Origin of the sequence: Paenibacillus sp. FSL K6-2524 (assembly GCF_038005525.1) — a bacterium.
GTDB lineage: Bacteria > Bacillota > Bacilli > Paenibacillales > Paenibacillaceae > Fontibacillus > Fontibacillus anaericanus.
Genome location: NZ_JBBOSP010000001.1, coordinates 5,793,357 through 6,024,042, shown reverse-complemented (window position 1 = coordinate 6,024,042; position 230,686 = coordinate 5,793,357). Strand labels below are relative to the sequence as shown.

Below are 230,686 nucleotides of genomic sequence, written 5' to 3'. Positions count from 1 at the left end.
GTTGGTCGTAAAAGATGGCATCTCATGGGGAATACGTGAATGGTATACCTGTGCTGTATTTGCTTCCTTTGCCATCCCGATGTTATTTGCAACTGTACTCGCCTACTTGGTAGGCATCCTTATCCGCAAGCGATACAGTTATTTGATCAGCTTCGTCCTGTTGTTGGTCTTGGCAAATTCGCCAAAAATTTTACCGATAAGCCATGCATTATCGCCTCATAAGCGGGTTTGGCTCGATTATTCACTAGTCAGTCATATTGGCAATGCCTACTCACGTATGTGGGGGTTCATCTATGATCCGGCGTTTTGGCTACATCGCGGCATGGTTGCTGCTATAGCAGTAGGAATGGCCTTAGCTGTACTGCTTGTGGTATGTTGGCGCAGGCGGGAACGGGTCAGGGCATGGGTGGCCTACTCCTCGATGCTGGTTCTGGGTGTGACATTGATATGGGCAGGCAGTGCAATGTACGGACACTTGCAGGAACGGGTCGATATTGCGGATGCCAATGAACGTTTCTATAGCGAACGTCTTACTTCAGCCAACGGACCCACGCAACAGCGAGAACTGGAGCAACTGCTCGTCGCTGGAATTGCAGCGGGGAAATATACGGAAGCGGATATTGAGGAAATGTCTCGTATCACCCTTAACACAAAAGCGATTGGGTTTAGCTATAATCCAAACGGACTTACCAGCAAACCGCTCTCGGTATCGCATATTAAAGATCTGCTTGTCGGAATGAAGTTCCAGGATCTGCACATTACCAGCTACAAGCTGGAGTTGGAATTACTGTCGCGGCATGGGCTAGAAATACAGGCGACGATGCAAGCAAGTAATGGACAAGCGGAGACGCTAGGGCGATTCCCCATCATGCTGCGGCATATCTTTGACGTACAGGAACTGAAGGTGAATGGTGCTGCTGCTGCCTATGAGTGGGAAGAGGCTACAGATGTACTCTGGATCACGCCTGCTGCGGACGTTATGCCAGGCGAGCATCTGGAGATCGAGATGACATACAGCGGTACCATAAATGATTGGCGGCACTATTATTCCTTCTATCCTAGCAGGGATCGATGGGAGCAGGCTGCTATCGTTGAGAATAACAGGCTGTTCCTGCCAGCCTTTTACGGCTGGTACCCCGTTATCGGCAATAGCCGGCTATCGGAATCGGATACACATAAATACGAATTAGACGCATTTAAGGAGCGCCGCCAGGCTGCAGATATTCTGGACACACACTTGCCGCGCCCTATGGCGGACTTTGAGGTTGCCTTCACAGGACCAAGTGGCTTGAAGCTGTTCTCCAACGCCTCTCTCATTGCTAGTGAACAGGCTGGAGAGAAGGAAGCTACAATAACGCGCCTAGAGTTGCATGAAGCAAGTGGACTGACATTGTTTGGGGGCGATCTGCAGTTTGTAGAGGCGACAGCAGGCGACAAGACGGTGCGTCTACTGACATCTGGCCAATTGCCTGCCCGTTCTGTGGAGGAAGCAGCACAGTTGACAGCCGAGCAGTATGCCGAAGCGGCGCGTACTTTGAAAATGTTGGATGGAAAAACCGCAACGAGCTTTCCCAAGACAATTACTATGGCGCTTGCCGATTATCCGTATAGTAGATTGAATGAGTTTAATTCTATAGAAACGGACATGGTTGATCCAGTTGCGGCAGGTCCGGAAGCACGCGATATTCACTATTTGTCCAAGTATTCTAAAACCGTTTATTATGGGGTTTCCGGGGCGGAAATTGAACAAGGAAACAATGGGGAAATACAACTGAGGACGGGGCAATACTGGCTTGATTATAGTGCCAAACGTAGAGAGAGCAGCTATGCGAGAGTGGCCAATTTTAACGCCCAATATATACTGAACAATATTTTCCAGGTCTATATCGAGCGCAAGGTGGCGGGAGAGGAACAGCCAGGTCCATTGTTCGAACCTGGCAGCTATTTTTTGGACGGTGCACCGAATCAGGTTTATGACCTTATGAACACCATATACAGCCAGTACGGCATTGAAAGTGTCTACGATGTCATCAAGCTCGTCTATGACAGTATTGGCAAAGACCAGCTAAACGAGGATAGCGATGAACAAATGGAAGAGCTTCTGCGAGGCTATTTGCAAAGGAAAACGGAGGGAGGAAAATGAAGGTCGCCCTCATCCTTTTATCCCGTGCAAAATATGCATGGCGCATACTATGGGGCGGATACTTGCTTGCTATAGCTGTTATTGCAGCGTTAATAGCAGCTGGTTGCCTCATGCTGCCAGAGTTGTTGCGATCTCCAGGATTTTATCAAGTCAAAGTGGCTTTTATTTTTATTCTGCCTTTACTTACGATTGCCCTCTGTGCGGCCTTGTTCGCGGATGATTTCAGTGAGGGTACTTTTGCCCACCATTTCAGCTATCTGTATTCACAACTACTCGTGTTCGCCGAGCGGGTAACGGTCGTTGCGCTATTACTTGTTATCTATGAAGCAGCGTTGCTCTGGGCAATTGACCGCTGGGCGATCGCTTTAAGTACGGCACAACTAGCCTACATAATCAAACATAGCCTCAGTGTGAATATGTTTGTCGGCAGTCTGGCGGCACTCAGCAGTCTGCTCGGGCGCAATATGGCTGTCGGGCTAGGAGTGGGGGCAACGGTGTGGCTGCTGGAGTATCTGATGTCCAGTATGCCGCTCAATCGCTATTATTTATTTCAAGCTGTCTGGCCAGTGAGTCGGTTCGCAGATAAATCGCACAACGCCATCGCGTTATTTGTGGCAGCTGGAATACTGCTCTTCTGCTGTTTGCTTCTATTGTGGAAAGGCAGAGGTTGGCTCGTGCGTAGGCAATAGTGCCGAGTGAGAAAGGAGGGAGTCAAGTGGACAGCAGGGCTGTTGTTACAGATGAGCAACTGCTCATGCAATACAAGCAAGGGAATACCGCCGTACTGGAGTTGTTCGTTTATCGGTATCATCAAACCATCTATGCGTATTTATACCGTCTGACCAGCAAGCGTCAGCTCGCAGAAGATTTGGCGCAAGAGTGTTTTGTCAGAGTGTTCACGGCTTTGCAAGCTGGACGGTTGCCTGAACGGTTTCGACCATGGATTTATCGAATCGCGACTAATCTTTGCCGTGATGTATGGAAGTCCGGAGCTTATCGTTATGAAGTGACGGCTAAGGATACCGGAGTATATGATGCGGCAGATGGCGGTAAAGATACGGTAGCGTCTTTTTTAGACAAGCAGTATGAGCGGGAAGCCGTCATTGCTGCCCTTGGCGCTTTGCCTGAGGAGGAGCGGCAAATTGTTATTTTGCGTTTTTACGAGGAGCTCAAGCTGGAGGAAATAGCCGAGCTGCTGGAACTGCCGCTTGGAACGGTCAAGTCCAAGCTGTACCGGGCATTCAGGCGGCTGGCCGATATATTGCAGAAAGGGGAGGATCAGGATGAGCTACATTTCCGGAAGCGGGAGCGCCGATAACGGTAGTGGCGACAGTCGCGACAGTCAACTGTACAGGGAATTGCAAGAGCAGCGGCGACTGGAGGAAAAGGGCGAATCAGCAGCGGATCAATGGGAACCTGAGCGGATCGGAGCGGTATTCAGCCAACTGGATCGCTATACTGTGGAAGGCCCCAGCGGCCAGCAGACCCAATCCCTGCTGGCGCTTGCCGCTGCATATGCTACACAGCCTGAGCGGACGGTTGCTGCACCTTCATCCAGGCGAGTGCCAAGGCATGACAGGCCTGAGCGGCAACCAACTGCCGCTATATCTTTGCCTGTAAGGCTTATGCAGCGCATGGCAGCCCAGGCAAAGACGATGCATTGGCTGTTTTGGCTTATATCAGCGTTTATGGTTGGCACAGGAGCAGCCGTTGAGGGGCTGGCTGCAAGTGAATGGTTTAGTAGCTCCACCAAGTCGGATGTATTTCTATTTACGATTCTATTGCTCCCTGTAGCCAGTGTGGCCTATTCACTCCGATCCATGCATACGCCAATGAGTGAGCTTGAGGCGACCTTTCCTGTTACGCCCGTACAGCTTATGGTGGCCAGAGTAGGAACCATACTGCTATATGACCTCCTTCTAGCGCTGTTGTTTTATGGAATACTCGTCATGACGGGTACCAGCGGTGAATTCGGATCTAGCACTGCTGTACTGATCACAGATCTATTACTGCCGATCTGCCTGAGCACGTTAGCAGCGCTGGCTGCGATGCTTCGCTTCGGGACATGGCCTGGTACCGCGGTTGTGCTCGCAGTGGGCGTCATCCAGTTTTCCGCTGGTGAGAGGCTTGGCGTGTTTCAACTGTTCAGCGAATACGGGTCCACTAACTGGCTTGCAAGCAAGCTTGTTGCTGTTAACCTGGCAATAGCGCTTGGTGTTTGTACAAGCATGTTGCTACGCCATCGGCATTATTACAAGCAAGATGAATAGGAGGGAAGAGCGGTGCGAGGAGCTGAGCTGAAGCTGACCGGGGTAGAACTGCATGCTGATAATGGACATCTGCTGCTAGGGGATGTGAATCTGGTTCTAACGCCAGGCTGGTATGGTCTCGAAGGCGCCAATGGCAGCGGAAAAACAGCATTGCTCAAAGCGATAGCTGGCCTTTACCAGCCTGCACGCGGCTTGATTACCTATCAGCTTCATGGCGTGGCGTTGTCAGGGAATGCTTTCAAACCTTATCTGGGCTACAAGCCACAGCAGGCAGCGTACTATGACAATATGACCGTCGAGGCATACTTGCGTTATGTGGGTGAGATGAAGCTGATGCCACGGACAACCACAACCATCGACGAACGATCTCGCGAGCTATGTGAACGGCTCGGGCTTTCTAACGAGAGGAAGACGCCCATTCAGCGGTTGTCAGGCGGCAACAAGCAACGGCTTATGATTGTTCAGGCGATGCTTGCTGATCCATGGTTTCTGCTGCTGGATGAGCCTCTCTATGGTATGGATATCGAGATTCGTTTCTTGCTGCTAGATGCGTTGTACGAAATGACACCTGGCACAGTCGCTATCTTTTCAGGCGCATTGGAGGGCCTGCAGGGAGGTTGGCTGGATGCTGTGATTAAGCTTGATAATGGTACGGCGGCGCTGCACTGATGCAGCGCCGTTTTCTATATTAAATAAATCTGAATGAGGTCTTCTATCCCTGGATCTTGTAAGGTCGATTAGAACATAAGAATGTAAAAAAAAAACACCGCTTTGTTTGGTAAAGTGAAGGTGTCCAGATATCACTACCACACAGAAGAGGTGTTTTTTCTATGAGAGAACCTATAGTATAAGCCTTAAATATAAGAACACCCTAGGTCGCAGGGTACCCTTTAGAATTAGTGCTGACTCGCACCAGAAATAAATGGAGGTTTAATATACCTTGTCACCATTAAAAATGGAGTTCTTAACGATCACATAATCTACTTTACGGATGGCTTCTAGTTTGTTGCCTCCAGCGTAGGAGATAGAAGATTGAAGATCTTGTTCCATCTCGATCAAGGTATCCTCTAAAGAACCCTTATGCTCGACAATCATCTTTTTGCCTTCAACGTTTTTCTTTTCACCCTTTTGGAACTCTGAAGCGGAACCAAAGTATTCTTTGTAGAGCTTGCCATCTTTCTCAATGGTTGCTCCTGGGGATTCTTCATGTCCAGCAAATAGGGAGCCGATCATAACCATAGAGGCACCAAATCGAATGGATTTAGCGATATCACCATGAGTACGGATACCACCGTCAGCAATGATAGGCTTACTTGCAGCCTTTGCACATAAACGTAGTGCAGCTAATTGCCAACCACCAGTTCCGAAGCCCGTTTTGATTTTCGTGATGCACACTTTCCCCGGTCCAATCCCTACTTTTGTAGCGTCAGCACCGGCATTCTCCAAATCTCGTACGGCTTCTGGAGTTCCTACATTTCCTGCAATAACAAAACAATTAGGCAGGTATTGTTTGATATGTTGAATCATCTTGATCACAGCATTGGAATGACCATGTGCGATATCGATTGTAATGAAATCCGGTGTGATACGCTCGTCAGCTAATTGCTGAACAAATGCATATTCTTCTTCTTTGACTCCAACGCTAATCGAAGCGATTAATCCTCGTGAGTGCATATCCTTAATGAATGCTAACCGTTTCTCTGGTTCAAAACGATGCATGATATAGAAATAACCATTTTCGGCTAAGTAAATTGCGACCTTCTCGTCAATAATCGTTTGCATATTTGCGGGTACGACAGGTAACTTAAAAGTATGTCCACCTAGGGCTACAGAGGTATCACACTCAGAGCGGCTGTCTACAATACATTTTGCGGGAATTAATTGGATATCTTCATAATCAAATACTTTTTTCATTTAATACACCCCTAAACACGAACGTTATAGTTTTAGACTTTGCAAATTGTTCGCCCAATCTGTAATGTACATCATTTCACTGCGTAAGTCAAAAATTTCGCACAGTTAAATCTTGTCCTCTTGGATAAATCTTGAACGATTACCTATTGGGATATATAATATAAGGCATAATCTTTTAATTGAGGTGAAGAGAATGGCTTACCGTACTGTTCGAAGTAACTAGTTCCCGGGCTGGGTGAAACGCGTGCCAGCTATCAAGGGGGGAGTGTATCCCTTTGATCGTAGTGAACTAAGAACTTTGGACGGTGTCGGGCAGTCATTTTATAGAGCCAGGGCACTAAGCTATTTAACATAAAGGACGACCGTGCATTTCTTCAGTGATGGTTGGTTCTTTATTTAAGTGGCAAGGGATCCCTGGCTTTTTTGTATACTCATTTGAAAGATAGGAGATTAACTATAATGCTAAAGAAGTGTCTTATGCATCTAAAATGGTGGATATTGCTGTATATTTTGTTGGGATTCTCAATTCAACTGCTGAGTAGTTTAGGGATTGTAGTCTTCCAAAAAATATTAGATAGAGCTGTGGTAGTGAGCAGTTTAGGCGAGATATCAAATCTAATCATCATCTATGGAGTATTGCTAGGCGGAACGGTTATCCTCAATTATGTCGACGAATATCCTAGCGTACATTTATCGAACAGCATCACAGAAAGATTGAAAATTATGGCCTTATCCAAAATATCAAAAATGGATTATCAAGCGTATCAAGACATGGGCACAGGTCAAATGATAAAAGTGATTGAGAATGGTGCATCAGCCGGGAATAACATCATCTTTTCCTTTTTACTCCGGACAATACATGAGTTATTGCCCACCATCATATTTAGCTTATTCTTTATAAGTTTCTATGACATAAGAATTATGTTAGTTATCGCGTGTGGTTATGTAGTTATCTTTCTTGTAACGAACGTACTACTGAAATATCTGTATAAAATAAAGACAACCATCCTCAAAGAACAGGAAAATATGTCTAGGTACTCTATACGTGGATTCATGGAATTGGTTGTTTTCCGAACAAACAAAAGATATGAGAAAGAGATAAGTAAATTAAGCGATACAGCACAAAATATAATTAAAAAAAGCGTTCACCTTAAAATGATCCATGAGTCCTTTTTTGCCATATTTGAATTATTTATCACGATCATCAAGGTCACTTTATTAATCTACGGTATAAATAGCATAGTTAAAGGTGAGATATCGCTTGGGGTTGTGGTCGCATTATTTATGTTTATTGATAAAATTTACACGCCGATCGCCATCTTTAATATTCTCTTTGTGGATTATAGGCTGAATAAAGTAACCTATCAAAGATTTGAGGATTTCATTAACGCTCCAGAAGATAAAAATTTAGAATCAGGAAAAGTAATTACAGATATTCAAGGCGATATTGAATTTAGAAATGTATCCTTTGATTATGGACAAGTGAAGATATTGAACCAGATGTCATTTTCTATCGAGCGGGGAATGTCAGTTGCCTTTGTCGGATTAAGTGGGGGAGGAAAATCAACCATCATCAAGTTAATTGTAGGATTATTAAAAAAGCACGAAGGTAATATCTTACTTGATGGCACGGATTTAGATGAGATTGAGTTGAATAGTTATTATGATCATATCTCATATCTATCACAAGAAACTCCGATTTTTGATACTACAATCAGGGGCAATATTGTCTTTGATCATCCTATTTCAGACGAAGAAATATATGATATTCTGGCCAAAGTTCATTTAAAGGAAAAAATATTAGCTTTACCTGAGCAATTAGATACGTTAGTTGGGGAGAAGGGTGTTAAATTATCGGGAGGAGAAAGACAACGCCTAGCATTTGCGAGAGTCATTGCACAGAGGAGAAATATCTTGATCCTGGATGAACCGGTGTCAGCACTCGATAATATCACGGAGAAAAGCATCATGGAAACCATTTTGAATGAATTTAGGGACAAAACTATCCTCATTATTGCCCACAGATTAAATTTCGTTAAAGATGTCGACAAAATACTTGTGGTGAAGAAGGGCTCGGTTGTGGGTGAAGGTAAATTTGATGACTTAATAGAACATTGCGATTCGTTCAAGGAGCTGTGGAATAACAAAAGTCTAATTGAAATAACTGAATAACAAATAGAAAACTCGTCCCATGCGCGTTAGCACGGGGCGAGTTTTTCGTTGAGTTGAAGAATAAATCAATCTAAACCCAAATCAGTGCTTTTAATTGAAGAAGTATATTTAGATCATAGTGGAGAGGACGGAATTGTCCTGAAGAAGCGGAGCGTTGGCCTAAAAGCTTTCCAAAGGAAAGCTACTTCGGAAGCATATGCTTTGCCTCCGAATTTTTACCGCTATAGCGATATAATCAAACAAATTTGGAGGCAACAGCGATCGTAAGGATAATCCGTCCGCGTAGCGGTAATTGATCTACGTATACATTTTTTCAAGCACTGATTTTGGTGTTGAGCCTTTATTTATTTACAGGCTCACCGCTGAATACTTTAAGATCCATAGGTGCAGCCATGAAAGTCGGAGCTTTCTGAACGAAGGATGTAAAGTGGGCACTAGTATTATGTGAAGTAGTCGCCGCTACATCTTTCCACAGTTCGACCATTGTGTAATGATGCTCTTGCTCCGTACTCTTCATAAGATCATAGCTGATGTTACCTTCTTCTGCTCTGGATAGAGGGAGTAGCGTCTTCATTTCATCCAAAAACGCTTGTTCTTGCTCCGGTTTCACTTGGAGGTGTGCATGTATAATAATCATTGATCATCATCCCTTGGATTTATTTACCGTCATAACTTAACGGTTATGTTTATATCCTAAAATTCACTGATATTGTTCTGCATCCGTTGGATCATATTCGCAAGAACATCAATTTCTTCTTTACTGAAATCCTGGAGCATTTGATTCACAAAGGTAGCTTGTTCTATCTTGGTAGCTATAATCCGTTTGCGGCCTTCCTCCGTTAAGCGCACGAGTGTGACTCGGTTATCGGAGGGAATCTTGTTTCTTACCACCATTCCGTCGGCCTCGAGCTGCTTTAAATGACGAGTAATCGCTGCGCTATCGATATTCACGACTTTTTGCAGGGTGGACTGATTCACTTCATCGACTTCGTAAAGGTGGTGCAATAGTTCATAGCGTGATGAGCTAATCCCCGTACAACGTTCAAACTTAGGGCTTATTTGGTTGCTAAGTCCCTTAAGTAAATATAAAATCTTTTCTTGCTCCGAAAAAGAACATTTCATTATTGACCTCCGAGGTGCTTTAGTGGATATATACAATCGTATGATTTGAATACTCAACCATTAATTCTATTCATTAAATGATAGTACGAAATGATGAGAGTAGCAATGCGATGGATAATCCCTTAAGCTTAGATCTCAGTGTCCAGAGGTCTAAGATTATTGTATTATTTCCAAGTCGTTACTGTTTCAACAGGCAGACGGTAGGATTGGAATCCTTCACTAGCCGCTTTACCGATCGTAATCAGCATAACTGGGAGATAACGATCTTTATCAAGTCCGTAAGCTTCCGCAATTTGGGCCTTCTCATAGCCACCAACGGCATTTGTATCATAACCGTGTGCACGTGCAACGAGCATGAGCTGCATGGATACAAGACCTGCATCCAGTATAATAGTCTCTCTCATATCTCTTTCAGAAATTGCTTCAAAGTGAGGCTTTAGTGCCGTCATTTGATATTCTTTCACTTCGCTAGGCATATATCCAAGCTCAACCGATTTACCGTAAATTTCTTCAGCATAATCGAAGTTTTTCATATCCGCAAACACCGCAATGACCGCCGATGAACTCATGACTTTGTCCTTGTTGAATTTAGAAAGAGGGGCTAGTGTTTCTTTTCCTTCTTCACTATCAATAACGACAAAGCGCCAAGGCTGCATGTTAACTGAAGACGGTGCACGCATAGCCTCTTCTAAAATTTGCGTCATTTCCTCACGGCTAATTTTTACACTAGGATCATAAGTCTTAATGGACCGACGTCCATATACGATTTCGTTGAAATCATTTGTTTTTTGAAAGTTATTCATGGTTATTCCTTCCTTCTTCTATTAGTGTCATCTCTAGTTGGATGTGATATAATTGACTCCTCAATAATTGATGGCTCAATTAATATAATACATTATACTCGTTAATGCAATATCCAGAAATATTTACCTTGGACCAAACCTTCAACTATGCATAGCGAATATAAGATATATGGAATTAAAAATAAAATAGCGATGGCACATTTACACTAAATGGCCACCGCTATTATTCATAATTTATTTTGTATAGTTATCAAAATAACCTTGGATGAAGATAATAGGTGTACCTTTATCTCCGCTACCCGAAGTTAAGTCCGATAGTGAACCAATGAGATCCGTAAGTCTTCGTGGTGTAGTACCTTGAGCTTCCATCGCTCCAGTAAGATCCTCATTTTTATTGTTGATGTATTGGGATATAGCTTGTTTAAGTTCTTCGCCTCTTAAGTCAGCAAAGTTATTATCCGCAAGGTATTTGAGTTTCACTTCATTAGGTGTACCATCAAGTCCTGCAGTGAAAGCTGGTGATACAACTGGATCAGCCAGTTCCCAAATTTTTCCGACAGGATCTTTGAATGCGCCATCTCCATAGATCATAACTTCAACATCTTTGCCTGTCTTTTCTTTGAGCATTTGCTGTATGTTATCAACAATAGGTTGGCAATTGCGTGGGAAAAGTTTAACGCTATTTTCTGTTGATTTATTGGAACCTAGCAGACCATAAGCTTCATTACATCCACTGCCTTCTATTGATTCTGATAATATGTCATCGAGACTATAGATTTTCTCTCCACCATTTGCTTTTAAAATTCTCTTAGTTCTGAATCTTGTATGGATATCACAAGTTAGAACATTTTTGGTGTAGTCCAAAATGGTTTTTGGGTTATTGGAGAAGATGACTTCACATTCTACGCCGTATTCTTCAACTAATGATTTATAGTAATCAATATAATCAACACCAGTAAACGTATGTTTGTTGTATCCAAAATGCTCACGGAATTGTTGTTCAGTTAGAACATCGGTCCAAGGATTAATACCCTTTTCATCCAGCGTGTCTAGATCTACTAAGTGGTTACCCACTTCATCCGATGGATAGCTAAGCATTAATACAATTTTCTTAGCGCCTTTTGCAATACCACGGAGACAAATCGCAAACCGATTACGACTTAAGATTGGGAAAATAACGCCAACCGTATCTTCTCCAAACTTCGAACTTACATCTTTAGCAATATGATCGATTGTAGCGTAATTACCTTGAGCACGAGCCACAATTGATTCTGTTACAGTTACGATATCTTTATCATTAATTTTAAAGGCCTCAACTTCTGAAGCTTTTAGTACGCTATCTACAACGATTTCCTCTATATTGTCACCTTGATTGATGATGGGGCAACGAAGACCTCTAACAACTGTTCCAACTACTCTTTCCAATATAATCGCTCCTTGTTAGCAAATTACGTAGCTACTTGTAATATACATCGACCTAGTGTTATAAGTAAAATTAATATATCGAATGGTAGGTATAAGGGGTGATTATATGATAAGTAAGTTAGATTTATATAAAGTATTTTGTAAGGTGGGGAAGAGTGAAAGCTTCTCCAAGGCAGCAAGAGATCTTTATATGACACAACCCGCAGTTAGCCAGGCGATTATGCAGTTAGAGCGAGAGTTGGATATACGTCTTTTTAATAGAACACCTAAAGGGGTCTCTTTAACGAATGAAGGCAAACTCCTATTTGAATATGTAAATTCAGCAATTAATTTAATTGATGTTGGAGAAGAGAAGATATTAGAATTTAAGAATTTAACCGTAGGGGAGCTAAAAATAGGGGTAGGGGATACGATTTCTAGATATTTCTTGCTTCCGTATTTAGAAGCCTTTCATAATAAATATCCCAATATTAAGTTTAAGATTATTAATGGTACAACATTAGAGCTTTGTTCTATATTGAAATCAGGAGAGGTTGATATTGCGATTTGTAATTTCCCGATTGCTGATTCTACATTAGAACTGCGACCGTGTATTGATATCCATGATATTTTTGTGTGTGGTGAGAAGTACAAGGATATCGTATCTGGACCCGTAAGCCTTGATCAAGTAGTACAACTGCCTTTAATATTTCTTGAAAAGAAGTCCAATTCCAGAAGGTATGTAGAGGATTATATGATGTCCAAAGGGATCAAGATTTCACCAGAATTTGAATTAGGTTCTCATGATCTATTGTTGGAGTTTGCCAAAATAAATTTAGGGATAGCCTGTGTGACTAAAGAATTTTCCCAAGAATATTTAAATAAAGGATTGTTATATGAAGTACAATTAAATGAAGAAATACCCAAAAGAAGTATAGGAGTATGCTTTCTGAAAAGTGTACCCTTGTCACTAGCCTCAACAAAATTTGTTGAGATCATAGAGGATATTCCAAAAGTCATCTTTTGATCACGATGTATATCAAGAGGTTATTCAACATCGAATCTTGAATTCAGCTGGGCCTTCCGGTGCTCACGTAGGTTTTGCCTACGCTCCGCTCCCTCAGTCCCTAGCTTCATCCAACCTTCTTGGTGCTGAAAATCTGACTTTTTGAATTCGTACTAGTTAGAGAACAAGCTCATATAAAATGCTGTTATTCATCGAAAGTGAAATGAGCGCAAGAGCAAACCCAGTTCATAACACGAAAATCGTGTGTTGGACTAGGTTTATGTCCTTAGATTGACAAAGCGAAATCGTTGCTGTAATATATCTTAATATAAAGATACTTAATTTAAAGTTAATTGTCGCCCTGCATGATTAAATCTTTAGACGCTTATATTAAGCTCATAGAAAGCCCAAATAGAGACGGAGGAATTACAATGAACGGATTAAAAGGAATACATCACGTAACAGCTATTACAAGTAGCGCGGAGAAAAACTATGAATTTTTCACGTATGTTCTAGGTATGCGCCTAGTTAAGAAGACGGTAAATCAAGACGATATTCAGACGTATCACTTGTTCTTTGCAGATGATAAGGGGAGCGCAGGAACTGATATGACATTCTTCGATTTTCCAGGTATTCGCAAAGGTACACATGGCACAGATGAGATTTACAAAACGTCTTTCCGGGTACCAACTGATGCAGCATTAGACTACTGGGTGAATCGTTTCGATCGTTTGGATGTGAAACATCAAGGCATTCAAGAATTATTCGGCAAAAAGGTGCTTGCTTTTATTGATTTCGATAACCAGCAATATCAATTGATATCTGATGAACATAATCAAGGAGTAACATCAGGAACACCATGGCAGAATGGACCGATTACATTAGAATATGCCATTACAGGATTAGGGCCCATCTTTATTCGAGTATCTAATTTTGATCATTTCAGAGAAGTGATGGAGAAGGTTCTATTGTTCAAAGAAATCGCCCAGGAAGGGCCTAAGCACTTATTTGAAGTTGGAGAAGGCGGGAATGGTGCGCAAGTTGTAGTTGAGCATAATACCACCCTGCCAAGAGCACAACAGGGATATGGTACTGTTCACCATACGGCCTTCCGCGTTGAGGATCGTACGGTACTAGATGAGTGGACGGAGCGCCTAGATCAATTCGGGTTCTCTACTTCAGGTTATGTTAATCGCCACTTCTTCGAGTCTTTGTACGCTAGAGTTGCTCCTCAAATCCTATTCGAGTTTGCTACGGATGGACCAGGATTTATGGGAGATGAGCCTTATGAGACACTGGGAGAGAAATTATCTCTACCTCCATTCTTAGAAGCGAAACGTGAATATATCGAAGGAATAGTTCGCCCAATCGATACTGTGCGTAGTACAAGAGAGTTCATTAAAGAATAAAGTGCAATTTCATACTGTTGATAGAAGATGGCAATGCCCCCTTCTTTGACGTAGAAGTCAGGGTTATCATGTAGTCCAGCCGAGACATCGTCAAAGGAGTCCTTTTTGGTTTGTTCCTTCAGCATTTTGTCGAGTGTCTTCTTGTAGTTTGGAGCGTCCTTTAACACTTGGGCAAGTTCCAATGGCTTACCGTCCTTCAGTGAGAAAGTAAGTCCTTCGCTTTAAGGGTACTACCATGTGGAGCTTTCTGCTTGAACACAGCATTTATCGACTGCTGAGCTTCATCTGAATAGCCTCTACGAAAGTTTATGCGGTATTGAAGAGCTTCTGAAGCGTGGTTTTGTAAAAGAGATACGGACAAATACGTTCCATGTTCACAGCGACTTTTTCAAATCTGTCAGGGTCAGTCTAGAAATTCCATACTTGGAGCGCCCATTCGTACTCTAATTAAGAAGAGACAACAATAACAGCTGAAGCGGGTATCGACAATTTGAATCAGGACTTCATGTCACGTATTTGATTAGTTAGGGAAGTGCTGCACGATAACAAAACAGAAGGTATGGGGGTTCTAATGGCAAAGGCAAAAGTAGCAAAGCGTCCAACACGAGATGAATTTGAGTTAGAAGAGCTCGGGAATCAACTCGTGGAAGCGAAGGATGAAGAGTCTGAAATAATGGTGACAGTATGGGCTAAGGAAGACCAGGTACGTGGTCAAATCGTTAACATGGACGCACGTGCAAGACTGGTTCACTTCTCCTCCAAAAATGAAATCATAAAAGTCCCTTTTTTGGACATTATGAAAGTGGACTATCCACGAGAATGAATCCTTCGAATCATCAACTGATCGTGAACGGTGTTGCAGTCAGATCTGTAACTATCAAATTGAGTATGGTGTGCTCAATAATAATTAGAGTCATAAATGATCATTACAAAGTGCCGAAGAATAGATTGAAACATAAACGCAGGTACGGTTATCCGGTTCGATTCTAGACCGGGAAAAATCGATACTTGCGTTTTTTGTTCAGCATGAATGAGGAGCCGAACGGCGATCCTTTACATTAACATCAGAACGAATTAAGAACTAAAACCCTGAGTTAATGCGAAAAAATGAAAGGTCACCTTAAGGTAACCCAGAAGTCACCTCAAGTGTCATAACGTATAACTTCTCGCTCCCAGATGAGAATCAGTCGGATAGTTTTTCAATGCTTAATTAGAATATATAATTTCTCCGGACCGTAACACCGGTTCAAAAAATACATTCAAACGACGAGGCATAATAGACGAAATAGAAACAAAAGGGAGGGAAGGAGAGGGGGATATCTGCAGATCCTCTATTCGAATAGTGATACCAGATCACTTGATTGTATTACTGTTCACATCCGAAAGTTCAGGATCATAAATGGTATCTCGGGGAAGCTTAGATAGCCGGCCAAGGTGGATGACGAGAAGATGTTATCTACGAACTATATGGCAATGGTTAAAATCCATATAATCAGTCCCTTTTTACCACCCGTGCGCACATTTATTCTGAGATTCCCCACAATCACCTATCGGACCTCTTTTTGGTTCAGTACAGATCGACTGATTCTCTCGGGAGAATCAAGTGGCGACTCGACGACTACCACCCAGGACTTGTAAACGAAGCTTTTTTTAGAAGAATTTGATCATTATGATTGGCCCAATTAGAGCATCATTATGCACAATAAGCATTACGTAAACTTCTAATATACTGCTTAGATTCATTGACTCTTCTATTGGGATGAGTCTTTTTTTGGGTCTGTTAATATTTTTGAATAAATTCTATTTCCTGAACCTTCCCGATGGGAGTTCTTTATGATATTCTCTCATGCGGGTTACAAGTCTTAGTGTTTAGAACTGTTTATTAGAACTATACAAGATTATACATTAGTATATATGAGTCTCTCAATTCTGATGTATAATCTATACAAAAATACAAATTTGGTGTATGTTTTAAAGTAACCTACAAATATCCTTTATTGTAAAAAATAAGGATGTTGTAAGTCAAAATATAAAGGAGGTTCAAAATGAAAAAAGTAGGTATTATAGGTTTAGTTCTATCATTATCCCTTTGTCTAGTACCAATGGTAAGCGCTGAAACAGCTAGTAAAGAAGTTAGTCATCCTTTTGCTTTAACCCAAGAACTTGATGTTGTTGAAACAGAGACGCCATTTAATGGGGAGGCGATCTCTAAGGGAAATGAAAATTACTTTGGTGTTACTGATTTAAGTACACAAAGAAATACCCAAACAAATAAATTGTCTATTGAAACTAAGTTGGAATTTTATGATAATAATTCTGAAAGTATTAATGAGAATGAAGTTCGTGTAGATGGACAAGTTATTTTACATAATGGTAATGACTATCAATTGGATGTTGATGGAGTAATTTCAAAATACTGCATGAACGGAAAAACATATTATTTTGGGCCATTATTAACTAAGCTCAATCATAATGGCAAAGAAGTGGCTGGAACAGTAGGGATCTTTTATAACAAAACTGATGAGAAGTATAATGTGTCAATTTGGATGGGAGAAATCGGAAATGAAGACGGATCATCTTTGTTGAATTTTGGAGATTCAACTCCAGAGCAAACTGAAGTAATTCAATCTTTTCAAAGATATCTTGATGAAGTAAATCAAAAAAACACTGCGATTTTATCTGAGTCTGAGGCAAATGAATTTTCAAGTTCAGAATCGTCAATTGATCCTATGTCTTCGGGGGATTATTTCAGACATGCACTATCAGTCGGTACTAGTAAGAGCACTGGAGTTGGCAACGATGGAAATGCTTCTAATTGGATAGCAATGCAACATATATATATTAATGATGCCTTATCACGTGATGAATTTACCACCACAGTTTTATGGCGTGATAAGCTTTTTACCAACAACGAGTCTCTCTTAAAGTATTTGAAAAATAGTGGTGTTACAACATATTTATCTCTTAATAACTATGCTGTTAATGTTCATTTCTATGCTGGAGGTAATCAATCAAGAATTACTGATTCAACACCTACAGATTCAAACCTCGCATTGAAAGGTATGTATAAACCAGTTAAAGCTACTGCTGGTGGTCTATATACGGTTGCATACAATATTTTTGCGGAGTTTTGGAATGCTAGGCTGGATAGAGTGTACTGGGACCGTACAGACATTACATTTGTAAACACAATGTCTGCGGATGAAAATAAAGCGATTGATCATAAACCAGGGAATTTGGTTGATTTTCCGGCCTATAACGCTGAAGATGATGAGTATGGAATAAGTCATGAAATTCTTACATATTTACCTGAATCGACGACTCAGAACAATCTGAATGGCGAATTTATTGCTAGCACAAATCTTGTTTGGTTCATTAGTGATGCCAATGGTTGGACTGGTTATCCACTAGCTAACCTACTAGGAATTACCATTTTTGAGACTAATCCTTAATTAATATCTAGAATAGAGCATAAGGGATTCCTTATGCTCTATTCTTATGATTAGACGGATTGTCAAGCTAAGTGCGACACCTGTTCCATAAAAGATTCGTGAGCAGATTTCCAGCCTAGACATTTTCGAGGACGGTCGTTAATGAGATGGATGGCATGAGCCAGTTCCTCATCGGTAACCTGTGCAAAGTCATGACCTTTGGGAAAGAACTCCCTAAGAAGTCCATTCCCATTTTCATTAGATCCTCGTTGCCAGGAGGAATAGGAACAGCAAAGTAGTCATCCTGTCCATGAAAGTTTTCTAGGGCGCCATAGCAGGCGAATTCTTTCCATCGATCAGCCGTAGACGATAGAAAGGTTTTTTGAGGGTACTGGCTAGCGATTACACAGAACGCGATCTCCATCGAATGCTCCGTACGATCTGGTATCTTTAGGGCTAGATACATACGTGTCTTGCGTTCAATGAATGTTGCGGCACAGGCTCAGCTCTTTCCTCGGCTGGATACAACGGTATCCAGTTCCCAGTGTCCGAAAGACTCTCTTTTTCGCAACTCATTAGGGCGGTGGCTAATCAGTTTCCCTACGAGAAAGCGTCCGCGTTTCTCCATGGGCTTACGCCGTTTCCCCTTATGTCTCAGTACTTTTACTTCGCCTGCAACAAAGCGTCCAGCATAGAGCCAACGGTAGATGGTCTTGAAGCATACGAACGATTTTCCGCTCACTCTCCTATGCTCGGCGATTTGCTCGGGCGACCAAGTCTGCTGTAGGTTCTCTTCCAGCTCAGGACTAAACCTACCCTTTGGCTTGGAAGATGCTCGACGTTCCTATAAGCTGCTTGTGCAACATCTGCTGTGTAGGCTCCGTTCTTGCTTCCGCGTTCTTTTCCCTTGCTATAGCAGAGTGATGTCTCCCTAGCTTTTCACCAATCTCTCGGTTGGTCCATTCCAAACGATACAAGATTTCTAGCTGACTACGTTCGATTATGCTACAATGAGTGTAGCTCATGTTCTGATTCTCCTTGTGTAGGTGTGGTGTGGTAACTTCATTCTACACGAATCAGTCATGGGTTATTTTTTTATTCTCTTAACATCTGTCGCACTTTATATTACAATCCGTCATTAGAAGAGGAAGAGTTTGGGGGGAAGGTAATGAGAAAATTGTTTAGTGTATTAGCCGCACTAATCCTAGGTTATTTAATTTATTTCTATTATTTCTCTGAAAGTTTGAACATTGGTGAAGAGACGGCAAAAACTATAGCAATAGGAACTGCATATAATGAATTTGGGCAACATGATTTATATATTTATCCCGACATAAGTTTATTTAAAACAAAACGAAAAAACATCGAAAAGGAGCTTCCTTTTTATCTCCAATATAAAGAGAAATATTACTATAGAATAATGCTAAAGCATCAATCTAAGAATGAGTTTGAGGCGGGAGATCAACTTAGTATAATATACACAATCGATGCGAAAAATGGGGCAATACTGAGTAGATTCATAGGTAATGAAAGAAGATATTATAATGAATAGTCTCGCTGTAATGTTTGTGACTAACTTATTATGAGTAAAAATTACTATTTGAGAGAGTGTTTGTAAGTGACTTAGTGATTTGGTTCAACAATCGAGGTTCTTAATTGTATGAAGACAAATGATTCAAACCGTTCAAAATAATTCTTCATTAAAGGTAAGCCGATACGCCAGCCACCGCTCCGTAGAATTAAGTGATAATTCAGGTAGTGGAAGTTAAATCATTTTCGTCGCAAACAAAATGTAGATTCAACTGATGCATTAATACATTTTGCAAAAAGACGGCATATGCTGTAAAGCTATATTTTCTTCTAACACGAATAAAGATAAAAAACCATGAGTTAAAGCGAAAATAACGAAAGGTCACCTTAAGGTCATCTGTGCAATATGTGGCAAAAGATCTTTTGGGGAGAAGGTTTGTCAACAGGAGAGGACTATGTCAGAATAAATGTATAATAATGAATGGAGGACATGAAATTATGTCTACTTTACCAAATTGCCCGAAATGTAATTCAGAATACACTTACGAAGATGGGAGCCTGTTGGTATGCCCAGAATGTGCCCATGAGTGGAATCCCGAATCAGATGCCAACAACAATAGTGAAGATAATAAAGTAGTCAAAGATGCCAATGGGAACGTCTTAAACGATGGTGATTCTGTAACAGTCATCAAAGACCTCAAAGTCAAAGGAAGCTCATCCGTTTTAAAAATAGGAACTAAAGTGAAAAACATTCGTTTGGTTGATGGAGACCACGATATTGATTGTAAAATTGACGGATTTGGAGCTATGAAATTAAAGTCTGAATTTGTTAAAAAGATATAAGTGCGGGGGAGATTCTCTCTCCTATAACAAAATAAAGGCAGTCCTGAACATGAAAATCATGTGTAGGGCTGCCTTTTGTATTGAAGAAGTATGTCAGATCTTTTCTGCTGAAATAATGATAAACATCGGTCGTCTAGTCTCATCTTGCATTATGGGATTACTCATCATCTCTTCGGAAGGCAGAGGTTCTTTAACGGCTTTTATGGCAAACCCAGCTTGAATTAAGTTATTCATATAAGTGGAGATCGTACGATGATATTTGATCACATTGTCTGTTAAGAAGGTTGTTTCACGTTTTCCCTCAGACGAATAATGATCTACAGGCCAATGCAGACGGTTTCCATGCTCATCGTAATACCAGTCTTGTTCATTGCGGGTAGTAAAAATTGGATGTTCAACGGAGAAAATGAAACTGCCGCCTGGCTTAAGAACGTCATGGATCTTTTTGCAGATCGCTTCGAATGACTCAATATAATGAAAAGCCAATGAGCTGATCACCACATCAAATTGCGCATTAGGAAATTCGATGTCTTCAATTGGCATTTGTAGATATGAGATCGCGGCATCATCGGTTAGTTCAGCGGCCTGTTGTAGCATTTTTTCAGAGATATCAACGCCAACCACGGAACTCGCTTGTTGCTCGCGTGCATATCGACAATGCCAACCGAAGCCGCAGCCTAGATCCAGCACACTTTTATCACGCAAATCGGGCATTAATGCCTTTAATACATGCCATTCTCCGGCACCTTCAAGTCCTTGGATTGAACGAGGCATTTGCTTATACGCAGAGAAGAAATTTTCATCATCATATTTGTTTTGCTTCATCAGGGTTACATCTCCTATAGTCTTAAGTCAGTTGAGAATCGATGTACTTATTAGTACTTTACACTTCATATTCTAAAGAAATCTGATCTGTATTACTAATCTTGTTCTGCATCATGTTTCTGATACCAATTTCGGTACACTGCAGGGGTTAGGTTTTCGAACTTTTTAAAGGTTTTGATGAAATACCCCGCATCACAGAATCCTAATTCATCACTAATTTGATTGATCGATTGATCTGTTGTTACTAGAAGCTGCTTCGCCCATTCAATTTTCAAGCGCGGGGCAAAGACGGAGAAATTCTCTCCGGTTTCTTTAGTGAATAATCGGCTGAAATAACTCGGACTAATATGACATACTTTAGCCATTTCGTTTAAGGTAACATTTTCACTTTTATGATGATAGATATAATCAAACGCTGGTTGCAGCAATGGATTGGAGGAACGAATCTCCTTGGACACTTTAATCTTATTCTCAATAAGAGTACTTGAAAGCTCGCTTTGAATCGCTTGAATATTCCGATAAGTACGATCAGATGCGCTAAGGGAATCCACGGAAGAAGGTTGATCTATCTCTCTAGCCAAAGCCCGCTTATACATTTCTATTGTCGTATTTTTATTGATGGCCTCTTCTACGGTGTAGTTGCATAGATGAAATAACATCTCAGCAGTGGTTGAAACTTCCTCGTACGACAAGGTTGGCAAAGCAAGATAATCTTCTTCTAATGCTTTAAACTTGTTATTCGTTTCTACGTTTGGTGGTCGAGACACAATTTGCTCTAGCTGAGGGTCTGCATCGCGAAGCTTAATTTGGCCAGCCATGATGGCTCCGATATATTGATTATCAATAATGATAGGAATAGCAATATCTATAATATTAAAGTGGCACATGTAGATATAAGGCTTATTCAGCCGTACGGCTTCAAGCCCACCTCTCGCATCACATTTCTGACAATACGGAGATAGGACAGCGTCCTTCCTTACACCCTGGCAAAAAGGTTGACAGTAACTATGTTTGGTTACAGGAACACCTTTGTAGTCGACTGTAATAATCGCCATTTTGGTTACGAGTGCAAGCGAATCCTGAAGCTTATGCCACTTCTCTATGTCGAGAATTTTCTCCAAATTAAACAATGGATTGCTCATAAATATACGCCCCTTTTACTTACAGGAATGAGAATATAAAGTGGGGATACAATATTAATTAGTTGCTGAAGTATCACAGCTTGATGGTACTATTCTAACCTATCAGAAGAACAAGATTCTACTATTTAGTGATTAAATGACAAATAAACACAATATGAAAGCGTTTAAATAGGCTCTCAACGTTCCATGCTTATTTCCCATGCTCAGCCTATAATGAAAATCATAGTAAGTAAGGGAGGAATTTATCATGAGAAAAGCTTTTATTAGCCCAACGAAATATGTTCAAGGAGAAGATGAACTGTTCAATTTAGGCTATTTTGTGAAAACATTCGGAGATTCAGCTCTACTCATTGCTCATCCTGAAGATGTTAAGCGAATTAAGGACAAGCTAGAATGGACTAAAAATAAATTTAATATCACATTGATCGAAAGTGGATTCCAAGGGGAATGTTCACGCGAAGAGGTCAAGAGATTGCAAGAGCTGGCGGGGCAACATTCCTGTTCATGTACGATTGGACTAGGTGGAGGCAAAGCCATTGATACTGCAAAATGTGTAGCAGAAGGTGAAGCTTTAATTATAGTGCCAACCATAGCAGCTACTGATGCACCAACCAGCCATTCCGCCGTGCTGTATACACCCGAAGGGGAATTTGATGACTACGCCTACTTCAAACAAAGTCCTAGTGTGGTGATGATCGATACAACAGTGATTGCCAATGCCCCTACAAGATTTCTTGTATCGGGAATGGGGGATGCACTCTCGACTTATTTCGAAGCTAGAGCAACCTCAAGATCCTACTCCAATGTGAATGCAGGGTTGCCATGTGGTGTTCGTGAAGGAGTCTGCGGTGATGCTAAAGGAACGAATACAGCACTCGTACTAGCTAAGTTTTGTTACGAGACCTTATTAAGAGATGGTGTGAATGCCAAAATATCCTCTGATTGCAACACAGTAACTCCCGCGCTTGAGAACATTATAGAAGCTAATATCCTTTTATCGGGACTGGGTTTTGAAAGCGGTGGATTAGCTGCTGCTCATGCCATTCATAATGGCCTTACGTCCCTTGCGGGAACTCATCACTATTATCATGGGGAGAAAGTAGCCTTCAGCACCATTGCTCAATTAGTACTTGAGAATGCAGATCCAGATGAATTGAATGAAGTACTTGCGTTTTGTGTAGCGGTTGGCCTTCCCGTTTGCCTTGCGGACATTGGAGTAGATAGCGTTTCGTATGAAGAAGTGCTAACTGTAGCTCAAAAAGCCTGTATTCCAGAGGAGTCTATTCATTCGATGCCATTCCCCATTACGGCGGAAGCTGTGGCAGCAGCGATTATGGTAGCTGACCAAATTGGTAACAAATACAAAATGAATAAGGATGAATAAAATGAAAAAGATCATAAACAAACCAGAAACGTTAGTAAGAGAGATGTGTAATGGCTTGATCATGGCACATCCAAAACTAGAGTTTATTAGCAAATATAAGGTCATTAAGAAGAAGGACATAAACAAAGAAAAAGTAACTCTGATCAGTGGTGGGGGAAGTGGACATGAACCTGCTCATGCCGGATTTATCGGAAAAGGGATGTTAGATGTAGCTGTATGTGGAGATGTGTTTGCCTCCCCTTCCCAAATCCAAGTATATCAAGCGATCCGCTCCTCAGCAGGGAATAAAGGGACGTTACTAATTATCAAAAATTACAGCGGCGACATGATGAATTTCAAGAGCGCGGCTTACCTTGCAAGCGAAGATGGGATAGAGGTCGACTTTGTAAAAGTGGACGATGATATTGCTGTAGAGGATAGTCTTTATACGGTGGGTAAAAGAGGCGTTGCTGGAACGGTGCTGGTTCATAAGATCGCAGGCGCAGCAGCCGAGCAAGGGTTGTCTTTAAGTGAAGTAAAGGCAGCGGCTCAGAACGCCATCGACAATATTAGAACGATTGGATTCGCGTTTACCTCTTGTACTGTTCCTGCCAAGGGAACACCAACATTTAAACTTGAGGATAACGAAATGGAGTTTGGGGTTGGTATCCATGGCGAACCGGGAATTCGCAAAGAACCGATGGTTTCAGCCGATGAATTGGCGAACAGAATGGTGACCGCTTTACTGGAGAACTTGAAGATTGATTCTGACTCGGGGCAGGAAGTTGCGGTATTGGTCAATGGATTTGGGGCAACACCACTCCAAGAACTATACCTTTTGAACAACTCCGTTATGCGCGAGTTAGCTTCCCGGAAGATAACGGTTTATAAAGTACTAGTCGGGAATTTCATGACGAGTATAGATATGGCCGGAGCATCCGTTTCTATTATGAAACTGGATGATCAGTTGAAGAAGTTATTAGCTGAAGAGTGTGATACACCAGCATTATATATACATGAGCCTTTCGAGCTAGTGAACTATACTGAGGTCGTATTAGAACCAGAAGAGAAGAAGTCGGTATCGTACAAATGTGAGACGAATGAAGCTTATGCCAAAATTGAAAACAATAAGTATTCGTTAAACAATTTGATCTATCTAGTGGATAAGATGTGTGAAATCGTCATCGAGAATGAAGTTCCATTCTGTGAGCTGGATTCGCAAGCGGGTGATGGGGACTTTGGAATGAGTATTGCGAAGGGATTCCGCCAGTTAAAAGAAGAGTGGCATGAGATCACAACGAACCATACAGCGGATATCGGAAGTTTCTTAGACGCTTGCTCCCTGGTTATTATGGAGTATTGCGGCGGGGCTTCGGGTCCTATTTGGGGATCGGCGTTCCGAGCTGCCAGCAAGAATGTGGGCAACAAAAAAGAGCTGTCCGCTGATGATTTTGCCAAAATGATGTCTGCTGTGGTTAAAGGCATTCAAGATACAGGAGAGAGAGCATTTGGCAGAGGGGCGGTTGTTGGCGACAAAACATTAATTGATGCGCTTGCTCCTTATGCTGAGTCATGGGAGAATAGTGCGGGGCAAGGCGAAGAGATTAAGTCTGCATCCGCAAAGGCAGCGAATGCCGCTGTAGAAGGATCGAAACAAACGGAGAAGATTGTTGCTCGAATGGGAAGAGCGGGCACAGTGGGTGAGCGGAGTATTGGGTACCCTGATGCTGGAGCCCATGCCATTGGCGTTATTTTCACAGAGCTTTCTAAGACTTTAAAATAAAGAGTCCATACTGAACGAACGAAGGGTACCCAAAGGGTACCCTTTAATTTTTGAGACAAAAACATATAATAGACCGTTTCGCGTGAGCGGAAGGTTTTTCAGATGTTAAATGCTATTTTATGTTGTAAAAAAGGAACAATGAGTGTATATTCAATTGAGAATGATAATCAATTACATATGATTACTGAGGAGTGATCGGGAATGTTACAGGATGATGAATTGTTTGATGTAACCGTGATTGGAGGAGGTCCAGCGGGGCTTTACTCCACTTTTTATAGTGGGTTAAGAGAAATGAAGACAAAACTTATTGAGTATCAGCCCCACCTGGGTGGGAAAATTCATGTCTATCCTGAGAAGATGATCTGGGATGTTGGAGGACAGATACCGATTACGGGAACAAAGTTAATTGATCAACTTGTAGAGCAGGGATTAACATTTAATCCAGAAGTCGTATTGAATGAACAAGTGGAGTCGATCACACGTAATGAAGATGGGATCTTTGTTTTACTAGGTTCCTCAGGGCAACAGCATTATTCCAAAACAGTCATTGTGGCTGTTGGTGGTGGGATATTGAATCCTCAAAAGCTCGAGATCGAGGGGGCAGAGAGGTTCGAAGTGTCTAATTTAAATTACACCGTGAAGTCATTCAATCGTTTCAAGGACAAGACGGTGATCATTTCAGGTGGAGGAAATTCTGCTATAGACTGGGCCAATGAGTTAGAGCCTATCGCCAAAAAGGTGTATTTAACCTATAGAAAAGATACCTTATCCGGTCATGAATCCCAAGTAACGCAATTGATGAACAGTTCTGCTGACTGCTTCTTTAATTCTTCAATTACTAAACTCATTGCTGGTGATACGCATGAATTCATTGAGCGAGTTGAACTGACGAATCATGAAACGGGAGAGATTACGTTTTTAGAAATAGATGAAGTGATCGTAAATCATGGGTATGAGCGTGATAAGACATTACTTGAGAATAGTGAAGTGAATATCGCTATAGCAGATAATTACTATATTGCAGGTAGTGTAAATAGTGAATCTTCAATAGAAGGAATTTATGCGGCGGGAGATATTCTCAAGCATGAGGGGAAACTATACTTAATCGCAGGTGCTTTCCAAGATGCGGCTAATGCCGTAAACCAGGCAAAACTATTTATCCAGCCTGATGCTGATAAATTTGGCATGGTCTCTTCACATCATGAACTGTTCAAGCAGCGTAATAAGGAATTAGTGAAGCAAATGATGAGTGAATAAAGCTATACAAGTTGAACTAATCATTGTGAGTGTGGCTCCGAGAGCGAAATGTTCTTACGATCACTGTTGTCCCCAAATTTCCTGATTGAATTGTTATTATGGTTGAAATTTGGGGACAAAGGCGAACTTAGCTTATGCTTCCGAGGTAGCTTTCCCAAGGAAAGCTTTTAGCTTCTTCAGAATCATTTCTCTCTCCGCCATTCAACTTATAAAAGCCAGGGGAGTGGGGATAAGAAATCTGTCCCTACTCCCCTGGCCTTTTGCATTAATTTGAGGTTATTATTTCCACGCCAATCTTCCCGCTGATTCAAACAATATCCCGTTCCTTACCGTTTATATCGCTCCTAGAACAAAGTAAAGCAAGAAGAAGAAGGCGATCACGTACATCGTGGCCGAGATTTCTTTTCTTCGTCCGGTGGCCAATTTAACAATTGGATAGGCAATGAAGCCGAGTGCAAGTCCATTCGCAACACTAAAGGATAAAGGCATGATGGCCATCATTAAGTAGGCGGGGAAAGCCTGCGTAAAGTCACTCAGATCTATATCTTTGATGCTTTGTACCATGAGGCAACCAACAATAATGAGCACAGGAGCAATAGCGCTGTTAGGAATCACTTTGAAAAGTGGAATCAGAAACATGGCTGGAATAAATAGAAGTCCCGTTGTGAGGGAGGTTAACCCCGTTCTGCCACCAGCAGCAATACTTGTCGCGGACTCTGCTGCTGTCGTAGAAGGGCTACAACCCAAAAGGGATGCACTTACCACGGAAAACGCATTTGCCTGAAAGGATTTCCGGAACTTTGATTTATCCGGCAACATTCCCAACTGGGTACCCATATTCTGAAATATAATAATCATGGATAAGGAGAAAACCGCGGTCCAGAAATTAACCGTGTTTATGGCACTAAAATCAAAGGCGAAGAACACCTCTTGATACCCGCTAAAAGAGAAACTAAAATCACGCAATACGGAAAAATCAACGATGCCCAGTAAGGCGCCAATAATCGTACCTGCGACAATCCCAATCAAAAAGTTCCCTTTCACATTGCGTAAGAAGAGCGGCAGCGTGATCAGTAAGGTAAGAAGGGTAGTTAAGGCATTTGGATCACTAAAATTAGCCAGTGCTACAAATGTACTTTCGTTTGCTACAATAAGTCCTCCATTTTTCAAACCTAGAAAAGCGATAAAAAGTCCGATCCCCGCAGTCATTGCACTAATCATAGATTTCGGAATGGATCGGGATAGAAAGTCCGCCCACTTACTAATCGAAGTCAGGGTAAATACAATACCAGCTATAAAGACGGCAGTAAGTGCTTGCTGCCACGTAAGTCCTAAGGAGAATACGAGCGTAAAGACAAAAAATGAGGTATCTCCCAGACCTGGAATGAGGATCAAGGGCGATTTGGCCCAAAACGCCATGAACAAGCAACCGACAATGGCAGTGATTGCTGTGGCAATGGTCGCAGCTTCATAGGGCATACCGACGGTACTCAAAATAGCACCATTCACTGCGATAATATAGACTGCGGCCATAAAGGAAGTTAGTCCTGCAATAATTTCCGTGCGTATTGTCGTATTGTTGGCTTGAATTTGAAACAAGTTATCTATTCTTTTATTCATATTGGAACTCCGCCCCTTACCCATGTTGAAACGGCTAATTTTTCTTTACAAGGAGAATACCATTTCTTCCAGAAAAAAACTGGAGGTCTAGATGACTTCCAGCTTCCCCTTGTAATATATACATTCCGTCTTGCTTATCTTTTCCCAACCTCATAAGGTTCACCTAATGCTTTAGGAGCCCGAGACTTCCCGACTGCCCCAATCAATACAAGAAGGGTTAGAAGATATGGAAGCATATAGAAAAATTCGGTTGGAATATTTGCGGCGAAATCAAAAATCTGGAATTGGTCCTTCACAGCTTGTGCTAAACCAAACAATAAAGCGGCTAGCATAGCACCAATGGGGTTCCATCTCCCGATGATTACGGCAGCGAGCGCAATAAACCCTTGTCCCGAAATGGTATTATAAGCAAAGTTGCTGTTCGAAGTAAGAACAATTGTTGCTCCGCCAAGTGACGCTAGGGAACCGCTCAAAATAACTGCCATATAACGCATGCGATTTACTTTTACACCAACTGTCGCTGCTGCATTTGGATGCTCACCCACGGAACGAAGTCTCAGTCCGCTAGGTGTCTTGAACAAGATAAAGTGAAGGACTATAACTAACGCAAGGGCAACATAAGTCGTTGGGTAGGCATTAAAGAATACCTTCCCTATAAACGGAATGTCGGTTAAATATGGAATCCTCACTTTGTGAAATACATTAGTTAATATAGGGGTTTCTGCCGAGCCTGCAAAAATCATTTTTACCAGGAAGAATGTCGAACCAGAGGCAAGAATATTAATAACCGTTCCACTTACAACCTGATTCGCGCCATACTTAATGGAGGCAACGGCATGAATACTTGAGAAGATAACTGTAAATATAAAAGCACCAATTAACCCGAGCCATGGGGAGAACGCACCAAAACCTGCCGCTTCTGCATAATAAGCTGTAACCGCTGAGAAGAAGGCTCCTGATACCATGAATCCTTCTATACCAATATTAATGACACCAGAACGTTCGGAAATGAGTCCACCAAGTGCAGCGAAAATTAAGGCCGTAGAGAAAACTAGCGTGCCATTTAGAAGATTAGCAATAATGTCCATAAAGTTACACCTTCTTCTTAGTTTTCTTTTGGAATGGACGGAAGAGTAGCTTCACAATCCCGGGTGCAGCAACAAAGAAGATAATAAACCCAATGACCATTCGAATAATTTCACCTGGCACACCCGCACCAAAGCTCATTCCCTGAGATCCATAAGTGAGTGCCCCAATTAGGATGCCTGACAACAACACACCTATTGCCGTATTTCCACCTAGTAGGGCAACTGCGATTCCGTCGAAACCAAGGCCCGATGTCGTTGAGCTGATGGCCACGTATTTAAATACGCCTAGTACATCGAAGGCTCCCACTAAACCACCAAATACACCAGATATGAACATCGTTCGTACCAGAACACGGGACACACTCATTCCCGCATATTTTGCGGCATGTGGATTAAGACCTACGGTACGTAGCTCATATCCCCATTTCGTTTTGTTTAAATAAACTTGATAGAAAATAACGGCTAAGATAACGATGAAGAAACCCCAGTGAATACGTGCACCACCTGCTAAATTAGATAACCAGCTAACTTGTATACTTGCAGAATCATGGATCATTTCGGATCTTTGAGTACCTTTTTGCAACATAAAGAGATTAATCATGAATTGGCTGAAATATAACGCAATAAAGTTAAGCATAATAGAGGTAACGACCTCACTAATTCCTTTTGTTGCCTTTAAGTATCCTACAAGCGCACCCCATAGTCCTCCAAATAGAGCACCAACTAGGATAGCTACCAACCCATGCAGGAAAGGTGGCAGATTGAATTGCGTACCTACGATCAGAGCGCCAAGTGAACCCATGATAATCTGTCCATCTACTCCGATATTAAACATCCCAGCGCGAAAAGAAATAGCCACGGCCAATCCGCACATTACGAGCGGTACAATGGTCCGAATGGCTTCTCCAATATCAAAGGTGCTACCGAAAATTTTGGTGAGCATTGATTGATAGGCTAAGATCGGATCATATCCTCCAGCTAACATAACAAGTGCCCCAAGTACTAATCCAAGGACAATAGCGATAATAGGAACGAATAGGGACTGGCGTTTAAAGATTTCATTTAGCTTCATTCGTGCCACCTCTTTCGTATTTACCCGCCATCATCAGACCTAATTCTTGCTCATTTGTTGTATCTGGAGTAGTATCGCCGACAATTTGACCGTCAAATAGAACAAGGATACGATCTGCGACATTAAGAATCTCTTCCAACTCAAAAGAAACGAGCAACACCGCTTTGCCTTGATCGCGCTGAGCAATAAGTTGCTTATGAACAAATTCGATGGCGCCTACATCTAGTCCACGCGTAGGTTGAGCCGCTATCATGACCTGAGGGTCCTTATCAATTTCGCGAGCGATAATGATTTTTTGTTGGTTGCCTCCGGACATCGATCCAACTCTCGTATCAATCCCAGGCGTCCGTATATCAAACTCTTTCACTAAGCGTGTTGCCATCTCGTTCCTTGCCTTTACGTCGATGAAGCCGCGCTTATTTGTAATCTCAGGATGATAATAGGTTTGCAATATTGTATTTTCACTGACAGAAAAGTCCAGAACCAGTCCATGTTTATGTCGATCTTGCGGAATGTGTGAGATTCCCGATTCAGAAATGCTACGTGGGGTATGATTTACTATACTTTTCCCTTGTAACAGAATGTCACCGGATTTCACTGATTGCATCCCTGTTATGGCTTCAATTAACTCGGTTTGCCCATTTCCATCCACACCGGCAATCCCTACAATCTCACCCGCATGTAAAGAAAACGAGAGATGATTCAGCACATTTTTACCATTTCGATCAACCACTACTATATCTTTTGCTTCTAAGAAGACTTCTTTAGGCTTAGCTGGCTGTTTCTCCGTCTTAAAGTTGACGGCCTTCCCAACCATCTTCTCTGCTAATTCCTGTGGATTTGTATCTGCAACGGTAACGCTTTCAATAACCTTGCCACGACGAATAATGGTACAGGTATCAGCGATCTCCATAATTTCTTTCAATTTATGCGTAATTAGAATAATCGATTTTCCTTCGGCAACAAGCCTTTTCATAATTTCTAGTAATTCAATAATCTCTTGAGGTGTTAAAACCGCAGTAGGTTCATCAAAAATCAGAATATCAGCGCCGCGATAAAGGGTTTTTATAATTTCAACCCGTTGCTGCATCCCAACGCTAATGGAATCGATCGTTGCCATCGGGTCAATATCAAATCCATATTGCTCCGAAAGTTGCTTTACCTTTTTACTTGCCCCTTTTATATCCGTTTGCATACCTCTCTTTGGCTCTGTGCCAAGAATGATATTTTCCGTTACTGTAAAAGGCTCTACTAATTTAAAATGCTGATGCACCATACCAATTCCAAGTTCAATAGCTTTATTAGGACTATCAATCAACGCCTTCTCACCATTAACATGGATCTCACCTTCTTCAGGTTGATATAGTCCAAAAACGATATTCATTAGGGTGGACTTACCAGCTCCATTTTCACCTAGTAAAGCATGAATTTCTCCACGCTTTAACTGAAAACTAATAGAATCGTTAGCTACAATGCCGGGGAATCTTTTGGTAATTCCTTTAAGCTCCAACGCGATATCAGCTTTATTCACAAGAATTCCCTCCAATAATTTATTCGTCCCTTGTGATTTTTAGGTTCACAAGGGACGAAATCAACTTTATTCTGCTGGTATGACAATCTCACCACTAATGATTTTTTGGCGATATTCTTCTACTTTTTCCAGCACCTCAGGTGCTACATTCTTAGCAGAGGTTGGGGCAATATCAACACCATTCTCTTTGAGACCCATTGTAGTAACTTTTCCCCCTGGGAACTTACCGTCAGCTAAGTCCTTGGATACTTGATAAACCGCTTCATCAACTTTTTTAATCATGGAAGTCAAAGTGATATCGTCACCGAAGGTTAAGGACTGATCTTTATCTACTCCAATGACCCATACATTTTCACCGTTTGCTTTGCGTTCTTTAGCTTCATTAAATGCACCATTACCTGTCAATCCTGCCGCGTGGAAGATAATATCAGCACCTTCGTTATAAATCGTAGCAGCGGCTGATTTCCCCACATCTACACGGTTAAATACGCCGGCATAGTTCACAATTAATTTTGCCTCTGGATTTACCGCTTTAATTCCTTCTCTAAATCCAGCTTCAAAGCGTTTAATAACTGGGATCTCCATCCCACCAATAAAGCCTATTTTATTCGTTTTTGTCGTTAACCCTGCAATGACACCAACCAGGAATGATCCTTCTTGCTCTTTAAAGGATATGGCTGCTACGTTTGGTACAACAATATCGGAGTCCACAATACCAAATTTGGCATTTGGATTTTCATTCGCTAGCTGTGTGACTGCATCCGCTAAGGTAGCAGCTGTTGCCCAAGTCAAGTCATAGTTACCCTTTACAAATGTCAGTAGGTTTGGCATAACCTCACCATCGGATTTTGGCTCTAAATACTTCACATCGTAACCGAAATCGGTGTTTAATTTCTGTAAGGCTTCCCAAGCACTTTGGTTAAACGATTTATCGTTGATACTTCCTAAGTCAGTTACCATACCGATTTTTAGTTTTTGTTTACCCTCGGTTGCACCACCATCAGCAGTTCCCTTATTTGTCGTGGTTTTATTCCCACATGCGGTAAGGGCTAATGAAAGGATCAATAACATGGGTATAAATGTTTTCATTAATTTCTTCATCTCTTAATTCCCCCTGGTTTTGTGTTGGCTATGCATTTACTTTCAAAAGATTTAAAAAGCTTTGCCCAATTTCTGTCTTGGCGACATCAAAATTGTCTGCAATCGTAGCAGCTAGATCGCCAAAAGTGTTTCTTACCCCGATGGACGCGGTGTTCCTTGCGAGCGAAGGATTGTAGATCAAGATCGGCACATATTCGCGGGTATGATCTGTACCTGGTGCGGTCGGGTCATTCCCATGATCGGCTGTAATGATCAACAAGTCTCTTTCTCCGATTTGCTGTAGAATTTCAGGTAAATATTGATCAAACTCTTCAAGACAAGCAGCATACCCCTGAGGATCACGGCGATGTCCATATAAAGAGTCAAAGTCAACTAAATTTGTAAAGAGCAACCCATTAAATGAACGCTTCAACAATTCGATGGTAGTCAAAATGCCGTCTAAATTACTCTTGGTGGGATGGGATAATTGAATGCCTTTCCCTGTAAAAATATCATTGATCTTACCTACAGAGATAACATCATAACCTTGATCGTCCAGGTGATTGAGTACGGTATCCCCAAAGGGTTCAAGGGCATAATCATGCCGATTGGGTGTGCGTGTAAAGGCTCCCGGTTGTCCTACATAGGGTCTTGCGATAACACGCCCAACCATATATGGATCGTTCAAGGTTAGTTCCCGAGCGATTTCACAAGCGCGATACAACTCCTCAAGAGGAATGATATCTTCATGTGCTGCGATTTGAAGGACACTGTCGGCAGAAGTATAAACAATCCATGCTCCGGTGCGCATTTGCTCTTCACCGTACTCGTCTAGGATAACTGTCCCGGAGGAGGGCTTGTTTCCAATCACTTTTCTACCCGTCAACTCTTCAAACTTCGCCATAAGCTCTGTTGGAAATCCATTCGGATAAACCTGAAAAGGAACATCCACTTTGAGACCCATCAATTCCCAATGTCCGGTCATTGTGTCTTTACCAACCGAAACTTCATTCATTTTGCCATAGAAGGCTTGAGGCTTATCCGATTCAGGAATAGCTGAGAGTGGTGCAATGTTGCCTAAGCCAAGTGCAGTAAGATTAGGCAATTTGATCTCAGGCACCTGCTGACATATGTGGCCTAGTGTATGGCTTCCTGCATCGCCAAAGTTGGATGCATCAGGTAACTCGCCAATGCCAACACTATCGAGTACAATGACACTAATACGTTCGAAATCCATATCGTTGTTGCCTCCAGTCCGGAATGTTCCTATTACTTGAAAGAAAGGATCGACACGAATGATTACTAACCTCTCTGACATCACGATCTTCTCGGATCTTCCTGAGGATGCCTTGTTGCGTATCGCACCCTTATTAAAGGAACGTCATTTTAAAAAAAATCACGTCCTCATGTTTGAAAATGATCTTAGTGAAGAGGTTTACTTAATTCGCTCAGGGATGGTAAAAGTGTATCGCTTAAGCGAAGACAGAGAAATTGTGCTTAGTATTGCTACGGCAGGTGACATTTTTGGTGAAGCTGAAGCATTATCCAATGACATTCATCGGATTTCTTCTGTCGAAGCTTTGGAGAATGTTTCAGCTTGGCAACTCAGCAAGCAAGATTTTCTTCAAATCGTTGAGGAATATCCCTCTGTTCTACGAAAAGCTTATACCATCCTTATTGAGCGAATTCGCGTCCTCAATCGTTTAATTCGCTATTTATCGTTTTATGATGTTCGAACGAAGACAGCGAATTTAATCATGGATCTGTATTATAACTTTGGGAACCAGAATGATAACGTTTACAAAATAGATCTAAGGATTGGTCAATCTTTGCTGGCTAATATGCTCGGAGTTACTAGAGAATCCATATCCAAAACCCTAAGTGATTTTCAAGCTGAGGGAATCCTCGATATTCAGGATAAATATTTTTATATCTTAAATAAGAGCAAACTTGAATCGATTTGTAATAAAACCGAAGAGATTCAAGAACTTCGAAAATGGAATAACCAGTAGACATGTCGTGCATTTAATATAACAATGTAAGCGCTATATTTCAGTTAACGCCTTAACGATTATTTTGTTAACCAGTTCACAAAAGTGGGGTTAACCCATTAACAGAACGTGCCATCACATTGTGGTATGATTTTGTTGTAAACGTTTTCTTGGGAGACAAAATATATCTATTGGAGGCAATTAAAATGAGTACTCATATTGAAGCTAAAGCTGGGGAAATTGCAGAATCTGTGTTATTACCAGGCGATCCATTACGTGCAAAGTATATTGCAGAAACTTTTTTGGAAGGCGCTGTTTGTTACAATAATGTTCGTGGTATGCTCGGTTATACAGGAACTTATAAAGGGAGCCGCGTATCGATTCAAGGCACAGGAATGGGCATGCCTTCAGCATCGATCTATATCCACGAATTAATTAACAATTATGGAGTTAAAAATTTGGTTCGTATCGGAACTTGTGGTGCCATCCAATCTGATGTGAAAATTCGGGATGTTATTATTGGGCAAGCTGCCGCGACGGATTCGGCTATGATTCGTAACAACTTTCCAGGCTACGACTTCCCTCAGATTGGAAACTTCGATCTAATTAAGAGATCATACGAAGTTGGAACCGCTAAGGGCCTAAATCTTCACGTAGGAAATGTGTTATCCTCTGATGTGTTCTACACAGAAGATAATTCTATAGTTACTAAGCTTGGCAAACATGGTGTATTAGCTGTAGAGATGGAAACAGCAGGACTTTATTACCTTGCTGCAAAATTTGGGGTAAGAGGGTTGTCTCTATTAACAGTTAGTGATCATCTCATTACAGGTGAGCAAACCACTGCGCTCGAAAGACAAACCACTTTTAATGACATGATCGAGGTTGCATTGGAAACGGTGACGGCGTAGGTACTGATAGGAACCAAAAAAATGGATAATGATAGTAGTTGTAAGATGGGACAGGGGACAGGAGCTAGGCTCCTTGTCCCCTTTTATTGCGCCTTAATGAATTCAACTTTTGGATCATGTACAACCGGCTTCATTTTGGGGGTATGATTCCCACGTAGCTCTTTTCTCTGATTCATATTGTTGCGTAGCAGTGCAAAGATAATGAATAGGGTTCCCACGATCTCAAAACTACTGATTTGATAGCCTTGAAAAGCCATAATAACGAATGTTGTGATCGGCACAAAGTTGATAAATAAGATGCCGTTAAGCGAAGATATCATTTTGATTCCTGCATTCCAACTTAGTAAGGCGGCTAACCCTGGCAATAAGACCATAAAGGCCATCTCATACTTAATGGAGAATATCGTGTCCCATGTTGGAACAGGAAGCACTTGAAAGCTTGAAGCTAAGGTAACGATGACTAGGTTTACTGCACTTCCTAGCAAACAGGTTAGTGTAGAGTAGCGAAGTGTCGACCAATCCTTAAATCGCTCTCCTCCCATCGAATAAATCACCCATCCAACAACTCCCGTAAAGACCAGCAGTAACGGAATAAGGTGCTGACCAGCCATGGTGAAGAAGCTTAATTCCCCATTCGTGATCACAAGCAAAGCACCAATTAGCGCGATGGCTACACTCGAAATCATATATTTTTTCGGGGCTTTTTTGGTCGTAATCCATACGATCAATATGGAGATCATCGGCATGAGCACTTCCATAATGGAGGCGGCAATGGTACCGGGCTCTCCCATGAGATGTTGTCCAAAGAAGACGGCCATATTATAGACTGTGAATGCCATGATTCCGAAGAGCAACAGGGATTTGCCTCGTCCCTCTAAGCGAAACGCTGATCGTCCCTCTTTTAACCAGAGCATTATGCTAAGAATGATAGCCACAGTTAAATAACGGATGAATGAAAAATAGAATGGATCGATTTTCTGCAATGCAATGTGTGCAACGGGAAACATAGCTCCCCACGACATACTTGCAATGAGGCACAATATGGAGCCTAAGATGATTTTCTTGGATAACATGTTGTTTTATCGCTCTCTCTCTCTTTTAGCAAGAATTTGCCGACGTAGTGTATAAATTATCATAGCGGGATGAAAGATTATAGTAAAATGATTATAAATAACGTTTATGATCATTTATAATGATAATAGACACATGATGTACATACTTTGGAAAGTAGAGGAGGAGCCGTTATGGAGCTTAATGACTTGAGAATTTTTCAGAGCGTTGCGACACATGGAAGTATCAGCAAAGCGGCGCTCGAGCTAAGTTATGTTCAATCCAATGTGACAGCAAGAATTAAGCTGCTCGAGAAAGAACTCCAAACGCCTTTATTTCATCGCCATAAGCGTGGAATGATTTTAAATACGGAAGGTAAACGATTGTTGGAACATTCACGGGAAATTTTATCGAAGGTGGAGGAGATGAAGCGCTCATTTCAAGATAAATCGAACCCTTCCGGTATCCTCAAGATCGGGATCGTAGAGACTGTGATTGCTCTTCCCGATATTTTATCCTCTTACCATAATAAGTATCCTAATGTTGAACTATCACTAAAGGCCGGAGTAACGGATCTTCTGCTGCAAAAGGTCATTGATATGAAGCTGGATGGAGCGTTTGTTACTGGACCCATTAGGCATCCATTAATCGAACAGGTCGAGGTGATCCAAGAGAGGTTAGTACTTGTAACGAAAGGAAATACCTTTTCGATGGAGGACATCACGACTAAGCCGCTACTCCTATACAATAAAGGTTGCGGTTATCGTGGGAGATTGGAAAGTTGGATGAAGGTGGAGGGAATTATCCCGAAACAGATCATGGAGTTTGGAACATTTGGGACGATTATGGGGAGTGTAGCTGCAGGGATTGGGATAACGATTCTGCCCGAATCATCCGTTACAGATCTGGTTACAGGTGGAACTGTATTCTGTCATGATGTGCCTGAACCTTATCGTGAAATCACGACGATATTTATCCGGCGTAAAGATTCGTTGTTAACGAGCACACTTCAATGTTTCATTGATGAAATTGTGGCTCGGACGGGACTAGAACAAGAGGAATCACTAGAGTAGTTATAGATTGGATGGTATCAGGCTTCATAATCGGCAGGTTGTTACCAATATTTAGCACACAACTAATCAGGGTTGTTGTCGTCAGAACTATAGGAATAAATCAAACAACAAGGTGATGACAACATGAGCAAAACAAAAGGAACCCTACTATTGCTACTAATTACGACTATGCTCTACTCAACTTCAGCTCCGACTCATACGGCAGCAGCACCTTCGGCTCCTGTAGCGGCGATCTATATGGACGGGAATCTGCTTCAGCTTGATGCCCAGCCGTTACTCGTAAAGGACACCGTGCTCGTTCCCATGCGCCAATTGTTTGAAGAACAAGGAGCTAAGTTATCCTGGAATGGTGCTACTAAAACAGTAACGGCGAACAAGGACAATCTGAACATGACCTATCATATTGGGGAGCAGGCGGCTTACCTAAATGGACAACCACTAAGCTTGACCGTTCCCGGCCAAATTAATCAAGGCTACACGATGATGCCACTGCGCTTTGTTAGTGAAGCTCTAGGTAGCACTGTGAAGTGGGATGCTAATACTCGGACGGTTCGTATCACGACTAAGGTTGATTACACAACGACGGTTCTATCGGGAGTGAACCTACGAAATACACCAGACTCTACGGTAGATTCTAGCGCCCTTGAAATGTTGCCTAAGGGTGAGAAGGTTCATGTGATCAAGGAAGTGGGAGCCTTCTGGCTAGAAGTGCGTACCCAGGATAATAAGATAGGATACATATCGGCCAAACCCAAATATACGGACTATACAAGTACAACCCTCGCTGAACGACAAGCGGACGAGCTGATTGCATATGGGGAGAAATATCTAGGTAGACCCTATGAATTTGGGGCTTCAATGGATCAGACCGATACATTTGATTGCTCTTCTTTCGTTCGACATGTCTATTTAGACAAGCTATCTATTGAACTTCCGCGTGTCTCCTATAACCAGGCTAAGGAGGGCCAAGAAGTCGGAATCAACGAGCTGCGCAAAGGGGATCTGTTGTTCTTCAGTGCACGTGGACTAGATATTGGTCATGTAGCTATCTATGTAGGGAATAATAAGATACTGCATACGTATTCGAAAGAGCTTGGCGTTCACTACGAGACCTTAGGGGATAAGTGGATGAAACGGTTCGTAACTGCCCGGAGGATGTTTTAGAGGGACGTTTTTGAGTCGGATGTTAAAAATACTATCTGCAACCAGTAAACAACCAATCCAGTAACACATGGATTGGTTGTTTATTGTGTTGTGAGAATCATAGTCATATTTGCTTTTAGCTTATCTGCATCTGATTCAACCGGCTATACACTCCACCGGCAGCAATTAGCTCATCATGCTTACCTTGTTCGGCTATGCCATGTTCATTAACGACGACGATGCGATCCGCGTTGCGGATTGTGGAAAGGCGATGCGCTATGACTAACGTTGTGCGGCCAATAGATAACTCAGACAGTGATTGCTGAATAGCTGCTTCCGTCTCGGTATCAAGCGCAGAAGTTGCCTCATCCAAGATAAGGATAGGAGGATTCTTAAGAAACATGCGAGCAATTGATAAGCGTTGCTTCTGACCACCTGACAACTTAACTCCACGTTCACCGATGACGGTATCCATTCCCTCCGGTTGATTACGGATAAGCTCTTCAAGCGATGCTCTTCGAGCTGCTTCCCATATCTGCTCTTCTGTTGCATGTAGATCGCCGTAAGCAATATTTTCCCGGATCGTACCTGAGAATAGAAATACATCCTGTTGTACAATCCCGATATGCTTGCGGAGTGACTCTAGCTTAAACTTCCTGATATCAACACCATCTACCGTGATCCGACCCTCGTCCACATCATAGAAACGGGGAAGCAGGCTGCAAATCGTGGTCTTACCTGCACCCGATGGCCCCACAAAGGCAATGGTCTCCCCGGCATGGATCGTTAGATCAAGATTTTGTAAAATAGGTCTATTTACTTCATAACCAAAGGTTATATGCTCAAATTGAATATCGCCTTTTACGCTGTCTACTGTAATGGCATCTGGAGCATCAGCGATATCGGGCTCTGTATCGAGAATTTCCGTATAACGTTTGAATCCGGCGATTCCTTTAGGGTAACTTTCAACAACAGCATTAATCTTCTCGATCGGTCGGAAGAAAATATTAGAGAGTAAGATAAAGGCCATGAATTCGCCTAGAACAAGCTTACCTTCGATAAAGAACCAGGCTCCGCAGATCATGACAAATATCGTAATGAGGCGCATCATCATGTAACTAATCGAGATACTTTTGGCCATCGTTTTATAAGCAAGTAGCTTTGTTGTGCGGTAGTTCTGATTATCAACTGCGAATAGCTTCTCTTCGTGTTTTTCATTGGCAAAGGATTGTACCACACGGATTCCGCCTACGTTATCTTCGATTCGAGCATTGAAGTTACCGACTTCCCCGAATAGATTTCTATAGGTTGAAGTCATTTTTCTACCGAAGAAGATGACCAGCCATGCCATGAATGGCACGATGATAAAAGTAATGAGTGCAAGTTCCAGATTAATATAGGCCATCAACGAGAACGAACCGATTAGCGTCATAACGGCGATGAACACATCTTCTGGTCCGTGATGCGCGAGCTCACCAATATCATTCAGATCGTTCGTGATTCTGCCCATGAGGTGACCTGTCTTGTGGTTGTCAAAGAAGCGAAAGGATAATTTCTGTACATGCCCAAACATCTTGCGGCGCATATCCGTCTCAATATTGATACCCAGCATATGGCCCCAATACGTGACAATATAGTTCAGTACGGTGTTAAGCGCATAGATAGCGAGCAAGGCGACACATGCCAGCACGATAAGTGACCAGTTACCGCTAGGTAGTAAGTCATCAATAAATTTGCTCACGGCAAGTGGAAATGCTAGTTCGAGCAGCCCGGCAACTATGGCGCAAACAAAGTCCAATATAAAGAGGCCTTTATAAGGACGGTAGTAAGAGAAAAAACGTCGAAGCAAAAGATATCACTCTTTTCGTAATTATTAGATAGTATGGATATTCATCTATCCTATCATGCAATGTGGAGGAGGGACAGAGGAACAGGAACTTGTCCATATTTTTGGTTTTGAGAGAAATCCTATCCTTTTAGAACCAAAAACCCTTATATCTATGCATATGCAACCGCTGGTTGACAGATTGTGAACTAAACTTGGTAGTCATGAATAGACCGATATTATATGATGAGCCTGAGGTGATGACATGGAATTTGCAGATAAATTGCAAAAGTTCAGAAAAGAAAGAGGCATGTCGCAAGAGAATTTGGCAGCGATCATTGGTGTATCACGGCAATCTGTTTCGAAGTGGGAATCGGGGCAAGCGTACCCCGAACTGGATAAGATTATTGCGTTAAGCGAGCTGTTTAACGTAACCGTGGATAACCTGGTCAAGAATACACCTAGTAGTACGGAATCGGCGGAGAATGTACAACATATTCGGTATGTCGATTCACGATACATGTATCGTTATGAATATAAAAGTAAAAGAACATGGCGAGGCCTTCCGCTGGTACATATCAACATTGGACGTGGAATACATGTTGCCAAGGGAATTATTGCAATAGGCAATATTGCGATTGGCGGATTATCCATTGGAGGCATTGCTTTGGGAGGATTATGTCTAGGAGGCCTAGGTTTTGGTCTTGTAAGTTCGGGAGGACTTGCCTTGGGCTTGCTAATGGCGCTGGGAGCTGTGGCGATTGGCCCCATTGCCATCGGTGCTCTTGCTATAGGGATCATCGCTATTGGAAGTCTGGCCATTGGAATGTTCTCCTTTGGCGCATGCGCCATAGCCTCGCATATTGCTATTGGTCAATATGCAACCGCGCACATCGCCATAGGTGATTCGGTAAATGGTGCCCAGACCTTACTTATGGAGAATAATAGACTAAACAGTATTAGCGCAGAACAGGTAAGGGCACTAATTTCTCAGGAGTATCCTCGATTATGGAAACCTATTGTTGAGCGCATTATTTCAATTTTCAATTGATTCTTGGTTTCTTATCCTACATTTGGCTGTAAATAAAAATGGCTGGGCAGAAATAACATTCTGCTCAGCCATTTTTTTATACTAAAACCTCATTAAAAGTCAAAGTTATCTGGATCGGGACCGACCCGAAGATTCTGGTTCAAAGCATCAATTCGAGCAACATCCTCAGAGGATAACTCAAAATCGAATATTGCTGCATTTTCGATAATTCGATGTTCTTTAGTGGACTTTGGAATCGTTACAATACCATGTTGTAGGTCCCAACGCAGAATAACTTGGGCAATCGATTTGTTATGTTTAGCTGCGATTTCTTGTAATACCGGATGATCTAACAATTGACCTTGCATCAACGGTGACCAAGCTTCTATTTGAATGCCCTGCGTCTTGCAGAAGTCTCTTAACTCTGTTTGCGTTAATTGTGGATGAAGTTCCACTTGGTTCACCATAGGTTTGATTGTAGCGGTCTTCATCAGATCTTCAATATGATGGATTTGGAAATTACTTACCCCAATTGCCTTTACACGTCCTTCTTTATATAGGGTTTCCAATGCTCTCCATGCATCTTGATACTTACCTTCTACAGGCCAATGAATAAGATACAGATCGAGATATTCCAGACCTAGCTTGTTTAGGCTAGTTTCGTATGCTGCTAGTGTGGATTCGTATCCTAGATCAGCATTCCAAACTTTTGAAGTGATAAAGAGGTCTTCTCTAGAGATATTGTTCTCCAGAATGGCTTCGTGAATACCTTGTCCGACACCTTTTTCATTGTCATAAATAGCTGCGGTATCGATACTGCGATAACCGTGTTTGATGGCTGATTTTACAGCTTGAACTAATTCCGCGCCTTCCTCTACTTTAAATACGCCGAGTCCAAACCAAGGCATTTGAATACCACCCTGTAAAGTTGTTGTATCTTGTAAGTGTTTCGCAGTCATAGAAAAAACCTCCTGAGTTTTGTTGTTATATTTTTTTAGCTTTATTCAGTAACAGGGTTAGATTTGAGGTTTGCCGCATCTCTTTTTTCCAAGTAACGTGCCCAACCCGTTAAGAATACAGCTCCTAGTACCATTAACGATCCTACCCACGCTGTATGGATCAGTCCGATGGAGTCCGTAACTACCCCACCTAAATATGCCCCAATTGCAATCCCGGCATTAAACGCAGCAATATTAACTGCAGAAGCCACATCTACCGCTTTTGGTGCATAACGTTCAGCCAACATCACGACGTACACTTGTAATCCAGGTACATTCATAAAAGCTAACAATCCCATAAAGAATATCGTAATCAAACCAGCAATTTTAAACGGAGCAGTGAACGTTAGGACGAGAAGTACAATCGCTTGAAAAATAAACATATAGAACAAGGCAGAAACAGGCTTACGGTTGGCAGCCTTGCCCCCAATGACATTTCCGATAGCAATAGCAATTCCGTATACAAGCAGAATGCTGAACCGCTGTGCGCATATAGCTCGGCATGGTGGACTGGTCAGAGCGAGAGCTACTGTTGATTCCTTAAATCCGGTTATGTCATGAAGTAACGGGGATAAATAGGTAAAGACTACGAAAGTACCTCCGTACCCAATGGCCGTAATGGCGAAGGCAAGTAGTAAACGTCCATTCGTAACCAGTTTTAGCTGATCGCGTAGTGGTGTTTTGGTTCCTTTGCGCAAATTAGTAGGAATCAATATCATGTTGGCTATAAAGGCCAAGATACCAATGATAACAATCCCGACAAAAGCAGCTCGCCAGCCCCATTGTTGCCCAATCATGGTACCTAGAGGGACACCCGTAACTGTAGCTACAGTGAGTCCAGAGAACATAATAGCAATAGCACTTGCCCTACGATGTTCAGGTACGAGGTCAGCCGCGATGGTAGAGCCAATCGACATGAACACACCGTGTGAGAACGCGGAGATGATGCGGGCAGCTAGTAGAATGCCAATTCCACTCGCTGCTGCGGCAAGTCCATTACCGATAATAAAAACGATCATGATCCAGAACAATAAGGTTTTGCGAGGAACATTTGTGGTCAATGACGTTAATATGGGGGCTCCAAAAGTTACCCCTAAAGCATATAAAGTAACGGTTAATGCGGATGTTGTAACAGATATATTGAAGTCCTCAGCGATCAGGGGAAGTAGTCCCACACTGATGAACTCTGTTGTCCCAATCGCAAAAGCGCTTATTGCTAAAGCAAGGAGTGCCAGTGTACTTCTTTTCTTATCTAATGACATGTTGGATATAACTCCTTAATTGGTATTGCCGGCCGGTAAATGCTATTATGAGTTATTCAGTTTGAAATGAATAGTACGCACTTTAAAGTTGTATAGGAACTAATAAGTAATATACGTACTAAAAAGTGCCTATAACATATATAGGGGGACCAAGTCATGACCACAAAGAAATATAATATTTCAGTAGAAGCTACCTTAGAGGTTATCGGGGGGAAATGGAAGTGTGTAATCCTCTGCCATTTAACACATGGCAAGAAAAGAACTAGTGAACTAAAGCGACTAATCCCTTCCATTACGCAAAAAATGTTAACTCAACAACTGAGAGAACTAGAGGAAGATGGCATTGTGAATCGGATTATCTACAACCAAGTACCTCCAAAGGTGGAATACGAGCTCAGTGAATACGGTTGGAGTTTGGAATCGATATTAAACTCCCTGTGCGCATGGGGAGAGGTTCACATTATTAAAGAATATGGCGATAAGTTTGCTGTGTTGGAAGATAATATGCTGAATAAATAGGCAGAGATCATATCTTCTTATCCCATAATCCTCTCAAGTTATTGGTGAGTTTTTTTTCAATATAGGTATAGGACAAATGGGAGACTAAGATAGATAGAGTGATGGTTGAAACTATATAAATTAATAAAAGTATAGAAGGGTTATGAATATACAAGCTTATCTTGGGAGCGTCAAGAATTTTGTGTAAATGAAAATATACCTCTCTTGTAGAAGTTCGTTTAGTTTTTGTTAGAGAACATTGCTAGCAGTTCTGATCGAGCTTGATCGAAGCCAATATGACAACGGGTAGCAAAGCGTTGGTTATAGCTTTCAAACTGTGAAACCAAGAATTTTTCTAGTGCCTCTTCATGGGGAAATTGTTCTTTACGATTAGTGTATTTCTTAATCTGTTTGTTAAAGGATTCTATTAAATTCGTTGAATAAATGCTTCTCCAGATCGGCTTAGGAAAGCTGTAAAACGTGAAGATATAGGGATTTTCTCGCAGGGATTTAGTGACCTTAGGATATGCTGTTTTCCATTTATCACAGAAGGTTGCCAGCGCCGCTTTACCAGCTGCTTCATCGTCAGATCGATAGACGGATTTGAAGTCTTCACAGATCTCTGCTCGATCTGAGACACGAACTTTATGGGCAATATTACGTGCTAAATGAACACAGCATGTTTGGTACTTCGCCTGCGGGTAGATCTCCTGAATCGCATTCACAATACCTGTGAGTCCATCGGAGATAAACAGAAGGATTTGTTCCGTGCCACGCTGTTTCACGTCCTGAAGGAGTTCTTTCCAAATGTAAGCTGATTCGGTCGGTGCAACGGCGTACGTAAGAACTTCCTTGGAGCCATCCTCACGAATTCCCACGGCAATGTAGACCGCTTCCTTAGATACCGTTTCACGTTTAACGGCGATATAGGTCGCATCAATATAGACGCACACATAGCGCTCCTCAAGAGGTCGTTTCATAAACGCATCGACATGCTCTACCATCACTTTTGTCATGTTCGATATGGTTTGTGGTGTGTAGTGGTGACCGTACATTCTCTCGATTAGGTCGGCAATCTCCGTCATCGTGACACCCTTTTGAAACATGTGGATGACAAAGGATTCTAGCGTATCATTCGAGCGTTTGTACGGTGCTACAGTCTGTTGCTTAAACTCTCCGTTACGATCTCGAGGAATGTTGAGTTGCAGGTCCCCATACTCGGTATGAAGCGTTCGGCAGTAGCCACCGTTTCGAGAATTCCCTGAATTCATACCTATACGGTCATATTTTTCATAGTCTAGGAATGCAGTAAGCTCCGTCTCTAACAGGTGATTCATAGCACACTCTAAGTGACTGCGAAATACTTCCGTTACATCTTGTTTTGTGACTAGAGCTTGGACTAAATCTGTTGTAAAATGATTCATAGGGAAGACCTCTCTTTGAATTGTTGTGTGGTAACTCAATTCTACAAGAAAAGGTCTTCCTTTTTCTATTTATCTATTTACACAAAATATTTTACGCTCTCCTTATCTTACCCATTACCTTTTTCAAGGGAAACATAACCATTGTATGCCACATATATAGGCTATAACTTATTTTACCTAGATATTGCATGGGGCCGAGTCGTAGAATACTAGATAATAGACCGTATTCAACAATGATAGTTATGAATAAAAGTAGACTTAATACTAGAATGATAGCAGTAGGGATTATTTGCATATAATACGATAGATAAAGGAGTCCTAAGGTAATGATTCCTCCTAAATAAAATACTTTTCTGGGTTTAAACCATCGCTTGATGGTAGACTCGCATAGAAAAACTAAAATACCTACTGTAAAGAAAAGCGCAGCTGGACGGAAATAGAAGATGGCAATACAAACAAGGGCCATTATTGACACAAAAGTATACCTGAAATAGGTATGGAGGGTTAATTTATTGGACTTTTTCCATACAAAAAAGAGGGTTCCTGCAATTAGGTAGAAAGCAGCTTCATAACTTAACGACCAGGCCACGATTTGTGCGATAGGGAGATTGAACATACCTGGAAGTAATAATAGATTGGAAATAAAGTGCACGACGTATGAAGTAACATCAATGTTATTCATCCACTTATAACCGATAATTGGACCCATGATGAAGACACTGATATGAATGGTTAGGAAGACCGGATATATTCGTAATGTACGATCTTTTAAGAATTGCCCCATCGTCCTTTTGGTGGTTAAACTCTTTAGAATTAAGTAACCACTAATAACAAAAAATAAATTCACGGATATCGGTCCCGCATAATTTATGGCGTATAAAATGTTGTCGCTAGCAAAACCCTTAATATACCCTTCCAAAACAGAAGAGCCGTAGATATGAAAGATAACAACAGAAAGAGCTAGAAAGCCCCTTAAGCCTACTAATGTGTTATTGATTTTCTGCATCTCTGTCTATTTCTCCTAATGACCAGCAAGGATCAATTATATGATTCATTAACACTAATAATAGCAATGTATAGGATTCGGTTAAAGTATATTTTATCTCGATTGATGTTTAATGTGAGCCCGGTCATATCTTCTGGAAACTTGGCATGTTACATTTAGCGTTATTTGGTTCGTATACCAGAAAGAGGTGCATCCTTGAAGCTTCCAATTTTACAGATCGGGCAGATGAAAGCAGCAGTCCCAATTATGCAGGGAGGTATGGGTGTCGGTATATCATTAAGCGGCCTTGCCTCTGCCGTAGCTGGCGCGGGTGGTATTGGTACCATTTCGGGCACAGGAATATCTATTGACGAATTAAGAGCGCAGATCCGGAGAACTAGAGAATTGTCGAAGGGGATAGGATATTTCGGCGTAAACGTACTGTTTTCCATGAAGGATTTTGCAGAAAAGATGAAGGTTGCCTTGGAGGAAAAGGTAGACTTCATTATATCAGGTGCGGGTATTTCAAGAGACATGTATGCCTGGGGCAAAGAACATGCAACCCCGGTGATTTCTATTGTTTCCACTGCAAAGTTGGCTAAGCTCTCTGAACGATTGGGAGCCTCGGCAGTTGTTGTCGAAGGTCATGAAGCTGGAGGCCATTTGGGTACGGACAGAAAATTGTTTGAGATCTTACCTGAAGTAATAGAGGCTGTGAATATTCCGGTTATTGCAGCGGGTGGAATTTTGACGGGGGAAGATGTCGCTAAAGCGATCAAGATGGGGGCCTCTGGAGTTCAAATGGGAACTCGTTTCGTTGCTAGTGACGAATGTGATGCTCCTTTGGCTTTCAAGCAAAAATATGTTGATGCCGGGGAGTCGGATACGATTCTGGTTAAAACAACCGTCGGATTACATGGAAGAGCGATCAAGAATAAACTTACAGAGATTATAATCAACGAAGAAACCAAGATTAGAATAGAGAAATGCCAAGACTGTCTCAAGTCATGTTCATACCGGTTTTGTACAATGGATCACTTGCTTAAATCACTCAAAGGTGATGTTCAGAACGGTTTGGTGTTTGCGGGTGCAAGAGTACATGAGATCAAAGAAATATTGTCAGTATCACAAATCATCGACAACATCATGAGTGAATATCGGTTAGCGATGAACTAAATTAACACGAGCGAGAAGAGGGCGCCTACATAGGTGCCCTTTTTGTTTGGGACAATAACCCAGTTACCGTCACCTACCTCTACAATGAGAAATAGAATTCTATCTCTCCGCGAAGGATATTGAATCCGAAGGTGGAATCATGTTTCTGCAAAATAGCTCTTACAATCGATAGACCAAGGCCCGTTCCGCTAAGCTGTTTATTTCGGGAACTCTCCAACACGTAAAATGGCTCCCAGATGTTATCCCACTGCCCCTGCGGTTGCCCCTCATGCTCCTCGATTCCATTGGCTATCGTAAAGAACAAGTTATCATCCTTGTTAGCAAGGGTAATATGGATACGTCCATCCGTTGTATATTTCACCGCATTAGTTATCAAATTATTCAGGACCATCTCGATCTTCTGTTCATCTGCCACAACTCGTGAATCTTTAAGCAAGCTATCATCCACAGAGATCTCAATGTTCTGCTGCTGAGTAGAAATGCGATACTTCTCTAATGTCCTTTCGAACAACAGTTTGAAATCCCAAGCGCTCATCGTATATTGATCCGTCTGCAATCTAGAAAGATCGAGAAGCTTGCTCACTAACCTCGAAATATCATCGGTTTGCTGCTCAATAACATCAATATAAGTACCATCATCCATTCCATCCTTTATACCTGCAGAGTAGGCCTTGATTAAGGACAGGGGGGTCTTCAACTCATGCGATATATCTGCGATAAAATTGCGCAAGTTTTCATTTTTAACTGCTAATTCTTGATGTGCATACTCTAACTTATCACTCATTAGATTAATGCTCTGCGCTAAAATCTCGATTTCATCGCCCGTTTGCACTTGGACCTTGGTGAAAGATAACTTCGAAATTTCCTCTGCTGCTGTCTGGATTTGAGCTAGTGGCTTTACGATGCGTCTTGTAAACAGCCCAGACAACAAGATCAATAACAACAACTCTCCAACATAAATATATATATATTAAATTGATTGACGATCCTCAGCGTCTCCGTTGAATGTGAGATCGACTCACCAATGACAAAGATCTGATTATCCTTCTTCAAAAAAGAAACAAGAAAGCTCGATTTCAACTTTTCCTGGTTATAGATCTTTCGAACAATCTTATTCTCGTTGAGCTTTTCGATACTTTCATCCGTGATCCAGAACTTGCTCAGTGTAATCCCTTTTCTACCCAAGCTATCTTTGATTAGCTCATTTAGGTTATCTACATTATCCGTTAGAGTCGTATAAACAATGGTTACACTATGCTCATTCTCAAGGACCTCCACATCTTGTAGCAACTGCTTCGTATCCATCATCTCGATCTGTTCTGTTAGAGCAGACAGTGATTGTTTTTTCTGATACAAAAGATATTTAGGTAAGAAAAAAGTGTTCATGACAAAAGAAAAAATAACGACCACAGAAAATACAAGTAAAATCCGCGCAATTAACTTTTTATTTAATTTATTCATGGGTTTCTTCCAAACTGTAGCCCATACCCCGATGTGTTTTTATCACATGATCACCGATCTTAGCCCTAAGTCTGCGGATATGCGTATCGACCGTTCTTTCTTCGCCAAAATAGTCGAATCCCCAAACTTGGTCTAACAAAGCTTTTCTCGAGAGAATGACCCCTTTATTTTCAATAAAATAACGCATTAAATGAAACTCTTTATTCGTTGCCTGTAGGTCCTTATTATTTCTGAAAATCTTTTGCCCGGCCATATCTATTTTTAGATCCTCGATATAAATTAGGCTTTCCATTTGCAGTAGTTTTTTGGTTCTTACAATCAATACCCGAGGATCAAACGGTTTGCTCATATATTCATCCGCACCTGATTGTAATGCGATTAATTCATCATCAGCCTCACCTTTTGCCGTTAACAACAGCACTTTGGTCTTGCTCTGTTTCTTGATCTCCGTGCAGACCTCTATCCCATTCACTTTAGGCATCATCCAGTCGAGAACCGCTAAATCGATTTTATGATGGTAGAAAATATGCAGAGCTTCTTCACCGTCATATGCTTGATAGGTCGTGAAGCCTTCTTTTTCAAAATAAGCATTTAGAATCTTGAGCATATAGGGCTCATCATCTGCGATTAATATATTCATACAGGCTCCTTTTAATGGATATGGGCCTTATTAGGGTTGCCATCTATCGTCGTTCTTATCTCATGACCACTAGCCCTTCGGATCAAATCCATGACCTTATCCGTACCCTCGCCATGCTCATGTTCCTTCATTCTATCAATGTACTTCGTCCGGTTCTTATATAATTGCTTGATCGCTTTAAGGAAGCTTTGCGATGTCATCTGTTCTTCAAGTAATACATCGGCGAAACCTTGCTGTTGAAAATTTTGAGCATTCACCTGTTGCCCCGAACGGTTTCCACCCTGGATATGAGGAATTAACAACATCGGTTTTTGCAGTGATAGAAGCTCCATAATGGAACCCGATCCAGCACGGGACACGACGATATCTGCCATGGCTAGTAGATCCGGTAACTCTTTCGTGACAAACTCATAAGACTTATAACCAGGCATCGACAGAGTATGATCTAGCTTACCTTTCCCACAGATATGAACAACCTGAAAGTTTTCTACCAGCTCAGAAAGTACACTTTTCACCATTTGGTTAATGCGATGTGCTCCTTGACTGCCTCCCATAATAAGCAGAACAGGTTTGTCCGAAGTGAAACCGCAGGAGATGAATCCGCGTAGCATGCTGCCTAATTTGAGTTCTTCTTTTAGGATTGGGCCTACATATACAGTCTTGGGCGAATTATATCTCTGGGCTGTCTCCCGAAAAGTAGTGCACATAATCTGCGCAAAAGGCCGTGAGATCCTATTAGCAAGTCCCAAATTGAGGTCAGGTTCATGAATAATAATCGGCACTTTATTGAGTTTCGCCCCAAGCACAACCGGTACCGACACGAATCCTCCTTTTGAGAAAATCACATCGGGCTTCAGTTTCCGAATCAGTCGGTAAGATTGAAATATGCCTCGTACGACTTTGAACACGTCGGTCACATTCTCCCAGGAGAGATATCTTCTCAATTTCCCCGTAGAAATAGGGTGGTAAGTTACTTCTTTGTACTCGGCCGTTAGCTTACGCTCAATCCCATCTTCTGATCCAATATAATGGATGTCCCAATTCTCTTCACTACACCTTGGGATCAATACTAGATTACCTGACACATGGCCAGCAGAACCTCCACCGGTAAAAACGATTGTTGTACTCATGCCAGGAACCCTCCTTGCTGTAGCATTGTTCTTATTTCTGATTTGCTCTGCAAAGACTGATCTGACTGGTAACTTTGAAAATCTACAGGCATGCTAGTGGCATAAGCTTCTTGTAATCCTTCAATAGGAAAAGGGGGCAGGATCACATAATATTGATCATCCATGTTAAATGAAGTGTTGCTTTCAAATTCTGAAATCAGCGATTCACTCAAGCTTTCGCCAGGGCGAGCGCCTGCTTCGTTAATTTTAATGTTTGTCGTCGATAACTCCTGGATCAATACTTCAGCAAGATCTTTGATGTTACATGCAGGCATTTTCGTAACATATACCTCGCCACCACGACTTTCCTCCGTCGCTTTAAGTAAGAGTGTAATAGCATCTTCTATAGTTAAGAAAAATCGGGTCATTCCCGCATCCGTAAGGTTAATGTCCAATCCTTGCTCAATTCGTTGTTTGAAAATAGGAACCACACTGCCCGCGGATCCGAGGACATTGCCACTTCGCACGCATACAAATTTGGTGTTACCTTCCCGGAGGTTGGCATGTACAATCAGCTTCTCTCCAATGGCTTTGGTCATTCCGTAAGTGCTAGATGGGTGTGATGCTTTATCGGTCGATACATAGATTACTTTATCAACTTCGTTTTTGATCGCTGCTTGAATGACATAACCAGTCCCGATTACATTCGTCTTCATCGCACTGTCTGGTTGTTGCTCACAGATTGGCACATGTTTTAAGGCCGCTAAGTGGTATACATAATCCACGTTCTGACAAGCCTGCATAATCTCATCCTGATCGCGAATATCTCCAATAATAAAAGTTAATTTAGGGTGATGATCAAACTCTTGCTTCATTTCTACCTGTAAGGCCTCATTCCGGGAAAAAATCCGGATTTCCTTGGGCTCTCTTTCTAGCAACCTCGCAACGAGTTCCCGTCCCCAAGATCCTGTTCCTCCGGTAATTAAAATCGTCTTGTTGTTCAATGTTTAATTCCCTCCCTTGAGGACAATTTTAGGGCGCGTATGTTACACCAGTATGGCAAATGGGATAGGGGATGGATATTTGTCCAAGACGACAAAAAAAAAGACACTGCAACAAAATGGTTGCGGTGTCTATGGGATAGCAGATGGGAGAGAAGGGACAGCATTCCTGTCCCAGTAGCTTATTTTTCCTGATCTTTATAAAACCATAGAGGATCATCACAGTCGACATCTCCGTTATAGTTAATGAGGATCTCTTCCCCAGCCTTTATATCGGTATAGGCATAAAAGTCAAACGTGTGATTATCAAAGTTAATGTCGTAAGTTGCGTTAGGTGTATAGGAGTGGTTAAACAAACTGCCGTATCCTAGGACGAGAGCCGCATGGTTAACGCCATATTGAAACACATAATCTGAGAATATGGTCTTATCTATAAACTCATTGTCCTCATCTGGATAAGGAATGACGGGTGCTTCATGTATAAGCTCACCCTTTGCTATATCACGTTTTGCAAATACACCTCTATTGAACTCTCCATCGCTAAGTTTGGAAATTTTAACCTCTATCATGTTAGTCACCTTCGAGTTCTTAAGTTTATGGAGCTTTCGTGAGCTCTTGAGAACGTAATTTTAACCCACTGGTAGCAAAACAGCAATGAAATGTTGAAGATAGAGGAAATTGAGCTATTTACTCGAAAATAAGTAGTACAGCATTTGCCGGATAAAGTTATTATTCGTACAATTCATTTTTTTATTAGTAAAGGGCTGAATGAGGAGGGGGAGAGCGGATGGAAAAGGGAAGACAGGTTCGTTTATTTGACCGGCAGGCCAGGCAATATGAGAATAGAAGAGAAGGTAAAACGCAGCAGCAATGGAGGAAGAAGCTATTAAAACAAGCAGATGGAGAAATCCTGGAGCTTTCCGTAGGGGCAGGAGCTAACTTTCCATTTTATCGACCTCATGTGAAAATTACCGCGGTAGATTTTAGTCCTGAGATGCTGAGCAAAGCAAAGAGAGCCGCAAGTCATCATTCTTTAAACGTCGATTTTATTCTGTCCGACATCGAAGAGCTGGAGTTCCAGGATCATTCATTTGATACCATCGTCTCTACCTTATCCTTTTGCAGTTATGAGAATCCATTACGGGTGCTCCACAAAATCAGTCGATGGTGCAAGCCGGAGGGGAATATTTTATTGATGGAACACGGGATAAGCTCAAACTTTGTAGCTTCGACTGTCCAAAAAGTACTGGATCCCCTTTTGTTTAGAACAATTGGATGTCACCATACTAGGGACATGTTAGGGCTGATCTCACAAACAGAGCTATCAGTCCAGCGAGTGGAAAGTTACTGGTTGAACACGGCCCATCTTATTTGGGCGAAGCCTGGCAAGGGCAAGTAATAAGGTTCTTTAATTATCAATCGAGGGATATGTCACAATGTTATGTCGACCTGAAAATAGTAAAAGCCTGCCGTGGTGGCAGGCTTTTACTTAGTTATATAGTAGAAGATATATTCCAAATTTAGAGTCCTAGTTTGTTGTGACTTTTAATGACCTTGTGGCTTGACTGTTTTTTTACGTTCAGCCATGTATGCTGCAGCCCCAATAATCAGACCGAGTCCAACAAGCAGAGCGCCAACCCATGGAAGTGAGGTTATCGCTAGGTGGGTTATGACCCAACCCCCAATAAAAGCTCCTGCTGCGTTTCCTAGATTACCTGCGGAATGGCTAGCCGTAGAGGCAAGTGCTGGCGCCGATTGTGCTAGACTCATAATCCGAACTTGTAGCCCTGGCATCACCGCAAAGGAAGCAATGCCCCAGAGGAAGATGGTCACTACGGCAGTTATGGGATTATATATTGTAAAGGTGAAGATGGTAAGAATAATACATATCGCAAAATAAAGTCCAAGTAGGGAAGGCATTAGCTTCCAATCGGCAAGTTTCCCACCTACGATATTGCCAATGGTCACGCCACAGCCAAATAGGACCAGTATCCAGGTTACACTATGCTCGGCAAACCCAGTGACTTGCTCTAGTAGTGGAGTGATATAAGTAAACACGGTGAACAAGCTGGCATTACCTAAAGCTCCAATAAGTAAAAATAAAAGTAGCTTGGGTTGGGCCAAAGCCGTGATCTGTTCTGCTAAACTGACTGGCTTCTCTTGTTTAAGTTGCGGAATAAAAATAAGGATTCCGATCAGCGCAATAACTCCCATGATTGCAATCGCACCAAAGGAAGCACGCCACCCCATATGTTGTCCGATAAATGTACCTGGAACACCGATAATATTGGCAATAGTTAAGCCTGCCATCATAATGGACACTGCACCGGCACGCTTATTTGGCTGTACAAGATTGGAGGCAATGACCGCTCCCACACCAAAGAAAGTCCCGTGCGTTAACGCTGTAATCATACGGGCTATCATTAGAATGGTATAATTCGGAGCCAGTACAGAAATTCCGTTACCAATAATGAATAAAATCATAAGCAGACACAAAAGCTTTTTTTGAGGAATTCGTTGTGTGAGGATCGTCAGTATGGGAGCACCAATGGCTACCCCAAGAGCATACATAGTAATCAGTTGCCCTGCGGTTGAGATACTCACATCTAAATCAGAAGCCACATTGGGAAGTAACCCCATAATGACAAACTCAGTCATGCCAATTGCAAATGCACCTACCGTAAGGGAAAGTATGGAGATGGGGAACGGTTCTTTGCGCGCCTGTTTCTTGTCGATACTTTGAGTAAGATCCATGCTGTAAATGCCAACCTTTCTTATGTCTGAAATATAATGAAGTGAAATTATAACCTCGTTATGTAGAAGTCCCGATAAATAAGACCTGATTAACATTATTTAGTTTTATGAAAATATTTTCAAGAGTTATTTTCATATATGACGGAGGATGTTACTTCGATAATGGTGTTACATTAAGATTTGTGATAGTGTATTTACAGCGATATAGAAAGAGGAAGTGAATTAGAATGATCAACATAACCATTCCAACACCGGATGTTACCATTTACAAACAGATTGCTCCTGAACTGAGCAATATTTATGGGTTTACTGATTTCCACCTGATTCCTAGAGATAAAGCGGGAATATTTATGTTTTACAACGACAAAGACGAGTTGTTGTTCGTTGGCAAGGCAAGAAAGTTAAGACCTAGAATTAAAAAGCATTTTGAAGACACGGTATCCGTGATCAAAATGAATAGAAACGAAGTTACTAAGATAGAAGTTTGTTTGATCGAGGACCCTGTTCATAGAGAAATCTATGAAACTTATATCATCAATGAACTCAAGGCCAAATACAATGTGGACAAGGTGTTCTTCGCTTAGTAGCTTGAAGCGCTAAATAAAGATACCAGCAACTATATTGAAATAAGAGGGCACCTACACAGGTGTCCTTTTTTACGTTGACTATCGGTATAATATGGTAAATAATAAGCATGTGGTAACGTTTGCACAGATCTAAGGAGGGCTGTTGAGATGCAATATAGGAGTAATAAGAAGTTGTTGCTTAGTGGATTGATCTTAGTGGTTACTGTCATCATCGTTATTGGAATAATTGCGATTATTCAGGGGAAACAGGATACGAACAGTATCCCAGAAGTAACAAATACCGCCATAGTCGGAACAGCACCCGCGTCTGATGTCAACGCATTGACAATTGCACGAGTAGATCAGGATCATCTTGAGTTGAAGGCTGGACCTCATATCATTATGATCGATGTAATTCAAGCTGATGCGGTAAGTGTACAAGTGAATCCGAACGGAGTTGCCGATCCTGATACGGAAGTGATCGCAAATCGACAGTTCACACCCGTTGGAGCAACAATCGACACCAGTAGTAATTCTATTATCATTTCAACGGAACAAATGGAAGTAAAGATCGATACAGTGAAACGAAGTCTTACCTTTTATGATGCAAAGAAAAAGCTTTTGCTTGAACATCCCGACTTGTTAGAATCCATAGTAGATGAAGTCGAATTTACCCATGATCAGAATGATCGTTTATATGGAATTGGTGGTTATAACGCATCCGAGGGTTCGGCGGATGGGATATTGTTAGGAGATACAATGATTGTCCGAGGCGGACAGCAAGGTCATCCCGGAGCACCGCTAGTATGGAGCAGCGCAGGATATGGTCTGTTAGTAGATACTATAGATGCTAGGTACAATAATGATGAGGGTATTATCTCGTTCAGGAATACTTCAAGGAAAGGTGTGCACTATTACGTCCTCATAGGTACTCCTGCGGCAATGATGAGTACGGTAGCAGATATTAGCGGAACACCTCCATTATTTCCGAAATGGGCAATGGGTTTTATGAACAGTGAGTGGGGGATTGATGAGCAAGAGCTTCTACAGGAAGTGTCCACCTACCGTAAGAAACAGATTCCCATCGATAGCTTCACACTCGACTTTGATTGGAAGGCTTGGAGTGAAGATCAATATGGTGAGTTTCGCTGGAATGAAGTGAAGTTTCCAAGTGGATCATCGGGAGAACTTAAACAAACCATGGATGACCTGGGAATTAAGTTGACCGGTATTTTTAAACCACGCCTACATGTAAATACAGAGCAAGGCAAATATGCATCCGAACATGACTTCTGGTGGCCCGGCAAAAAGAATTATTTAGACTATTTCTCGCATCAGGCAGTAAACGATCTCAATTTTGATAAAGAAGAGGTTCGTAAGTGGTATTTTGAGCATACGAAGCAAGCCTTTGATACAGGAATCATCGGTTATTGGAATGACGAAGCGGATGAAGGTTATACGACAATGCAGTTCATCAATATGCAGAAGGCACTCTACGAGGGACAAAGGGAATATTCCGACAAAAGAGTCTGGTCGATTAATCGGAATTATTATCTTGGCGCACAGAAATATGCCTATGGGTTATGGTCGGGTGATATCACTTCGGGTTTTGACACGATGGCGAATCAACGGGAGCGTATGTTAACCTCGATTAACGTGGGTCAATTCAAATGGGGAATGGATACAGGTGGTTTCCAAAGTAATCCGGAACCTGACAACTATGCACGTTGGATGCAGTTTAGTGCTTTTACTCCTATATTCAGGGTTCATGGCCAACAGGATATGCAGCGTCAACCCTGGTACTTCGGAGATACGGCGGAAGCGGCGGCGAAGGCGGCCATCGAGTTAAGGTATCAACTTATTCCTTATATTTATTCTTATGAACGGATGACTTATGAAACAGGAATTGGACTAGTAAGACCGTTAGTGTTCGATTATCCGCAAGACCCGCAGGTTGAGAATGATGTCGATTCCTGGATGTTTGGAGATTGGCTGTTGGTCTCTCCGGTGGTGAGTCAGGATGAAGCTGTAAAGTCGATCTACTTACCTCAAGGGCAGTGGATTAATTATATGGACGGCACGGAGTATCAAGGCGGGCAAACAATCACTCACCAGGTTGATCTGACAAATTGGTCCGATATCCCGCTGTTCATTAAGCGTGGGGCAATCATTCCGACCCAGCCCGTAATGAATTACATTGGTGAGAAGAAGGTTGATATTCTAACCGTAGATGTATTTCCGGATACATCTGAGACATCATTTATCTATTACGATGATGACGGCGATACCTATAGTTATGAAACAGGTCAATACTTCAGACAGCAACTCTCAACGCAGGCGAAAGCAGGTGAGCTTGTCTTCACAACCGCAAATAAAGTGGGGACGTTCACTCCAGACCTGGGATATTATCTGGTTAAGTTTCATGGTCTTGCTGGAGGGAGCATGACTTCAGGCGGGTCCGCATTATCTGAAGTTAAAGATGTGGCAGCTCTTACGAACCAAGCCGGTGAAGGTTGGGCACACGGAACAGATCAGTATGGTGATGTAACGTACGTGAAGATTGAGGCAGGATTCTCGAAGAACATAAGTGTAAAATAAGCAAAAATAGCAGACAAAAGCCTAGCTCAAAAGCGTCCCTTTGTCTGTTTTTTTTATTTGTTATGAACCTTTAAGTCGGAGAGGATAAGAATATGATTAGGGAATTGGAATCAACTTTTAGGTGTTGGGAATTTGTCGAAAAATCAAACTTTTATTCTGGCACATTAATACAACAGTCGACATCAATAGAATTCTTCCATGAAGGCTATAGAAAGGGCTAATAAAATTGAATGAAAACGTGAAAATATGAAACTATTTGTGAAAATATTCACTTTAATAGAGCAATTGACAATTTTAGGGGTGTAAGATATATTTGTCCTGTGATAGTTCCCTTATACTGGATTAAGACAGATTAATATGATCAATATCACGAAAGTATGACTGCGCTAACGACAATTATATATTTTGGCACACTAATCGAAAGATTAGCTCGCAAAGCCTCGGAATCTAACAGTCTTTGACTCATGATCGTCCGGCTGCAATTAACATCGTTAATGCAGCCGGACTTTTTTGCGTTCCGGGGAGCTAAATCCATAAACTAAGGAGGAAGATATGAAACGGGGTTTGAAACTTGTAGTAACGTGGCTGTTTATAGTGTCAGTGTTCGCAGGATTTATACCAGGTACCCTGCCCGTAAGTTCAGCGGCAGCATCGAATGAATTAATCTGGCCCAATCCGGGAGCGGTTAATCTGACAAAGACGGCTGAACCTACAGGGACACAGGGTCAATGGAAAGTAACGTTGACAGTTGAGGGCAAGAATATTCAGAGCACTTCGGATGTTGTATTGGTTATGGACCGATCCGGAAGTATGGACGGTAGTCGGATGACCAAAGCTAAAGAGGCTGCGAAGAAATTCGTCGACAATTTGTTAATTAAAGATTCGAAGACAAGAATCGCTTTTGTGTCCTTTGGCGAGGGAGTAACAACTGAATCTGATTTTCAAGGAACAGCAGGAAAAGAGTCTCTAAAGACTAAAATTAATGGTATTTCTGCTTCGGGAGGCACCAATATTCAGGCAGGGATCAATCGTGCCCGTACGTTATTGAATGGAAGCCAAGCACAGAATAAGGTCATTGTCCTCTTAAGTGATGGAGAACCGACGTATAGTTATAAGGCGGGTAAAGCGACAGCTTATAATTGGCCAGATAACAAATTTAAATTTGCTCTTTCAGATTTTGATTACAGTAAACAACTCGGTTCAGGTGATGATTATGCGTTATCTGAGGGCTTTTTCGGAATAGGCAAGGAAACTTATAAAGTAAATGGATTTGACGTAAAAAACAATGGTATTGGCACTATCTCAGAGGCTAAGCTAGCCAAAGATGGTGGCATTGGTATTTATTCCATAGGGCTTGAAGTTGGGGACAGTGCCAATGCAAAGTATGTACTGAATAACACCCAAAATAAGGGCTATTACGAATCTAGCAGTTCTGAACTGAACAAAGTTTTTACAGAATTGTCTAGCAAGATTTCGTATGCAGCACAAAACGCAAGAGTTATCGATCCGATGGGAGCTAAGTTCGATAAGATCGATGGTCCTACGGTATCGCAAGGAACAACTTCTTGGGATAGCAAGTCAGAGACGATAACGTGGGAAATTGGTAACATTGTTGAGGGTTCCCCTGCAACAATGAGCTACATCGTTAAAATGGATAATGATGCAGATCCTAATGTGTTGTATCCGACCAATAAAGTAACGACAATGAGCTATACCGACGTCAATGGTAAATCCACATCGAAGAACTTCATAGTACCTGAAGTGAGCTTCGGTAAAGGTTCCATTACCGTCAGAGGATATAGCGTCAATGCGGACGGTCTACCAATCAATGCAGACGGAGTCGTTGTAGAGAAACCTGAGTTAGCAGAACAGCTATACAACGAACCGTTTATTGTAAATGGAAAACCAGCGCTTGATATCAACAAGGACTATGATGTAACGGCAAAAGCTGTTGATGGGTATCAGCTCAATGTTGGTACAAGTCCAACAAGTGTGCAGCTGACTACTAAGGCGCCTTCTCCAACCATCTGGTTTGGATATGTGAAAGCCCCTAAAGTCCCTTATACACTCAAAGTTGTATATAAGGCTGGCGACAACGTACTTGAACAGTCTGAGCCAATCATTATACTTCAAGGAGAAGCGGTAGATTACAGCAGTAAGGAATTTGTAGGATATCTTTTCAAGAACGTGGAGCTAAGCCCGGAAAACAGCGGCTTAACCTCGAAAGATGGGCACGTAACTGGAAAGATGCCTAATAAAGACGTAACTATCACTTTTAACTATGAAGCTATTGCTCAAACAGTAACTGTGAAGCACATGGAAAAAGGTACGACTAATGTACTCGCTCCTGCAACCACTCAAGAGGGAAAAACGGGAGAAACTATTACACTCAAAACAGTGGATATTCCCGGATACAAAGCAGATAACGAAAGCTACAGTTATACCATTACTGCTGAAGAAGGCCAAGTGAAAACTTTGTACTACACAGCTATTGCTCAAACAGTAATTGTGAAGCATGTAGATAAAGCTACAAATAATGTAATCACTACAACTACTAGAACTGGTGTAACAGGTGAATCAATTACACTTGAACCAGAGATTATCTCTGGATACACAGCAAGTAGTGAAAATGATTACAGTTACAAATTTACAGCTGATGCAGACCAAGAGAGAACTTTGTTCTACACAGCGAACACGCAAACAGTCACTGTGAAGCATGTAGATAAAGCTACAAATAATGTAATCACTACAACTACTAGAACTGGTGTAGCAGGTGAATCAATTACACTTGAACCAGAGATTATCTCTGGATACACAGCAAGTAGTGAAAATGATTACAGTTACAAATTTACAGCTGATGCAGACCAAGAGAGAACTTTGTTCTACACAGCGAACACGCAAACAGTCACTGTGAAGCATGTAGATAAAGCTACAAATAATGTAATCACTACAGGTACTAGAACTGGTGTAGCAGGTGAATCAATTACACTTGAACCAGAGATTATCTCTGGATACACAGCAAGTAGTGAAAATGATTACAGTTACAAATTTACAGCTGATGAAGACCAAGAGAGAACTTTGTTCTACACAGCGAACACGCAAACAGTCACTGTGAAGCATGTAGATAAGGCTACAAATAATGTAATCACTACAACTACTAGAACTGGTGTAGCAGGTGAATCAATTACACTTGAACCAGAGATTACCTCTGGATACACAGCAAGTAGTGAAAATGATTACAGTTATAAATTTACAGCTGATGCAGACCAAGAGAGAACCTTGCTCTACACAAAGAACGCTCCTGATCTCAAGCGCTTCGTGACTGTGAACTATATTAATCTAGTAACGAATCTACCTCTTATTGATCCTATTATTCTTGAAGGCGTTGTAGGAGATATTCTCCGCGCAGAGCCAATTACAGTAGGTGATGCGGTATACACACCGGATGAGTCTAACGTTGACTACGTAATTACGGACGAATTAAAACAGTCTACTAGTTTTTACTACATCTTGAAAAATGCCGTAGATCAACAACAGGTATTGGTGAAATATTTGGAACTTGGAACGAATGCCGAGCTTGGTAATGATATTGTATTCGGCAAACAAGGTGCAACGATCACTCATATACCACCGTCACAGATTACTGTAACTGATGCGGTGTACACTCCTGAGTCACCGACGTACTCAATTACGCTCACTGGTGAGCCAGATCAGGAATTCCTCATCTATTACAGCAAAGATGGAACTCCAGTAGATCAGTATCAACATGTGACTGTGAAGTATCATCTTCAAGGAACGAATACGCAAGTGGCGGAGCCAACAAAGGCAAGCGGCATTGTCGGAAGTACAATTTCATTAACGGCAATATCAATTCCGGGGTATACTGCTGTGAAGTCTACAGATACCTTCCAAGTTGGGGACAATGAGGGACAGGAATACATTTTCTATTACACGAAAAATGCACCTGTTGATCCGAATCCAGGAACGCCGTCAAATCCGAATACATCAACGCCAAGCACTACTACACCATTGCCACCGGCACCTCCAGTAGTTGCTCCGTTGCCTCCAGCACCACCAACGTTGGAGAAAGAGAATCATTATAATTACATTAATGGTTATCCAGACGGAACGATCAAACCGGAGAACCGGATCAGCCGTGAAGAAGTTGCAGCAATCTTCTACAGATTGATGGATGATGAGACACGCAGTAGTTACCTTAAGAACGACAGCTCCTATGGAGATGTTGAAGGTAGTCGCTGGTCGAACAAACACATCGCTACGATGGAGAACGCAGGCATCATCACTGGCTACCCGGATGGAACGTTCAAACCAGGTCGTCAAATTACAAGAGCAGAATTTGCTGCAATCGCATCAAGATTTGATCATTTGGACGAGCAAGAGAACACGTTGTTCTCTGACATTAAAGACCACTGGGCTGCAAAGTATATCGTATCTGCAGCAAACAAAGGTTGGATTAAAGGTTATCCAGATGGAACATTTAAACCAAATCAATACATTACACGTGCTGAAGCCATGGCTTTCATCAACAGTGTATTGAATCGTAAGACTAGAGTACCTGGTATTCATGAAGATGCAAAGGCATGGCCGGACAATAATATAGCTAAGTGGTATTATACGGAAGTGCTTGAAGCAACGAATCATCATGATTACAGCAGAAACGAAGATGGATCCGAGACTTGGACTGAAGTGAAATCCGATCGCGTGTATCCTTAAGAAATAACAATAAAAGCTCCTCTCTGATTAATCAGAGGGGAGCTTTTGTTATAGGGCCGCTCATTAAATTAACTATTGAAAAGCTTGTCCATAAAATCATAAGTTAAAGGCGTGCTCTTCTTCAATTCTTCACGGGTTGTATCATTGTATAGGTATAAGCTTGCTGTTTCAGCAAAATATTCTGCTGGATATACCGAGACGTAACCATCCTGGTTGTAGTTGACACTAGCTTCTTTGTTGAAGATACCCTTGAAATCCTCCGAATCACTTACTCCATTAAATACAAAGCGATCTACAGCGTGCAGAGTTTCATGTATCTCGAGATTGAACGAGTTATGGCCTTGGCCTTTCTTGCTATAACCAATACGAGCAACAACAACTTTCTCGCTGACACCGGGTACATCATCCCATGTTAATCCAGTGCCTTCCCAACCTCTTGGAGTCACACCTTTTAGGTAGCTGAGTTCAGGAACTTTAGTAATGATGTCACTGGTCAAAATAATCTTTACGCCTTTGTCAGACAAAGTCTTTAAGATCGGAGCGGGGATTTTACTAATCCGTTCAATCATAGCCTTTGCTTCTTTGGTATTATAATCACCACTCGGCAAGACAACTAATTGATCGAGTGTAGCATCAGCGGCTTGAGCTTTATATGTGGGGAACGCCCCAACTAATGTAAATACGATAAGTATAGCTAATATACGTTTTGTCCATTTCATCATAAATTCCTCCAGGAGCCTACGTTTATAGATAGAAAACGTTAAGCTTCAATATCGGTAACTGGCTAGCGTAGCGAGTGAATATCGCGGTAGCTCCTATAGTTTTGCGCCACCATCTTTCGATGGGTTTGCCTTTGTCAATACGGAATTGACATATGAAGTTGTAATATGATGATAAAGGACACAAAAAACCCTTCTTACCGAAATAAGAAGGGTTGAATAACAACGGATAACGTTGCACTTCTATATCGGTAACTGGCTGGCGTAGCGAGAAATCGCGTTAGCCCCTATAGTTTTGCGCCGCCACCTTTCGATGGGTTTGCCTTTATCAATATATTAAATTGGAAAATAAATCTAGCATATATCATCATAGTAATTCTGATAGATTAAATAGTCAAGAGAAAACTCTATTAATCTACTAATACATAGGGACAGGGGTATAGGGACAAAGAACCTGTCCGCCTTTTAATCCCAAAAGATGTTACAATACACATAGTTCAATCTATCTAGTCACCATGTAATTAGGGGAGATTGCTGATGATCACGCAATATATTCAATTTATTGTGTATACACTTACTATTGCACTCGTTATTAATTATTTGCGTTTTAAGGTTAGTGAGATCTTTAATAAATGGATGCTAATAGGAGCTATTCTTGTAATTGTAGAGATTGAGGGCTTGTTATTTGACTTCGTACATACAAATTGGATTTTGCCTGTCTTTATAGGCATCTCGGTGTTGTGCTTTCATGCATATGGAGCCGTGATCAGTGCCTGTATAGCTTGGCTTCTTTTAGTCGTCCAAACTGATGAAAGCGATTTATTTATCTTATTGATATATTTGATATTTGCAGCCGTTGTATATTTATTATCCAATTATATTAGTAAACTCCAAACACAAAGTGATGAATGGCTAAATAAATTATCTGAGAATTCTAAACAGTTAAATGTGTTTAAAGAAGTCAGCACTTCGATGCAACAGACACTTAATTTGAAGAAGTTGTTACGGACTATTTTAACGTCTGTCACCGCTGGATATGGGTTAGGTTTTAATCGAGCTATGATTCTACTGATCGATGATAGTGGGAGTAAATTGAACGGAATTATGGGCACGGGTCCCATGACTGTTGAAGAGGGTTATGCGGTATGGGATCGAATTACAAAGAACAAATATAAACTCATGGATCTGATTGAAATCAAGGAAACAGAGCAATCTGCTGATTTATTGCTTAATGAACGAGTGGAAAGGCTAGAAATATCATTGGATGAACCTAATTTCCTATACAAAACCTTGGAACGTGGAAGCCCACTTCATATTAAAGAGATTGATACTAGTGACAAAGCACTTCTGCTATTCGCCCACCAATTTAATATGAGTGAACTGGCTGTCTTCCCCTTGATTACCCAGGGAATAAAAGTTGGCGTACTTATCATTGATAATCCTGTAAATAAAAGACCTATTACGGCTAACGATATAGATAGTGTTATTCCACTGGCGAACCAAGCTGCTATAGCTATTCAACATACACATCTATATACGAAAATAGAAGATATGGCACTTAAGGATGGACTCACAGGGCTGTTTAATCAGCGAGCATTTCAGACCTTATTAGAACAACATTTGCCCGTTAGCAGGCAAGGATTGTTGTCTCTGATCCTGCTAGACATTGACTACTTCAAACACTTTAATGATACAAATGGTCATCTGCTTGGGAATCAAGTATTAATTCAGCTGGCGGATGTGATCCAGCATTCCATACAGGAGCATGATGTAGCTTTTCGATTTGGTGGAGAAGAGTTTGTGGTACTACTTCCTCATACGAATAAGGAAAACGCCGTTATGGTGGCGGAGCAAATCCGTTCTAATGTAGAAAATACGTCGTTTCCTTGTGGGGAAAAACAGCCACTAGGCTGCTTGACGATTAGTCTGGGGGTTGCATCATCTGAAGAACTGGGATCCTCTACTTCATTTGATCTTGTTGATACAGCAGACCAGGCGCTATATAAGGCCAAGGAATCCGGTAGAAATACCGTTGTTGCATCATAGTTATAGAAGGGTTGGGATATTATGACTGGATTTAGTGTTATCGTTGTTGTTTTGATTTTCGCATCGATCATTATATTGAGCAGTCGATTCTTTTATTCTATGGAACTCCAGGCTGTAACTAGAAGATTAACGAAGTCACATGGTTTTCAAATCTTGAAATTGGATTATTCCTTTGAGCAAATCGTTTACTTTGTTTCTTTGCCTACTAATATACCTACGATAAGAAATGCCAAACAAGAGGATGTAGTAATAAAACTTGATTACAGAGATCTTCTTTTTCCACGATTATTAGGAATAAAAATCTATATCAAAACAGATATGAAGCACATCATTCTTGCTTATTTGCCTATTAAAGATTTTCGGCTTCCAGCATTGGACCAAATTCTTGAACAAGGGAAGATTGACGGACAAGATTATCTGAAAATCAGTACATATAAATTAATGCATAAGACAACGTTGGAACAAATATCAGATGAGGTTTATAAACAAATTCAGGTAGGTCGGAATAGGAAGATGAAAGATGTCAAATAATAAAATTACACGAAGACCCTATCGTTATTTGGTAGACTTTGAAAATGTTTATCAGTTTATGATAAGGAATTATTCGATAGATGGTGCAACAGGAGAAAAAGCTCCTTTTTTTGAGTATGCACAAACACTTATCGATTTTGACCGTGAACATACATATCTTTATTCCATTTGGGAAGAAGCGGATGAAATCGTAGCATGCATATATACAACAAGCATCCCCACATCAAATCTAAAGCATTAGATGTAATCATTAGTGCTCCAAATGGTGACTATGCATGTTTTGCTGGTATGTGGTTAGTCGCAGCAAATAATCTTACCTACCTTGAACCGTTATGTACTATGGAAAAAAGAATAAAATGCGATAATTTGAGAATAGAGTCGCTGCGAACTCAAAATCCATCGCTGGGGCAATTGGTGTCATAAAGAGCATTTCTTTGCAATGAGGAATGCTTTTTTTGTTAGAAGGAGGATATCATATAACAATAATAATATAATATATATCATTAAATATTTATTGTAAAACGATAAAATGTATGTTAAAGTCAAATTTAAATTAACTAAGTGGGGTGCTTTTTTTGTGAAACGAGGAACAACAATCTTTTTAAAGATAGCTGTTATTATTATTGGAATTCCTGTTCTTGCTTTATGTATATTTCTGGTGCCTGAGATAGCGAATTATGCAGTAGTATTGTATCCAGATATGACCTTTTTGAAATCTCTCGTTTTTATCGGTTTGTATGTCACAGCAATACCTTTTTACTTTGCTCTGTATCAAGCTTTTAAACTTTTAAACTATATTGACAAGAATAAAGCTTTCTCGGATTTATCTGTGAAGGCTCTAAGGACTATAAAATACTGCGCAATTACAATCAGTATCTTGTATGTTGTAGACATGCCACTCTTTTATCTCATTGGGGAAAAAGACGACGCTCCGGGCGTCATAGTAATCGGATTGGTCATTATTTTTGCTTCAATGGTGATTGCAGTCTTTGCTGCTGTTCTTCAAAGGCTATTAAAAGAGGCTATTGATATAAAATCAGAAAATGATTTGACGGTCTGAGGTGAATAACATAGCGATTATAATCAATATTGACGTGATGTTGGCTAAAAGGAAAATGAGCGTAACTGAACTTTCGGAGAGGGTTGGAATAACGATGGCTAATCTTTCTATATTGAAAAATGGAAAGGCAAAAGCGATTCGATTATCCACTTTAGAGGGGATTTGTAAAGCTTTAGAATGTCAGCCTGGCGATATTTTAGAATACAGAAGTGACAAAGATACGCAAGGATAGGGGGAGGTATAACCATGGACATTAACAATCTGATTATTGATAATATGGATAACCCCCATGAGCTAGAGAGAATGTTTAGAATAGAACCCGAAGCTTTTAAAAAATCATTCTCATCCGCATGGGAACAGAACCCTGATTCGCAGGTTCTTGCCGTTTGGTTTGAAAGATTGCATTTCAAGGAGACGATAAATACAGAAAAAGCATCCTTGCTTCAGAAAGATTTTTTATTCATGGGCATTTTAGCATTGCTGGCCGGGATTAGCACCAGGATCATTATGCATTTTGTTGAACAGCAAGCAATATCCCCTATTAACCTTGTATTTGGTGTACTTCCCTTTATTGCCATTTATTTTGTATACAAGAATTCAGCCAACAAAAATATTCTTTACACCCTTGTAGCGTTATTCCTAATCTCAGGAATTTATATGAATATGCTTCCGCTAGAGAATAAAGATAGTATTATCCTGGCTTATCTACACCTACCCATTTTCTTATGGGTATTAGTAGGGATTGCATTTACAGGAAATGAATATGGTATGGGTAGGACAAGATTAGCCTATCTTAAATTTAATGGGGAATTTTGTATACTCTACGCCAGCATGGCAATTAGCGGAATGCTGCTAACAGCATTAACCATGCAGTTATTTAGTTTTGTCGGCATGGATATATCTGAATTCTATTTTGAAAATGTCGTTATATTTGGTGCTGCCGCGCTCGCTATTGTGGCTGCATACCTGGTATCAAGCAACCTTAAACTTGCTAAAAATATAGCACCCTATATAGCCAAAATTTTTAGTCCTCTTGTACTGGTAACATTGTTGGTCTATCTTATAACGGTTATTTGGGTCGGAAAAAATCCATTCTTGGACCGCAATTTTCTCCTATCCTTCAACGGAATACTCCTTAGTGTATTGGCTGTCACCATATTCTCCATTACCGAGAGTGGCAATGACGAGAAAAAGAGCATTTCTGATTATATAAATTTTGGCCTAATTGTTCTTGCACTTATCATTGACTGTGTGGCTTTATCAGCCATAGTGTTCAGGCTCTCTTCTTATGGGATTACGCCTAACAGACTTGCTGTTTTAGGCGTAAACATACTGATCTGTGCCAATCTAAGTTGGATTATGCTCTCCTACATGCGATTTCTACTTAACAAAACCGGACCTTCAACCATCCAGGATGCGGTTACTAAGTTTATGCCGGTCTACGGACTTTGGGCAGCTTTCGTTACATTTATATTTCCTTTCATCTTTTATTAGAGTTTAATAAAACAGCGACAGCCTAGGACTTTATTTCCTGCTGGGGTAATTGGCATCTTCTAACATTGACAGTAATTCACTTGTCATGTAACATTTCATTTGGTTAAACAAGTGAAAAGTAATTCGCAACATTTTTCGTATAACCTCGCAGCCAGATATGCAAGAAAAGGGCGAGGGTTTCTACAGGAAGCCTTATCTTCCTAACTACGATAATGAGGATTGAGTCATACATCCTTATTACGAAGTTAGGATTTTTTGCGTTTTTAGACAAAATCCAGGGAATATTAAAGAGGAGATTAAGGGGGAGACCATCATATGAAATACTTATTATCGGTTTTAATTGGGGCAATTAGCTATGGTGTGCTATCGACCATTGTTGTACTTGCTTACGGAGAGGGATATCAACTGGGTGAAGTGGTGGGGACACAGCTTTTGACCGGTTGTATTTTAGCTTGGTTATTGGCTTTGTATACGAAGGTACGTGAACGACGTAAGGAAAGTAATAATAAGGTGCAGTCTGCAGGCTCAAGTAAGGTATCGCCAAAGCTAGTCTGGAAACAGCGGTTGCTGCTCATGTTAGCTGGCACACCGACTGCCATTACAGGGTTGCTCTACTATCAATCCCTTCGTTATATTCCAGCTTCGCTGGCAATTATCTTATTATTCCAGTTCACGTGGATGAGTGTACTTATTCAAGCCGTAAGCAAACGCCAAAGACCTAATGGGATAATGATCTTTACCTTGGTATTATTGTTCGGAGGAACTATACTGGCAGCGGGAATTATAGAGCAAGGCGGGACGGAGTATCAAATGATTGGCATTGTGCTTGGATTACTCGCCGCTGTGAGTTATACATTGTTCATTCAAGTTAGCGGCAAAGCTGTGCCGTCAATACATCCAGCTTATCGTAGCGCTTGGATGATTACGGGGGGACTGATTCTTGTTTTTGTATTGTTCCCACCGCATTTCTTGATTAATGGTTTGTTATGGGGACAACTGTTATTATTCGGGTTCCTGTTGGGGTTATTCGGAGCTTTCATTCCGCCGGTATTGTTTGCGATTGGAGTGCCTCATATCGGAGAAAGTATGTCTGGTATATTAGGTGCCGCCGAGCTGCCGGTTGCTGTAATGCTGTCGTCACTCGTCCTACATGAGCATGTGAGTGCGCTGCAGTGGGTAGGGGTGGCCTTGGTTCTGTTCGGGATCATGTTTCCAGAGATTTATAAGTTAAAGTGGAGAAAAACGGGGCGTATAACTTCCTAGGAAGTTATAGAAGGGGGGGAGAGTCCTCCCATCCCCTTCCTTTATACATAACTGCATGAACAAACGCTATAATTTAGAAGTAATCCGAAAAGTACGGATGTTCCCGACTAATTAATTGTTCAAGTAATTGAACAGACTCGGCATCGGACTTCATCCGGCCGATTCGGGCCAGATAAGTGGGCCGTTTATAGCCCATTAACATGGTAGTTAACGTGCTAATGTCAATGGTAACGGAAGGCCGAGCGCCCCCCTCCTTCAAATATCCTTTGCCCGATTTATCTACAGTTAAAGTGAATGTCCCCTGATTCCACTCCAGCATCGGATCGTGTAAGTTAAAGATGAGCACGGATTCCTTCTCTTGAGGTTGGAATGGATACTGCTCGATGAATAAGGTGGCATCCACAATCCGGGCCATATAATAGGGAGCAATGGTTTCCTTAATATCTCCATCATCCAATATGAATGATAGAGGTTCATCTTTATAGATATCGCCTTTGACTAGGGTGATCATAGAGAAATGGGCACTAATAAAGTTCCATAATCCTGTCCTAGCCTCTTCGGTGATATAGACCATCTCTTTGATCGTAAAGATCTCCTCGGCGATCCAATACAATAAATATCCCATAGGTTGGTCGTTGTTATCATAATAGATAGCAGCGGTCATATCATCCAAATCCCACCGTAAATACTCTTCCCAAGCTAGTTCGTTACGGAGCATGGCTCCGTGATGTAACAATGCGAATTGCCCATAGATCGTCTTGATATCCTGATGCTCATTTGATACCCGTTCCACATGACCAGGTACATTTTTGAGCTTAGGTAGCTGTGTATCGGGGACTTCAAAAGAGATTTTATCAGAAATAATCTCCCAGCCTTTACGCCTATAATAAGGGATCGAGTAGGGGAAAAGGTAAGAAATCGATTGTTTGCGATCCCGCATATTACTCAGAGCGTGTAGCATAAGTTTGTTCATTAACCCTAGATTGGCGTACTCAGGATAAGTCCCGACACCAGTAAGTCCACCCATATCATAAATATGCCCGTAAATATTCACTTGAAATGGGTACACAGCAAGCTGAGAGATCAGCTTATCGCCATCAAACCACCCTAGAACATCTGCGTGCTTGAGAATCGGCAGCTTCGATTGGGCAATCTCCCTGTTCTCCCAACCAAAGGTTTGTAAATCACGATTCGTTACTTGAAATACATAACGCAATAAATTATTAAATTGTTCCCCATGCTGGGTCTCGACATGTTTCAATTTGATTCTATCATGCAATTTCCGGCGACTCACAGGTGACAACCTCCAATTATTAGAAGCAGTAAAAACAGCATATCCTTAGTCTATCCATAATTACGAACACCTATTATACAAGAAGGGGATCGCTTTTGCGATCCCCTTCTTCTGGTATCTTACTAGTTTATTGCACTGCAGTTTTAGTAGTAGCAACAATAATTCTATCTCCACGAACAAGGATTCATAATCTTTCGTTATACCGGTATATACAGTAGAAGTACTTCTTGCGAAACTAAATGCATTTAGGTTCATTAAAGAATTATTTCTACCATAAAAATTGAAAAGTACTGTTTCTTAAAATGGAAAGTTATGTTATAAATCTACTAGAATAAATATCTAGAATATGGTTTTTACACCTGAAAATATTGGGTTTTTGGTATGGATATGATTGAAAGAGAGGCGAAACAATGAGCAACTCATTAAAGAAACAGGATCAACGCATCCTTGGTGCAGATGGGCTCCGGGCGATTGCTTGTCTGGGAGTTATTTGTCATCATTTAATGCAGAAATTAGCCATGTCAGCGCAAGAAGTATGGGTTCAAAAGTTACAGTCGTTCCTGCTGATGGGCAATGTTGGCGTAAGCATTTTTTTCGTATTAAGCGGATTTTTGTTAGCGCTGCCATTCTGGCGGCAATATTTAAACGAAGGGCAATTCCCTAGTATCAAACAATACACTATGCGTAGAGCAGCACGAATTATGCCAGGGTATTATGTCGCTTTTATCGTATGCATCATTCTTACGCTTACACTAGGACTAGATCATGAATACTTTTGGATACGGACCTTAACTGGATTAACGTTCACTGCGGGATTTCATTATGTAACCTTCTTCCCCTCGGAATGGATAGGGCCTTTCTGGTCGATTAGCTTCGAAGTATTCAGTTATATTCTGATGCCGCCCTTCATGGTTGGGTTATTCTATTTCTTTAAGAAGAAACGTTCTTTTACCGTAGGTCTTCTATATTGGCTTGGAGTATTCCTCATCATTATGGGCGGTAATTATTTGATGCATCAGTTGTTCACCCCAAATGAAGATCAGCGGGGTTGGCAATTTGGGCTCATCGGGGGCGCGAAATACTGGATGCCGAATTATAATGTAGTGGGATTCTTTGGGCAGTTCACGGTGGGGATTATTGCATCAGGCTTTGTATCAAAGCTCCAAATGACAACGGGTAGGAGAGACCGTTTGCGTCAATTGGGCCTATTTGACCTACTTAGTTTAGGTAGCTTAATTATTTCGGTCCTGTTCCTTTGGAATGTTCGTAATATCCCGGAATTTGATTGGAGCCTTCAGAACCAGCCATTCTTTTTCCCCTATTTCACTGCCATGATGGGTTTATTCTTAGTGACCGCTCCCTATTCGCGTTGGGTGGGTAACTTATTAGATAATCGATTTTTCCGGTATACGGCAAAGGTTTCTTTTGGACTGTACCTATGGCACACCTTGTTCATCACACTGATCAGTATGTATTGGGCGAAGGACTATCAGTATATGAAGGTCGTACAACTAGATCGTTGGGCTATGATATCGCTTGGCGTAGTTGTGGCCTCTTTTATCGTTGCAACGGCTTCTTACTATTTCGTAGAGAAACCGATCATGGAATGGTCACGTCATCGCGAGAAACAATGGACGCAGAGGAAGCCTCAAGAGAAGACGCATCAAGCTTAACAAGCTTGACTATGGCAATGTGATATAGCTTTTCTAAACAATACAAATTTAAAGTATCTGACCTGTTCGACGTCGAACCATTGCTTGGGCCCCTGCATAATCTGTAGCATCATTTGCTACAGGTGAGAAGGGGTGAGACTCCATGATAGGAATACAGTTAACTGCAATCCATTGGGTGTATCTGGCGTTTATTGTGTTCATTATGATACTGCTGATCAGGCGGCGGGACACAACAATGATTTGCGTGGTAGGGATTTTTGCACTTGGTTTACTCGCAACAGAAACGCTTAGCGGGTCGATCTCGGGGATTTTTAATTCGTTTATTTATGCGACCAAAGAGCTCATGGGTACGATCATGATTATTTCCATTATAGTGGCGATGAGTCAGGTCTTAATTCGTACGGGAATTAATGAGACGATGGTCGCACCGCTCACTCGTTTCTTACGCACACCGGCGATGGCCTTTTGGGGAATAGGAATCATTATGATGATGACTTCCTTCTTCTTCTGGCCTTCACCAGCAGTGGCGCTGATTGGGGCTGTATTGCTGCCCGTAGCGCTCCGTGTTGGATTGCCTGCACTTGGTGCAGCAGTGGCGATGAACCTATTCGGTCATGGGATTGCCCTTTCCGGTGATTATATTATCCAAGGCGCTCCCAAATTAACAGCAGATGCGGCAGGGCTCCCGGTGACTAGCGTTATGACAGCCAGTATCCCGCTTGTTATCGTAATGGGGTTGGTGACCACGGTTACGGCATTCTGGATGATGCGCAGAGATATGAAGAATGGGACTTGGAGAGATGGATTGGTAGCCATCAGAAATCGGGGTGATGCATTAACCTCAGGTACTGAGGATGGGGAAGGCCGTTTAGTTATGGCTCCTCGGGTTAAAAAATGGCTGGCGATTGTGATCCCAATTTTGTTCGCGGCTGACGTTGTAGCTATGTTCTTGCTCAACTTACAGGGCGGAGATGCAACTGCGTTGGTTGGTGGAACAGCAGTGTTAATTTTGATTGCGGTTACATTAATGGCGCATCGTAATCAAGGCTTGGAGAAGATCACCTCATATCTGATCGATGGATTTGTCTTTGGCTTCAAAGTATTTGGTCCTGTCATTCCGATTGCGGCCTTCTTCTATCTCGGAGATGCAGCATTCACAGATCTGTTCGGTAAAGTTCTTCCCGAAGCTTCGCATGGAATTGTGAATGACCTGGGGGTAGCTCTTGCAGGCAATGTCCCGCTTAATGGCGCTGTGGGTGCCGTGACTTCAACTGTCACTGGGGCTATCACCGGTCTTGACGGTTCAGGCTTCTCCGGCATCTCCTTAGCTGGGTCAATTGCGCAATTATTCGCCGCTGCTACACATTCCAGCGCTGCGACCTTGACGGCTCTCGGTCAGGTATCCGCCATTTGGGTCGGCGGGGGTACGCTGATTCCATGGGCGCTAATTCCAGCAGCCGCTATCTGCGGAGTAAGCCCGTTCGAGCTAGCAAGACGCAATTTGAAGCCGGTACTGATCGGTCTTACTGTAACGACGATTGTCGCTATGTTTCTGGTATAAGGTTTGGCCTGGACTTGCATAAAGAATTAAGAGGCTGCCATCTCTGGCAGCCTCTTTGCTCATGATATATATTATTTAGCGATTTCTTTCGTTGCTGCTATCTCATACGTAATTAATTCACTACCCAGGATGGGTGATTCTTTGGGAGGTTCTGTTGAACTTGGTTCCGGGCGTTTGTGAGCAGCAGCGAACGCATCACTATTTCTCCAATAGGTAAAGTCCTCCTGCGTTTCCCAGTACGTATTTACGCTTAATTCATCATAGTCGGATAGGTTCTGTGTGAGTAGTACTTCTACCTTTACGATACCCTTAGAAGAGTCCAATGGCCCTGGTGCAGTAAATCTTGGAGCCATAGCTGCACCCATTCCCTTTTTAACTTTAATTCTGTTGGTTACGATGATCATTGTACATAGCTCCTTCTGTTCTCGTATTTGATTACATTCAACCTTATGGATGACTATGAGAGTTCATCTTAATTTTAATGTATTTATAATCAAAAGCAAATGATGGCGCTTTATATTAGGAAAAGTGTTACTATGGCAGCATATAACAAGACATAATGGAGGTATTAGCATGCATACTAAACATAGTTTGATAGAGCAACTCAAACATGCTGAGATAGACAAGAGGGGAACCCTACTCATGCATTCGTCTCTCAAAAGTATTGGGGAGGTCGAGGGAGGAGCGGATACCGTACTGGATGCCTTAACAGAATATATGCAAGACGGATTACTTGTTCTACCTACACATACTTGGTCTTTTATCAACGCTGATAATCCTAAATTTTATGTAGAGACTTCACCTTCATGCATAGGCATTTTGCCTGAACTATTCCGGAAGCGCTCGGGAGTTGTACGTTCTTATCATCCAACTCACTCCGTGGCAGCCTTGGGTCAGGATGCGGAATCGTTCGTAGAAGGAAATGAACGCCTCGATACTCCATGTCACCGGGAATCACCTTGGGGCAAGCTCCTTGATCGTCAAGCAACTATTATATTGGTAGGAGTAGATTTGCGAAGAAATACATTCATTCATGGTATTGAGGAGTGGCTGGACATTCCAGGGAGATTAACCGACAGCCATGAGGAATTATACACGGTGCTCAGCGATGGAACAGAAATACCGGTGCCATCTAGAAGACATCACGGTTTATCTTGGTCGGAGCATTTTTGGAAAGTCGAGACATTGCTTGAGGAGCAAGGGGCGATATATAGAAGTCAGCTGGGTGATGCAAATGTATGGGTATGTGACACAGTAAAGTTGACGGATATCCTTACCGAAATGCTGCGGAACAATCCTGATCTATTTTCAGATAATGAACCCCTAGCTTAAATTTAAGAGATTCATATATAAGCTGATTGCCATGGCTCGGTAGAGACAGGGTGATTGGCTTTTTTTGTTAGTTGTACATGGGAATTCATCAGATAAAGGCGTTTATTGCAATATTTTATAAAAATAGGACCTAATACCCGCTAAAAAATGGTTATGTAGTGTTAATATGTACACCATACAGTATAATTTTACCAATTACTTGTAATTATAGGAGTGGTCATTTTAAAAAGGTTGGTGTATGGCGAAAGCTAAAGAACAATTAGAAAGCGCTTTCTATCCTTGTGGAAGGAGAATTACAATGCGGAATAAAATCATAATCATTGATGATGATGCTAACACTCGCAAGCTTTTGGTTCAATACTTGTCTAAGCACGGATTTGAAGCTTTTAGCTACCCTTACAGCAATCAAGCCTCCATCGCCTATATTCACTCTCATGATCCGGATCTCATTATTCTTGATGTATCCATGCCAAGCGTGGACGGTTTGATTGTATGTATGGAGTTGCGTAAATTTAGCGACAAACCTGTACTTTTTACAAGTCAGCATAGTGAAGTTAATCTCAGAATTGACGCTTTAAATCAAGGTGGGGATGAATATGTTTTGAAACCATTCAACTTTGATGTCCTACTCGCTCGAATTAAAGCCCACATCCGCAGATATAAACGAGCCTTCCCCGTAAATCAACGTCATTTGTTGCTCTATCCGGGTCTGGAAATTGACCCCTCCGCACGCTCTGTTAAGTCATATGGCAAAGAAGTTGTCCTATCTACCAAGGAGTTTCGACTTCTTGTCACCCTAGCTAAGAATCCGAATCGAATTTTTCACACGGAAACCCTATACGAACTTATATGGAGGGATATGAAGGAAGGGGATATAAGGACCGTCATGGTTCACATCTATAACTTGCGGCAAAAAATCGAGAAAAAACCAAAGGAACCACTTTATATTCATACTATTCGTGGGGCTGGATATAAATTTAACGGGTCCGTATCCCTATCCGATGATCATATCGACAACCAACTCTAAATAAGGTTCGAAAGCAAGACTATGATTCTACAAAAAAATGCATTACTTTAACCAAACTTTAACAAAGGTTGATAATATTGACTAAAGTGCAAACGTTTCCATTAGCAAAAGGGTGTATTTTGTATTGGGTAATGCACTTGTTTATATCAACTAGCTATAAGGGGGATAAGGTAATGGTAAAGAAGAGGTACAAATTTCTTGTAAGCATGATGTTGCTCTTTTCGATGTTATGGGGGATTGCTGTTTCACCTGCGGTTCCATTAGTAACGGCAACAGAAGCAGTGGTGATGGATTCCGCAATTGAAGTCGAAGTTTTACCCGCAATAGAGGTTGCGGAAGCTCCTGCAACATTAGCGGCAGCGGATAGCACACCAGTTAATGGTACAATTATGCAGTTCTTCGAATGGAATTCAGCTAAGGACGGCGGACACTGGAATGAGCTAGCCGCTCAAGCAAAAAATTTAAGCGATGTGGGGATCACGGCGATATGGATACCTCCTGCTTATAAAGGCCATGTTGGGATTGATGACGTTGGTTATGGTGTCTATGATTTTTATGATCTGGGTGAATTTAATCAAAAGGGGACTGTACGGACGAAGTACGGTACAAAGGCGGAGTTGAAGACAGCAGTTAATGCACTCCACAGCAATAACGTGCAGGTGTATGCTGATATTGTGGTCAACCATATGATGGGCGCTGACCAGACCGAGAATATTAAAGTAACACAAGTAGAAGGTAATAATCGCAATAATACGATTAGTGAGTTTAATACAAACGTTTCGACTAAATATAACTTTAGTGGGCGTAACAATACTTATTCCGGGTTTAAATGGGATTGGACGCATTTTGATGGTTCGGATGACTACGGTAAGATCTACCGTTATCCAGGCAAAAGCTGGGACTGGGAAGTAAGTAGTGAGAATGGAAATTACGATTACTTGATGGGTACTGACCTTGATTACGATAATCAGTATGTTGCTGATGAAATCAAAAAATGGGGCGTATGGTATGTCAACGAGATTGGTTTAGATGGCTACAGACTTGATGCTGTTAAGCATATTAAATATAGCTTCATGCAGGAATTTTTAGAAAATGCTCGTGCGAAAACAGGGAAAGAGCTGTTCTCTGTAGGTGAATTTATCGGTAGTGTAAATGACCTTCAATACTACCTGAGTAAAGTCAGCCAAAGCATGTCTTTGTTTGATTTTCCGATGCGAAACAATTTTGCACAGGCTTCTAGTTCTAACGGGAACTTCGATCTGCGCAATCTTTCTAGTGGTACGTTGACAGCGGTAAATTCTACTAAATCTGTAACTTTCGTAGAGAACCATGATACGCAGCCTGACCGTGGAACAGATGCTCACGGGGCACCCGTTCTTGATTGGTTCAAACCACTTGCTTATGCGTATACACTGACACGTGAAGCAGGGTATCCTACTGTATTCTATGGCGATTACTATGGAACTAGAAGTAGCAGTACAGCGGCTCCTGGGACTGGGAAAATTAAATCCCTCAAAAGCAAGATTGATCCTCTTCTCATAGCACGTAAGGATTACGCTTACGGCAAACAGAACGATTATCTCGATAACACTGATTTGATCGGTTGGACTCGTGAAGGGTTGGCGTCTAAACCTAATTCTGGTTTGGCTACAGTGATGTCTGACCGTACCGGCGGATCGAAAACAATGTATGTCGGGACAAGCCATGCTGGTGAACAATGGAAGGACATCACAGGCAACTTCACTGATAAGGTGACTATTGGTTCCAACGGTAATGGAACATTTAAGGTTAAAGATGGTTCAGTATCGGTATGGGTACGCGATGCAGTAACAGTAGATCAAGTTCCTACTGTACCAACGAATGTACAAGGCACCGCCGTAGGGACTACATCTATTAACTTGACTTGGAATGCTTCTACTGATGATAAAGGCGTGGTGAAATATGAGATTTATCGTGATGGCGTTCTCATAGGGGAAACCACGACTACCTCGTATACGGATACAACAGTGTCAGCTAATAAGACATATTCGTATACAATCAAAGCTGTGGATACAATTGGACAGAAGTCTGCAGCCACTACTGCAATTTCAGTCACAACAGGCAGTGGGACGCAGGATCAAATCCCTACTGCGCCAGCGAATGTACAAGGAACTGCAGTAGGCACTTCATCTGTTAGTCTGACATGGAGTCCATCCACAGATGACAAAGGTGTGGTGAAATATGAAATTTATCGTGACAGTACACTTAGAGGGGAGTCAGTCAGCACATCCTATGCGGATTCAAACATTGCGAATGACAAAACGTATATCTATACAGTTAGGGCTGTCGATACTATTGGACAGAGATCATCGTTTAGCTCTCCGGTTAGCGTCAAAATCGGCAACGGCGGGCAGCAAGAGGTAGTAAGCTCTTTCAGTTGGGATAATGTCAATATGTACTTTGTCATGACAGACCGTTTCAACAACGGTAACACAAGTAATGACGGTGCATATGGACGACCAAAGACGGATGCTTGGGGCTCCAATGTTGGTACATTCCACGGTGGGGACATCAAAGGTCTGACGAAAAAATTAGAAGAAGGCTATTTTACTGACTTGGGTACGAACGCGATCTGGCTCACAGCTCCGTGGGAACAAATGCACGGTTGGGTGGGAGGTAAAGATGGCGACTTTGCCCATTACGGCTATCATGGATACTATGGACTTGATTTCACTGAAATGGATAAGAGCATAGGAACTATTGACGAAATGCGTGAGTTTGTTGATCTCGCACACACCAAGGGTATTCGTGTTGTATTTGATGTTGTTATGAACCATGTCGCTTATCCGAATCTCGTAGACATGGCAGAATACGGATATGGTGATCGTGGAGGACTAGCAGGCAACTGGACTCCGAATAAGGATCAGGGCCAGACTTGGCACACGCACAACAATATTATGAATACGACGAATACGAGCGCATGGGCAACATGGTGGGGCAGTAGTTGGATTCGCGCTAGTAACATTTCTGGTTACGACCAAGGTGGCGGCGATGAGCTTACATCATTAGTAGGTTTCTTACCAGATATTAAGACGGAGTCTACCAGTGGTACTTCTTTACCTCCTGTCTTAAAAACGAAATTTGGCAAAGAAACTAGTGGTTATGATAATTGGATTGTTCCGGCTGCTAAACAATACCGCAAAGACCTAAATATTGCACCTAAGGATTACATGATTAAATGGTTGTCCTCTTGGGTTGAAGAATTCGGAATCGACGGTTTCCGGATTGATACGGCTAAACACGTACAAGCTGATAGATGGAAAGATCTTAAGACGAGTGCAAACAGCGCCCTTACAAAGTGGAGACAGAGCAACCCTACCAAACCAGGAGCGAATTGGACAGACAGCTTCTGGATGACGGGGGAAGTATTTGATCAAGGACTCGGTCGGGATACCAGGTATTTTGACACTGGCGGGTTTGACTCTTTAATCAACTTCTCATTCAAGGGCTCAAATATGAACGATCTAGAAGGTACGTTCTCTCGTTATGCAAGCGAGTTTAATAACGATCTACCTAATTACAACATGCTCAGTTACATCTCATCACATGATAAAGGGTTGTACAGTCGTGACAACCTGATTCAAGCTGGTACAGCACTATTGTTACTTCCAGGTGGAGTCCAAACCTTCTATGGCGATGAGTCTGGAAGACCATTTGGAGCTACGGGTTCTGACCCTGACCAAGGCGCGCGTTCAGATATGAATTGGAACAATATGAACCAGACTATTCTGTCTCACTGGCAAAAAATTGGACAGTTCAGAAATAACCACATCGCTGTTGGTGCAGGAACTCACAAGAAAATCGCGGACAGCCCGTATACTTTCTCCCGCACCTATGAGCAAGGAGACATACTTGATAAGGTTGTTGTTGCTACGGGTACCTCGGGTACTGTAGATATTAACGTATCTAGTATGTTCCCTGATGGTACTACCGTACGAGATGCTTACACGAAGAGCGAAGTTGTTGTAAGTAATGGTAAAGCCAAGTTTACGGCCGGAGCTAATGGAGTTATTCTGATTGAGAATGTGGGCGCTAACAAGAAGTTCCCGGTTCTAACGGCTTCTCCAGCGGGCGGTAAATTCAAAACAGCAACAACGACGATCACTCTTTCGGTGAAAAATGCGGATAGTGGTAAATATACGCTAGACGGCAGTGATCCGATTAATGGTATTGCATTTACAAACGGAACAACGATTACCATTGGCGCAGATATGGCCATAGATGATACGAAAACATTAAAATTATATGGTACAAATGAGAACGGTGAGGGGACAGCATCGTACACCTTTACGAAGGGTGACCCTAATGCGAAGCTGCAAATTTTCTTCAAGAAACCGGCTGCTTGGGGAACTCCAAGCCTATACTTCTATGACACAGCTCCGAAGGACAACGATCCAACATGGGCCACAGCACCGGCAATGCAGAGTGATGGTGGCGATTGGTATGTGTACACCTTCGCAACAGCTGAGAAAGCAACATTTATCTTTAAGGACAGTACAGGTAAGCAGATGCCGGCACAGAACCAACCTGGTTTTACAAGAGCAGCAACTGGCTGGTATGACGGAAGTGTATGGCATGATACGGATCCACGTGTCCTCACGAAACCAACGACTCCGTCGAACGTGACTGCATCGGTAAAAACCGACAAAACGGTAACATTGACATGGACAGCATCCACGGACGTTACTGGAATCACGGGATATGATGTATACCGTAACAATGTTAAGGTAGGATCGCCTACAACAACGACTTATAAGGATACGGGGTTGACTGCTGAAACGACGTATACCTATAAGGTTATTGCCAGAAGCCAATCTGGCGGTACTTCTGATCCGAGTGGTGATTTGACGGTAACAACTGAAAAGACAGGACCTATTCCAGACAATGTTGTGACTATCTATTATAAAAAGGGATATGCGACACCTTACATTCACTATCGCATTGAGGGTGGTACTTGGACTGCGGTTCCGGGCGTGAAGATGGAAGAGTCAGCAATTCCTGGTTATGCGGTATACACCATAGATCTTGGAACCTCTACAGCAACACGAGTTGAAGCAGCATTCAACAATGGTAGCGGACAATGGGACAGCAACAACCAGAAGAACTACTTCTTCAACAAAGGGGACAATATTTATAGCGCAGGTACGGTAACTGCTGGCAAACCAGCAATACCTGGGCCAGGCAATAAAGTGACGGTTTATTACAAAGAGGGTTGGAGCAACGTGAATATCCACTATCGTGCAGAGGGTGGCACTTGGACGGCAGTTCCTGGTGTAACCATGGCCAATGATCCAATAAACCCTGGCTACAAGAAAATAACGATTGATATTGGGACGGCAACCAGACTTGAAGCATGCTTCAACAATGGAAGTAATGTTTGGGACAGTAATAGTCAGAAGAACTATTTCTTTAATGTGGGAGATAATATTTACATTCCGGGTATCAACGGTGTTGTAGGACAAGTGAAAATCGGTGAGAAACCAGAAGGCACGGACAAGATAGCTCCTTCGGTTCCTGCAAATTTAGCAGGCAATCTCAGCGTAGGTTCTCCTAAAACTATTACCCTGACTTGGAGCGCCTCTACAGACAATATTGATGTTGTGGGATACCAAATAATCCGAAAGGTAGGTACAAATTCAGAGACGATTGACCTTGATGGTACAACCTTTATCGATAGCACAGTAACGGAAGGTACGACTTACAAGTACCAGGTTCGCGCTCGTGATGAAGCAAACAACTTCTCTGGATATAGTAATGAAGTAACGGTTGTAGTGCCAGGAGGTGGTGATACAATCGCACCATCCCAACCGACTAACGTAACAGGTACAGCGACAACTTCCTCTGTTACGATTCAATGGATGCCTTCAATGGATAACGTTGGAGTTGTAAGTTATGACATCTTCAATGGTAGCTTGTTAGCCGGAAGCGTGGCAGGTACAGCAACAAGTTATACGATTACAGGCTTATCGCCAAACACGGTCTACAGTTTTACCGTGAAAGCGGAGGATGCGGCGGGCAATAAGTCCGATCCAAGCCTAGCTTTTAACGTGACAACATTAGAGAATGTCTTTAGTGGTAACTTGCTTCTTAACCCAGGTTTTGAAGCCTATACAGGAAGTAACGGCGTGGCGGACAATTGGGTCGATGCAACTTCGGATGGAGTAACCGCTAGTTTTGAATTGGTGACAACACCAGTAACTTCTGGAAGCCAAGCACAACAACTAACGGGCACTAACTTGTCCATCGGTAGTGCGGCTATGGTGTATCAGCTTATTCCAGTTGAAGCGAACACATCATATACCGCAAGCGGTCAATTTAAAATAAACAGCCTGACCGATGCCATTATTCAGTTTTATATCGATTTCTATGATGCAAGCAACGCATTCGTTGGATACGCGGTGCTGAATCATAGTGAGGTTTCTGACAGCTATAGTCCACTACAGTTGAGTGGTATTACGCCAGATACTGCAGTCAGTGCCAAAGTGTATGTTATCCTTCGTGGATCTGGGGAAAACGGTTCGGGTAGCTTTATAGTGGATGACATGAAGTTTAGTACAGACAATCCAGGAGATACACAACCGCCGAGCATACCAGCGGATCTTGTATCGAATGATGTAACCGACACCACAGTGAGCTTATCTTGGGCAGCTTCAGAGGATAATACAGGTGTGGAAGGTTATGTGATCTATCGAGATGGAGTTCAGGTAGGCACTTCGACCATAACAAGCTTCATAGATATAGGCTTAAATGAAACAACTCCTTATAGCTATACCGTTAAAGCTTATGATATTGCTGGTAATTTCTCTTCTGAGAGTAATGAAATTACCGTTGTTACGTTACAAACGCCGATCTTCATTCCTGGAGGGGATAAACCGTATTCTACGAACCCGACACTTGGCAAGCGCGTAGCTACTCCAATTATGATTGATGGCGTTAATAACGGTGAATGGACAGATGACATGTTGATTGCTATCGACATGGCTGGTGATGACCCACGTACACTTGGCAGTAATTGGTCTCTGCATGAATCACCAATGGATCTCAGCCATCTATGGGCGGCATGGGATAATGAGTATCTGTATCTCGCATGGCAATACGTAGACGTAACAGACATTGTAGATCCAGCTAATGCGGGTTCTGCAGGCGGTACACCAATACGTTCTATGGATATGCCACAAACGATTGCATTCGATACAATTTCTGGTGCTGGCGCAAGTAATGATATGTGGAAGAAGAATGCTAATCAGCCGCTATGGGGGGGAGCCAACCTTCCAGATTACCAATTCAATATTGCTTCGAATATGTTCCATACCGGGTACATTTCCAAGGCCATTAACGGTGTATTCCCTGTTGATGATGGCAGTGTAAACTATAAGACAGGTGCAGCTGCAGGTATTACTGTTAAATTTGCCAAAGGTAAAGGTTACACAACTCTATGGGGTGTGAAGGATGCTGATGATGTTAACGATCCTAGCAAACTTGTAGAATACATGATGCTGGGTCACGATGCAAATCGCGATACATTCTATGAAGCTAAAATTCCACTGAGCGCACTGGGTAACCCGGATATTGAGCATGTAGGGATCGGTGTAATGCTGCACCAAGGTGAGTTCTCACCAATGGATACCCTTCCTAATGATCCTTCGACTTCCGACACGTCAGGGGTAAGCGAATCTAACTCTCCTTTAGAGTGGGCCGATATCGACTTGCTTACTGTCCCTTTCGCTCGCATCGGTAGATAACTGCATCGAATAGGCTAGCCAATTACTGGCTGGCCTATTTTTTTATGGATAGTCGCTATATTTTACTTAATTACAATATCTCCCACGCGTTGTCCGTGATAAGATGAGATTGGAGATTAGGCCGGAGTAGAAATAGGATGTGAGGGGATCGTTTTGAAGCAGATAAATAGAATAATCCTGCTTGTTACGTTATTAATTAGTATCAGTTTACTAAGCGCATGTAATCCATTCTCGTATACCAAACGAATGGAATTGGAAGATCAAGTGACTGAGAATAACCAAAAGGGTTACGATTTAATTGAGCGTGGTGAATACGAAGAAGCAATAACGTATCTCGATAAGGCGGTAGAGTATATCTACAAGTTAAAACCTAGCCTTGTTAATCTAGATCATGAAATTGAGCTATCCGAGTTGATGGATTCTCCCTTTAACAATTTAAGCTGGGCGTATAATGAGCAAATGGATTTTGAAAAGGGATTGGAATATGCCAACAAGTCGCTCCTCATCCTGCCAAACAGTGATGTGGAATATGTGAACAAAGGAAATGCTCTGTATGGATTGTATAGGTATGATGAAGCGTTAGTCCAGTATGATCAAGCTATTTCATTGGAGAAGAATGATAAAAGTGCGTACTATGGCAAGGGCATGATCTATTATGATCGGCACCAATATCAAGAGGCAATAGATGAATTTGATACATACCTAAGTTTGGACAGTACCGACATAGATGCAATGGAAATGAAAATTTATTCCTATATGGATCTAGGTGACACTGAGCAGGCTTTATCATTCGCAGAGGATCTAATCAAACGCGCCCCGACCAACTATGAGACTTACAGGATAAAGGCAACAGTGATAGAAAATACGGGCGAATTGGCAGATATAAAGAAGTATTTTGAATCCATGATTGAAAAGTTTCCGGATGAAATGGATATCTTTGTACAGATGATCAAGGCGTATAGTGCGATAGGGGAGCTAGAACAAGCTAAAGCTAGCTATGCTAAGGCCGTGAAGAAGGACAAATCTTATGTAGATTTATACACCACCATGGGAGATATCTATAGTGATCACTCCTTATATGTTGAAGCAGTAGAATATTACGACCAAGCGGTCCAAATTGATCCGTTAGATGAAGACTTCAATATCAACAAGCTTCAAGCACTCTATAACGGCAAAAGAAATTTACGTTGTGCTGCATTTGGTGAAAAGGCGGGAAAACAACTAGCCACCTCTACAGATATAGCTTGGTATACCGGGCAGTGTAATTTTGAATTAGAAAACTATCCGGAGGCCATTGATAACTTCGGGCGTGCCGTGGAGATTGATCCAGATGATGATGAGTCCTACGCCAACATGGCTTATGCGTATTTAATGCTTGAAGATAACGACAAAGCTGAAGAGTATAGTGAGAAAAGTTTGAATTTGTACGCTGATAATTCGACAGCCAACTATGTAAAGAATGCTATTCAGGAGAAACAAAAGCCGTTGGGCAAACAGATTAGCAAATTTTTCAGAGATGATTATTTATATCAGGACAGTAGTGGTAATCTCGATAAAACTCTGGCAAAGCTAGACGAGGCTAATCTTACGAATAAAGACATAGCTGATGTGATCGAGCGCGTGAAGAAGCCAGATGACTGGTTCACCTTTACCTTATATGGGGATGAATATGATCAACTAACGGTGGAGACTGGTTCTGATATTACGTATGAGGATCAGGGTGATATTGCCTATTTCCGAATCTACGAATTCGCTGGCAATACAGATGACAAATTTACTGAAATGATAGACCAAATACCAGATCCAGAGAAAAAGGTGTTGGTACTTGATTTACGTAACAACTCCGGGGGACGTATGGATAGTTCAAATCATATGCTAGACGTGCTCCTTCCCGAGGTTGTCACGAGTGTACTAATCGATAAACAAGGTTATACGGATAATTACTATTCGGACGCCTCACATATTGATTTCAAAAAAGTATATATCTTGGTCGATGAGTATACCGCCAGTGCAGCCGAACTATTAACTTTGGGCTTGAAAACGTACCTGAATAACGTCACAGTTGTAGGGCGAGATACCTTTGGTAAAGGAGTTGGGCAAGAGGTTTTTGAAGATAAAAAGAATAAAATTATGGTGTTCGTTATTAACTTTTACTGGAATGTACGGCAGAACAATATCATGTATACAGGCATAAAGCCGGATATCTATATTAAAAGTGATAAGTTAGCAGATTATATGAAGGTAGTTCATCAATAGAGTATTCAGTATAAAACCAGAATACGTACTAAGGAGATGAACAGTGAGATGAACAGTAAGGTGAATAATAAGATGGATGTTAAGATAACACAACCGAAGCGGAACTCGAAGAGATTATTAGTGTATATGGGGATGATGCTCGTTGTTTTAGCCGTTGGAATTACCCTTGGTTATCATCAAATTACGCCAACGGAGGCACCGAAGGATTATACGAACAAAATTATTACTTTAGATGATGTAGAAGAGAAGAATGCCGATTTTACGATGACGATGAGTCATGTATATGAAATGGCGAAGGAGCCACATCCGTCGGGTAGCCAGGAAATTGAATCAGTACGAGCTTACATAATAGAACAATTAGATAAGGTCGGAAGTACATACGAGATTCAACAATCTTCAATATTACAGAACATCCTGGTGAAGATAGATGCACCAAACACGGAACAAGGAGTTATGTTTGTAAGTCATTATGATAGTACGACTGGTGGACCGGGGGCTGGAGATGATTTGATAAGTGTGGCCTCCATGTTAGAGGCATTACGTGTAGTTCAACAGCAGAACCAACTAACAAATGATATGTACTTCCTATTTACGGACGGGGAAGAGCTAGGATTACTTGGGGCAGAGGCTTTTGTAGCGGCTAATCCAGATATGAAGGAGAAAATTGCGCAGGTCGTTAATTTAGAGGCAAGAGGGAACGCGGGCACTTTACTAATGTTTGAAACCTCAAATGATAATAAAGGAATGGTTCAGGCTTTAAGCAAGGGCGTGGATCATGTTTCGGCATTTTCGTTTCTAGCCTCATTCTATAAAATGATGCCAAATGATACGGATCTATCGGTATTTTTGCGTGCAGGTTACTCTGGAATGAATTTTGCTATGGCAGATGGGGTAGAAGCTTATCATGAACCCATCGATAATTACGACAACCTGAATCGTAACAGCGCATATATGTACTTTAAGACCATGGTTGATTTAGCACATCATTTAAGTACCGTGGACCTCGGGGTACTACAAAGTAATGAAGATGCGGTATATTTTCCGTTTTTAAAAGGAAATACCCTGATATTTTCAAATAAACTGATGCTTATCAGTTCCATTTTGGTCGGAATCTTATCTCTGACATGGGGATGTACACTTCTGCTTAGAAAAGAATGTAGACTGAAAGACTTCGGAGGAACTTTGTTGCTGATCCTATTATCTGCCCTGGGAGCGGGAGCTGTCGGAAAGGCTGGAACTTACCTCGCCAAAAGAATGATCAAGGGCACGAGTGCAACAGAAGCTTTGTCTATATTGGATATCTTCTTTTATACCATGTGTGTCATTGTAATCATTGGAATGTTGCTCTTAACCTACTGGGGAGCGACAAGAATAGCGAACAAGCAGGCATTCCTGTTAAGTAGTTTAGTGATTTTGAACATATTAAATTGGGCATGCCTAGTTATTTTAAATAGTATGGCGTATATATTTACGATCCCTCTGTTCTTGCTGATGATTTACTCTATGGCTGTGTTTTACTTGGATAAAAGAAAGAGGAACCGTATTTGGACTAGTGGCAGCCATCCTTTATACACCGATCCTGTATATTTTATTTATTGGGCTGTTATCTAACCTATTCTTTGCAGATATGATTATCATCGTCATTGCCATCTTACCGGTAGCTGTTGTGTTAGCAGGGAAAGATGCTTTACACGAATCCACCATTTACCCGAAGGGTTTGGCCGCTAATCCACCGCGCCTCTTCACTCGCTAAGAAAAGGACGGTTCCGGTGATATCTTCTGTCTCACCCAAGCGATGGAAAGAGTTCATTCCAGCCAAGGCTTCAATTTGAGCCTCGGTTTTCCCTTGCATAAACAATTCAGTATTAATGGGCCCGGGGGCTACAGCGTTAATTGTAATTCCCTTCGGGCCCAATTCTTTGGCAAGTTGACGGGTAAATTGTTCAACAGCCCCTTTCGTCCCCGCATATAAGCTGTATCCAGGAAACATGGAGCCTAAGACAGATGTAGAAAAGTTGATGATGCGTCCACCCGTGGACATGTGAATGGCTGCTTGCTGACAGGTAAAGAAGGTACCTTTGACATTACTATCAAATAATTGGTCAAAATCTTCTTCGGAAAAGTGTTCAATAGGTTTCGTTATCATAACTCCGGCATTGTTCACGAGAATATCTACTCTGCTATAGGCTTGAAGGGTCATATCAAACAGCCTTTTCACTTCTGCAACGCGCCCAATATCAGCTTGAATGGCAATAGCTTCTCCAGCCTGTTGTCTGATTTGGCTTACGACTTCTTCCGCTTGATGAACGTTGCTACGACAATTTACGACGACTTTGGCCCCTTTATCAGCAAATCGCTCCGCCATAGACTGTCCGATTCCTCTGGATGCCCCGGTAATGAGCACCACTTTATCTTTTAAACTATTCTCCATGTTCATTGTTCACTCCTCATCGATATTTACTGTGATCTTGCTGGCACTGTAAGTGTAGAACATGTCTGTGGCACCCCACAAGAAGGCACTTTTACATTAGATAGTTACCTTTAGGTAAGAAATTTATGTATCAACGTTTCATGTGATAGGATATCTAGGACAGGATAGTAATATGGGGTTAAAAAATAATGTTCCAAGGGGTGAGTGCTATGTTTTTGGATATTTTGCGAGCAGATCCGGCATATAACGAAGAAGATATAGATTGTTATATTCATGTTGCGGCTACCATAGAGGCTATCGGTGGAAGGTGGAAAATGCTGATTCTGTGGCATCTTGAAGAAGGAGCAAGACGATACAATGAGCTTCGCCGATTAATACCTGGAGTTTCTCAAAAGATGCTGACGCAGCAACTTAAGGAATTGGAGCAGGATGGGTTAATTGAGCGAAAGGTATACCCCGAAATGCCACCTCGTGTGGAATATATGATGACAGATTACGGAAAGACGCTGGCACCGATTTTCGACATTATGTATGAGTGGGGAGTCATTCATCGCTTGCGGAAATCTAATAAATAATTATCACATGATGAGAATTATCGAGCAAATGATAATAATATCGATTATGAAAGAGCATACATACTATTGTATTGAGTTTTCTCCAGAAAATAAGAATAAATAGATTGATATCAACTCACAATGTTGGTATATTTCTATTTGTGACAAAATTACAAACACATTGGAGGAGACAAGTAATTGAAAAAAAAGGTTACATTTGTGGTGGTCATCATCGCCATACTCATCGCAGGATATTTTCTCGTAACGAAGCTCAGTTCTGGATCTAAGGAAGAAACTTCGTCTAAGGAGCAATGGAGTACTTCTAAGTATTTAGAAAAGGTAGACACGAATTATTCTTATGAGCTTACCAAGAAGTTGACGACCTTTAAATCTAACGAAAAGTTAGGGTACAGACCAAGTGGTTCCAAGGCAGAACTTGCTGCGGGAGAGATGCTCGTTGAGGAGTTTAAAAAGATTGGATTGAAGAATGTAACCAAGGATGAAATTAAGGTAGACTCCTGGGAATTTGAAAAGGCAGATCTAACTTATGTAGATAAAGATAATAAGAGCCATGAATTAGTGTTAGGTGGATATCAGGCTAATTTTGTAACCAATGGCCCGGAAACATTCGAGGTTGTGTATGCGGGGAAAGGAACGAAGCAGGATCTCGCTGATCTGGATGTCAAAGGCAAGCTGGTCTTGATTGATATTAATCAGAGAGATGAGTGGTGGATTAATTACCCTGCTTATCAAGCTTCATTAAAGGGTGCCAAAGCTGTCCTAGCTGCGCAACAAGGTGGGTATGGAGAGATAGATCCAGAGGCGTTAAATGCTCAGGATATATGCGGACCTGATGATGCTCCGGCATTCTCCATTTCTAGAAAAGATGCAGATGCTATAATCACACTCTTAAAGGAGACCGGTCAACAGACGCTGAAGGTATCGTTTGATGCGAAGTCGGTCGTCCAGAAGGACGCGAAGTCATACAATATCGTGGGTGAAATTCCTGGTAAGGATAAGGATTCTATTATTCTGCTTAGCTCGCATTATGATGCCTATTTTGATGGTTTTCAAGATGACTCCGCAGCGATCGGTATGATGGCTGGGATTGCTAAGGGATTGATTGATAGCGGCTACCAACCAGAGAAAACCATTGTTTTTGTGGCTCAAGCAGCAGAAGAATGGGGCATTAGTAACTCCAGATATGACTGGTCAACAGGAGCGTATGAGCAAATCTTCAAGGCGCGTCCAGAATGGCAGGACAAAGTAGTAGCGAACATTAACTTTGAATTGCCAGCTTATGAGCATACGTCTGCGGATGAAATCAGATCCGTGTATGAATTAGATCAGTTCCTGACTGAATTTGCTAAAGAGGTACCAACAGTTGAGGGTGTGTATAAGGACGGGATTAGTGTTGTCTCCCCACTACGTACATGGTCAGATGATTTCTCCTATTCTTTAGGCGGAATCCCTTCATTACGTAATGACTTCCAAGATTCAGATTTCATGAAGTCACACTACCACTCACAGTTTGATAATGAATCAACCTATAATGAGAAGGCATTCCGATTCCATCACAATATGTACGGTTTGCTTGTTGCGGCTTATGATAACACGGCTGTTATGCCACTGGACTTCACGGAACGTTTCGAAGCAATGAAGGAGTCCATCACTGCGGATGCCAATATGGCAGCAGGGGCAGACTCACAAGAATTGCTCAAGGCAATTGATCGTACGATTGCCGCGGCAACGACAATCACGGAGAAGGTCAATAAGATCAATGCGGACTATAAGGCCGCACTTCTTGAAGGTGATGAGAAGCAAGCGCAAAAATTGTTCGATGATAACAAAGAGTTCAATAACAAGTTGCGTGAAATCTATCGCGATGCGCAAGAACATCTAGTGAAGTTAACTTGGGAAGATGTACAAATTTTCCCGCATGAGCACGCACAAAACAACCTAGATGCCATTAACAAGTCGCTAGAGTCACTTGAAAAAGGCGATGTAAAAACAGCCTTGGACAACGATTTGTTCCTAGTAGATAACAACTGGTACGCTTATAGCTTTGATCGTGAAACATTTGATTTCTTTACGAATCAGGTATTAGGACAACCTGCCGACCGTTTAAATTGGGGTCATGCACGAGTTGTAGGTCATGAAGATTTATATGATGTAATCAATAGTCTTCAAGACAAATACGATGCGACTGAACCTAAAGTAGATTCTGAGATTGCAGCACTTCGCACGGCAGCTGAGAATCAAAAGAGTTTATTGCAAACAACGATCCAGCATGAGTTGGAGCAAGTTACAGCAATTGAAGGTAAGATGAAGGCTATCGCGCAATAAGCACAGAAGAATATGAGACAGACCTGGGGCGAAACCTCGGGTCATTCTCATTTCACGTATATCTAAACTCCATACCTCCTGCAAATTTTCCCTGCTTATTAAGAATCAAAACTTTATAAACTTGATGTTTTTCCAGTTTTGAATGGAGATTAAGATATAATTTTTCAAGTGTCTTATTATAAAAATCGATAGTTCCACTCGTGACCAACTGTCCAATTTCATTTCCAGATTCATCAACAAGTTTAATATCATAGTAAGTATTAGGTTTTTTATCAGAGATAAATCCGAAAGACAACTGGGGCAGGTTCTCGTAGTATAGGATATTGGTTAATCGAATGCCTTTTACATTGTATAGGGTATTTTGAGTTTTTAATTTATCACGTTTAGTGAGCGCTGATCCTCTTTGAACCCCCTGTAATTCGTTTAAAAAATAAGTGCCGTATAATTCATAGTGACTGCTTATTACTGACAATTTAATCATCGGAAACAATAATACCAATGCAACTCCAATGAGACATAATGCAATTAATATACGTCGTTTGATAAGAAGCCCTCACTTTCAAATCCCTCGGCCTACAGTAATGAGAAAGGAATTACCCCTTAATCAGAACTGACCTTGAGAAGTCTCATTATATAAACGGACTATATTTGCAAAAATTCCACAGACACTAAAGTTTTCTCTGCGATAATGCGTGTACTTGTGCCTACATAGCGTAAAAAAGTGTTTTTTATATGCTCTCTTGACTCTGCCACTGTGTCATACTTCATTCTATATATGAGCTCAAAATTTACCGGTAGAAAGGATCATTATGTTTAGAATAGGCGATTTCTCAAAACTGTCGAGAATCAGTATCCGGATGCTGCGACACTATAACGAGTTAGGTTTACTCATTCCAGACCACATTGATGATTTCACAGGTTATCGTTATTACAAAGCTTCACAATTAACGGTTGCAGGCAGAATACAGGTCTTAAAGGGTCTGGGGTTTGGTATTCCAGCGATCAAGAAGATCCTCGCCGAATATGACGATGCGGAGAGTTTACGGAAGCACCTCATTATTCAATACGCCCAAATGCAAGAAGAGGAGGAAGTGATACAGAAAAAACTGGCACTCCTTCAGAACACTATTCAAAGATTAGGGAAGGATCGTGTAACTATGAACTATGACGTTACTTTGAAAGTCATTCCAGAGCGATATGTAGCGAGTCTTAGAGATGTTATTCCTGCTTATGACCAAGAAGGTGAGCTGTGGGCTCGATTAGGGAATGAAGTAGGAGATCGTCTGCAAATGTCTAGTCCATGCTACAGTCTTGCGGTTTTTCACGACGAGGGATTCAAAGATAGTGATGTTGACGTCGAAATTCAGATTTCCGTCACGGGCAATTATGAGGACACAGAACATGTACGTTTCAAAAAGGTTGCCCCAATCACCGTTGCTTCGGCCATACTGACAGGCAGTTATGCTTTGCTGAGAGAGATCAATGAATCTATCGCAAACTGGATTTCGGACAATGAGTATGAATTTGATGGTTCGATGTTTACCATCTATCATGTAGGTCCTGCAACGGAACCTAACCCAGATCATTGGGTTACAGAGGTTTGCTATCCTGTTAAGAAGTAATCATTCACCAGAGAACGAAAAAGTGTATTGTCCAAGTAAAGTCACTTCTTAGAAGTGGCTTTATTTCGCTGTTTTCGCTGCTATTTATAGCCTAATTGGTCGGCAAATATATCTGCTTTACCGCGTTACCGTAATCTGATAGTTTTAGGTTGAAGAGAGAGAATAGGAAGGTGGCTCCAGCTATGAAATTACTCAGCAATGAATATATATCCACTTGGACTATTGATAAGGATACCAATGTATTAACACTATCAAATGATTTTAAGAATTTAATTGGTTTCTCGAGCGAGGAAATGTACCATAGCCCCCATCTCTTAATAGAAATGGTCTATATGGAAGACATTCATATGTTCGATGAACATATGGATAGGCTATATTCGGGCCTGACAAGTAGTCTGGAGCATCGTATCGTTATTCAAACTGGTGAATTCAAATGGGTTCAAAGTGTCGGCATTCCTATGCGGGGTCAGGATAATAAGATTTGCCGGATTGATGGGGTTGTTCTAGATATAACGGAGCAGAAAGCTTCGCAGGAGAAATTGGAGAGAACATTCTCGTCGCATCAGAAGATGTTAGATACGATTGACGTGGCTATTTGGTCTTTTGATTTGGTGACACGGAAAGTATTCATTTCGGATGCGATAGTTAAAATTACGGGCTACCCGATGGAGAAGGCTTCGGGGGTTAGGTTCTTTTCGGAGATCGCCCATATAGATGAATTACCTCACATACACAAAATAATGGACAGCATAAAACTAGGGATTCCAGATCTTAGTGAGTATCGGATTATCCATGCTAATGGTGAAATCAGATGGCTTCAGATCAGTATCATACCGAGTATGGATAAATCCCAAACGGTGGTTCGGCACGATGGCGCTGTGATCGATATTACCGCAAGAAAGGTTATGGAAGAGGCTCTACAGAGAAGTGAGCAACGTTATAAATCGTTATTTGAATATAACACGGATGTTGTTTGTGAATTAGACTTACTTGGAAATATCGTAGACATGAATCAAGCTGCCGAGAATATTACAGGAGAACGATTAAATAGTATTAAAGAAAGTCGTTCGATTATGAACATCTTTGATGTGGAGCATACGCAGCAAATAACCGATTATTTTAAGCGGGCTATAGAAGGATATCCTTCAACTTATACGGTGACGTCACACCATAAGGATGGGGGAGTTACTCACTGGGATATGAAAAATGTACCCATTCAAGTGAATAACCGTATTGTGGGTGCCTTTGCAATTGCTAAAGATGTCACGCTGAACAGGGAGATTGAGAAGAAGCTAGCTGATCGTGAAGCAGAGTATCGGCTAATTACGGATAATATGAAGGATATGATGGGCGTCTTAGATTATAAGGGGAACTTTGTTGTTGCCTCACCCTCCAGTGAGAAAATATTAGGGATCCCTGAGGGGTTAATTAAGGACACTACAATTTTAGAATATATCCATCCAGATGATAGGCAATATTTAATCGATCAAATCTTGGATATGTTGCAGACGAGAGGGAGTAAACTATTACGTAGTCGTTTTATCCATGCTGATGGTTACATCATATATCTTGAATCCCTATGTACCCCAGTACTTGGCGTCGAAGGGGAGATAGAGAACATTGTCATTGTGTCACGGGATATTTCCAAGCGAGTGAAGGTTGAAAACGAACTTAGAGAGAGTGAGGAACGTTACCGGAGACTGATTGAGCTTTCGCCTCAGCCGATGGTTCTCATTCGTCAGAGCAAGGTGGTCTACATAAATCCTGCGGGACTTCATATGCTGGGAGCAACAAACGCCGACGAATTAGATGGGCAATCCATATTCGATTATGTTCATTTGGACTACAGGGTAGAAGCCATGAATCGGATGCTGCAATTAATGAACAAGCAGTACTTAGGATCCACAGAATATAAGATTATTCGAATGGATGGCCAAGTTATTGAGACAGAGGTTATTGGAATATATGACGAAATAGCGGAGACGATCCTGATCCTAATAAAGGATGTTACAGAGCGTCTAAAGATGGAAAGAGCTCTTCAAGAGAGCGAGGAACGTTATCGCAGATTGGTAGAGCTCTCTCCAGTAGCGATTGCCGTGTATAAGGCAGGTCAAATTAATTATATTAATCCGGCTGGTGCTAGAATGCTAGGTATAAATCTCACAGGGGATACGTTTGTACCAAATCTCATGGATTGGATCCATCCTAACTACCGGGATGGTGTAAGTCAGGCAATGGAGAATACCATGTTGAACGGTTACTCCATCCCTGCTGAATATCAGGTAGTTCGTTCAGATAGTCACGTGATCCTTGTATCTATGTTATCTATCTATGACTCTCAATCTGCATCTGTCCAGTTGATGTTTGAAGATATCACGGAGAAGAAACGAGTAGAGCAAGCTTTGTTGGAGAGTAAGGAGTTGAATCAGCAGATTATTGAGTTGTCACCTGAAGCGATTGTCCTCCATAGTGACTACAAATTTATCGATGTAAATTCTGCTGCGCTTGTGTTATTTGGCGTGTCCGGTGTTAGCGAATTGGTTGGAAGATCGATTTTTGAATATGCCCATCCCGATAATTGGACCTTAATACAGGAGAGAATGGGAGAAATCTATAGACAACAAAGGGCCTCCTCCACTCCTGTGGAGCAGAAGATTATACGGTCAGATGGTGAAATTATCGATGTTGAAGTAGTAGCTAACTCCATTCCATATAAGGGAGAATATGCAGCTATATCTCTGTTTCGTGATATAAGGGATCGGAAAAGGGCGGAAAGGGATAGAAAGCTTACAGAGAGAGTCATTCGCGAAAGTGAGGAACGGTATTTCCGCCTACAGACGAGTTTGGATGAGTTTTCTCACGATCTCTTCGGTGTGATGAAGATCCCTCAGATGGAACAGCGGTTGTTGCAAGAAGTACGAGAAATACTAAACGTCTCAAACGTAAGATTAATTGAAGTCGAATGCAACAAGGACAAGTTATGCGAAATTATCGAATCGGACAGGGGATATTATCTTAAGCTAGATGAGAATAAAGGGAAGAGCTACTTGCTTTGTATTGATGAAAAGCCACCAAGCTTACAGATTACGTCGATAAGAGTATGGCTGAAGACCATCGGCCGTTATGTCAGTGTTCTATTTGATAACTTCCTGCTAATCGAAGACTTAACTAAGGAGCTTGAACAAGCTGCCTCGGGTCAAGTGGCTCCAACATGGCTTTTGCGATTTATATTCAATTTATCTGAGAACGAGCGAAAACGTCTCGCACAGGATTTACATGACTCCGCACTGCAGGAGCAGATTATTTGGTATCGCAAGTTGGATTTCCTCCTAACGGACGGAGCGATCACAGGGGTGCTCAGGGAGCAACTAGGACAAATCACGGAGGGACTACTTAATGTCGTTTATCAAATACGTATCACATGTAATGAACTAAGACCACCTATGTTAATTAGGGATGGACTTATATCTTCCCTTGAGGCATTATTCGATTTCACACAATTGCGTGCAAACTATAGTATTCATTTTGATGCTGTGCATTTCAATCATAGGTTACATGATGACATAATCATTGGTCTATATCGCATTGTGCAGGAACTCTTAGCTAACGCTACGAAACATTCTTCTGCTACGAAAGTTCATATTCTATTGTATAGTCAAGGGGATCGTATTCGCTTGGAATATGAGGATAATGGAGTTGGCATGGATTTAACGAGGATGGAAGAATCAGATTCACTTACGAGCATGGGGATGAATGGCATGAAGGAACGGGTTCGCAGTATGGATGGAACCATACAATTGCTCTCGCCTGAGAATCAAGGGTTATCTATCTACATATCTATACCCGCACGCGAATAGAAAGTAGAATATTAAATTGAGGTGTAGAATCATGATTCATATTCTGTTGGTTGACGATCATCCATCCGTTATGGAAGGAACCAAGATGATACTCGAGCAGGAAGGAGATATGAAGGTTCACCTAGCGAATTCTGCTGAGGAAGTTTTGGAAATGGTAGGTTCACAATCTTTTGATGTGATGTTATTCGATCTCCATATCGCCGATGTTAACGGGATTGATCTGGCTAAGCAAGTATTAAGTTTGAACCCAGGCGCCATTATACTAATCTATACAGGATTTGAGTTTAATAACCATTTTAACATGATGATAGAGACGGGCATATTTGGATTTATCTCTAAAACAACAAATAGGGAGCAACTCGTTACTTCCGTTCGTTGTGCCTTGAGAGGAGAGGTTATTCTGCCTCTTTCCTTAGTTAGACAGTTGAGAAGGACGACGGTTACGGGTTCAGGAATGGACGACGATCAGGCAGCTTTCTCTGTAAGTAATAAGGAGTATGAGATCCTGAAAGAGATAGCCCGCGGGAAAAGCAACAAGGAAATTGCCGAGCTTGTACTTATGAGCCAGCGATCGCTAGAATATAGCTTAACTAGTCTATTTCAGAAACTAAAAGTAAAATCGAGAATTGAAGCGGCTATAAGGGCAAAGCAAATGGGTATATTGAACGACTCGGATTTTATTCCGTCGTGAGGTCGGTTTAGTTTAATAATAAATTAATAAGAGGATCTCGTTCACATACATGTGATGCGAGGTCTTTTTTTATTTATGTGATGAAGTGACAAGCCTAGTAGGGCGGGGGCTATTGTGCGGTTGCGTTGATCTCCATTGCGAGGTACCGCAACAATTTTGCGGGGGCGCGCCAACTTTTTTCGGTTACCAATATATACCTCGTTGTTATGATTGTCCTAGTTCTTAAGAAGTGCATTTGAATTCATAGTATAGGAAGGAAGATACAAGTGAGTGTTACCAAGCAAGGACATAGGTTTGAGAGAAGGGGTGCTTTAACTGGCTAAGATCTTGATCGTAGATGATGCGGCATTCATGCGCATGATGTTAAGGGACATCCTCGAAAAGGGTGGGCATACCATCGTAGGGGAAGCAGAGAACGGCAAAGTAGCGATAGAGAAACATAAGAGCTTAAGTCCCGATGTAACAACGATGGATATTACCATGCCAGTAATGGAAGGTATAGAAGCGGTCAAACACATAAAGGCGGCTGATCCGAAAGCCAAAATCATTATGTGCTCCGCAATGGGGCAACAAAATATGGTGATACAAGCTATTCAAGCTGGTGCCCAGGAGTTCGTCATCAAGCCTTTTCATAGTGAGCGAATTCTTATATCTATAAATAAAGTGCTAGGAGCTTAAATACAACAATAATAGAGGATAGGGTGTTAAAACATGAAATGGTTTTATAATTTGAAGACAACGGTCAAGTTGGTATCTGCGTTTGTTATAGTTTCTATCATTTTAGGTGTTGTGGGGTTATATGGAATAAGTAACTTAAACAAAATGGACGATTCTATTAGTGATATGTATGCTAATCGATTAACTCCGATTTCCGATCTTAGTGCAGTAAATGAATTACTTCAACTAAACAGAATAAATATTCGAGATATCAATACGATGGCTAAGACTCCGGATGAGAGAACAGAGTTTAAGGACCAAATTCAAAATAATATTAAAGAAATCGGAACTAAACTTGAAAAATACGGCAAGACAGATTTGAGATCAGAGGAAATAGCGATCTTGAACAAGTTAACCGCTGTCTGGGAAAGTTATACCCTCAGCATCGATGAAACGATTGCATTGAACGAAACCAACATAAGTAACGAGGACTACACAACATACTTGACTACAAGTGATGTTAATACAGCAGTTGACGAAATGGGAGCCATACTTAAACAATTGATAAGCGTCAATACGGATCAAGCGAATCAAGCAAGCGAGTACGCAAATAAACTCTATTTATCTTCACGAACAATTACGATAGCAGTTATTGTTATTGCTCTTATCGTTAGCGTTAGCTTGGGATATATCATCTCTCAAGTTATAGCAAGACCATTAAATCGTGTGGTCTTGTTACTAGCTAAGGTAGCAAAGGGAGACTTAAGTGAAACTTCGGATATGGATTCTAAAGATGAAATCGGATTATTGGCGGGTTCAGTCAATGATATGATTCTGAATTTAAGACAAACGGTAGGCGGGATACTAGTTTCAGCAGAAACGGTCTCGGCGGCTTCTCAGCAGATTTCAGCTAGTACGGAAGAGATCGCTAGCGGGAGCATGAGTCAAGCCGGAGCAGCTCAAACGATGAACGAGTTATTCCGGGAATTATCCTTAGCGATTAACTCTGTTGCCCATGGTGCTGAACAGGCGTCTGAACTGTCTGACAAAACGATGAGCATCGCACAGGACGGGGGCAAAGTGATTCAAGTCTCCATTGACGGAATGACGCGTGTGAATGAACAGATGTCCAGACTTGAGGAAGATTCGAACAAAATCGGTGAGATTATTGAAGTGATTGATGATATTGCTGAACAGACGAATCTCCTTGCATTAAACGCAGCTATTGAGGCTGCTCGTGCTGGAGATCAAGGACGGGGATTTGCGGTTGTAGCTGATGAAGTACGGAAATTAGCTGAACGTAGCAGTGAAGCCACCAAACAAATTACGAAAATCATCAAAGGGATGCAAGAAAATACACAACAAAGCGTAAAAGCGGTAGAAGAAGGAGTTGCTTCCTCACAAAAAACCGGTGAAGCATTTGAACATATTTTATCTATGGTGAACGAAACAGCTTATAAAGTAACGGAAATTGCTGCTGCCAGCGAGGAGCAGGCCGCCCAATCATCGGAGGTGCTGGACTCTATTGAGAGTATATCTGCAGCCACGGAAGAAGTAGCAGCAAGTAGTGGAGAAACGGCTGCTACTGCCCAATCCTTGGCACAACTAGCAGAAGAATTAAATGGTTTGGTAACGATTTTCAAAATTAAATAATGATGGGGAGAGGAGAACAAAGGAGGGATGGTGCAGACTATGGGCCAAGAACAATATATTGAATTTGCTATCGACGAAGAACAATATGCCATTCATATAGAGGATATTCACGAAATCATTAAGATGCAGGATATCACGCAAATTCCTAATGTTACACCCTATGTAGAAGGGGTAATTAATCTCAGGGGGAAGATCGTACCTGTCATAAGTTTGCGGAAGTTTTTCAATCTTGTAGTAAGAGAATATTCGAGAACGACACGGATTATCGTAGTTCATCATCAAAACGATACCGTAGGAATTATTGTAGATCGAGTAAATAAAGTTACTACCTTTGCAGATATTCAAGCCCCGCCTGAGCGCATAGGTGGTATCGATGGCAATTATTTCGTAGGAATTGGCTTGATAGACAGCGGTCTGGTTGCCATATTGAAGCTGAATGAAATCCTGCTTCATGAACAGGAGTGAATGACCCATGTTATCAGAGTATAGAGAGGTCTTTCTGGAGGAGCTAGAGGAACAGCTGCAACTTATGGATGATGTTATTTTGCAACTAGAGCAAGAGGGGGAAACCGAACGGGTTGTACAAGACCTGTTTCGGGCCGCCCACACGTTAAAGGGTTCATCAGCCGCTATGGGTTATGAAGAAATGAAGCAATTGACGCATGAGATGGAGCATCTATTGGACTTAGTAAGGAGTAGAGTGCTTAGAGTGACAGGACCGTTAATCGATCTTTTCTTCCAATCACTAGACTGTCTAAAAGAATTACAACAAGATATTATGCATAACAATGAGACGATAACGGATATATCGAAATGCGTTCGTGACTTGCAAGACTTTGGTAAGCTTCCAGATGAGCAGGCTTACAACGACGCTGAAGATTTGCCTAAACCAGCATTAAGCTTGGATACAACGCTAAAAGTAAAAGAGGCTGAGGACCAGGGGCTTGAGGTGTATTGGGTTACTGTCCAAATTGCTGCGGATTGCGTCATAAAAGGAGCACGTTTCTATGTGATTCATTCTAACTTGTGCCATTTGGGTGAAGTGCTCTACTCCGTGCCTGATATCGATAAGATCGAAGTCGAAGAACAAGGGGATACCCTTCTTGAGGTTCAATTCCTCTATGCAGGTAAGCAAAGCAGTCAGGAACTACAGGACCTGGTAGCAGCGTTAACGGAAGTTGAGCATGTTAAGGTGGAAGCTCTACCAGTTGAAAGAGCTGTCCTTGCCGAAATAGGGACCCGGAAGCAGAGCGAAAGTATAAACGAAGATCCATCCAATAGGGATAAGTCTAAAACGCAAACGATTCGTGTAAGCGTGGAAAGGCTAGATCATCTCATGAATCTAGTAGGAGAACTCGTAATTGATCATACACGAATTGATCAAGTGGAGCGTACCCAAAGGAGACAGTTTACAGGGGACTCTTTGGAGGAACTTAGTCAAATATCGGATCATCTTGCTCGAATTATCAGTGATTTGCAGGAAAGTGTGATGAAGGCAAGGATGCTTCCGATTGAGCAGTTGTTCAACCGTTTTCCGCGAATGATTCGAGATCTAAGTCGTGATTTAGGCAAGGATATTGAACTGGTTATCGGGGGGAAAGATACCGAATTAGATCGGACACTAATTGAGGAAATCGCTGATCCACTTATTCACTTAATTCGGAATGCGATTGATCATGGAATCGAACTACCTCAGCAAAGGGAGCTGTCTGGCAAGCAGCGCAAAGGTACCCTACAAATCAGAGCAGCGCATGAAGATAATCAAGTTGTTATCTACGTGGAAGATGATGGGGCAGGGATTAACCCGGAGAGAATGAGACAGTCGGCACTAAGCAAAGGGATCATTTCTGCTGAGGAAGCGATGCTGTTAAGTGACAGAGAAGCTGTTCATCTGATCTTTCGGCCTGGTTTTTCAACAGCAAGCAGCGTAAGCGACATATCTGGGCGTGGCGTGGGAATGGATATCGTAAGGAGTAATATCGAGAATCTCAACGGTTTGATCGATATTGAGACTAGATGGGGACATGGGACTTGTTTTAAGATCAAGCTTCCCCTAACGCTAGCTATCATTATTGGTTTACTTGTGAAATTGAATGATCAAACCTTTATTATCCCGATGAGTAATATCGCTGAGATTGTAAGAATAACGCAAGGGGATATCCAAACCATTCGAGGGCAGTCGGTTATTTTATTACGTGATGAGATCATTCCGATGGTCTGGTTGCATGATCAATTTAACCTACCCAGAGGAGAACAGAAGAAAGACCATATCCAGTTAGTTATTGTCGGATCGGCCGAGAAGAGATTGGCACTAGCTGTAGATGAATTGATTGGAAATCAGGAGATTGTTATAAAGTCACTGGGTTCTTATGTTGGTAAAGTGGATGGTATTGCCGGTTCCACGATACTAGGCAATGGTAAAGTAGCTTTAATCATAGAGGTATCGGGGATTATTAATCAATAATAGGGGTAGAGATGTTATGTACAAGATAAAAGTACTCGTAGTGGATGATTCGGTGTTTATGCGTCAGCTCATCTCACGCCTGATTGCAGAGGATACTGCACTAGAGGTGATTGGAACAGCCCGAAATGGCATAGAAGCAGTTACCATGGTGAAGGAACTACGCCCTGATGTCGTAACACTGGATATTGAAATGCCGGAAATGAACGGGTTGGAAGCCTTGATAAAAATCATGGACCAACGACCAACGCCAGTATTGATGCTTAGCTCACTTACACAGGATGGGACTACGGCAACGATTACTGCGCTGCAGAATGGGGCAGTAGATTTTATCTCCAAACCATCAGGTTCAGTTTCCTTCGACTTGGTGAATAAGAAGCTAGAGTTGGTATCCAAAATCAAGCAAGCTGCACAAATACCTTTAAGAAATCTAATAGTTAACAACATAACAGTACCAAGAGCCGGATTAGTTCAAAAGAACAATGCTGAGACCGAATTAATGAAGGAGTTTGATCAGATTTTGGCCTTAGGCACCTCAACAGGTGGTCCCAAGGCGTTGGAAACCGTAATTACAGCCTTACCTGCGAGTTTTCCCTACCCTTTGTTAGTGGTCCAGCATATGCCGCCCAAGTTCACGAAGTCATTGGCAGATCGATTAGATCGCTTGTCTTCGGTCCGAGTTGTTGAGGCGAAGGATAATGAGCTCGTAGTAGGTGGAACGGTATATATTGCACCTGGTGATTATCATATGATCGCGATCCAGAAGAATAGAGAAGTCAGAATTAAGCTTCACCAGGAGCCGCAAGTTAGTGGTCACCGTCCATCGGTTGATGTACTGTTTGATTCCATTGCTCAAATTAAGAATACCAAGCAGCACTTCATCTTGATGACTGGAATGGGAAGCGATGGGGCGAGAGGAATGATGTCTGCCAAACAAGCAGGTGCACAATCAACCATTGCAGAGTCTAAAGAATCCTGTATTGTATACGGAATGCCAAGATCGGCAGTAGAACTGGGCTGTGTAGACTACACAGTTCCTTTACATCTTATAACATCTAGAATATTAGAAGTGACAGGTGCGTCGAAACGATAGATTTAGCTTGATATGGATCTATGCATGATATGGCAGGGAGGGCATATACTTGGTTTTTTGCAGTAGTACTATAGAAAAAACGATGATGATGAGTTTTCTTTTCAGAGGATTTTGGGATAGATGGATTGCAAACGATATCCCAAAACAGACGATGCGTGAGTTACGCCAGCGCTTTAATAGTCTGGAGGAATGGACTCGAATTCTGTACAAGCATGCCGATGATTATGAGCAACGAGCAATTCATGCACTTAATCAAAATTCCGCCAGTGAAGCAGAAAAATTATATCGAATTGTGGGAATGCACTATAACTTGATTCAGTGGATGTTCCCGGAGACGGGAACGCAGAAGCAAGAATGGTATCAGCGATGCAAGGATATGCATAAGCAAGCAGATACGCTTGTGGCCGATGAGATTATTAACGTTACTATTCAAGTTGAAGGCAACGATTGTTATGGAAGAATACGCGTCCCAAAGCGCCCTAAGGGTTGCGTGATTATTCTAAACCCCATTGATTCTTCAAAGGAAGAATCAATTAAAACGGAAGGTCATTTTGCGAAAATGGGTTTTGTTACGGTGAGCTTTGATGGACCGGGGCAGGGCGAGACTTATGTCCGCAATGAATATAAAGCAACTCGTCAAAGATGGGATCTATTTGTGGACCAAGTGATTGAGTTCGCTACATCACAATACGAAGGACTCCCGCTCTTTTTGTTTGGAACCATTTTAGGTGCGACCTGGGCTATCCAAGGAAGTAAACATCCTAAAGTGTGTAGAGTCGTATCGGTAAGTCCTATACTTAGTGAAGATGTAAGAATGCCTGATTACTTCATGGAACGATTGTCCTATATAATCGACGACCCACAGAGTGGAGAATTGTTAAGGTTGGATAATATTGATCATGTAAGCCCTGTTCTCTTGGTTCACGGCAAGAAGGATAAGTTTATTAATGATGGGAATATATACGAGCTATATAACCAACTCCCTAGGGAGAAACGACTGATTCAATATTTAGATGAAGGTCACGGCTGTAATTACAAGACAGAGTCAATCCTGGAGGCCGCTGGGGAGTGGTATTTAAGGTAGATAGCGGGGGATTGATAAAAAAGGTTGTCGAAAATATCGGCAGCCTTTTTTGTGTTTAAAGCGGAGAAATTCAACATAGAATTTTCGACGACAAAATGGGACAAATTCACGAAACTTTCGCAAACTACAAATGATCAAAGTAGATTAAAAAACAATTGACCTTTTAATAAAGTGAATCTATTATAGTGTTGAAAGCGCTTTTAACCGTTTGCGAAACTTTCGTTATTTATAGTAAACGGAGTGATGATTCTAAAATTATCACGAAAATCGAGGAGGGAAAGTGTGAAGAAGAGGATTGCATTATGGTTGTCCATTTTGTTGCTAGTATCCAGTTTTTCTTCAGGCTCAGCTGTTCTTGCTATCGAAAAATCGAAACCGGTTTCGAAACAAGAGCATTGGGCTACAAAAGCGCTTGAAGTTTGGAAGTCGGCTGGAGTTATCCAAGGTTATCAGGATGGTTCTCTCCGGCCAGACGGTCAAATTACTACCGTAGAATATGTTGTCATGATGAACCGAATTTTTGGCTTACAAGAGACGGTGGCAAAGGTACCAGCAGAGATTCCTGCGGATGCTTGGTATGCCAAGGATTTGACAAAAGCACTTGAAGCGGGTTATTTACCCACTATCAACATTGTAGATTTATCAACGGGTTATTTGACCCGAGCGCAAGCCGCATGGAGCTTGACTAAATTATTTGCTCTTAGTGTGCCAGTTGAAGCTATATCATTCTCGGATATGGGTTCCCTTGATGCAGAATCCATTCAAGCCATTCAAACTTTGGCTTCAGCGGGATACATCAAGGGTTACCCAGACGGAACATTTAGGCCAGATCGGACCATTACACGTGGAGAGATTGCTTCCATCTTAGATCGTCTGTTAGTGTCCTATGTTCATGATAGTGGGGTAAGAAATGTAGGTGGAATCCAGGGTAATATGCTGGCGAATCAGGCAGATGTAATCCTGAAGGATGGAAAGATTACGGGGAATCTATATTTCAGTCAGGGGCTTGGAAATGGAGATGCCTCGCTTGAGAATATCACGGTTGAGGATACTTTCTTCGTCCGTGGTGGAGGAGAAGAATCGATTGAAGTCAACAATTCCATCATTAAACGATTGGATGTGAACAGACCGGACGGCAGGGTTCGGGTCCATCTTATCGGATCCACTCAAGTGGAGGAAACACGGGTTGGTGCGGATGCGAATCTAGACAACAGTGGAGCACCGAAAGCTAATTTTGGTCGAGTGGCGCTAGCTCCAAATGCGGCCAATATAAGTCTAACGGGACAATACGATGAGGTTGTTGTTCCTTTGAGACAAGGTACAGATGGTCAAATGCCAATCATTACGATCTCAGGCACGGTGAAAGAGCTAGTTCTAAATGGCCCAGCCACGATCCGTCTTGTAGGTGGAGCTGAGATTGTTAAGCTAGTCGTCTCGGCGCAAGCTGTAGCGTCAACTGTTAACGGAAAGATTCAATCACAAGGCAATTATTTTAATGTTAAATCCTCTGTGTCTGCTCCAACTGGGGGGACTCAAACTTCAGGTGGTGGTAATAACTCTGGGGGAGGACCGGGCGGGGAAGTTCCATCTAGCCCATGGACGTTAGTGTGGAGTGACGAGTTTAGTGGAAGTGAACTCAATCGCTCCAAATGGACCTTCGACCTCGGTAATGGCGAATCGGTAGGTAATCCGGGATGGGGCAACAATGAGTTGGAATATTATACGGATCGTCCTGAGAATGTGAGTGTCGAAGATGGAAATCTGGTCATTACCGCAGTAAAAGAATCACAAAAATTCAATGGTTTTGATTACACATCCTCGAGAATCAAGACAAAGGGATTGTTCAGTAAGAAGTATGGAAAATTTGATATTCGCGCTAAAGCTCCCAGTGGCAAGGGATTATGGCCAGCTATCTGGATGTTACCTGAGCATGATGCATACGGTGTATGGGCAGCTTCTGGGGAAATTGATATTATGGAAGGTTGGGGAAGTGACACAGGGAAAGTTGGCGGCACCCTTCACTATGGGGGACAGTGGCCTAATAATACCTATACCGGCAAGGAGTATCGTTTTGAGAACGGAGGTACTACCGAAGACTACCATGTATACGGCCTTGAGTGGGAGCCCGGTGAAATTCGCTGGTATGTAGATGGTAAGCTCTATGCGACGCAGAATGATTGGTTTAGCAAGAGTGTAGGCCAACCGGCAAACAATGCCTACCCGGCACCGTTTGATGAGCCATTTCATCTCCTTTTGAACTTGGCAGTGGGTGGTCATTTTGACGGAGACCCTACAGCAGATACGGAATTCCCGGCAAAAATGCTAGTGGACTATGTTCGTGTATATGAATTGACAGGCCGTGAATACCGGGAACCAGTGGTACCGTCTACACCCAAAGAGGATTACCCTGTAGGTTCCATTGCGGCGTTAGAAGACGGTAACTTGATGCGTAACGGAGATTTCACTAAGCATAACGAAACATCAGGAATTCCTAACATTGAAGGTGTGGTAAACACTGATTATTGGAATTTATTTATAGGAGAAGGAGGAGCAGGCGACCTAACGATTGAGAATATAGATGGGAAGAACTATGCCAAGGTGTCGATAACAAGTGGGGGAAATCAGCCCTATTCCATTCAACCGCTAGGTATCGTCTCTTTAGCCAAGGGAAGGTATTACAAACTAAGCTTTGATGCCAAGTCGGACGACTCCCGCAATATGAGCGTCAAATTAACGGGCGGTAGCTCAAGAGGTTTTGCGGCTTATTCGCAAGCTCTACAAGCAGACTTGAACAACGAATTCAACCACTATGAGTTACCGTTCCAAATGAAGCAAGATGGTGACATCGCGGCGCGGATCGAGTTTAACATGGGACTGAATACTCATCCAGTATGGTTAGGCAACGTGCGGTTGGTTGAGGTCGACTCTCTTGAATTTGATCATGACGTACCGAAGGTACCACTCGCTGATGGAAACCATATTTACAACGGAACGTTTGACCAAGGTGAGGTAAATCGCTTGAGCTATTGGCATATCCTTGAGGAAGACGGAGCCAAAGTAAAGGCAAGTGTTGATCCAGTCCAACGTAAATTGAACTTAAACATAACATCGGGAGGAACCGATAAGTCCAGCGTTCAGTTGGTCCAAAGAGGAATTTCTTTGATCAAGGGGTTGGAGTACGAATTATCTTTTGATGCTAAAGCCTCTGCAGATCGGGAGATCGAAGTTGAACTGACAAGTAAGAATGGAACTTCTTATGGCAAGCAGTTGCTGACACTGAGATCTTCCAGAGCGAATGTTACCGCACAATTCAAAATGTTGGCGGAAACAGATGAAGCTTCACAGATAATATTCCATCTGGGAGGCAAGACCGGAACGATCGAATTGGATAATATTAGACTGGTTCGCACATCGGTATATTTCGATCCAGATACCGTATTCTATCCACTAATCAATGGCGATTTCAGCGGGGGATTAGAACCGTGGCAGCTTGTTAACCCAGAGGGAGGCGGAGCTTTAAACGCTACCCTTGAAGATGATATGGCCAAGGTAACCATTACGAATAGTGGAACTAAACCACATTCCGTGTTGTTTTTCCAGGAAGGGTTAGCAGTCTCTAAAGGATTGACCTATATTCTGGAGTTCGATGCCAAATCCTCAATGAATCGAAAAATGAAGGTTTCGGTGGAGAATGCAAGTTATGCATCTTATATCAATAAGACTGTTGATTTGACCAATGGTGTAACTCACTTTACTTATGAGTTCCAGACACCAAACAAAGAAATGGTTGGTTTGAAGTTTTTGCTCGGCAATGTCGGAGACGGTGTGATCAGTGATAGCCACGAAGTATGGATCGACAATGTGGAGTTAAAAGTGAAAGATGCACCTGGTCTGAAGCCGCCTGTTTTGAAAGCTGACAGTACGGGTAACAATCCGGGTAATACAATAGCAATCACCTTCAGTGACAATGAAGCGTGGAGGAAAGCGATAAATACGGTACTTCTTAATGGGAATGCCGTAGATGGGCAGAAATATGACATTCAAGAAGGAATATTAACTTTAGATGGGTCTCTATTTTCCTCAGCCGAACGTTATGAGATCATTGTCAAAGCTGAGGGTTATGCAAATGCTATGGTGAACCAGCCGATACTTTCAGCAAATGGAAATTTGGTCACTCAAGGCTCTTTTGATGAAGTTTCAAACGCATGGGTGACCTGGACAGGGGATGGAGGGGCTTTTGACTTCTCTGTTGAAGATGGAACTGCCAAACTAGATATCACAGGTAAAGGACCGAATAACTGGAGCAATCAGTTTTATCAGGCCAACATTCCGATGGTGGCGGGTAAAACCTATGAGCTTAGCTTCAAAGCTTGGTCTACAGTGGCTCGTGATATTACCGTAGAATTCTCAGACACATCAGGTGGATCTGCGAAGTTCGATATTACTGCAACGGAAGCAGTATATAAGAAACAATTTACTGTAGATTCCTCCAAGCCGCTTAAGCTTAATTTCTTAATTGGTAAGGGTGTAACTGAGTTTGACACACCTCACACATTGTATCTAGATGATATTGAGATTAGGGAAGTGACGAATCCGTCTCCTGGGACGGAAGGACATGACCTATTGAATGGTGACTTCTCACAAGGTACCGAATCATGGGATATATATACAAATGATGGTTCAAATGCGGAGATCTCTGCAGCGGATGGCGAGTTAAAAGTTGACTTTAAGAACTATGACGGATGGAACTCTTGGTCAACCCAAATCTATCAGAATAAGTTGAATTTAAAGAGCGGTACCACGTATACCCTCTCCTTCGATGCTAGTTCAAGTCTGGATAAACGGATTGGGGTAGATATCGTAGTTAACTCAATTCCTGACGGTTCAAGCGGGAAACACTTGGCGGAGACGCTGGATCTTACGTCTGATAAGCAGACATTCACGTATGTTTTCTCCGTTGGTGATTCAGGTGATCCAAATGCTAAGCTAGTTTTCTTGCTTGGTAGTCAAAATGTTCCAGGAGAACAATTTATTTCTCATAATATTTTATTGGATAACGTGACTTTAGTAGAAAAGAAATAGGGCAATATTTAAAGCTGGAATGGGCCAAACCTATTCCAGCTTTATTCTTTATGCTATCCCCGGGAGATGCCCATACAAGAATGAAATTTGGGTATTTTCATAATTTGCTGTAAATTATTTGCTAGACCATACGCAGCGACGCATTTTTTTGATACAATAGCTGAAAACTGACTCGTATAAGGAGATTATTATGGACTACATTAGCACTCGGGGGAAAGTAGGAGCGATCGGCTTCATCGATGCCGTGATGATGGGACTCGCCGATGATGGCGGACTACTCGTTCCGAAACACATCCCGCAAGTATCTGAAGAGACTTTGAAGCAATGGCAACAACTTTCTTATCAGGATTTAGCGCTGGAAATCTTTTCGCTATATATTGGCGAGGAAATTCCACGTGAAGACTTGAAGAAGCTTGTCGACGATAGTTATGCAACATTCCGCGACGCGGAGGTCACTCCTGTACGCTCGATGAATAATAGTCTTCAAATTCTTGAGTTATTTCACGGGCCTACATTTGCATTCAAAGACATAGCATTACAATTTTTAGGCAACCTATATTCGTACATCTCTCGTAAAGACAATTCGATCATTCATATTCTCGGTGCGACTTCCGGCGATACTGGAGCTTCAGCGATCGAAGGTGTACGTGGTAAGGAAGGTATTCGCATCTGTATCCTGCATCCACATCAGAAAGTAAGTAAGGTGCAAGAATTACAAATGACGACGGTTGATGATGCCAATGTGTTGAATCTATCTGTGGAGGGTAACTTCGATGATTGCCAACGCATCATCAAAGAGTTATTCGCCGATGTAGACTTTAAACACCGTTACCACTTGCGTGCCATTAACTCTATCAACATTGCACGTATTTTGGCACAAACGGTGTATTACTTCTACGCATACTTCCAACTTACGAAGAAGGATCCGGCCGCGAAGGTTAACTTCAGCGTACCAACAGGTAACTTTGGTGACATCTTTGCAGGTTATTTAGCTAAACGCATGGGGCTTCCGATTCACAAGCTGATTCTTGCTACCAATGAGAACAATATCTTAGAGCGTTTCGTGAATGAGGGCGTATATCAACCAGGAGAGTTCCATAGCACTTACAGTCCATCTATGGATATTCAGGTTGCGAGCAACTTTGAACGGTACCTCTATTTCCTTCATGGCGAAGATGCACAAGCGATTTCCGCGATCATGGACCAATACAAAGTCGATGGTAAAATTGTGATCCCAGCGGATAAGCTGGCTAAGGTTCAAGCTGATTTTGTCGCTTATGGTGTACAAGGCGAAGAATGCCTGCGTACTATCAGCAAGTATTATGAATCAAATGATTACTTGCTTGACCCGCACACCGCTTGCGGTGTGGCAGCAGCAGAGCAATTCACAAGCGAGGGTGAAGTGACCGTTGCCCTGTCTACAGCGCATCCAGCGAAGTTTGACGAAGCGATTCGTTTGGTTAACATCGAGCAAACGTCGCCAACGCAAATTGAAGCTTTATTCGATAAACCTCAGTTCCAGACACTCGTAGGTGGATCAAATAGCGAAATTATCGAGCAACTGGTTAAGTTCTACTAAGTTTTACATTACGAGGTGCGGCACAGCTCCAACAGGTATATTACCTGTTGGAGCTGTTTTTTTATGAATGGATTGTCCTGAAAAGTGCATAATATACCAGGAATTTAATCCAAGCTTAAAAGGAGAAGGTACGATGAAAAGCAGGCTTCTAAAACTAACGCTGTTGAGTATATTTCTAGTTCTGAATTTGGTACCCCTACACGCTAAGGCGGCCACAGGGGACGATCCAGTCCTTGCACAAAAGGATTGTCTGAGTCAATCGAAGGTAGATCTGAAGTGGGATTTAAGAAAACTTTGGATCGATCATGTAAGGTGGACGCGAGAATATATCGTAAGCGCTATTGCAGGTTTGGAGGACCAACAACAAGTACTAGCAAGGCTTTTGAAGAATCAGCAGGATATTGGCAATGCGATCAAACCATATTATGGCGATGCGGCTGGTGACAAACTGGCTGAAATATTGCGTGAGCATATCCTACTCGCGGGGAAAGTACTAGATGCAGCAAAGGCTGGCAATCAGGCAGACCTCGAGAAGTACAATAAAGAGTGGCATAGAAATGCAGATGATATTGCTGATTTTCTCAGTAAGGCGAATCCCAATTGGTCCAAAAAAGAACTGCAAGACATGTTATATGAGCATCTGAAATTAATAACGGATGATGTAACAGCAAGGCTTCATAAGGACTGGAACGGTAGCATTAATGCTTATGATAAGGGTTTGGACCATATGATTATGTTCGCTGATATCCTTGCGGATGGAATTATCAAACAATTCCCTAATAAGTTTAAGTGACTTTGGACCCCAAATGAAATAACAAAAGGTCGGTACCCGTTAAGGGCTTCCGGCCTTTTGTTATTTTATTTTAACGGATTGAACTTCGTTAACTACAACTAAATAATTTGACAGTAACTTTCAAATGATATAGTATCTCGATATGAAGTTAATGTTGAAAGGTGGTAACTATCGTGAAACTCAAAGGAAATCACAGATGGTGGGTGTTAGGCGCACTGGCTATCGGCATACTAGCGGTTGGTTTAGACATGACAATTCTTAATTTGGCTTTACCTATCTTAGCTACAGACTTGCATGCAACGAACGGAGAACTCCAATGGTTTGCTGATGCGTATAATTTGGTCTTTGCTGCTGCGTTACTTCCTGCAGGATTGCTTGGTGATCGTTTAGGGCGTAAGAAGATGCTAATTATTGGGCTGACTTTGTTTGGAGTGGCCTCGGTGGGATGTGCCTATGCAGGTTCCGCATGGGAATTAATCGCTGGGCGCGCATTTCTGGGTCTTGGTGCAGCACTGTTGGTACCATTGTCCATGTCCATCATCCCGGTGTTGTTTTCTGAAAAGGAACGCCCTAAGGCAATTGGGATTTGGATGATGGCTAATGCATTTGGCATTCCGCTTGGACCTATAGTAGGCGGATGGTTACTCAACAACTACTGGTGGGGTTCCGTTTTCCTAATTAACATCCCGTTAGTTGTTCTCGCTTTATTCGCAGTTTTCATATTGCTACCGGAATCTCGAAGTGAGATGAGCCAACGGGTAGATTTCATTGGTGTGATAGCCTCAAGCCTAGGGCTGGTCGGTGTAACATACGGTGTAATTGAAATAGGAGAGAAAGGTTGGGGAGATCCCGTAACGTTGATTACATTGATAGCGGGTTTATTGGTTCTTGTGGGCTTTGTCCTTTGGGAGCGGCGAGTTAGTCACCCACTCATTGACCTTTCGTTATTTCGTTCGTCTAGCTTCACTTGGGGTACGATACTAGCTACGGTTATATCCTTTGCTATGTTCGGGGTGTTATTTCTGATGCCGCAATATTTTCTAGCGGTCGGAGGGGTGGATGTGCAAAGAGCCGGTCTGCAATTACTGCCGCTAGTTGGTGGCCTCTTAGTGGGATCACAAATATCTGACCAACTTCAGTCACGGTTTGGGGCTAAGATCCCCATTGCACTCGGTTTTCTGGTGCTTGCGACAGGTCTGATTGTCGGAACCAATACCGGTATAGACACTGGATACGGCTTTACTTCGGTATGGATCACAATTGCCGGACTTGGCATTGGGTTTGCGTTACCTGCGGTTATGGATGCAGCCATTTCCGCACTTTCGGCCGAGCGGAGTGGTGTGGGCTCAGCGCTGATCATGGCCATGCGGCAAGTCGGGGGGACAATGGGAGTAGCTATCCTGGGGACCTTACTAAGTACTGGGTATCGAAATAAACTGGATTTGCACGGGTTATCTGGGGAAGCCGCGGAGTCGGTACGACGAAATGTATCAGCCGGTGTAGCGGTGGCACGCCAGATCAATTCGACCACATTGATCGATTCGGTGAGATCATCCTTTATTCACGGAATGGAGATCACGTTGTGGGTGTGTGGGGGTGTTGCTGCTCTAGGTGTTCTAATAACGTTGAGCTTCTTGCAGACGCGGGTAGATCGTAATGTGAAATCGGAGCTTGAGCAGACTACCGTTGGATAGTAAGTGGTGATCGAGTAGTTAAGGAATCTGGTAGAAGTCTTTTCATTTGTTCGATGTGTACGCTATCAGCCAAGGAGGCGGACTACCGATCGGTACTGTTATGGGGGCTCTCGCTTTGTTCGCAGTAGAAAGCGTCGCGGGCGGGCTCGAGCTTATCCACCGGGATTTGTAGTGGTACCGTACTAACCGTTCTTTCCAGGAGCGGTTTTTTTCTTTGTGGAAATTTAATTATTGACGGATTGATAAAATTGACATAAACAATCAAAAGGAATAAAGTGTCATTATAATGTAGAGTGAATGGAGAAATGGAGTCTGAACGAACTAAACTAGCACTAAGGAGTGAAGAATAAAGTGTCATCAGATAATAAAATGATCATGGGATTGCGTGAGCGTAAAAAGGCCAAGACCATGGCAGCGATCCAAATGCACGCTATGCGACTATTTCGCGAGCAAGGTTATAAAGCGACTACAGTGGAACAAATTGCGGATGCTGCGGAGATCTCTCCCAGTACCTTTTTCCGATACTTTGCGACCAAGGAGGACGTGGTGATTACTGACAACTATGATCCTCTACTCATCACTGCATTTGAAAACCAGCCACCTCATTTGAGTCCACTTCAGGCTATACGTGGTGCAATGATCTCGGAAGTAGCCGGTACGCCTGAGGATGAACTGGAGATGGCGCGTGAACGAAACCAACTGATTATGATGGTCCCAGAGCTGCGTGCAGCGATGCTGAACAATCTGACGCAGATGATGCAGTTAATCGCAGAGATGGTCGCAAAACGTATTGGTTCTAAGCCGGATGACATAGCTGTGCGTACATTCGCCGGGGCGATTATTGGAGTGAATATTTCGGTGATGCTCTATTGTGCAGATCATCCGGATGCCAATTTCGCAACAGTATTAGATGCGGCTTTGACTAAACTGGAGGATGGCCTGCCGTTGTAGATTGTACAATCAAAAAGAATGGATTAACTATGGTTATTGACAACAAATAAAAAGAGCAGTAAGATGCTCTTAAATCATTTATTTCGGCAACCAAAGTATTCGGAGGATGAACTAATGCCAGACTTGAACAAACTTATAGATCTGATACTTAGCAATATCAGAACCATCCTCTTCCCAGAAGAAATCATAAATTTGGATCTTACTCTCTCAAAGACAGAGCTTCTTATGATGATCATGCTGGATAGGTATGGAGAAATTACGATGAGCCAAATGGCGGAATACTCCAATGTGCCGATGAGTACAGCCACAGGAATTGTAGATCGTCTAGTTAAGCTCAAGTACATGAAACGCAACAGAAGTGAAGAAGACCGTAGGATTGTCGTCATTGCTCTCTCAGAGACAGGCGAGAAGTTAGTTTATGAACTAAAGAAGCAAATTTCGGAATATGTAACGCTGATCGACCAAGCACTAACCGATGAGGAGAAGAGCTTATTATTCAGTATATTTCTCAAAATCGGTCAACTGTTTCGTGAGAAGAGTGCGGATGCCGCACCAGCAGAACAACAACCATCTGTATTAACCCAAATTAAAATCGATTAGAAATAATTCGCCCACCATGTGGGCTTTATATATATTAAATACTTCGACATACGAAATATACTGAACACGAAGTTAAATTTAAATGCTTAACTCTTCGAGAAAATAAACAGGAGGGAATTCAAGATGAGAATTATTTTGTATACAGGGAAAGGTGGCGTAGGTAAGACAAGTGTTGCTGCGTCAACCGCGGTACAGAGCGCTGCGCAAGGGCTAAAAACATTAGTCGTAAGTACAGATCCAGCCCATAGCTTGGGCGATTCATTGGATAGACAGCTTTCTTCGGAGCCAATTGAAATTGAGAAAAATCTGTGGGCACAAGAGATCGATACCATTCATGAGGTGGAAAAGGGCTGGGGTAAGATCCAACAATATATGACCACATTACTTACCTCTAAGGCCGTAAAAGATATTACAACCGAAGAATTAACTGTTTTCCCTGGGATGGAGGATCTGCTGAGCCTATTAAGGATACTGCAATATTACAAAGAGAAGACCTTTGATGTTGTCATTATTGACTGTGCTCCGACAGGTGAAACTTTGGCTTTACTCAGTTTTCCTGATATCTTCCGTTGGTGGATGGAGAAGCTATTTCCGATTAAAAAGAAGATGCTAAAGGTAGCAAGACCGGTAATTGGCCCTTTAACGGGTATTCCGATGCCATCCGATTCCGTTATGGATGAACTTGATAATGTGTACTATCAACTAGATGAGATGAGACAAATAATTGCGGATCGTGAGACGACAAGCATTCGGATTGTTGTTAATCCAGAGAAAATGGTGATTAAAGAGGCTCAACGAAGCTTCACCTATCTCAATATTTACGATTTCAACGTAGATGCCATTGTTGTCAATCGGGTTATACCCGATTCTGTTACAGATCCCTACTTTAAAGCGTGGAAAGATGCTCATGCTCGGTACAAAGAAATGATCCATGATAGCTTTTCACCGTTACCGATTTATTACGCTCCTCTTTTTGACCAAGAGGTGGTTGGGATTGATATGTTGAAACGGATGGGCAAGGAGATGTTTAGTGACAATGACAATCCCATTGAAATTAAGACGAATCTGCGAACGCAGCAGGTGGTGAAGGATGGCGCTGAATATATCTTTTCGATCTACCTACCGTTTACGGAGAAGAAGGATCTATCCTTGAATCAAAAGTTTGATGAATTAATTATCAAGGTTGGAAATGTCAAAAGAATCATCACGTTACCTCGTACATTGCAGAGTCTAACCGTAAAGGGTGCAGAATTTGTGGAAGAAACGTTAAAAATACGTTTTGGGGGTTGATTCGTATGGATGAAAAGTTATTAGTTAAAGCTATGAAGTGGAAATTTGAAGGGATGCATCTCCTCATCGAGGCTTTGCCAAGCTCACTTGGGCAATCGGTAAAAGATGCTGAAGTGACTTTTATTAAAAGCATTCACGAGGCAACGGGGGAATATCTCTCGAATGTGAAGTCAGAGGAAAAGAAATCGGGTTTGCAGCCAGTTAGTATCGATTGATGTTAACCGCAATTTAGAAGTGTAGCAGTATCTAGAATCGGGTGTCTCGAAGGTAGTTAAACCTACTTTTGAGGCACCCTTTTTGCAGAGTTCTATAATTTACCTGATCTTTTTCTCAAGTTTATTAGCCTTCTTTAGTGGAAATAGATTAGAATTAAGTAATGCAAGACAAATGGGAGCTGTAAAAATGGCAAATGAGCATGATGAAGTTATTTTGACAAGAGAAGGATTAACTAAGCTAGAGGAAGAACTAAGGGACCTGAAGGGCCCGAAACGTAAGGAGCTAGCCGCTCGTCTTAAGTTAGCTATAAGTTTCGGAGATTTGAAGGAAAACAGTGAATATCACTCTGCCAAAGATGATCAGGCGTTCATGGAGACTCGAATTCTAATCTTGGAGAAGATGCTAACTAAAGCACGTGTAGTTGAATTGGATGATGCGGATAGGGACAAAGTGGGCGTTGGTACTACTGTCGTATTGAATGATATTGAATTTTCTGAGAAGATTGAATACCAAATTGTAGGGCCAGCTGAAGCAGATGTTTTGAATAATAAAATATCCTATGAGAGTCCTTTAGGTAAGGAAATGATGGGAAAAAGTATTGGTAGCCAAATTAATGTGAAGGCACCTATGGGCATTATTAGATATGAGCTACTTGAAATAAGAATTGTGTAGTTAATGCATACCCAGATCGTCAATTTAGAGTGTCCTCAACGTTACCTTAAAGGAAACGTAAGGGCACTTTATTGGTTTAATGTCTTCTTTTTTAATTTTTTTCGGCTCCTCTTGTTTTAATAATAAAAATTTGGGACAATTATATGAATTGAATCATTGAACAGAATTTTAATGTTTGAAAAGAGGATAAGCGAATGAGCAAAACATCCATTTATGGATTAACATTTGAGCAACTGACAGCATGGCTGCTGGAACATGGACATAGAAAGTTTCGGGCATCACAAGTCTGGGATTGGCTATACAAGAAACGGGTAACACAATTCTCTGACATGATAGATGTTAATAAAGAGTGTACCGAACTATTGGAACAGCACTTTGTTATCCAAACGCTAGAAGAACATGTGAAACAAGAATCAACAGACGGTACGATCAAGTTCCTGTTCCGATTAAAGGACGGAAATTTGATTGAGACGGTATTAATGAGACAGAAGTTTGGGCTATCTGTTTGTGTAACAACGCAGGTAGGTTGTAATATCGGCTGTAGTTTTTGTGCGAGTGGCTTGTTAAAGAAAAGCCGTGATCTATCTAGTGGTGAAATTGTGGAGCAAATCATGAAAGTCCAACATCATCTGGATGCTGCCAAACAAGACGAACTTGTGACTCATGTTGTGGTGATGGGGATTGGCGAGCCGTTTGATAATTTTGCAAACATGATCGATTTCATAGATGTGATTAAGGATCGTAAGGGATTAGCCATTGCTGGCAGACGTATTACCGTATCGACCAGTGGACTTGCTGATAAAATTAAGGAGTTTGCTGATGCGAACACGCAGGTAAACTTAGCGATTTCATTACATGCGCCAAATGATGAGCTTCGAACACGAATCATGAAGATAAACCGTGCAAATCCAATTGAAAAATTGATGGATGCGGTGGATTACTATCTGACCAAAACGAATCGAAGAATTATGTTCGAGTATATTTTACTAAGAGATGTAAATGACCGTGTAGAGCATGCGCTGGAGCTTGCGGAGCTAATTCGTGATAAACAACAGCTTGCCAGTGTAAACTTGATTCCATATAACCCGGTTGATGAGCATAGTCAGTATCAACGAAGCGAGCATGAATCAATCCTGCTATTCTATGATGCATTGAAGAAGCAGGGAGTTAATTGTACCGTTCGCTTAGAACATGGGACAGATATTGATGCCGCTTGTGGACAATTGCGAAGCAAACAAATCAAAGAAACCCCAGAAGTAGTACTTTAAATGACGAAAAGAGGTTAAACCCGCATTCCGGGTTTAACCTCTTTTTTTGCATCCATAATAGAGTCATAAACAAACTAAAATGTGCCTAGTGAAATTCCCCTTCTTGGCAACACCGCGATCTGTGATGGTGAATCCAGCGGTTGCAATCATCTCGTCGATCGGTTCAATTGTGATAATGACCGCTTTTGTCGCGATACGGCGCGTATGCTGAAGGATGGAAAGCTGCTCCTCCGGAGTGGTCGTGGAGAACAGATTATAGGGCATATCGATAATAGCTACGTCGTAGTGTTCGGAGATTGTTGATATGGCCCCCAAGGTGACCTGACATTGAAATCCGAAATGAGCAATATTCTCACGCGCCCCACGGGCTATAAAGGGATTAATATCTCCCCCGACAATGTCGATGCCCATCGAGAGTGCCTCTACAAGTACGGTTCCGATTCCGCAGCAAGGATCAATGGCTTTGATGCCTACCGGATTAGGAACGGCAATATTGACTGCAGCCCTTGCTACACGTGTGCTAAGCGCAATGGAATAACTGCGTGGTTTCTTCATGTGATGAAGCCAAGTTGCTTTATTTTTTACATAGTGGCCAAAGAACCAGCGCCCACCCAAGGTTACGAGACCAAACTCATGATCCGGGTGATGGACATCCGCTTCTCCGGTAATATGCATGCCCATTTCTCGCTCAATCGCGCGGCGATCGGTGTACTCTACTTTTTCAGTGGGGTCCAGATCATTTGTTTTCACAAAAATAACCTTGAAAGTGGCATCATTCATCTGAATCTCTTTCACTTGTTCAAGTATATCGGGCAGGGTGTCACCCTCGTAGAGCACTTCGATTCTTTCTTTAAGAAAAGGGCTGCGACTAGGATCTATAGAGATTTCACTTTGAAAGATGCTGGCGGGTGGCTCCATACCAAACAGCGAGCGCAACTCTAGTTGACATAAAGACTGCTCATCCACACGACAGGCATAGGTATATATAAAATGAGATAGCGAGGTACGATTATTCAATTCAGGTTCATCCTTTTTCGAGTCAAATTTAGTAGTATCTTCAACCTTATCTGTAAAGAGCTAAAAAAGCAAAGCCATAAATTTGCTAAATTGATCTAGATCAAGGAATCCAAAGGTGCGTGAAGGTAGACTAGAGATAGAAACAGAGTGACTACTCAAACTATTTCGGAGGCGATCTATATGACGACTGTTAAATTTCAACTGGAAATTCTCTCTTGCCCATCCTGTGTAAAGAAGATTGAGAGTACTCTTCATAAGCAAGAGGGTGTGAAGGAAACGAATGTGTTGTTCAACTCTAGCAAGGTAAAGGTAGATTTTGACGAAACGAAAGTGACCGTTGAGCAGTTGGAGTCAACAATTACTAAGCTGGGTTACCCTGTATTATCTAAAAAAGTTTCATAACGATCTGTTGAAGGGAATGAGGAGGATGACAGGGAAAACGAAATTAAGCATTACAGCGATCACGGGATCGCTCCTTGCTGTAGCCTTTATCTTGTACCTGGTTGGATTACAACAGCAGGGTAAGATCGTACTTGTGATCTCGACCGTAATCGCTGGTTATCCAATACTAATCAAGGCGATTCAAGCCTTGCGGATGAAGGCTTTTAGCATTGAACTCCTCGTGTCGATCGCCATTGTTGGGGCTCTATATATCGGAGAATATGTGGAATCAGCTATCGTGTCGTTCTTGTTCTTATTTGGCGCCTATCTCGAAGCACGAACGCTGGAACAAACAAGATCCTCATTGAGAAAATTAATAGATATGGCGCCATTAGAGGCAACTGTTCTAAGAGATGGAGAAAGACGGACACTCCCAGTTGATGATGTGCTAGTCGGTGACCTTGTCGTTATTCAATCCGGTGAGAAAGTGGCGGTTGATGGAAAAGTTGTATCAGGCCAAGCCTTCATCAATGAAGCTGCCATTACGGGTGAGTCTGTACCTGCGAATAAGAGGACGGATGACACTGTATATAGCGGTACAATACTTGATCACGGTTATATTGAGATCATTGCTGAGAAAATTGGAGATGACACGACGTTTGCCAAAATAATTGAACTCGTTGAAGAAGCACAGGAGTCAAAGACGAAAACAGAAAAGTTCTTAGAGAAGTTTGCAAACCTGTATACACCTGCTATCATCGTCCTATCTGTGATCGTCTATCTATTTACTTGGAACATTGAATTCACATTAACGTTTCTCGTCATTGCCTGCCCTGGGGCGCTTGTCATTTCTGCACCGGTCTCCATTGTTGCAGGAATCGGGAATGGAGCAAAGAATGGTGTGCTAATTAAGGGCGGAGAAATCATGGAGAAGCTTGCGAAGGTCAATACCGTCGTCTTTGATAAAACCGGAACCTTGACGAAAGGTCGCCCGGAAGTAACGAATGTAAAATCCTTTACTATGGAGGAGAATGACTTGCTAAGAGTTGTAGCCGAGGCAGAAATGGTCTCGGAGCATCATCTCGGTCAAACTATTGTTAAAGAGGCAAAGGCTAGAAGTTTATCTCTCCGCAACAAACCGGACAATGCAGAGATCATCAAGGGAAATGGCATTCGGGTACACATAGCAGGACAGCAACTCACAGTTGGGAATCGCAAACTCATGATGGAGAGCGGGATCCTGATCTCCCCAGAGATAGACATCTATGCTATAGAACGTGAGAAACTAGGAAACACAGCCATTTTTGCTGCAATAGAGGGGCGAGTGGAGGGCATCGTTTCGATCGCTGACCAAATTAGACCTGAGGCAGCGGAGGCAATCACCAAATTAAGAGCCGCGGGAATCAAGCAATTCTACATGCTGACAGGTGATAATCGGTATACGGCTGAACTAGTCGCGTCCAAGCTGGGTATCGATCATGTCTTTGCTGAAATGCTTCCAGAAGACAAGGTGGCGAAGGTTCAGGAATTACAAGATGCGGGAAAACATGTTGCTATGGCTGGGGATGGGATTAATGATGCACCTGCCATTGCAACAGCTGACATCGGTTTGGCCATGGGTGGATCAGGCAGCGATGTCGCCATGGAAACCGCTGATGTTGTATTAATGGCGGACAAACTGGATCAGTTCGCACACGCCTATTCTCTTGCACAGACCACAGTCAGAAATATGAAGCAAAATACGTTCTTTGCCGTCGGTACGGTTGTGCTTTTGCTATTAGGAGTTATATTACAAAAGGTGTTTCTCGCCTCGGGCATGTTCATCCATGAATTGAGTGTGCTTATCGTGATTCTCAACGCTGTTAGGCTTGTGAGGTATACTAGTGAACAGAGACATCACAATAAGTCTACTGTATCACTACCAGTGCGAGAGGTCGTGTAGAAATTGAATTCTAGTTCATGTGGACATCATGATCCTGATCCAAATCCAAATGACAAAGAGATGCAGAAGCTCTGCATCTCTTTGGTGCCGATATTTAATCATTTACAACCTGAGGAAATGAGAGAAATCGCTACAACTACAAAGTCAGCAAGGTATGAACGTAATGAACAGATTTATGGTGCAGGAGAGCATTCGGCTCATTTATTTATCGTGCATCGTGGCAGAGTTAAGATTTACCGGCTTTCGGAATCCGGCAAAGAGCAATTCATTCGCATTTTGGAGCCTGGAGATTTCATGGGAGAATTAGCTTTATTCTCAGAAACGATTCATGACTGCTATGCTGTAGCGATGGAGAAAACTGAATTATGTACGATACAGCGTAGTGATCTACAGGCCCTATTAATGAAATATCCAGCGATTTCTTATAAAATCATTGAAGAGTTTAGCCGTCGCCTCGAGCAAACGGAGAAACAAATGAGTAGCCTGACTTCAGAAGATACGGAAGGGCGGATAGCGACTTATTTGATAGAACTAGCTAAAGCAAGTAGCGAAGATAACCTTAGAATCACCTTGCCCATGACGAAGAAGGATCTGGCCTCTTATCTTGGAACAACTCCGGAGACCCTCAGTCGGAAACTAGCTGAGTTTGAGGGGCGGGGACTGATCGAGCAGAACGGACAGCGAGGAATCACAGTTTTGAATATCGAGGCGTTGGAAGAAATTTAGGCTATCCTTCGTCATTTTCAGCAAACGTTCAGCCCGTATTAAGGCTACTCCAAGACCGATAAACTATACTTGGTAGAGTACATATTCCCTAAAGGAGGAGTCAAGATTGACTATTTCATTCTTATCAGGCAGTAGCAGTTACGCTAGTTCATCAGCAAGCGATACAGCTAGTTTGGAGAAGCAATTAGCCAAATATACTGCGGAGTTAAAGGAACTGGCTGCAAGTAAGGAAGACGCAAAGACGAAGCAAGTGAAGATGCAGCAATTACAGCTACAGATCCAGCAAATTCAGACTCAAATCGCTCAGAAGCAAAGTAATGCATCAAGTTCAAGTGCACAACAAGATAATAATAGTAAGAAGGATGTTAATGCTGCAAAGCTCGGTGTTAACGTGGCGGAAACCGAAGGAAGCATTGATATTTCAATTTAGCCCCAAGACTCTTACCCTCTAAATGGGTGAGAGTCTTTTTATTTGCGGATAACATACTGGAATATGAAGGTAAGATATGTAGAAAAAGTATGGATAAGTAGCAGAATACGTATAACTGTTCAAACAAACCTAAGCTACACTGAATGAGTGATTGGTTATTTAGATAACCTACACTAATTTGGAGTACAGGGGGGAAGAATATGAAAAAGAAGTTGATTTGCAGTATCTCTAGTCTTCTACTTTTAGGTAGCGTCTTTGCAGGGGGAAGTGCTTCATACGCTAGTGGTACGGTTACCGCCGGAGCTGGGGATAATGAGGTGAAAAGTGTTATTTTATTTGTAACAGACGGAACGAGTTTAAACGCAATTAACCTGGCCAGATGGTATCAGGGTGGGAAGCCGCTGTTTATTGACAAGTACTTTACTGGATTATCCAGAACCTATGCTACGGATTCATTAACTACGGATTCTGCTGCGGGTGCTACAGCTTTAGCTACGGGGCATAAAATCAAAAGCGAAACTGTTTCAATTCTTCCTGATACAATCACCATGCCTTTCATAGAAGCAACAAATAAGGGTGAGGAAAACAAACCCCTTCCAACGATTCTTGAAGCGGCCAAATTAGCCGGAAAAGGAACAGGATTAGTATTTACATCCGAGCTTACCGACGCTACGCCAGCTGTGTTTGCCAGTCATGCGGCAAGCCGTGACTTTGCAGAATCTATCTCTGAACAAATGGTATACAACGGAGTTGATGTATTGCTTGGTGGTGGCTCAGACTACCTAGTGCCTGGGAAAGAAGAAGCGAATCGAACAGATGGCGAAGATCTGACGAAGGTCCTAAAGTCAAACGGATATGAATATGTGACTAACAAAAAAGATTTATTAAACACGAAAACGAATAAAGTATGGGGTCTTTTTCAACCGGAAGCTTTAGATGCTGACTTTGATCTAAATCCTAATGAACAGCCAAGTTTGGCTGAAATGACAAAGGTAGCCATTGATAAGCTATCCACCAATGAAAAGGGATTTTTCATGATGGTAGAAGCCAGCCAGATTGACTGGTTCGGCCATGACAATGACCCTGTGGGTATAATAAGCGAAGTTCTAGCATTTGATAAAGCGTTCCAGACGGCAGTTGAATTTGCAGAGAAGGATGGTCATACGGCTGTTATTTCTACTTCAGATCACGCTACAGGTGGTTTGAATATGACGAATTATGACTCTATGGACGATTTAAGAGCCACTTTAAAGGGCATAAAACATACCAGCTACGGCATTGAGGGTACAATTAACGAATCTAATATGGTAAAAGTGCTGAAAGAAGAGTATGGACTTACAGATTTAACGAAGGAAGAAGTAGCTGCAGTCAAAAAAACATTAAAGAATGAAGAAAATTTATCAGTCGTCATTGGACATATGATCGGGGAGAGAATAGGGGTATCCTTCTCGACGGAGGATCATACGGCAGATGAGGTTGGTATATTTGCGTATCACCCTAAGAACTTTAAACCTACAGACTTTATGCAAAGCGGAATTATTATGAACTCGGATATCGGAAAATACATTCAATATGTTCTGGGCATTGACTATTCAGCTTTAGAGAAAACTTTATTTGTATCTGGCGAATCCTTTGTCAAAAAAGGTGCAACGGTTACGATTGATAAATCGAATAAATTAAATCCGGTCATTGTTGTGAAGAAAGGCAGTCAATTGTTAAAATTGCCGATCGATAAGAACATCGCGATCATGGATGGGAAGACGGTGCAACTTAATACGCTTAACCTGTTCATTGCAAGCAGAACGTGGGTATCACAAGAAGCGATTGATTTAATCAAATAATAACGCTATTTTAAAAACGCTGAGGCTGCCGGGAACTTTCGGGCAACCTCAGCGTTTTTCTCATCTCTTAACGATAGGTGGTATTGAAAGCCTTGAATAACGTCCGTACGTCGTATTGATGAGGCGTTACAGGACAAATCTTCTTATCTAGACCCAGCAAGGTATAGATGGCGATTCTTGCAGCACGAACGGAGTATTCCTCTGTGAACACCATATCCTCAGGGATCTCAACAAACTGACTGATCATCGCAAGGTTAGTAGAGCCAGCAGGGACAACCGCTGGGCGGTCCGTCATTTTACGTGGCTGGAACTGAGCATCAATATAAGGCATCATGCAAGGAATGACATTGATAACATCACTTAGAATTCCATCAAGTTGATCTTCGAAATGCAGATGGTGTAGCAATTCAATGAGCATCTCCTCACCTGTGCAATCACGCATAGGTTTTTTTACATAGTCGCCGACTTTATCTGTATACAGTCCATAACCCCAGAAGATAGTCTGATCAGCAGGTTGATCCTTGAAGTGAGGCTGTGCTGCCACCACAATGGACATCAGCCAGCTAGAATCTTTAAAGGTCATAAGGGCGCCGCTACCAGGCACATTACGTGAATATTTCTCGATCATCTTAAGTAGTTTGTTGCCCTGCATCGTGACGGTAAATGATTCCCAGTTGGTTTCCTCAGGACGACCAAAGAAAGGTGCAGGATTGCCAAGGCCTTCTTTTTTGGCAGCTATTTTTGCCCAAAGCTCACCTGACATAGGTTTGTCAGCAATCAATGGAGCAGCTGTATGCAAATCTCCTAGCGTAGCATTGTCCGTCATGCAGCCGTTGGTAACGATACAAAGGTCACCTTCATGCAACTGAATCAAGTTATCCGTTATACCATCCTGTGTATAGTGGATAGCAGTAACGGTAATACCTTCATTTTCATCAAAGTCGAGGTCAGTAACTACACATTTTAGACCGAAGTCTACATCGAACTTATCTAGATAAGCCTTCAATGGTAGGATTACAGATTCATATTGGTTATAACGAGTCCGAGTCACACCTTCAAGCGTTTGGATACGTGAGAACTCGAACATCATACGATTCATATAACGTCTAAATTCGAACAAGCTAGACCATTTTTGGAAGGCAAAAGTAGTTTGCCACATATACCAGAAGTTAGTTTCAAAGAAGTGTGGTGTGTGCGCAAACCAATCGCAGATACGCAGATTGTCGAGTTTCTCTTCAGGTGCGATCATCAATTTGCCAATGGCCAAACGATCGGCGGTGTTGAAGCCCATAGACATTACATCTAGAACCTCGCCATCCTTATTTATTAATCTCGCATTTGCATGAGTGGGGTGCTCATGGTCAAAGGCGAGAATTTCATCTGTTACTGATATATCAGGTTGCTCAATAGAAGGAATAGAATTAAACAGTTCCCAGAAGTTCTCATAGGTTTCTTCGTTTAACATGCGCCCGCCGCGACATACAAAACCTTGGACTGGACTACCTGCTCCATCGTTGCTTCCACCTAGGATATTCATTCCTTCTAGCACGTGAATATTTTTACCCGAGAATCCGCAATCTCTAACCAGATATGCTGCACCAGCGAGTGATGCAAGACCGCCTCCTACAAAATAAACCTGTCTGTTGTCCTTGTTTTGTTCCATCATATTAGCCTCCATGTTTTTAGAAATTTTTAAAAACGATGATGCTGTTTGCGTACCTTTACAATAGGACAACAGGGAGATGATCTCTATAGACAGTGAGGGCAGAGTGTTTAGTTTTTAGACAAAAGTGAAGAAGTGTTTAAAAACAAGCATTGCTCGGTTTCCGAGATCATTGTGGAGGGCGGATAGTGATTTGAAATGTTACATATAATGAGTACATCTTGTGGATCATATCGCTTTGATGTCTTGGATCAGCAGACAATAAGCGATGGATGTGATACTCTTTGTTCATACGACTCTCTTGTAGAGCTACAATATGTACTTAAATAACGAACCAAAAATTGAAAGCATGAGTAGATTATAAATCTGCGCAGCAGAAGAGGTAAAAGGATGAGTATTCAAGATTTTAAGGACTATAAACTAAGTGAGGAAATCGTCTCAGCACTGCAAAGTTTGGGGTATCATGAGCCAACAGAAGTGCAACGTGAAGTCATACCGCTCGCGCTAACGAAGCAGGATCTTGTAGTGAAATCGCAAACAGGGAGTGGCAAGACAGCCTCCTTTGGTATTCCTATTTGTGATCTAGTAGATTGGCAGGAGAATAAGCCACAGGCTCTAATCCTCACGCCTACCCGCGAATTAGCGGTGCAAGTGAAAGAGGACATTACGAATATTGGACGATTCAAACGGATTAAAGCGACAGCACTGTACGGTAAGGTTCCCTATGCGAAGCAAACTGCTGAATTGAAGCAGAAGAGTCACGTAGTAGTTGGAACTCCGGGGCGTGTTCTGGATCATATAGAACGAGGAACATTTTCATTAGAAAAATTAGAATACCTTGTCATTGATGAAGCTGATGAAATGCTTAACATGGGATTTATTCAGCAAGTAGAAGCGATTATACAGAAGCTGCCGGTCGAAAGAACGACGATGTTATTTTCGGCAACACTTCCTCAAGATGTAGAAAAGCTTTGTCATAAATATATGAACGATCCCCGTCATATTGAGATTCAGGCTACAGGACTCACGACGGATACCATAGAGCATACTTTATACGAAGTGAAAGATAAGGATAAATTTGCGCTACTTAAAGATATTACTATCGTTGAAAATCCGGATAGCTGCATTATCTTCTGCCGGACTCAAGAACATGTGAATCAGGTAAGTGAGCAATTAACCAACGCCGATTATACTTGTTCGAAAATCCATGGTGGGATGCTGCAGGAAGAGCGTTTTGAAGTCATGAATGACTTCAGAAGAGGTCAGTTCCGTTACCTCGTTGCTACTGACGTAGCTGCAAGAGGAATCGATATTGATAATATCACGCATGTCATCAACTATGATCTACCGCTCGAGAAGGAAAGTTATGTACATCGGACGGGAAGAACAGGACGAGCGGGTAAGAAAGGGAAGGCGATTAGCTTCGTCACCCCATTTGAAGATAAATTCCTGAGTGAAATTGAAGGATATATCGGATTTAGTATCCCGAGAATGAGCCCACCTTCCAAAGAGGAAGTAGCAAGTAAGAAGACTTCTTTTGAAGGAAAAATGGGGATTCAGCCTACGAGAAAACCGGATAAGAATGAGCAATTAAATAAAGAGATTATGAAGCTGTATTTCAATGGGGGCAAGAAGAAGAAGCTTAGAGCTGTCGACTTCGTAGGTACGATTTCCAAAATTGAGGGGATCACAGCAGAGGACATTGGGATTATTACGATCCAGGATAATGTTTCTTACGTGGAAATATTGAATGGCAAGGGTCCACTTGTCTTAAAAGTAATGAAGGATACAACAATTAAGGGGAAATTGCTGAAAGTTCACAAGGCTTTGAAGTAAAGTCTAGAGTGGGCCGAGTCAAAGGAAACCTCGAGAGCCGAGACCAAGAGTAACATCTTGATTTCGGCTCTTTGTGCGCTGCTATTTACCCAAACTAGTAACCAGCTCTTGTCATTAGATATGGACAAGGGCTGGTTTGATATATTACTAGTTCTATAAAACCATACATTAATACGTCTATAATCCATATTACCTATATTATTTAATATATTCTATAATATGCTAAATTAGGGATTGATAATAAGATTGCTAGATGGTAAATTTAATTCAAACGATTGCACAATTTGTAATATTTACCTTAAGGGGGTGTTTTTCACAGAATGATTAAGGAACTCAAACCGAATTATGGGGATGAATACTCTTGGCATGAAGTAAATTGTTTCTTTCGGGCTTGGTCCATCGTATTGCAGTCATATCATGCGTCATATTTCGACAACTTTCTTCAGGCGATGTTTTTAAATTGGACCTTTTTTCCGGAAAGTATTGCCGAAACAGAACATGATGACTTTATGCTCGAGAGTAATGCAAACGTTCTCTCTCCACTTTTTAATGTGCAGGCTGAAAAGGTGTTTTACAAGAATCAGTACCAGTTCCATGAGCTGATCCGTACAAGTTTGAATCAAAAGCACCGACTGATCATACCTGGAGATGTATTTAATATTTACTATAATGCAGCTTATAGAACCAAACACGGTGAGCATTATTTTATCCTCAAGGGTTGTGATCAGCAAACAGGGCGTTACTACATTCTAGATAATTTGCATGTCAAGAATGGCTCCAGCACATTATACGAGGATTTCTTAATTCCTTGGGATGTCTTATATGATTCTAGTCAATTATTCTTCGAAAACTTTCAACCAACATCAGAACCCTACTTTTGGTCAACCTCAGAATTATCACCACATCACACCAACAACTCCAGACTAGTCTTTCAGGCTAACCTCTACATTCTGAATAAATATATTAACCAGTACAAGGATCATCAATTTGAGTCGATGCTAAGTAATCAAGATAGTAAAGCGGAGCAAATCCAGAAATTTTTCATGAAATTCAACCATAAGAATACATACTTTAAAATTTTAAAATCGGTATTCAAGACACTCGAAATTGACACCACAACATTTGACGAACTTATAGTTTCGTTTAATGAGCTGAAATCAAAGATTCCGATAATTTTGGCAGGGTCTGGTTCATCCAGTGAGTTGTTCGCACAGTATACGTTATTGGAGCGAAATATATTGCTGCATATGCACGGTCTGATCACGGAGTATTTGAATACCGCTCAAAGTCAGGAGAACACAGTTCAGCAGATTTCACTTGAGGAGGCGGTCATACTTAATGCCAGCGGGGTTAATTTGCAGATGGAGAAGGAGAAAATTACAATCCATCACAGCGCTACGCTTAAGACAGATACCTGGATAGCCGAGAATGATGCCTTCCAAATTTTATGGAGAGATGATAAGAGCAACGTAGGCTACGAAAGTGGCGACATCGACTTAATTGAAGTGGAAATTGAGAATCGAAGTGATCCTGGATTACCTTTCCAGTCCGGTATTATCATCATTTACGATCATGAGACGCTATTGTTTGGAGGCATACAGAATATTGGAATATCCTTATTTGTTCCTCAGAGACAAGCGGATTATTGCGTAAAGGAAATGAAAAATTTAGTGCCTTCTCTCAAATTGAAGATACGCAAAGATCGAGAGAAAGGTCTACTTCTCTATTACAAGAATCCCCAGGATATAGAGTATCGGTTATTTTATGAGAATGGTTTTTCGCCGGATTTTACCGAGATTGGTATCTTCTCTAGAACGTGGGAGCCAATTGATCACACAACCGTGTTTACAAACTTAACTGTTTATAACCATAACCTAATTATGAAAGGGAGAGATGAACATGTACGAATTTGAGTACAAGCTGCGCGAATTAATAATTAATGAGTTGGAATTGGAGGATGTTAACCATCTAGGATTAGATGATCCATTATTCGAGACCGATGAAGCAGACAACTATGCGCTAGATTCAGTAGACGCTGTGGAGTTGGCAGTCCTAGTCAAACGGAATTATAATATTGAACTTTCGGAGGAGGACTCTGGTGCCTTCGCAAGCATCAGATTGTTAGCAGCAAAAGTAATGGAAAAGCAAACTATTAACGTCAATTCATGAGTGTGAGGAGATATAAGTAATGGATATGTTAAGTGTTAAAGATGTCCAATTTTCTTATGATAAATCCAAAAAAGTGCTAAAGGACATCAATTTCTCAGTGAGAGAAAACGACGTGATGGGATTTATGGGATTGAACGGTGCAGGCAAGTCCACACTGATTCAATTGATTATGGGTCTGCTTAAGTTGTCAGACGGAAGTATAGAAATTGGAGATCTCGATATCAAGAAGCATTCCAAAGAGGTTAAGAAGATGCTTGGTTATGTACCGCAAGATATTGCGATTATTGAGAATCTAACGGCTTATCAGAATGTGAAATTTTTTGGTTCTATCTATGGATTGAAAGGCAAAGAGTTGGCCGAGCACGTAGACAGAGCGCTAGCATTCGTACAGCTAACGGATAGAGCAAAGGAGAGACCCTCCAAGTTCTCTGGTGGTATGAAGCGAAGATTGAATATTGCTTGCGGAATTGTGCATAATCCTCAATTGATTATTCTGGACGAGCCAACGGTTGGAGTTGATCCCCAATCTCGTAATTACATCCTTGAATCGATCAATGAACTGAAGCAGCAAGGGAAGACAATTATTTATGTCTCGCACTATATGGAGGAGATCGAGTCCATTTGCAATCAAGTAGTCATTATTAATGATGGCAAAGTGCTATATTCCGGCGGTATGGATGAGATTAAACATGAGGCTGGTAGTGAGATGATTAATGTTATCTTTCATCGTCCTTTAGAAGAAGCAGACAAACGACAATTGATGTATGAATTTAAGGAAAATGCCGCATTTCCTTCGGAAACAGAGTTGGAAATCAAGGTTCATGGTGAAGCTGGTGAATCTGTGAAGAATCTCATTTCGCTGAAAGAGAACTTTAACGATCAGATCAAGAAAATCCAATTGTCCGACGTCTCTTTGGAAAGTGTGTTCTTAGAACTTACCGGAACTCATCCCAGTGTGCAACAAAGTGGTTAATAGCTGAAAATACCTTGATTAGGAGTTATATCATGAGAAGCTTCAGAATTCTGATATTTAATTTTTTCCACAAGATGTTTATGGAGAAAGCCGTATTGGTTAACCTGATCGTACTTCCTATTCTACTGATAGGTATCTTGGGATCTTCTCTGTCGTCCATTTATAACCCCAAACCTGTTAAAGATATTCCAATTGGAGTGGTCTACGGAGCAGGAAGTGAATATTACAAGCAAAGTCTGATCGGTTTTTTTGAGGATAAAGAGGTCAAGGAATTGCTACGAACTAAGGAAGTTGCGGATTTATCGACTGCCCGTGAGCAGTTAGGAGCAGGTGTATTTAAAGCGCTTATGATCGTACCCGACAATATAGATCTGCAAATGGCCAATGGAGAAAAAGTGGAAATCACGGTACTTTACAATCAGAAGGATACGGTCGAGCATAGCGTAATTTCGGTTACCTTGTCCACGCTGACGGATGCCACGAATTCGCTTCGGCTTGCTTACGAGATCATGCCGGAGCAGGAAGACGGCCATCAATACGTGTTCGAACAATTGATTGCGGATTCCGACATAGCTGGACAACCCAAAACTACTGCAATGAATTATTACGGAGTAACGATGACGGTTCTTGTTCTGTTCTATGGACTCTCTTTTGCGATTAATAATATTCAAAATGACTTTAAGGGAAATCTAGGAGTTAAGCTAAGAATATCACCGATTTCTCCGCTTGTTGTTGTCATTAGCCTGTTTACTTCGGGGGTACTGGTATCTTTTATTCAAGCCTCGATTGTTATTCTGTTCTCAAAATTGGTGTTCGACGTGTACTATGGGCAACATCTCTACGTCATCTTTTTCATCACTCTATTAGGTTCTATGTTCTTTAATGCTATCGGATTGATATTAGGCGTGTATATTAACAATCGAAAGCTTTTGAACATGATTACTAGCGTTGGTATTCCTCTTATGATCTTTGTAGCAGGAGGATATTATCGCATTGATTTTGGATATTTTAGCTTTGTATCCCCAGTTACATATATTCAGAAGCTGTACTTCACTTATATCTACCAAAATGAAATTTTAATGCCATATATCTCTTCCATTCTACTCTTAATTAGCCTAGGCATACTGATATCACTGATCATGCTGAGCAAATATAAAGGAGTACAAGCTTATGAAGATATTTAACTTCTACTTATTTCGCATCAGCCGCAACTGGCTTATGTTCTTACTTATTATCCTATTACCAATAGCTCATATCTATACGACCTATCTACAATACCAGACTAATTTTCAATATCGTATAGGGGTTGTCGATCAGTCTGACGATCAACTTTCAAGGTTGCTGATTGAACAGTTGTCTAAAAGCAATGTAGCTATCGTGAAGCAGGATACAGTCAAGGAATTGGAGGATAAGTTGATCAGCAATGAAGTGCAATATGCACTCGTGATAGATCAAGGGTTGGAGCAGGATGTTTTGGACAATAAGAGTTTTGCCAAAATCCGTGGATTCTCGTTGACCGATGATAACAACTCTATTCCACTGAAGCTGAAGCTGAATAGTTTCCTGTCCTCTACCAAGACGATAGCGGGCATAGAGTTCAAGGATATCAGTGAGTTCTCCGCTGCGTTGAGCAGGCTAGAGCAGACGACATTTAACATCTCCGAGAAATATGAAGGAGACAAGATAAAGGATACCTATATTGGGCTAATTAATGTGTTAGCCTTTGATATTTTCTTCTTGTTAATCTCGATGTCCCTTGTCTTTCTCAAAGATAAGGAACGGGGAATATACGAGCGAATTCTAGTCAGTCCAACAACATCTATTTCTTATTATTTACAATCTACCTTTTTGTTTGTCGTATATGGCATGATTCAGTTTTTTATTGCCCATGGTTTTATTAATCAATTGCTCGGAACGAAGGTCATCTTACCGCATTTTCTCCAGATTAGTGCTGGAACCATTCTCTATGTAGCGTGTTTAGCACTTATTGGACAAATGATTGTTGCGCTCTCTAAAAATATGAAGGTTGGAGTAAGTCTTCTACCCATCTTTGTTCTCCCTTTGGGGATGTTAAGCGGACAACTTTGGCCTCGGGAGATCATGCCGACATTTTTGCAGCAGGTGTCTTCCGTCTTCCCAACTAGCTGGATTGTTATGTTTAACAAATCCGAAGTGTTGTATGGACTCACGTCTTCTGAACTTCTGAAATTCGGGGGATACTTCACATCATTCCTATGTATCGGTGTCATTTTAATATATTTAGTCGTCAAAAAGGATGGGATAAAAAGTGTCTAATTCGAAACTGAACGGTCAGCGCAGAGCGGTTGTTACAGGTATTGGCGTTCAATGTGCCTTTGCAGATAATTACGAGCAGTTTAGAAGTGAGCTACGCGGATCGACGGGAAATAAGTCTCATTCGCGAGTCATTACGTTAGAGAACTTGGAAAGAACAACCCAGCAGGACTATCAGAAGATCAAAACCAAAAGCCTAATTGATTTTAACGAATATGGCTTGGATTCGCTGAAAGAGGCAATGAAAAATGCAATCCTATCCGTGAATGATTTGGAAGAGATCAAACATAAGGTTGGGTTGGTATATTCAACTTCAACGGAAGACACGAACACTTTTCTTTATAGAACTTATTCAGAAGAGGAGTCATCATTTGGTACAAAGTTCTCTGAATATGTCCAGGACGCCATTCCAATCAATGGGAAGATTACGGTATGCGATTCCTCTTGCTCTGCTGGTGGGATCGCCGCAGGTAAGGCACTTGATCTGATTCGATATAGCGATCATAAGATTGTTTTGCTGGGCGGGATCGAGACGATTACCGTCATGCAACATTCCGGGTTCAGCATTCTGGGGGCTCTTGGGACAAAAGGTTCACAGCCATTCTCCAACCTTCGGGATGGAGTTGGTCTGGGTAACGCCTCTGTTTTTCTTATCGTAGAGGAATACGAATATGCTTTGAACCGGGAGGCTCCAATCCTGGGTGAGATCGTTGGGTATGGAATAAGTAATGATGCCTACCATATCACAGCACCGCATCCTGAGGGGATTGGGGCTAAACTTGCTATGCAGCGAGCAATCGAGGAAGCGGGTATTACGGCTGAGGATATTACATATATCAATGCTCATGGTACTGGAACCCCAACCAATGATGCTATGGAAGTGTTAGCGATTAGCGAGGTATTCGTTCATCCTGTTCATGTATCCTCTATTAAATCATTGACGGGCCATACGTTGTCGGCTGCTGGAATTGTCGAATTAGCTGCCACTGTCGCTGCTATGCATGAGCAGTATGCCATTCCAAACTATAAATTACATCAACCGATGGAGCATAGGGAGAACATTGTGTTTCCTGAGGAAGCGATTCCCTGTCATTATCATTATGCACTCAGTAATTCTTTTGCATTTGGTGGCAATTGTGTCAGTGTCGTTGTGAAGAAAATAACTCAAGAGGTGTCATAAGATGAACATCTGTATTACAGGTAACGTATTGTGTTCGGCGTATGGAGATCGTTTCGAGGACTATGAGTTCTCGGCAGAACCTGAATTGTTGCGAATAGATCGGGACTTTAAGGTATTACCTAAAGTCAGAAGAACGGATCGACTGTCCCGCATTTGTTTATATACTGTGATGGGGTTGCTGGATAAGAACACATCGTTAAAGGATTATTTGCAGCGTACAGGAATAGTGATGTCATCTAAGTATGGGCCTTATAAAGTATGCAAGGAATATATCGAGACGGTTAAGGCGGAAGGCTACGATATGGGAAGTCCAACGTTGTTCTCCGCAACGGTGGCGAATGCGGGAGTAGGCTACATATGCAGAGCGTTGGGACTTCATGGGCCGATGACAACAGAAAGAGGAGCGGATGGTATTGTTTCAGCCATCCAATGTATTCAATCTGGCAAAGCCGAGGTTGCTTATTCTCTGGCTGTAGATGAAATTACGGAAGTCCTTACCGCTTTAACGGGGCAAGAAAACATTGAACGTTTCTCAGAAATAAGCAATTTGCTCGCTATTGAATCCGAAGAACATGCGGTGAATCGAAATGCGCCCATCCTTGGGTATATTTATGGGGTTCAGACTTTTGCTGTGAAGAAGAACGGTGATCGTTTGTTTAAGGAACAGGACTTCACAGCATGTCTAAAGCTCGTATTAGAGGAGTGGAAGGAAGGATTCAATATGATGGATGGTGATATCGCTGCGGTTATATTATCTTCCCGTCAAGGAAGCGACCAATGGCAGCTTGAGCGAGATTTCTTCCAATCGTATCTGAAAGAACCGTTCCAGACGCTGTCGCCTAAGGACTTTTTCGGGGAGTCTTTCTCCTCCGCATTTCAGAATGCTATGCAGTTCGCCCTCTTGTCTAGTGAAGTGACATCAGATGGATATCTGATCGTTATCGATGCTGACTTTGAGGAATCCAAAGTATCACTCGCATTACTAAAGGGTAATCCGGCAAGGGAGGCGGATGTTTGATGATAGGGGGCAAAATTGCACTAGTTACAGGTGGTAGTCGTGGTATCGGAAGTGCTGTTGTGGAGAAATTGGCAGCTGAAGGGGCTACTGTTATCTTTACTTATCATTCTAATCGAGATAAAGCAGAGCAATTAACTGAACGGTTAAGAGCGCAGGAACGAGACGTGCATTGTCTGAAGTTAGACATTACAAGCCGTGAAGAAGTCCTTGCTGCATTAGAAATAATATACAGCCAATACGGAATACCCGATATTCTAGTCAATAATGCAGGTGTTAACCGCGATAAACTATTCGTTCAGATGAGTGAGGATGATTGGTTCGAAGTCATGAATACTAATCTAAACGGGGTATTCCACATTACGAAGTCTGTATCCTACAAGATGCTACTGAATAGCAAAGAGGGTTCCATTATTAATATGTCTTCTGTATCAGGTATGATCGGAAGTGTAGGGCAAGCGAATTATTGCGCAGCAAAGGCTGGGTTGTTGGGCTTCACACGATCCGTCTCTAAAGAACTCGGTAGATATAATATCCGTGTTAATGCGATTGCCCCAGGTTATATCGAAACAGATATGATCGGAGAAATCCCGGAGAAGCATAAGAAGGAAATGATGGGACGGATCCCGCTTAAGCGTATTGGTTCCCGTGAGGAAGTGGCAAATGTCGTCTTGTTCTTGGCCTCTTCCATGTCTAGTTATGTGACGGGAACGACGATCGTAGTTGACGGAGGATTAACTAGCTAGATGAAGGTGGAGGAAGCAGCGCCTATTATGTTTGTTGATAAGCTACCTAAAGGAATGGAAATGTTGTTATATTCCTTTTCCTTCACGTGCGGTAGTAAGGGAAAGGGAATTAAGAAATCCCGGCTTAGGCAAAGTGTCCGGGGCATTCTACAACAAGATATCCCGGATGAGTTCCTCCATTCAAGATCCTATTGCGGAAATGATGTTCTTCAGGTTATAAGTTATGACTATGTGGTGGGCTGTGATTATGAGAATATGGATAGATTTAAGGGTACCAGTTCTTTTTTTACGAATGATGCTGAATTAAATTATATTCGTAACCAGCGGCCGGAACATGATGAACATATGCTCTTGAGCGTGATATGGGGGATGAAGGAATCGCTAACCAAGCTGCTTCGGATACCTCTGCAAGTATTTCTACAATCCAAGACACTCCGGGTTGAAACCGGAAGAATGTCCATGACAGGCTTAGGGTGTCCGGTATTTGTATACACAGAAATACACGGCTCTAATCAGATTGTTATAACTTACTGCGAAAGGGAGCTATTCCATGTATGGCATTTCTAAGATAAAGGAAGCATTACCGCAGCGTTATCCATTTTTACTTGTCGATCGGGTTATCCAGCATGAATATAACAAATCGGTTACGACGATTAAGAACATCACCTTCAACGAATTTTGGAGTGTCGGACATTTCGATTATAAGCCGATCTATCCGGGGGTACTTATGATCGAGACGATGGCACAAACCGGGGGATTAATTTTTCATAATTTCGATGACAACAAGAACAATTTAGAAGGTAAGGATGGACTTTTGGTTGGTGTAAACAAAACGAAGTTTCTGAAACGTGTGGAACCTGGCGATAGGATCATTACTGTAGGCCAAAAAGTAATTAACTTAGGGGATATGGCTAAAGTATATTGCGAGATGTTTGTAGACGACTGTAAAGTCGCACAGGGAGAACTTTCATACTTAGTCAATTGAAGGTGAAAAGATGTTTATCAGCAGATAGAGGCAATGTATATGTATGGTTGCCGAGATCAAGAGTATCATCTTGATTTCGGCTTTTTTAGTGTGCAACAATATCTTCACAGCATTTCTTGTATTTGCGGCCGCTACCACATAGACAGAGGTCATTTCTACCCGGCAATTTTCTGCCACGTGCGATCCATTCCTCAGTACGTTCCTTACGCCATTTTACCGCAATTTGTTCCATTCGTTCATAGGAATATTGGTAAATCATCTTATAACTCTCGCAAAATACATCGGGTAGCACTCCTCCATCTCCAGCGCTCCAGCGTCGGTTACGGGGGCATCCACCATGGCAGAATTTCAGGTACTGACAGCTTTGGCATGAATCCGGAAGTGTAGGTTTCAATCGTAGGAATTGGTCGTATTGTGGATTCGATAAAATATCGTCTAGGGAATCGGTACCCACATTGCCTAATTTATAATTACTGTTCATGAAGAAATCACAAGGATAGGCATCCCCGTTTTGTTCTAGAATAAGCGTTTTTGGACAGGAGTCACGGTGGATGCATGATTCAGCAGGATATCCTACATGGAGTCGGAACAAGTTGTCGAAGAACCGTTCAGAAATAACGGGATTTCCATCATTGAACCAAATATCAAACACATCACATAGAAACTGGCCATATTGCTTCGAGGTAATAAGAAACTGTGGTGGCTTATCAGGTTGTTGAGCCCGGAAATCCATGCAAGGGATGAACTGGATATAGTTAAAGCCATGCTCAGCGTAGAAATTTAACATTTCAGCAGCCTTATCGACGTTTCCCTCATGAACTACAGTAAGAATGTTGAATTCGACCTGCTGTTCATGCTGGATTCCACGCATGACCTGATTAAAGCTTCCTGTCCCATTGGAGTACACCCTGCGAGAGTCATGGATTTGTTGAGTTCCATCCAGGCTAACCCCGATTAAGAATTCATTTTTCTTAAAAAAAGCTGCCCACTCTTTCGTTATTAATGTTCCATTGGTTTGTAATGAGTTTCCGATCACCGTTTGGGTTCGGGCATATTGGCGTTGTAAATGTACCACCTGATCAAAGAAGTCTAAGCCCGCCAACAAAGGTTCTCCCCCTTGCCAAGCAAAAGTGTGCAAAAGCGCTATCCGTGGGGCGATATTTTAGACCCAGGTGGAGAGTATAAATGCAACATTTGGCAGGGGGCGTTTCCTGATTATAACGATGTCAGTGACGGATATGCAGGTACCGCGCCCGTGCGCTCCTTCGAGCCAAACGGATACGGACTGTATAACACAGTCGGAAATGTATGGGAATGGTGCTCCGATTGGTTCTCATTGGATGTGGATGTTCAAAGCCAGCGGATCAACCCCAAAGGACCACATACTGGGACTAATAAAGCTATGAGAGGTGGTTCTTATCTATGCCACCAATCTTACTGCAACCGTTATAGAGTCGCAGCCCGCAGCTCCAATACACCCGACAGCTCCACAGGTAATATAGGCTTTCGTTGTGTAGCGGATGTGCGGTGAAAGGTCGGTGTAGTACAAGTGATCATCGGTCATGAAGATGCCTTGAATGTTCACCAGATCAATATATAGTTTGTTTCAAAGGCACCCGTCCATTTTGCCGCTAAGGCAATTGGGCGGGTGTTTTTATATTTGGTTATCTTGATAATAGAGGGTCCATAGTTGAAAGCTATGAAACTAAAAAAACAGCTACAAATAATGAATTTGCTTGCGTTTAAAAAGGTGATCTGCCGCAAGTTTTAGACAACCTATGAATATATATATATTAGAAAAAAGAGGGAGGTAGATGTATGTTCCAGAAACAACGTTTTAAAAACTACGCGTTATGGGTCAGTATAGCTTCTCAAGTTATTTTGTTGGTTCAACTCATTGGGCATTTAACGGGAGCCTTTGATTTGACAGATGTGATGAAACAGGAAGTTCTAGCGATTGTGGATGTGGGGCTTGGTTTGCTATCCACACTCGGAATTATTTCGAATCCAACCAAGCCGAAGAGTGGCGGGTATAACTTATAAAGAGTCACCCTCGTAAATTTAATACTCACAGAAATAGATACTATCCTCATAGGATGGTATCTATTTTTATAGGCCCAAAACCCAATTAGCGGTTGACAGCCCCTGCAGTGTGAAGCAACGTTACGTTTTGAAGGATGTTACCATCACTGTTAAAGGAGGGATACCGTGAGTGGAGAGGTTACCTTGATAAAAAGCAGCTTTGAAGAAGATTTAGATGATACCAGAAATCATTCAAATAACCTTATTTGACGATATAAACGAAGATGACATTCGTAAAACCAAGTGGTTGCTGGGTAAACATACAGATATGATAGATCTTATTGGTAATTACGAGTATTCTCTAAAGCAGATGAAAAGCGGATTCAGTGAATACGATTACGTGGCAGCTGAAGGATCGGTAGCCAAGCGAGAAACAGGTCATGAGCTTACAGCTGATGTTACAGCTAATTCAGTAATACTTAAAGACAAACGGTATAAGATTTATCAGTTCTATCTCTTTATCACTAACAATATTAAATATGCTATTAACAACATGCGAGATCCACATGAAAATAAAATAGCCGAGCTCCTATTTATCAACGGTACAAAGTATCTAAAGGCGCAAGAGTACATGAAAAAAGGTTATAAAAAAGAACTTTATGGTATCTCAGATAACACATTTGCAGATAAGAGAAGGAAGGCCATAGCCAATATTGCCACTAGCCTAAAATATAATCGAACCCTTGATTTTGTAACGATTGATTACGGACTAGGGCGAGGAGAGAACGGAGAAATCAAGTTACTACTTCCATTCAATGAAGAATGACCACTCTGGCATTGAACTGCACTCCAATTGTTAGACACAATTAACAATTGGGGGCAGTTCAACATAGGCTAGTGAGCTTTTGCTCTTGCACTGATATAACATATTTCGAATTTAATAATGTAAAATCCGTAGCAATTACGCATAATCAATAGTTTATACTATAGATACAACATATTAGGTGATTCAAAACTACCCCTTAGCCGTCTCATACACTGAGTCGGTATTTTTATTGAGGTAGTACGATAATTACATACCACACGGGTAATCTATTATTTTCTAACATTATAATGTAAAAAAAACTTTTTTACGATAAAAATTCCCTTCTATTTACAAAATAGTATGTTTGATGGTATTATAAAATGGAAATTAAATGAAATGGAGGGAAATTCATGAAAAGAGTATTGGTTGCCATTTTGTCATTATCTTTGCTTGTTCCGAGTCTCACTGCATTTGCTACCCCAGCACATAGTCAGTTGCAGACTGTACCTGAGGTTAATACGAAATCTGTCTTGACAGAAAAGGAAATGTTAGATATTGTTAATCAACAACTTGACGCACAGAATGCCTCCCCTGAGTCTTATGAGTTTTTTAGGCAGATGGTGAAAAATCAATTCGCTAAAAAAGAGGGTATTAGTGTTCGTGGTGTTGATGACCTTGTATATGCCCCAGATGGAGGAGAAGTTTTTTATAATCTAAAATCTGGTAGTATGTTTGTTGCAAGAGTAGAAATTCAATATCTTTCACCATCTACTACAAAATCAATAATTAGTAAATATAAAGACAGTAAATTAACAACTTGGCAAGACTTGGCTATAGCTTTGGCGGGGATATTTGTCGGGAAAAAATTCCCTATTATCGGTAGTATCATGGAAGCTTATGGTGCGTTAGGGGTTTTAAGTGACTATCTAACTTCCGAAACGATAAGATCCATTGAAAGAGCTGGTGGTCAGTCAATGCTATATACTTATACAACAAGTCGAGGAAAAGATACCGTTTGGGCTCCATGGCAGTATTATTCTTATTTTGAAGTACCTGATTTCGACCAATATACTACTGATATCTCTTACAAGGTCTATTAATAAAAAACATTACTATATCGACTGGAACATTTACTTGTTCCAGTCGATTAATTGAGGTGCATAAATGAAAAATAGCAAATTAAAGATTACAAAATGGTATTATATACAACTTTTTTTCGTTATTATCATATGCATCTCTTTTTTGATTTCACCAAAAATATTTAATGCAGGGACAGAACTAATATTTGGGAATTATATATTTCCTTTAACCTCTATGATATTTGTAATAATATCTATATTACTAAATGATAATGATGAGGTATTTGGAATACTTTATTTAATTTATGCCGTCGTATTCTATTCATATTTTGGAAATGATAAAGTGATTTATTTGTTGTTTCTAGCTCTTATGCCAATTTTTTGTATTATTAGAATGTATCAGTTATACAAACGAAAGCACCCATACCGTTTATATTTAATACCTGCTCTATTTATAATGTTTGTTTATTTTTATTTAACTTCTTTATTTTACTGAATATTTAGATTTTAAAAGATTTTATATGAATGAAAAGTATACATTAAAACTCTTAAGCAGAATTAGTAAAAACATAGACGTGGTAACCTGCCGCTCCTTTTGGAGTGGTATTTTATTGGGAATACTATTTTTATGATGAAACGAAGGACATAGCGCACCTTATGTACATCTTCAATCACACAGAAGAAAAGATAACTTTGAGGTATGTAGGCATTCTTCAGGACACCTTAGATGAGGTATTGGATGATTTTGAGTTGTAGCAGTTCACTTTAAAAGGTTTATAGTGAATGCAAATGATATTTACTATTTGAATTTGGAACTTATAGGAAGTTGGAGAAAACGACCAGGCTTCTTTTTTATTGGCAACACTCTGACCTATTTTGACTTTTAATGCGAATTCCAACTCAAATACGTAGTAGAACAGAGGTGAAATAGTTGCCTGGGGAGAAAAGTCCAGAACATGAGAAGGCATTAAAGATATGGTTAAAGAGTGGAAGACTCTTGTATTAGCTTTATCAACTACTGACTTTTAGATCGAGCCTTTAAATAATCCATATTTTACTCAAAACATAGTATTGACTCTCACGTTACGTGATACCCTATAGTAAATAACGAAGGGAGGACATCATCCAAATGAGAGTGAAGGAAGTTGCTGATTTAGTTGGGATCAGTGTGCGCACACTGCATCATTATGACGAGATCGGATTGTTAACCCCGGAGGAAACAACGGAAGCCGGCTACAGGATATATTCCCCGGACAATCTGGAGATGTTGCAACAAATTTTATTCTTCAAGGAGTTAGGTTTCCCTTTGAAAAAGATCAGTGAAATCATCAACGATCCATCATTTGACCGCCACGAAGCGCTATTACTACACAAAAACATGCTACTGGAGCGTCGTCGTCGATTAGATGGAATTATCGCTACGATTGATAGAACAATTCAACATTCGAAAGGAGAAATTGAAATGACAGATAAAGAGAAATTTGCTGGTTTTGATTTTGGTTCTAATCCTTATGAACAAGAAGCACGTGAGCGTTGGGGAGATGCAGCCGTTGAGCAGTCCAATGAGAAGATCGGTAAAATGCCAAAGTCAGATCAAGAAGCATTATCCGAAGGGATGAATGAAATCTATAGGAAACTTGCGCATCTTCGGGGTACCTCACCTCAATCTGAGGAGGCACAAGCAGCTATTAAGGAATGGTATGATTTCCTGAATCAGATAGGTAACTACTCCTTGGAGGCATTCAAGGGACTAGGTCAAATGTATGTCGATGATGAGCGATTCACGAAGAACATCGATCAATTTGGCGAGGGACTGGCGAAGTTTATGTGTGATGCGATGATTGTATTTGCGGAGAGCGACAAGAAATAGATTATTAGTTGAATTAAAATTGAGGACCTTCCGAAGTTGGACGGTCCTTTTTCTTGCTATGTAGTTTACAATGAGAGAATGAAATGAAATTAAATTCCACGAGCGGAGGCTGTTTATGACACTGTACGATATTGAAGTGAAGACCATTAAGGGTGAAGTTCAAACGCTGGAGTCATACCGAGGGAAAGTACTGTTGATCGTGAATACGGCAACGAAGTGCGGCTTCGCTCCTCAGTTTAAGGGTCTTCAAGATTTGTACGATACGTATAAAGATGAGGGCTTTGCTGTACTGGGCTTTCCCTGTGGACAGTTTGCTAACCAGGAACCAGGAACGAATGAAGAGGTTGCTGCTGCCTGTGAGTTAAATTTCGGAGTGAACTTTCCGCTTTTTTCTAAGGTAGATGTGAAGGGGAAGGATATTCACCCATTATTTCAATGGCTTACGAATGAGGCTCCTGGAGTACTAGGCACTAAATCTATCAAATGGAATTTCACGAAATTTCTGATCGATCAGCAAGGTAAGGTCGTGAAACGATTCGGACCTAAAGATACCCCTGCACAAATCACTAGTCATATTGCAGGTTTGCTTACTAAGAGTGGTTAACAAATAGGTAGTTTTGTTCTATCATATAGGAAGCACCCCTTCTGAGCGTTATTGGAATCTCGACAATTCCTAATATACTAAGCAGGTTTGTGTCTTTTTTTTGTATGCTTGGCATTCATTCTGATTTGGAGAGGATCTAATATGAAACTAACGTATAAAGGCAAAACGAAGGATGTATTCGCACTAGATAACGGCAATTATTTACTGAAATTTAAAGATGATGTCACTGGGGAAAATGGAGTGTTCGATCCTGGAGCCAATACCGTTGGGTTAGTAATGGAAGGTGCAGGTCAGGCGGGGCTTCGCTTAACAAAGTTCTTTTTTGAAAAACTAAAAGAAGCAGGAATTCCGACACATTATATAGATGCTAATATCGATGAGGCAACGATGACGGTCAAGCCCGCGACTGTGTTTGGCAAGGGACTTGAAGTTATTTGTCGCTATCGAGCTGTAGGAAGCTTTCTACGCCGCTATGGTTTATATGCACAAGAGGGTCAGCCTTTAGATGGTTTTGTTGAAGTTACACTCAAAGATGATGATCGCTTAGATCCGCCAATCAGCAAGGATGCACTCGATATGTTGGGCATACTCTCGGCAGACGAATACGAAACATTAAAACAACTTACGAAGCAAATTAGTGATGTTATCAAAACAGAGCTGAGCCTAAAAGGTATTGAACTGTATGATATTAAATTGGAGTTCGGTCGAGTGGACAAAGACAAGCAAATTGTTCTGATCGACGAGATTTCCGGTGGAAATATGAGAGCTTATAAAGATGGTAACTATATAGAACCACTAGATTTAGAGAGAATGATGGTAGCAGGAAACTAAGGGGAATGAATATGACAAAATATAAAATGATCGTACTTGATTTGGATGATACGTTGCTAATGGATGATCATTCGATCTCACCACGTACCAAGCAGTCATTAATGGATGCACAAGAAGCAGGAGTTAAAGTCGTACTTGCCTCAGGTCGGCCTACATTTGCCATGACGCATATTGCTAAGGAACTGGAGCTTGAGAAATACGGCAGCTTCATTCTATCTTTTAACGGGGCCAAGATTACGAACTGTGCAACAGGTGAAGAATTGTTCAGCAGTACATTATCTCCCGAGACGGTACATGAGCTATACCATATTAGTAAACAAGAAGAAGTGGGGATTCACACCTATGTTGGGGACGATATCGTAACGCCAGCTAATAATAAGTATACCGATATCGAAGCTGAAATTACGGGGATGCCGATTATAGAAGAAGAGCATTTTGTTCAGGCCATTCAAGAACCAGTTGTAAAAGTATTGATGGTAGAAGCACCTGAAAGACTGGTCATCTTGGAGAAGAAACTTCAACAACAACTAGAAGGCAAACTCAATGTTATGCGTTCGAAACCATTTTTCTTGGAGTTTACTGAAGTGGGTGTAGACAAAGGAACGAGTTTGCATCATCTCATTCAGAAATTAAATATTCAGCAAGAAGAGGTTATTGCGATTGGCGACAGCTACAATGACCTTGCGATGATAGAGTTTGCTGGACTTGGTGTAGCAATGGGCAACGCGCCTGATGATATTAAAGCAATTGCTAACTACGTAACCGATACGAATATGGAAGACGGAGTGGCGAAAGTAGTAGAAACGTTTATTCTGGACAAGATTGTACGTATATAATAAGGCGTAAAATCTAGATTAGCGCTTGACCATGAATCGACCCATGAATCAACCCATGAATCGAAGGGGATTACGAATGCGAATGGCTGTAACGCTGTAACGGAACTCAGCGACCTTATTTGCGGTTTATTACACAGTTCTGAATTCTAACGGAACCAGCAGACGTTATTTCATCATGATTCATGCATTAGAGCATCATTTGGAGAAATAAGGTCTTTCAGTTCCGTTAGAATGTTATGCGATCCTCGAAACTCAAAATAAGGGCCACTGGCGGTTCAACCCCCTAAATTTGGACACTTTCCACATCATTCTTAAGAAATCTCATCATAGCGCAATTTTTTGTGGGGGAATCAACCCCATGGTCATCAAACGTAAGTATTCCTTGGGTGGCCAATCCTTGAGACTGCCATGGATCCGTTCCGTATTGTAGTACCGAATGAATCGATCTACTTCTGCAAAGGCTTCTTCGTAATTTTCAAAACAATTGCGTTGGTAACATTCTCGCTCTATGATGCTGTGATACGACTCAATAAACGCGTTTTTGTTTGGTGTTTGGTTGGGGATCCGTTCGTGCTCTATGCCAGTTTGTTCGCAAAAAGTATAGAAAGCTTTACTAATAAACTGTGGCCCATTATCGGTCCGTATGACCAACTTGTGTTCTTGTTCGTGTATTCGCCGCTTTAGAAGCGCCTTCTGTACCGTACGTAAGATGTCCTGCGTGCTGCAAACCTTTCCGCGATGATGGGCGACAATGTTCCGATCAAACACGTCAATAATGCTTGCCAGGTAGAAATGCTGACGTTTACCGGCTACGTAACCGTACTTAATGTCCATCTGCCATAACTGGTTAGGTCCATCCACAACTCGGTTATTTGCAAGCCTTTTGGGTACAGGATTTGTCAGTTCACGCTGCGGATGAAGGATGCCCATTTCTTTGCATAAACGGTATACTTTCTTTTTGTTAATGATTAATTTATATTTTCGCCGCAACAACGTAGTTAGCTTTCGGTAGCCGAACGCTGAATTTGGCCCTTGGATAAGGCGTCTGAGGTACCCTCTAATACGAGCATCTACCACCTGTTTTCCATCCTTGTCAAATGAGTAACCCGGAATAGGCCGGCCGCTACTGACAGGTTGTTGGTGTTCAGGATGTTGCAGACGATAGTAGTAGGTTGAACGAGGGATTCCACACAGACGTAGTACTCTTTGAATAGGATATCCCTGTTCAATCCAGTGTGTTGCTACTTCCAATCGGGATACTTTTTTTTTACCAAGTCACGAAGGATGTTGTTTTCGAGTTCTTTTTCTCCCAACAGCTTCATGGCACTGTCATATTTCTTCTGCAAATCTTCGTAACTGGCTGCATTCTGTTTCAGTTTCTCGGCATCGATTTGCTTCTTTTTCATAAGGTCGTCCACCTCATCCTGATATTGGCGGACCCAGTTGCTTAACGTTTTAGGAGACATTCCGTGCTTCCGGGCTACCATCTCTACTCGGTAACCGGCAAGCACTTCAACCACTAGCTCCTTCTTCGTTTCAACAGGGCACCTGAATCGTCTTTTCATCGATTTACTCCTTACTCATTTTAGTGTATATGAGGTGGATTGGAGTGTCCAATTGGATTAGGGGGCTATATAGCTGGTTCCGTTAGATACAAAAACACTATGGGAAATGAAATTCCCATAGTGTTTTTGTTTATTTAGGTTATTATTTTTATTTAAATCAATTCTACTTTTCATATATGGGGTCATGGTTAATTTCGCTGACTATTCTAGTTTTTTTATAGCCACATAAATTCCAAAATGCATCTGCTTCATCTGAAGTAAGATAAATATGTTCAACCCCTTTGGCATAAAGTACCCTTTCGGCATGAGCGACTAATTTTGCTCCAAGACCTTTCCCTCTCATACTGCGATTGATGTAAATTTCTCTAATAAATCCCCATCCTTCTCGTTCACACCAATCACTATTAGGATTATCGATTTGATAGCAGATAAAACCTACTAATTTCTCGTCAACCAGAATCATATCTAATGGGGAAATCTCGGAAATTGAACTATCTGCTATTTCAAGACATGTTGCATCCACCTTATGATCTACAATTTTAATATTAAAATCACCTAAGTAAGTACAAAACATTTCTTTAAAATCACACATATCATGATTGCAAAACGGACGAATTTTAACATTTTCTATTATCATAACTTACCTCCAAAAAAAGATTAGGAGGGTTAATTATGCGTGAACCCTCCATACACGCCTAAGTACAAGTTAAAATGTGCCATATAACATCATCCTTTCTATAAGAGATTTATTATACGAAATTGCGTTATAATAACGCTTGCCATAATTATACAGATCTTATTCGCACTGTGAAATGTAAAAAAGCACATGTAATTTTACATATGCTTGTGCGTTTTTTACGAAAATTATGATATTTTCAAATTTTCACTTTAAAAATGAACCCGTTACAATAGTTCCTACACCAGCTTCTTGCGAATCGCCCCTGAGATCATATCAATAATCGTAATCATGACGATGATTCCTAGTAGAATGATACCGACACGATCCCAGTTGCGGGAACTTAGTGCAAAGATTAATGGAGTACCAATCCCCCCAGCTCCGATGACACCAAGGATCGTAGCGGAGCGAACATTAATTTCGAATCGGTACAAGGTATAGGAGAGAAATCCGGGCAAGACTTGAGGAATGACGGCAAACCATAAAATTTGCATGCGATTGGCACCAGTAGCAATCAAAGCTTCAACAGGGCCATGCTCCATGTTCTCCACCTCGTCTGCGAACAACTTACCAAGCATACCAACGGAGTGCAGGCCAAGCGCTAGCACGCCGGCAAAGGAGCCGGGCCCAACGGCTTTAATAAATAGGATCGCCATGACGATTTCCGGGAATGTTCGGATGAAGCTAAGCACCATTTTACCCGAACCGGATACCCATCTAGAATTGCTCATATTGATGGCCGCCCAGAAAGCGAAGGGGACACACACAATGGTTGAGATCACGGTTCCTAATATGGAAATCGCTAAAGTATCCAGCAATCCTCGTAGTAAATCCTCACCATCCGGTAAATAAACGTAATCCCAATCGGGCGAGAAAATACCCGTTAGAATAGCCCGCGAGATTTGTCCTGCTGTTTCTTTGATGCCATGATACGGGATGCCTGCAAAGGCCCAAATGTAGACAACCACAAGGGCTACATAGATGAGCCAGCGATAGCGGCTTTTCTTTGGTTTCTGGACTCTGTCGTGCCAAGAATTCATCATAGTAATTTCTCCCGTAGTTTTGAGCTTATATAATCAATAATTAATACAATCACTAATGTGAAAATAATAATCATACTCGTCTTGTCGTATTCCAGAAATCCTAAAGTTATTTCATAGTAATGCCCGATACCACCAGCACCGACGAGCCCAAGGATTGCTGCCGCACGGACATTGATCTCAAATGTATAGAGCACATAGGATGCGAAATGCGCCTGGATTTGTGGGATGACCCCATAAAGAATTACTTGTACATAGTTAGCTCCAACCGAGGTCATGGCTTCGATCGGCCCCTGGTCAATCGTTTCTAACGCTTCGTAGGTTAGTTTGGCGATCAATCCTACTGAGAACACGGTAAGTGCAAATATTCCTGGCAAGGGTCCGAGTCCGAATATAGCAACAAAGATAGCCGCCAAGAGTAGATCCGGAATTGTCCTAATTAAATTTAGAATGAAGCGAGCAGGATAATAGATCAGGCCCCTCTTGGTGAGGTTGCTTGCACATAACAATGCCACAGGTATAGCGACAATGGCGCCAAGTGTTGTTCCTACTAAGGCCATCCGAATCGTCTCCAGCATGGCATCAAAAATATTATCGAAGTAACTCCACTTCGGCGGAAACATCTCACGTAGGAGATCCAGCATATTCGGAAGTCCATGAAACAGTTCGCTGAAGGAGGATTCAGTTTGAATCGCACTGCCCCAAAGGAGTAGGAGCAAAATGATCGCAGTTAAATAATGTTTGAATCGACTAGGCGCCTTCGGGCGCCTTAGCTCTACCTTGGTGTTCATACGGCGGCTTCCTCCAGCAATTCATCCTGCTGTATCGGGCGTCCGTAGATTTCAGCAAACACATCGTCTGTTGCTTGTTCGACAGGTCCATCAAATACGACTTCTCCGGCACGTAAACCGATAATGCGAGTGGCGTACTGTCTTGCTAAATCAATGAAATGCAGGTTTACAATCGTTGTAATCCCCAATTCCTGATTAATTCGTTTCAAGTCATCCATAACTTGTTTGGTTGTCAGGGGATCCAATGAAGCTACGGGTTCGTCTGCTAGAATGATTTTGGCTTCTTGGGCCAATACACGGGCAATGGCCACGCGTTGTTGCTGTCCTCCGGAGAGCTGATCAGCGCGGGTATAGGCTTTTTCCACAATGTTGACCCGATCCAGAGCCTGGAAGGCAAGTTCGATATCTTCCTTTGGGAACTGTCCTAATATGGTGCGCAGCGTAGAATGATAACCTACTCTCCCTGCTAAGACGTTGCGAAGAACCGTAGTGCGTTTCACTAGATTGAAGCTCTGAAAGATCATACCGATATCCCGACGAATCTTTCTAAGCTGATGCCCTGTTGCCTTTGTAATGGAGCTGCCGGAAATGACAATATCTCCTTCGGTAATATCATGAAGACGGTTGATCGAACGGAGTAAGGTAGATTTACCCGCACCAGATAGCCCGACAATTACGACGAATTCCCCTTTGGCAACGGATAAATTGATCCCATTCAGTCCTTTTGTTCCGCCAGGGTATGTTTTGGATACATTGTTTATCTCTATCACTCGGGTATCAGTCCTTTAGAGGTTATCGTATAAAATAGCAAGCCAGTCGCAGTGCAGATGCACTCCAACTGGCTATTATCGTGCTCGGTTCCATAATCACTTTGAAGGCGGAATACTTCTTAAATGGACTATTCCGTTTTTACTTTTTCGCCATATTCGCGAACGATATTAAAGATGCTGTCTTCCGATTTTACATAACCTTCATGGGAATAAATATCTTTGATAATTGCGTGGCCTGCTTCGTCATTACCAATGGCGATGAAGGCATTTTGGATCTTCTCGATCCACTCTTGACTCATATCAGAGCGAACAGAAATCGTGTCATTAGGAATGTTCTCAGTAAATGCTAGGACACGAGTATCTTCAAATACAGTCGGGTAGTCAGCTTTTACAACATTACGTGCATCTTGGAAAATAGCTGCCGCATCTACATCACCGTTCAATACAGCGAGTACACCTTGGTCATGTCCTTTTACCGTTATGGCTTGAACATCTTTAAGTGGATCAAGACCAGCTTCCATTAGCTTCCCAGCAGGCCATACAAAACCTGCAGATGAAGTTACGTTTTGGTAAGCGATACGCTTGCCTTTCAGATCAGCAATCGTTTTAATATCAGGATCTTTCTTAACGATAATCATCGATTTATAGAAATCAACCAATTGATCCGTTGGAGCACCCGTGTCATCTTGTACACCGAAACGTTGAGCTTGGAGAATGACTTCCGCAGCGCCTTTTTCCTTAGCCAATACATAAGCAGTTGGAGGAAGGAAACCGACATCTACTTTTTTGGAAGCCATAGCTTCAATAATTACGTTATAGTCAGTCGATACGCTTACTTTGACGGGAATTCCTAGTTGGTCTGTTAATAGTTTTTCAAGTGGTTTAGCTTTTGCTTCTAATGTATCTGCATTTTGGGAAGGAACAAATTGTACAGTTAAGGTTTCAGGAACATAGCCCGTTTGTTCTGGAGCAGCTGGTTCAGTAGTTTCTTTAGGGGCGTTTGTTGTGCTGCTGTTAGCGGCAGCTTCTTTGTTAGTACCATTCACTTCTGCATTAGCACCACAACCACTAAGAAATGAAATGGATAAGAATAACGGTAAAATAAATTTGGCGATTTTTCTCAAAAGGTATGACCTCCACGTTTTTTTTATTTTGAAGTACATGTTTACTATAAGAGTGGTATGTAAAATGTAGGTCATAACAATGATAACCATTTGTAAAATTTCCTAGATTTTATTTATAGTGTAATTTATCCTGATAGAATGATAGGAGTTGATGTCGTCATGGCACGCTTACTGGGACCTGTGATTTCAACTGGAGAGAGGTCAATAAGATTTAAATTTAAAATAAGCTACTAGACAACTCGGGATTAGGTGTTTATAATACACCGTAAGAACATAGCAATACCCGATAACTTCATAGAACCAGGGGTGCTGGAATTGGCCGGCTGAGATTGTATCCCACAAGATACTGACCCTTATACCTGATCTGGATAATGCCAGCGTAGGAATCGCCAACTAGCCTATGGTCCTCTTGTGACCTCTGCTATTATTGCGCCAAACCAGCGTCCTGATCATTCGGGACGCTTTTTTTAATGGGTATATTTCAAGGTAGATAGATGAAGGATTAGGGTATGGCTGACAAAAGGAGAGAAGAAATCGATGAGAATGAAGAGAGTACTGAGGTTAAGTATCATCAGCATGCTTGTTTTTGCACTCGCTGGATGCGGCAGTAATAACGGAATTTCTAAAGGGAATGAAGCGGGAAATAAGGGAACAACTCCTGGAGCACCTGCAGTTACAGAAGGTGACGCTCCAAAGGAGCTGACCAAGGTTAAGATAGCGCTCGAATGGACACCTAATACGAACCATACAGGTCTCTACGCAGCCAAGGAGCTTGGATATTTTGCAGAAGAAGGTCTGGATGTCGAAATTGTACAGCCCGGTGCAGCCGGTTCTGACACGATGGTGACATCAGGTGAAGCCGCCTTTGGCATTAGTGCCCAAGAGGGATTAACACTAGCCCGTCTACAAGGTGTACCTCTTGTATCCATAGCAACTATTATTCAACATAATACCTCGGGATTTGCCGCTCCGAAGGATAAGGGCATCAAGACGCCTAAGGATTTTGAAGGAAAAACCTACGGTGGTTGGGGTTCTCCAGCTGAAGAAGCATCCATGAAGGCGATCATGGACCCTGAAGGTGGTGATGTAAAGAAAGTTAAACTGGTGAGTATCGGGGATGCTGATTATTTTACCGCCGTGAAGCGTGATATTGATTTTGCTTGGATTTTCTATGCATGGACAGGGATCGAGGCAGAGCTACGCGGGGAACCCGTTGATATGCTGTATCTGAAGGATTACGCTCCGCAATTGGATTATTACACACCTGTCCTCATTACAAGTGAGAAGCAGATTTCCGACAACCCAGAGCTAGTTAAGGCATTCCTGAAAGCAACGTCGAAGGGTTATCAATATGCCATTGATAAGCCGGAGGAAGCCGCAGCCATTTTAACGAAAGCTGTACCTGATCTGGATGCCGAACTTGTGCTTGCAAGTCAGAAATGGCTTAGCCCGAAATACAAGGACGACGCTGCCCGTTGGGGGGAGCAAAAGCTGGAAGTATGGAAGAATTATGCCGACTGGATGTACGGGCTGAAGCTGCTAGATAAGCCGCTGGATGCTGAGAGTGCTTTTACGAATGACTTTTTACCGGATAACCAGTAATACACATATATTAAATTGAACTGAGAGGATTGATTATCATGGCAAATACACTATTAAGCATTCAAGTAATTCCTAAGACTCCGAATAACGAGGATTCCATCCCTTATGTAGATAAGGCAATTGAAGTCATTCAGAAATCAGGCGTTAAGCATCAAGTGAACCCACTGGATACGACGATGGAAGGTGAGCTTACAGAACTGCTTGAAGTCGTGCGTCAGATGCATGAAGCGTTGGTTGAAGCAGGTAGCCCAAGTTGCATTTCGCAGATCAAGATCGCTCATAACCCTAAGGGAATGAGCATGGACAAACTGACGGAGAAATACCGGCCGTGAGATCGACCTGGAAGCAAATATGGCCGCCCCTTGTGGCGGTCATATTCTTATTGACGGTTTGGCAGTTAGCCGTTTCCGTGTTTCATGTGGAAGCCTGGATTCTACCGAGTCCTCTAGACATCGCCCGGGAGTCATCTAGCAATGCCGCAGGAATTTGGGACCATACACTAGCAACGCTGCGCTTGACGCTGATTGGTTTTCCTATTGGTACGGGTGTTGGTCTGATCGTAGCTCTGCTGTTACATCTGTTACCTGGAGTCAAACGTGCTTTTTATCCACTACTTATATTGAGTCAAAATGTTCCTTCCATCGCACTAGGACCACTCCTTGTGATTTGGTTTGGATTCGGTCTGCTGCCTAAGATTGTATTGATTACGCTCGTTTGTTTCTTCCCCGTAGCTGTTGCGGCGATGGGCGGCTTAGCACAAAGTGACGGTGTCATGATGAACTATATGAAAATGGCTGGTGCAAGCAAGTGGCAAATCTTCACCAAGCTGGAGTTACCCCATTCCTTGCCTTCTTTATTCTCCGGTATAAAAATATCTGCCACCTATGCGGTTATGGGTGCTGTGGTTGCCGAGTGGATTGGTGCGGATAAAGGGATTGGATATTATATGCTCCTACAGAAGTCCGCTTATCGTACAGACCGGATGTTTGTGGCCATTGTCATCATTGTACTCCTTAGTTTGGTGCTTTTTGCGATCATCGCATTGCTGGAAAAATGGCTTGTACGCTGGAAACCACGTCGCAATTCATAGAAAGGATGGTACTTCAAATGTCTCAAGAGTCACATACAACAATTGAAACTAAAGCAGGGAAATCTCCCGTAGCACATACGGTACCACCCGCTCTTGAAGTTAGCGAAATCTCCAAATCCTTCTCACATCGTCGGCGCGAGACAAGGGTACTTCATAACGTGTCACTCACCGTGGAGCAACAGGAGTTCGTCTCAATTGTAGGCCCCTCTGGCTGCGGGAAAAGCACTCTTTTCCATATCATTGGTGGTCTCGTAGAGCCGGATGATGGAGTTATCAAAATGAATGGAAAATTCGTAACGGGTCAACGTGGCGAGATTAGCTATATGCCGCAGCAACCGGCGCTTTTCCCTTGGCGGACCATTGAGGATAACGTGCTTCTTGGCAGTGAAATCAAAGGTACGTCAAATGATCAAGCACGTGAAGTTGCTAGGCATTGGATACAGAAGGTCGGCTTAGGTGGGTTCGAACGAGCTTACCCGCATATGCTATCGGGTGGTATGCAGCAACGGGCCGCTTTCCTAAGAGCTTTACTAGCCCCGCAGGAACTCATGCTACTCGATGAGCCATTCAGCGCACTGGATGCGCTGACCCGTAGCGAAATGCAGACCTGGCTACTAGAGCTATGGGAGGAAAACCGCCGCTCGGTACTGTTTATTACTCACAACATCGAAGAGGCGTTGCTGCTCTCTAATTCTATCTATGTGTTTTCCGGTCGCCCCGGTTCAATCTTACACAAAATTGAAGTTCCATTTCCGCGGCCTCGCCGGGAAGAGATCATGGATTCTCCCGAGTTCCTGAGGCTCAAGCGCCAACTGTCGGGGTGGATGCGAGAAGAGCAAGCTAAGAACAGAACGCCACGCACTTAACCAACCCAGTCAAACACGAAAGTGTGAGGCTGGGTTTTGTTTATTTATAAATAAAGTAGATATACAGCGGAATCATCTATTCATATAATAGATAGAACTGGAATTTTAGGGGTTATTTGAAAGGTGAGGTCGGTGTCATGCTACATTGGACTGAGGGAAGAGTGTATCACCCCGGATATCGTATAAGTGTTGCTTATAACCCGGAGGAATTGCTGTCTGATCATGAAGGCGTGACATCTGTATATTGTATTATTCTGATCAAAGAAGGAACAGGGATTTTACAGATGGGAGCGAATATGTATCCCGTCATCGCCCCAGGAATGTATTGTTTTAACGATAAGGAAGCAGTACGTCTCATTACGGGGACAGCGCTGCGAGCAGAGTCACTACGATTTCGACCAAGTGTAGTTCATTATAGCCTAGATGATTTAATACAAGTTCAGCATGTTGAGGGACAGAAGATGGAAACTACGGAAGTTCAGGATTTATGGTGTATGGAGCCTTTTTTCGAACGGACGGATAGTTATCATGGAGGTATATCGCTTGATCCTTCGGTCGCCAAACATGCCGATGATCTATTTCATCAGATAGGACAAAATTTAATGCAGCAATCAGATATCAATTGGCCTTGCCGTAGCCGATCCTATCTGATGGAGTTGTTATTTCTAATTCGGCGCTTATATCAAACTACGGATTTTGTTCCGAGCGCCGTACCTCATGTCGTACCCGAGTCAGTCAAGCTAGTCATAGAATATTTACATACGAATTATAAACAGAAGATCAAACTAGATGACTTAACGGCGATATTTCATGCTAATAAAACAACCCTAAACGAGCATTTTAAGAAATCAACCGGACTTTCCCTCATCGCCTATCTCAATAAAATCAGAATGCAAATGGCAGATTCCATGCTTAGAAATACTACGTTACCAACCACGGAAATTATGGAAAGGATCGGGATTCATGATGATGCGCATTTTCTACGGAACTTTCGGAAGTACTCGGGGTATTCGCCCGCGGAGTACCGTACTAAATATTGCTGGATGCTGAACGGAACGAGTTAAGAGATCATTCCCTATTTTTAACTGTCGATTTGCAGGAAACTGCTGCTGATAAGCAGTACACGGGGGAACATAGGCTTGATACAATCTCCATGGAAAGCGGAAATAAGTTGAATGGAAAGGAGCAGTCAACTTATTATTCAAAATCTATATTGGGAGATGAATGTATGAAGTTATTTAAAGCCCTTCTGTGTACTCTTGTGATCTTACTTGCTGTAGGAGTAGGTCAGCAAACGAGTATTGCTGCTTCGTCCAAGATCGCTCGGACTTCCTCGAACATGAACGTTAAATTTTATAGTGAGTCACTAAAGAAGGACATGATTTTAAATGTTTATTTACCACCTAATTATGACTGCCAAGACAAATACCCTGTTCTGTACGTTCTGCACTCCTATAAGCTGAATGAGAACCATTGGTTCAATGATTTAAAAATTACGGAGAAGGCAGATGAATTAATTGCTAGTGGCAAAATCGAGCCGATGATCATTGTCGCTCCGAGAATCGACAACAGCTTTGGTGTTAATTCCTCTGAACTGCCAGGTTTTATTAAAGAAAGCGGTAATCCTACAGATGAAGGGGTTTTATATACTGGTAAGTATGAGGATTATGTTACAAATGATGTGGTGTCGTTCGTGGATACACATTTTAATACGATCAAGTCGCGTCAGAGTCGTTATATCGGTGGAACCTCCATGGGTGGATTCTCTGCCTTGCATATCGGTCTTCGCCATCCGCAATTGTTCAGCAAAATAGGGGGGCATTCCCCAGCTTTATTCGTTGGAGAGATGTGGGCTCCGTTAGAAAAATTGGTATACCCGACCGCAGAGGCAAGACAAAATAACGATCCTATCGCACTAGCCGCAAGTCAGAAGTTAAATAAAGTGAGCATCTATGTGGACTATGGCGATCAAGATGATTTCAAGGAAGTAGGTAAGAAGCTAGATGAAGTGCTGAAGGGGCAAAAAATAAAATCATACGAATTTCATATCAACCCGGGCGGACATCATGATGACGCCTACTGGAGTAGTCAAATGGAGAATTATCTCCAGTTTTATGGTGGTATAGATCAGGATTGAATATATAGAACGAGTCCCTTCTCACTAGGTGAGGAGGGCTTCTTTTTGGCGGGATGGTGTAACGAGTGCTTAATAGATGGCAGTAATGGATAACAGGAAATTATCCATCTAATGTAATTTGAATACTATCAGTGGGGAACTTAACTTGAACTTTGGACCTCTGTCAAAAAAGTGGACACTACCTTTAGCGAATTAAGCAGATTTCTTCTGAAACTGTGCAGCAAAACGAATCGGTGACAAGTATCCAAGCGCACCATGAATTCGCTTGCGATTGTAAAAAAACTCGATATATCGAAACAACTCGTCTTTGGCTTGTTGTTTGGTCCTAAACCTTCTGCAATAAACGAGTTCCTTCTTTAAGATGCTATGAAACGATTCAATACAAGCATTGTCGTAGCAATTTCCCTTACGACTCATGCTAGAGATCATGTTGTAGCTCTTAAGCAGTTCACGGTATTCTGTGGATGCGTACTGTGCTCCACGATCAGAATGGTGAATGAGACCTTCCTTAGGCTTCTTGGCATCGTAAGCATCCTTTAACGCCTCAAGGACTAATTCAGTTGTCATATGGTCAGCCAGTCGCCACCCCACAATCTCACGTGTGCATAAGTCCAGAACGCTTGCAAGGTATAATCGGCCCTCTCTGCACGGAATGTAGGTAATATCTGTGACCCATACCTTGCTAGGCTCCGTACTTTGAAACTGTTGGTTCAGGATGTTGGGTGCAATGGCCATATCATGATTAGAATCGGTAGTTTGTACTTTGTACTTTCTTGAAACACAAGAACGTAAACCGAGTTCTTTCATATATAGGCCTACCGTTCGTTCCGTCACGTTACACCCTTCTTTGTTCAGTAAAAATGTGATCTTTGGTGCACCATAGCGCTCTTCTGAGTCACTGAAGTGGTAACGGATCCGCTCTAACACTTGGTTTTTCCGCAGCTCTTGTTGGCTAGTCTCATGGTTTCTCAATTTGTAATAACCGCTCCGGGAAACGCTAAGTACATCGCACATCTTCTCCAATCGAAACTCGGAGCGACTATTCTCGATGAACTGAAATCTCAGTTCTTTGGTTTGCTGAAGATGTGCACTGCTTTTTTTACAATCGCTAGCTCTTCTTCTACATCCGCAATCCGACGTTCTCGTTCCTGTAACACTTGTTCCTTTTCTTTCAGTAACTGTTCAAGCTCCCGAACTCGCTCCATGTTTGCGATAGGTTCATTTTTGAATTCGCGGTACTTAGCCTTCCAGGCGTGTAAGGTCTTCGCTGAAATATCTAATTCAAGAGCCATATCCTCCATCGACTTCGTCTGCTCCTGAATGTACTTGACCGTTTCTTTCTTAAATTCTTCGTTATACCGTTTCCGTTGTTCACCCATGTGAGCACCTCCTGATAGATTCATTATCGAATTCTCTTATCGAGGTGTCCACTTTTTATTCTAGTTCTACTTCTCCCTCTAATTTGACGCCTTGAAGCAATAGTATGATAGATCAGAAGAATTAACAGGAGTTATTCCAATTAAAGTGAGTAAGGTTGGTCACCTCAACAAAATAACAGGAGAATTTCCATGTGACTTCGATCAAACAACTTGGCAATAAAGGGTTTTACTATAAATTAACGAAATAAAATATCGAAGAGAAAACAAGAAGAGAAAACAAGATGATTTCGATAATAGGGGGAGGTAAGGATGAAGAAACGATACCTGTGGATTGTAGCTGTGGTTACTTTTGCTACATTAGGAGTCTGTATTCGTCTTTTTTTCTTTCCTTCGTACGAGTCATTTACAGTAATTCAGCAAAAAGAGCTATCTAGTTCAAAGTATGGTACATATGTGTATCGAGGAATGGCTGACCAAACGATATACGATTCAAAAATCAATCGAAAACTAATAGGTAAAACACAGACAGGCGATCGAATTGTCGAACTTAAAAATGACCCTGCGAATCATTACCTCATCTTGATTTTTAATACGGAAATGCCTTGGTGGGATCTTTATGAGTTAGATACTAAAGAAGATAGCCCTAAATGAAAGAATTCAGTTATTTCAGCAAGATTCCTTAATACATACATTTAAAAAGGGAGCTCATCATGGCAAATATCAGCTTTGGAATCATGTCGGGGTTATTAATTGCAGCTACTTTATTCGGATTGCTGTCCATTGTATATACCAGTTGGAGAAACGGCATCTCACCAATGCCCTCTTCGGCGCCGGTCCGGCGTATCGTAACCTCGGAGATGAAGCGGTTTGGGGAGGTTGGTCCCATTGTTGAAGCGGGTTCGGGTTGGGGTACGCTTGCTTTGCATCTGTCAGGCCATGACTTGAACTGGCGGATCACGGGGATTGAGAACTCGCTCATTCCGTTATGGATTTCCCGCGTATCTGCTCGGCTTAGCTCTTCTGACAATGTTACTTTTTTACGGGGAGATATCTATTCTTATTCCTATGAACAAGCGAGTGTAGTCCTTTGTTATCTCTATCCAGGGGCGATGAAGAGACTAAGTCCGATCTTTCGCAAACAACTAGTTCCGGGGACAAGGATAATTAGTATTTGTTTCGCATTGCCAGAATGGGAACCTGAGGAAGTCATTGTTTGTCGAGATATGTATCGAACCAAGGTTTATATTTATCAGGTCGTGCTATAATATCAATACATGCGGTTGTATAAACACGTATTATATCTAAACTAGGAGTTGAAATTTCATGAGTGAACAATTAAATGAACAAGAGTTAGTTTATTACATTGCTAGTCATACGGATGCCAAACCCGAGAACATTCGGTTGGTACTGAAGCACGAGGCCGCTTTTATTAGCAACGCACATAAGGGCGCAAGTGATGACGTTGATATCGACAGTGATGAACTTGTTGACTATGTGCTTAGTCGATCTGATGTCAAATTAGACGAATTGACCGTAGAAACGATACTGGATCTAGAAATGGATTATTTAATGGAAAAAGGACTTGCTGGATACGTAGATTAGTAGCACAACAATAAGTTTTTAGCCCGTGCCCTTGATTCTGGGGTTGCGGGCTTTTTTTGTATATTCGTAAGGAGTACAAAAGGACCTAAAATAGGCCTGCAAAGGGTACAAATTTGACAATGTTTTGTTGGAACTGAAAAGGATTTGCTGGTTAAGTAGATTATTGTAAAAATTAGTCGGAAAGTTGCATAAATGCTGGAAATATAGTGACTTTTTTAACTACTTTACAATGGTATATTCATCTACTATGAGAAAGACTCAAATAACATAACTCGGGGATAGAACATTATGAATCAGAAAAAATAGATCGGGAGTGAAATCACTATGCGGCGTAGTAGCATTGCTACAAAAATTAGTTTGATCGTGATTGGAATTATGTTGGTATTTGCCGCAGCGATTGCGATTGTTGCCATCGAACAGATGTCAAAGGGGATTAAGACTTTTGCTGAAGAGAAGGCTAAGAGCGATCTGGGACTGGCAGGTCAATTTATCGACAGCAAATATCCAGGGGCTTGGATGATGCAAGAGGGTGATTTGTACAAGGGTAACGTGAAGATGAGTGGGAACTTTGAACTCGTTGATGATATTGGAGAGATGACGGGGGACACGGTCACAATCTTCCAAGGAGACACACGAATTGCTACAAATGTTATGAATGAAGGTGAGAGAGCGGTAGGAACAACTGTCTCTTCAGCAGTGGCTGAAGCTGTGTTGAAGAATGGACAGAAATATTATGGTGAAGCAGTTGTAGTAGGTAATACATATCAAGCGGCTTATGAGCCCATCAAGGATGCGGGCGGCGAAACTATTGGGATATTTTATGTTGGTGCTCCACAAGGTTTGATTAATAACATTATATCGTCATTTATGGTGCGGTTCTTGTGGGTTATTGTTATCTCGATTCTCATTTCGTTTGCTCTGATTGTGTTGTATATAAATAGGATGAAAAAAAGACTCAGCACACTATCCAAGGCAATGGAAAGTGCTGGGGAGGGAGACTTCACTACAGTTGTTCAGGATCTTGGTGGTGATGAGATCGGCAAGCTAGCGCTGAGCTTCAATCGAATGGGTGCCAATCTGCAGGATCTTGTTCAGCATGGATTACATGCTTCCGATAATGTATCAACTACGGCGAGTCAACTTAGACTAATAGCAGAGAAAACGACCGAAGAATCAACTAGAATTGCCACTTCCATTGAGCAGGTAGCTGTAGGAGCAGACAGTCAGACACAGAGCGCGGCGGAGAATGCTAGAGCGGTTGAGGAAATAGCCTATGGCGTGCAGAGTATAGCCGAACATGCTGTCGATGTCTCGGAAGTGATGGCACAGACTCAACAACATGCGCAAGCTGGGGGTCAGTATGTCAAGAAGACAGTGATGCAAATGGCTACTATTGATGGATCTGTTAGAGATACCGAACTCATCATCAGACAACTTGATGAGAAGTCGCGTGAAATTACAGGTATGGTTACGATGATTCAGGGGATTTCACAGCAGACGAGTCTATTAGCTCTGAATGCTTCCATCGAAGCCGCTCGGGCGGGGGAAGAGGGTAGAGGGTTTGCGGTCGTTGCTTCTGAAGTGCGGAAGTTAGCAGAACAATCGCACCAAGCCTCGGAAGTTATCGGAAATCTAATGAGTGAAGTGGACATAGACGTGAAATCCTCGTTAGCGGCGATGGTTGGAGTTATGCAAGAAGTGCAGACCGGACTAGAGCTCACGAGCATGACGGAAGAGAGCTTTGACGGGATCATCCACTCAGGCGCTCAAATGGGAGGGCGGGTTGAGCACCTTGCTGCTACGGCAGAGCAGATGTCCGCAGGTATAGAGCAAATTTCTGCTTCGGTTACGATGATTGCAGAAATTGCTCAAGTTACCAGCTCAAGCTCCCAACAGGTGGTGACGGCAACAGTAAAACAATTAACAGCGATTGAGGAGATGGATTCTTCTTCTATTGCTCTGTCAACGGCGGCGGTTGAATTGCAAACTGCGCTAAGGAAATTTAAGGTATAGACTTGAATTAGACGACATACTCTTCTTGTTTTTCGGCAAACCGGTCGATAAGCGAATCTCTGCTCAAGACAAGTCTCATCGGAATGAGCTTCTCTGCGTGTGGGTCGATTCGCTCTCGACTGCTTGGATGGAATACACTTAGCAATATACGTAAATACGAAGTAGTGAGCGCTCGAAATTTTCCTCCTTCTAGAGGGTGAATCTCAAAACCTAATCCATGGATAATGCCCCTATGAAGCAAAGTAATGCCTTGTAGGGCCTTGACCTGGCTAAGCTGCGGGTCTGTGATTACTTCAGCGCAAATTTCTCGCAATGAGACACGTGCCATTCGAGCAACGGATAGCGCGACTCGGTTGGCTCCCTTGGCCTGTAGCATATGTAATATTTTATGATTATCTAAATGAAGCTCCCCTACCCAATCTCCTGATTGAATGATAGTTCCATCCTCGCATAGAATGTCTTTCCCGTGATATTCCGTCACGAACATTTTACATATACCAAAATGTCCTGAATAACTCGACCTGAGCGAGGTCGACCATTCAAATACACGTTCCCACCCCATCCATACCCCTTGTATGGCACGTTTATAACGCGAAGTAGTCTTCATTAAGTAATCCTCACCTTTAGTAAAAGTATGCCAACTGAGAAGTACTTTCTGTTCATGTGAACATGGCTATGTTTTTCAGTATACAGGAGAAATCATGTAATAAATACCGGCTTTTGTCATATTTGCTGCTAGCCTCTAGTCTAGTGGGCTTACTAGACCTTTAGTTACGGGAAAATACACAGAAGTATTATTTTTCCAAAAAAATACTTATTGTGCGCTATAACTATATAGTAGAATGGATTTATTATTAGGAATGGAAATTGGAGGTATTAAATGAAGGATTTTAGGGAGACTCTATTTTCAATTCAAGAAAGCCAGAACAAGCTTATTAAGGAGTATCAGATCCTTATTGCGGAATATGAATCCCATGATCTCCTCCGTGAGAATGAAGTGATTCGTAAAAAGGTGGAGGAGTACAAGGAACGCATAGCGATGTTACAGACCAAACTTCACCAACTGGAGTCAGAGAATGGCGGACTACGGCAGGCGCTTACGGAACAAATTATCGATGAGAAAATGAATATTATTAAGGTGTCGCGTGAGAAGTTGAATACATACTTTGGAGCAAAGCAAGGCGCTCACATGAACCGGCTAGAGGCAGTGGAGAATAAGGTTAAGAATGACATTCATCATTTGTACAGACGGGCTGAGCTTCATTTGAACGAAGGTAAGGAGCAAGTCAACTCAAAGTTAGCAGCCGTTTCTACCGAGCTGGATCAACGAATATGGCATCACCGTCAGCAACTTCAGGATATGGAGAAGAAAGTTGGGCAGGACAGTTCGAATGCACTGGATCAACTGCAATCGGAGGAAGTCAGCGAGGAAACCATGCAGCGTAGAATCAAGCAGAATCAAATTGAAATGAAGATCGGATTGAACTGGATTAATAAAATCGCAATCTTGCTCATTATTCTTGCGGTAGGCTCAGCCTTCAAGTTCTCATATTCCGAATGGTTCAACGGTTATATGAAGGGTAGCACCTTCTTCCTATTGGGTGCGCTGATGCTTGCAGGTGGAGAATGGCTATTCCGCAAGGGCAAAGAAACTTTCGCCTTAGGTTTGCTAGGTGGTGGGATATCCGTATTGTATGGATCGATTTTCTACAGCTATTTCTTGTTAGAGATTATTGGTATCTATACGGGCTTAGGTCTATCTGTGCTGGTGACATTAACGGGCGTGCTGTTATCGCTAAGATATCAGTCGCGAACCATTTGTTCATTGGCTTTGGTTGGCGGTTACATTCCGTTATTCTCCTATATGCAGGCGTTTGGTCTTCATGGGAATGCCGTGTACATCGCTATGGTCTATTTACTTCTATTGAATGGCTTCATCTTATTGATTTCATTAAGAAAACGCTGGGTTATCGTCAATTACATCAGTTTTCTATTTAATGTACCTTCCATGTTGGCGTTAGTGTGGCGGGGGGATAGTGAATCTATAAGCATGGTATATGCTGTGATTACATTCCTAATGTATCTTGGAATCACGTTATGGTATCCATTCAAATACCGTTCCAAGTTATCCTGGTGGGATTTCTCGCTACTGGCCCTCAATACGATGTTCAGCTGTGGAACGCTGTATGCATTGTTGGCTGACGCAGGATTAAGTGATTTCAAGGGTTTATTAGCCCTGATCTTCTGTCTGATTTATATGGGGCTAGGGCGACTTGCGCTTAAGTATTTGGAGCAAGAGAAGGAGACGAGGTTATTATTCTATGGGACCTCGCTTACGTTCGCACTACTCATGATTCCGTTCCAGTTTGGTATTCAATGGGTGGCCCTGGGATGGTTAATTGAAGGCATTATATTGACGGTATTCGGTAATAGAAATTCCTTGAAGCAGCTGGAGCGAGTGGGTTGGGGGATTATCGGACTTTGTCTGGGAGCCTTTATCCTTATTGATCTAAGTAGTTATCTACTCTTGGATAGGGGAGCCTTCAATTTAAAATACAGCTCTATCTCCATTGGTATGCTAATCATTACGTTATATTATGCGATTCGTCATCAGGACAAGGAAGCGTTCCTGAATAAGAAGCCATTCGAGAATACAATCATCAACGTATTTAAATATGTGACACTCGCCAACGTATGGTTCTATCTATTGTTTGAGATGGGGCGGGTTTATCAAACGTTGGTCCCGAGAGATTTCGCTCAATATGGTTTTTACAGGACACTACTCATCGCATTCATCACGATGATGCTTGCTTATTCGTTGACAAAGGTTAGCGTGCTGTATGATCGACTGGTCAAATACTATTGTCTGTTTCTCAATGTAGTGGGCTACTTCTTCTGTCTTTGCGTTACTTTATTCATACCAACACTGCACTCGAACTACAGTCAAAATTCAGTAGCTGATTATCTGGCATTGGTTGTATTGATTGGAATTAACGTATTTGTATTCATTAGTGGGCGGGATTTGGTCATTGCGTTAATTCGTAGGGAGTTTAAGAGTATAGAACTGTATCCCACTATTTTAGGAATTTATCTGCTGGCTATTCTTACCGTATTTTTGAGTATCCAATTACGACTTGGTGATATCGCATTAGTATTTAGCATGGCATATTTATTACTGTCCATCGCCTATATCATGTATGGCTTCCGCAACAGATACGTGTATATAAGGCGTATAGGGCTAGGGTTGACGTTATTTTCCACGGGGAAATTGCTGTTGTATGATCTTAGCTTTTTAACCACAGGTGGCAAGATGATTGCCTATTTCTGCTTCGGACTGGTGCTACTTGGTATATCCTATCTCTATCAGAGAGTATCAAGCAGATTGGGGGAGACTCATGAGGATACGGGAGTGGATTCGCAAGGGTAGCCTGTTAGCTGGCGCCGGTGCGATCTTGGTAGGATGTCTGTTCTTCAATGTAGGCGGGGGGATGAACGTAGGGGCTGCTGAACAAGATGGGGCACAGAACTTTCGTTTCTCCAAACCGCTAGATTTCAAGGATGCCAGCGGCCTATACCGGGCCGTGTTTCTAGATGAGCAAGTGTATGCGGGAGCTTCGCAAGATTTAAATGATCTTCGGATCGTGAACGAGCAGGGGCAGTTTGTGCCTTATTATATTGATAACGGATATAGCGAGTCTGCGGAAGATCGTGTAACATATACGACCGAATTACTGGGTGAAGTCAAGAAGGAGAAAGATGACTCGGTATTTGATTTCGAAGTTACCCCGTTAGGGAAGAACGTAGATATCCGGGGGAATAGCCTAAAGGTATCACTGCCGAATGAGAATTTCTTGAAGCATGTAGAAGTTTACGGGAGTTATGACAGTATAGGCTGGGAACGGTTGAAGATGGATGATCTTTATCGGATCGACTCGCTGACGAAGGACACCATTGAGCTGGATGATAAGTATTCATTTCGTTATTACCGTTTGAAAGTGCTGAATAATGTAGAGGGTTTATCGTTCCCACAAATGCAATTGAGTAACGTTATTTCTGATCTACAGTGGCGGGACTTTCAGAGGAGTGGAACGCCAAAGTATGAAATGAAACAGGAAGATGGGTTTACGGATATTATCATTCAGAATCCAAATCATTTAAGGATCAAACGAGTACAACTTACGGCCGCTGGGAACTTTACACGCACATATGAACTTATGGATTCAGAAGGAAAGACCATTGAAGCAGAAAACATACCAGAACTGTTCAGTATGGACTTCAAAGACGTAAGAATTGCCGACACCACAATAACTGCAATTTTCCCAACTACTACGCCTGCATTCACAATTAGAATTAACAATCAGGATGATCCACCTTTGGACATATCAGATATTTCAATTGAATATAAGCTTAATAAGTTGGTATTTGAGGATAAGGGAACTGGACCATACCGATTGTTATATGGAAACGGCACTGTAGTTAAGCCACAGTATGATATCGTGAAGTTTCGAAGTCATATTGAGCAAGAGGATATGGTAATAGGAACATTGGGAGAAGAAACGACTTTATCCGTGGTAACAGATGATAACATACCTGCACGGGAAGGGTTCGCAACGAAACCGTGGTTTAGCGGAGTGATTATTGTGATCTCAGTGGTGTTGATCGGATTACTTGCCCAAAAGCTTAGGAAAACATCCTAAGAGAAGTAAGCAGATGAAGCTTTAATTAGAAGAGACATCCCATTAGTATAACGGGATGTCTTCTTTATGTGAGTTGGCCTGATTATACACCACTTGGAGCCGGTAGACGTAAGCCGGGGATCAGAAACGGCGTCATTCTCACGGTAGGCATAAGTCCCAGTAGACCTGCCATGAGCGGGGCGATGGCCAGTTGGGGGATAGGTTCATCATATACACCAGGAGTAAAGGGACGTCCGATTCCATATAATGCAACCTCACGTTCTTCCGGTGTTGTTCCACCATGTTGGCCCGATACGGTCATACCGTGATCTGCTGTGATGAGTATAGTGTATCCGGCTGCAATCCACTGAGGTACGGCCAACGCCAGAATACTGTCTGCGATACGGACAGAGCCTTCGTACTCTTTACTCCCACCACCAAAGCGATGCCCGGCATCGTCAATGTTCATCGAGTGTACATATAGAAAGTCTGGATTGTAGGCCTGCCTCAGGAATTCAGCATCGGCAAACAAGTGGGAGTCAGGATACTGATCCTCGAAATAGAATGATCCATGCATAATGGGGAGCTGCTCATCATGTTGATGGCGATCCCGTAGTGGATTGAACGGCGCCTTGTTATATAGCTCGCTCACCCAATGGTACGCAGCTGCTGCAGTGGTTAAACCCGCATTTTTTGCCAAATGAAACAAACTTTCCTCTCCACTAAGTCTTACAACCTGGTTGGTGGTTATTCCGTTCATATAAGCGGGTGTCCCTGTAAGTAATACTTCATATAGGGGACGTGACAAACTAGGAAGCTCCGAGATCACTTTGTAGCGAGCCGCCTGCCCCTTTTCCACCATATGTTCTATATAACCAAGCCACTGTGTAGCCCCTTGATAGCGGAGGCCGTCAAGAACAACAGTAATCAGACGGGGCCCGAGTCCTACAGATTCCCCCAGCATTTTACCATGTACACGTTGTTGCACCATTATATTATCTCCCTTCGATAAGAATTAGGTCTGAATCCAAGCCATCTGATAGTCGTTCAGTAGGGGAAGCCAGGGCTCTGGAGGAGAGGTGTCACTAACGATGGTATTTACGGCCTCCAGGGGAATGATCTGTACAAAAGCATCCTTGCCAAGCTTACTATGATCTGCGAGTACAATGACTTCATTTGCCGATTGAGCAAATAGCTTAGACATGCGACATTCATGGATATCATAGTCGCTGATTCCCCGTTCGGTGGTTATCCCACCTGCGGAGAGGAATGCCTTATCGACATTGAACTGCTTCATCATCTCTTCTCCAATGACACCCGAGAGTGATTGCTGCTGAGGATTTAATTCGCCGCCGATAATAATAACCGTACCTGTAAAACGCCCCATATTAAGTGACTCCATCAGACAAAAGGACACGGCGAGTGAATTCGTTAGTATCGTTAGGCGCTGACGACCTTGAATTGCCTTGGCGAATTCTAGTAAGGTGGTACCGACATCAATAGCGATCGTATCGCCGGATTTCACTAACTCGGCCGCAGCCTCCCCGATCCGCTGGTTATCTTCTTTATATATGGCTTGACGTTGGAGATACGGTGGCTCGTAGTTGCTAAATTTCTGGGGGATAGCTCCGCCATACACCCGATTTAGCAGTCCGTCATTTTCTAATTGCTTGAGGTCACGACGGACCGTTTCCTCCGAGACACCGAGCCGCTCCGCGAGCGTCAGTACTTTCACTTGCCCAGCACTTCTTAACTGTTCCAGAATGATCAACTTACGTTCTTCTGCCAGAATGGACAATAATTAGGCACCATCCTTCTCCAGAGGGATACATTGCGAAGTATAGACACATAACGTAACCTCTGATTGCTCACTCGGGCGGTAAGTACCTTGACCAGCCAGAATATCTACGGATAATAGAACACCTTCCGATTCCACACTATACCGAAGAATGTTACCAAGCATAGTCATAGAGACTACTTTGCCTGTCCAGTACAGTGGAATATCACCACCAGAAAAGGGTGGGGTGGCATAACCTGAGAGGGTAGTGGCAGCGATAAATTCTTGGGAACCATTCCAAGTAGATGGCATACCTTCCCCCGGCAACAGGATAATAGATTCAGGCCGGATGGCATAGCTAATATCAGGAACTTTGGCTAGGCCTGCTAGCCGTGCTGCTTGTTCAGGTTCCAGCACGTTATAGTTACCTATGAACCGTGCAACAAATTCTGTACGTGGAGCTGAATAAATCTGCTCAGGGCTGCCCTCTTGAACAATAACTCCATTTCGCATGACACAGATCCGATCCGAGATCATCAGCGCTTCCTCTTGATCATGGGTAACGAAGATCATCGTCATCATCAGTCGTTTCTGTAATTGGCGGATCTCCATGCGTAAATTCTTGCGAATTTTGGCATCAAGTGCACTAAGCGGTTCGTCCAGTAGCATCAGTTTAGGTTGCATAGCAAGCGATCTCGCCAGGGCTACCCGTTGTTGTTGTCCGCCTGAAAGTTCATGAGGATAGGCGTGATGTTTCTCCGATAGATCGACTAACTCTAGTAGCTCATTCACGCTTTTCGTTCGCTGTTCTTTTTTGATTCCTTTCATCTTCAAGCCGTAGCCGATATTCTCACTTACGCTGAGATTGGGGAACAGCCCATACGATTGAAACACCATGCCTACTTCGCGGTCGCGAGGAGCCAGGGAGGTGAGTTCGCGTTCTTCCAGTACAACAGAACCCGCTTCAATCTCGGTTAACCCGGATATACAGCGAAGCAGAGTGCTTTTACCACAGCCAGAAGGGCCAAGTAGGGTAATCATTTCCCCCTTAACTGCACTCAGGTGTATATTGTCTAACACGGTATTACCACCAAACCTTTTCGTAATGCCTGCAAGTTGTAAGTAGCTCATAGGCGGAGTCCCCCTTTCATGAAGTTGCCCATTTTCGTTAAGCCAATGGAAACGAGTAGAATAAATGAGAAATATAATATGGCGATGGTGCTAGCCAAATGTCCACTTTCCGATAGGCGATTATATAAATAGATCTGAACCGTCTCAATTTGCCCACCGACCAACATATTAGTGAGCACAAATTCACCGAAGAGCACGGAGAAGGATAACAAGATCGAGACCGTGATACCGGGCAGAATATTGGGGAGAATCACAGTACGGAAAGCGGTTATTTTACTCACACCTAGCATTTCTGCTGCATCTAGCAGTGCGGGGGCATCTACGGTCAACATGCTGTTACGCAGTCCTTGATACATGTAGGGTAGAATAGCCACAAAATATGCGCCAATGAGGATATAGGGTGTACCGGAAATAGCGATTGGACCGCTAGAGTAAGTACGAATGAGACCAACCGCAGCAACAATGCCAGGAACGGCATAGGGGAGGATCACCATACTTTTGAAAAGAAACTCCCAGCGTGGGAAATAAACGGTGACGATAAAGACGGTAGGTAGCATGATAATTAGACTGAGTAGCACGCTAATGCCACACAGATAGAAGGAGTTCCATAACGATTCTAGGAACCTAGCGTCGAGTGACATCTGCCGGAACCAGTCGAGCGTCCAAGTTTCAGGTAGTATAGTATGATCCCATTTACCAGCAAAAGCGTATAGCGCTGTTGCGATTAACGGGAGTAGCAAATAGAGTAGCAGGAAACTAATGAGTATCCGGTGATATCCCATTTTACGAGTCATGCTGATTCCCTCCCTGTTAGGGATTTCTGGTCTGTAGAGACTTTCTTTCTGGTTTGAAAAAGTCTAGTGCGCGGGGACTGGGGTGACTCCGAAGGTCCAGATGTAAAAGCTGCGACTTTGCGCGTCATCATACTGTTGATCCATACGGCTGCGATGGAGGTTGCCGCTAGAAGTACAGCCAGCGCCGAACCGAGCTGTGGACGAGTGACGACATCACCCGTGACAAGTGAGCTGATTCGCACAGCCAACAGGTTGTAGTTACTTCCTACGAGGGCATAGGCGGTAGCGTATGCTCCCATCGCATTGGCAAAGAGGATGCCAAGCGTACCCAGTAGTGCGGGAGCGATACAAGGCAGACCAATTGTAATCCAGAACTTGACGGGGGAGGCCCCGAGTAAATAAGACGCTTCACGCCACTGCTCACGGATGCCATAGAAGGAAGGGTAGACGAGCAGAATCGCCAGTGGGATCTGGAAATATACATAGACCAGTGTCAATCCCGTCCAACTATATAAATTAAATCCGGCAAAGATATCCCAGCCCCATTCATGGAACAGTAGGGTGAAGATCCCGTTGTTTCCAAGCAGAATGATGTAAGCGAAGGCAAGTGGAATTCCTGCGAAATTGGAAGTCATGTTGGACATCAACAGGATACGGTTTCGAACCGCAGGGGAGAAGAGTGTAATAGAATAGGCGGCTAATGCGCCGATTATAATGCCAGCAAGACTGGAGAACAAGGCAATGAGTACACTGTTCTGGATCGCTTTGAAATAAAAAGCGTTGGTTAGGGCGGTAACATATTGATCTAAGCTAAAGCCATCTCCGCTATCGTTCATAAAGCTCCCCGTTAGCATCGAAAATACGGGAACAAGCAGGAATCCTATAATTAACAAGGCAAACGGCAAGAGGCCAAGCAGGATCAAAGCGCGTCTGCCACGTTTCTTTTTCATTACGAATCACCACATTTCTGGAATAGTGGACCAACAGCTTATTTTTATTCGCAAAATAGCAGAGGCACCCCCTTACGAAGGCGCCACTGCGGACCCGGCTAGCCCGGGCTTACTTGTATCTTGAAGAGGTCAATTGAGTATTAATTTAGGTGAACAAGAACGCGTTCCTGCCAAAGTTGCGGCAACGTCTTCGCTGTTTCTTCCCAAACCTTGTAATCGCCAACGGGTTTAGCACTTGTATATTGATCTGCAGGGAGTAGTTTAGCGGCAACGTCTTCTGGAAGCTTAACGCTCGCTCGAATCGGTCTAGCGTATCCTTTAGCCAAATTAATTTGGCCTTCGTCACTTAGAATATAATCACGAGTCAGTTTTGCGGCATTAGGATGTGGTGCGTATTTATTAATAATGGTCGCATAACCACTAACTACGCTGCCTTCTTTAGGTATCGCCACTTCAAAACGCTCTTTGTCGAATTGATCCCGGTAGCCCAGTGAGTTGAAATCCCAGAGAATGGTTACTGGAACTTCACCTTTCTCGATGTTGGCAGGAGTTGCTTCGGATAAAGAAATGCGATTCTGTTTGGCCAAATCTTCGAAAAACTTAATGCCGGGTTCAATATTGCTTTCATCCCCACCAAATGCAATCGCCGCTGCTAGAACTGCCATTTGTGCTTGGGCAGCCTTGGTCACATCTCCGACAACGATTTTATAATCGCCATTTTTCAGATCTTCCCAACTTGTTGGCGGGTTTTTCACTAAATTTTTATCTGTTAGAAAAGAGATGGTCCCTTGATAACCTACGACCCAATGTCCATCGGCATCTTTACCCCAGCTCGGAATTTCATCCCAATTTGCGGTTTTGTAAGGTTGTGTTACCCCGGTTGACACAGCTACAGGACCGAAGGCTACTCCAACATCGCCGATATCGGCCGTTGGTTTATTTTTCTCCGCGTCGAACTTGGCGATTTCCTCAGCGCTGGACATATCCGTATCTTGATGGTCGATTCCATACTTCGTTTTCATATCAGACCAAGTATCTTTCCAATTCGCCCAACTATCCGGCATCCCCACGCTGACAACTTGGCCTTCTTCTTTAGCTAGCTTGGTCAGTTCCTCCAGACTAATCACCTTATCGGTGGAGTTTCCACCTGCTTCAGCAACGGCGGCAGTATTCTTATTTCCTCCTGAGCAAGCGGACAGCATCGTAACCAACGCTAGTGTTAGAATGACCCCAGTACCTTTTGACCATCTCTTTTTCATGGATTCTCTTTCCTCCCAAACTAGATTTGTGGATTATTTCATGATTGTTGTTGTTTCTGTATAGATTTAACTTTAATGGTGTATTGTTTTCCCAGTTTCAACGTAAAGATTGTAGTATGTAAAAGTAGTATTACACCTTGTTCAAAGTGGGTTGCCATATATATAGTAAAGTAAACCCACTATTTTCCAATAAGGAGAGTCCCATGAGAACATTTAAATGGATCACCATGTTCATTCTACTGATGGTAACAATATTATCTGGGTGTATGCAGAACGAGCAAAACTCAGCAGACAGTGTGGAGCAGTTGGATCAGAATGAGGTGAAAGAATTTATTTGGCCGGAGTCAACTCCATTAGAGCAGGGGCTGAACGAGGAGAAATTGAATCTAGCTGAAGAGCAGATCAAGGCAAATTATACTAGCTTATACAGTCTGCTCATTATTAAAAATGGTTATTTGGTGTATGAGAAGTATTTCGATTGGAAGAACGGCGAGACAACAACCGGTGTATATTCTATTACCAAAAGTGTGATTTCTGCATTAACTGGAATCGCCATCGATCAAGGATATCTTACGGGGACAGATCAGAAATTATCTTCGGTGCTGACGGAGATGTCGGAACAATCGGATCCGCAGAAAATGGATATTGCGCTGCATGATGCATTAACATTGTCAGGGGGGCTTGCCACAGTAGACGATGATTTCGAGAATTGGATTGTGAGCCCGGATTATCTTCAATTTGCAATGGATAAGCCGATGGTAACTGCTCCGGGAGCTGTTTTTAGTTACAGTACGGGTCTTCCACATATGCTGTCAGCGGTATTGTCTAGAACAACAGGGATGTCTACGAAAGAATTCGCCGACAAAAGTCTGTTCGGCCCATTGGATATTGTAGATTATCAATGGCAGCAGGACTCAACTGGGATGTACAATGGTGGTACCAATTTGTCTATGCTACCAAGGGATATGGCCAAGCTAGGATATCTTTACTTGCAACACGGCAAGTGGGGAGGGAAACAGATTATACCTGAAGCTTGGGTGGAAGAATCTACGCGCAAACAAATCAATGTGGATGCTAATACTGACTATGGCTATTTATTTTGGATAAAGACGATGCAGGATGAACAAGGGAATAAAATATCCGCCTATGAGGCAAATGGTTATAGAGGGCAACATATACGGATGATTCCAGAATTGAATACGGTGATTGTCATTACTTCGGACGCCGGATCCTCCGAGGTAGCCAATACCGATGAATTAATGGAGAAATATATCCTGCCTGCATTGCGTTAAAATAAAGAGCCATATATGGCTCAAAACCAAAATCAGCGGTTGACAGACCCTATAGTGGGAAGCAGCGTTACGTTTTGGAGGATGCTACCATCACTCCAAAACTCCACTGTTGTATTCGTTTGTGTCAACCACTGATTTTTAGATTTTCCTCATATATATGTATACAAAAAGGGTATACCGTCGCAATTTGGACGGTGTACCCTTTCGTATGCAGATCTATATTATTTGAGTGGTCTGGCAAAACGACCGAGAATTTCAGTGGATTGGACCACATTCATAAAGGCTTGATTATCGGTATCCACTACCGTTTTACGGACGGCTGCCAGTTCGTAACGAGTTGTAACTGTCATCAACATGTAATTCTCTTCTTCGCTGTACCCACCTTCGGTGTGCACACAAGTAATCCCGTGGTGGAGCTTGCGCAATTGGCAGAGCATTTGCTCTTTTTTCTTAGTGACGATAAAGCAGGTCACCTTAATATGTCCTACATGGATCATGTCCACAACTTTCCCTTTAACAAAGGTAGATAGCATAGAATAAAGGGCAAGGTCCCAACTTAAGAAGAAACCCAGCGCGAGAATAACAATTCCATTGAGGATAAATAGAATATTGCCCATCGCCACATCATGTTTGCGAGTTAGGATCGATCCGACGATATCAAAGCCTCCCGTTGATCCACCAACACGAAGTGAAAATCCGATACCTGCCGCAGAAATGATTCCTCCAAATACGGCGCCGAGTATTGGATCATTGGTTACTTGTACTTGAGGAATGATGGACATGAACCAGGTAGTGGCTACGACGGAAATGCAGCTTAGTATGATATAGCGTCTCCCGACTGATTTCCAGCCCCATATAATAAGCGGTACATTAATGATGAAATAAAGGATAGAGATATTCCAGTTAGTTAAATAGCCGATAATTGATGCAACGCCCGCTACACCACCCGACAGGAGTTGATGTGGAATAAGAAACAGATTAACTCCGGCTGCGACAAGAAGGGCAGACAGAAGGATAACCCCAACTTCCTCGGCCGGTTTGAGGGAAGCCTTTAATGGTTTGCGTATGAGTTCTGGATATTTAGTGAGATTCATGTCTGAGCCTTCTTTTCTACAATAGAGTATGTAATAGAATAATATTATCAGTTTAAATTATCTTTTTTATCGGCATACCTCACTATAATATTTATCACGATAAAACAAATATTTAGGAAAATTTGACCATACCAATGGATGCTTACTTATGGTTTCCCCAAAACACATAATAAATATATCTTTTCCGCACAACGTTACAGTGCAAAAACCAGTATAATCAAGTGAAATAAGTCTGTTCAAGGAGCAATCACATGGACACAACATTACTTATAGTAGAAGACGATATCAGTTTGAATAAAGGGATTGCGCTCACGCTAGCCCAAGACGATATTAAGATCAAGCAAGCTTATGACTTGGCAACCGCAGAGACGTTATTTGCCAATGGTGGAATCGATCTGATCATACTCGATGTGAATCTCCCAGATGGTAGTGGACTCGATTTCTGTGAGAAAATACGGCGGGTATCGAAGGTTCCTATATTATTTCTGACCGCAAACGATATGGAATGTGATATTGTGACTGGCTTTGAGCTTGGAGGAGACGACTATATAACCAAACCCTTCAGCTTAATGGTGCTACGGGCTAGGGTGATGGCTGTACTAAGAAGATCCGATCAACATAATGAGGACAAGCTGACCCTTGATCATATGACATTTGATTTTGGAAAGATGGAATTTCGTAGTCGTAATCAAGCCGTGATTCTAAGCAAGACAGAGCAGAAGTTATTGAAGATCCTTGTGACGAATAAGGGTAACATTCTGACGCGGGAGCAGTTGATGGATAGAATTTGGACGCATGAAGCGGAGTTCGTCGATGAGAATGCTTTGACTGTGACCATCAGAAGATTACGTTCCAAACTTGAAGACGAACCCTCTTCACCTAAGTACATCAAAACGGTTTATGGTCTAGGGTACGTATGGGCAGAAGGGAATGCGCATGAATAAGAACGGTGAGTATTATTTTAATAGAGTCTATCTGGTCTTCTCTATCTTGCTAACAGTACTGGTAATAGGGTATACGGGTGCAATACTATATACAGTCGGTTTCAACAGTAGAATAGTTTGGATGTCGGTTCTGTTCTTGGTGATTGTATTTGTGGTTGGAGGAGCCTCCGTTTGGAGTCTGAAATGCAGAATTGCTGGCGTGGTTAATAACCTGGATGATGTGATTGATGGGGCTATTAACGGTCAGGATCGGGTCACAGGTTACATGGAGACCAACATTTCATCCCTGGAAAATAAATTAATCCGTTATATTGATCTATCTACGACTCATGATAAAAAGGTAGAAGCTGAGAAAAACAAGATCAAAGAGCTGATATCTGATATCTCGCATCAGACTAAGACCCCGCTTGCGAACATCGTGCTATACAGTCAGCTTCTGGATGAGCATTCTCATTCCGGGCTAGATGAGGATACTCAGGGGTTCGTGACGCAAATTAAGTCGCAAGCGGACAAGTTGGATTGGTTGATCCAATCCCTGATCAAATTGTCCAGGTTAGAGACGGGAATCATTTCAATTCACGCCACGATCAACCCTATCATTGAGAGTATTAGCAAAGCGGTGTCGCAAGTATATACCCATGCGGAACACAAGAATATTGAAATAGCGATAGATTGTGATCAAGCCATTACTGCACGGCACGATATGAAATGGACAAGCGAAGCCCTGTTCAATATCATGGATAACGCAGTTAAATATAGTGATACAACAGGTAAAATACATATAGCAGCACAAGCCAATGAGATGTTCACCCGTATAGATATCTCAGATACAGGCATCGGAATAGACAATAGTGAGCTTAATGATATATTCAAGCGCTTTTATAGATGCAAGGCGACATCGAAATATGAAGGCGTAGGCATCGGTTTATTTCTAGCCAGAGAAATCATTAACTCTCAAGGAGGATATATCATATATCATGGCTTCTTCCACCGTGGGGCAGGGATCGACTTTTTCCGTCTACTTGCTGCGAATGTAATTACTCATATGATTGTGTCAACACTGTTATATTTCAGACATGGGAATGTTAGATTGATTTGATAGATTTAGTCTGTACCTAGCTCAGGGTACGGACCTTTTTTCAATAGGGAGATGAGAATAGCATTATGTCAATCTTACAAATACAAGATTTAAAGAAGTATTACGGTCAAGGTGATCATGTTGTCAAAGCGCTGGATGGTATTTCGTTAACGGTAGAGAAGGGGGAGTTTGTGGCTATCGTTGGCACAAGCGGAAGTGGGAAGAGCACGCTCCTTCACATGCTCGGAGGGTTGGACCGGGCGACGGAAGGCAAAGTATATGTGGACGGAAACGATCTCTTTGATATGAATGATGACAAGCTGACGATTTTCAGACGGAGATCCGTAGGCTTTATTTTTCAAAGTTATAATCTAATTCCTATCCTTAATGTTTATGAAAATATTGTACTTCCGATTGAGCTGGACGGTGCGAGAGTGGATAAAGGATATGTGAATCAGGTCATTGAGACACTGGGACTAAAGGAAAAGGTAAACAATCTTCCAGCGAATTTGTCCGGGGGCCAGCAACAGAGAGTGGCGATTGCCAGAGCCTTAGCCACTAAGCCTTCTATTGTCTTGGCAGATGAACCTACGGGGAATCTGGATAGCAAGACAAGCCAAGAGGTGCTCATCCTCATGAAACAAATGAGTCAGAAATTTAATCAAACGATCGTAATGATCACCCATAACGAAGGGATTGCCCAAACCGCTGATAGAGTGATCCGAATTGAGGACGGTCAAATTGCAAGCCGCTCCGAAGCTGGTAGGAGGTGAGCTCATGATTTCTACAGGTAACGGAAAGAGTGTTTCGAATATTGCAAGGAAGAGCTTAAAGGCGAATCGGATGCGCAACCTCATGATTGTGTGTGCCATTGTGCTCACCACACTTTTATTGACTTCGGTATTTACAATGGCGCTAAGCGTTAATAAGTCCATGGAGCTTGCCAGTATGAAAACGGTAGGTAGTGACTTCCATGGCGGATTCAAGTATCTGAACCAGGATGAAGTTGCTAAGCTGATTCAGCATCCTTCCATCAAGGAATATAGTAGGGCTACTGTGGTTGGTGATATTAATAGTGGTGTGTTCAAGAACAATCGGGTAGAGATTAACTTTGTTGACGAGAACCATTTCAAACACAGCTTTATACACTTCATTGAAGGTGGGCTGCCTTCTGAAGAAAATGAGATAGCTATGAATACCTGGGAGCTAGATTTGCTGGGAGCTCCTCATGAGATAGGAACTAAGGTGAATCTGGATATCGACATAGATGGCACTATGGGTGATAAAGTCATTTCACAAGACTTTGTAGTGTCCGGTTATTTCGAAGCCGATCAGTATGTCGCTATGTCCGGTTTGGCCTATGTATCGGAAGCTTTTGTTCAGAAGAATATCGCCGACATCGACACGGAAATATCGAAGGCAGACGGTTCGTATACCAATACAATTAGACTTGATGTGATGTTTAATAACTCTTTGGACATCGAGGGGAAAGTAAAGAAGGTGCTATCGGATACTGGAATAGATGCGCCTTATGGGGTGAATTGGGCCTATGCCAGTGTCTCTATATTTGAAGATTGGACCAATATCATTCCGTATGTTGTACTGATCTTCATCATTATGCTGAGCGGATATCTGCTCATCTACAATATCTTTCATATCTCGGTCGTCAGGGATATTAAATTCTATGGTCTACTGAAGACCATTGGAACTACACCGAAGCAGCTCAGGAAGGTCATCTCGATCCAGGCCAATAGACTTTACCTTATTGCGCTACCTATTGGTTTGGCTGCAGGATATGGGGTTGGTTGCTGGATAACGCCTATGATGACAAGTTCTTTCTCTATGACTGAGATGGAAGCTAGTTATTCGGTTAATCCGCTCATTTTCATTGGCGCCGCGTTATTCTCATATATGACGGTTCGGATTGCCGCCAGTAAGCCGGGTAGAACCGCATCGAAGATTTCACCTGTAGAGGCCGTTAGGTATGCTGGGATAAGCAGTGGTGGCAGCAGAAAAAAAACGAAGAGATCGGTAAACGGGGCCAAACTGTCCAGAATGTCGCTGGGTAACATCCTTAGAAATAAAAAGAAATTATTCCTAATGCTTGCCTCTTTGTCCCTGAGCATTATACTGTTCAGCATTATCTTCACAGTGATTTCATCCTTCGATGTAAATAAATATTTGAATACATTTATATCAGGTGATCTTGTAATGAAGGAAGAGTCTTTTGCGGGAAGTAGGAATAGCGAAGTAGATCAATATATGCTGACGGAAGAGGTTACCGACGTTTTGGGTAAGATTGATGGCGTAGAGAGTCTGGATAAAGTCTATTATCAATGGGATGGTTTACCAATAGATGATACCATCAGATCTGTACTGGAACCTTTGATTGTTGTTGCCGAGCCACATCCTGCTATTGCTGAAACATTGGAAAGTGGGGTTATACGCCTACAGTTGCATGGGATTGAAGGTGGCTGGTATGACGTACTGAAGCAGAAGGAGATCATGGAAGGTACGTTTGATCGTGCAAAGTTTGATTCTGGTGATTATGTCATGATTACGGAAGCGATACTAGATGAGGATGTAAATGCCAGCTACTATCACCCAGGTGATAAGATCAAGCTGGGAAGCATGGGTAAAAGCTATGAGGTCATGGCAGTGCTCAAGCAGGAAGCGTTTTATGCGGCGGGAGCCCAAAGGTATTCACCTTTCGGTTTTAATGTTTATTTGCCGGCTAATGAAATGAAAGCCACCTTTGCTGACGCGCAGATTCTCTCCGTTACCTTACATGTAAACCCAGCTAAGCTGGATGAAGTGGACCGCACTGTCAGGGCTGTTGCTGAGGCTACAAAGGGCCTTAATGTGAGATCCAGAGAAGATTATAGGCAGGAAATGGCTGGATTTATGACTGTATTTAAAACGGTAGGTTATAGTTTAAGCTTTATCATTGGACTAATCGGGGTGCTGAACTATATCAATACCGTTATTACTGGGGTGGTCTCTCGTCGTAATGAATTTGCTACCTTGGAGAGTATCGGAATGACCAAGAAGCAGATGAAAAGGATGTTGGTGTATGAAGGGTTTTACAGCATCTTATTGACAGCCCTGATTGTTGGGACACTTGGGATGTTCCTGACCTATCAGATCGCAAAGACTTTAGCGGATAATCTGGCATGGACCGTATTCCGCATGAATGCATGGCCGATTGTTGCTGTTATCCTTATCCTGATGGTGATCGCCTATATCGTAACGATTACCGCTTATCGCATGTTATCCAAGTCCACAATCGTCGAAAGACTGCGTGTGGCGGAATAGACAAGGTTATGTGAATTATAAGAAAGATGGCCTTTGTAAACTGGTACCCATAGACTGGACACTTTGAAAAAAAGGTGTCTAGGCTGTGGGTACTTTTGTATACTAGAGTAAGCATGGGGGGATGACATGAGTAAGAAACTTTTTAGTGAAGCAGATCAAATACTTTTACTTAAGAATAACTATGTAAGCAAAATTAGTGAAAGATCAATTACCTTTACAGACGAGTTTAAGCGGTTATTCATAGAAGAGCTTATGATAGGTAAATTGCCAAGAGAGATCTTTGAGTGCCATTGTCTTCCTGTCCATATCATTGGTATGACACGCGTGGAGCAGAGTGCAGATCGATGGAAAAAGGCATATAGCCGGGATGGGATTATCGGGTTATTAGATAACCGAAAGGGTGCTTCTGGTCGTCCTCTTCAAAGAGAACTAACCTCGGAAGAAGTGATTGCGAAACAAGAGGCACGAATCAATCTGCTCGAGTCTCAAATTGAACTGTTAAAAAAGTTAGACAAGAACGAAAGGAGGCTGTTACTCAGCGGAATAAAGCGAAGCATAAGCGTTAAGTTTGAACTCATCAAGAACACGGTAGATAAGGGATTTAGTAGACTGACGGGATATCTATGCGAGCTCCTTCAGGTTTCTCGTTCAGGGTACTACAACTATCTCGCATCCACAAATGCACGTCTAGAACGTGCTAAACGTGATGAAGAAGCCGGAAAACTCGTAAAAAAAGCATTCAACCGTCGTGGATTCAAAAAGGGTGCACGCTCGATTAAGATGGTCTTAAAGCAAGACTTTAAGGTCACTTATAGCTTGAAGCGAATTAGCAGACTTATGAAAAAATTCAATTTGGTATGTCCTCACCGTAAGCCTAACCCGTATAAACGCATTGCTAAAGCCACGAAGGAACACCGGACGCTGCCTAATCTCCTACAACGAGATTTCAGAAAAGAGATTCCTGGACTGGTTCTACTCACCGATATTACTTACCTTCCTTATGGCCGCTCTGAGATGGCCTATTTGTCTACCCTGCTAGATGCATCGACAGGAGAGGTGTTAGCTTATAACCTATCCGATCGGATCACGCTCGACATTGCCACAGATACGGTAGATGGTCTTTTAAAGCAACGAAATGTAAAACTGCATACGGATGCATTCATTCACTCCGATCAAGGAAGTCACTATACCAGCCCAGTCTACCAAAAACTGTTGAGAGATCATGGTCTAGGACAGTCTATGTCTAGACGCGGAAACTGTTGGGATAACGCTCCTCAAGAATCCTTTTTTGGTCACATGAAGGACCATGTGGATCATCGAAGTTGCTCCTCCTTCCTTGAACTTCAACGTCAAGTGAATCGATATATTCGTTATTACAACCATCACAGATATCAGTGGGGAAGACAAAAGATGACTCCTGTACAGTACAGGAATCATCTTTTGTCAGCCTCTTAAACATCAATAGCTCTTTCTTTTTTAAGTGTCCTTGACAAGGGGTACAGTTTATTGCGTCTCAGCAAGGGCCATCTTTTTATTAATGTTAGATAATTATAAACTCTCTCCATTACTCTGGATAACTGAACGATACCAATAGCCGGAATCTTTGATCGTGCGTTTACCATCGCGGTAATCCGTATGCACTAGTCCAAAACGTTCATTATATCCTTCTGCCCACTCAAAATTATCCATGAATGACCAGTAGAAGTATCCTTTTACATCGACACCATCCGTGGCGGCTCTACGATACTCTTGCAAATAACGATGCATATAATCGATACGCTGTGGATCGTGAACCTGTTTGTCTAAGTTAACCCAATCTAAGTTCGCCATACCATTCTCTGTAATTACGATTGGGGCGCCGTATCTTTCATAGAAAAACTTAGGTCCCCAATAGAGCGATTCCGGTGTCACAGTCCAGCGCATAGAGGTTTGCGGATAGCCGACATGGTTACCGATGAGTTGAGGCTTACTATCTGCTCCCATCTTCACTGGGGTTCCATGGTAAATATTAAGTCCAAGGAAATCGAGCGGTTGGTTGATGGTCTCCATATCGCCTGGTTTGATAGTTGGCAGCCATGGTTCAAATACTTTTAATCCATCCTCGGGATAATGGCCAAGGAAAACCGGGTCCATATACCATGTGTTCATCCAAAATGTAGGCTCTGTAATGCTAAAAGTATGTCTTCTAGCGGCTTCAATATTTTCTGGAGTCTCTGTCTCCGGAAATGAAGTAATCCCAACAGGAGCATAGCCAATCTGACAAGGTTGTTTGGAGTATTGTCGCAGAGTCTGCACGGCTTTGCCGTGGGCAAGTAAGGAATTATGAGTTGCTTGTAACACTTCGGCTTGTCCGAGCTTCAGGCCTGGCGCATGGGTTCCATTGCTATGACCAAGGCCGATATAGCACTGCGGTTCATTTTGCGTGAACCAATTCGTGACACGATCGGACAACCGATCTGCAATGACCCGAGTATACTCTACGAACCAATCAGAGCTGTCCGGGTTTAGCCATCCACCTTTTTTGAATAGTTCATGAGGATAATCCCAGTGGAATAGTGTCACATAGGGAGTAATTCCATTCTCCAATAACTCATCGATTAAACGGTCATAGAAATCGAGACCTTTCTCGTTGATTCGACCTGTTCCATCTGGCAGTACACGTGGCCAAGAAATCGATAGCCGATACGCTTGCAGTCCGATTTCTTTCATCAATTGAACATCTTCTTTATAGCGGTAATAGTGGTTGCATGCGTGATCTCCCGTGTGGTTACCTTTGACGAAGCCTGGAATATGGGCACACATGTCCCATACAGATAATCCTTTACCATCTTCGCTTGCTGCACCCTCGATTTGATAGGCCGCTGTAGCGGCACCCCAGACAAAATTAGAATTGAAGCTCATGATAGCCTCCTACGTTGTTATTATTTGTTATATATAATCATAATACAACAAATAACAAAATAACATATACAATAACAAATGATCTAACAAATGCAACTCAGGCCATCAGAATTATTCTGGGGCGTTAATTGAAGCAGGGCAAACGCTTAGATGAACTTACCAAAGAGGGTTTTATACGTATTCATAAATATTTGAAGAAAGAGTATAGAATTGATGTGTCTCGAGCGTCCACTTAAAGACAAGAATAAGGGCAAATCCATGGTATACTAATAGAACTAACGTTCTGTAAGTATATTGAATCGGCAGGTGGATTATATGGGTGACCCGATAAAGATTGCAGTGAGACCTCTAGTGGAATATGTATTTAGTAGTGGGAGTTTGGAGAGCGGCTTCCGCAGTACAGGTACTATGGTTGAGGGGACGAAAGCACACCAGAAGCTACAGAAACAATACGGTGAATTAGATCAGAGTGAAGTATATTTATCGGCGGAGATACCTTATGGGGATCTCCTCTTTATCATAGATGGGCGTTGTGATGGGTTGTTACTCTCGGAAGAGGGGACATATACGATAGATGAGATCAAATCAACAGCAGCGGACATCGGTTTGATCACTGAAGAGTCGTATCCGGTACACTGGGCGCAGGCTAAGTTTTATGCCTATATGCACGCTAAAGAGCATGGGATTCCCACCATGAATATTCAATTAACCTATGTAGATCTGGATGTGGAAGAGCAGAAACGATTTATGCAAACACTGGAGTTTCCAGAGCTAGAGAGTTTTGTCTATGAAGTCGTGAAGCAATATGTCCCATATGCAGAGATGTCTCAACAGCATAGGCTTAATAGAAACCAAAGCATTCTCGACCTCGGATTTCCATTTCCAGGATACCGGGCGGGTCAGCGGAAGCTGGCGGGATCAGTCTACAAGACAATTGAAGAGGGCGTTAGTCTGTTCGCCAAAGCACCTACGGGTATTGGGAAAACGATATCTACGACCTTCCCTGCACTTAAAGCGATTGGCCAGGGGTTGTTGGAGCGGATATTCTACTTGACTGCTCGTACTACAACTCGGACTGCTGCAGAGGAAGCCTTCGTCTTAATGCAATCTAAGGGACTTCATCTGCATACCGTGACCCTTACGGCGAAGGAGAAAATTTGCTTTCAAGAGAAAGTTAGCTGCCGCAAAGAAGATTGCGAATACGCCGATGGGTATTATGACCGAATCAACGGAGCAGTACTAGATATATTATCTAATGAAACGCGAATGAGTAGGGGAGTAATCGAGGAGTATGCACGCAAGCATCGCGTATGTCCGTTTGAATTTTCGCTAGATGTCTCCTACGCTTCCGATGCGATCATTTGCGACTACAATTATATTTTTGACCCACGCATATCCTTAAAAAGAATGTTTGCCGAGCAGAAGAATCAAACCGCACTGTTGGTTGATGAAGCTCATAACTTGGTGGACCGGGCAAGAGAGATGTTCTCTAGCACCTTAAATAAACTAAGCTTTCTTGATCTAAAGCAGGAATATAAAGAGGTTAACAGTGGGATTTATGATGTAACCAAAGCGATAAATGCCTATTTCATTAAGCTCCGGAAGCAGGCAGAAGACAAACCTCTTATCCTCAAAGAACCGCCAGTGGAACTGATCATGTTGATAGAATCCTTTGTGTTACAGGCTGAGCAGGAGCTAGCGAACACGGGCTTTACCGAGCAGAATCCGCTATTGTTGGAGACTTATTTTGCCGCCCAGAACTTTGTGAGAATTAGCAAGCTATATGATGAACGATACGTAACGTATGTGGAGGTCATTCAACAGGAGGTTTCGATCAAGCTATTCTGCTTGGACCCTTCATATCTACTGGGGGAAGTGGGTAAGAGCTTTCGCTCGCACATCTATTTCTCGGCTACGTTGTCACCGCTAGGATATTATCGGGACATGCTAGGGGCTGATGAAGAGGATTATAGTCTTTCGATTCCGTCACCCTTTAGCCCGGAGCAATTAGATGTCCATCTTGAGCCTTTATCGACTCGTTATCATGATCGGGAAGTAACCAAGAGCCGTTTGGTTCAATTATTATTGGAGTTGACGACAAAACGGAAGGGCAATTATCTGTTCTTCTTTCCGTCATATGCCTATATGAACCAGATATACGAAGCCTTTATGGAGAAAGAACCTGATGCCAGAGTGTTACTACAGCGTGGCAATTTATCGGAAGAGGAACGAGATGGGTTTCTGTCTGCATTTGATGCGGAAAACCGGAGAACGCTTATAGGATTTGCAGTGATGGGAGGAATCTTCTCCGAAGGTGTCGACTTGGTAGGTGATCGGCTAACAGGAGTGGTTGTGGTAGGTGTAGGATTGCCTCAAATCGGTTTAGAGCGCAATATTATTAGGGATTATTTCAATGAGGTAGGCAAGGATGGATTCGACTATGCTTATGTTTATCCTGGAATGAACAAGGTGTTGCAAGCCGGAGGTAGGCTCATCCGCTCTGAAAATGACCATGGTGTAATCGTACTGGTAGATGACCGCTATCTCCAGCCACATTATGCAGCACTGTTACCGGCGGAATGGCGTGACCGTATGGTGGTTGGAAAGGGCGCACGAGATAGATGAGATCAAAGGCGATGCCTATGCGCTTAGTTGCTCAAATGCTTAAGCTTAATGATCTCCCTTTCTATTGCTCTAGCATCATCGGGATGAAACATATGCGATGAATGCTCCATCCATATGAGTTGCTTGCCTGCGGGAGCTTCTAGCGATTGATAGTACCGTTCTAGAAGCTCGCCGTAAACTTGGAGATCCTTGCTCCCATGAATGAAAGTAACAGGGATATCAACTCGCGTGATCTCCTTTTTGTAATTAATCGTTGCAAAATCCTCGATCATCGTTTGTGTGTAACTGGCCCCAAAGCCTTTGAACGTATTCATAATATTCCGGATAGAGTAATCAGGGGACCGCATAAGTATGCTGAAAGCTAGCTTCATACCGGGATGCTTCACTCGATCATCAGAGTAGATCATGGCATTGTACTTAGCGAGCCATTTTCTTACCGTTGTCCATTGCTCTACACTCGTTACAAAAGGTGGTTCTCCGCAGTTCGTTAACTCATCGATTGCCTTTTGGTTGTTTGTTTCTATCGCTTTATCCAAGGCCCAACGTAAACACAAGACGTCATTCTCTGCCCAGTTAATCAATTGTGAAATACCGATATAAGCGTAGAAATCAGTTGGATTCTCATAAGCTAACCGTAAGCCAAGAATACTTCCCCATGAGTGGCCGGCGATAAATATTTTATCTCTATGGAAATGGTTTTTGAGATACTGGACGACTTCTTTGGCATCCGCTACAAATTGGGCAACGTTAAACGAGTCTTCAGGAATATTGCGTGCGTAAGATTTGCCAGCACCTCTTTGGTCCCAGAATACAAGGGTATAATGTTTGACTAGGTCTTTGGTTGTTGTCGCTAACGCATAATCTCTGGAGCGATTCGATACACCTGGAACAGGCAGGCCGGGGCCCCCATGGAGCATCAACAAGATAGGATTACTGATATTCTCCGATTGAATTAACACGTACTGCTGTATGCCTCCAATAACAAGCTGCTCGACTTTGCTGATCCCGGTAGGGGGAACGACAAAGTCTCTCTTTGCCCAAAAAACGCCCATGTAACATTCTCCTCTGTAATGTATCTATGTAGCTCTATTTCTCCCAACCTCGATCCGTTACACCCTAACTTGTTAAGTTGTTCTGGAAAAATTGTTGAATATGGTTGTTCATTCGTTTCTCGAGTAGACTTGTATCCTTCTGATCACATTTCAAAATATAATATTCGATCATCATCGCAAACACGGGGTATTGATAAGCTGCGGCTAAATCGGTAGGATCCAAGGGTTTCATTTTGCCCATGTTGATGAGTTTCTGAAATACTTGTTCGACGAAAAGAAGTGTGTTGTTACAGATGTCGTTCAGATAGATATCTCTAGCGCGGACATCACGAAACTGTTCGATCTGAACAATTCGCCACATTTTCTCAAATGTAGGGTTATTGTAGCTCATCTTAAATAAAGTAAATCCCTGCTGCATGAATACTTCTGGCTCCATCAGTGGAATTAACTCATCTACTTTCTCCATGGAAGGTAGAATCCGCGCGAGCTCCATTCGGTAGTTGGTATAGATGGTTTCGATGATTTCATTCTTATTGCGAAAATGATTATACAGAGAGCTTTCCTTAATCCCAACGTTACGTGTGATTTCACGAATGGAGACCGCGCTATATCCAGAATGAGCAAAGAGTTCGATACATGTATGAAGAATGGAGGCCTTGGTTGCGTTCTTCATAGGATTATTATGGATATCTACAAAAGTATGCGGGGTTAGCGGTGGGTTCATATCATATACCTCGTAATTCATAATTTTTTCCAATACAACTATATTAACTAACGTTCGTTAGTAAGTAAACAAATTATTTTCAAGCTAAAGAAAAGGAGGCCCAATTCCGTTGAACTTATTGGTGTTACCTTCGTGAAATATCACCTACCGTTCTTTAGTATATTTGTCATATGTATTGCCTGAAGTACCCATGATACTATAGTGTAAGTACATAATATTCCAAAGTGTGTTGTAGAGAGTACATAGATCCAAGTTGGAGGGGACGTAGTGTATCAGAATTATATTTTTGATCTATATGGTACGTTAATTGATATTCATACGGAGGAAGAGAGCCCAGAAGTGTGGGAGGCTATGGCTTTTCATTTCCGGTACTATGGGATGGATACTACGGGGGAGGATTTGTGCCGTCGTGTGGCTCAGGAGATTGAAGTTCAGATGAAGGCGGCCGCGCAGCACTGTGAGTTCCCTGATTTCGTAATGCAGAACGTCTTTGCCGCTATCGTACGTGATCTAAATGGTGAGCCAAACGAGGATTGGCTGGATGAAACGGTACACTGGTTACGTATCCTGAGTATGCGACATCTATCTCTTTATGATGGGGTTATCGAGATTCTCAATACTCTACGGTCTAAAGGTAAAGGAGTGTATCTCCTATCGAACGGGCAGAAGACGTTTGTTGAGGCTGAGCTAAAGGTATTGGGTATTTACGATTTGTTTGATGGGATTGCCATATCATCGGAAGCAGGGATAAGTAAACCGGATCCGCTATTTTTTGATTATCTAAGGACTACCTATGAAGTCGACTTATCCTCGGCAATCATGATCGGCAATGACCCAAGAACCGACATGGCAGGGGCCCTGAGAGCTGGGATCGATGCTTGTTATATCCATTCCAATTCATCGCCAGAAGGGCTAGAAGTAACAAGTAAAGTGCAAATATGGGACGGTAACTTGCGAAAGATACCAGGATGGGAGACGAGAGCATGAACGACATAAGAGAAGAATTGATGGTTGATCTGCAAAGAATCGAAGATAATGGTTATATGCTAAATGAGGGTGAAGTATTGTGGGATTACATAAAGCTGATGCTGAAGTATATTGGGGACCCTTTGCCGGAGTTGCGTGACAATCTCATTTACGCTACTTTTGCCGGATGGATCGGTGAGAAAAAGCTATTTAATGACGCGGAGCTTCGAGAGATCTTATCTGTTATCATCGACGATGAACATCTGTTTTATCATTTGGGTAGCGAGGAAGATCCGAGTGTATTTACAAGAACGTTCTCTGTACTTGTTGTGGTTTTGATATTGCAGCGGCATATAGAGCAACCTTTTCTGGACCTATCTGAATTCACACACTTGAAAGAACGTCTGATTGGATACTACATAGAAGAAAAGGATTTACGAGGTTATGTGACCGAGGGCGGTTGGGCTCATGCAGCAGCTCATGGGGCGGATGCCTTGGAAGAGTTAGTGCGGTGCGTGGAAAGCGATGAAGCTGTGCAGCTAGAAGTGCTAGCTGCAATTCAGGGAATGCTGTATAACGGGCGGTATGTTTTTAGTGACGATGAGGACGACCGTATTGCTAGCATCGTTGTTACTATAATTGAACATGATCTGCTGTCGCCTTCGTTGATTACTGATTGGTTTGGCCAATTGGAGCAATGCTGCGACTGGCCGCGGAGCCGCAGTTTGTATATGACCCGTACGAATACGAAAAATTTCCTACGCAGTCTTTATTTCAGACTGCTTCATCACAATCGTGGGACGGAACTTATGGATGCAATAATTAAAACAGAAGCAAAGTTAAATATCTTCGTTTAATAAGGTGGTATAAGAAAAACCCCGCTCTACGAGAGCGGGGTTTTTCTGTGCTTTTATAGTCAATCACAGCTTCTTACTGTGGGTTAGTTGTCCAAATACCTGCAGTTTTGATAAATACTCGTGATGGTAGTTTCAAGGTAGCCAAGGCCAATTCCGCAACATCCTCCGGTTGCATCATCCGGTCTTCATCCCCAATTTTTAATCCTGCATTTTGTGCCAACTCGGTAGCAACAGTGCTAGGTGTAAGAGCAACTACCCGAATGTTCGACTTGCGAACTTCTTGTAATAGGGACTCCGTTAAGCCGAGCACGGCGAATTTAGATGCACAATATGCCGAACCCGTAGCAAAACCACGTTCTCCAGCCGTTGAAGCGACATTGATAATATCTCCGCTATTTTGCTCCAGCATGAAGGGAAGTGCTGCGCGGGTAATATAATAGGTACCCATCAGATTTACTTGAATGATTCGTTCCCAAGTGCTTTGTTCCATCTCAACGAGGGTGCCGAATTCAGCGATTCCTGCATTGTTGATAAGAATATCGATAGAACCGAGTTGCTCTTTAAGTTTCAAGACGGCTGCTTCGGCTTCTTGTTGGTTAGAGATATCCGCTGTAGCAATATGTACATTCACGGAGTGTTCTATCTTTAAAGAATTTTGCAATGATTCGAGGTCAGCTGCTGTCCGTGCAATGAGGCCGAGGTTCACGCCTTCCTTCGCCAAAGCAATTGCGATGGATTTGCCAATGCCTTTACCTGCCCCCGTAATGATGGCTGTTTTATTTGAAAGTTGCATGTCTGATCTCCTCCATATCCATTTTTTATAGTTTACATGTTTATTTTATATTATATACGAGGTAATAGTAAGGGTAGGGGTAGTATCTGTAATAAAATGGACAAACCGCGATTTTTAATAATATATGCAAATTAGGTAAAGATAGGAAAATGGCTTGAATCCATAGAATAAAAGGTGTATGGTGCTTGATGTGATATTTCTCACACTACTACAAGGAGGGATTTACTTGAAGAGATTAGAGAATAAAGTAGCTATTATTACTGGTGCAGCTGGTGGAATGGGTAAAGCCGATGCGCTTCTTTTTGCGAAAGAAGGTGCCAAGCTCGTCTTAACAGATATACAGGAAGATAAGATTAAGCAAGTTGCTGAGGAGATTGTACAGAGCGGTGGAGAAGCGATTGGTCTGGCTCATAATGTAACTTCCGAAGAAGACTGGAAGCGCGTTGTGGATCAAGCCGTTGCTACATTTGGTAAAGTAGACATTCTTGTTAACAATGCTGGTATTTCTAGCGCTACACCGTTCCTCGAAACGGATGTTGAACTATGGAATAAGGTAATGAACATCAACCTGACAAGTGTCTTTTTAGGACAAAAAGAGGTAATCCCTCACATGATCCAACAAGGTGGAGGGTCCATCGTCAACATTTCCTCAATCGCTGGATTAACGGGTGGTAGCGGAACAGGTCCTTATACTGCAAGTAAAGGGGCAGTTCGGATGCTGACCAAAGCAACGGCTGTAGATTATGCTAAACATAACATTCGGGCGAATTCCGTGCACCCTGGATTTATCAGAACGCCGATGACGACCGACATGATGAACGATGAAAAAATGAAAGCTTGGTTCTTGTCCATGTCGCCACTTCCACGACTTGGCGAAGCGGAAGATATCGCAAAAGGCGTATTATTCCTAGCTTCAGATGAATCTTCCTATATTACAGGTATTGAACTTCCGATCGACGGTGGATATTCTGCGAAATAAATATACTTTAAAAAATGCACCCCCTAGAAATAGGGAGTGCATTTTTTAATGGTTACAGAGTAATTAATTACATCAAACTTGACCAAATAATTTGCTTGGTACCCAACACGGAGAGAGGCACCCATGAATACGCAGATGGTACGAAGAAGACGACTACCAATTGTTCAGCAGGGTCTACAAATAGGGCTGAACGGCCCGCCCCTTCCAACTGAAACGTACCGATCGATTCGAAAGACATATGATCAATAGCGAGGTCGAAGCCAAGTGCTTGACCTTTATCTTTGATTTTCCCACCCCAATGGTATGCCGGAATATTGAACAGATGACGACGCGTTAACAAATCGACTGTTCTACGCCCTAAAATTCGTTGCCCTTCGAAAGTACCACCATTCAAGAGCATTTGTCCGAACTTCCATAAATCATATAAGGTTGAATGAAGTCCGCTATCTGATCTCGGAGGTCCACCAGTTCTGTCCTGTCGGCTTGTAAGTGAATCGTGGTCATACTGATCCACAATAAGCACTTGATTGTGTAATTCCTGCGGAACATCGAAGTAGGTTCGGCTCATTCCTAATGGAAGTAGAATCTGCTCCGTAATGTATTGTTCATACGGCACACCCGATACTCGAGTAATGATTTCCCCCAGTAAGGCGTAGCCGACTGTCGAATAATTGTAGGCTGTTCCTGGTTCACATACCAAGGTTCCTTGTAGTATTTTACGAATCCAATTGTCAAAACCCTGTGCTCCCCACCATTCTCGTGGATAGGGCTCATTGAAATAACCGGACACGGGCATAATACCGGATGTATGCGTTAATAAGTGAAAGATGGTAATGTCTTGATGTGTCGAATTGTTAAACTCGTCTAGAATTGTAACCACCGGCTGATCCAAGTAAAGCTTACCATCCTCGATCAGTGTACCTATTGCGACGTTAGTGAATGATTTCGTTAAAGAAGACAGTTTGCGAATGGAATCTGGTTGCAAATCACCGTGCTCTTGCGTACCATCTAGCTTCCCTAATGAATTCCATGCAGCAATCTTCCCGTGCCGTGCCACAAGATAACTGGCTGCTTGGAGCTCCCCACGTTCGATTAATCCATAGAAGTGAGCCTTCAATTTGTTCAACTGCTCGGAGCTGAGCCCTACTTCCTCCGGAGCTACATCTACAGCTCCCTTGTATATACGAACGCCTTCTGGAATCTCATTCATTAATTTCCCTCGCCTTCCTTAAAGTAGGAACAATGGAGTTATTCTAACGAATAGACCTTATGTTGTCTATAAGTGTTCGAGAAGTGCGTTATTTTGTATAATAAAACATTTGTTTTTATCACAATATAGAATCAATAGCTTTCTGAGTTATTAAATAGCAGTTGACAGTTTACAACAAATAAAGTATCTTAATATTAAGATATTTCATGTCGAGATAATTTTGTTATGCAAAATATATTTACGGTATTGTAGGAGGTGGAATAAGCATGGATCAAACTAAGAATGAGTCCCTAGATCTCTACGTTGCACTTACAAGAGCAACCCAATGGCTGAATGCTCATACCGAAAGGGATATTCGACAATATGGTCTAACTCGAACTGAATTTGGGGTTCTTGAGCTACTATATCATAAGGGATCGCAACCCATTCAACAAATCTGTGGTAAGGTGCTTATGAGTAGTGGGAATATCACGTATGTCGTTGATAAACTAGAGAAAAAAGGCCTCGTTGCCCGTAGAGCTTCTACGGAAGACCGCCGTCTAATATACGCAGAGATAACGAATCAGGGAGAGCAATTTATAGAAGAAGTTTTTCCTAAGCATACGGAAGTGATAGAGCAAGCGATGGCTGGTCTTTCTCCAGAAGAGAAATCTGTAGCGGCACAGCTTTTGAAGAAGTTAGGTAAGCACGCCCAGGGGAATTTTAAGTAGAACATTCATACCCTAATGGCTGTTTCTTGCAGATCACACTGAAGGGGGTTCCAGTTAGATGGTAGTGTTGGAGGTTATCGCAACTTGTGTAGAGGATGCGTTGCTAGCTGAAGAATGTGGTGCGGGTCGTCTTGAATTGATTACTGCTATCACAGAAGGTGGATTAACTCCTAGTATTGGAATGATTGAGCAAGTCGTTGCTGCGGTCGATATCCCGGTAAATGTTATGGTACGACCACATAGTCGGTCTTTTGTATATGGGAAGCAGGATGTAGCTACGATGTCAGCGGACATCAAGGCAATCGCAGCAACGGGTGCAGCGGGAATCGTCATAGGTGCATTGACGGTGGACCGGGACATTGATGAAGCATTTCTAGAACAAGTGCTTCCACTCGCAGGAAAGTTGGATGTAACCTTTCATCGTGCCTTTGATGAATTAGAGGATATGGTTGCTGGGCTAAGGACACTCTTGCGTTACCCTCAAATATCCCGTGTACTAACTTCAGGTGGAGTAAGACCAGCGCCAGAAGCCGTGCCGATGATTCGCAAACTAGTTGAAATAACTAGGGACAGGGAGGCAGTTTCATTGTCTCAACCTTCCATTGGGCATTCACTAAGAATTCTCGCAGGTCATGGTCTGACAATTGAAGGAATCGAGTCATTTATTGAAGCGACGGGCGTATTTGAAGTGCATTTTGGCTCTGCAGTTCGGTTGGATAGCTCGGCTTTAGCGCCGATAGACCCGACTCGATTGAAGGACTTAGTTAATAAAATCAGTTACATTGGCTGATGGTTGATGGATATGCTGTTGACCACATTAATGAAGGGGTAGGCTTCGGAGCCTACTCCAAATACATCACAGGCTATGGTGAGTTATTCACTCATTCTTACGCCATATATCTTTATATAAAGATTCTTAAAACAAACATAAAAGAACATAAGGGAGAGTTTTAAAAATGAGTATAGCATTAGGTTTATTAATTGTTAGGTTAGTAATTGGATTGACGTTTGTAGGACATGGCGCACAGAAGTTGTTTGGATGGTTTGGGGGATACGGACCCAAAGGAACGGGAGGTTGGATGGAGTCCATCGGCATTAAGCCGGGAATTCTGATGGCAGTTATGGCGGGTCTTTCAGAATTGATTGGTGGGCTACTTCTCACTCTAGGATTATTTACTCCGTTCGCTGCTGCGCTGATCGTCATAACGATGTTAGTCGCAATTGTTACGGTACATGGTAAGAACGGCTTCTGGTCCACTGGAAACGGATATGAATACAACTTGATCGTGATTGCAATAGCTGTGGGAATTGCACTGATTGGCGGCGGAGATTACTCCATTGACGCGATTCTGTAACTATAAAAGACAACTTAACTGAGACAACCTAGGAGGAATATTTTAATGAGTGAATTTACTTCTTTACTTAAATCGCGCAGATCGGCGAATAAATTTGTTACCGGAGTTACAATAGAAGATAAGGAGCTGGATGAAATTTTTCAGCTTACGAAATTTGTTCCATCTGCATTCAATTTACAGCATGCTCACTACGTTGTTGTTAAAGACCACGAGCAGAAGCAGAAGGTGTACGAAGCTGCAAACAAACAATATAAGGTTGAAACTGCTTCAGCCGTCATCGTAGTTTTGGGTAATAAAGATGCATATAAAGATGTCGCAAAAATTAACGAAGGTTCGCTCAATTTGGGCATCCTTAGTAAACAAGAGTATGATATGACTGTGTCCAGTGTACTGGAGTTCTATGAAACCCGGGGTGAGTCATTTCAGCGGGATGAAGCGATCCGAAATGCAAGCTTGTCTGCTATGGCAATGATGTTGATTGCTAAGGATAAAGGATGGGATACTTGCCCTATGATCGGATTTGATCCGGATGCATTAAGTGATATACTGCAAATCCCAGATTCATATGTTCCTGCTATGCTAATCGCAATTGGCATAGAGGATACGACGAGCATGAGACCACGTGGCTATCGCAAGCCCGTAGCTGAATTTGTTAGTTACAATAAGTTCTAATTGGTACCGTTAAAGATATCAGGAAGCTATCTAATATAATGAACCCGGTTTATGCGGGTGTTGGAGGGTGATCTATAATGAAGCATATTTTTCAAAAAGGAACGGATCGGGAGGCGCCAGTGTTACTTCTACTACATGGTACTGGTGGAACTGAAAATGACTTAATACCACTAGCAGAGCTAATATCTCCTGGGTCGTCCGTATTGAGTGTACGAGGTAATGTACTGGAGAACGGAATGCCGCGGTTCTTCCGCCGTCTGTCGGAAGGAATATTTGATGAGGAAGATTTGATCTTTCGTACAAAAGAGTTGAATGATTTTCTAGATCAGGCTGCTGCCGATTATGGATTTGATCGTAAACAAGTGGTGGCAGTTGGTTATTCTAACGGTGCCAATATCGCCGCAAGTCTCCTGTTCCATTATTCAGATGCGCTCCGTGGGGCGATTCTACACCATCCGATGGTGCCACGCCGGGGGATTGAACTACCTGATTTAGCTGGGGTTCCCATCTTTATCGGAGCAGGAAGTAACGATAACATGTGCCCACCTAATGAGACAAGAGATTTGGATGGTATTCTGACCGGAGCAGGGGCACAAGTTACAGTTCATTGGGAAGCATTTGGCCATCAGTTAACTTCTTCTGAGGTGAAGGCTGCTGGGATCTGGTATCAACAAAATTTTGCATAAAAATTGACTGATTAATCAACTGCGAGCGAGGAGGGATGCAGAATGTTATCGTTTGATCCGAACAACCAAAGTGAACGTGATAACTATAAGCTCTTAATTGGTAGTATCATCCCACGACCTATAGCGATGGTAACAACATTGTCTAGTAGTGGGGTGTTGAATGCTGCACCTTACAGCTATTTTAATATCGTGACGGCGAATCCTCCTCTGATATCGATTTCTGTACAGCGAAAGCAGGGTGTACCGAAAGATACTTCAAGGAACGCCATAGAGTCGGGTGCTTTTGTAGTTCACATATCGGATGAATCCTACATTCAGGAGATTAATGTAACAGCTGCTAGTCTGCCGCCAGAAGAGAGTGAAGTTGACTTAGCTGGACTTACCCCGATCAAAAGTGAAGTGATCTCTGTACCTGGCCTTGCTGAAGCCAAAATCCGCATGGAATGTCTGCTGGAGCAAGTGATCCCACTTGGCGGAACAGCGGAGGCACCCGCTACCGATTTGTTAATTGGGCGGGTGGTCCAATTTCACATCGATGAGTCTTTATATCAAGATGGACATATCGATCCGGAAGGATTGAAACCGGTGAGCCGTTTGGCAGGGACTAACTATTCTAAACTGGGTGAAATCTTTTCGATTGAACGCCCAGATTAACGAAAAATACTACGATATAAAAAGCATTCCAGCCCTTCATAAAGAGACGGAATGCTTTTTGTATGCTATCGCAGATATCCTCCATTATTAATATCAAAGGTTGCTCCTGTATAGTGCTTCGCTTTATCTGATAATAAGAAAGCTACAGTATTAGCAACATCTTCGGGCAATACAGGTGTGTTGATAAGTTGATGTTGTAAATACTCTTCTTTTCTCCATTCAGGTATCGTATTCATCATGGGAGTGTTGACCATCGTAGGAGCAACTGCATTAACTCGAATGTAAGGCGAAAAATTCATCGCGCAACTTTTCGTTAAACCTAGTATGGCAGCTTTGGATGAACCGTAAATGGCATCTGAACTGCCTTCAATACCTGAAACTGAGGACATATTCACGATAATTCCTTCGCGCTGGCTATTCATCAATAGTCTGCCGAACATTTGCGAGAAGTAAATAAACCCCTTTACGTTTATATTAAGAACTTGATCTATTTCTTCAGCCTGATAATCTAGTATATTTTTAGCTAAATAAATGCCGGCATTATTAACTAGTCCATTAATGTTAGGGTGTTCTGCCTTCACATAGTCAAAAAATAATGCGACCTCATCATAATTGCTCACATCTAATGGATATGTATATAGAACAAGATGGTCAGCTGTTGAACGTTTTAAGTCATCTAAGGAATGTTCATTAATATCGCATGCTATAACCGAAGCACCCTCAAGTAAGCATTGTGTGACAACTTCCCTTCCAATTCCTGAAGCTGCACCCGTTACGATTACTATTCTATTTTTGAGCACGAATATAACTCCCCTCTCTACCGCAGAAAATCTTTCTCAAATTGTATAACTAAATGATGAGGGTGTACATCAGATTATAGAATTAACTCCCACGTTTCCCCAATGACCTCTGGACCATAGTTGCTATGCTTTTCCTCAGCTACAAGTGTAAAACCTGCTTTGCGATAGATGTGACGTGCTTCCTTGAGTACATGATTAGTCCATAATACTAGCTTTTGGTATTTTGCACGTTTGGCAAACTGAATTGCTTCTTCAACGAGGCGTGTACCCAGCCCCATCCCACGTGCTTTTGGGTCAACTATGAGCAAGCGAAGTTTAGCAATTGTGTCACTCTCCTGTACAACAACGATAGAACCGACGATTTCTCCGTTCATTTCAGCGATCCAGCAACGTTCCTGTTTAGGGTTGTAGTTATTAATAAATTCAGTTGCTATTTGCAATACGGAGGCTTCAAACCGTTCATCCCAACCATATTCTTGAGCATAGAGCACACCATGTTTATGAACGATCCAACCCATATCTCCCGGCTCATGAGGCCGTAAGATAAACGGTTTAGAATATTTGAAGTCTTTAGTTAACAGCTTTTCGATAGTTTGCATAGCTTTAAACAGCTGAACTTGATCCCCCTCTGAGAGCTCACTAAGCATCTCGGCTACTTCTTCATTTGAGCGTTCATTAAGAGGCAGATAAACCTCTTTACCTTCGGGAGTGAGTTGCAGAATCCGTTGCCTACCATCGGTTTCCGAGCGGACTTTAACGATAAGTCCTTGCTGTTCAAGACGAGCCAGGATACGACTAAGGTAACCTGCATCAAGTCCCAACTCCTTGGTTAGGTCAGATGCAGTCGGATTGTCTCGATGGGCTAGTTCAAACATAATACGGACTTCAGTGAGAGAGTAAGGACTATGTAACAAACCTTCTTGCAAAACTCCTATATTACGAGTGATAAAACGATTGAAGTGCCGTACGGTATGGATTCTATTTTCTAAAGTAATTAATGACATGGAAACACCTCCTTTTTATATATTTAAATTAATTAGTTGCTTTTGTCAATTAATTAGTTGTTGATAAGCAACTAAATTCCATTCCATTCATTTGCGTGCATTTTAAGATATATTACAAAATACGAGGTTTTCTGCCATTATTTCCGATACCGAATCACAATTCCTAACGTATAATATATGTAAATATAGAAGGCTTAGGAGGATGACGTCATTTGGGACTCTTTTCGTTTATCAAAGGTCAATTTATTGAAGTTATTGAATGGAATGATACAACAGGTTCGGTAGTATACAAATTTCCAGTGTATGATAACGCCATTAAAATGGGTGCGCAATTAACTGTTCGTGAATCGCAGGCAGCTATTTTTGTGAATGAAGGTGTCATTGCCGATATATTTGGTCCTGGCCGTCACACGCTTAGCACGCAGAATATGCCCGTACTTACAGGTCTTAAATCTTGGAAATATGGGTTTAACTCGCCATTTAAGGCGGATGTCTACTTTGTGAGCACTGCGATCTTTACGGATCAGAAGTGGGGAACAACCAATCCAGTCATTATGCGTGATCCTGAATTTGGGATGATTCGTTTGCGTGGTTTTGGTAATTATTCGTTTAGAGTAAGTGACCCGGCCTTGTTCATGCGTGGGATATTCGGAACCAATGAGAACTTTAGCGCGGAGAGCCTTAACGGTTTTTTCAAAACACTTATTGTCTCCAATATTAGCGATATGTTAGCCGAATCCAAAATTCCTGTGGCTGATCTTGCTGCAAGTTACCAAGAACTAAGCCATCAAGCGGGTCAACGTCTTAACCAGAGTTTTGCTGACATCGGACTGTCGCTAGTGGGATTCGTGATTGAGAACCTATCTTTGCCTGAAGAAGTGGAGAAAATGATTGATCGTAAATCTTCCATGAACATCGCTGGAAATCTCGATCAGTATATGAAGTATCAGGCTGCTGAAGCTATTCGTGAAGCTGCGAATAATTCGGATAACGGACTTGCAGGTGCGGGAGCAGGAATGGGTGCTGCCATGGCTATGGGACAAATGTTTAATGGAGTGATGAATAACTCTAATCTTACACCTCAGCAAGCAGCTCCATCTCCGGCGACCCCACCCGTAATGGGAACGATAGCTTGTGAACATTGTGGTCATCAGAATCCACCAGGGGCTAAATTTTGCTCGGATTGTGGTACACCAAAGGCAGAGGTGAAATTCTGTTCCCAGTGTGGGACTGAGCAGGCGCCAAATAGTAAGTTTTGTTCCGGGTGTGGAACTAAACAGTAAAGGATGAGGGATGGATTATGAGTTCTGAAGCAAATCAGGTTAGTTTCCCTTGCCAAAGCTGTGGTGGCCAGATGATGTTTGATACGGAGAGTCAAAATCTCAAATGTGGATATTGTGCTAGAGAAGAGACGATAGAGAATATCATGACCGAGCCCCAAGAGCACAGCTTGAATTTCGCGGATGTAGAAGAAGCGGCTTCTACGGATTGGGATACAGAACAACAGGCGTTGTCTTGTTCAAACTGCGGGGGACAGATGCTGCTGAGTAATCATCAAACCGCTGTGACCTGTCCTTTTTGCGGATCGCCAAAAGTATTGCCTCAAAATGATGCGGAAAGAAGTATACGTCCTGAATCGGTTCTACCCTTTCGGATCTCACAAGAGCAAGCCATTTCCTCATTCCGTGCATGGAAACGAAAACGTTGGTTTGCACCTAACCAATTTAAGAAACAGAATGTTAATTCAAGTCTGAATGGTATCTACATTCCCCATTGGACTTATGATGCGAATACCTCCTCAGCTTACACAGCAGAGGTAGGTACATACCATTACCGGAATGAGACAAGGACGCGCACAGTCAATGGCAAGACGGAAACCTATACCGAGCGGGTACGATATACGGTGTGGCATTCTACGAGTGGTACTTATAGTAGGTTTTTTGATGATGTACTCATCCCCGCTTCTGGACAATATGATGCGAAGTTGTTGGGGAATATCGGGAAATTTGATCTCAAGAATCTAGCAGCTTACAAGCCACACTATATTAGTGGTTTCATAGCAGAGCGGTATTCGGTACCGCTTAAGCAAGGTTGGGATCAAGCGACGAACGTTATGGATGGAGCGATTAGTGGAGGGGTGCGAGGTCAGATTGGCGGGGACGAACAGCGGAACGTGAATATACGGACTCATTACTCCAATGCTACCTACAAGCACATCCTATTGCCGATATGGAATGCGATTTATACATACCAGAATAAGCAATTCAGGTATATGGTTAACGGAGAGACGGGTGCCGTATCGGGTAAAGCGCCTAAGAGTGCTTGGAAAATCACTTTCTTCTCGCTATTCTGGGTCGCCGTACTTGTTTTATTGATTTACTTTATTAGTCAGTCGCAATAGTTCTGATTACAATTTAAAATGCACATTGCAAAAAGCATTTCATCCCCATTCAAAAGGGGGTGAAATGCTTTTTTATTAGGGTTGATTTATAGTTTGACCCAAGCAACCAGACCATCGGGTTGGTCGGGGTTAATGCCCTGACGGTCAGCACTAGTCAAAGCAACGATTTGTGGAATGAAGATAAACGGAATACCTTGTACGGCAACATCTAATCTGTTGTCTGAGATGACAGCTAGATCTACGTGTTCTGCCGCTACAGCATCGGCATGATCGGCGAATGCGATAATCGTAGCACCTCTGCCTTTGATGTCACGCATTAGATTGCGTTGTTGTTCTGTACCATTACCAGTGATCGCCGCGATCACAAGTGTATCCGGTCCAACAGTTACCATCGGACCATGACGAACGTCCAGCAGGTGGTAGGAATGTGCTTGTACCTTTGCAATCTCAGTCAAAGCGATAGCACCTTCGGAAGCAAGACCTTGAAGCTCGCCATCAGCAAGCACAACGGCATTCGTCCAAGCGAAATCAGCTGTTTTACGAATATCACTTTCTACGCGTGCCATGTAGGCTTCGCCTTGGTTGATCGCCTTTTGGATGTCTGCGATAACAACTTCATCGTTGCCGAGGAATGCGGTCAACATCAGGTTAGCTACATAAAGATTGGTTACGGTACGAGTCTGGCAGACACTGTGGTCGAATGCCCAAGGTAACTCTAGCGATAAATTCGCCTTTTTCGAAAGTGGTGAATCTGTCACACAGGAAAGTGTCAGTACAGCAATAGGCTTATCATTTTGAAGCAATCGTAGTGCTTCAACTACTTCACTTGTGCTGCCGGAACGCGATGGAGCTACCAATAGAGTTTTGTCTAACAAAGTGTTGTACCGCTCAGGGTTTAACATGAGATCGCCACCAGCTAATGCGCTTGCTGGAAGTCCCGCACGCAGACGAGTAGAGAATGCAGCCGATTCACTTAAGCAGTAGCTTGACCCACAGCCAACAAAGGTAACGGAAGTGATGGACTCAGATTTTGCAAAGGCAATAATTTCTTGTCTTTTAGAGAGCATGTAATCATAGGTTTGTTGTAAAGCCGTATATTGTTGCTTAATTTCGCTATAAGTTAAGCTCATGGATAATAGCCTCCTAAATATTGTTGTGTATGTAATGTGAGTGTAAATCAATTCGATCATAATTTCAATCATAAAAAGAAAAATTTAATCAATTAATGATAATTACAATCATTTTGAGGTGTGTTTTGTGTATTTTTTATTGCTTATTTATCAAAATAATCAAAAAAAGATTGAAAAAATCAATAAATGAGATTATTATAATCATGAAATGAAATAAAACATCAGACCGATTTCGCCACATATATAAGGGGGAAATGTTGATGCAGCATAAAGCAACTCGAATTTATAACGCACGGATTCTTACGCCTGATGGCTGGATTGAGAATGGTAGCTTACTTATCAAGAATGGAACGATTACTCAAATCTCTACTTCTGAACCGAATGTAGAGGATGATAGCGTAGGACTTGAACATGTGGACGCCTGTGGAGGGCTTTTGTTACCAGGGTTCATCGATATTCACGTTCATGGTGGTGGTGGTTACGATGCCATGCTGGGGAATGTAGATCAGATTCAGGGTATGTGTAGATTTCATGCTTCTAATGGAACAACTTCATTACTAGCAACGACGCTTACTGCGACACATGAAGAAATCATTACAGCTCTGGAATGTGCTGCACAATCGATGAAGATAGAACGTGAACCGGATGGGGCTAACTTGTTAGGTGTTCATCTGGAAGGACCATTTCTGAATGCAGCTAGATGTGGGGCACAGAACCCAGCGGATCTTCGTGAACCTTCTATAGAAGAATTCGATGCCTTCTGGTCAGCTTCGCAAGGGACCATCAAGCTCATGACGATTGCACCTGAACTGAACCATGCGGAAGAAGTCATCCGTCATGCTGTGCACAAAGGAGTCGTTATTTCCTTGGGTCATACCGATGCCGACTTCGAAACAATGCAACGCGCGACGGAGTGGGGCGCTTCGCAGGTAACCCATCTCTTCAATGGGATGAAGCCTTTACATCATAGAGAACCTGGTGCCGCTGGTGGATCACTGATGCTGGATCAATTAGCAGTTGAAGTAATTTGCGATGGTATTCACGTACACCCTAGTTTAATCAAATGGGCTTTCGACATTAAGCCAGAGGGCAAAGTTCTTCTGATCACAGATAGTATGTGTGCGGCTGGATGTCCCGATGGGGAATATGTGCTTGGTAAGCTGCCGGTCATCATGAAACAAGGCAAAGTGTATCTGAAACAAGAAGATGGAACAGAAGGCGGCCTAGCAGGCAGTTCACTGACGATGATTGAGGCTTTGGCTAACGCAGTTAAGTTTACAGGAATGGATGTTGCGGATCTTGTTCCTGCACTAACAATTCATCCAGCTACACAAATTGGAGTTCACGATTCTAAGGGAACCATTGAGCTGGGCAAGGATGCAGATTTAATCATAGTAAATGAACATTTTAAAGTGCTTCAAACTTTTGTGCAAGGGCATCAGGTCTACGCTTGTGCGGACTAGTACTTTGATTATTTGGAACGGGAGAGGAGGGATCTTCTATGAAATATGCAGTTGGTGTTGATGTTGGTGGTACCAATATTGAGTGCGGCATATTGGATGAACTCGGCAATGTCCTGATTAAACGGAAATATCCAACCAAGCCTGAAAGAGGCGTAGACGCTATTTTAGAGAGCATAGCTGTAACGCTTGAACAGCTTAGTGAAGAAGCTGGAATCGCTGCCCATGATATAGAAGTTATTGGCTTAGGTATTCCAGGACTTGTTGATCCCGAGGCAGGCATTAGTCTTCGGGCAGTTAATCTGAACTGGAATCAAGTACCTGTGGCGGCTAAGCTCAGGGCAATTACAGGTAAGCCGGTCTTTATAGATAATGATGTCCGCATGTATGTATATGGAGAAGCGGTTGCAGGTGCTGGCCGCGGTCACGATTACGTATACGGAATTACAATTGGCACGGGCTTGGCAGCTGCGTTTGTACAGCGCGGGGAAATACATCGTGGACACAACTTTATGGCGGGTGAGATCGGACATGTGCCGGTCGATCATGGGACCTTTGCGTGCGGCTGTGGAAGAATCGGCTGTCTCGAAACGATCGTATCTGCAACAGGGATTGCAAAGCAAGCTCAGACGCGAATAGAACTAGGCGAAGTAAGTCTGCTTAGCGAGTGGTTTCCTGATGTGAAAGATATCCGTTCAAGCGACGTTTCGCGTGCATGTCTAGCAGGTGACGATCTGTCACGTGATGTGCTTGAACAGACGGGACGTGTACTTGGGCGTGCATTGGCTTGGGTCGTACCGACTCTCTCGCCCGATGTGATTGTTATCGGTGGAGGGGGCGCCTTAGCTGGTGAGCTCATTTTTGCACCGATGAGAGAGGAATTAAATCATCGTTTACTCCAAGATTATCGCAATCATTTTGCTATCAAGAGTGCAGAACTTAGTGACGATGCCGGCATTATTGGAAGTGCGCTTTGGGCGCTACATCAACATAAACAAGGTTAAGAGATTACCACTATATAGCCAGTTTATCTGGCAAAACACACTTAGGAGGAACTTATCATGACACTTATCTCATCCACTGAAATGCTGCAAATCGCTCGTAAGAATAAATACGCTGTTGGTGCTTTCAACGTTCACACATTAGAAATGCTTCAAGCAGTAGTAGAGGCAGCGGTCGAAACTCAATCCCCACTCATCATTCAATCAACGGTTGGAACGGTGAAACACTTAGGTCCTGATTACATAGCGGAAGCTGCTAAAGTTGCTGCTGATCGTACTGGACTACCCATCGCTTTGCATTTGGACCATTGTACAGATTTTTCGACGATTGTTCAGTGTATCCGTGCAGGTTATACATCGGTCATGATCGATGCTTCTATGTTTGCGTTTGAAGAGAATGTGGAACGCACACTTAAAGTAATGGAAATCGCTCTTGCAGCAGGTGTAAATGTGGAAGCAGAACTTGGTAAAGTAGGCGGCGTTGAGGATGATATCGTCGTGGCTGAACACGAAGCCTTGCTTGCTGACCCTGAAGATTGCAGATTGTTTATTGAACGTACAGGTGTGCTTACACTAGCACCAGCAATCGGTACAGCTCATGGTATTTATAAAGGCGAGCCAAATATTGACTTTGACCGCATTGCAAAAATAGCTGAGATCGTTGATGTTCCGTTGGTTCTACATGGTGGTTCAGGAATTCCAGCTGAGCAAGTGAAGAAGGCAGTAGCTCTAGGGATGTCCAAAATGAACGTTGCTACAGAATTGCGTATCGCGTTCTCGAATGCAATTAAAGATGTATTCGCTGCTAACGTGGAAGAGAATGACCCTCGTAAATATATGGTTCCTGCTAAAGAAGCTGTGAAGCGCCTTGCGATTGAAAAAATGGAACTTTGCGGATGTATCGGAAAAGCCGGCGATCTTCGATGATTACAACGGTCACGCTAAATGCGGCCATAGATAAAACGTACTATGTAAATCAGTTTGAACTAGGCGGCGTGCAACGCGTCGCCCGGCAAATTGCCGAGCCAGGCGGCAAAGGTAATAATGTAGCCAAAGTGATCACACTACTTGGTGGTGAGGTAACGGCAACTGGATTTGTTGCTGGCAGTAGCGGTTCTTTTATTGAAAGTAGCTTGAACAATCGGGGAATTCAAACTTCCTTTGTTCGTGTAGCGGGAGAATCACGCGTATGTCTGAACATCATTGATGAGTCCAACGGAACCTCCACAGAGTTACTTGAACAGGGACCGACAATCAGTGACAATCAAATTACGGAGATGAAGCAGACGATACACAGACTTGCTCTACAATCGAGTGTTGTGGTGTTATCGGGTAGCTTACCACCTGGTGCACCTGCTGACTTGTATGCTGATCTTATCGGTATCATTCAGTCAACCAAGGCACGCGTATTCTTGGATACTAGCGGGGCAGCGCTGACTAGTGGATTGCAAGCTCGGCCTCATTTTGTGAAGCCGAATGAACATGAGCTAGCTGGATGGCTGGGACAAGATCAACTTAATGAGTCTGAATGGGCAGAGGCGGCGCAAAAACTAGCAGCTGAGGGGATCCCTCAAGTGTGTGTCACACTGGGTGACCGAGGAGCTATTGCATTCATCGATGGACAAGGGTACCGTGTTATTCCACCAAACATTCAGGCAGTGAATACGGTTGGCTGTGGGGATTCATTTGTTGCAGGTATGGCGTTTGCAGAAGAACGTGGAGATTCGCCTGCAGAGAAGCTACGCATTGCTTCAGCGGCAGCAGCAGCTAATGCGATGTCTGACAAAGCAGGCCATATCGAATATAAACTTTTTCAAGATTACGTTAAACAAGTTCAAGTCGTAGCCTTATAAGTCGTAGGGTTCGCTCGTAATATTACAATTGAATTAGCCTACTTGCAATTTAGTCCTCCATCCTACAAAATTAGGATTAGCATGGATGACGCAATGTCATCAAAGGAGAGAGTTATGGAATACTCAAAGAGTGAGTTGCGCAGGACCAAACTTCTGGAACTCATTAAATTGCATGGGAAAATATCGATTCAAGAAATTATCGAGACCATTGGGTGCTCGGAAGCTACCGCCAGGCGTGATCTCGATTTGTTAGAGAAATCAGGGCAGATCATTCGTACGATTGGGGGAGCCATCTATGAAGGGGCACTCATGCAGTCGACATCGGAATTGCCCTTTGCAGATAAACGGTTTTTTCAGCGGCAAGGCAAAGAACGGATCGCCGAGGTGGCTGCGGAACTGGTGGAAGAAGGAGACATCGTTTGCCTAACCGGAGGCACGACAACCTTTTTTATCGCCAGAGCTTTAAAAAAGCACCGGAACATCACGATTGTCACCAATGCGGTGAATATCGCTTCTGAGCTAGCAGATGCAGATGGTGTTCAAGTAGTGGTCATTGGCGGTGTCATGCGCGCGAAGAGTTACGAACTTAGTGGTCCACTTGCGGAAAGTGTTATTGAAAAGATCAACGTTACGAAGATGTTCCTTGGTGTAGACGGGGTATCTCAAGCTCATGGATTTACTATGCATTCTGAGTTGGAGGCTCGTATTGCCCAACTGCTAATCGAGCGTTCAAGCGAAGTATATGCTGTATTCGACCAAAGTAAGCTTGAGAAAAGCGCTCTGTTCACGATTATCCCATTGCATCGGGCAACGGGAGTCATTACGAATAAGCATCCAGAGGGCTGGTTTGAAGCAGCATGTAAAGAACAACAGATTGCGATTCATACAACGGTTGAAGATGTTGCTCATCAATCATAGCTGGGACATGTTGTTTGTCCCAATCCCAAGACAGATGTTCAGTATTTGAACATCTGTTTTTCTGCGATTATTTCACTTAACGTATGTTATAATTTGGTATATTCACCTAAAGGGGTTGATACCATGTTTGATGATAGCAACAAGCCGCTTTCCCATTTATCGGACCCATACGCAGCCAAAGCTAACTTTGATGTGAATGAGAAAAGGCTTCACTCTCAAGGTGCTCCAGGCCTTCTATATCAAGTAACAAATTTGCTCATTCTGGTTGGAATCATAGCTGTTATTATTGTTTTAGTCAGAATATTTTAAGATATTTGTATATGTAAAACCCCGCCATGGCATCTTTCCATGACGGGGTTATTTGATCTTACCCTTAGGCTCTTTGCTCAAATTGCTTTGCAATCTCAATGATCACTTTACTCGCATAGACCATACTTTCAACTGAAACATACTCGTACTTACCATGGAAGTTCTCCCCGCCTGCGAACAGGTTTGGTGTGGGCAGTCCCATATAAGATAATTGAGAACCATCTGTACCGCCACGGATAGGCTTGATAATCGGCTCAATACCAAGACCCTCCATAACCTCACGAGCGATATGCACGATTTCGATCACAGGTTCAATCTTTTCCTTCATGTTATAATACGTGTCTTTCATCTCCAAAATGAGATTGTCCTCACCGTAGATAGCTCTTAGTTCATCTACAATACGCTGCATGTTGGCTTTGCGCTCCTCGAATCGATTTCGATCGAAGTCTCGAATAATATATTGTAGTTGTGTTTGCTCTACATTCCCTTGTATAGACTGTAGATGATAGAAACCTTCATAACCATCAGTCGTTTCAGGTGCTTCTTCGGCAGGTAGACGACGTTGGAACTCCATAGCCATTTTGGCGGAGTTAATCATTTTTCCTTTGGCAAATCCGGGGTGGATGTTAACCCCTTTACACCAGATTTTTACTGAGGCGGCATTAAAGCTCTCATACTCCAGTTCACCGAGTTGTCCACCGTCTACAGTGTATGCATATTTAGCGCCAAAGGCGGCTACATCAAAGCGCTCAGGGCCTCTACCGATTTCTTCATCAGGGGTAAAAGCAACTCGTACTGTACCATGCTTGATTTCCGGATGTGCGATTAGGTAGGCCATCGCGGTCATAATTTCAGCGATTCCTGCCTTGTCGTCAGCACCGAGCAGCGAAGTACCATCGGTTGTAATTAACGTCTGACCTTTGTATGTAAGAAGTTCAGGAAAGTCCTTGGGTGACAATACAATCTGCTGAGCTTCGTTCAATGTAATGTCTCCACCATCATAATTTTCAACAAATTGTGGAGAGACGTTAGCGCCATTGAAATCTGAGGCCGTATCTAAATGCGCTAGAAATCCGATGACTGGTACTTCTTTCTGTGTATTAGCGGGAAGGGTAGCCATGAGATAGCCATATTCATCTAAGCTGATGTCTTTCATACCGATGTTTCGCAGCTCTTCTGCTAGCATTTGGGCGAATGTTAATTGCCCGGGAGTAGAGGGACAACTCTCATTATCTTCATTAGATTGTGTGTCGACTTGGACATAAGAGGTAAATCTCCGGATGATCTCTTCTTTCAATAAGTTCAGCTTCTTTCCTTTGTTTTATAGGGAGTAGTAAGTTCATTGTTAATTGAATTGTATCAAACGGCTGCTGCACAATAAAGGGTGAGAAATAGTAATGGAACATAATAGGCGAAAACACGTACTATGTTTAAGTTATCCTTTATTGAGATTAAAATACAATGTTTCTAGATCGGTGTTGATAAGAATGAATTATACGCTCAAAATTGCAGTCATTGGCGGCCGAGGTAAGGTCGGACGATTTATCGCCGATTATGCATTGAAGCGAGGTTATCAAGTTAGAATGCTAGTTAGAAGTATCAATCTTCAGACAACTTCCAACGAGCACATCGAAGTGGTAGAAGGTGATGCTAGAGACAAAGATGTCATTGCAAACCTGATTCAAGGTTGTAATGTCGTAATTAATACGTTAGGGCAACCGGCTAAAGATTCACCTATATACAGTGCAGTAACCAGCAATATACTTACAGCGATGAATGATTTAGGGATTCGGAGATACATAGCAGTTACAGGTGGATCATTAAATGTTGATGGGGATCACAAGAGCTTATTAAATAAACTTGGGGCAAGGCTGTTTCTTATCCTTTATCCTGCAATGATGGCCGACAAAAAGAAAGAACACGAAATCTTAGCTAGTAGTAACATAGATTGGACATTGGTACGTTTACCCGTCGTAGTTGAGGGTCCGCAGACAGGGAGAATTAAAGTGAATTTGACTGATATGCCTGGAATGAAGATGACAAATCAAGACATTGCGGATTTTCTTCTTCAACAAATTGATGATACAAAGTACATTGGAAAAACACCCTTTATTGCGAACTAAGCAATAGAGGGCGTTTTTTTCGGATGAAGAGCATTTAGGTACTAATGATGATTATTTCTTACTAAAGATATCAGCCAACAACTCATATGAATGTAAACGCGCTTGATGATCATAAACTTGAGCTGAGACGATGATTTCATCGGCCCCAGTCTCTAACAAATGAGACTCTAACACTTTGCGAACAGTATCTGGGCTACCGACTGCGCCATAACTGAATTTACTACGAACAATGGCTTTCTCTTGCGCATTCCATAGAGCATCCATATTATCTACTGGTGGTTGTAAAGGGCCGGTACGACCACGGATGAGATTCAAGAACTGCTGCTCTTGGGAAGTCGCTAACCGCAGGGCTTCCTCATCACTATCAGCCACGATGACACTTACGCCGATCATAGCATAGGGCTTCTCGAGGGTCTCTGACGGACGGAATTGACTACGGTAAATATCCAAGGCAGGCAGCAAATACTCGGGAGCAAAATGACTGGCAAAAGCGAAGGGTAGCCCTAGTCTCCCCGAGAGATCAGCACTAAAACCACTGGATCCTAGCAGCCATATCGGAACGTTCAGACCTTCACCGGGAATAGCTCGAACCCTCATAGCGGAAGTAGCGGGGGGATTGAAATAGTCTCGGAGTTCACGGAGCCGTTCAGGGAAATCCTGACCGTTGCTACCGGGGCCTCTTCGTAACGCTTGAGAAGTCAGTTGGTCTGATCCCGGGGCTCTTCCGAGTCCAAGATCAATACGCCCAGGGAATAGAGATTCCAATGTTCCGAACTGCTCGGCTATGACCAAAGGGGAATGGTTAGGTAACATGACCCCACCGGAACCCACTCTAATTCTTTTAGTTCCTGCAGCGACATGCCCGATGACGACGGAAGTAGCTGAACTGGCGATCCCCGGCATATTGTGATGTTCTGCCAGCCAATATCGGTTATAACCCCATTCGTCAGCATGTTGCGCCAGATCAAGTGTGTTGCGTAGAGAGTCGGTAGCTGTGCCACCTGACGTAATTGGGGCTAGATCCAGGATAGAGACTGGGATATCCGAAAGTTGCCGAGCCTCTTTATTATTCAAATCTTTATCAGACATTGATGTAGCCTCCTTAAAGTTTTGTTAGCAATACTTCCTGAATACACTTCGTACAAAACTTGCTTCGGAAGCATACGCTTTTTTTTGTTAGCATCACTTCCAGAATACGGCCCGTACAAAACTTACCTCGGAAGCATACGCGTTATTTATGTTACTTACTTTCTTTTATATATGAGTACATTCTTATCATAACAAATGTGATCACTGGCTACAAAGTTTGCGTTTAATGTATTTTATATTCTTTGCTAAAATATAGGTAAATATTTGCTCAGAGTGAAGCACACTTACGTAGCGTCCATGACGCCCGTGGTGTGCTTTTTTGTCGTGTTGTACGAACCTTATTTGGCATGTCAGAGCCCAGGTAATGCAAGAAAATACCTAGTAAAATATGCATTTTCGCTCTATTGTGGAATAGTATCTGATCCTATCTGTACCTTATTAGGAAGGGAAAAGGGGTAGGAAAGAAGCCGCATAGTTAGTAGAAACCCTTAAAAAAGTCAGTTCGGAAAATTTCTAGTAGGAGCGTATAAAATGAATTTAAAAGAAAAGTTGAAATTAATTAAAGATAATGGCTACCAAGCACCTCCCGATACATTTCAGTTGATACAAGAAATGATAAATAATATCGGTTCTTTGGATGCTGAGCTACGAGATGAGCTAATTTTATACAACCTTATCACATTGGATTCCTGGTAATTTTCTAACTGCAAACGAACTAGAACAACTTCTACCAGTTATTTTGGATAAAAACCATTTGCATTTTAAGCTTGGTGAAACAAATACAGATTCTGTCTTCACTCGATCTTTCTCTATGCTAGTCATACCGCTCCTCATCATGAAGCATAGAGAATCACCATTTCTCTCAAAAGAGCAAATTCAACAGATAAAAGAGAAAGTATTTCACAGTTTACAAGAAGAGCGAGATTACCGTGGGTATGACGAAGAAAAAGGCTGGGCTCATGCCATAGCCCATGCGGCAGATGCTTTAGACGATTTGGCTCAATGTTCCGAACTGGATAAGAATGACCTCATAACCATCCTCGATTTGGTTTACGAAAAGATGACCATAACAGATCGAATTTACTCCGATGGTGAGGATGAGAGAATGGTAAGACCCATAATCAGTGTTTTAAATAGAAAAATGCTAAGTCAGACTTATGTAGAGCAATGGATTCAAAGTTTTGGTGATGTGGAGAAAAGTTCAGAATTTCTTCCTGCTTTTAAGCAAAAAAATAATATAAAGAACTTTTTAAAAAGTTTATACTTTCGAGTTAAATTTTATAAAGTAGATGCCGATCTCTGCCCAACTATCGAGCATACATTATTTAAATTTGAAAAAGTATACTATTCCTAATTAAGAAACAAGTGAGGGAAAAAGCACCCTCACTTGTCTGTCTCCACTTCAAATACAGTACAGGCAAACAATAGCCCTCAGGGAACATTTTCCCCTTGGTCGATCGAACGATAATAACACCTAATCAGACAAAAACAGGGTAACATCTAAAATGATGTTACCCTGTTTATTTATGAGGGACGAACTTGCAACTATGAAGGGATATCGCTGTTGTATGTATATCGTTCTCCAGGCGTTATGTCCAAAGGCTATCACTGGTCACGCCCGGCTGTGGCCTATCCGTTCATTACGCTGCCGCCGTTAGCACCTAGCACTTGACCAGTATAGATATTACCATCATCAGAAGCTAGGAACATTACTGATCTTGCGATCTCCTGAGGAAAGGCGAGTCGACCCAGTATATAACGCGAATCATCCTTGTCTTGGCCTTCTTCTAAGGAAGAACGAATATCTGTAAAAGTTCCACCAGGAGCAACTGCGTTCACGAGTACATAAGGGGCAAGCTCACGTGCAAGTGATTTGGTAAAGGCTGTAATACCACCTTTGGCTGCCGCATAATGAGATAGCTCAGCAGCGCCCTGACTGGCTAGATCTGATGTCACGTTAATGATTTTACCGGATTTTTGTGCCGACATTCGGCAAGCCGCTTCGCGAGAAGTATTAAATGTGCCATATAGATGAATTTTGATCATTCGATCCCACTGTTCGTCTGTCATCTCCGTAACTTTGACGGTTTGGGCGATTCCTGCATTGTTAACAAGAATATCTAACTTACCGAATAGGGTATCCACTGCGGCAAACATGTCCCGCACCTGAGAAGGGTCGCTGACGTCAGCATGAAACGTTTCTGCCTGAACTCCATGGGATTCTACCTGACGCTTCACATCTGCAGCCTCTTTGTCATCGCCGTAGTAATTAATCATAATGTTAGTCCCTGCCTTGGCTAGCTCAAGTGCGATGGCCTTACCAATCCCCCTACTAGCGCCTGTAATCAAGGCATATTTACTCTGCAAGTTGCAATTGCTCATGTTGATTTCTCCTTTAAATTTAGATATAGCGGGATCATTGCCCAAGACATAGAACTACTGTACCAAAACTTACCGTTAAAATACTACGGAATTTTAAATAATAGAAGGGTTGTCTCTCTAAGTAAAGAAGATTTTGTCATCCGTTTTAACTTTGTTGTGACCCTTTTTTTTCCCCTCCGTCATATAATAAACATAGACCGAAGAACAGAAAGGCGGGAACCCTAACCATGAAAAAACTGATTGCTGTAATGATTCCCCTATTCTTTATTGTAACAATGTCGCTGACGCCCGGTTCAAGAGCAGCCGAGCCTGAATATAAGCCTGTACCACAAGATTCTAGCACGATTAGCGTATATATAGACCAATTACATATCGGCAAGGATGGCAATGAAATTATTGTGGATCCGATCCAATGGTATGAAGGCAAGGAGGCGGAGGTTGCGTTCCAAGAACATGAACCTGATGCGGGAATAGATGGACCTCCGGATGGGTATTACATCGTTAACGACGATGAGCAACTAACCCATTATCCCTTGGCGAAAGATGCTGAGGTATTGATGCAGATTTACGATCATTCAGGAAATATAGAGGATTTGGACATTCACTGGAATGAGCTTATCAGTCTAGCGAAGTTTGGAGAGATATTTTCGCATAGTGATCTGATTGATTTAAACCAATTTCCTTATCATATAACCATTAAGAATGGGCAAGTTGTGCGGATTGTACAGCAATACATTCCTTAAATGAATAATATGACATCCTGCTTCTTCTAGTCATTATCCAAAGGCTATCCCTATGGTAGAAAGCATCTACTATTGGGATAGTTTTTTTTGAAATGAAAATTTTAATCCTTAGGGATATTAATATGGCAGGACGGGGTAATTTAGTATACTATTACTTTAGGTATAGTTCTTTACTCCTATAAAAGGAAAAGAGTGGGGACAATGAACGAAGAAACGGATCGGATACATCAAAAAAATATATGGATGTTGAAGCTATTAGTTATTTTTTATGGATCAGCTCTCATTATCAATTTGCTAGTTGAGGGCAGTTTCTCGGCTATTAATCCATTAGTCAGTTTGATCTTACTGTCGATTCCGGCACTGCTGGTATGGATCAAGCGCTGGCCAATTTTTACGATGCTACTGACTGTATGCTTCCTATTTTTATTTTTCTTTTTTTTAATCGTCGGTGACCCCTATTTAATTAATTATATTTTTCTAGGATTTGCGCCATTATTATGTTTATTTTATCTTGATCTTCGAGCCGTTTTGTTATCAGGTGTGCTCTATGTTGTATCTAGCATTTATTTCTTTTATCAATTAAAATTTCAAACACTTCCGGAAATGAGCAGCCGGGACTTGATCTATATTATTGTATTCGGTATTTTTACTACGATATTTTCTCTAGTATATACGAAAATGATGCAGAAACTGTGGTTTAGGGCTAAGAGCAGCGAGGAGCAACTTAGGTCGACTTTAGAGGATTTATCCATAGGAATTTGGACCTATGATCTAAGTGCCTCTCAGCTCAATGTCTCAAAAGGACTTGAACATATTTTCGGATTCAATGCTGAGATATTCAGTCAAGATGCTAAGCAGTTTCGTGAGATTATTCATCCAGATGATCAACATATATTCGATATGGGCCAGAAGGAGTTACTAATTTGGCAAACGAATACGGTGAAAGAGTATCGGATCATTTGCCCGAATGGGGACATAAAGTGGGTGCAGAATCGGGCTAGGCCACATTTGAACCCTCTGAATCATCTGATTCGGCTGGAGGGTATCATGATTGATATCACAGAGCGTAAACAGATGGAGGGAGGAATAGAATTCCTGGTCTATCATGACGAGCTCACAGGATTACCTAATCGCACGATGCTAAGTAATAAATTCGAGGAATACTGTAAGCGTGGCTATCTTCCTATAGCAATATTGTTCATTGATCTAGATAATTTTAAAGATGTTAATGATACATATGGTCATGCAGCAGGAGACTTATTACTGAAGGATATAGCTGGGCGGATGTTGGAACTTATTCGAGAACAGGATACGGTATGCCGGCTGGGCGGTGATGAATTTGTCGTGCTGTTGACCGAAATGGATGAGATGCGGGTGGTTAAGGTAGCTGATCGGATTAGAGCTAGCTTGACTGAGGGGTTTGTCCATCATGGATTTAATCTGACAGCTGGAGCGAGTATTGGAATTTGTATTTCTTTGGAGGGTACGGGAACTCTAGAAGAGATGATCCGGCAGGCCGATGAAGCGATGTACAGTGCCAAGAGGGATAATGGTGGCGTATATAAGATATATGGTGAGATAGCCTACACAAAAGAGTGAGCCCCTGGGCTCACTCTTTTACTAGGATCATAGAAACTGGAGAGCATTTGTTAAAGTATAACTTAATCAGTCATATTTTTTAGATTTACTACTTGCTTAGTCCCTTTCTGAAGCGAGTAAGCAGCAAGCCCAACTGACATGACGGTGAGGATAAAGAAGGGAGCGCCATAGCGAGCTGTTGGGATAAATAAAAGTTGGAATAACAACATTCCAGTGAAGCAGAAGGCCATGAAGTTCTTCTTAATTAATAAATAGAGTAGTGCGGGTATAGAGCAAGCGGTAATTCCGTAATGGAGTAGTACTCCACCATAAACATATAACTTAGGAAAGTTTAGGCTACTAGAAACCCACATATTACTGAAGAGATAATACAGCTTACCATACGAGAACCAACCCAAGTAATAGAAGAATTGATCACTTAGTCCATTCAGAATGACGCGCATACCATATTGGGACTGACTTAAGCCGAGAGCGTACATTTCTGTGTAATTGGCACTCTCTTTGAAATAAGGAAAGGCTCCAGCAAGAAGAGCATTTCCGCTTCCAGCGGCAAGGATCGTAAACTCATGCAGGACAATATAGTTCCGCAGAACCCATGGTAAGAAGCATACGGCGACTGTAAGTAGATATGGGAACAGAATTCGACGTGTGGATTTTGACAGCACAAGAAATAGTGCAGCGATGAAGATTATGGGCAACATCCCTGGACGGGTGAGAATACCCCAACTTAATAAGGCAGCGTTTAATATAATATTCCAAAGGGAAGGCTTATTCCACATGCGTTGCCATGATGCAAAGAACAAGGCTAGTAAAAATACAAATAGGGTCTCAGTTAGAAACAAGCCCGTCATATAGATAAAGGGTGGATAAAGAGCGACAAATAAGGCGCCTATCAGTCCGTATACTGCTCGAGTGTTTGCTTTAATAAAGTAGTACACCGGTAATATTGTGGCAGCGCCAATTAGAATTTGCACCCATTTATAAAGATCGATATTAAAGGAAGATACGGAGAGTACAATATAAGCAAATATAGGAAACCCCGGCGTCACACGGGAGTTAGGATCTTCACTTCCGTAGGAGTATACATGATCTTGGGCTAACTGCTGGATCATAGTATAGTAATTTCCGCCATCCCCTTCTAAGAAGTCCTGGGTTCCTGTGACGAACACAAATAACGATCTAAGTAGTATAGCCAGAACAAATATTAATATAAGAAATGGTAGTGCTTTTCGAGCAAAGATTGAAGAATCTGAGGGTTTATTCATGAGTAGTTTGTCATCCTTTAGTATGAATTTTTCCAACATTGACCAATCCAATAATAACTATAGAGGAACCTTTTAATTTCAGTCAATGAAATTAATTATCTTACTAATAGATTAGGCGTCTGGGAGACGTGATATATGTTAATTTCTTTTGATATTATTCCAAAAATTAGATATCATCATTTAAGACATATCACTCAATAGCTCATAAGGATGATGAAAAGGAAATGAAGAAATTTTTTGAACTTGTAGAATTAAGAACTAAAGTAGCGAGTATAATTCCCTTTTTCATTGGAACGGTATACGCAGTGTTCCGATTTCAAGAATTTCACGTCTACAACTTTGGATTAATGTTTCTCTCGTTACTCAGCTTCGACATGGCCACTACGGCTATCAACAACTATTATGATTATCATAAGGCCGTCAAGACGAGAGGCTACGGGTACGAAGTCCACAATGCGATCGTTAAGCACAAGATGCATCCATCTAGAGTGCTAAGTTTGATTATAGCATTGCTACTGATTGCTATTGGTGCAGGCATTATGCTTGTTGTACAGTCAGGACTTCTGGTACTGTTACTCGGGGGTCTGTCTTTTGCGGTGGGTATCTTATATTCATTTGGCCCCATCCCAATTTCAAGAATGCCACTAGGAGAAATATTCTCTGGTTTATTTATGGGTTTTGTTATTATTTTTGTGTCTACGTACATTCATGTCGGAGATGCACTTGCATCCTTGACGTTGCAGGGCGGGGTTGTCAGTCTAAATGTACAATTGCTTGAAGTGGTCCTCATATTCCTAATCTCGATTCCAGCGATCTTATGTATTGCGAACATTATGCTCGCAAATAATATTTGCGATATGGACGAGGACATTGAGAACAAAAGATATACTTTACCTATTTATATAGGTAAATCGAATGCATTGCTTCTATTTAAACTTATGTATTATGCGTCATATGCTGATTTAATCGTGCTTTACTTTTTAGGCGTAAATCCACTAATTTTGCTACTCGTCCTCTGTACAGTAATTCCGGTGCACAAAAATGTTATGCGATTTGCAGAACAACCAACCAAGAGGCTTACATTTAGTCTAGCAGTCAAAAATTTCGTGCTGAGTAATGTGGCACGTATTGTTGCCTTAGGAATTGCAGTACTGTTGATGTAATGTAATGGAGGATGTTTTTAGATTGCTTCGTAAACGGGCATAGTAACTGGGAAAGATATTACCCGCAAAGGAGGCCAGATCATTGGAGAACACGCATGATTTTGTTGAGAAGGTTCATGATACACAGGCGAAGGAAGAAAAGAACAAAATTCATAATGGCAAAGGAAGTCCTTCAGGGCGACTACCGAACAAACAACACGGTACACAAAAGTAGACAAGAAGGAGGTGTCCCACAGCTTAGCTGGGGGCGCCTCTTTTTACTATTCCTATGCTCCTTAGGAGAAGAATTATCTTCCCTCTTGTTGATCTGCCCAAATAACTGGACTTAGGTCTAGTAAATATCTTCCCTAGAGACCGAAGAACGCTTAATCTTAATGTAGTATGCTGTTATAAGATCAATACATAGGTAAAGGAGAGAAAGCGCGATGAATAAAAAATCATGGATCGGCCCACTTGTTATCCTACTTGGCGTATACTTGCTGTTCTTCCGTAAAGAGGCCCTCACCGCGGGTACGCTGTTCGGTAACTTTTGGCCGACCATATTTGTCATCCCTCTAGGATTGTTTTTTCACTGGATGTACTTCTCAATGACAGGTAGAAGAGGATCGGGTCTCCTAATTCCGGGGGGGATTTTGTTTACTGTTGGCCTCGTGTGCCAAATTGCAACTTTATTCGATAGCTGGGAATATCTGTGGCCCGGTTTCATTGCGGCTCCAGCAGTAGGGTTGTTCGAATTTTACTGGTTCACAGATCGAAACAAATGGTTGCTGATTCCTATTAACATTCTAGGAGGTTTGTCGGTTCTATTCTTCGCTGTGTTCTCCTTTGGAGCACTCTATAACCGGTTTATTTTCGGGCAACCGGTTCTGGCTATCGCACTAATTGTCATTGGGGTTGGTGTAATGATAGCGCCGAGAAAACGTTCGTGATGAATCATTTTTTGCTCTGGTAGCCACTATCCACCACAATAGAAGTTCACTTATTTAATCGACATAATGCAGTCTCTTAGCGAAGTAGGGAGAACAATCCCTTCTTCGCTTTTCTGTGTTCTATGGGATATATCCCTGTCACAGGTACATATCGTATCGCCCCCAATTAAATCTTTAATTTTAAAATAGTTGACAGTTCAAAAAAAAAGACGTTATAATTTAGTCTAAATGATAATGAATATCATTATTAATGAACTGTCTTGCCGGCAGTGACATCAACTTTCTCAGACGTGAGGAAGGAAAGTAAGGTCAATACATGAAGAAAATATATTTAGCAGCATTACTTATTGCATTTTCGGTACTTTCTCTATTTATTGGTGTTAAAAGTATATCAATAACTGATATTTTTCATCTTACTGGTGACCAATGGGAGATTTTATGGATTAGTCGAATTCCGAGATTGATTAGTATCATTATTGCTGGGGTCAGCATGAGTATCGTTGGCCTGATCATGCAACAATTGACCCGGAATAAATTCGTATCCCCGACGACGGCAGGTACAATGGATTCAGCTAGCTTCGGGATCATGGTCTCTATGCTTCTGTTCTCATCTGTAGGGCCGCTTGGGAAAATGTCAGTAGCCTTTATATTCTCATTGACCGGAACCTTCATTTTTATGAAGATTCTAGATCGAGTGAAATATAAAGACACCATATTTATTCCGCTGGTTGGCCTGATGTTCGGCGGTATTGTTAGCTCGGCAACTACCTTTTTCGCCTATAAATATGATCTAATTCAGAGCATGTCGGCTTGGCTGTATGGCGATTTCTCGATGATCATGCAGGGACGATACGAACTTATTTACATAAGCGTCCCACTCGTCGTAGCGGCCTATTTATATGCAAATAAATTTACGGTTGCGGGCATGGGTGAGGAATTCGCAGTTAATTTGGGGTTGAACTATAAGCAGGTGGTTAACCTGGGGCTTGTATTAGTTGCCTTGGTTACCTCAGTTGTCGTGCTTACTGTTGGTTCGATTCCTTTTATAGGACTCATTGTCCCGAATCTGGTGACGATGTATTTAGGAGATAACCTGAAGAACAACCTATCTCACACGGCACTACTTGGAGCGGTATTCGTTCTAGCATGTGACATTCTAGGGAGAGTAGTAATTTACCCCTATGAAGTACCTATCGGTCTGACCGTTGGAGTTATCGGGAGTGGTATATTTCTGTACATGCTGATGAGGAGAAAGTCATATGAGTAATAGAACAAAACTAAGTATCCTTGTCGGCATTTCAATTCTGCTCGCTGTTATATTTATGACGATTGATGTAGGAGGACATTGGGATTATGTATTACCTAGACGAGGCAAAAAATTGTTTGCCATCCTCCTCACCGGAACGGCCATAGCTTTCTCCACCATCGTATTTCAGACGATCACGAATAACCGTATCTTGACCCCAAGTATTATTGGGCTGGATTCACTGTATATGCTCATACAGACATTGATCGTGTTCTTGTTTGGTTCAACTACCTTAACCATGATGAATAAGAATTTCCGTTTTATTCTTGCCGTTGGCTTGATGGTATTATTCGCTGGACTACTTTATAGGATGCTCTTCAAAAAAGAAGGACGTAATATATATCACTTGCTATTGATTGGATTGATCTTCGGCACCTTTTTCTCTAGTCTGTCGTCGTTTATGCAGAAACTAATTGATCCTAACGAATTTCTTGTTATACAGGACAAAATGTTCGCTAGTTTTAACAACGTCAATTCAGATATTTTACTCATCGCTTTGGCGGGTGTATTACTGACGGGGATCTATTTTGCCAAGTTTAACAAGTACTTAGATGTACTTGCCCTCGGCCGAGATCACGCGGTTAACTTGGGTATCAGTTACGATTATGTGGTTAAGCGGATGTTGATTGTCGTCGCTATCCTGATTTCCATTGCAACTGCATTAGTAGGTCCGATTACTTTCTTAGGGCTGCTTGTGGCAAATGTCGCCTACCAGTTCCTGAATACGTACCGTCATAAACAGTTGATCGCAGGTGCGTCGCTTATCAGTTTTATTGCCTTAGTTGGCGGTCAACTGATTCTTGAACGAGTATTCACTTTCTCCACTTCATTAAGCGTGATCATCAACTTTATAGGTGGGGTGTACTTCATCTATCTACTGCTAAAGGAGAATAAATCGTGGTAAAGGTCAGGGGAGTTTCCAAGAAATACGGCGGTAAAATGGTGGTCGACCGCGTTAACGTTGATATTGCTAAGGGTAAAATCACCTCGTTCATCGGTCCTAACGGAGCGGGTAAGAGTACACTGATGTCGATGATTAGCCGTCTGATTACCAAAGACGAAGGCGAAATTTTGATCGATGATAAGGAAATCGGTAGTTGGAAAAGCGGCGAGCTTGCGAAGAAAATTTCGATCCTAAAGCAGTCAAATCATATCAACATTAAGTTGAAGGTAAAGGAATTGGTTAGCTTTGGACGCTTCCCTTATTCACAAGGCAAACTGACCAAAGAGGATTGGATCCATATAGATGAAGCTATCGCTTATATGGACCTTGGATCTATGCAGGACAAATATTTAGATGAACTCAGTGGTGGTCAGAAGCAAAGAGCATTTATCGCTATGGTTATCGCACAGAACACGGACTACATTTTACTTGATGAACCGCTAAACAATTTAGACATGAAGCATTCGGTACAGATTATGAAAGTTCTAAGAAGGCTCGTTGACGAGCTTGGAAAAACGGTTATTATCGTCATTCACGACATCAATTTTGCCTCTTGTTATTCCGACTATATAGTCGCACTCAAGGACGGAATTATTATAAAGGAAGGCACTACCGACGAAATCATGGATTCGGCTGTATTGAAAGAAGTTTACGATATGGACATTCCAGTTGAAATAATCGGGGGCAATAAAATTTGCGTTTATTTTAGATGACTAGTTAAAACAAAATAAATTATGAGGTGAATTCATTGAATAAGAAATTTTCTTTGATGTTTATGGCAATAATTATGGTTGTTGTATTGGCAGCATGTGGATCCAATAATAGCAGTAATGGAGCAGCGAATTCTAACAAGAATACAGGAAGTACGAATTCGACGGATACGGCAGTTGCAGCTCCAGCAGAGGAAACAGAACTTAAGATTACTCATAAACTGGGTACAGCTACCGTGAAGAAAAACCCTGGCACTGTTGTTGTATTCGATTATGGTGTGTTAGAAACATTGGATAAATTAGGCGTTGAAGTAGCGGCTGTACCACAAGGTAATCTTCCAGCACACCTCAAAAAATATGAAGATTCCAAATATACAAATGCGGGAACGCTGTTTGAGCCAGACTTTGAGAAGCTGAACGCACTTGATCCAGATGTGATCTTTATCTCTGGTCGTTCTTCTGAAGCATACGAAGAGCTGAATAAGATTGCTCCAACGATCTTCATGGGCGTAGATACGGCTGATTTTATGAATTCTTTTACGAGTAATGTAAACGAATTAGCTAATATATTTGGTAAAAAGGCCGAAGCAGAGCAGGAATTAGCAACGATTAACGATTCTATCAAAGCGCTTCATGACCAAACAGCGGCAAGTGGTAAGAAGGGTTTGATCATCCTTACTTCTGGTGGGAAGGTTAGTGCATATGGAACAGGTTCACGTTTTGGTATAATACACGATGTGTTTGGTATAACTCCTGTAGATGAGGGTATTAAAGTCTCCACTCATGGAGATAGCATCTCCTTCGAATATGTTGCTGAGAAGAACCCAGATTATCTATTCGTTGTCGATCGTGATGCTGTAGTTAGTGAGGGAGCAGAAGCAGTAGATCCTGCTTCGAAGTTGGTAGAGAACGAATTGGTCAAGAAGACCAATGCCTACAAAGATGGCAAGATTATTTACCTTGATCCGAGTTACTGGTATCTCTCTGGTGGTGGATTGTTGTCCGTACCGGCAATGTTAAATGAGGTACAAGAGGGTATCAAATAAATTAATAACAGTAGATTTTGGATAGGGGCTGACCTGCAAGTAGTTTATGCTACTTGTGGGTCAGCCTCTTTGTGTTAGATAGCTTGAACCCAGCGGGGGCGCGGCTTTAGGTTAAAGTATTCTTCATCAATTTGTCATGAAATCTTCATGCACTATAGCAAGTCTGCATGATACAATTTACTTAAGAACTTAGACCAAGTCTAAATATAACAATTCGAAAGGTTGTGTATATATGAAAGAAAGATTGACAACAAATACAGGTGCACCGGTAGGTGACAACAAAAATTCACGTACAGCGGGCCAGAATGGACCGACATTGCTAGAGGATTATCATTTATTAGAGAAGATAGCTCACTTTGACCGTGAGCGGATTCCAGAACGTGTAGTGCATGCACGTGGGGCAGGTGCTCACGGTGTATTCGTAACTGAGCGAAGCATGTCCCAATATACACGGGCGCATTTCCTTCAAGAAGCTGGACGTGAGACACCAGTTTTTGTTCGCTTCTCGACAGTAATTCATGGCACAGGTTCCCCAGAAACGGCACGTGATCCACGTGGATTTGCAGTGAAGTTCTACACCGAGGAAGGAAATTACGATATCGTAGGTAATCACCTGCCAGTATTCTTCATCCGCGATGCGATTAAGTTTCCAGACATGGTGCATTCACTGAAACCTGCTCCTGATACCAATATTCAGGATCCAGCTCGTTATTGGGATTTCATGACGTTGACACCGGAATCAACACATATGATGACCTGGTTATTATCGGATAACGGAACGCCAGCAAATTATCGTCAGATGGATGGTTTCAGTGTCCATGCCTACAAATGGATAAATGCTGAAGGTAAAGCAATCTATGTGAAATATACATGGAAAACACGGCAGGGTGTAGTTAATTTGTCTGCCGACGAAGTTAAGGAAGTACAAGGGAATGATTTCAATCATGCGACTCGTGATCTTCATGAGCATATTGCCAAGGGAGAACTCCCACAATGGGATTTGCATGTACAATTAATGCCTGTTGAAGATCTGGATAAATGGGGATTTGATCCTCTTGATCCAACGAAAGTATGGCCAGAAGATCATTATCCATTGGAGAAGGTTGGTACGATGACACTGAATCGTAATCCAGGAAACTTCTTCGCTGAAGTAGAACAAGCCGCATTCTCGCCGAGCACGCTCGTTCCAGGAATCGAGCCTTCCGAGGATAAATTGCTTCAAGGTCGTTTGTTCTCTTACCCGGATACGCAGCGTTATCGCCTGGGAGCTAATTATTTGCAAATTCCTGTTAACTGCCCTTATGCAGCGGTACGAAATCATCAGCGGGATGGTCAGATGAATGTGAATCAAGATCTTTCCCCTGTTAACTATGAACCAAATAGCTTAGATAGCAGTCCAAGGGAAGATCCAGCTTACCGTGACAGTGTTATGCCACTACAGGGAGAAGACGGACGTCAGAAAATCGCTAAGACGGATGATTTTACCCAAGCGGGTGAACTATATCGTAGCTTCACACCGGAAGAGCGGGATAATCTGATCCGTAACATGGTGAATGATCTCCGTGCGACGAATGAAGAGATTCAACTTCGGGCGATCTGCAATTTCTTCCGTGCCGATGTAGAGTACGGTATGCGCCTTGCAGAGGGACTTGGTGTTGATATCAGTGGATTTATGTCTGGTGCCCCTAAGAGTGAATAAGTAAGTATTACGGCGATATCAATGGACGAAGCTCCTTATGTGGAGCTTCGTCTTTTTAATATGATTTTCTACTCAACCTCAAAACGACTGAGAAAATTATGGTAAAATGGAAGTAGCTTGGGGAGGAGATGAGTAGTGATAATGAAAAATACAAGAGAACCGGTTATCCGGATAAGTGATCTTAGAATGAAATATGGTGATAAATATGTGTTGAACGGGGTTGATCTTGAAGTATATCCTGGTCAAATTATTGGATACATAGGTCCGAATGGTGCAGGTAAGAGTACTACAGTTAAGATTATGCTTGGCCTGGTGGAGGGTTACAGTGGTGATGTGAGTGTACTTGGGCAAAGCCCCAGTGATGGAAAGGTTGATTACAAGAAAAGGATAGGTTATGTTCCGGAAATTGCAGAAATGTACGACACGCTGACCGCGTTGGAATATCTGTCTTTTATCGGCGAATTATATGGACTAAAAGCAGTAGACGCAGAACTTAAGGGAATTAAATTGATGGAAAGCTTCGGGCTGCAGGATGTGTCCAACGCCCGGATTGCGACTTTCTCCAAAGGGATGAAACAGAAGGTATTGATCATTTCAAGCTTGCTGCATAATCCTGATATTCTTTTTCTTGACGAGCCCCTAAGTGGTCTAGATGCTAATAGTGTTATGGTTGTCAAAGAAATGTTGGCATTGCTTGCGGCTGGTGGGAAGACGATCTTCTACTCCTCACACATTATGGATGTGGTAGAGAAGATCAGTAGCCGGATTATTTTGCTAGACGGTGGGCGAATTGTTGCCGACGGTAGCTTTGAAGAGCTTAAGGCTCAAAGTCATGAAGGATCATTGGAGCAGATTTTCAATCAATTAACTGGTTTTAATGAGCACAGGGCTATCGCGGAAAAATTCGTATCTATTGTGCAAGAGGTGTAATGATGAAAGATTATCGTTCACTGAAGATACTGGATAAGTTTAGTAGGTTATTTGAAAAATCAGGCATTGATTATCCTGTCATGCGCCGTATACTTCAGACTAAATTGACGATGGATGCTAGAAGAGTACCCACCATCATCACGAAGTCTTCGAAGAAGAAAGACGGCAAAGGCGCCCCGGAGGGCAATCAATTTATTCGATCATTATGGTTGTATATCTTATTTGGATTAATGAGCACCCCATTTATTTTGATGGGAGATAATTATATTTTTCAGATGAGTACGGTGTTTGGTGTATTCATGTTCATGATTTTAACCTCGCTTATTTCCGACTTTTCGGCGGTGTTACTTGATATCCGTGACCGAAACATATTGTCTACTAAACCGATAAGTCGGAAGACGATTGCCATGGCTAAGACCATACACATCCTGATCTATATGTTCTTTCTGACAGGAGCTATATCAGGTATACCGCTGGTCGCGGGATTAATTCGGCATGGGGTAGGGTTCTTCCTACTATTCCTGCTGGAACTTATTCTGATGGATCTGCTGATTGTTGTCATTACCGCATTGGTATATTTGGCGATATTAAAGTTCTTCGACGGTGAGAAGCTCAAGGACATGATCAACTATGTACAGATCGGTCTCACAATATCAATTACGATTGGTTATCAACTGCTTATACGAATGTTTGGTGTCGTAGATTTAGAAGTTGTTTTCCATGCGAAGTGGTGGCAGTTCTTCCTCCCTCCTATTTGGTTCGGGGCGTCCTTTGAGAGCCTACTCCACGGTGTGAATGAACCTTTGTTTATTCTATTTTCATTATTGGCAGTGTTTGTACCGATTGCGGCCTTTCTACTCTATATCAAACTTATGCCATCCCTAGAGAGAAATCTGCAAAAACTAGCTGATCCTGGAGGGCGGAGTCGGAAGAAAAAAGGATTCCTATTAAGACGTGTAAACAGTTTATTATGTAGAGACCCACAGGAAAGGGTGTTTTTCAACTTTGCTTGGACCATGATGGGGAAAGAGCGAGAGTTTAAGCTCAAGGTATATCCCTCAATCGGGCTCTCTATTATATTCCCCTTTATATTCTTGTTTAGTGATTTTTCTGGTAATGGGTCCCTTGATCTAGTAGGTACGAAGAAGTATTTGCTTATCTATTTCTGTGCAATACTAGTTCCGACACTTGTAATCATGCTAAGATATTCCGCTAAATATAAGGCATCATGGATATATCAGGCTGCTCCAATATCGGACCATGCACCTATTTACAGGGGGGCACTGAAAGCTTGCCTAGTTCGATTGTTGTTGCCACTGTTTATATTAGATAGTTGTGTTTTTATGATTCTGTTTGGCGCAGTGATTATTCCGGACTTGATCGTGGTGGCACTAAGTTTCACGCTCTATACTGTGATTTGTTTTGCTTGTATGCGCAAAGCCCTCCCTTTTTCCGAGGCATTCGAAGGAGGACAACAGGCGGAGAGCATACGAGTGATTCCCCTGATGCTTCTATTGGCAGTGTTCGCGTTTCTTCACTGGCTGGCTACGAGTTTAGATTATGGTGTTTATGGTTATATTGTAGTCTTGGTCGTTGCAAACCTTGCTGTATGGAAATGGGCATTTTCCAAGGCTATATTACAGCGTGGGATTCAGATATAAAATGAGAACTTAAGGTTCACTGTCTCTAAAACTTAACTTACAATGACTGCCCTGTTGATCAAGAATCAATGGGGCAGTCACAGTTTTTTCACAAACACATAGGTAGTCTGATGAAGGAAAAGGGCGCTATAGTGCGGAAATCAGATATTCTTCATAATTGTGACATTAGTCATGTGATTCTTGTCACAAAATTATTACTTTTACGGCGTTCATTTTAATTTTTCCGTGATAGAATTCACAATAGATAAAAAAAGATAAACAAAGAAAGAAAGTAGGGAAGAAATTTATGGATCCGATCATGCTTGCGCGCCTTCAATTTGCAACCACAACGATTTTCCACTTCTTCTTCGTGCCGCTGTCCATTGGTCTGGCGCTGCTCATTGCAATTATGGAAACTATGTATGTTGTGAAGGGTAAAGAAGAGTATAAACGTATGGCGAAGTTCTGGGGGAAGCTGTTCCTGATTAACTTTGCAGTAGGGGTGGTTACTGGTATTCTTCAGGAGTTCCAGTTTGGTATGAACTGGTCAGATTACTCGCGATTTGTAGGGGACGTGTTTGGCGCACCGCTAGCGGTTGAAGCGCTATTTGCATTCTTTATGGAATCAACATTTATTGGATTATGGATTTTTGGTTGGGATCGTTTATCCAAACGTGTTCATTTGCTCTGCATTTGGCTCGTTGCGATTGGTACGGCGGTTTCAGCGTTCTGGATTTTAGCAGCTAACTCGTTTATGCAGCATCCTGTTGGATTTGAGATCAACAATGGGCGGGCTGAGATGAACGACTTCTTTGCGCTGATTACCAATGGGCAGTTGTTGGTGGAATTCCCGCATACCGTTCTGGGTGCGTTTGCCACGGGGGCCTTCCTCATTACAGGTGTCAGTGCTTATAAACTATTAAAGAAACAAGACGTTAAATTCTTTAAGAAATCGTTCCAAATTGCGATTATTGTTGGTCTGATTTCTTCGTTGGGTACAGCGTTATTCGGTCACCAGCAAGCTCAGTACTTGGTGGAAACTCAACCGATGAAGATGGCAGCATCTGAAGCTCTGTGGGGTAAGAGTGGTGACCCAGCTCCATGGACGGTATATGCTCATATTGATTCAGAAAATGGAAAGAATAATTTCGAAATACAAATTCCGTACTTGCTCAGCTTCTTGTCCTACAGTAGCTTCACTGGTGAAGTGAAAGGGATCAATGAGCTTCAAGCGGAATATGAGCAAACTTATGGACCAGGCGACTACATTCCACCTGTGCGCACAACGTTCTGGAGTTTCCGGATCATGGTTGCTGCCGGGTCATTGATGATTGTACTTGGTCTCTGGGGTTTATATCTGATGAAGCGCAAAAAATTAGAGTCTCCAAACAAATGGTATTATAAGCTCATGTTGTGGTCGATATCGCTACCATTCATTGCGAATACAGCGGGATGGGTCATGACGGAAATTGGTCGTCAACCATGGACCGTGTTCGGACTCATGCAAACGAAGGATAGTATCTCACCTAGTGTTACTTCAGGACAAATTTTGTTCTCAGTGATCAGTTTCACTACAATTTACGCGGCACTTGGTGCGGTCATGGTGTACTTGTTCGTCAAAGTTATTAAGAGTGGTCCATACGCTGAAGATAATCATGATGACCATTCAGCAGATCCATTTGGTAAGGAGGGTAACCATGCTATCTCTTAATGAACTCTGGTTCGTGCTTGTTGCAGTATTGTTTGTAGGGTTTTTCTTTCTAGAAGGATTCGATTTCGGGGTCGGAATGAGTACGAAGTTCTTGGCCAAGAACGATACGGAGAAAAGAGTATTGATCAATACAATTGGTCCCTTCTGGGATGCGAATGAGGTGTGGCTAATTACAGCAGGGGGCGCGATGTTCGCAGCTTTCCCGAACTGGTATGCCACTATGTTCAGTGGATATTACACACCGCTGGTCGTCTTGTTACTCGCACTGATTGCCCGGGGTGTCGCATTTGAATTCCGCGGGAAAGTGGATAACGGGAAATGGAAAAAAACATGGGATATCTCCATTTTCCTAGGAAGTTTATTGCCTCCATTCTTGCTGGGTGTAGTGTTTACAGGGATGATGAAGGGATTGCCGATCGATGCTGACATGGAAATGAAGGCCGGATTGTTCGATATGGTAAATCCATATACA

201 protein-coding genes, 3 pseudogenes and 5 riboswitches (2 of these 209 only partly in view) are annotated in these 230,686 nt (G+C 42.2%); of the genes and pseudogenes, 139 read left to right on the top strand and 65 right to left on the bottom strand.

The window, feature by feature from the left end; translation table 11 throughout:
- The 5 genes in view from NST85_RS27985 to NST85_RS27965 are tightly spaced (at most 26 nt apart) and all read left to right on the top strand, a layout consistent with a single transcriptional unit that may run on beyond the window.
- Nucleotides 1-2,143: the 3' portion of a hypothetical protein gene (locus NST85_RS27985; protein ID WP_341190959.1), read on the top strand. It extends 353 nt beyond the left edge of the window; 2,143 of the gene's 2,496 nt are visible here — the last part of the coding sequence; its start codon lies beyond the left edge, outside the window; it ends in the stop codon at nt 2,141-2,143.
- Nucleotides 2,140-2,832 (top strand): hypothetical protein, encoded by a 693-nt coding sequence (locus NST85_RS27980; protein WP_341190958.1) that lies wholly within the window; start codon nt 2,140-2,142, stop codon nt 2,830-2,832. The genes NST85_RS27985 and NST85_RS27980 overlap by 4 nt, the downstream gene beginning before the upstream one ends.
- A 26-nt stretch (nt 2,833-2,858) precedes the next feature.
- On the top strand, nt 2,859-3,461 hold the full coding sequence (locus NST85_RS27975; RefSeq protein ID WP_341190957.1) for an RNA polymerase sigma factor: 603 nt from the start codon (nt 2,859-2,861) through the stop codon (nt 3,459-3,461).
- Nucleotides 3,427-4,413 (top strand): hypothetical protein, encoded by a 987-nt coding sequence (locus NST85_RS27970; RefSeq protein WP_341190956.1) that lies wholly within the window; start codon nt 3,427-3,429, stop codon nt 4,411-4,413. The genes NST85_RS27975 and NST85_RS27970 overlap by 35 nt, the downstream gene beginning before the upstream one ends.
- A 12-nt stretch (nt 4,414-4,425) precedes the next feature.
- The gene (locus NST85_RS27965; RefSeq protein ID WP_127191627.1) at nt 4,426-5,082 is read left to right on the top strand and encodes an ATP-binding cassette domain-containing protein; all 657 of its coding nucleotides are present in this window, start codon (nt 4,426-4,428) and stop codon (nt 5,080-5,082) included.
- A gap of 261 nt (nt 5,083-5,343) precedes the next feature.
- Here the strand turns inward: NST85_RS27965 and guaC are convergent, their stop codons facing one another.
- Nucleotides 5,344-6,327, bottom strand: a complete 984-nt coding sequence (gene guaC / locus NST85_RS27960) for a GMP reductase (RefSeq protein ID WP_127191628.1) — start codon at nt 6,325-6,327, stop codon at nt 5,344-5,346.
- 459 nt (nt 6,328-6,786) lie between these two features.
- Here guaC and NST85_RS27955 point away from each other — a divergent pair, with 459 nt between their 5' ends.
- Nucleotides 6,787-8,499 carry an ABC transporter ATP-binding protein gene (locus tag NST85_RS27955; protein WP_127191629.1) on the top strand — a complete coding sequence of 571 codons (1,713 nt, stop codon included), beginning with the start codon at nt 6,787-6,789 and terminating at the stop codon, nt 8,497-8,499.
- Between the two features lie 340 nt (nt 8,500-8,839).
- Here the strand turns inward: NST85_RS27955 and NST85_RS27950 are convergent, their stop codons facing one another.
- From NST85_RS27950 to NST85_RS27935, 4 genes are all read right to left on the bottom strand, one after another.
- Complete coding sequence (locus tag NST85_RS27950) at nt 8,840-9,136, bottom strand: putative quinol monooxygenase (protein ID WP_127191630.1); 297 nt, start codon at nt 9,134-9,136, stop codon at nt 8,840-8,842.
- Between the two features lie 56 nt (nt 9,137-9,192).
- Complete coding sequence (locus tag NST85_RS27945; protein ID WP_127191631.1) at nt 9,193-9,621, bottom strand: MarR family winged helix-turn-helix transcriptional regulator; 429 nt, start codon at nt 9,619-9,621, stop codon at nt 9,193-9,195.
- A gap of 164 nt (nt 9,622-9,785) precedes the next feature.
- Entirely contained in the window at nt 9,786-10,424 is a 639-nt protein-coding gene (locus NST85_RS27940; RefSeq protein ID WP_127191632.1) for a nitroreductase family protein, read from the bottom strand.
- A 234-nt stretch (nt 10,425-10,658) separates the two neighbouring features.
- The gene (locus NST85_RS27935) at nt 10,659-11,849 is read right to left on the bottom strand and encodes a coenzyme F420-0:L-glutamate ligase (protein ID WP_127191633.1); all 1,191 of its coding nucleotides are present in this window, start codon (nt 11,847-11,849) and stop codon (nt 10,659-10,661) included.
- A 106-nt stretch (nt 11,850-11,955) separates the two neighbouring features.
- On the opposite strand from NST85_RS27935, the gene NST85_RS27930 reads away from it, so the two are divergent.
- Together NST85_RS27930 and NST85_RS27925 are read left to right on the top strand one after the other, a co-directional pair.
- Nucleotides 11,956-12,855, top strand: a complete 900-nt coding sequence (locus NST85_RS27930) for a LysR family transcriptional regulator (protein ID WP_341190955.1) — start codon at nt 11,956-11,958, stop codon at nt 12,853-12,855.
- Nucleotides 12,856-13,265: 410 nt separating this feature from the next.
- Nucleotides 13,266-14,243: a ring-cleaving dioxygenase gene (locus tag NST85_RS27925; protein ID WP_341190954.1), complete on the top strand. Its 978-nt coding sequence runs from the start codon at nt 13,266-13,268 to the stop codon at nt 14,241-14,243.
- Between the two features lie 53 nt (nt 14,244-14,296).
- On the opposite strand, the pseudogene NST85_RS29420 reads toward NST85_RS27925, so the two are convergent.
- Nucleotides 14,297-14,368 (bottom strand): annotated as a pseudogene (locus tag NST85_RS29420) (hypothetical protein); the annotation flags it as partial.
- Nucleotides 14,369-14,814: 446 nt separating this feature from the next.
- Between NST85_RS29420 and NST85_RS27920 the strand changes: the two are divergent.
- Both NST85_RS27920 and NST85_RS27915 read left to right on the top strand, forming a co-directional pair.
- On the top strand, nt 14,815-15,066 hold the full coding sequence (locus NST85_RS27920) for a YolD-like family protein (protein WP_341190953.1): 252 nt from the start codon (nt 14,815-14,817) through the stop codon (nt 15,064-15,066).
- A 1,222-nt stretch (nt 15,067-16,288) separates the two neighbouring features.
- Complete coding sequence (locus NST85_RS27915; RefSeq protein ID WP_341190952.1) at nt 16,289-17,695, top strand: hypothetical protein; 1,407 nt, start codon at nt 16,289-16,291, stop codon at nt 17,693-17,695.
- A 62-nt stretch (nt 17,696-17,757) separates the two neighbouring features.
- On the opposite strand, the pseudogene NST85_RS27910 reads toward NST85_RS27915, so the two are convergent.
- Nucleotides 17,758-18,699, bottom strand: a pseudogene (locus NST85_RS27910) (IS30 family transposase).
- Nucleotides 18,700-18,842: 143 nt separating this feature from the next.
- Here NST85_RS27910 and NST85_RS27905 point away from each other — a divergent pair.
- Nucleotides 18,843-19,226, top strand: a complete 384-nt coding sequence (locus tag NST85_RS27905) for a hypothetical protein (RefSeq protein WP_341190951.1) — start codon at nt 18,843-18,845, stop codon at nt 19,224-19,226.
- A gap of 476 nt (nt 19,227-19,702) precedes the next feature.
- Nucleotides 19,703-20,047: a zinc ribbon domain-containing protein YjdM gene (locus NST85_RS27900; RefSeq protein ID WP_127191637.1), complete on the top strand. Its 345-nt coding sequence runs from the start codon at nt 19,703-19,705 to the stop codon at nt 20,045-20,047.
- A 93-nt stretch (nt 20,048-20,140) separates the two neighbouring features.
- Here the strand turns inward: NST85_RS27900 and NST85_RS27895 are convergent, their stop codons facing one another.
- Together NST85_RS27895 and NST85_RS27890 are read right to left on the bottom strand one after the other, a co-directional pair.
- Nucleotides 20,141-20,872, bottom strand: coding sequence for a class I SAM-dependent methyltransferase (locus NST85_RS27895; protein ID WP_127191638.1), 732 nt, complete (start codon nt 20,870-20,872; stop codon nt 20,141-20,143).
- Between the two features lie 95 nt (nt 20,873-20,967).
- Nucleotides 20,968-22,014: a PocR ligand-binding domain-containing protein gene (locus NST85_RS27890; protein ID WP_127191639.1), complete on the bottom strand. Its 1,047-nt coding sequence runs from the start codon at nt 22,012-22,014 to the stop codon at nt 20,968-20,970.
- Nucleotides 22,015-22,261: 247 nt separating this feature from the next.
- Between NST85_RS27890 and NST85_RS27885 the strand changes: the two genes are divergently transcribed.
- The 3 genes from NST85_RS27885 (at nt 22,262) to NST85_RS27875 (ending at nt 26,417) form a co-directional block, all read left to right on the top strand.
- Nucleotides 22,262-23,398, top strand: coding sequence for a glycerol dehydrogenase (locus NST85_RS27885; RefSeq protein ID WP_127191640.1), 1,137 nt, complete (start codon nt 22,262-22,264; stop codon nt 23,396-23,398).
- Nucleotide 23,399: 1 nt separating this feature from the next.
- Nucleotides 23,400-25,160 carry a dihydroxyacetone kinase subunit DhaK gene (gene dhaK / locus NST85_RS27880; RefSeq protein WP_127191641.1) on the top strand — a complete coding sequence of 587 codons (1,761 nt, stop codon included), beginning with the start codon at nt 23,400-23,402 and terminating at the stop codon, nt 25,158-25,160.
- Nucleotides 25,161-25,361: 201 nt separating this feature from the next.
- Nucleotides 25,362-26,417 (top strand): NAD(P)/FAD-dependent oxidoreductase, encoded by a 1,056-nt coding sequence (locus tag NST85_RS27875; protein WP_127191642.1) that lies wholly within the window; start codon nt 25,362-25,364, stop codon nt 26,415-26,417.
- Between the two features lie 333 nt (nt 26,418-26,750).
- On the opposite strand, the gene NST85_RS27870 is transcribed toward NST85_RS27875, so the two are convergent.
- From NST85_RS27870 to deoB, 6 genes are all read right to left on the bottom strand, one after another.
- A complete protein-coding gene (locus NST85_RS27870; protein ID WP_127191643.1) occupies nt 26,751-28,037 on the bottom strand; it encodes an NCS2 family permease in 1,287 nt (428 codons plus the stop codon).
- 134 nt (nt 28,038-28,171) lie between these two features.
- Complete coding sequence (locus tag NST85_RS27865) at nt 28,172-29,125, bottom strand: ABC transporter permease (protein WP_341190950.1); 954 nt, start codon at nt 29,123-29,125, stop codon at nt 28,172-28,174.
- A gap of 4 nt (nt 29,126-29,129) precedes the next feature.
- A complete protein-coding gene (locus NST85_RS27860) occupies nt 29,130-30,197 on the bottom strand; it encodes an ABC transporter permease (protein ID WP_127191645.1) in 1,068 nt (355 codons plus the stop codon).
- Entirely contained in the window at nt 30,184-31,728 is a 1,545-nt protein-coding gene (locus tag NST85_RS27855) for an ABC transporter ATP-binding protein (protein WP_127191646.1), read from the bottom strand. Before NST85_RS27855 ends, NST85_RS27860 begins: the two co-directional genes overlap by 14 nt.
- 66 nt (nt 31,729-31,794) lie before the next feature.
- A complete protein-coding gene (locus NST85_RS27850) occupies nt 31,795-32,829 on the bottom strand; it encodes a BMP family lipoprotein (RefSeq protein WP_211350064.1) in 1,035 nt (344 codons plus the stop codon).
- A gap of 28 nt (nt 32,830-32,857) precedes the next feature.
- Nucleotides 32,858-34,045, bottom strand: coding sequence for a phosphopentomutase (gene deoB / locus NST85_RS27845; protein WP_341191177.1), 1,188 nt, complete (start codon nt 34,043-34,045; stop codon nt 32,858-32,860).
- 58 nt (nt 34,046-34,103) lie between these two features.
- Here deoB and NST85_RS27840 point away from each other — a divergent pair, with 58 nt between their 5' ends.
- Together NST85_RS27840 and deoD are read left to right on the top strand one after the other, a co-directional pair.
- Nucleotides 34,104-34,820: a Crp/Fnr family transcriptional regulator gene (locus NST85_RS27840; RefSeq protein ID WP_341190949.1), complete on the top strand. Its 717-nt coding sequence runs from the start codon at nt 34,104-34,106 to the stop codon at nt 34,818-34,820.
- Between the two features lie 185 nt (nt 34,821-35,005).
- Nucleotides 35,006-35,710 (top strand): purine-nucleoside phosphorylase, encoded by a 705-nt coding sequence (deoD, locus tag NST85_RS27835; RefSeq protein ID WP_307400555.1) that lies wholly within the window; start codon nt 35,006-35,008, stop codon nt 35,708-35,710.
- 83 nt (nt 35,711-35,793) lie between these two features.
- Here deoD and NST85_RS27830 read toward each other — a convergent pair whose 3' ends face one another.
- The gene (locus tag NST85_RS27830; RefSeq protein ID WP_341190948.1) at nt 35,794-36,783 is read right to left on the bottom strand and encodes a DMT family transporter; all 990 of its coding nucleotides are present in this window, start codon (nt 36,781-36,783) and stop codon (nt 35,794-35,796) included.
- Nucleotides 36,784-36,954: 171 nt separating this feature from the next.
- Here NST85_RS27830 and NST85_RS27825 point away from each other — a divergent pair, with 171 nt between their 5' ends.
- Nucleotides 36,955-37,833 (top strand): LysR family transcriptional regulator, encoded by an 879-nt coding sequence (locus NST85_RS27825; RefSeq protein WP_127191651.1) that lies wholly within the window; start codon nt 36,955-36,957, stop codon nt 37,831-37,833.
- 123 nt (nt 37,834-37,956) lie between these two features.
- Nucleotides 37,957-38,997: a C40 family peptidase gene (locus tag NST85_RS27820; protein WP_341190947.1), complete on the top strand. Its 1,041-nt coding sequence runs from the start codon at nt 37,957-37,959 to the stop codon at nt 38,995-38,997.
- Between the two features lie 115 nt (nt 38,998-39,112).
- Here the strand turns inward: NST85_RS27820 and NST85_RS27815 are convergent, their stop codons facing one another.
- Nucleotides 39,113-40,825, bottom strand: a complete 1,713-nt coding sequence (locus NST85_RS27815) for an ABC transporter ATP-binding protein (RefSeq protein WP_341190946.1) — start codon at nt 40,823-40,825, stop codon at nt 39,113-39,115.
- A gap of 241 nt (nt 40,826-41,066) precedes the next feature.
- Between NST85_RS27815 and NST85_RS27810 the strand changes: the two genes are divergently transcribed.
- Nucleotides 41,067-41,852, top strand: coding sequence for a helix-turn-helix domain-containing protein (locus NST85_RS27810; RefSeq protein WP_341190945.1), 786 nt, complete (start codon nt 41,067-41,069; stop codon nt 41,850-41,852).
- A 92-nt stretch (nt 41,853-41,944) separates the two neighbouring features.
- Here the strand turns inward: NST85_RS27810 and NST85_RS27805 are convergent, their stop codons facing one another.
- Both NST85_RS27805 and NST85_RS27800 read right to left on the bottom strand, forming a co-directional pair.
- Nucleotides 41,945-42,790: an aldo/keto reductase gene (locus NST85_RS27805; RefSeq protein WP_341190944.1), complete on the bottom strand. Its 846-nt coding sequence runs from the start codon at nt 42,788-42,790 to the stop codon at nt 41,945-41,947.
- Between the two features lie 41 nt (nt 42,791-42,831).
- Nucleotides 42,832-44,091: an MFS transporter gene (locus tag NST85_RS27800; protein ID WP_341190943.1), complete on the bottom strand. Its 1,260-nt coding sequence runs from the start codon at nt 44,089-44,091 to the stop codon at nt 42,832-42,834.
- 156 nt (nt 44,092-44,247) lie between these two features.
- On the opposite strand from NST85_RS27800, the gene NST85_RS27795 reads away from it, so the two are divergent.
- Nucleotides 44,248-44,610: a winged helix-turn-helix transcriptional regulator gene (locus tag NST85_RS27795; protein WP_127191657.1), complete on the top strand. Its 363-nt coding sequence runs from the start codon at nt 44,248-44,250 to the stop codon at nt 44,608-44,610.
- Nucleotides 44,611-44,828: 218 nt separating this feature from the next.
- Here NST85_RS27795 and NST85_RS27790 read toward each other — a convergent pair whose 3' ends face one another.
- A complete protein-coding gene (locus tag NST85_RS27790; protein ID WP_341189008.1) occupies nt 44,829-46,013 on the bottom strand; it encodes an IS256 family transposase in 1,185 nt (394 codons plus the stop codon).
- 91 nt (nt 46,014-46,104) lie between these two features.
- Nucleotides 46,105-47,019, bottom strand: coding sequence for an acyltransferase family protein (locus tag NST85_RS27785; RefSeq protein ID WP_341190942.1), 915 nt, complete (start codon nt 47,017-47,019; stop codon nt 46,105-46,107).
- Nucleotides 47,020-47,244: 225 nt separating this feature from the next.
- On the opposite strand from NST85_RS27785, the gene NST85_RS27780 reads away from it, so the two are divergent.
- Nucleotides 47,245-48,174, top strand: coding sequence for an NAD(P)H-dependent flavin oxidoreductase (locus NST85_RS27780; RefSeq protein ID WP_211350070.1), 930 nt, complete (start codon nt 47,245-47,247; stop codon nt 48,172-48,174).
- 79 nt (nt 48,175-48,253) lie between these two features.
- On the opposite strand, the gene NST85_RS27775 is transcribed toward NST85_RS27780, so the two are convergent.
- The 6 genes from NST85_RS27775 to NST85_RS27750 all read right to left on the bottom strand — a co-directional run bounded on the left by NST85_RS27775 (nt 48,254) and on the right by NST85_RS27750 (nt 52,954).
- Nucleotides 48,254-49,111 (bottom strand): sensor histidine kinase, encoded by an 858-nt coding sequence (locus tag NST85_RS27775; RefSeq protein ID WP_246054018.1) that lies wholly within the window; start codon nt 49,109-49,111, stop codon nt 48,254-48,256.
- On the bottom strand, nt 49,108-49,635 hold the full coding sequence (locus tag NST85_RS27770; RefSeq protein WP_246054019.1) for a hypothetical protein: 528 nt from the start codon (nt 49,633-49,635) through the stop codon (nt 49,108-49,110). Before NST85_RS27770 ends, NST85_RS27775 begins: the two co-directional genes overlap by 4 nt.
- Nucleotides 49,628-50,275, bottom strand: coding sequence for a response regulator transcription factor (locus NST85_RS27765; RefSeq protein WP_127191660.1), 648 nt, complete (start codon nt 50,273-50,275; stop codon nt 49,628-49,630). Before NST85_RS27765 ends, NST85_RS27770 begins: the two co-directional genes overlap by 8 nt.
- Nucleotides 50,276-50,286: 11 nt before the next feature.
- Nucleotides 50,287-51,405 carry an undecaprenyldiphospho-muramoylpentapeptide beta-N-acetylglucosaminyltransferase gene (locus NST85_RS27760; protein ID WP_127191661.1) on the bottom strand — a complete coding sequence of 373 codons (1,119 nt, stop codon included), beginning with the start codon at nt 51,403-51,405 and terminating at the stop codon, nt 50,287-50,289.
- Nucleotides 51,402-52,388 carry an SDR family NAD(P)-dependent oxidoreductase gene (locus NST85_RS27755; RefSeq protein ID WP_127191662.1) on the bottom strand — a complete coding sequence of 329 codons (987 nt, stop codon included), beginning with the start codon at nt 52,386-52,388 and terminating at the stop codon, nt 51,402-51,404. Before NST85_RS27755 ends, NST85_RS27760 begins: the two co-directional genes overlap by 4 nt.
- A 179-nt stretch (nt 52,389-52,567) precedes the next feature.
- A complete protein-coding gene (locus NST85_RS27750; RefSeq protein ID WP_127191663.1) occupies nt 52,568-52,954 on the bottom strand; it encodes an SET domain-containing protein in 387 nt (128 codons plus the stop codon).
- 218 nt (nt 52,955-53,172) lie between these two features.
- Here NST85_RS27750 and NST85_RS27745 point away from each other — a divergent pair, with 218 nt between their 5' ends.
- The gene (locus tag NST85_RS27745; RefSeq protein ID WP_127191664.1) at nt 53,173-53,784 is read left to right on the top strand and encodes a class I SAM-dependent methyltransferase; all 612 of its coding nucleotides are present in this window, start codon (nt 53,173-53,175) and stop codon (nt 53,782-53,784) included.
- Between the two features lie 146 nt (nt 53,785-53,930).
- Here NST85_RS27745 and NST85_RS27740 read toward each other — a convergent pair whose 3' ends face one another.
- Entirely contained in the window at nt 53,931-55,139 is a 1,209-nt protein-coding gene (locus NST85_RS27740; protein ID WP_127191665.1) for an MFS transporter, read from the bottom strand.
- Between the two features lie 227 nt (nt 55,140-55,366).
- On the opposite strand from NST85_RS27740, the gene NST85_RS27735 reads away from it, so the two are divergent.
- The 3 genes from NST85_RS27735 to NST85_RS27725 all read left to right on the top strand — a co-directional run bounded on the left by NST85_RS27735 (nt 55,367) and on the right by NST85_RS27725 (nt 63,037).
- The gene (locus NST85_RS27735; RefSeq protein ID WP_127191666.1) at nt 55,367-55,723 is read left to right on the top strand and encodes a nucleotide excision repair endonuclease; all 357 of its coding nucleotides are present in this window, start codon (nt 55,367-55,369) and stop codon (nt 55,721-55,723) included.
- Nucleotides 55,724-55,873: 150 nt separating this feature from the next.
- The gene (locus NST85_RS27730) at nt 55,874-58,303 is read left to right on the top strand and encodes a glycoside hydrolase family 31 protein (protein ID WP_341190941.1); all 2,430 of its coding nucleotides are present in this window, start codon (nt 55,874-55,876) and stop codon (nt 58,301-58,303) included.
- 397 nt (nt 58,304-58,700) lie between these two features.
- A riboswitch (cyclic di-GMP riboswitch) is annotated at nt 58,701-58,787 on the top strand.
- 68 nt (nt 58,788-58,855) lie between these two features.
- Entirely contained in the window at nt 58,856-63,037 is a 4,182-nt protein-coding gene (locus NST85_RS27725) for a MucBP domain-containing protein (RefSeq protein ID WP_341190940.1), read from the top strand.
- 68 nt (nt 63,038-63,105) lie between these two features.
- On the opposite strand, the gene NST85_RS27720 is transcribed toward NST85_RS27725, so the two are convergent.
- Complete coding sequence (locus tag NST85_RS27720) at nt 63,106-63,759, bottom strand: anthrax toxin lethal factor-related metalloendopeptidase (RefSeq protein WP_341190939.1); 654 nt, start codon at nt 63,757-63,759, stop codon at nt 63,106-63,108.
- A 50-nt stretch (nt 63,760-63,809) separates the two neighbouring features.
- Nucleotides 63,810-63,899, bottom strand: a riboswitch (cyclic di-GMP riboswitch).
- 104 nt (nt 63,900-64,003) lie between these two features.
- Nucleotides 64,004-64,090: riboswitch (cyclic di-GMP riboswitch) on the bottom strand.
- A gap of 203 nt (nt 64,091-64,293) precedes the next feature.
- Between NST85_RS27720 and NST85_RS27715 the strand changes: the two genes are divergently transcribed.
- The 7 genes from NST85_RS27715 (at nt 64,294) to NST85_RS27685 (ending at nt 70,150) form a co-directional block, all read left to right on the top strand.
- Nucleotides 64,294-65,802 (top strand): GGDEF domain-containing protein, encoded by a 1,509-nt coding sequence (locus tag NST85_RS27715; protein ID WP_341190938.1) that lies wholly within the window; start codon nt 64,294-64,296, stop codon nt 65,800-65,802.
- Nucleotides 65,803-65,823: 21 nt separating this feature from the next.
- Nucleotides 65,824-66,333, top strand: coding sequence for a hypothetical protein (locus tag NST85_RS27710; protein ID WP_127191670.1), 510 nt, complete (start codon nt 65,824-65,826; stop codon nt 66,331-66,333).
- Nucleotides 66,323-66,574, top strand: coding sequence for a hypothetical protein (locus NST85_RS27705; RefSeq protein ID WP_341190937.1), 252 nt, complete (start codon nt 66,323-66,325; stop codon nt 66,572-66,574). The genes NST85_RS27710 and NST85_RS27705 overlap by 11 nt, the downstream gene beginning before the upstream one ends.
- A 336-nt stretch (nt 66,575-66,910) precedes the next feature.
- Nucleotides 66,911-67,393 (top strand): DUF2975 domain-containing protein, encoded by a 483-nt coding sequence (locus NST85_RS27700; protein WP_127191672.1) that lies wholly within the window; start codon nt 66,911-66,913, stop codon nt 67,391-67,393.
- A gap of 10 nt (nt 67,394-67,403) precedes the next feature.
- Nucleotides 67,404-67,625 carry a helix-turn-helix domain-containing protein gene (locus NST85_RS27695; RefSeq protein ID WP_087433474.1) on the top strand — a complete coding sequence of 74 codons (222 nt, stop codon included), beginning with the start codon at nt 67,404-67,406 and terminating at the stop codon, nt 67,623-67,625.
- Between the two features lie 14 nt (nt 67,626-67,639).
- A complete protein-coding gene (locus tag NST85_RS27690; protein WP_341190936.1) occupies nt 67,640-68,887 on the top strand; it encodes a DUF4153 domain-containing protein in 1,248 nt (415 codons plus the stop codon).
- A gap of 115 nt (nt 68,888-69,002) precedes the next feature.
- Nucleotides 69,003-69,114: riboswitch (purine riboswitch) on the top strand.
- Nucleotides 69,115-69,202: 88 nt separating this feature from the next.
- On the top strand, nt 69,203-70,150 hold the full coding sequence (locus tag NST85_RS27685; protein ID WP_127191674.1) for an EamA family transporter: 948 nt from the start codon (nt 69,203-69,205) through the stop codon (nt 70,148-70,150).
- A gap of 73 nt (nt 70,151-70,223) precedes the next feature.
- Here the strand turns inward: NST85_RS27685 and NST85_RS27680 are convergent, their stop codons facing one another.
- Nucleotides 70,224-71,444 (bottom strand): GNAT family N-acetyltransferase, encoded by a 1,221-nt coding sequence (locus NST85_RS27680; RefSeq protein ID WP_127191675.1) that lies wholly within the window; start codon nt 71,442-71,444, stop codon nt 70,224-70,226.
- A gap of 410 nt (nt 71,445-71,854) precedes the next feature.
- Here NST85_RS27680 and NST85_RS27675 point away from each other — a divergent pair, with 410 nt between their 5' ends.
- Nucleotides 71,855-73,117, top strand: a complete 1,263-nt coding sequence (locus NST85_RS27675) for an acyltransferase family protein (RefSeq protein ID WP_127191676.1) — start codon at nt 71,855-71,857, stop codon at nt 73,115-73,117.
- Between the two features lie 145 nt (nt 73,118-73,262).
- The gene (locus tag NST85_RS27670) at nt 73,263-74,678 is read left to right on the top strand and encodes a hypothetical protein (RefSeq protein ID WP_127191706.1); all 1,416 of its coding nucleotides are present in this window, start codon (nt 73,263-73,265) and stop codon (nt 74,676-74,678) included.
- Nucleotides 74,679-74,749: 71 nt separating this feature from the next.
- On the opposite strand, the gene NST85_RS27665 is transcribed toward NST85_RS27670, so the two are convergent.
- Nucleotides 74,750-75,082 (bottom strand): heme oxygenase, encoded by a 333-nt coding sequence (locus tag NST85_RS27665; protein ID WP_127191677.1) that lies wholly within the window; start codon nt 75,080-75,082, stop codon nt 74,750-74,752.
- A 169-nt stretch (nt 75,083-75,251) separates the two neighbouring features.
- Between NST85_RS27665 and NST85_RS27660 the strand changes: the two genes are divergently transcribed.
- The 5 genes from NST85_RS27660 to NST85_RS27640 all read left to right on the top strand — a co-directional run bounded on the left by NST85_RS27660 (nt 75,252) and on the right by NST85_RS27640 (nt 88,685).
- Nucleotides 75,252-76,010, top strand: coding sequence for an AAC(3) family N-acetyltransferase (locus NST85_RS27660; protein ID WP_127191678.1), 759 nt, complete (start codon nt 75,252-75,254; stop codon nt 76,008-76,010).
- Between the two features lie 298 nt (nt 76,011-76,308).
- Nucleotides 76,309-77,037 carry a response regulator transcription factor gene (locus tag NST85_RS27655; protein WP_127191679.1) on the top strand — a complete coding sequence of 243 codons (729 nt, stop codon included), beginning with the start codon at nt 76,309-76,311 and terminating at the stop codon, nt 77,035-77,037.
- A 173-nt stretch (nt 77,038-77,210) separates the two neighbouring features.
- Nucleotides 77,211-84,818, top strand: a complete 7,608-nt coding sequence (locus NST85_RS27650; protein WP_341190935.1) for an alpha-amylase — start codon at nt 77,211-77,213, stop codon at nt 84,816-84,818.
- Nucleotides 84,819-84,971: 153 nt separating this feature from the next.
- Nucleotides 84,972-87,074: a S41 family peptidase gene (locus NST85_RS27645; protein WP_341190934.1), complete on the top strand. Its 2,103-nt coding sequence runs from the start codon at nt 84,972-84,974 to the stop codon at nt 87,072-87,074.
- 48 nt (nt 87,075-87,122) lie between these two features.
- Nucleotides 87,123-88,685, top strand: a complete 1,563-nt coding sequence (locus NST85_RS27640; RefSeq protein WP_341190933.1) for a M20/M25/M40 family metallo-hydrolase — start codon at nt 87,123-87,125, stop codon at nt 88,683-88,685.
- Nucleotides 88,686-88,761: 76 nt separating this feature from the next.
- Here NST85_RS27640 and NST85_RS27635 read toward each other — a convergent pair whose 3' ends face one another.
- Nucleotides 88,762-89,505 carry an SDR family oxidoreductase gene (locus tag NST85_RS27635; RefSeq protein ID WP_127194089.1) on the bottom strand — a complete coding sequence of 248 codons (744 nt, stop codon included), beginning with the start codon at nt 89,503-89,505 and terminating at the stop codon, nt 88,762-88,764.
- Nucleotides 89,506-89,714: 209 nt separating this feature from the next.
- Here NST85_RS27635 and NST85_RS27630 point away from each other — a divergent pair, with 209 nt between their 5' ends.
- Together NST85_RS27630 and NST85_RS27625 are read left to right on the top strand one after the other, a co-directional pair.
- Complete coding sequence (locus NST85_RS27630) at nt 89,715-90,080, top strand: winged helix-turn-helix transcriptional regulator (RefSeq protein WP_127194090.1); 366 nt, start codon at nt 89,715-89,717, stop codon at nt 90,078-90,080.
- Between the two features lie 177 nt (nt 90,081-90,257).
- The gene (locus tag NST85_RS27625) at nt 90,258-92,405 is read left to right on the top strand and encodes a M28 family peptidase (RefSeq protein WP_127194091.1); all 2,148 of its coding nucleotides are present in this window, start codon (nt 90,258-90,260) and stop codon (nt 92,403-92,405) included.
- 52 nt (nt 92,406-92,457) lie between these two features.
- On the opposite strand, the gene NST85_RS27620 is transcribed toward NST85_RS27625, so the two are convergent.
- On the bottom strand, nt 92,458-92,886 hold the full coding sequence (locus tag NST85_RS27620; protein ID WP_341190932.1) for a hypothetical protein: 429 nt from the start codon (nt 92,884-92,886) through the stop codon (nt 92,458-92,460).
- A 328-nt stretch (nt 92,887-93,214) separates the two neighbouring features.
- Here NST85_RS27620 and NST85_RS27615 point away from each other — a divergent pair, with 328 nt between their 5' ends.
- The 20 genes from NST85_RS27615 (at nt 93,215) to rlmN (ending at nt 119,668) form a co-directional block, all read left to right on the top strand.
- The gene (locus tag NST85_RS27615) at nt 93,215-94,027 is read left to right on the top strand and encodes a MerR family transcriptional regulator (protein WP_127194093.1); all 813 of its coding nucleotides are present in this window, start codon (nt 93,215-93,217) and stop codon (nt 94,025-94,027) included.
- 182 nt (nt 94,028-94,209) lie between these two features.
- Nucleotides 94,210-97,884, top strand: coding sequence for a PAS domain S-box protein (locus tag NST85_RS27610; RefSeq protein ID WP_127194094.1), 3,675 nt, complete (start codon nt 94,210-94,212; stop codon nt 97,882-97,884).
- Nucleotides 97,885-97,915: 31 nt separating this feature from the next.
- On the top strand, nt 97,916-98,575 hold the full coding sequence (locus NST85_RS27605; protein ID WP_127194095.1) for a response regulator transcription factor: 660 nt from the start codon (nt 97,916-97,918) through the stop codon (nt 98,573-98,575).
- Nucleotides 98,576-98,890: 315 nt separating this feature from the next.
- Nucleotides 98,891-99,253, top strand: a complete 363-nt coding sequence (locus NST85_RS27600; RefSeq protein WP_127194096.1) for a response regulator — start codon at nt 98,891-98,893, stop codon at nt 99,251-99,253.
- 33 nt (nt 99,254-99,286) lie between these two features.
- Nucleotides 99,287-100,885 carry a methyl-accepting chemotaxis protein gene (locus tag NST85_RS27595; protein ID WP_127194097.1) on the top strand — a complete coding sequence of 533 codons (1,599 nt, stop codon included), beginning with the start codon at nt 99,287-99,289 and terminating at the stop codon, nt 100,883-100,885.
- A gap of 39 nt (nt 100,886-100,924) precedes the next feature.
- A complete protein-coding gene (locus tag NST85_RS27590) occupies nt 100,925-101,350 on the top strand; it encodes a chemotaxis protein CheW (RefSeq protein ID WP_127194142.1) in 426 nt (141 codons plus the stop codon).
- A gap of 7 nt (nt 101,351-101,357) precedes the next feature.
- On the top strand, nt 101,358-103,349 hold the full coding sequence (locus tag NST85_RS27585) for a chemotaxis protein CheA (protein WP_341190931.1): 1,992 nt from the start codon (nt 101,358-101,360) through the stop codon (nt 103,347-103,349).
- A gap of 16 nt (nt 103,350-103,365) precedes the next feature.
- The gene (locus tag NST85_RS27580) at nt 103,366-104,439 is read left to right on the top strand and encodes a protein-glutamate methylesterase/protein-glutamine glutaminase (protein WP_341190930.1); all 1,074 of its coding nucleotides are present in this window, start codon (nt 103,366-103,368) and stop codon (nt 104,437-104,439) included.
- Nucleotides 104,440-104,488: 49 nt separating this feature from the next.
- Nucleotides 104,489-105,523 (top strand): alpha/beta hydrolase, encoded by a 1,035-nt coding sequence (locus NST85_RS27575; RefSeq protein WP_341190929.1) that lies wholly within the window; start codon nt 104,489-104,491, stop codon nt 105,521-105,523.
- 282 nt (nt 105,524-105,805) lie between these two features.
- A complete protein-coding gene (locus NST85_RS27570) occupies nt 105,806-110,605 on the top strand; it encodes a carbohydrate binding domain-containing protein (protein WP_341190928.1) in 4,800 nt (1,599 codons plus the stop codon).
- Between the two features lie 190 nt (nt 110,606-110,795).
- Nucleotides 110,796-112,184, top strand: a complete 1,389-nt coding sequence (gene thrC, locus NST85_RS27565; protein WP_127194102.1) for a threonine synthase — start codon at nt 110,796-110,798, stop codon at nt 112,182-112,184.
- 133 nt (nt 112,185-112,317) lie between these two features.
- Nucleotides 112,318-112,977 carry a glycosyltransferase gene (locus tag NST85_RS27560; RefSeq protein WP_127194103.1) on the top strand — a complete coding sequence of 220 codons (660 nt, stop codon included), beginning with the start codon at nt 112,318-112,320 and terminating at the stop codon, nt 112,975-112,977.
- A gap of 173 nt (nt 112,978-113,150) precedes the next feature.
- On the top strand, nt 113,151-114,671 hold the full coding sequence (locus NST85_RS27555; protein ID WP_341190927.1) for an MFS transporter: 1,521 nt from the start codon (nt 113,151-113,153) through the stop codon (nt 114,669-114,671).
- A 46-nt stretch (nt 114,672-114,717) separates the two neighbouring features.
- The gene (locus tag NST85_RS27550; RefSeq protein ID WP_341190926.1) at nt 114,718-114,843 is read left to right on the top strand and encodes a hypothetical protein; all 126 of its coding nucleotides are present in this window, start codon (nt 114,718-114,720) and stop codon (nt 114,841-114,843) included.
- Between the two features lie 179 nt (nt 114,844-115,022).
- A complete protein-coding gene (locus NST85_RS27545; RefSeq protein ID WP_445671168.1) occupies nt 115,023-115,622 on the top strand; it encodes an acyl-CoA-like ligand-binding transcription factor in 600 nt (199 codons plus the stop codon).
- A 114-nt stretch (nt 115,623-115,736) separates the two neighbouring features.
- Nucleotides 115,737-116,222, top strand: a complete 486-nt coding sequence (locus NST85_RS27540) for a MarR family winged helix-turn-helix transcriptional regulator (protein ID WP_341190925.1) — start codon at nt 115,737-115,739, stop codon at nt 116,220-116,222.
- 123 nt (nt 116,223-116,345) lie between these two features.
- Complete coding sequence (locus NST85_RS27535) at nt 116,346-117,512, top strand: ArsA family ATPase (RefSeq protein ID WP_341190924.1); 1,167 nt, start codon at nt 116,346-116,348, stop codon at nt 117,510-117,512.
- A gap of 5 nt (nt 117,513-117,517) precedes the next feature.
- Complete coding sequence (locus NST85_RS27530; protein ID WP_127194106.1) at nt 117,518-117,727, top strand: hypothetical protein; 210 nt, start codon at nt 117,518-117,520, stop codon at nt 117,725-117,727.
- Between the two features lie 187 nt (nt 117,728-117,914).
- Complete coding sequence (gene greA, locus NST85_RS27525; protein ID WP_127194107.1) at nt 117,915-118,400, top strand: transcription elongation factor GreA; 486 nt, start codon at nt 117,915-117,917, stop codon at nt 118,398-118,400.
- A gap of 194 nt (nt 118,401-118,594) precedes the next feature.
- A complete protein-coding gene (gene rlmN / locus NST85_RS27520; RefSeq protein WP_341190923.1) occupies nt 118,595-119,668 on the top strand; it encodes a 23S rRNA (adenine(2503)-C(2))-methyltransferase RlmN in 1,074 nt (357 codons plus the stop codon).
- Nucleotides 119,669-119,731: 63 nt separating this feature from the next.
- Here the strand turns inward: rlmN and NST85_RS27515 are convergent, their stop codons facing one another.
- Entirely contained in the window at nt 119,732-120,685 is a 954-nt protein-coding gene (locus NST85_RS27515; protein WP_341190922.1) for a TRM11 family SAM-dependent methyltransferase, read from the bottom strand.
- A 180-nt stretch (nt 120,686-120,865) separates the two neighbouring features.
- On the opposite strand from NST85_RS27515, the gene NST85_RS27510 reads away from it, so the two are divergent.
- The 5 genes from NST85_RS27510 (at nt 120,866) to NST85_RS27490 (ending at nt 126,005) form a co-directional block, all read left to right on the top strand.
- On the top strand, nt 120,866-121,087 hold the full coding sequence (locus NST85_RS27510; protein ID WP_307398470.1) for a heavy-metal-associated domain-containing protein: 222 nt from the start codon (nt 120,866-120,868) through the stop codon (nt 121,085-121,087).
- A gap of 25 nt (nt 121,088-121,112) precedes the next feature.
- Nucleotides 121,113-123,008 carry a heavy metal translocating P-type ATPase gene (locus NST85_RS27505; protein ID WP_341190921.1) on the top strand — a complete coding sequence of 632 codons (1,896 nt, stop codon included), beginning with the start codon at nt 121,113-121,115 and terminating at the stop codon, nt 123,006-123,008.
- Between the two features lie 3 nt (nt 123,009-123,011).
- On the top strand, nt 123,012-123,734 hold the full coding sequence (locus NST85_RS27500; protein WP_341190920.1) for a Crp/Fnr family transcriptional regulator: 723 nt from the start codon (nt 123,012-123,014) through the stop codon (nt 123,732-123,734).
- A 106-nt stretch (nt 123,735-123,840) separates the two neighbouring features.
- Nucleotides 123,841-124,164, top strand: coding sequence for a FlxA-like family protein (locus tag NST85_RS27495; RefSeq protein WP_341190919.1), 324 nt, complete (start codon nt 123,841-123,843; stop codon nt 124,162-124,164).
- Nucleotides 124,165-124,364: 200 nt separating this feature from the next.
- Nucleotides 124,365-126,005, top strand: a complete 1,641-nt coding sequence (locus NST85_RS27490; RefSeq protein ID WP_127194113.1) for an alkaline phosphatase — start codon at nt 124,365-124,367, stop codon at nt 126,003-126,005.
- A gap of 67 nt (nt 126,006-126,072) precedes the next feature.
- Here NST85_RS27490 and NST85_RS27485 read toward each other — a convergent pair whose 3' ends face one another.
- Nucleotides 126,073-127,683, bottom strand: a complete 1,611-nt coding sequence (locus tag NST85_RS27485; protein ID WP_341190918.1) for an oleate hydratase — start codon at nt 127,681-127,683, stop codon at nt 126,073-126,075.
- Nucleotides 127,684-128,058: 375 nt separating this feature from the next.
- Here NST85_RS27485 and NST85_RS27480 point away from each other — a divergent pair, with 375 nt between their 5' ends.
- The 11 genes from NST85_RS27480 to fabZ all read left to right on the top strand — a co-directional run bounded on the left by NST85_RS27480 (nt 128,059) and on the right by fabZ (nt 138,864).
- Complete coding sequence (locus tag NST85_RS27480) at nt 128,059-129,504, top strand: DEAD/DEAH box helicase (protein ID WP_341190917.1); 1,446 nt, start codon at nt 128,059-128,061, stop codon at nt 129,502-129,504.
- Nucleotides 129,505-129,824: 320 nt separating this feature from the next.
- Nucleotides 129,825-131,417, top strand: a complete 1,593-nt coding sequence (locus tag NST85_RS27475) for a hypothetical protein (protein ID WP_341190916.1) — start codon at nt 129,825-129,827, stop codon at nt 131,415-131,417.
- Nucleotides 131,404-131,673, top strand: a complete 270-nt coding sequence (locus NST85_RS27470) for a phosphopantetheine-binding protein (protein ID WP_170220267.1) — start codon at nt 131,404-131,406, stop codon at nt 131,671-131,673. Before NST85_RS27475 ends, NST85_RS27470 begins: the two co-directional genes overlap by 14 nt.
- A 19-nt stretch (nt 131,674-131,692) precedes the next feature.
- The gene (locus NST85_RS27465; protein ID WP_127194117.1) at nt 131,693-132,646 is read left to right on the top strand and encodes an ABC transporter ATP-binding protein; all 954 of its coding nucleotides are present in this window, start codon (nt 131,693-131,695) and stop codon (nt 132,644-132,646) included.
- Nucleotides 132,647-132,678: 32 nt separating this feature from the next.
- The gene (locus NST85_RS27460) at nt 132,679-133,830 is read left to right on the top strand and encodes an ABC transporter permease (RefSeq protein ID WP_341190915.1); all 1,152 of its coding nucleotides are present in this window, start codon (nt 132,679-132,681) and stop codon (nt 133,828-133,830) included.
- A complete protein-coding gene (locus tag NST85_RS27455) occupies nt 133,817-134,941 on the top strand; it encodes an ABC transporter permease (RefSeq protein ID WP_307398480.1) in 1,125 nt (374 codons plus the stop codon). The genes NST85_RS27460 and NST85_RS27455 overlap by 14 nt, the downstream gene beginning before the upstream one ends.
- Nucleotides 134,934-136,118: a beta-ketoacyl-[acyl-carrier-protein] synthase family protein gene (locus NST85_RS27450; RefSeq protein WP_341190914.1), complete on the top strand. Its 1,185-nt coding sequence runs from the start codon at nt 134,934-134,936 to the stop codon at nt 136,116-136,118. Before NST85_RS27455 ends, NST85_RS27450 begins: the two co-directional genes overlap by 8 nt.
- 1 nt (nt 136,119) lies before the next feature.
- The gene (locus tag NST85_RS27445; protein WP_341190913.1) at nt 136,120-137,136 is read left to right on the top strand and encodes a hypothetical protein; all 1,017 of its coding nucleotides are present in this window, start codon (nt 136,120-136,122) and stop codon (nt 137,134-137,136) included.
- Nucleotides 137,136-137,879 (top strand): 3-oxoacyl-[acyl-carrier-protein] reductase, encoded by a 744-nt coding sequence (fabG, locus tag NST85_RS27440; protein WP_341190912.1) that lies wholly within the window; start codon nt 137,136-137,138, stop codon nt 137,877-137,879. The genes NST85_RS27445 and fabG overlap by 1 nt, the downstream gene beginning before the upstream one ends.
- Nucleotides 137,880-138,446 (top strand): 4'-phosphopantetheinyl transferase superfamily protein, encoded by a 567-nt coding sequence (locus NST85_RS27435; RefSeq protein WP_341190911.1) that lies wholly within the window; start codon nt 137,880-137,882, stop codon nt 138,444-138,446.
- Entirely contained in the window at nt 138,430-138,864 is a 435-nt protein-coding gene (gene fabZ / locus NST85_RS27430; RefSeq protein ID WP_127194124.1) for a 3-hydroxyacyl-ACP dehydratase FabZ, read from the top strand. Before NST85_RS27435 ends, fabZ begins: the two co-directional genes overlap by 17 nt.
- A gap of 85 nt (nt 138,865-138,949) precedes the next feature.
- Here the strand turns inward: fabZ and NST85_RS27425 are convergent, their stop codons facing one another.
- A complete protein-coding gene (locus tag NST85_RS27425; RefSeq protein WP_341190910.1) occupies nt 138,950-139,966 on the bottom strand; it encodes an SPASM domain-containing protein in 1,017 nt (338 codons plus the stop codon).
- A gap of 33 nt (nt 139,967-139,999) precedes the next feature.
- On the opposite strand from NST85_RS27425, the pseudogene NST85_RS27420 reads away from it, so the two are divergent.
- The 8 genes and pseudogenes from NST85_RS27420 to NST85_RS27385 form a co-directional block, all read left to right on the top strand.
- A pseudogene (locus tag NST85_RS27420) lies at nt 140,000-140,395 on the top strand (formylglycine-generating enzyme family protein); the annotation flags it as partial.
- Between the two features lie 287 nt (nt 140,396-140,682).
- Nucleotides 140,683-140,907, top strand: a complete 225-nt coding sequence (locus tag NST85_RS27415; RefSeq protein ID WP_307398485.1) for a phage holin — start codon at nt 140,683-140,685, stop codon at nt 140,905-140,907.
- A gap of 214 nt (nt 140,908-141,121) precedes the next feature.
- Nucleotides 141,122-141,712 carry a hypothetical protein gene (locus tag NST85_RS27410; protein ID WP_341190909.1) on the top strand — a complete coding sequence of 197 codons (591 nt, stop codon included), beginning with the start codon at nt 141,122-141,124 and terminating at the stop codon, nt 141,710-141,712.
- A 389-nt stretch (nt 141,713-142,101) separates the two neighbouring features.
- On the top strand, nt 142,102-142,791 hold the full coding sequence (locus tag NST85_RS27405) for a hypothetical protein (RefSeq protein ID WP_341190908.1): 690 nt from the start codon (nt 142,102-142,104) through the stop codon (nt 142,789-142,791).
- 1,102 nt (nt 142,792-143,893) lie between these two features.
- Complete coding sequence (locus tag NST85_RS27400) at nt 143,894-144,640, top strand: MerR family transcriptional regulator (protein ID WP_341191175.1); 747 nt, start codon at nt 143,894-143,896, stop codon at nt 144,638-144,640.
- A 115-nt stretch (nt 144,641-144,755) separates the two neighbouring features.
- Nucleotides 144,756-145,244: a glutathione peroxidase gene (locus tag NST85_RS27395; RefSeq protein WP_341190907.1), complete on the top strand. Its 489-nt coding sequence runs from the start codon at nt 144,756-144,758 to the stop codon at nt 145,242-145,244.
- Nucleotides 145,245-145,385: 141 nt separating this feature from the next.
- On the top strand, nt 145,386-146,075 hold the full coding sequence (locus tag NST85_RS27390) for a phosphoribosylaminoimidazolesuccinocarboxamide synthase (protein WP_307398486.1): 690 nt from the start codon (nt 145,386-145,388) through the stop codon (nt 146,073-146,075).
- Between the two features lie 11 nt (nt 146,076-146,086).
- Nucleotides 146,087-146,911 (top strand): Cof-type HAD-IIB family hydrolase, encoded by an 825-nt coding sequence (locus NST85_RS27385; protein WP_127194130.1) that lies wholly within the window; start codon nt 146,087-146,089, stop codon nt 146,909-146,911.
- A gap of 324 nt (nt 146,912-147,235) precedes the next feature.
- Here NST85_RS27385 and NST85_RS27380 read toward each other — a convergent pair whose 3' ends face one another.
- From NST85_RS27380 to NST85_RS27350, 7 genes are all read right to left on the bottom strand, one after another.
- Nucleotides 147,236-148,162, bottom strand: a complete 927-nt coding sequence (locus NST85_RS27380; RefSeq protein ID WP_127195315.1) for an IS3 family transposase — start codon at nt 148,160-148,162, stop codon at nt 147,236-147,238.
- Nucleotides 148,153-148,476, bottom strand: a complete 324-nt coding sequence (locus tag NST85_RS27375) for a transposase (protein ID WP_127195314.1) — start codon at nt 148,474-148,476, stop codon at nt 148,153-148,155. The genes NST85_RS27380 and NST85_RS27375 overlap by 10 nt, the downstream gene beginning before the upstream one ends.
- Nucleotides 148,477-148,639: 163 nt before the next feature.
- On the bottom strand, nt 148,640-149,113 hold the full coding sequence (locus tag NST85_RS27370; protein ID WP_341190906.1) for a GNAT family N-acetyltransferase: 474 nt from the start codon (nt 149,111-149,113) through the stop codon (nt 148,640-148,642).
- 278 nt (nt 149,114-149,391) lie between these two features.
- A complete protein-coding gene (phnE, locus tag NST85_RS27365; RefSeq protein ID WP_246054380.1) occupies nt 149,392-150,192 on the bottom strand; it encodes a phosphonate ABC transporter, permease protein PhnE in 801 nt (266 codons plus the stop codon).
- Nucleotides 150,192-150,983, bottom strand: a complete 792-nt coding sequence (gene phnE, locus NST85_RS27360; protein ID WP_341190905.1) for a phosphonate ABC transporter, permease protein PhnE — start codon at nt 150,981-150,983, stop codon at nt 150,192-150,194. The genes phnE (NST85_RS27365) and phnE (NST85_RS27360) overlap by 1 nt, the downstream gene beginning before the upstream one ends.
- Nucleotides 150,980-151,753 (bottom strand): phosphonate ABC transporter ATP-binding protein, encoded by a 774-nt coding sequence (gene phnC / locus NST85_RS27355; protein ID WP_127194134.1) that lies wholly within the window; start codon nt 151,751-151,753, stop codon nt 150,980-150,982. The genes phnE (NST85_RS27360) and phnC overlap by 4 nt, the downstream gene beginning before the upstream one ends.
- A 128-nt stretch (nt 151,754-151,881) precedes the next feature.
- Nucleotides 151,882-152,916 (bottom strand): phosphate/phosphite/phosphonate ABC transporter substrate-binding protein, encoded by a 1,035-nt coding sequence (locus NST85_RS27350; RefSeq protein WP_425464363.1) that lies wholly within the window; start codon nt 152,914-152,916, stop codon nt 151,882-151,884.
- A 253-nt stretch (nt 152,917-153,169) separates the two neighbouring features.
- Nucleotides 153,170-153,280, top strand: a riboswitch (TPP riboswitch).
- A 134-nt stretch (nt 153,281-153,414) separates the two neighbouring features.
- On the opposite strand from NST85_RS27350, the gene NST85_RS27345 reads away from it, so the two are divergent.
- The 6 genes from NST85_RS27345 (at nt 153,415) to NST85_RS27320 (ending at nt 158,572) form a co-directional block, all read left to right on the top strand.
- Nucleotides 153,415-154,479, top strand: a complete 1,065-nt coding sequence (locus tag NST85_RS27345; protein ID WP_341190904.1) for an ABC transporter substrate-binding protein — start codon at nt 153,415-153,417, stop codon at nt 154,477-154,479.
- Nucleotides 154,480-154,517: 38 nt separating this feature from the next.
- The gene (locus tag NST85_RS27340; protein WP_127194137.1) at nt 154,518-154,811 is read left to right on the top strand and encodes a thiamine-binding protein; all 294 of its coding nucleotides are present in this window, start codon (nt 154,518-154,520) and stop codon (nt 154,809-154,811) included.
- On the top strand, nt 154,808-155,569 hold the full coding sequence (locus tag NST85_RS27335; protein WP_127194138.1) for an ABC transporter permease: 762 nt from the start codon (nt 154,808-154,810) through the stop codon (nt 155,567-155,569). The genes NST85_RS27340 and NST85_RS27335 overlap by 4 nt, the downstream gene beginning before the upstream one ends.
- Nucleotides 155,570-155,586: 17 nt before the next feature.
- On the top strand, nt 155,587-156,435 hold the full coding sequence (locus NST85_RS27330; RefSeq protein WP_341190903.1) for an ABC transporter ATP-binding protein: 849 nt from the start codon (nt 155,587-155,589) through the stop codon (nt 156,433-156,435).
- Between the two features lie 137 nt (nt 156,436-156,572).
- On the top strand, nt 156,573-157,499 hold the full coding sequence (locus NST85_RS27325) for a helix-turn-helix transcriptional regulator (RefSeq protein WP_127194140.1): 927 nt from the start codon (nt 156,573-156,575) through the stop codon (nt 157,497-157,499).
- Between the two features lie 164 nt (nt 157,500-157,663).
- Entirely contained in the window at nt 157,664-158,572 is a 909-nt protein-coding gene (locus NST85_RS27320) for an alpha/beta hydrolase (protein ID WP_170220268.1), read from the top strand.
- A 192-nt stretch (nt 158,573-158,764) separates the two neighbouring features.
- On the opposite strand, the gene NST85_RS27315 is transcribed toward NST85_RS27320, so the two are convergent.
- Nucleotides 158,765-159,622 carry an IS3 family transposase gene (locus NST85_RS27315; RefSeq protein ID WP_341191174.1) on the bottom strand — a complete coding sequence of 286 codons (858 nt, stop codon included), beginning with the start codon at nt 159,620-159,622 and terminating at the stop codon, nt 158,765-158,767.
- Between the two features lie 11 nt (nt 159,623-159,633).
- Entirely contained in the window at nt 159,634-159,951 is a 318-nt protein-coding gene (locus NST85_RS27310; RefSeq protein ID WP_341190902.1) for a transposase, read from the bottom strand.
- A 309-nt stretch (nt 159,952-160,260) separates the two neighbouring features.
- Here NST85_RS27310 and NST85_RS27305 point away from each other — a divergent pair, with 309 nt between their 5' ends.
- The 4 genes from NST85_RS27305 (at nt 160,261) to NST85_RS27290 (ending at nt 163,566) form a co-directional block, all read left to right on the top strand.
- Nucleotides 160,261-160,602, top strand: a complete 342-nt coding sequence (locus NST85_RS27305) for a hypothetical protein (RefSeq protein ID WP_127193718.1) — start codon at nt 160,261-160,263, stop codon at nt 160,600-160,602.
- A gap of 59 nt (nt 160,603-160,661) precedes the next feature.
- A complete protein-coding gene (locus NST85_RS27300; protein ID WP_246054291.1) occupies nt 160,662-161,216 on the top strand; it encodes a class I SAM-dependent methyltransferase in 555 nt (184 codons plus the stop codon).
- A gap of 58 nt (nt 161,217-161,274) precedes the next feature.
- Nucleotides 161,275-161,553 (top strand): hypothetical protein, encoded by a 279-nt coding sequence (locus NST85_RS27295; RefSeq protein WP_127193717.1) that lies wholly within the window; start codon nt 161,275-161,277, stop codon nt 161,551-161,553.
- A gap of 324 nt (nt 161,554-161,877) precedes the next feature.
- A complete protein-coding gene (locus tag NST85_RS27290; protein WP_127193716.1) occupies nt 161,878-163,566 on the top strand; it encodes a methyl-accepting chemotaxis protein in 1,689 nt (562 codons plus the stop codon).
- Between the two features lie 7 nt (nt 163,567-163,573).
- Here NST85_RS27290 and NST85_RS27285 read toward each other — a convergent pair whose 3' ends face one another.
- Nucleotides 163,574-164,173: a YkoP family protein gene (locus NST85_RS27285; protein ID WP_341190901.1), complete on the bottom strand. Its 600-nt coding sequence runs from the start codon at nt 164,171-164,173 to the stop codon at nt 163,574-163,576.
- Between the two features lie 273 nt (nt 164,174-164,446).
- Here NST85_RS27285 and NST85_RS27280 point away from each other — a divergent pair, with 273 nt between their 5' ends.
- Together NST85_RS27280 and NST85_RS27275 are read left to right on the top strand one after the other, a co-directional pair.
- Complete coding sequence (locus NST85_RS27280; RefSeq protein ID WP_127193714.1) at nt 164,447-166,993, top strand: DUF2339 domain-containing protein; 2,547 nt, start codon at nt 164,447-164,449, stop codon at nt 166,991-166,993.
- On the top strand, nt 166,962-168,263 hold the full coding sequence (locus NST85_RS27275) for a DUF3999 family protein (protein ID WP_127193713.1): 1,302 nt from the start codon (nt 166,962-166,964) through the stop codon (nt 168,261-168,263). The genes NST85_RS27280 and NST85_RS27275 overlap by 32 nt, the downstream gene beginning before the upstream one ends.
- 82 nt (nt 168,264-168,345) lie before the next feature.
- On the opposite strand, the gene NST85_RS27270 is transcribed toward NST85_RS27275, so the two are convergent.
- The 6 genes from NST85_RS27270 to NST85_RS27245 form a co-directional block, all read right to left on the bottom strand.
- Entirely contained in the window at nt 168,346-169,233 is an 888-nt protein-coding gene (locus tag NST85_RS27270) for an alkaline phosphatase family protein (RefSeq protein ID WP_246054289.1), read from the bottom strand.
- 24 nt (nt 169,234-169,257) lie between these two features.
- On the bottom strand, nt 169,258-170,040 hold the full coding sequence (locus NST85_RS27265; protein ID WP_127193712.1) for a DeoR/GlpR family DNA-binding transcription regulator: 783 nt from the start codon (nt 170,038-170,040) through the stop codon (nt 169,258-169,260).
- 3 nt (nt 170,041-170,043) lie between these two features.
- Nucleotides 170,044-171,150 carry an ABC transporter ATP-binding protein gene (locus tag NST85_RS27260; protein WP_127193711.1) on the bottom strand — a complete coding sequence of 369 codons (1,107 nt, stop codon included), beginning with the start codon at nt 171,148-171,150 and terminating at the stop codon, nt 170,044-170,046.
- Nucleotides 171,147-171,944 (bottom strand): ABC transporter permease, encoded by a 798-nt coding sequence (locus tag NST85_RS27255; protein ID WP_127193710.1) that lies wholly within the window; start codon nt 171,942-171,944, stop codon nt 171,147-171,149. The genes NST85_RS27260 and NST85_RS27255 overlap by 4 nt, the downstream gene beginning before the upstream one ends.
- Complete coding sequence (locus NST85_RS27250; RefSeq protein WP_127193709.1) at nt 171,941-172,894, bottom strand: ABC transporter permease; 954 nt, start codon at nt 172,892-172,894, stop codon at nt 171,941-171,943. Before NST85_RS27250 ends, NST85_RS27255 begins: the two co-directional genes overlap by 4 nt.
- A 140-nt stretch (nt 172,895-173,034) precedes the next feature.
- Nucleotides 173,035-174,153 (bottom strand): ABC transporter substrate-binding protein, encoded by a 1,119-nt coding sequence (locus NST85_RS27245; protein WP_127193708.1) that lies wholly within the window; start codon nt 174,151-174,153, stop codon nt 173,035-173,037.
- A 203-nt stretch (nt 174,154-174,356) separates the two neighbouring features.
- Between NST85_RS27245 and NST85_RS27240 the strand changes: the two genes are divergently transcribed.
- Nucleotides 174,357-175,445 (top strand): serine hydrolase domain-containing protein, encoded by a 1,089-nt coding sequence (locus NST85_RS27240; protein ID WP_127193707.1) that lies wholly within the window; start codon nt 174,357-174,359, stop codon nt 175,443-175,445.
- Between the two features lie 221 nt (nt 175,446-175,666).
- On the opposite strand, the gene NST85_RS27235 is transcribed toward NST85_RS27240, so the two are convergent.
- On the bottom strand, nt 175,667-176,539 hold the full coding sequence (locus tag NST85_RS27235; protein WP_127193706.1) for a YitT family protein: 873 nt from the start codon (nt 176,537-176,539) through the stop codon (nt 175,667-175,669).
- 251 nt (nt 176,540-176,790) lie between these two features.
- Between NST85_RS27235 and NST85_RS27230 the strand changes: the two genes are divergently transcribed.
- The 5 genes from NST85_RS27230 (at nt 176,791) to NST85_RS27210 (ending at nt 183,331) form a co-directional block, all read left to right on the top strand.
- Nucleotides 176,791-177,483: a response regulator transcription factor gene (locus tag NST85_RS27230; protein WP_127193705.1), complete on the top strand. Its 693-nt coding sequence runs from the start codon at nt 176,791-176,793 to the stop codon at nt 177,481-177,483.
- Nucleotides 177,476-178,582 (top strand): sensor histidine kinase, encoded by a 1,107-nt coding sequence (locus tag NST85_RS27225; RefSeq protein ID WP_341190900.1) that lies wholly within the window; start codon nt 177,476-177,478, stop codon nt 178,580-178,582. Before NST85_RS27230 ends, NST85_RS27225 begins: the two co-directional genes overlap by 8 nt.
- A gap of 65 nt (nt 178,583-178,647) precedes the next feature.
- Nucleotides 178,648-179,334, top strand: coding sequence for an ABC transporter ATP-binding protein (locus tag NST85_RS27220; protein WP_127193703.1), 687 nt, complete (start codon nt 178,648-178,650; stop codon nt 179,332-179,334).
- 4 nt (nt 179,335-179,338) lie between these two features.
- Nucleotides 179,339-181,876 carry an ABC transporter permease gene (locus tag NST85_RS27215; protein WP_127193702.1) on the top strand — a complete coding sequence of 846 codons (2,538 nt, stop codon included), beginning with the start codon at nt 179,339-179,341 and terminating at the stop codon, nt 181,874-181,876.
- Between the two features lie 126 nt (nt 181,877-182,002).
- Nucleotides 182,003-183,331 carry an IS3 family transposase gene (locus tag NST85_RS27210; protein WP_341188377.1) on the top strand — a complete coding sequence of 443 codons (1,329 nt, stop codon included), beginning with the start codon at nt 182,003-182,005 and terminating at the stop codon, nt 183,329-183,331.
- Between the two features lie 93 nt (nt 183,332-183,424).
- Here NST85_RS27210 and NST85_RS27205 read toward each other — a convergent pair whose 3' ends face one another.
- Nucleotides 183,425-184,777: a GH1 family beta-glucosidase gene (locus NST85_RS27205; RefSeq protein ID WP_341190899.1), complete on the bottom strand. Its 1,353-nt coding sequence runs from the start codon at nt 184,775-184,777 to the stop codon at nt 183,425-183,427.
- A 315-nt stretch (nt 184,778-185,092) separates the two neighbouring features.
- On the opposite strand from NST85_RS27205, the gene NST85_RS27200 reads away from it, so the two are divergent.
- Nucleotides 185,093-187,402: an ATP-dependent DNA helicase gene (locus tag NST85_RS27200; protein ID WP_341190898.1), complete on the top strand. Its 2,310-nt coding sequence runs from the start codon at nt 185,093-185,095 to the stop codon at nt 187,400-187,402.
- 23 nt (nt 187,403-187,425) lie between these two features.
- On the opposite strand, the gene NST85_RS27195 is transcribed toward NST85_RS27200, so the two are convergent.
- Nucleotides 187,426-188,454 carry an alpha/beta fold hydrolase gene (locus tag NST85_RS27195; RefSeq protein WP_341190897.1) on the bottom strand — a complete coding sequence of 343 codons (1,029 nt, stop codon included), beginning with the start codon at nt 188,452-188,454 and terminating at the stop codon, nt 187,426-187,428.
- A 64-nt stretch (nt 188,455-188,518) separates the two neighbouring features.
- Nucleotides 188,519-189,178 carry a TetR/AcrR family transcriptional regulator gene (locus tag NST85_RS27190; protein WP_170220237.1) on the bottom strand — a complete coding sequence of 220 codons (660 nt, stop codon included), beginning with the start codon at nt 189,176-189,178 and terminating at the stop codon, nt 188,519-188,521.
- Nucleotides 189,179-189,445: 267 nt separating this feature from the next.
- Between NST85_RS27190 and NST85_RS27185 the strand changes: the two genes are divergently transcribed.
- Nucleotides 189,446-190,165, top strand: a complete 720-nt coding sequence (locus tag NST85_RS27185) for an HAD family hydrolase (RefSeq protein WP_127193697.1) — start codon at nt 189,446-189,448, stop codon at nt 190,163-190,165.
- Nucleotides 190,162-191,001, top strand: a complete 840-nt coding sequence (locus NST85_RS27180; protein WP_127193696.1) for a DUF2785 domain-containing protein — start codon at nt 190,162-190,164, stop codon at nt 190,999-191,001. The genes NST85_RS27185 and NST85_RS27180 overlap by 4 nt, the downstream gene beginning before the upstream one ends.
- Before the next feature lie 73 nt (nt 191,002-191,074).
- Here NST85_RS27180 and NST85_RS27175 read toward each other — a convergent pair whose 3' ends face one another.
- Nucleotides 191,075-191,794: a 3-ketoacyl-ACP reductase gene (locus NST85_RS27175; protein WP_127193695.1), complete on the bottom strand. Its 720-nt coding sequence runs from the start codon at nt 191,792-191,794 to the stop codon at nt 191,075-191,077.
- Between the two features lie 226 nt (nt 191,795-192,020).
- On the opposite strand from NST85_RS27175, the gene NST85_RS27170 reads away from it, so the two are divergent.
- Nucleotides 192,021-192,773, top strand: a complete 753-nt coding sequence (locus NST85_RS27170) for an SDR family NAD(P)-dependent oxidoreductase (RefSeq protein ID WP_127193694.1) — start codon at nt 192,021-192,023, stop codon at nt 192,771-192,773.
- A gap of 67 nt (nt 192,774-192,840) precedes the next feature.
- Here NST85_RS27170 and NST85_RS27165 read toward each other — a convergent pair whose 3' ends face one another.
- Nucleotides 192,841-193,983, bottom strand: coding sequence for a serine hydrolase domain-containing protein (locus tag NST85_RS27165; RefSeq protein ID WP_341190896.1), 1,143 nt, complete (start codon nt 193,981-193,983; stop codon nt 192,841-192,843).
- 266 nt (nt 193,984-194,249) lie between these two features.
- Here NST85_RS27165 and NST85_RS27160 point away from each other — a divergent pair, with 266 nt between their 5' ends.
- From NST85_RS27160 to NST85_RS27135, 6 genes are all read left to right on the top strand, one after another.
- Nucleotides 194,250-194,693, top strand: a complete 444-nt coding sequence (locus NST85_RS27160; RefSeq protein WP_341190895.1) for a MarR family winged helix-turn-helix transcriptional regulator — start codon at nt 194,250-194,252, stop codon at nt 194,691-194,693.
- A 58-nt stretch (nt 194,694-194,751) separates the two neighbouring features.
- Complete coding sequence (locus tag NST85_RS27155; RefSeq protein ID WP_341190894.1) at nt 194,752-195,483, top strand: copper homeostasis protein CutC; 732 nt, start codon at nt 194,752-194,754, stop codon at nt 195,481-195,483.
- A 166-nt stretch (nt 195,484-195,649) separates the two neighbouring features.
- Nucleotides 195,650-196,048 (top strand): DoxX family protein, encoded by a 399-nt coding sequence (locus NST85_RS27150; protein WP_127193690.1) that lies wholly within the window; start codon nt 195,650-195,652, stop codon nt 196,046-196,048.
- A 45-nt stretch (nt 196,049-196,093) separates the two neighbouring features.
- A complete protein-coding gene (locus tag NST85_RS27145) occupies nt 196,094-196,720 on the top strand; it encodes a nitroreductase family protein (protein ID WP_341190893.1) in 627 nt (208 codons plus the stop codon).
- Nucleotides 196,721-196,797: 77 nt separating this feature from the next.
- Nucleotides 196,798-197,406 carry an alpha/beta hydrolase gene (locus tag NST85_RS27140; RefSeq protein ID WP_127193688.1) on the top strand — a complete coding sequence of 203 codons (609 nt, stop codon included), beginning with the start codon at nt 196,798-196,800 and terminating at the stop codon, nt 197,404-197,406.
- Between the two features lie 42 nt (nt 197,407-197,448).
- Nucleotides 197,449-198,060 (top strand): flavin reductase family protein, encoded by a 612-nt coding sequence (locus tag NST85_RS27135; protein ID WP_127193687.1) that lies wholly within the window; start codon nt 197,449-197,451, stop codon nt 198,058-198,060.
- Between the two features lie 65 nt (nt 198,061-198,125).
- On the opposite strand, the gene NST85_RS27130 is transcribed toward NST85_RS27135, so the two are convergent.
- Both NST85_RS27130 and NST85_RS27125 read right to left on the bottom strand, forming a co-directional pair.
- Nucleotides 198,126-198,860 (bottom strand): SDR family NAD(P)-dependent oxidoreductase, encoded by a 735-nt coding sequence (locus NST85_RS27130; protein WP_127193686.1) that lies wholly within the window; start codon nt 198,858-198,860, stop codon nt 198,126-198,128.
- A 74-nt stretch (nt 198,861-198,934) separates the two neighbouring features.
- A complete protein-coding gene (locus NST85_RS27125; RefSeq protein ID WP_127193685.1) occupies nt 198,935-199,864 on the bottom strand; it encodes a bifunctional helix-turn-helix transcriptional regulator/GNAT family N-acetyltransferase in 930 nt (309 codons plus the stop codon).
- Nucleotides 199,865-200,076: 212 nt separating this feature from the next.
- Between NST85_RS27125 and NST85_RS27120 the strand changes: the two genes are divergently transcribed.
- A complete protein-coding gene (locus NST85_RS27120) occupies nt 200,077-201,147 on the top strand; it encodes an SPFH domain-containing protein (RefSeq protein ID WP_127193684.1) in 1,071 nt (356 codons plus the stop codon).
- A 17-nt stretch (nt 201,148-201,164) separates the two neighbouring features.
- Nucleotides 201,165-202,265 carry a hypothetical protein gene (locus NST85_RS27115; protein WP_127193683.1) on the top strand — a complete coding sequence of 367 codons (1,101 nt, stop codon included), beginning with the start codon at nt 201,165-201,167 and terminating at the stop codon, nt 202,263-202,265.
- Between the two features lie 86 nt (nt 202,266-202,351).
- On the opposite strand, the gene NST85_RS27110 is transcribed toward NST85_RS27115, so the two are convergent.
- Nucleotides 202,352-203,395 carry an SIS domain-containing protein gene (locus NST85_RS27110; protein ID WP_170220236.1) on the bottom strand — a complete coding sequence of 348 codons (1,044 nt, stop codon included), beginning with the start codon at nt 203,393-203,395 and terminating at the stop codon, nt 202,352-202,354.
- 260 nt (nt 203,396-203,655) lie between these two features.
- On the opposite strand from NST85_RS27110, the gene nagA reads away from it, so the two are divergent.
- From nagA to NST85_RS27080, 6 genes are all read left to right on the top strand, one after another.
- A complete protein-coding gene (gene nagA, locus NST85_RS27105) occupies nt 203,656-204,858 on the top strand; it encodes an N-acetylglucosamine-6-phosphate deacetylase (protein WP_170220235.1) in 1,203 nt (400 codons plus the stop codon).
- A gap of 38 nt (nt 204,859-204,896) precedes the next feature.
- Complete coding sequence (locus NST85_RS27100) at nt 204,897-205,859, top strand: ROK family protein (protein ID WP_341190892.1); 963 nt, start codon at nt 204,897-204,899, stop codon at nt 205,857-205,859.
- A 57-nt stretch (nt 205,860-205,916) separates the two neighbouring features.
- The gene (gene fba, locus NST85_RS27095; protein ID WP_211350196.1) at nt 205,917-206,783 is read left to right on the top strand and encodes a class II fructose-1,6-bisphosphate aldolase; all 867 of its coding nucleotides are present in this window, start codon (nt 205,917-205,919) and stop codon (nt 206,781-206,783) included.
- Complete coding sequence (gene pfkB / locus NST85_RS27090; protein WP_341190891.1) at nt 206,753-207,709, top strand: 1-phosphofructokinase; 957 nt, start codon at nt 206,753-206,755, stop codon at nt 207,707-207,709. The genes fba and pfkB overlap by 31 nt, the downstream gene beginning before the upstream one ends.
- Nucleotides 207,710-207,823: 114 nt before the next feature.
- Complete coding sequence (locus tag NST85_RS27085; RefSeq protein WP_127193677.1) at nt 207,824-208,627, top strand: DeoR/GlpR family DNA-binding transcription regulator; 804 nt, start codon at nt 207,824-207,826, stop codon at nt 208,625-208,627.
- Nucleotides 208,628-208,750: 123 nt separating this feature from the next.
- On the top strand, nt 208,751-208,936 hold the full coding sequence (locus tag NST85_RS27080) for a hypothetical protein (protein WP_127193676.1): 186 nt from the start codon (nt 208,751-208,753) through the stop codon (nt 208,934-208,936).
- Between the two features lie 64 nt (nt 208,937-209,000).
- On the opposite strand, the gene pepT is transcribed toward NST85_RS27080, so the two are convergent.
- Entirely contained in the window at nt 209,001-210,233 is a 1,233-nt protein-coding gene (pepT, locus tag NST85_RS27075; protein ID WP_341190890.1) for a peptidase T, read from the bottom strand.
- Between the two features lie 190 nt (nt 210,234-210,423).
- On the opposite strand from pepT, the gene NST85_RS27070 reads away from it, so the two are divergent.
- On the top strand, nt 210,424-211,059 hold the full coding sequence (locus tag NST85_RS27070; RefSeq protein WP_127193674.1) for an NAD(P)-dependent oxidoreductase: 636 nt from the start codon (nt 210,424-210,426) through the stop codon (nt 211,057-211,059).
- A gap of 51 nt (nt 211,060-211,110) precedes the next feature.
- Here the strand turns inward: NST85_RS27070 and NST85_RS27065 are convergent, their stop codons facing one another.
- Complete coding sequence (locus tag NST85_RS27065) at nt 211,111-212,148, bottom strand: LLM class flavin-dependent oxidoreductase (protein ID WP_127193673.1); 1,038 nt, start codon at nt 212,146-212,148, stop codon at nt 211,111-211,113.
- A 531-nt stretch (nt 212,149-212,679) separates the two neighbouring features.
- Here NST85_RS27065 and NST85_RS27060 point away from each other — a divergent pair.
- A complete protein-coding gene (locus NST85_RS27060) occupies nt 212,680-212,844 on the top strand; it encodes a hypothetical protein (RefSeq protein WP_246054287.1) in 165 nt (54 codons plus the stop codon).
- Between the two features lie 115 nt (nt 212,845-212,959).
- Entirely contained in the window at nt 212,960-213,502 is a 543-nt protein-coding gene (locus tag NST85_RS27055; RefSeq protein WP_341191173.1) for a DUF2785 domain-containing protein, read from the top strand.
- A gap of 275 nt (nt 213,503-213,777) precedes the next feature.
- Here NST85_RS27055 and NST85_RS27050 read toward each other — a convergent pair whose 3' ends face one another.
- Nucleotides 213,778-214,530, bottom strand: a complete 753-nt coding sequence (locus tag NST85_RS27050; protein ID WP_127193672.1) for an SDR family NAD(P)-dependent oxidoreductase — start codon at nt 214,528-214,530, stop codon at nt 213,778-213,780.
- A 227-nt stretch (nt 214,531-214,757) separates the two neighbouring features.
- Between NST85_RS27050 and NST85_RS27045 the strand changes: the two genes are divergently transcribed.
- The gene (locus tag NST85_RS27045; RefSeq protein ID WP_341190889.1) at nt 214,758-215,273 is read left to right on the top strand and encodes a hypothetical protein; all 516 of its coding nucleotides are present in this window, start codon (nt 214,758-214,760) and stop codon (nt 215,271-215,273) included.
- 201 nt (nt 215,274-215,474) lie between these two features.
- Entirely contained in the window at nt 215,475-216,872 is a 1,398-nt protein-coding gene (locus NST85_RS27040) for a sensor domain-containing diguanylate cyclase (protein WP_341190888.1), read from the top strand.
- Between the two features lie 62 nt (nt 216,873-216,934).
- On the opposite strand, the gene NST85_RS27035 is transcribed toward NST85_RS27040, so the two are convergent.
- Nucleotides 216,935-218,137, bottom strand: a complete 1,203-nt coding sequence (locus NST85_RS27035; protein ID WP_341190887.1) for an ArnT family glycosyltransferase — start codon at nt 218,135-218,137, stop codon at nt 216,935-216,937.
- 224 nt (nt 218,138-218,361) lie between these two features.
- On the opposite strand from NST85_RS27035, the gene NST85_RS27030 reads away from it, so the two are divergent.
- From NST85_RS27030 to cydB, 12 genes are all read left to right on the top strand, one after another.
- Complete coding sequence (locus NST85_RS27030) at nt 218,362-219,300, top strand: 1,4-dihydroxy-2-naphthoate polyprenyltransferase (RefSeq protein WP_127193669.1); 939 nt, start codon at nt 218,362-218,364, stop codon at nt 219,298-219,300.
- 82 nt (nt 219,301-219,382) lie between these two features.
- A complete protein-coding gene (locus NST85_RS27025) occupies nt 219,383-219,514 on the top strand; it encodes a DUF4023 domain-containing protein (RefSeq protein ID WP_127193668.1) in 132 nt (43 codons plus the stop codon).
- 211 nt (nt 219,515-219,725) lie between these two features.
- Complete coding sequence (locus NST85_RS27020) at nt 219,726-220,229, top strand: hypothetical protein (RefSeq protein ID WP_127193667.1); 504 nt, start codon at nt 219,726-219,728, stop codon at nt 220,227-220,229.
- A 316-nt stretch (nt 220,230-220,545) separates the two neighbouring features.
- On the top strand, nt 220,546-221,496 hold the full coding sequence (locus NST85_RS27015; protein WP_127193666.1) for an ABC transporter permease: 951 nt from the start codon (nt 220,546-220,548) through the stop codon (nt 221,494-221,496).
- Nucleotides 221,489-222,439 carry an iron chelate uptake ABC transporter family permease subunit gene (locus tag NST85_RS27010; RefSeq protein WP_127193665.1) on the top strand — a complete coding sequence of 317 codons (951 nt, stop codon included), beginning with the start codon at nt 221,489-221,491 and terminating at the stop codon, nt 222,437-222,439. The genes NST85_RS27015 and NST85_RS27010 overlap by 8 nt, the downstream gene beginning before the upstream one ends.
- On the top strand, nt 222,433-223,191 hold the full coding sequence (locus NST85_RS27005) for an iron ABC transporter ATP-binding protein (RefSeq protein ID WP_127193664.1): 759 nt from the start codon (nt 222,433-222,435) through the stop codon (nt 223,189-223,191). The genes NST85_RS27010 and NST85_RS27005 overlap by 7 nt, the downstream gene beginning before the upstream one ends.
- A gap of 56 nt (nt 223,192-223,247) precedes the next feature.
- Nucleotides 223,248-224,234 (top strand): siderophore ABC transporter substrate-binding protein, encoded by a 987-nt coding sequence (locus NST85_RS27000; RefSeq protein ID WP_127193725.1) that lies wholly within the window; start codon nt 223,248-223,250, stop codon nt 224,232-224,234.
- Nucleotides 224,235-224,466: 232 nt separating this feature from the next.
- Nucleotides 224,467-225,933, top strand: a complete 1,467-nt coding sequence (locus NST85_RS26995) for a catalase (RefSeq protein WP_341190886.1) — start codon at nt 224,467-224,469, stop codon at nt 225,931-225,933.
- A gap of 141 nt (nt 225,934-226,074) precedes the next feature.
- Nucleotides 226,075-226,863, top strand: coding sequence for an ABC transporter ATP-binding protein (locus NST85_RS26990; RefSeq protein ID WP_127193662.1), 789 nt, complete (start codon nt 226,075-226,077; stop codon nt 226,861-226,863).
- Nucleotides 226,863-228,524 (top strand): hypothetical protein, encoded by a 1,662-nt coding sequence (locus NST85_RS26985; RefSeq protein WP_341190885.1) that lies wholly within the window; start codon nt 226,863-226,865, stop codon nt 228,522-228,524. Before NST85_RS26990 ends, NST85_RS26985 begins: the two co-directional genes overlap by 1 nt.
- A 286-nt stretch (nt 228,525-228,810) precedes the next feature.
- On the top strand, nt 228,811-230,214 hold the full coding sequence (locus NST85_RS26980) for a cytochrome ubiquinol oxidase subunit I (RefSeq protein ID WP_127193661.1): 1,404 nt from the start codon (nt 228,811-228,813) through the stop codon (nt 230,212-230,214).
- A protein-coding gene (gene cydB / locus NST85_RS26975) for a cytochrome d ubiquinol oxidase subunit II (RefSeq protein ID WP_341190884.1) crosses the window boundary here: on the top strand, nt 230,201-230,686 show its start. 531 nt of this gene lie beyond the right edge of the window; 486 of the gene's 1,017 nt are visible here — the first part of the coding sequence; the start codon lies at nt 230,201-230,203; its stop codon lies off the right edge, out of view. Before NST85_RS26980 ends, cydB begins: the two co-directional genes overlap by 14 nt.

Bases quoted from the DNA above. Each gene is read 5' to 3' on its own strand.
- NST85_RS27770 (WP_246054019.1), bottom strand. From the start codon at position 49,635: ATGAATAAATTAAATAAAAAGTTAATTGCGCGGATTTTACTTGTATTT.
- NST85_RS27445 (WP_341190913.1), top strand. From the start codon at position 136,120: ATGAACATCTGTATTACAGGTAACGTATTGTGTTCGGCGTATGGAGAT.
- NST85_RS27210 (WP_341188377.1), top strand. From the start codon at position 182,003: ATGAGTAAGAAACTTTTTAGTGAAGCAGATCAAATACTTTTACTTAAG.
- NST85_RS27485 (WP_341190918.1), bottom strand. From the start codon at position 127,683: ATGGAGGCTAATATGATGGAACAAAACAAGGACAACAGACAGGTTTAT.
- NST85_RS27020 (WP_127193667.1), top strand. From the start codon at position 219,726: ATGAATAAAAAATCATGGATCGGCCCACTTGTTATCCTACTTGGCGTA.
- NST85_RS27825 (WP_127191651.1), top strand. From the start codon at position 36,955: ATGGAGCTTAATGACTTGAGAATTTTTCAGAGCGTTGCGACACATGGA.
- NST85_RS27115 (WP_127193683.1), top strand. From the start codon at position 201,165: ATGAGTTCTGAAGCAAATCAGGTTAGTTTCCCTTGCCAAAGCTGTGGT.
- NST85_RS27640 (WP_341190933.1), top strand. From the start codon at position 87,123: ATGAACAGTAAGGTGAATAATAAGATGGATGTTAAGATAACACAACCG.
- NST85_RS27900 (WP_127191637.1), top strand. From the start codon at position 19,703: ATGTCTACTTTACCAAATTGCCCGAAATGTAATTCAGAATACACTTAC.
- NST85_RS27805 (WP_341190944.1), bottom strand. From the start codon at position 42,790: ATGACTGCGAAACACTTACAAGATACAACAACTTTACAGGGTGGTATT.
- NST85_RS27780 (WP_211350070.1), top strand. From the start codon at position 47,245: ATGAAAGCAGCAGTCCCAATTATGCAGGGAGGTATGGGTGTCGGTATA.
- NST85_RS27830 (WP_341190948.1), bottom strand. From the start codon at position 36,783: ATGTTATCCAAGAAAATCATCTTAGGCTCCATATTGTGCCTCATTGCA.
- NST85_RS27235 (WP_127193706.1), bottom strand. From the start codon at position 176,539: ATGAATCTCACTAAATATCCAGAACTCATACGCAAACCATTAAAGGCT.
- NST85_RS27540 (WP_341190925.1), top strand. From the start codon at position 115,737: ATGCCAGACTTGAACAAACTTATAGATCTGATACTTAGCAATATCAGA.
- NST85_RS27180 (WP_127193696.1), top strand. From the start codon at position 190,162: ATGAACGACATAAGAGAAGAATTGATGGTTGATCTGCAAAGAATCGAA.
- NST85_RS27030 (WP_127193669.1), top strand. From the start codon at position 218,362: ATGAAGAAATTTTTTGAACTTGTAGAATTAAGAACTAAAGTAGCGAGT.
- NST85_RS27505 (WP_341190921.1), top strand. From the start codon at position 121,113: ATGACAGGGAAAACGAAATTAAGCATTACAGCGATCACGGGATCGCTC.
- NST85_RS27510 (WP_307398470.1), top strand. From the start codon at position 120,866: ATGACGACTGTTAAATTTCAACTGGAAATTCTCTCTTGCCCATCCTGT.
- NST85_RS27740 (WP_127191665.1), bottom strand. From the start codon at position 55,139: ATGGATCTTACTCAAAGTATCGACAAGAAACAGGCGCGCAAAGAACCG.
- NST85_RS27580 (WP_341190930.1), top strand. From the start codon at position 103,366: ATGTACAAGATAAAAGTACTCGTAGTGGATGATTCGGTGTTTATGCGT.
- NST85_RS27065 (WP_127193673.1), bottom strand. From the start codon at position 212,148: ATGTCTGATAAAGATTTGAATAATAAAGAGGCTCGGCAACTTTCGGAT.
- dhaK (WP_127191641.1), top strand. From the start codon at position 23,400: ATGAAAAAGATCATAAACAAACCAGAAACGTTAGTAAGAGAGATGTGT.
- NST85_RS27530 (WP_127194106.1), top strand. From the start codon at position 117,518: ATGGATGAAAAGTTATTAGTTAAAGCTATGAAGTGGAAATTTGAAGGG.
- NST85_RS27040 (WP_341190888.1), top strand. From the start codon at position 215,475: ATGAACGAAGAAACGGATCGGATACATCAAAAAAATATATGGATGTTG.
- NST85_RS27630 (WP_127194090.1), top strand. From the start codon at position 89,715: ATGTTTTTGGATATTTTGCGAGCAGATCCGGCATATAACGAAGAAGAT.
- NST85_RS27560 (WP_127194103.1), top strand. From the start codon at position 112,318: ATGAAAAGCAGGCTTCTAAAACTAACGCTGTTGAGTATATTTCTAGTT.
- NST85_RS27135 (WP_127193687.1), top strand. From the start codon at position 197,449: ATGTTATCGTTTGATCCGAACAACCAAAGTGAACGTGATAACTATAAG.
- NST85_RS27250 (WP_127193709.1), bottom strand. From the start codon at position 172,894: ATGAAAAAGAAACGTGGCAGACGCGCTTTGATCCTGCTTGGCCTCTTG.
- NST85_RS27980 (WP_341190958.1), top strand. From the start codon at position 2,140: ATGAAGGTCGCCCTCATCCTTTTATCCCGTGCAAAATATGCATGGCGC.
- NST85_RS27820 (WP_341190947.1), top strand. From the start codon at position 37,957: ATGAGCAAAACAAAAGGAACCCTACTATTGCTACTAATTACGACTATG.
- NST85_RS27490 (WP_127194113.1), top strand. From the start codon at position 124,365: ATGAAAAAGAAGTTGATTTGCAGTATCTCTAGTCTTCTACTTTTAGGT.
- NST85_RS27195 (WP_341190897.1), bottom strand. From the start codon at position 188,454: ATGGGCGTTTTTTGGGCAAAGAGAGACTTTGTCGTTCCCCCTACCGGG.
- NST85_RS27850 (WP_211350064.1), bottom strand. From the start codon at position 32,829: ATGAAGAAATTAATGAAAACATTTATACCCATGTTATTGATCCTTTCA.
- NST85_RS27260 (WP_127193711.1), bottom strand. From the start codon at position 171,150: ATGAGCTACTTACAACTTGCAGGCATTACGAAAAGGTTTGGTGGTAAT.
- NST85_RS27050 (WP_127193672.1), bottom strand. From the start codon at position 214,530: ATGAGCAATTGCAACTTGCAGAGTAAATATGCCTTGATTACAGGCGCT.
- NST85_RS27245 (WP_127193708.1), bottom strand. From the start codon at position 174,153: ATGAAAAAGAGATGGTCAAAAGGTACTGGGGTCATTCTAACACTAGCG.
- NST85_RS27590 (WP_127194142.1), top strand. From the start codon at position 100,925: ATGGGCCAAGAACAATATATTGAATTTGCTATCGACGAAGAACAATAT.
- NST85_RS27215 (WP_127193702.1), top strand. From the start codon at position 179,339: ATGATTTCTACAGGTAACGGAAAGAGTGTTTCGAATATTGCAAGGAAG.
- NST85_RS27790 (WP_341189008.1), bottom strand. From the start codon at position 46,013: ATGAATCATTTTACAACAGATTTAGTCCAAGCTCTAGTCACAAAACAA.
- NST85_RS27795 (WP_127191657.1), top strand. From the start codon at position 44,248: ATGACCACAAAGAAATATAATATTTCAGTAGAAGCTACCTTAGAGGTT.
- NST85_RS27100 (WP_341190892.1), top strand. From the start codon at position 204,897: ATGAAATATGCAGTTGGTGTTGATGTTGGTGGTACCAATATTGAGTGC.
- NST85_RS26995 (WP_341190886.1), top strand. From the start codon at position 224,467: ATGAAAGAAAGATTGACAACAAATACAGGTGCACCGGTAGGTGACAAC.
- NST85_RS27010 (WP_127193665.1), top strand. From the start codon at position 221,489: ATGAGTAATAGAACAAAACTAAGTATCCTTGTCGGCATTTCAATTCTG.
- NST85_RS27045 (WP_341190889.1), top strand. From the start codon at position 214,758: ATGAAAAAACTGATTGCTGTAATGATTCCCCTATTCTTTATTGTAACA.
- NST85_RS27715 (WP_341190938.1), top strand. From the start codon at position 64,294: ATGATCACGCAATATATTCAATTTATTGTGTATACACTTACTATTGCA.
- NST85_RS27785 (WP_341190942.1), bottom strand. From the start codon at position 47,019: ATGCAGAAAATCAATAACACATTAGTAGGCTTAAGGGGCTTTCTAGCT.
- NST85_RS27240 (WP_127193707.1), top strand. From the start codon at position 174,357: ATGAGAACATTTAAATGGATCACCATGTTCATTCTACTGATGGTAACA.
- NST85_RS27940 (WP_127191632.1), bottom strand. From the start codon at position 10,424: ATGAATAACTTTCAAAAAACAAATGATTTCAACGAAATCGTATATGGA.
- NST85_RS27345 (WP_341190904.1), top strand. From the start codon at position 153,415: ATGAGAATGAAGAGAGTACTGAGGTTAAGTATCATCAGCATGCTTGTT.
- NST85_RS27000 (WP_127193725.1), top strand. From the start codon at position 223,248: ATGTTTATGGCAATAATTATGGTTGTTGTATTGGCAGCATGTGGATCC.
- NST85_RS27800 (WP_341190943.1), bottom strand. From the start codon at position 44,091: ATGTCATTAGATAAGAAAAGAAGTACACTGGCACTCCTTGCTTTAGCA.
- NST85_RS27060 (WP_246054287.1), top strand. From the start codon at position 212,680: ATGAATTTAAAAGAAAAGTTGAAATTAATTAAAGATAATGGCTACCAA.
- NST85_RS27885 (WP_127191640.1), top strand. From the start codon at position 22,262: ATGAGAAAAGCTTTTATTAGCCCAACGAAATATGTTCAAGGAGAAGAT.
- NST85_RS27725 (WP_341190940.1), top strand. From the start codon at position 58,856: ATGAAACGGGGTTTGAAACTTGTAGTAACGTGGCTGTTTATAGTGTCA.
- greA (WP_127194107.1), top strand. From the start codon at position 117,915: ATGGCAAATGAGCATGATGAAGTTATTTTGACAAGAGAAGGATTAACT.
- NST85_RS27385 (WP_127194130.1), top strand. From the start codon at position 146,087: ATGACAAAATATAAAATGATCGTACTTGATTTGGATGATACGTTGCTA.
- NST85_RS27410 (WP_341190909.1), top strand. From the start codon at position 141,122: ATGATACCAGAAATCATTCAAATAACCTTATTTGACGATATAAACGAA.
- NST85_RS27895 (WP_127191638.1), bottom strand. From the start codon at position 20,872: ATGAAGCAAAACAAATATGATGATGAAAATTTCTTCTCTGCGTATAAG.
- NST85_RS27405 (WP_341190908.1), top strand. From the start codon at position 142,102: ATGAAAAGAGTATTGGTTGCCATTTTGTCATTATCTTTGCTTGTTCCG.
- NST85_RS27945 (WP_127191631.1), bottom strand. From the start codon at position 9,621: ATGAAATGTTCTTTTTCGGAGCAAGAAAAGATTTTATATTTACTTAAG.
- NST85_RS27305 (WP_127193718.1), top strand. From the start codon at position 160,261: ATGAAGAAACGATACCTGTGGATTGTAGCTGTGGTTACTTTTGCTACA.
- NST85_RS27460 (WP_341190915.1), top strand. From the start codon at position 132,679: ATGAGAAGCTTCAGAATTCTGATATTTAATTTTTTCCACAAGATGTTT.
- NST85_RS27295 (WP_127193717.1), top strand. From the start codon at position 161,275: ATGAGTGAACAATTAAATGAACAAGAGTTAGTTTATTACATTGCTAGT.
- NST85_RS27660 (WP_127191678.1), top strand. From the start codon at position 75,252: ATGCATACTAAACATAGTTTGATAGAGCAACTCAAACATGCTGAGATA.
- NST85_RS27950 (WP_127191630.1), bottom strand. From the start codon at position 9,136: ATGATTATTATACATGCACACCTCCAAGTGAAACCGGAGCAAGAACAA.
- NST85_RS27280 (WP_127193714.1), top strand. From the start codon at position 164,447: ATGAAGGATTTTAGGGAGACTCTATTTTCAATTCAAGAAAGCCAGAAC.
- NST85_RS27200 (WP_341190898.1), top strand. From the start codon at position 185,093: ATGGGTGACCCGATAAAGATTGCAGTGAGACCTCTAGTGGAATATGTA.
- NST85_RS27865 (WP_341190950.1), bottom strand. From the start codon at position 29,125: ATGGACATTATTGCTAATCTTCTAAATGGCACGCTAGTTTTCTCTACG.
- NST85_RS27635 (WP_127194089.1), bottom strand. From the start codon at position 89,505: ATGGAGAATAGTTTAAAAGATAAAGTGGTGCTCATTACCGGGGCATCC.
- NST85_RS27615 (WP_127194093.1), top strand. From the start codon at position 93,215: ATGTTTAGAATAGGCGATTTCTCAAAACTGTCGAGAATCAGTATCCGG.
- NST85_RS27750 (WP_127191663.1), bottom strand. From the start codon at position 52,954: ATGATAGAGGTTAAAATTTCCAAACTTAGCGATGGAGAGTTCAATAGA.
- NST85_RS27125 (WP_127193685.1), bottom strand. From the start codon at position 199,864: ATGTCATTAATTACTTTAGAAAATAGAATCCATACCGTACGGCACTTC.
- NST85_RS27275 (WP_127193713.1), top strand. From the start codon at position 166,962: ATGAGGATACGGGAGTGGATTCGCAAGGGTAGCCTGTTAGCTGGCGCC.
- deoB (WP_341191177.1), bottom strand. From the start codon at position 34,045: ATGGATTTCGAACGTATTAGTGTCATTGTACTCGATAGTGTTGGCATT.
- NST85_RS27300 (WP_246054291.1), top strand. From the start codon at position 160,662: ATGGCAAATATCAGCTTTGGAATCATGTCGGGGTTATTAATTGCAGCT.
- NST85_RS27395 (WP_341190907.1), top strand. From the start codon at position 144,756: ATGACACTGTACGATATTGAAGTGAAGACCATTAAGGGTGAAGTTCAA.
- pfkB (WP_341190891.1), top strand. From the start codon at position 206,753: ATGTATCGGAAAAGCCGGCGATCTTCGATGATTACAACGGTCACGCTA.
- NST85_RS27920 (WP_341190953.1), top strand. From the start codon at position 14,815: ATGGCAAAGGCAAAAGTAGCAAAGCGTCCAACACGAGATGAATTTGAG.
- thrC (WP_127194102.1), top strand. From the start codon at position 110,796: ATGGACTACATTAGCACTCGGGGGAAAGTAGGAGCGATCGGCTTCATC.
- NST85_RS27455 (WP_307398480.1), top strand. From the start codon at position 133,817: ATGAAGATATTTAACTTCTACTTATTTCGCATCAGCCGCAACTGGCTT.
- NST85_RS27145 (WP_341190893.1), top strand. From the start codon at position 196,094: ATGAGTGAATTTACTTCTTTACTTAAATCGCGCAGATCGGCGAATAAA.
- NST85_RS26990 (WP_127193662.1), top strand. From the start codon at position 226,075: ATGAAAAATACAAGAGAACCGGTTATCCGGATAAGTGATCTTAGAATG.
- NST85_RS27620 (WP_341190932.1), bottom strand. From the start codon at position 92,886: ATGATTAAATTGTCAGTAATAAGCAGTCACTATGAATTATACGGCACT.
- NST85_RS27665 (WP_127191677.1), bottom strand. From the start codon at position 75,082: ATGATCATCGTAACCAACAGAATTAAAGTTAAAAAGGGAATGGGTGCA.
- NST85_RS27610 (WP_127194094.1), top strand. From the start codon at position 94,210: ATGAAATTACTCAGCAATGAATATATATCCACTTGGACTATTGATAAG.
- NST85_RS27765 (WP_127191660.1), bottom strand. From the start codon at position 50,275: ATGAATATATTAATCGCAGATGATGAGCCCTATATGCTCAAGATTCTA.
- rlmN (WP_341190923.1), top strand. From the start codon at position 118,595: ATGAGCAAAACATCCATTTATGGATTAACATTTGAGCAACTGACAGCA.
- NST85_RS27705 (WP_341190937.1), top strand. From the start codon at position 66,323: ATGTCAAATAATAAAATTACACGAAGACCCTATCGTTATTTGGTAGAC.
- NST85_RS27190 (WP_170220237.1), bottom strand. From the start codon at position 189,178: ATGAACCCACCGCTAACCCCGCATACTTTTGTAGATATCCATAATAAT.
- NST85_RS27160 (WP_341190895.1), top strand. From the start codon at position 194,250: ATGGATCAAACTAAGAATGAGTCCCTAGATCTCTACGTTGCACTTACA.
- NST85_RS27230 (WP_127193705.1), top strand. From the start codon at position 176,791: ATGGACACAACATTACTTATAGTAGAAGACGATATCAGTTTGAATAAA.
- NST85_RS27810 (WP_341190945.1), top strand. From the start codon at position 41,067: ATGGAATTTGCAGATAAATTGCAAAAGTTCAGAAAAGAAAGAGGCATG.
- NST85_RS27870 (WP_127191643.1), bottom strand. From the start codon at position 28,037: ATGAATAAAAGAATAGATAACTTGTTTCAAATTCAAGCCAACAATACG.
- NST85_RS27435 (WP_341190911.1), top strand. From the start codon at position 137,880: ATGAAGGTGGAGGAAGCAGCGCCTATTATGTTTGTTGATAAGCTACCT.
- NST85_RS27475 (WP_341190916.1), top strand. From the start codon at position 129,825: ATGATTAAGGAACTCAAACCGAATTATGGGGATGAATACTCTTGGCAT.
- NST85_RS27325 (WP_127194140.1), top strand. From the start codon at position 156,573: ATGCTACATTGGACTGAGGGAAGAGTGTATCACCCCGGATATCGTATA.
- NST85_RS27390 (WP_307398486.1), top strand. From the start codon at position 145,386: ATGAAACTAACGTATAAAGGCAAAACGAAGGATGTATTCGCACTAGAT.
- NST85_RS27220 (WP_127193703.1), top strand. From the start codon at position 178,648: ATGTCAATCTTACAAATACAAGATTTAAAGAAGTATTACGGTCAAGGT.
- NST85_RS27310 (WP_341190902.1), bottom strand. From the start codon at position 159,951: ATGGGTGAACAACGGAAACGGTATAACGAAGAATTTAAGAAAGAAACG.
- NST85_RS27595 (WP_127194097.1), top strand. From the start codon at position 99,287: ATGAAATGGTTTTATAATTTGAAGACAACGGTCAAGTTGGTATCTGCG.
- NST85_RS27875 (WP_127191642.1), top strand. From the start codon at position 25,362: ATGTTACAGGATGATGAATTGTTTGATGTAACCGTGATTGGAGGAGGT.
- NST85_RS27140 (WP_127193688.1), top strand. From the start codon at position 196,798: ATGAAGCATATTTTTCAAAAAGGAACGGATCGGGAGGCGCCAGTGTTA.
- NST85_RS27730 (WP_341190941.1), top strand. From the start codon at position 55,874: ATGCAATATAGGAGTAATAAGAAGTTGTTGCTTAGTGGATTGATCTTA.
- NST85_RS27155 (WP_341190894.1), top strand. From the start codon at position 194,752: ATGGTAGTGTTGGAGGTTATCGCAACTTGTGTAGAGGATGCGTTGCTA.
- NST85_RS27685 (WP_127191674.1), top strand. From the start codon at position 69,203: ATGAAATACTTATTATCGGTTTTAATTGGGGCAATTAGCTATGGTGTG.
- NST85_RS27205 (WP_341190899.1), bottom strand. From the start codon at position 184,777: ATGAGCTTCAATTCTAATTTTGTCTGGGGTGCCGCTACAGCGGCCTAT.
- NST85_RS27605 (WP_127194095.1), top strand. From the start codon at position 97,916: ATGATTCATATTCTGTTGGTTGACGATCATCCATCCGTTATGGAAGGA.
- NST85_RS27370 (WP_341190906.1), bottom strand. From the start codon at position 149,113: ATGATAATAGAAAATGTTAAAATTCGTCCGTTTTGCAATCATGATATG.
- NST85_RS27175 (WP_127193695.1), bottom strand. From the start codon at position 191,794: ATGCAACTTTCAAATAAAACAGCCATCATTACGGGGGCAGGTAAAGGC.
- NST85_RS27285 (WP_341190901.1), bottom strand. From the start codon at position 164,173: ATGAAGACTACTTCGCGTTATAAACGTGCCATACAAGGGGTATGGATG.
- NST85_RS27480 (WP_341190917.1), top strand. From the start codon at position 128,059: ATGAGTATTCAAGATTTTAAGGACTATAAACTAAGTGAGGAAATCGTC.
- NST85_RS26985 (WP_341190885.1), top strand. From the start codon at position 226,863: ATGATGAAAGATTATCGTTCACTGAAGATACTGGATAAGTTTAGTAGG.
- phnE (WP_246054380.1), bottom strand. From the start codon at position 150,192: ATGAATTCTTGGCACGACAGAGTCCAGAAACCAAAGAAAAGCCGCTAT.
- NST85_RS27255 (WP_127193710.1), bottom strand. From the start codon at position 171,944: ATGACTCGTAAAATGGGATATCACCGGATACTCATTAGTTTCCTGCTA.
- NST85_RS27690 (WP_341190936.1), top strand. From the start codon at position 67,640: ATGGACATTAACAATCTGATTATTGATAATATGGATAACCCCCATGAG.
- NST85_RS27890 (WP_127191639.1), bottom strand. From the start codon at position 22,014: ATGAGCAATCCATTGTTTAATTTGGAGAAAATTCTCGACATAGAGAAG.
- phnE (WP_341190905.1), bottom strand. From the start codon at position 150,983: ATGAACACCAAGGTAGAGCTAAGGCGCCCGAAGGCGCCTAGTCGATTC.
- NST85_RS27080 (WP_127193676.1), top strand. From the start codon at position 208,751: ATGTTTGATGATAGCAACAAGCCGCTTTCCCATTTATCGGACCCATAC.
- NST85_RS27955 (WP_127191629.1), top strand. From the start codon at position 6,787: ATGCTAAAGAAGTGTCTTATGCATCTAAAATGGTGGATATTGCTGTAT.
- NST85_RS27110 (WP_170220236.1), bottom strand. From the start codon at position 203,395: ATGAGCTTAACTTATAGCGAAATTAAGCAACAATATACGGCTTTACAA.
- NST85_RS27375 (WP_127195314.1), bottom strand. From the start codon at position 148,476: ATGAAAAGACGATTCAGGTGCCCTGTTGAAACGAAGAAGGAGCTAGTG.
- NST85_RS27840 (WP_341190949.1), top strand. From the start codon at position 34,104: ATGATTACTAACCTCTCTGACATCACGATCTTCTCGGATCTTCCTGAG.
- NST85_RS27465 (WP_127194117.1), top strand. From the start codon at position 131,693: ATGGATATGTTAAGTGTTAAAGATGTCCAATTTTCTTATGATAAATCC.
- NST85_RS27330 (WP_341190903.1), top strand. From the start codon at position 155,587: ATGTCTCAAGAGTCACATACAACAATTGAAACTAAAGCAGGGAAATCT.
- fabZ (WP_127194124.1), top strand. From the start codon at position 138,430: ATGTATGGCATTTCTAAGATAAAGGAAGCATTACCGCAGCGTTATCCA.
- NST85_RS27585 (WP_341190931.1), top strand. From the start codon at position 101,358: ATGTTATCAGAGTATAGAGAGGTCTTTCTGGAGGAGCTAGAGGAACAG.
- NST85_RS27350 (WP_425464363.1), bottom strand. From the start codon at position 152,916: ATGTACTTCAAAATAAAAAAAACGTGGAGGTCATACCTTTTGAGAAAA.
- fabG (WP_341190912.1), top strand. From the start codon at position 137,136: ATGATAGGGGGCAAAATTGCACTAGTTACAGGTGGTAGTCGTGGTATC.
- NST85_RS27150 (WP_127193690.1), top strand. From the start codon at position 195,650: ATGAGTATAGCATTAGGTTTATTAATTGTTAGGTTAGTAATTGGATTG.
- NST85_RS27165 (WP_341190896.1), bottom strand. From the start codon at position 193,983: ATGAATGAGATTCCAGAAGGCGTTCGTATATACAAGGGAGCTGTAGAT.
- NST85_RS27085 (WP_127193677.1), top strand. From the start codon at position 207,824: ATGGAATACTCAAAGAGTGAGTTGCGCAGGACCAAACTTCTGGAACTC.
- NST85_RS27270 (WP_246054289.1), bottom strand. From the start codon at position 169,233: ATGGTGCAACAACGTGTACATGGTAAAATGCTGGGGGAATCTGTAGGA.
- NST85_RS27710 (WP_127191670.1), top strand. From the start codon at position 65,824: ATGACTGGATTTAGTGTTATCGTTGTTGTTTTGATTTTCGCATCGATC.
- NST85_RS27655 (WP_127191679.1), top strand. From the start codon at position 76,309: ATGCGGAATAAAATCATAATCATTGATGATGATGCTAACACTCGCAAG.
- NST85_RS27535 (WP_341190924.1), top strand. From the start codon at position 116,346: ATGAGAATTATTTTGTATACAGGGAAAGGTGGCGTAGGTAAGACAAGT.
- NST85_RS27055 (WP_341191173.1), top strand. From the start codon at position 212,960: ATGCTAGTCATACCGCTCCTCATCATGAAGCATAGAGAATCACCATTT.
- NST85_RS27320 (WP_170220268.1), top strand. From the start codon at position 157,664: ATGAAGTTATTTAAAGCCCTTCTGTGTACTCTTGTGATCTTACTTGCT.
- NST85_RS27905 (WP_341190951.1), top strand. From the start codon at position 18,843: ATGAGAAAATTGTTTAGTGTATTAGCCGCACTAATCCTAGGTTATTTA.
- NST85_RS27225 (WP_341190900.1), top strand. From the start codon at position 177,476: ATGAATAAGAACGGTGAGTATTATTTTAATAGAGTCTATCTGGTCTTC.
- NST85_RS27070 (WP_127193674.1), top strand. From the start codon at position 210,424: ATGAATTATACGCTCAAAATTGCAGTCATTGGCGGCCGAGGTAAGGTC.
- NST85_RS27760 (WP_127191661.1), bottom strand. From the start codon at position 51,405: ATGAGTACAACAATCGTTTTTACCGGTGGAGGTTCTGCTGGCCATGTG.
- NST85_RS26980 (WP_127193661.1), top strand. From the start codon at position 228,811: ATGGATCCGATCATGCTTGCGCGCCTTCAATTTGCAACCACAACGATT.
- NST85_RS27415 (WP_307398485.1), top strand. From the start codon at position 140,683: ATGTTCCAGAAACAACGTTTTAAAAACTACGCGTTATGGGTCAGTATA.
- NST85_RS27650 (WP_341190935.1), top strand. From the start codon at position 77,211: ATGGTAAAGAAGAGGTACAAATTTCTTGTAAGCATGATGTTGCTCTTT.
- NST85_RS27970 (WP_341190956.1), top strand. From the start codon at position 3,427: ATGAGCTACATTTCCGGAAGCGGGAGCGCCGATAACGGTAGTGGCGAC.
- fba (WP_211350196.1), top strand. From the start codon at position 205,917: ATGACACTTATCTCATCCACTGAAATGCTGCAAATCGCTCGTAAGAAT.
- NST85_RS27860 (WP_127191645.1), bottom strand. From the start codon at position 30,197: ATGAAGCTAAATGAAATCTTTAAACGCCAGTCCCTATTCGTTCCTATT.
- guaC (WP_127191628.1), bottom strand. From the start codon at position 6,327: ATGAAAAAAGTATTTGATTATGAAGATATCCAATTAATTCCCGCAAAA.
- NST85_RS27915 (WP_341190952.1), top strand. From the start codon at position 16,289: ATGAAAAAAGTAGGTATTATAGGTTTAGTTCTATCATTATCCCTTTGT.
- nagA (WP_170220235.1), top strand. From the start codon at position 203,656: ATGCAGCATAAAGCAACTCGAATTTATAACGCACGGATTCTTACGCCT.
- NST85_RS27290 (WP_127193716.1), top strand. From the start codon at position 161,878: ATGCGGCGTAGTAGCATTGCTACAAAAATTAGTTTGATCGTGATTGGA.
- NST85_RS27720 (WP_341190939.1), bottom strand. From the start codon at position 63,759: ATGATGAAATGGACAAAACGTATATTAGCTATACTTATCGTATTTACA.
- NST85_RS27015 (WP_127193666.1), top strand. From the start codon at position 220,546: ATGAAGAAAATATATTTAGCAGCATTACTTATTGCATTTTCGGTACTT.
- NST85_RS27470 (WP_170220267.1), top strand. From the start codon at position 131,404: ATGTACGAATTTGAGTACAAGCTGCGCGAATTAATAATTAATGAGTTG.
- deoD (WP_307400555.1), top strand. From the start codon at position 35,006: ATGAGTACTCATATTGAAGCTAAAGCTGGGGAAATTGCAGAATCTGTG.
- NST85_RS27925 (WP_341190954.1), top strand. From the start codon at position 13,266: ATGAACGGATTAAAAGGAATACATCACGTAACAGCTATTACAAGTAGC.
- NST85_RS27340 (WP_127194137.1), top strand. From the start codon at position 154,518: ATGGCAAATACACTATTAAGCATTCAAGTAATTCCTAAGACTCCGAAT.
- NST85_RS27735 (WP_127191666.1), top strand. From the start codon at position 55,367: ATGATCAACATAACCATTCCAACACCGGATGTTACCATTTACAAACAG.
- NST85_RS27675 (WP_127191676.1), top strand. From the start codon at position 71,855: ATGAGCAACTCATTAAAGAAACAGGATCAACGCATCCTTGGTGCAGAT.
- NST85_RS27930 (WP_341190955.1), top strand. From the start codon at position 11,956: ATGATAAGTAAGTTAGATTTATATAAAGTATTTTGTAAGGTGGGGAAG.
- NST85_RS27745 (WP_127191664.1), top strand. From the start codon at position 53,173: ATGGAAAAGGGAAGACAGGTTCGTTTATTTGACCGGCAGGCCAGGCAA.
- NST85_RS27035 (WP_341190887.1), bottom strand. From the start codon at position 218,137: ATGAATAAACCCTCAGATTCTTCAATCTTTGCTCGAAAAGCACTACCA.